Origin of the sequence: Ornithinimicrobium panacihumi (assembly GCF_052073805.1) — a bacterium.
Taxonomy (GTDB): Bacteria; Actinomycetota; Actinomycetes; order Actinomycetales; family Dermatophilaceae; genus Ornithinicoccus; species Ornithinicoccus panacihumi.
In genome coordinates, this window is record NZ_JBQGWG010000001.1 from 113,125 (window position 1) to 336,526 (window position 223,402).

Consider the following 223,402-nt stretch of genomic DNA (forward strand, 5'->3'; position numbering starts at 1 on the left):
CCCGGGAATCGCCGCACAACCCGGGGTTCCCCGCACAACCCGGGCCCGGGCATCGCCGCAACCCGTGCTTGCCGTATGACCGGGCTCGGCCGCATGACGTGGACTCGGCCGCACGGCTCGCAGATTCTGCCCCCGGCGACCTTGTGATAACTTTCACTAGCGCCCAGCCCTCCCTGTCCCAGGAGTCCTTCATGACCGCCACCGATGCGACGCGCCCTTCGCGCGTCCCGATGCGGGCCATGCTGCTGGGCGGGATCATCCCCTCCCTGCCGCTCCTGGTCGTCGTCCCGTTGCTTGCGTGGGCCGCGGCGGGGGAGTGGGCAGGGGTCTCGGCCGCCCTCGGGGCCGTGATATCTATCACTGTTTTCGCCCTCGGGATCTTCGGGATCCGGGGCGTCCTGGCCGGTCCGACGGCCACCACGATGGCCGGCGCCTTCCTGGTCTTCCTGCTCCAGATGGCCGTGCTCGGCGCCGTGATCTGGAGCCTGGGGCAGACCACCTGGCTGGAGATCACGCCGCTGGCGATCGGCTTCATCATCGTCGGCCTGGTCTTCCAGGTCGGGCTGGTCGTGGGCTATCTGCGCAGTCGTGCCGGGCTCGACGTGGTCGTCCCCACCCCGGACCGGGCGGACGTATGAGCTATCCGGAGCCCGAGGTCGAGGGGATGGCCAAGCAGACCGACATCGGTTACGCGGTGATCGGCTACCTGCTCGCCGGCCCCCTGGGCTTCGGACTCGTCGGCTGGCTGCTGGACTGGTTGCTGGACACCAGTTTCCTGCTGCCCGTGGGTGTCCTGTTCGGGATGGCCCTGTCCATGTACACCATCTGGCTCAGGTACGGTAGGTCATGACGTCGGTGTCCCTTCCTGCCCGCAGGCGGAGCGCCGCGGAGCCCGAGCCCGTCCCGACGTCCAACGACAACATTTCTTCAGACAGTCCTGTGGAGGAGAACGCGTGAGTGCGACCATGGCGGCCGTAGGGCTTGCCCTGCCGATGGCAGGGGACAACTCCCACTTCCCCCCCACGCCCGGCGACTTCTGGCAGCCGCTCTTCGCCATCCCGGGCACGCCCTACTTCTTCACCCGTCCGATGGCCCTCATGGCCATCGCGACCGTCATCCTCATGGTGTGGCTGTGGGTCACCGCCCGCCGGGCCGCGGTCGTGCCCGGCAAGGGCCAGTGGATGACCGAGCAGGTCTACAACTTCGCGCGCAACGGCATCGCCCGCGACATGATCGGCAGTCAGCACTTCAAGCCGTTCGTGCCCTTCCTGTTCGCGCTGTTCACCTTCATCCTGCTGAACAACCTCTTCGGCATCATCCCGCCGTTCCAGAACCCCACGATGGCCCGCATCGGCTTCCCGATCGCGCTGACCGCCATCGTCTACGTGGTCTACCACTGGGTCGGGCTGCGCAAGGCCGGTGGCGTCGGCAAGTACCTCGGCGGGATGCTCCCCAGCGGGCTGCCCGGCTGGATCAAGCCGTTCATCCTCTTCCTCGAGCTGATCACCTTCTTCATCACCCGCCCGCTGACCCTGGCGCTGCGACTCTTCGGCAACATGTTCGCCGGTCACATGCTCCTGGTCGTCTTCATCGTGGGTGGCTGGTACATGTTCAAGACCTTCGAGCCGGGCCTGATGGCCGTCGCCATCCCGGCCTGGATCATGGGTGTCGCACTGACCGTCTTCGAGGGGCTGATCCAGTTCCTCCAGGCCTACGTCTTCACCCTGCTGGCCGCCTCCTACATCGGTGGCGCGCTGGCCGACGAGCACTGAGCCGCAGGCCCAGGCTCCACCCGCACCACCTCTTGACCGACAACTGAATACGCAGCACAAGCCTCCGGCGGGCGCCACGCTCCGTCGGGACATCACACAGAAAGAGATTCGACGTGTCTGGTGACATCACTCTGCTCGGCTACGGCCTGTCCACCATCGGCCCGGCCATCGCCGTGGGTCTGATCTTCGCCGCCTACATCAACGGCGTCGCGCGCCAGCCCGAGGCCCAGAGCAAGCTGCAGCCGATCGCCATCCTCGGCTTCGCGCTGGCTGAGGCCCTGGCCATCTTCGGTCTGGTCCTCTTCTTCATCGCCTTCTTCGTCGGCTGACGCACCCCCCATCCAGACCCGTCCTCCGACCGCCCGCGACCTGTGGGTGAGTCCGGCGGACACCTACACGTGAGGAGCCGCTCGTGGAGCACACCACGATCGTGTCCGGCGTCCTGATGGCCGCGACCGAGGAAGCCGAGCCGATGGGCGCAGGGGAGAATGCCATCCCGATCCTGCCCTACCTGCCGGAGCTCATCTTCGGCCTGATCGTCTTCGGCATCTTCTACTGGTTCGTCGCCAAGTACATCGTCCCCAACCTCGAGAAGGCCTACGCCGAGCGTCGCGCCGCCATCGAGGGCGGGATGGAGGCGGCCGAGCAGGCCCGCGCCGAGGCGGACGCCGCGAAGAAGCAGTACGAGGACCAGCTGGGCGAGGCCCGCGCCGAGGCCGCTCGCATCCGCGAGCACGCCAAGGAGCAGGGCGCGCAGATCATCGCCGAGATGCGCCAGCAGGCCAGCACCGAGGCCAGCCGGATCACCGAGACCGCGCACAAGCAGATCGAGGCCGAGCGCCAGCAGGCCATGGTCCAGCTGCGTGGTGACGTGGGCAAGATCTCGACCGATCTGGCCAGCAAGATCGTCGGTGAGTCGCTGCACGACGAGTCCCGCCAGCGGGGCATCGTCGACCGCTTCCTGGCCGACCTGGACTCCGGCGCCATCCAGCCCGAGAAGCTGGGCGCCGCTCCGGCCGAGCAGGGGCACTGATGGACAGCTCGTTCCGACGTTCCTACCAGCCGGCCCGCCAGGCGCTGGACGAGGTGCTCGCCCACGAGGGCGGCTCCATCGATCCCTCGCGCGTGGCGGACGAGGCCTGGGCGGTCGCCAAGCTCGTCCAGGACAACGCCGTGCTGCGGCGCAGCCTGGGCGACTCGTCCCGGGAGGGTGGCGACAAGGCCGCCCTCGTGGAGCGGCTGCTCGGCGGCAAGGTCGGGGCCGGTGCGCTGCACCTGACCAAGGCCGTGGCCGCCCAGCGGTGGAGCGACCCCGGTGACGTGGTCACGGCGCTGGATCGCCTCGGTGTCGAGGCCGTCCTGGCCAACGCCGAGCGCCACGGCCGCCTCGGCCAGGTCGAGGACGAGCTGTTCCGCTTCACCCGGATCGTCGAGGCCAGCCCCGAGCTCCAGGCCGCGCTGACCGACCGCCGTGCGGATGCGGACGCCAAGCAGGCGCTCGTGGACCGGCTGCTGTCGATCAAGGCCGCCCCGGAGACCGTGCGCCTGGCCAAGGTCGCCGTGTCCGGCAGCCGCGACCGTCGCTTCGACCGCATCGTCGACGACTACCTGGAGCAGGCCGCCGAGCGGCAGGACCAGGTCACGGCGACGGTCACCAGCGCGGTCCCGCTCAGCCCCGAGCAGCACGACAAGCTCGTGGCGGCGCTCAGCCGCCAGTACGGCCGCCAGGTCCACACCAACGTGGTCATCGACGAGGACGTCGTCGGTGGCATCAAGGTGGAGATCGGCGACGAGGTCATCGACGGCACCGTGAGCCAGCGCCTGGCCGAGGCCCGCCGCCGGATGACCAGCTGACCCACCTACCCACCCACCCAGGCGACCCCGCACCCCATACAGCACCCGGCCCGCACGAACCCCGGGCCACCACGGAGGAGAAGACATGACGGAGCTGACGATCCGTCCGGAGGAGATCCGCGACGCACTGGACCAGTTTGTCCAGTCCTACGAGCCGAGCGCCGCCTCTCGCGAAGAGGTTGGCCGTGTGATCGACGCCGGTGACGGCATCGCCCACGTCGAGGGCCTGCCCTCGGTGATGACCAACGAGCTGCTGCAGTTCGAGGACGGCACGCTGGGCCTGGCCCTGAACCTGGACGCCCACGAGGTCGGTGTCATCGTCCTGGGTGACTTCTCGGGCCTCGAGTCCGGCCAGGCCGTCCGGCGCACCGGCGAGGTCCTATCCGTGCCGGTCGGCGACGGCTACCTCGGCCGCGTGGTGAACCCGCTCGGCGAGCCGATCGACGGCCTGGGCGAGATCGCCACCGACGGCCGTCGCGCCCTGGAGCTGCAGGCTCCCGGCGTGATGATGCGCAAGTCGGTCCACGAGCCGCTGCAGACCGGCATCAAGGCCATCGACGCGATGATCCCGATCGGCCGCGGCCAGCGCCAGCTGATCATCGGTGACCGCCAGACCGGCAAGACCACGGTCGCGATCGACACGATCCTGAACCAGAAGGCCAACTGGGAGTCCGGCGACCCGGAGAAGCAGGTCCGCTGTATCTACGTCGCCATCGGCCAGAAGGGCTCCACCATCGCCTCGGTGCGTGGCACCCTCGAGGAGAACGGCGCCCTGGACTACACCACGATCGTGGCGGCCCCCGCCTCGGACGCGGCCGGCTTCAAGTACCTCGCCCCCTACACCGGCTCGGCCATCGGCCAGCGCTGGATGTACCAGGGCAAGCACGTCCTCATCGTCTTCGACGACCTGTCCAAGCAGGCCGAGGCCTACCGCGCCGTGTCGCTGCTGCTGCGCCGTCCGCCGGGCCGTGAGGCCTACCCGGGCGACGTCTTCTACCTGCACAGCCGGCTGCTGGAGCGTTGCGCCAAGCTGTCCGACGACCTTGGCGCGGGCTCGATGACCGGTCTGCCGATCATCGAGACCAAGGCCGGTGACGTGTCGGCCTACATCCCGACCAACGTCATCTCCATCACCGACGGCCAGATCTACCTGCAGTCGGACCTGTTCAACTCCAACGTGCGTCCCGCGATCGACGTGGGTGTCTCCGTCTCCCGGGTCGGTGGCGCCGCGCAGATCAAGGCGATGAAGTCGGTCTCCGGCCGTCTGAAGGTCGACCTGGCACAGTTCCGTGAGATGGAGGCCTTCGCCATGTTCGCCTCCGACCTCGACGCTGCCTCCAAGGCCCAGCTCGAGCGCGGTGCCCGCATGGTCGAGATCCTGAAGCAGCCGCAGTCCTCCCCGGTCCCGGTCGAGGAGCAGGTCGGCATCATCTGGGCCGGCACCAACGGCCACATCGACGACGTGCCCGTCTCCGACGTGCGTCGCTTCGAGGCCGAGTGGGTCGACTACCTGCGCCGCGAGCAGGGCGACCTGCTGGCCGGCATCCGCGAGAGCGGCAAGCTGGGCGACAGCACCGAGCAGGTCCTGGGCGAGGCCATGGCGGCCTTCAAGCAGGAGTTCTCGCCGGACGACAGCCACGAGGTCCACGTCGGCTCCGCCGAGGACGACGAGAACATCGATGCGATGGAGGGCGACGACGTCCTGCAGGAGCAGATCACGGTCAACCGCAAGTGAGGTGAGGCGGGTATGCGGTGAGTCGCCGCATACCCGCCCCTCACCCGGGTGCGACCCGGGGCGACCGTCCAGACATCCACGAACCTAAAGTCACGAAAGAGGCGAGATATGGGAGCGCAGCAGCGGGAGTACCGCCAGCGCAGCCGGTCCGTCCAGTCGACGCAGAAGATCACGCGGGCGATGGAGCTCATCGCTGCCTCCCGCGTGGTCAAGGCCCGCCAGCGGGTTGCAGAGACGACCCCCTACGCGAACGCCATCACCCGAGCTGTGTCGGCCGTAGCCACCCACACCGACGTCGACCACCCGCTGACGACGGAGCGTGAGAACCCGAAGAACGCCGCGGTCCTGGTGATCACCTCCGACCGCGGTCTGGCCGGCGCCTACTCGGCGAGCGTGCTCAAGCGCAGCGAGCAGCTGCGTGAGCTGCTGCAGGAGCAGGGCATCGAGGTCGTGCCCTACCTGACGGGTCGCAAGGCGGAGAGCTACTACAAGTTCCGCGGTCGGGACTACGTCGACTCCTGGAGCGGCTTCTCCGACAGCCCGACCTTCGATGTGGCCAAGGAGATCGCCGAGCGCTGTGTCGCCGAGTTCATCAAGGGCTCGGAGAACGGCGGCGTCGACGAGCTGCACATCGTCTACACCAAGTTCGTCAACATGGTCACCCAGGAGGTGCAGGTCACGCGCCTGCTCCCGCTGGAGGTCGTGGAGGGCGAGGCTCCCCGTGACGACGAGATGTACCCCCTCTACGAGTTCGAGCCCACCGGGCCCGAGGTGCTGGACGCGCTGCTCCCGCGCTACATCACCTCCCGGATCTGGAACGCGCTGCTCCAGTCCGCGGCCTCCGAGCTGGCTGCCCGCCAGCGCGCGATGAAGTCGGCCACGGACAACGCGGAGGAGCTCATCAGGACCTACACCCGGTTGGCCAACCAGGCCCGCCAGGCCGAGATCACCCAAGAGATCAGCGAAATCGTGGGCGGCGCGAGCGCCCTCGCCGACGCCAAGAAGTGAGAAGGAAGCAACCATGACTGCTACCACTGACGCTCCCCAGCAGGAGCAGACCCAGGGCGCCGTGGGCCGCTTGGCCCGGATCATCGGCCCGGTCGTCGACGTCGAGTTCCCGCCCGGGCAGATGCCTGCCCTCTACAACCTGCTCAAGACCGAGGTCGAGCTCGACGGTGAGAAGAAGACCGTCAACCTCGAGGTCGCCCAGGACATCGGCGACAACATGGTCCGCGCGATCTCCCTGCAGCCCACCGACGGCCTGGTCCGTGGTGGCGCCGTGCAGGACACCGGCGGTCCCATCTCGGTGCCCGTCGGCGACGTGACCCTCGGTCACGTCTTCAACGCCACCGGTGACGTGCTCGACCTGCCCGAGGGCGAGACCCTCGAGGTCACCGAGCGTTGGGGCATCCACCGCGCCGCCCCGGCCTTCGACCAGCTGGAGTCCAAGACCCAGATGTTCGAGACCGGCATCAAGGTCATCGACCTGCTGACCCCCTACGTGCAGGGTGGCAAGATCGGCCTGTTCGGCGGCGCCGGCGTGGGCAAGACGGTGCTCATCCAGGAGATGATCGCCCGTGTGGCCCGCGACCACGGTGGTGTGTCGGTGTTCGCCGGTGTCGGTGAGCGCACCCGTGAGGGCAACGACCTGATCGTCGAGATGGAGGAGGCTGGCGTTCTCGGCCAGACCGCCCTCGTCTTCGGCCAGATGGACGAGCCGCCGGGCACCCGTCTTCGCGTGGCGCTGTCCGCGCTGACGATGGCGGAGTACTTCCGTGACGTGCAGAAGCAGGACGTGCTGCTCTTCATCGACAACATCTTCCGCTTCACCCAGGCCGGTTCCGAGGTCTCCACGCTGCTGGGTCGCATGCCCTCCGCCGTGGGTTACCAGCCGAACCTCGCCGACGAGATGGGCACCCTCCAGGAGCGCATCACCTCGACCCGTGGTCACTCGATCACCTCGATGCAGGCGATCTACGTCCCGGCCGACGACTACACCGACCCGGCCCCGGCGACCACCTTCGCCCACCTGGACGCGACGACCGAGCTCTCCCGCCCGATCGCCTCGATGGGTATCTACCCGGCCGTGGACCCGCTGGCCTCCACCAGCCGCATCCTGGACCCGCGTTACATCACCCAGGAGCACTACGACACCGCCGTCCGGATCAAGTCGATCCTCCAGCGCTACAAGGAGCTGCAGGACATCATCGCGATCCTCGGTATCGACGAGCTCTCCGAGGAGGACAAGATCCTCGTCGGCCGCGCCCGTCGTATCCAGCGCTTCCTGTCGCAGAACACCTACGTCGCCAAGCAGTTCACCGGCATCGAGGGTTCGACCGTCCCGCTGGCCGAGACCATCGAGGCCTTCACCAAGGTCGCCGACGGTGACTACGACCACGTCCCCGAGCAGGCCTTCTTCATGTGTGGTGGCCTCGAGGACGTCGAGCGCCAGGCCGCAGAGCTGGAGAAGAACAGCTGAGTGCCTGACGCCATAGTTCCGGCATGACGGAGGGCCGGTGAGGAGCAATCCTCACCGGCCCTTCCGCATCAGGGCCGGTGAGGAGCAATCCCCACCGGCCCTTCCGCATACCGGGCCGCGAGGTTGGTCGGGTCCGGGTCTGGGGATCTTGGTGTGGGGTGCGCGGCCTGGGGTGCGCGGCCTGGGGTGCCACGCCGCCTCACCCGAGGAACCCCGGGTTGTGCGGGTAAATCCCTGTCGACAAGGGCGGTCTCAGCGCACAACCCGGGGTTCGTCGTCCTCGTTCCGGGGCTAGCGCGACCGTGCGATGGCAGCGAGCACCCGTTCCCGGATGACGTGAGGACGTGCAAGGTCCGCCCACGTGATACGGACCACCTGGTAGCCCAGCTCTCGCAGGCGGTCCTCTCGCCACTTCTCGGCGAGAAGATCGTCCATCGCCTCATACTTCGCCCGGCCGTCGAACTCGATGAGGACCTTGTGGGCGTCCAGTTTGAGGTCGGCGACCCCAATCAGCGTGGGTCCGTCCCAGACGGCGAACTGCGGCGTCGTCGGCCCGAGACCCAGCCCATTGATGGTCCAGCGCGCGCGGCTCTCACCCGTGGACTCGCTCCGCCCGTCCGCGGCAGCCACGACGCTGCGGACCTTGGCCGTCGCCTTGCCGAAGCCCCTGTCGACCAGTTCTGCGAGCTGACGGTCGACCTCGGCGCGTGCAGGGCCAGGCCGGTCCTTGGGGTCCCTGCGGCGCCAGCCGAACGGGTCCGGCTCCCGACCCTCCTGGTATGCGGCCTGCGCGTCGGTGACCTCAGCCTGGTGGAGGACGCCGTCCACGGCGACGATGCCGGTCTCGATGCCGTAGGTGGCCGCGACCTGGAGCGCAGCGAGGGCCGGGACTACTGTCACGATCCCATCAATCGGCACCACCATGTGCGCAGGCACGGGTGCGTGGACCCACACGATGCCGTCACGGCGTCCCTTGCCCGAGCCGATGCGGCTCATGTGCACGAGGTCGTCGTCGCCGTAGCACCGGAGGTCGAGGAGCCGCAGCGCGCTCCCGTGGCTGACGGCCAGGCCTCCGTCCGTGGGTGCCAGGCCTCCGTCCGTGGGTGTCAGGCCTACGTCCGTGGGTGCCAGGCCTACGTCCGTGGGTGCCTGACCTCCGCCCGTGCGGGCCACGTCTTGTCCCCTATCCCTGGCGACGTCGGTAGTCCCAAGGTGGAGGTGTGCTGGTGCCAGGCTCAGACCCACGGCGCTGACGGTCAACCGTTTGCGTTCCCAGGGTGGTGCTTGCCTCAGAGCTGAGGTGAGGACCAATGCGTCCCGGCGGACCCGCGTGACGTCTTTGGCCCGGACCGCAGCGTCGATGACGTGGCGTGAGATCCCGGCCGCGCGCAGCTGGGCCACGCTGGCAGCACCGCCTTGGGCCTGCAACAACTTCACGACGTCCGTTCCCATGGGCCGATTCTGGCTACCGGGGTGCGGCTTCGTTTCGAGTTATCCACAGGGGAGGAGGTCTAGACGCGAAGCAACCCCGGGTTATGCGCTGAGATCGCCGTTGTCGGCATGGATCTCGCCGCACAACCCGGGCTTCCCTGGCTCGTCCTCCATGTCGTGCTGGTCCAGGGGTGTGTTACGGACGGGCTTGCTGGTCCAGGGGTGTTGTTGCGAAGGGCCTGCTGGTCCAGGGGTGTGTTGCGGACGGCCCTGCCGACCCTGAGCCTCGCCCCGCGGTCGCGCGTCAGGCCAGACCCAGGTGATAGGCCTCTTCCCGCAGCTCGTCCCGGACCCGCGGGTGGGCGGCGTTCTCGATGAGGTCGTGCGCCTGCTCCTTCTCCGAGCGCCCCCAGAGGAGCGCCGTGCCCTGCTCGGTGACGATCGCGGTCTGCTGGAAGCTGGTGACCGGCTCGTCGACCATCGGCACGATGGTCGACACGTCCGCCTTGGGGTGCCAGGAGCGCAGGGCGATGAAGGACTGCCCGCCCAGGGAGTGCAACGCGCCGACGATGAAGTCCGTCTGGCCGCCGAAGCCGCTGTGGATCCGGGCGTTGATGCGCGAGGCGTTGGCCTGGCCGAAGAGATCGACCTCGAGAGCAGTGTTGATCGAGGTCATCAGACGCTGGTGGGAGATGAGGCCGGGGTCGTTGATGTGCTCGGTGCGCCCCATCCGGACGCGCTGGTTGCCGTCGATCCAGTCGTAGAGCTCCTGGGTGCCGAAGATGAACGAGGTGCTCAGCGGGTGCGTCTCGTCCAGCGCGCCCGCGCGGTCCAGGGCCAGCACGCCGTCGGAGAACATCTCGGTCCAGAGCCGCAGACCCTTGCGCCTGGTGAGCGCAGCCAAGGCAGCGTCCGGCACCGCACCGATACCCATCTGCAGGGTCGCGCCGTCGCCGATCATCGAGGCGACCTTCTCGCCGATGGTGATGGCGTCCTCGCCCAGCGGCGTGGAGGCGGCTGGGGCGGCGACCAGCGGGCTGTCGACCTCGACCGCGAGGTCGACGTGCTCGACCGGCACCAGCGCGTCGCCATAGGTGTAGGGCATCCGCGGGTTGACCATCGCCACGACCAGCGCCCCGCGCCCCCGCGCGGCCTCGATGGCGGCCGGCAGGACGTTGACCTCGATGCCCAGCGAGATCATCCCGTTGCGCGGCGGCGCGCAGTGCACGATCACCGCGTCCGGCGGCAGTGCCCCGCGGAAGAGCACCGGCACCAGCGAGAGCCGCGAGGGCACATAACGCAATCCCGGGTGCCGCCGCTGACCGGGGCCGACGAAGCAGGTCTCGGCGGTGACGCACTCCCGCTCGGGCAGCCCGTGGCCGCCGTTGAGCGCGTGCAGGATGTAGCGTTCGACGCTCTCGTCCAGAACCTTCACCAGCTCCCAGGGGATGCTGTGGTTGCCGGAGACGACGACCCGCGGGTTGTCGGGAAGGAAGCGCAGGGCGTGGGACAGGACATCGACGTCGATGGTCTTCACGGCCACCATTGTGTACCCCCCCATCGGCGATAGGATCGCCCGGGCCGTCGTCGCGGCGGCCACCACGGACTATCTGGCAGAGGAGGCCCCGTGAGCCTGTGGACGACGCACGGAGACGGTTATCGGATCGAGCCCGGGCACGTGGTCGCGCCCCGGGAGCGGCTCGCGTGGGGTCCCACGATCGGGATCGGTATGCAGCACGTGGTCGCCATGTTCGGCGCCACCTTCCTGGTCCCCCTGATCACCGGCTTCCCGCCCAGCACGACCCTGCTGTTCAGCGGCATCGGCACCCTGCTCTTCCTGCTCATCACCGGCAACCGCGTGCCGTCCTACCTGGGCAGCTCCTTCGCCTTCCTCGCCCCGATCGCCGCCGCCCAGGGGATGCACGGCCCGGCCGGCGCCCTCGGCGGCGTGGTCATGGCGGGCATCGCGCTGGCCCTCGTCGGGCTGATCGTCCAGGCCGTCGGCCACGCCTGGGTCAGCCGTCTCATGCCCCCGATGGTCACCGGCGCCATCGTGGCGCTCATCGGGCTCAACCTGGCACCGGCGGCCTGGGGCAATGTCGAGCAGGCGCCGGTCACCGCGCTGGTCACGATGCTGGCGATCGTCCTGTGCACCGTGCTCTTCCGCGGGATCCTGGGGCGCCTGTCGATCCTGCTCGGCGTCGTGGTGGGGTATGCGGTAGCCGCTTTCCGTGGGGAGGTCGACTTCACCGCCATCGGTGAGGCCGGCTGGGTGGGGGCGCCCACCTTCATGCTGCCCGAGTTCCACTGGAACGTCATCGGCCTGTTCCTGCCCGTGGTGCTGGTCCTCGTCGCCGAGAACATCGGGCACGTGAAGTCGGTGGCCCAGATGACCGAGGAGACCGCGGACGACCTGGACCACATGATCGGGCGCACCCTGCTCTCCGACGGGCTGGCCACCACGCTCGCCGGCTCCGGCGGTGGGTCGGGGACGACGACCTACGCGGAGAACATCGGCGTCATGGCGGCGACCAAGGTCTACTCCACGGCCGCCTATTGGGTGGCCGGGATCACCGCGATCCTGCTGGCCTTCCTGCCCAAGTTCGGCGCCGCCATCCAGACCGTCCCCGTCGGGGTGCTCGGTGGGGCCGCGACCGTCCTCTACGGCATGATCGGCGTCCTCGGCTTCCGGATCTGGGTCGAGCACCGCGTGGACTTCAGCAACCCGATCAACCTGACGACCGGTGCCGTGGCGCTGATCGTCGGCATCGCCAATTACACGGCCGTCCTCGGCGACCTCGTCTTCGAGGGCATCGCGCTGGGCACCGCGGCCGCGCTGATCCTCTACCACGGCATGCACGCCATCAACCGCCTCACCGGGGCGGTCGCCAGCGAGGGTGGGCACTTCGAGATCGGTGGGTCCACCAACCGGGCCCCGGAGATCGCCGACCCGTCGTGGAGCGATCCGCAGGGCCGCTAGACTGATCTGAGTCGTCATCCACCCGAAGGGAACAACTCGTGAGTGCACTCCAGGTCGAGCTCGTCGCCGCGGACCGCAAGGTCTGGCAGGGTGAGGCTGCGATGGTCAGCGCCCGCAGCATCGACGGTGATCTGGGCATCATGCCCGGCCACACGCCCATCCTCGGCGTGCTGGTGACCGGCGAGGTCCGCATCAAGTCCACGGGTGGCTCCACCGAGACGGTCACCATCGACGGTGGCTTCCTGTCGGTCGACCACGACCGCGTCGTGATCGTGGCCGACCGGGTCGACGCCGGCAACCTCGCCTCCCAGGACCAGACCGCCTGACCCATGCCGGACAGCCTCATCCTGGTGACGCTCGCCGTTCTCGGCGCGCTGGTGATCCTTGGGGTGGGGCTGCTCGCGTTCCGGTTCTTCGGCGAGCAGGGCGCCGTGTGCCCGCCCATGCCCGCCGCCTACCGTGCCGCCGGGGACATCTGGCGTCGCGGCACCCTGCGCTTCGACGACGACCGCCTGGCCCTGAAGGGGTCGGGCGGTCTTTCTGCCGGTCCGTGGCTACGCGGCAACCTCGACCTGGGCATCGCCTCCCGCGCGGGGGAGGAGGACGCCCGTCAGATCCGTCGTGAGGGCCTGATCATGGTCCCAGTCACCTACGGCAGCTCGACCTTTGACCTCGCCCTGGACGAGGAGCACTACACAGCGCTCCGGGCCTGGGTCGAGGCCGTCCCGCCGGGCTGGAACGCCAGCGTCGCCTGAGCCGCGACAGCCTGAGCCGCGACAGCCTGAGCCGCGACAGCCTGAGCCGCAACAGCCTGAGCCGCAACAGCCTGAGCCGCAACAGCCCCAGCCCCGATAGGGAAGGCACGGTCGCCCGAGCCCCCAGGCCGAGGTCAGGCGTCGTCGTCGGTGGGGTCGTCGTCCTGGGCCACCCCAGCGCCCCGTCCGCGCCGCACCGGTGCCTCCTCCCGGCCACCGCCCGGCTGCCACAGCACGTCGCCGTCGCCGGAGAGGTTGGCCACCCGGGCCAGGATGAAGAGCAGGTCGGAGAGACGGTTGAGGTACTTGGCGGTCAGCGGGTTGACCCCGCCCTCGCCCTTGGCCGCGTCCTGCCCGGCCGGCTCGTCCCCGTATGCCTCCAGCGCCGCCCACGCCGCACGCTCGGCACGACGGGTCACGGTCCGCGCGACCTGCAGATGGGCCGACCCGGGCGTCCCGCCGGGCAGGATGAACGAGCGCAGCGGCTCCAGCCGCTCGTTGTAGTGGTCGCAGTCGGCCTCGAGCTCGTCGATCCACTCCGCCCGCACCCGCAGCGGCTCCCACTCATAGCTGGCCCGCAGCGGCATGCACAGGTCGGCGCCGACGTCGAAGAGGTCGTTCTGGATCCGCGTCAGGGTCTTCTCGACCTCGTGCGACAGCGCACCGCAGGCGATCGCGACACCGATCATCGAGTTCGCCTCGTCGGTGTCGGCGTAGGCGGTCAGACGAGGATCGGTCTTGGCGGTCCGCCCGTTGTCGCCCAGGGCGGTGGTGCCGTCGTCTCCGGTGCGCGTGTAGATCCGCGTGAGGTTGACCATGCCCAGATCGTCCCACGCACCTTCTGCGACGCTCCGCCTGGGTCGAGGAGGGTATGCAGCAGCTCGCCTCAGGTGACGAGCGTCGCCGAGGCGCGGCGCGGGTCGGCCCCGGCCTCGAGCCGCCCGTCGCTGTGCCGGGCCGCGGCGCCGACGCCGCCGAAGTACATCGCCAGCCGGTCGTGCTCGAAGCGGACCAGGCACGCCTCGTCCAGGCTGGCGGCGATCTCGGCGTCCTGCTCGTGGTCGATCCGGGTGGAGCCGTCGTCGAGCCGGCGCGGGTGCATGCGGGGCCGGTCGATGGCGGTCTGCAGGTCCTCGCCGTGCATGGCCAGGTGCGTCATCACCTGGGCCAGGGCCGTCGTGATCCGGTCGGCGCCGGGGGTGCCGATGGCCAGGACGGTGCCGTCCGCGCGACGGGCGGTGGTCGGGGCCATGTTGGAGGCGAGCCGGGTGCCCGGGGCCAGGGCGTGCACGCCGAGGCGGTTGAGCTCGAGCTCGCCGAGGGCGTTGTTGCCCATGAGGCCGGTGCCGCTGATCGTCATGCCGGAGCTGTAGCCGGCGGAGGCGGTGAAGGCGCACGCCAGGCCCGTCTCGTCGACCACGGACACGTGGGCGGTGCTGGGGGAGCGGGGCAGCCCGAGCGAGCCGATCTCGTGCAGCGTCTCCAGCAGCTCGGCGCCGGCGGCCGCCAGGTCCTCGGCGGTGTCGATCCGGTCGAGCCGGATGTCGAGCACGTCCTTGAGCACGGTCGCGGCCCGTGCCGGGGTGATCTCCTCCTCCACGGCCTGGAGCAGGCGCAGCATGGCGGTCAGGACCGGGCCGCCGATCGACGGCGGCGGGTTGCAGGCCAGGTGCCAGTCGCCCAGCGTGCTGCGCAGCGCCGGGCGCACGACCGGGCTGTAGGCGGCCAGGTCGGCGGCGCACAGCAGGCCTCCGCGCTCGCGCATGTCGGAGTCGATCGCGCGGGCGACGTCGCCGGTGTAGACGGTCTGCCAGCCCTGCTCGCCGATCTGCTCCAGGGTCTGCGCGAGGTGCTCGTCGGCGATGGGGTGGCCGACGGGGGGTGCCTCGCCACCGGCGGTGAACAGCTGGCGGGTGCGGGGGTCCCAGGCCAGGATCGAGTCGTAGATGAGCACGAGATAGGACTGGGCGGTCCGGCTCAGCGTGTAGCCGTGCCGGGAGACGTCGGCGGCCGGCTGCATCAGCTGGGCCCAGGGCGCCGCCCCGAAGCGTTCGTGCGCCCAGCCCATGCCGGCGAACATGCCCGGGGTCGCGACCGAGCCCGGCCCGACGAAAGTCGTCATGCCGCCGCCGTAGCTGTTCTCCACCTTGATCAGCCCGGCCCCGAAGCGCTCCTCCGGCTGGCCGCGACCGGGCATCTCGACGTTGGCGTCGATGACCACCGGGTCGCCCTCGGTGGGCCAGATGTTGATGAAGCCACCGGCCAGCGGGGAGACGATGCCCGGCTCGGTCACCGTGGCCACCATCATCGCGGCGATGGCCGCGTCGACCGCGGTGCCCCCGCAGTCGATGGCGTGCTGCGCCGCCTGGGTGGCGTGCGCGTTGGGGGCGGCGATCGCGGCCTGGTGCGTCATGCCCCGATTCTGCCGCACCTCCTCAGCAGACCCTGGACTCCGCGTCCTCAGAAGAGCCTGGACTCCGCGTCGTCGATCCCGCGCAGCGCCTCGTAGTCCAGCGTCACGCACCGGATCCCGCGGTCGGCCGCCAGCACCTTGGCCTGCGGCTTGATCACCTGGGCCGCGAAGATCCCGGTCACCGGCGCCAGGTGCGGGTCGCGGTTGAGCAGCTCCAGATAGCGCGTCAGTTGCTCGACACCGTCGATCTCGCCCCGGCGCTTGATCTCCACGGCCACGGTCGCCCCGTCAGCGTCCTTGCACAGGATGTCGACCGGGCCGATGGCGGTGGGATACTCCCGCCGCAGCAGGCTCCAGCCTTCGCCGAGGGTGTGGATGTGCTCGGCCAGCAGCGCCTGGAGCTGTGCCTCGACGCCGTCCTTGACCAGGCCCGGGTCGATGCCGAGCTCGTGGCTGGAGTCGGAGAGGACCTCGTGCAGCCGGATCCGGAGGGTGTCGTCCCGCTTGCCGTGGCTGACCAGCCAGACCGACTCCACGCCCTCCTCGCGCTCGAGCTCGTCGGGGTCGACCTCGGCCATCGAGCAGGGCGGGGCCATCCAGTTCAGCGGCTTGTAGGAGCCGCCGTCGGAGTGGATGAGGACCGAGCCGTCGGCCTTGACCATGAGCAGACGGGTCGCCAGCGGCAGGTGGGCCTGGAGGGCCCCCTGGTAGTCCACCGAGCACCGGGCGATCACGACACGCACGCGGGTCACCCTAACCCGCCGAGGGCGTCCGGTGAGGTGCCCACAGCACCCGGCCCCACCGCATACCCCGCCCCTCCTGGTCTGAGAAGATCGTCCCATGCGTGAGATCAGCACGGTCGCGGTCATCGGCCTGGGCACCATGGGTGCGGGCATCGTCGAGGTCTTCGCCCGGGGTGGCCTGCGGGTCATCGGGGTCGAGACCACCCAGGAGTTCGCCGACCGCGGTCGCGCGATCCTGCAGAAGTCCACCGACCGGGCGGTGGCCAAGGGCAAGCTCGACGAGGCGGGGCAGCAGGAGATCCTCGACCGGATCAGCATCACCACCGAGTTCGCCGACCTGGCCGGGGCCGACCTGGTCGTGGAGGCGGTGCCCGAGATCATGGCCCTCAAGCACGAGATCTTCGGCAAGCTCGACGAGGTCGTGGCCGACGACGCGATTCTTGCCTCCAACACCTCGAGCCTGTCGATCACCGAGATCGCGGCGCCGACCAAGCACCCCGAGCGGGTCGTGGGCATGCACTTCTTCAACCCCGCGCCGGTCCTGAAGCTGGTCGAGGTCATCACCACGCTGCGCACCGACGACGCCGTGCGCGACGCCGTGGTCGCCGTCTCCGAGAAGCTGGGCAAGAAGCCGGTGGTGGTCGGCGACCGCGCCGGCTTCGTGGCCAACTACCTGCTCTTCGGCTACTTCACCTCGGCGCTGAAGATGGTCGAGACCGGGCACGTCTCCCGCGAGGACCTCGACACCGCGATGCGCGTCGGTGCCGGCCTGCCGATGGGGCCGCTGACCCTGATCGACCTGGTCGGCCTGGACGTGTGCCACCACATCGGCGACGTCATCTACTCCCACACCCGCAGCCAGATGCACGCGCCGAGCCCGTTGCTGGGCCGCATGGTCACCTCCGGGCTGCTCGGCCGCAAGAGCGGGCGCGGCTTCTACACCTACGAGGGTGGCCGGATGGTCGAGGACGCGCAGACCCCGGCGCCGGTGGCCGACTCCGGCCTGTCGGTCGTCGGCGTGGTCGGCACCGGAGAGGTCGCCGACGAGCTCGTCTCGCGGCTCGAGGGGGCGGGGTATGAGGTTCGCCACGTCGCCGACGCCGAGGACTCCGGGGAGCTCGCCTCGCTCAAGGACGCCGGGCTGGTGGTCGAGGCGCAGGACCTCGACTTCGACCTCGAGGACCTGGAGAACCTGGAGGACGGCGAGGAGCTGCCGGGTCGCGACCTGGAGGACCTCTTCGCCGAGCTGGGCGAGGTCACCGGGCCCCAGACCGTGCTGGCGACCGTCAACAGCGCCGCCGCCATGGGCCTGGCCGCGCACTCCGGCCGTCCCGAGCGCAGCGTCGTGCTGCGCGTGCACGCCCCGACCGGAAACGGTCAGGTCATCGAGGTCGGTCGCACCTCGGTCACCGACGAGGGCGCGCTGGACCTGCTGCGCGGCGTGATCACCAAGATGGGTGCCGAGCCGGTCGTCTGCCGCGACCGGGTCGGTCTGGTCGTCGACGCGCTGCTGGTGCCGCACCTCAACGACGCGGTCCGGATGCTCGACGAGGGCTATGCCTCGGTGCAGGACATCGACACCGCGACCGTGTTCGGCCTGGGCTATCCCGTGGGCCCCTTCGCGATGATCGACCAGATCGGCGCCGACGAGGTGCTCTCGATCTGCGAGGAGCTGGGCGGGTCCGGCCTGCCGCGTGAGGCCGTCGAGCCGTCCCCGCTGCTCATCGAGCACGTCGTCCTGGACCGTCCCTTCACCAGCCGCTGAGGCTGCTTCTTCCGTCGTGGGCCGGTCGAACCGTCGCCGCAGGGGCGGCCGGCCCCTCCCTCGGGCCGGCGGCGGACTGCCGCCGAGCCTGCGCGAGCCGGCCGTGACCGAGGTCCGCTACGCCGGGCAGGTCTGGGGCGTGCGTCAGGTGCGCCCCAACGAGACAGGGAGGGTCTACGTCTGCCCCGGCTGCTCCGGCGAGGTCGGCGCCGACACCGCCCACACCGTCGTCTGGCCGCTGGCCTCGATGCAGACCGTCGAGAACCGCCGCCACTGGCACGGCGTCTGCTGGGCGGCCCGTGACCGCCGCCGCCCCCACGGCTCTTTCGCCTGAGGAGCTGTGCGCCCGAGCGGGTCTCAGAGATCGAGAGCGGCGGAGGCGACCACGGCGCAGGTCCAGGCCAGCGGCGCGACGGCCGCGGGTGAGCCATCCTTGAGGACCTTCTCGGGCAGGGCGCCGGCGGGGGTGCGGTGCCGAGCGAGCCAGTTCAGAATCCGCCCGGCCCGTTCGTGATCGCCGAGCGCGGCATGGGCCTGGGCGAACAGGGCCGTCTCGGGGGTCCAGCTGATGCCGTCCTGGCGCCAGCCCTCGCCGGGGGCGATCCCACCGGCTGGCCGGAGCATCGCCTGCCACGCTGTCCCGAGCAGTGGAGCCACCTCGCTGTCGAGTCCCCGGACGTAGGGCGGCAGCAGGAAGGTGATGGCGCTGTCCTGGCCACCGCCCCGCACGTAACGCTGGTAGCCGCGCGCGCCGAAGCGGGTGCGGATCGTGCCCGTCAGCCGCTCGGCCGCGCCGCCGGCCCGTGCCGCCTCGGGGCACAGCTCCCCGCCGAGACGCGCCGCCGCCTGGAGCCCGCTGAGGGTGACGGCCGCGATCCCCAGCGTCGTGCGGCGTTCGGGCACCTCCCAGTAGTCCGGCGTCGGGCTCGGCAGTCCGTCGCGCGACCGGTCGAGGTCGGCGAGGACCGCGCGCAGGCCCGCGCCCGCCGCATGCCCGGTCAGCTCCAGAATCTCGCTGCGACGGGAGGGCAGGAGGTCGCAGGCCTCGGCGACCGCCCAGAGGAACCAGCCGACCCCGTCCGCCTGGACCGGGCGGTCGTCGGGCACCCCGCCGAGCAGGGTCGAGCGTGCCTCGAACCGACCGTCCTCGCGCTGCACCTCGGTCAGGAAACGGAGCCAGGTCAGGACGTCCTCCGCCCTGCCGAGGCGGGCCCAGGTCCGGACGACGTGGGCGGCGTCCCGCGGCCAGACGTAGCGCCATGGATCGTTCCACGCCGCGACCGGTGCGGGGAGCCCGTGGCTGAGGACGTTGAGGTCGAGCACGCTGGAGGCCACCAGCTCCCGCCACTGCGGTGCCACCGACGCCTCGGCGGCGCTGAGCAGCTCCTGCTCCGTGAGAGCGACCTCGCTGGTGCCGTCCGCGTCGTCCAGCACCCGCGAGCGTTCTCGCGGGAAGACCTCGCCCTCCTTGAGGAGCACGCGCTGCCCGGTCATGGTGATGCCGACCCCGCCCGAGTAGAGCGAGACCCGCGAGCGGTCGGGCCGGAGGGCACGCTCGACCGGCACGCCCACCGCGACCCCGGCGGCCGCGATTCCCAGGCCCAGCACGGACCGGCGCCGCAGCTCCGTCATGCCCTCAGACTGTCACGCGGTCCGCGTGACAGGGGCAGGGTGTGTCCGCCGGTGGGGACCAGACCGTGTCGCCGGCGGGGAGCAGAGCGTGTCGTCGGTCGGAAGCAGAGCGTGTCGTCGGTGGGGAGCAGACCGTGCCGTCGGTCGCCATCACAGGGCGTTCTGGCGGGGGACGAGCACCTCGTGATAGATCAGCAGCAGTCCGGCGGCGACGGGGATGGCGATGAGCGCACCGAAGACGCCGAGAAGGGTGCCGCCGGCCAGGACGGCCACGACGGTCACGGCGCCGGGCACGGAGACGGTGCGGCGCATGATCGTCGGGACGATGACATAGTTCTCCACCTGCTGGTAGATCACGTAGTAGACGAGCACGATCAGGGCGGTCGTCGTGCTCACCGTCAGACCTGCGAGGGCCACGATGATGGCGCCCAGCGTGGCGCCCACCATCGGGATGAGCCCGAGCAGGCCGACCAGGACGGCGAGCATCGCCGAGTAAGGGATGCCCAGCAGCTGCATCGCGATCCACGAGCACAGCGCGTTGATGGAGGCCACCGCTCCCTGCCCGAGGGCGTAGCCGCCCACGCGGTGCATGATCTCCTCGGCCAACGTCACCACGCGCGGTCGGCGGCTCAACGGCACGAGGCGGTATGCGGCGTCCTTGGTCGTGGGGAGGGTGGCCAGCAGGTAGAGGGTCAGGATGAACGAGGTCAGGACCCCCACGAGGCTGCCGGCGACCCAGCCGGCCGCGCCGAGCACGCCGCCGAAGACCGTGGCGATGGTGTCCTTGTCGGTCGCGAGCCGGTCGGCCTCCTGGATGAGGCGCTCGGAGAGGCCGTACTGCGCGTCGAGCTCGTTGAACCAGGGCGCGTCGCCGAGATCCCGCAGATAACCCGGGGTCCGCTCGATCAGCGAGGTCGCCTGCGCGGCGATCGGCGGGACGATGAGCAGCAGCACCGCCGTGACGGTGCCGATCAGCCCCAGGAAGACGAGCCCGACCGCGGCCGGTCTGCCCATCCCGCGCCGGGTCAGCCACCGCACGATCGGCTCCAGGGCCAGCGTGACGAAGAGCGCCACGAGCATGAAGGTGAAGATCGAGGTCAGCCGGGTGAGGTTCTGCACCAGCAGCCAGGCCAGCAGCGCGCCCAGGGCGAAGGTGAACCCGATGTAGAAGGGGGAGACCAGGGCCATCGACCGCGGCTCGGGCTCGGGCCCGTCCGCTCGTCGCGGCTCGGCGGCGTCCTCGGCCCGCCGCTCCAGGCTCACCGTCTGGTCGGGCCCGACGCTCCCACCGACGCTCCCGCCAACGGTCCCGCCGTGCTCGGTCCGGGCGGGCTGCGCCGACGCCACGTGCACGTGCATCGGGTGGCTGGAGTCCAGCAGCTCGCGCTGCAGGCGGTTGCTCTCGGCCAGCAGGGTCAGCTGGCGCTCGCGGTAGTTCTGCCAGGACTGCACGGCCCGGCGGCCGGCGGTCGGGACGTTGCGCGGCCGCAGGCGCCGCAGCATCCGGGCAGTGCCCAGCCCGCGCGAGCCCTTGGCCTGGCGGCCCGAGCTGGCGCGGTCACGCCCGGTGCTGCGCTGGGTCACCCGGCCGGCTCCACCAGCTCCACGAGCACGCCGCCGGCGTCCTTGGGGTGGATGAAGTTGATGAGTGAGCCGGCGGTGCCCCGGCGCGGCTCGTCGTAGAGGAGCCGCAGCCCGCGCGAGCGCAGCAGGTCGCTCGCGGCACGCACGTCGCTGACCCGGTAGGCCAGCTGCTGCAGGCCGGGGCCGTTGCGGTCGATGAACTTGGCGATCGTCGACTCGGGACCGGTCGGTGCCAGCAGCTGGATCATGGCGGCACCGTCGCCGCCGTGCGGCTCGGCCTGCCCGACGGCGATCATCGCCTCGCGCACGCCCTGCTCGGCGTTCGTCTCCTCGTGGACCAGGCGGTTGCCCAGGACCTGCTCGTGGAAGGCGATCGCGGCGTCCAGGTCCGGGACGGCGATGCCGACGTGGTCGATGGTCAGCAGGAAGGGGCCGAGGTCGTCGCCGACGGCCTGGCCGTCGGGACCGTCGATGCTGCGGGGCGTCTCGCTCATGGCCCCAGCCTAGATCCGAGCGCCGACATCGGCGCCCGCACACATCGGTCCGGCCCCACCGGTCCCGCCACCACACGGGTCCGCCACCGGTCCGGCCTCACGGACCACCCCACCACCGTCGGGTTACCGTGCGCTCATGACAGACCTGCTCGTCCGCTCCGCGCGGATCGTGCCCCTCGACGCGGCCCCGGCGCCCGACGCGCGCCCGCTCGACCTGCTGATCGTCGACGGGACCCTCGAGGAGGTGGGGGAGCAGATCGAGGCGCGTGACGGCATACCGGAGCTGGACGCCGGTGGCCGCTGGGCCATGCCGGGGCTGTGGGACCACCACGTGCACATGACCCAGTGGGGACTGTCCACCTCGCGCCTCGACACCGCCCCCGCGGCGTCGGTCGCCGAGGTGCAGGACCTGGTGCGCGAGCGGCTGACCCGGCCCCTCCCGCCGACCGGGGTGATCACCGGTTGGGGCCACCGGTGCGCCACCTGGCCGCTGCAGCCCACGGTGGCCGCGCTCGACGACGTGACCACCCAGGTCCCCGTGGTCCTCATCAGCGGGGACGGCCACCACGGCTGGCTCAACACCCCCGCGCTCCAGCTCCTCGACGCCCCGCCGACGGAGGGGGTGATCGCCGAGGGGCCGTGGTTCGCGACCTACGACCGCCTCAGCCGCCTCCCCGGAGCCCAGGAGGAGGGCGAGGCGGGGGTCGCCGAGGCCATCCGCGCGGCGCACCGCCGAGGCATCGTGGGGATCACCGACCTGGAGTTCGGGCGGCCGTGGGCGCAGTGGCGCGAGCGCAAAGAGGAGGGGATGCCGCAGGTCCGGGCCCGGGTCGGCGTCTACCCCGAGGGTCTGGACGAGGTCCTCGCGGCCGGGGCCCGCAGCGGAGACGTCGTCTCCGGCACGCGCGGCCTGGTGACGCTCGGTCCGTTCAAGGTGATCTCCGACGGCTCGCTCAACACCAGGACGGCATGGTGCTGCCAGCCCTACGCCGACGCCCATCTCCTGGAACATCCGCACGGCGCCCCCAACCTGAGCGGGGAGGAGCTGCGCGAGGCGATGGCCACCGCGCACGGGGCCGGCCTCTACATGGCCATCCACGCCATCGGCGACGCCGCCACGAGGCAGGCGCTGGAGGCCTTCGAGGCGACCGGCGCCCACGGCGGCATCGAGCACGCCCAGCTGGTGGACACCGAGGACCTGCGACGCTGGGCGCGGCTGCCGGTCCGCGCCAGCGTCCAGCCCGCCCACCTGCTGGACGACCGGACGGTGACCGAGCGGTGCTGGCCGGACCGCACCGGGCGCACCTTCGCCCTGCGCAGCCTCCTCGACCACGGGATCGAGCTGGCGCTCGGGTCGGACGCCCCCGTCTCCCCGCTCGACCCGTGGCTGGCGATGGCCGCCGCGGTGCACCGGGGGCCGGTCGGCGAGGACAGCTGGCACCCCGAGCAGGAGCTGACCGTGCGCGAGGCGCTCGCCGCCTCCGTGGACGGCCAGCGGCTCGTCGCAGGGGGTCGGGGCGACCTCGTCCTGGTCGACGGCGAACCCTACTCACCTGCGGGGACGGGCTCGGCCGAACGGGCCGCGCACCTGCTCCGGACGCACGTCGCGGCCACCGTGATCGACGGTCGGGTCGTGCACTCCGACGGCCTCTGAGCGGGTCGGTGGCGGGGTCTAGAGTGGGATCAGATCGCTAGACCCACCATCGACGCTGGAGGCGCAGCACCCATGAGCACCGACCCCACCACTTCCGTCCTCGTCGCCGGGGCCCGCACCCCGATGGGCCGCCTGCTGGGCAGCCTGTCCGGCTTCACCGGCGCAGAGCTGGGCGGCTTCGCCATCAAGGGTGCCCTGGAGAAGGCCGGCATCACCGGCGACCAGGTCGACTACGTGATCATGGGTCAGGTCCTCACCGCCGGCGCCGGCCAGATCCCCGCCCGCCAGGCCGCGGTCGCCGGTGGCATCCCGATGGACGTCCCCGCCCTGACGATCAACAAGGTCTGCCTCTCCGGCGTCGACGCGATCGCCCTGGCCGACCAGCTCATCCGCGCCGGTGAGGTCGACGTCGTGGTGGCCGGCGGCCAGGAGTCCATGAGCCAGGCCCCCCACCTGCTCGAGAAGTCCCGCGGCGGCTTCAAGTACGGCGACGTCACCATGCGCGACCACATGGCCTTCGACGGTCTCTGGGACGCCTTCACCGACCAGGCCATGGGCAACCTGACCGAGTCGGCCAACACCGGTGATGCCGAGTTCACCCGCGAGGAGCAGGACGCCTTCGCCGCCCGCAGCCATCAGCTGGCCGCCGCCGCGTGGGAGAAGGGCCTCTTCGACGACGAGGTCGTCGCCGTCGACATCCCGCAGCGCAAGGGCGACCCGGTCTCCTTCAAGGCCGACGAGGGCATCCGCGCCGAGACCACCACCGAGTCGCTGGGCAAGCTACGTCCGGCCTTCTCCAAGGACGGCACCATCACCGCCGGCTCGGCCTCCCAGATCTCCGACGGCGCCTGCGCCGTGGTCGTGATGAGCAAGGCCAAGGCGGAGGAGCTGGGTCTGACCTGGCTCGCCGAGATCGGCGCCCACGGCATCGTCTCCGGCCCCGACTCCTCCCTCCAGAGCCAGCCGGCCAACGCGATCCGCAAGGCCTGCGCCAAGGAGGGCATCGAGCCCACCGACCTCGACCTCATCGAGATCAACGAGGCCTTCGCCGCGGTCGGCCTGGCCTCCACCAAGGAGCTCGGCGTCGACCCCGAGCGCGTCAACGTCAACGGCGGCGCGATCGCCATGGGCCACCCCATCGGCATGTCCGGCGCCCGCATCCTGCTGCACCTCGCCCTCGAGCTGCAGCGCCGCGGCGGCGGCGTGGGCGCGGCCGCCCTCTGCGGCGGCGGCGGTCAGGGTGACGCCCTGATCGTGCGCGTCCCGGCCCAGCAGGCCTGATCCTCGCCGGAGTTCCTCCGGTTCTCCACGGTATGGGGTGCACCCGCCCGGGTGCACCCCTCACCCTTTCCCGGTGCGGGTGGCCCACCCTGTCACCGATGCTCGCTACCGTGGGGCCATGCTCTTCGCCTTCTCCGTCGCACCGTCCTCCTCCGACGACTCCGGAGGCGTCAGCGAGGCCGTCGCCGACGCCCTCCGGGTCGTGCGGGACTCCGGCCTGCCCTACGAGCTGACCTCGATGTTCACCACGATCGAGGGGGAGTGGGACGAGGTGATGCCGGTCATCAAGGCAGCCTGCGACGCCGTGGCCGCCCACGGCCCGCGCGTCTCGCTGGTGCTCAAGGCCGACCTGCGCCCCGGGCACACCGGCCAGCTGACCGCCAAGGTCGACCGGGTCCGCGCCCACCTGGACGCCCGTCCGGACGTCGACCAGGAAGCCCACCCGAGCTTGGACGCCGCCGAGGTGCCCCGGTGAGCCCCGCCGCCGGTGAGGCGCAGGAGCGCCCGGGAGCTGCCGCATACCTGATCCGCCGTCCGACCCGCTCGGACACGGTGCCCTTCTCCACCCTCCACTGCGAGGTCTGGCGGGCCACCTACCGCGGGCTGATGGACGACGAGGTGGTGGACTCGCTGGAGCCGTCCAGCTTCGCGAGCACCTGGATGGCCGTGGGCAGCGGCTACGACGAGGGGACGATCCCCGACGACGGGCGCGGCTTCTGGGTCGCCACCCTCGGGGAGGAGCCGGTCGCGTTCATCTTCTTCGGGCCGGGGCGCGATGACGACCGACCGCGTGACCACCAGCTCTACGCCCTCAACGTGCACCCCGACCACCACGGGACCGGGATCGCCCAGCGCCTCATGGACGAGGGGCTCGGGCAGGGGGCGGCCTACCTGTGGGTCGCCAAGGGCAACGGGCGGGCGATCCGCTTCTACGAGCGCAACGGCTTCGCCCTCGACGGGACCGAGTCGAGCGACCAGCACGACGGGGTCGTCGAGGTCAGGATGGTGCGCGGCTAAGGTCTGGGCGTGAGCGAGCTGAGGACCTTCTACCCCGAGATCGAGCCCTACCGGACCGAGATGCTGCCCGTGGGCGACGGGCACGAGCTCTACGTCGAGCAGTCCGGCAACCCCGAGGGCAAGCCGGTCGTCTTCGTGCACGGCGGCCCCGGCAGCGGCACCTCGCCCAAGCAGCGTCGGGTCTTCGACCCCGAGCGCTACCGGATCGTCCTGTTCGACCAGCGGATGGCCGGCCGGTCCACCCCCCACGCCTCGACGACCGTCGATCCCGACGTGTGGGCCACCAACACCACCGCCCACCTCGTGACCGACATGGAGCTCATCCGCGAGCACCTCGGCATCGATCGCTGGCAGGTCTTCGGCGGCTCGTGGGGCTCGTGCCTCTCGCTCGCCTACGCCCAGGCGCACCCGGAGCGCGTCACCGAGCTGGTCCTGCGCGGGATCTTCACGCTGCGCAGGTTCGAGCTGGAGTGGATGTACGAGCGCGGCCACCTGGAGAACGTCTACCCCGACCTCTGGGAGCGGTATGTCGCTCCCGTCGCCCCCGAGCGACGCCACGAGATGCAGATCGCCTATCACGAGCTGCTCTTCGACGCCGACCCCGCGGTGCACCTGCCGGCGGGCAAGGCCTGGAGCGGCTGGGAGTCGCGGATCATCACGGTGCTGCCCGACGACGAGGGCTATGCCAAGGCCACCGAGGACGCCCAGGCCATGTCCTTCGCCCGCATCGAGAACCACTTCTTCGTCAACGGTGGCTTCATGCGGGAGGGGCAGCTGCTCGACGAGGTCGACCGGATCGCCCACATCCCGACCGTGATCGTGCAGGGGCGGCTCGACATGTGCACCCCGGCGCGCACCGCCTTCGACCTCGCGGCGCGGCTGCCTGAGGCCGAGTTCGTCGTCGTGCCCGACGCGGGGCACGCCTTCTCCGAGCCCGGCACCCTGGACGCTCTGGTGCGCGCGACCGACCGTTTCGCCGGGAGCCTGGGAGAACGCTGATTTGGCCTCCGCGCAGGTAATGTTTACCGTTTTGTTATGAAGTTTTCGCGCGCGACCCTGGCTGCCACCCTGTCGGCGGCGCTCGTCCTGTCCGCCTGCAGCGGCGGCGACGACCCCGACAGCGGTGCCTCGGGCACCTCGTCCACGACCCCGACGACCTCTTCCGACGCGGGGTCCGAGGCCTCCGGCGACGTCGTCGGCGCCACCGAGGACGGGGCTGCTTCGGACGACGCCGCCTCCACCGACGACGCGGCCTCCACGGGCGCGGCGGGCGACGAAGCCGGTGCGACCAGCGACGCCGGGGACGAGGCGTCCTCCACGGCAGGTGCGGGTGACGACGCGAGCTCGACCGAGGTGGCCGGGGGAGCCGGTCAGGCCGACTTCACGCTCGCCGAGGCCGAGGAGATCGCGGCCTCGACCCTGGAGACCCGCCTCAAGGCGCTGAAGGCCAAGAAGGGCGACTCCGCGCGCGAGTACTACAAGCGCTCCGCCGCCCGCACCAACCGGGTCGCCGGCGTCGCAGCGTTCAAGCTGGAGGAGGTCTTCGGCAAGTCCCCGGAGGCCAAGGCGAAGAAGGCCGCGGAGCCCAACGTGCTCGCCATCAGCCGCGCCGACGAGGACCCCACCACCTTGATGCTGGTGCAGACCGTGCCCGACAAGGACGGCGTCCCGGTGCTCCACCTTATGGAGAGCCTCTCGGGCAAGGCCAAGGACTTCCGGATCATCTGGGAGGCCCCGATGCTGCCGGGCACCGAGATCCCGAGCTTCGACCGGAGGTCTGTGGGCACGCCCGTCATCACCGGCACCCGCGAGGCCGGGGACTTGGCGCGCTCGGCCCGTGACAGCCTGCGCATGCTGCTGCCCCACATCAACTGGCCCCGGGGCGAGGGCAAGCTGAAGGTCGAGACGAACGGCTACGCCGAGGTGGTGCGCAAGGCCGCCAAGGAGCAGGCCGAGGCCGTCGCGGACCAGGCCTCGCTGCGTGAGAACAACTGGATGTTCACCGACGACACCCGCACGCTCGTGCTGGAGGACGGTTCGGCGCTGCTCTTCGCGACCCTCAAGCGGCACACCACCTTCGACGTGAAGCCGGGCAGCATCCTGACCCCGCCCGAGGCCTACCAGGTGCTCTCCGGCGACGACGAGATCACCGACCAGGCGGTGATGGAGACCTATGTCTTCACCGTCCTGCACGTGCCCTCCGCGGAGAAGGACTTCAAGCCGGAGATGCTGGCCGCCCGCGAGCAGCTCGTCTCCGCCAAGGGCAACTGACCCTCCGCCTCCCTCCGAAGACCCTGCTCTTCGCGCCCTACGGGTTTGCTCGCTGTCAGCGAGCAAACCCGTAGGGCCGTTCAGGCCCCACGATCAACGTGGCCTGCCTGTCCGCGCCGCCCGACCTCGGGTCTGTCCGGGCCGCCCCAACTCGGGCCGCCCGACCTCGGGTCTGCCCGGACCGCCTAGTCTGTTTCTGCGGCCCCTTCCGCCAGCCCCACCGACTCCTGAGGAGCCTCCATGTCCCAGCAGCCCTTCACCCCCGCCGCCCTCCGCGGCGCCGTCGACCTCTCCGGTCTGCGCGGTCGACCCGGCCAGCAGGGTATGCAGTCTCCCGCCTCAGCCTCCTCACCCACCTCGGGCGGTTCTGGGGCGACGCCTGGGACGCCGGGCGGCCCTGGCGCCTCGGGCCCTGCCCCGGGCGGTGAGGGCGGGGTCCCTGGCCAGTCCGGGGCCCTGGTGCACGCGGGCGATGCCACCTTCGAGAGCGTGGTCAACGCGAGCATGACCACCCCGATGGTCCTGGTGCTCTGGACGCCCCAGGCTCCCGAGTCGGTGCAGCACCTGCGGGAGCTCGCCCAGGCTGCGGTGGCCAAGGAGGGCCGTTTCCAGGTGGTGGGGGTCGACCTGGGCGCCAACCCCGGGATCATGCAGGCGCTCACCCCGATCCTGCAGCAGACCTTCGGCCAGGTCACCGCGCTCCCGGTGGTCATGGGCCTGATGGCGGGCCAGCCGATGCCCTTCTACCTGGGTGTGCAGGACATGACGCAGGTCGACGCGCTGCTGGAGAAGTTCCTCGAGGCTGCGGTCACGAACGCGATCACCGGGCGGGTGGACGTGAGCGGCGACGCGGCCGGCGGGGGCGCTGCCGGCGGCGACGGGTCCGGGGCGGGTGCGGCGGATGCCGAGCCGGAGCTCCCGCCGCTGCACCAGCAGGCCTACGAGGCCATCGAGGCCGGGGACTGGGCCGGGGCGATCTCCGCCTACGAGCAGGCGCTCGCCGCCGACCCGTCCGACGAGATGGCCCGCCTCGGCCTGGGCCAGGTCAGGCTGCTGGAGCGCACCAGCCAGCTCGACCTCGCGGCCGTGCGGCAGGCCGCAGCCTCGGACCCCTCCGACGTCCAGGCCCAGATCAAGGCCGCCGACGTCGACCTCGTGGGCGGCCACGTCGAGGACGGTCTCCTCCGCCTCATCGACACCGTCCGCCGCACCACCGGTGACGACAGGGACGCCGCCCGCACCCACCTGCTGGAGCTCTTCGAGGTCATCGGTGCCCACGACCCGCGGGTCCAGAAGGCCCGCTCGTCGCTGATGAGCGCCCTCTTCTGACCTGAGGGCGTCCTGGGCAGCGCGCCCCTCAGCCGGCCAGCGCGGCGTCGACGAGCTGCTGCGCCTCGGCCTGCACCTGCGCCAGGTGCTCCGGCCCCTGGAAGGACTCGGCGTAGATCTTGTAGACGTCCTCGGTCCCGGACGGACGAGCGGCGAACCACGCGCTGGCGGTCGTCACCTTCAGCCCACCGATGGCAGCCCCGTTGCCGGGTGCCTCGGTCAGGACCGCCGTGATCGGCTCTCCGGCGATCTCCTTCGCCGTGACGTCCGAGGCGGACAGCTTCTTCAGCTTGGCCTTCTGCTCCCGGTCGGCCGGGGCGTCGATCCGGGCGTAGGCCGGTTCCCCGTGCTCGGCGACGAGTTCCGCATACCGCTGGGAAGGCGTCTTGCCCGTCCGGGCGATGATCTCGCTGGCGAGCAGGCACAGGATGAGCCCGTCCTTGTCGGTGGACCAGACCGAGCCGTCCCGGCACAGGAAGGAGGCGCCGGCGGACTCCTCGCCGCCGAAGGCGATCGAGCCGTCCATCAGGCCGGGGACGAACCACTTGAAGCCCACGGGGACCTCGACCAGCTCGGCGTCCAGCGCGCCGGCGACCCGGTCGATCATCGACGAGGACACGAGCGTCTTGCCGATCGCGGTGCCGGCCGGCCATTCCGGGCGTGCCCCGCCATAGAGATAGTCGATCGCCACGGCCAGGTAGTGGTTGGGGTTCATCAGGCCGCCGTCCGGCGTGACGATCCCGTGCCGGTCGGCGTCCGCGTCGTTGCCCGTGGCCACGTCGTAGCCGGCGTCGCCCTCCATGGCGGCGATCAGCGAGGCCATCGCGTCGGCCGAGGAGCAGTCCATCCGGATCTTGCCGTCCCAGTCCAGCGTCATGAAGCGCCAGGTCGGGTCGACCTCGGGGTTGACGACGGTCAGGTCGAGCCCGTGCTCGTCGGCGATCGCCTGCCAGTAGTCGACCGCGGCCCCACCCAGCGGGTCGGCGCCGATCCGCACGCCGGCCTGCCGGATGGCGTCGAGGTCGATGACGCGGGGGAGCGCGCGGACGTACTCACCCATGAAGTCGTAGCGCGCCGCCTTCTGCAGCGCCTCCTCCACGGGCACCCGCTGCACCCCCTCCAGCCCGGCCCGCAGCAGCTCGTTGGCACGGTCGGCGATCCAGCCGGTCGCGTCAGTGTCGGCAGGGCCGCCGTGGGGCGGGTTGTACTTGAAGCCACCGTCGCGCGGCGGGTTGTGCGACGGCGTCACGACGATGCCGTCCGCCTCACCCACGGCGCCCTCGGTCTCCCGGTTGTGCTGCAGGATGGCTCGGGACACCGCCGGGGTCGGCGTGTAGCCGTCACCGCTGTCGATCCGCACGTCGACGCCGTTGGCGACCAACACCTCCAGGGCGCTGCGCCACGCGGGCTCGGACAGGGCGTGGGTGTCGCGGCCCAGGAAGAGCGGCCCGTCGGTGCCCTGCTCCCTCCGGTAGTCGCAGATGGCCTGGGTGGTCGCCAGGATGTGGTGCTCGTTGAACGCCCCGTCCAGCGCGCTGCCGCGGTGGCCGGAGGTGCCGAAGGCGACCTGCTGGTCCACGACCTGCGGGTCCGGGACGATCTCGGTGTAGGCGGCCAGCAGCGCCTCCACGTCGATCAGGTCCTCGGGTCGTGCCGGCTGTCCTGCGCGCGGGTGCGCCATCTGCGTCTCCTTGGTCTCGTCCTGGTTCCGGAGGGGGGGTATGGGGTGTCAGTCGCGTTCGGTGCGCGGCGGCACGTGATCGTCGTCGTCCTCGCGGTGGCCGTCGCGATCGCTGTCGTCCTCGCCGTCGCCGTCCCCGGGCACCTCGGGCCGGGCGTCGAGGTCGCCGTCTGCGGCCCCGACCTGGTCACGGTCGAGAGCCCCGGCGGTGTCGGTGTCCTCGAGTGTCGTCGGGGCGACCTCGGCCGTCAGGTCGGTGCCGTCGGCGACCGCCGCGAGGCTGGAGACCTCCGAGACCTGACCGGGGTCGGCGTCGTCCTCGAGCTCCTCGAACTCCTCGGCCTCGACCTCGGTGACGTCCTGCTCGGCCGTCTCCGACTCCGCCAGCGGCGGCAGGGCCGCGGGGTCGACGTCGGTGAGGGTCTCGGCCATCGCGTCCTCGGCGGGGACCTCGTCCGGTCCGACGGCACCCGCGGCCTCGTCCTCGACCGCAGCCTCGACCACCTCGGGGTCCGGCACCAGCCAGACGGCACCCAGCGGCGGCACGGTCACCAGTGCCGAGAAGGGCTGGTGGTGGTGCTCGTAGTCGTAGGCCGTGACGTGGCCCATGTTGCCCACGCCCGAGCCGCCGTACTGCTCGGCGTCGGTGTTGAGGACCTCGCGCCAGCGACCGCCGTAGGGCAGGCCGACGTGCACCTGGTCCTGGGTCTGGCCGCTGAAGTTGACGATGACGGCCACGACCGGGCGCAGCCCGTCCTCGCCCTCGTTGCCCCAGCGCAGGTAGGAGTAGGTGTTGCGGCCGGCGTCGTTGGCGTCCAGCCAGGTGAAGCCGTGCTCGTGGTGGTCGATCTCCCACAGCGAGGGGAGCTCGTGGTAGAGCCGGTTGAGGTCCTTGACCAGGCTCTGCACGCCGGCGTGGTGCGGCTGCTCCAGCAGCTCCCACTCCAGCGAGCCGCCGTCGGCCCACTCCCGCGCCTGCCCGAACTCCGAGCCCATGAACAGCAGCTGCTTGCCCGGGTGGCTCCACTGGTAGGCCAGGAAGGCCCGCGTCGTGGCGAACTTCTGCCAGGGGTTGCCGGCCATCTTGCGCACCAGCGAGCCCTTGCCGTGCACGACCTCGTCGTGGCTGATCGGCAGGATGTACTTCTCGCTGTAGGCGTAGACGATGGAGAAGGTCAGCGCGTGGTGGCTGCGCGCCCGGGCGTAGGGGTCCAGGGCGAGATAGCCGAGCGTGTCGTGCATCCAGCCCATGTTCCACTTGAAGCCGAAGCCCAGACCGCCCTCGTCGGTGCCCTTGGTGACGCCCGGCCAGGAGGTCGACTCCTCGGCGATCATCATCACGCCGGGGTTGCGGCGGTAGGCGGTGGCGTTGGTCTCCTGGAGCAGCGAGACGGCCTCGAGGTTCTCCCGACCGCCGTGCACGTTGGGGATCCACTGGCCCGGCTCGCGCGAGTAGTCCAGGTAGAGCATGGAGGCGACGCCGTCGACGCGCAGGCCGTCGGCGTGGAACTCCTCGAGCCAGTAGGTGGCGTTGGCCACCAGGAAGTTGCGCACCTGGGGGCTGCCGTAGTCGAAGATGTAGGAGCCCCACTCCGGGTGCCAGCCCTTGCGCGGGTCGGCGTGCTCGTAGACCGGCGTCCCGTCGAAGCGGGCCAGCGCCCACGGGTCGGTGGCGAAGTGGCCGGGGACCCAGTCGAGGATGACGCCGACGCCGGCGCCGTGCAGCCGGTCGATGAGATAGCGCAGGCCGTCCTCGTGCCCCATGCGCGCGTCCACGGCGTAGTAGCCGGTGACGTGATAGCCCCACGAGGGCCCGTAGGGGTGCTGCATGACCGGCATGAACTCCACGTGCGTGAAACCCATCGAGGAGACGTAGTCGACGAGCTCGTCGGCCAGCTGCTCGTACTTCAGGCCGGGCCGCCAGGAGGCCAGGTGGACCTCGTAGATGCTCATCGGGCCGTGGTGCGGGTCGGTCTCGCTGCGCCGGCGCATCCACTCCGCGTCGCCCTCGCTCCAGCGGTGGGAGGAGACGGTGACCACCGAGTTGTTGAACGGCGGGACCTCCGAGGCGCGAGCCATCGGGTCGGCCTTGGCGCGGCGGGTGCCGTCGGGGCCGGTGATGTCGTACTTGTAGTGCGCGCCCGCACCCACGCCGGGGACGAAGATCTCCCAGACTCCGACGTCCTCGTGGACCCGCAGCGCGTGGCTGGCGCCGTCCCAGTCGTTGAAGTCGCCGATCACGTGCACGGCCAGGGCGTTGGGCGCCCAGACCGCGAAGTGAGTGCCGGTGACCTCGCCCATCTCGTCCTGGACGGTGCGCACGTGCGAGCCGAGGACGCGCCACAGCTCCTCGTGCCGACCCTCGCCGAAGAGGTGCAGGTCGATGTCGCCCAGGGTCGGGCCGTGGCGGTAGGCCTCGTCGACGATGCGGCTGCCGCCGATCTCCTCGACCTGGAGGCGGTAGACGGGCACGTCCTCACGGGGCAGGACGGCGACCCAGATCCCGCCGGTCTCGTGCCTCATCGGCATCTCGCTGCCGTCGGCGAGCAGCACGGTGACGTTGGTGGCGTCGGGCTGGACGGTGCGGATGGTGACGTGACCCTGATGGGCGTGCGCACCCAGGATGTTGTGGGGGTTGCGGTGCAGCCCGTAGACCACGTCCGTCGCCTCGTCGAGGTCGAGGGGGCGGGCATGCGGTGCCGCCGGCTCCGATGGCGACTCCAGCTTGACGCGGCGCACCCGGGCGGTCGGCATGTCGTCGTCGCCGTCCTCGCTGGTGGGGGCCTCGTGGACGGCGCCGGTCACCACGGCCGGCGACCAGGAGGCCTCGTCCCAGGCGCGGTCGCGCTGCGCGCGGGCCTTCTCCGCGGTGGCGGCCGTCACCCAGGGGGCCACGCCGCTGGCGGAGCCCCGGCCGGGCTCGAGCTCGGCCAGGGCCGCGGCCTCGTCATCGGAGTCGGCGGGGGCGGGCACCAGGGGCTTGTCGCCCTCGGGGCCGGACCCGCCGCGCAGCCGGTCGAGAGCGACCAGCATCGCCCGCGGCGCAGGGATCGGCTCGTGAGGTGCGGTCCCGCTGGCGGGCGGGTAGGCGCGGACGGACCCGTCGGCAGCGTCGGGGGCCGCGTCTGCGGGGTCGCCCACCGGCGGGGTGGCGTGCACGGCGGAGGTGTCGTCCACCACGGCGTCGATGTCGCGGTCTGCATCATCGGGCACGGTCGGGCCGTCGGCCACGTCCGCGCCGTCGGCCACGTCCGCGCCGTCGGCCACGTCCGCGCCGTCAGCCATGCCCGCACCGTCAGCCGCGTCCACGCCGTCAGCCATGTCCGTGCCAGCGGTGGTGTCGTCGGCGGTGGAGCCGGCGGCCGCCCCCATCCCGGCGACGGCGGCCAGGCCGGCGGCACCCGCCGCACCCGCGGCGGCGCCGGAGCGCGAGCCTCGGCCGTTGCCCTCGGGGTCGTTGTGCGAGGGGCCGTGGACGGCCGGGTCGAGGTCCTTCAGGCGCGAGTCCTGGGCGGACGAGGAGGACCCGACCGCGGCGTCGTTGGGGGCACCGGTCCTCTGCCGGTCGGACGCGGCGCGTCCCCCGGTGAGCTCCTCGGCCGCCCGGTGGCGGCCGGTGGTCTCGTCAGGAGGGAAGGGGCCGGTGCCCACGCCGGCGGCGCCTCGCCGCGCGTCGACCAAGCGCTGGACAGCACCGACGGGGATGGGCAGCCAGTCGGGACGGTTGCGGGCCTCGTAGACGACCTCGTAGAGCGCCTTGTCCAGCTCGAGCGCATCGAGGACCCGGCGGCTGTCGGCGGCGTCCAGCTCCTCGCCGCTCTCGCTGGTGTAGCCCTCGAGGAAGGCGGCCCGGGCGGCCTGCGCCCAGGAGTCACGGTTGCCACCGCCCTCCTGGTCGATGGTGGCAGCGGCGTAGTCGAAGGACCGGAGCATGCCCGCGACGTCGCGCAGAGCCAGGTCCGGTGCGCTGCGCTCGGCGAGCGGCCGCAGCGGCTCACCCTCGAAGTCCAGCAGCACCCAGCCCCGTCCGGGGGCCTCGATGACCTGACCGAGGTGGTAGTCGCCGTGGATCCGCTGCAGCGGCGGCAGGTCGAGCTGCTCCAGCTCGTCGTAGACGGCGTCGATGTCGGCGCCGAAGGCCTCCAGCTCGGGCACCTCGGACAGCGCGGCCGCGGCGCGGGCGCGCATCTGGTCGAGGAGGGTCGTGCGCGAGGAGGCGTCGGCCGGGGTGATCTCGAAGCTCTCCCGCAGGGCCGCGTGGACCGAGGCGGTGGCGGCGCCCAGCGTGCGGGCGCGCTCGGCGAAGTCGTCCTCGGAGCGGGCGGCGTCCACCGCAGCCCGCCACGCGTCCTGCGTGTCGGGGAGGAACTCCTGGGCGAAGGCGAGGTGACCACGGAACTCGGCGCCGTCCGCGTCCTCCCAGCGACCTTCCACATACCCGATCGGACCGGGGATCGACCGGTTGCCGGTGGGGGCGATGGCCGAGGCGACCGAGACGTCGGGGTTGTCGCCGGCCTGGAGCACCCGGAAGACCTTGATGATCACCGGGCGGGTCTCCCCGTGGGCCTCGACGATGATCGAGGTGTTGGACTGCTCGCCGGAGAGGACCCGGGCCTCCCGCAGCGCCGGGGCCTGCCCACCGGCGATCACGCGCCGGGCGCGGGCCGAGGGCACGTCGTGCTCCTCGAACATGTGCTGCAGCAGGGTCTGGGCGAAGACCGGGTCGTGCGTCGCGTCGTAGATGTAGCGCGTGCCCAGCTCGCTGTGCTCGGCCGTGGCCACCAGGGCGTCGGCCATGAACTCCACCGGCTCGGCGCGGTAGGACAGCGGCACCTGGTAGATCACCGGCTCGGGCCCGCACTCGTCCACGAGGATGTGGTCGTCCAGGCCGACCTCACCGAGCGGATCCTCCCAGCGGATCGAGGCGATCCGGCGCAGCGTGGGGGCGCCGGTGCTCTTGCCGCGGTACCACCGCTGGCGGGCGACCCACTCGGGCAGGAAGTCGGCGAAGCCGGGGGAGAGGGTGGCCATCAGGAGTCCTCCTTGGGAGCCTCGGCGGGCTCGCTCGGCGTCAGGCCGAGCCAGTAGAACGAACGGGAGCCCAGCGTCAGGGTGATGGTCCCATCTTCTGCCACGCCGGGGAAACCGGTGCCGCCGAAGAGGTCGCGGACCGCGGCCCCGTGGAAGCGCTCCGGGAGCTGGATGCGGGCCGCCTGGGGGCGGGAGGAGAGGTTGTTGACGCAGAGGACGCCGTCGTGGCCGTTCGGCTCGCCCGAGGTCTCCTCGTCCTCCGGGCGGGCCCGGACGAAGGCGAGCACGGTGTCGTTGTCGGCCTCGCAGATCTGGAAGTCGCCGATGCCGAAGACCTCCTGGCCCGCACGCACCTGCAGCATCCCGCGGGTCCAGTGCAGCAGCGAGGAGCTGCTGGCCATCTGGGCCTCCACGTTGACGCTGTTGTAGTGGTAGACCAGCGAGGTCACCACGGGCAGGTAGAGCTTGCCGGGGTCGGCGGTGGAGAAGCCGGCGTTGCGGTCGGGGGTCCACTGCATCGGCGTGCGGACCGCGTCCCGGTCGTTGAGCCAGATGTTGTCGCCCATCCCGATCTCGTCGCCGTAGTAGAGGCAGGGCGAGCCGGGCAGGGAGAGCACCAGCGCGTTGATCAGCTCGATCTCGCTGCGGGAGTTGTCCAGCAGCGGGGCCAGCCGGCGCCGGATGCCGACGTTGGCGCGCATACGCGGGTCGGGGGCGTACCAGCCGTACATCGCCGAGCGCTCCTCCGGCGAGACCATCTCCAGGGTGAGCTCGTCGTGGTTGCGCAGGAAGGTGCCCCACTGGGTGCCCTTGGGGATCTGCGGGGTCTCGGCCATCACGCGGATGATCGGCTCGGCCTTCTCCTCGCGCAGCGAGTAGTAAAGGCGCGGCATCACCGGGAAGTGGAAGCACATGTGGCACTCCGGCGCCTCCTCGGTGCCGTAGTAGTCCACCACCTCGGCCGGCATCTGGTTGGCCTCGGCGAGCAGCACGCGGCCGGGGTACTCCTTGTCGACCATGGCGCGCAGGGCGGCCAGGAAGTCGTGGGTCGGCTGGAGGTTCTCGCAGTTGGTGCCCTCCTCCTCGAAGAGGTAGGGGACCGCGTCGAGCCGGAAGCCGTCGATGCCCATGTCCATCCAGAAGCGGACGACGTCGAACATCGCCTCCTGGACGGCGGGGTTCTCGAAGTTGAGGTCGGGCTGGTGGGAGAAGAAGCGGTGCCAGAAGAACTGGCGCCGGACGGCGTCGAAGGTCCAGTTGGAGGTCTCGGTGTCGACGAAGATGATGCGGGCGTCGGCATAGCGGTCGTCGGTGTCGGACCACACGTAGAAGTCGCCGTAGGGGCCCTCGGGGTCGGACCGGCTGGCCTGGAACCAGGGGTGCTGGTCGCTGGTGTGGTTCATCACCAGGTCGGTGATGATGCGGATCCCGCGCGCGTGCGCCTGGCTGATCAGCTCCTGGAAGTCCGGCAGGGTGCCGAACTCCGGCAGGACCGCGGTGTAGTCCGCCACGTCATAGCCGCCGTCACGCAGCGGGCTGGCGTAGAAGGGCGGGATCCACAGGCAGTCGACGCCGAGCCACTGCAGGTAGTCCAGCCGGTTGATCAGCCCGGTGAAGTCGCCCGAGCCCGAGCCCGTCGAGTCGTCGAAGGCCCGCACGAGGACCTCGTAGAAGACCGCCTTGCGGAACCAGTCGGGGTCGTTCTTCAGGCCGGGCTGGTGCAGGTTGAGTCCGCGCATGTGGTCAGTTCCTCGTGACGTGAATGATGTGGACGGGCTCCTGACCGTAGCCGGGGCCGAGACGGACGAAGGGCGCCGAGTCCCACGTCCAGCGGGCACCGGTGACGAGGTCGTGGGCCTGGAAGTGCTGCCCCCAGTCCAGGCCGAGCCCCAGGGCCGGCATCGTCAGGTGCAGGCGCGTGGAGCGGACCTGGTGCACGTCGAGGTTGGCCACGACCAGGATCGTGTCCCGGTCCGAGGCGTCCCGGCCGCCACCCCCGTGCTTGGAGAAGACGAGGAAGTTCTCGTCCTCGGCGGCGTGGAAGGTGATGTTGCGCAGCCAGTCGAGGCTGGCGTGCTCGCGGCGGATGCGGTTGAGCATCGTCAGCCAGTCGGTGAGGTCGTCCCGGCCGTCGACCAGCTCGCCCCAGCGGCGGTCCTTGAACTCGTACTTCTCGTTGTCGATGTGCTCCTCGGCGCCGGGCCGGTTGACCGACTCGACGTGCTCGAAGCCGGTGTAGATGCCGTAGGTCGGCACCAGCGTCGCGGCGAGGGCCGAGCGGACCAGGTGCGCGGCCACGCCGCCGGTCTGCATGTAGGGGGTGAGGATGTCGTGGGTGGTGGGCCAGAAGCTGGGCCGCATGTAGTGCGCGGTCTCGGTCGCCAGCTCGGTGACGTAGTCGCGCAGCTCGTCGGCGGTGTTGCGCCAGGCGTAGTAGGTGTAGGACTGCTGGAAGCCGACCTTGGCCAGGGTCCGCATCATCATCGGCTTGGTGAACGCCTCCGAGAGCCAGATGACCTCGGGGTGGTCCACGGCCACGTCGGCGATGAGCCACTGCCAGAACTCGACCGGCTTGGTATGCGGATTGTCGACGCGGAAGATCTTCACACCGTGGTCGATCCACACCTGGATCACCCGGCGCACCTCCGCGTAGACCGTCTCCGGGGCGTTGTCGAAGTTCAGCGGGTAGATGTCCTGGTACTTCTTGGGCGGGTTCTCCGCGTAGGCGATGGTGCCGTCCGCGCGGGTGGTGAAGAACTCGGGGTGGTCCTTGGCCCAGGGGTGGTCCGGGGAGGCCTGGAGCGCGATGTCGAGGGCCACCTCCAGCCCCTCGGCCTCGGCGCGCGCGACGAAGGCGTCGAAGTCGTCCCAGTCGCCCAGCTCGGGGTGCAGCGCGTCGTGCCCACCCTCGGCGGCGCCGATGGCGTAGGGCGAGCCGGGGTCGTGCTCCTCTGCGGTGAGCGTGTTGTTCTTGCCCTTGCGGTTGGTCGTGCCGATCGGGTGCACCGGCGTCAGGTAGACGACGTCGAAGCCCATCCCGGCGATCGCCGGCAGTCGCTCCTGGGCGGTGGTGAACGTGCCGGTGGTCCACAGCCCGGTCTCCGGGTCCATCCGGGCGCCCTCGGAGCGGGGGAAGATCTCGTACCACGCGCCGGTGAGCGCGCGCTTGCGCTCCACCCACCAGGGATAGGTCGGGCTGGCGCTGACGTGGTCGCGCAGCGGCGTGGTCGTCAGGATGCGCTCCACGTCCGGGCCCAGGCCGGCCTGCAGCCGCTCCTCGACGGGCAGGGCGCTGGCCCGCAGCCGGGTGATCGCCTCGTTGAGGATCTGCACGTCCTCATCCGGGCGCTCGACCTCGTCGATGGCGCGCTCCAGGACACGGGCGCCCTCCTCGAGCATCAGCTCGACGTCGACGCCGGCCCGGACCTTCACCGGCCCGTCGTGGTGCCAGGTGCCGTAAGGGTCCGACCACCCCTCGACACGGAAGCCCCATACCCCCTCGCGGTCGGCGAAGACCTCGGCCTCCCACAGGCCCAGCCCGGGGTTGACCTGGCGCAGCGGGACGTGGTGCTCCTGGTCGTCGGGGTCGACGAGGACGACGGTGGCGTTGACGGCGTCGTGCCCCTCGCGGAAGACGGTCGCGGTGACGGTGAAGAGCTCGCCGACCACGGACTTGGTCGGGCGCGCACCTCCGTCGACGATCGGGGTCACGTCCAGGACGGGGATGCGGCCGATCGGCTGCTGTCCGAAGAGCGAGAGCACCGATGGATCGGGCCGGGCGCTGGCGTTGTCGGGGGACGAGGGCGTGGACGAGTGCTCGGTCACGCGCTCAACGCTACCTGGGATCGGGCCCCGGCAGCATGTCACCCCAGATCGGCCACGAGCACCGTGAAGCTGGAGGCGCCGACGGTCATCGCCTGGCCGGGCTCGCAGACCTCCGGGGCGCCGTGGCGGTCCGCCTCGCTGCTCCAGCGCACCCGCCATCCCGCCACGCCGTCGATGCGCGGTGCGACGATCTCGAGCCGGTCGGGGCCGGCGTTGAGCACCAGGGCGACGGCCTGACGGCCCTCGCCGTGGTGCAGGGTGTCGTGGACCGCCACGACGTTGCGTCGCCACGGGTCCAGCCAGTCCTCCTCGCCCAGCACCCCGGCCCACTCGTCGAACCACCGCAGGCGGGTGCGCCCGGGCTGGGCGTCGAAGAGGGGGAACTGCCGTGGGCGCAGGGCGTGCAGCTCGCGGCGGAGCGCCACCAGCTCGCGGGTGTCGGCCAGGAGGTCCTCCTGCCAGGGCTTGAGGTCCCAGCGCAACCAGGTGATCTGGTTGTCCTGGCAGTAGGCGTTGTTGTTGCCGTCCTGCGTGCGGCCCATCTCGTCACCGGCCAGCACCATCGGCACGCCCGTCGACATCAAGAGGGTGGCCATGAGGTTGCGGATCGACCGGTTGCGGTTGGCCAGCACCGTCGGGTCGTCGGTCGGGCCCTCGACGCCGTGGTTCCACGACCTGTTGTCGCCGTGGCCGTCGCGGTTGTCCTCGCCGTTGGCGTAGTTGTCCTTCTGCTCGTAGGCCGTCAGGTCGGCCATCGTGAAGCCGTCGTGGGCGGTGACGAAGTTGACCGAGGCGATGGGGCCGCGGTTCTCCTCGGTGAACAGGTCGGCCGAGCCCGCCAGGCGGGTGGCCAGCTCGCGCACGCCGTGCCCGGGGCGGCCGGCCAGCTGGCGGCCCACGTCGGCCAGCCAGAAGGAGCGGGCCGAGTCGCGGTAGCGGTCGTTCCACTCGGCGAAGGGCGCCGGGAACTGTCCGGTGCGCCAGCCGTGCACCCCGACGTCCCACGGCTCGGCGATCAGCTTGACGCGGGAGAGGACGGGATCGGTCTGCAGCGCGACGTGGAAGGCGTGGTCGCGGTCGTAGGCGTCGTCCTTGCCCCGGGCCAGGGCCGGTGCGAGGTCGAAGCGGAAGCCGTCGACGTGGTACTCGTCCACCCAGTGGCGCAGGCTGTCCAGCACCATCCTGGCCACCATCGGCTGGCGCAGGTCGAGGGTGTTGCCGCAGCCCGTGACGTCGATGTCCCGTCCGCGCGCGTCGAGCCGGTAGTAGGTCCGGTTGTCGATGCCGCGCCAGGACAACGTCGGGCCCGACCAGGCGCTCTGCTCGGCCGTGTGGTTGTAGACGACGTCGAGGAGGACCTCCAGGCCGGCGGCGTGCAGGGCCTTGACCGCGCCCTTGACCTCGTCGACCACGCCCTGGGGGTCCTTCGCTGCTGCATACCCCGGGTGCGGGGCGAAGAAGCCGAGCGTGTTGTAGCCCCAGTAGTTGACCAGACCCTGGCGCACCAGCGCCGGCTCGGAGGCGTAGGCGTGGATCGGCAGCAGCTCCACGGAGGTGACGCCCAGGGAGAGGAGGTGGTCGATCACCGCGGGGTGACCGAGCGCCGCATACGTGCCCCGCAGTTCGGGAGGGACGTCCGGATGGCGCATCGTCAGCCCCTTGACGTGGGCCTCGTAGATGACCGTGTCGGTCCAGCGGGTCGTGGGCAGGCGGTCCTCGCCCCAGTCGAAGGAGTCGTGGTCGACGACGACGTTGCGGGGCAGGTATGCGGCGCTGTCGCGGGCGTCGCGCAGCTCCGGGTCGCCGTGGCCGTGCTTGTCGACGGTGTGGCCGTAGAGCTCGGGGGCCCACTCGACGGAGCCGTCCACGGACTGGCCGTAGGGGTCGAGCAGGAGCTTGTCGCGGTTGTGGCGGTGGCCCTCGTAGGGCTCCCACGGGCCGTCGACCCGCAGGCCGTAGCGGGTGCCGGGCGTGAGCTCCTCGACGGTGTCCCACCAGATGCCGTAGGCATTGCGGGTCAGCGGGATCCGGCGCTCGCCGTCGCCGTCGAAGATGCAGACCTCCACGCCGGTGGCATGGCGGGCCAGCACGGCGATCTCGGTGCCCGCGCCGTTGCGGGTGATGCCCAGGGGCGGGGGCGTGTCGGTGCTGCGGCGGGGGTGGAAGGGGGGAGACATGGCGGTCCAAGATTATGCCCAGCGCGCAGAGTGCGGACGGAGGCTCGGCGCGAACCGGTCAGGCAGGTAGTTTGGGGCTATGACTGATCCGACGTCGCTGCCCAACTTCCCGCCCCCGCCGGAGGACCGTCCGCTGACCGGCAGGGTCCTCGATGCGCTCGTGGACCTGCAGCTGCAGCCCAACCTCGACGGTGAGGGCGACGTCGCCTTCGTCGTCCGCGACCAGAAGCTCTTCGTCAAGGTCGTGCCGGGCGAGCAGTTCGACATCATGCGGGTCTTCGGCCAGTGGGTGATCGCCGACACGATCCCCGCCGACATGCTCACCCGCCTCAACGGCTGCAACGACATCACCCTGGGCGTCAACCTGGTCAAGTCCGGCATCGCCAACGGCCACCTCGTCCTGGCCGTGGAGCAGATCATCACCCGCCAGGAGAGCCCGAAGGCCAAGGTCCAGATCGCGACCGGCCTGATCCTGCAGGCCCTCGGCCTGTGGCACCGCAACGTCCAGGCCAAGGCCGCCGTCGAGGCCGGCGAGGACCCGCAGCTGCCCGAGGACGCCCCCGAGGGCACCGAGGTCGGCCCCTGGCTTTCGATCGGCAACGCCGGTCGCGCCGGTGGTGGTGCTGCAGCTGGCGATGCGGGCGCCCCGGACGCGTCTGGTGCCTCTGACCCTTCCACCGAGGGCGGACGTCCGGAGGGGACGGACCAGCCATGAGCCGCGTGGTCGAGACCGCCAGCGAGTTCGTCCGCATCGAGATCGACTCGAGCATCGCCACGATCCGCATCGACCGGCCCAAGATGAACCCGCTCTCGATCGAGGTGCAGGACGCCCTCGGCGAGGCCGCCCGCATCGTGGGGGCCGACCCCGAGGTCGCCGCCGTCGTCCTCTACGGCGGAGAGAAGGTCTTCGCGGCCGGGGCGGACATCAAGGAGATGCAGGCGATGAGCTACACCGACATGGTGGAGCGCGCGCCGCTGATCCAGGCCGCCTTCACCGAGGTCGCCCGCATCCCCAAGCCGGTGGTCGCGGCGATCGAGGGCTACGCGCTGGGTGCCGGCAACGAGCTGGCCATGTGCGCCGACTTCCGGGTCGCGGCGGTCGACGCCAAGCTCGGCCAGCCGGAGATCCTGCTCGGCGTCATCCCCGGTGCCGGCGGCAGCCAGCGCCTGGCCCGCCTCGTCGGTGTGTCCAAGGCCAAGGACCTCGTCTACACCGGCCGGATGATCGACGCCAACGAGGCCATGGCCATCGGCCTGGTCGACGACGTCTGCCCTCCTGGCAGCGCCCACGAGACCGCGGTGGCCATGGTCCAGCGCTACGTCCACGGCCCGGCGTTCGCGCTGCGCGCCGCCAAGGAGGCCATCGACCGCGGCCTGGACGGGGACCTCGAGACCGGTCTGGCGATCGAGGCCATGCAGTTCGCCGGCGTCTTCGCCACCAAGGACCGCGAGATCGGGATGACCTCCTTCGTCAAGGACGGCCCGGGGAAGGCGTCCTTCGAGGGGCGCTGACGCCTCAGGGAGTCGCCCGCGCGGGCCAGCGCCACCGCCGCGACCACCGACCATGAACCGTGCCGAAGGCCGGGTCCCGCACGGGGCCCGGCCTTCGGCCTGTCAGCAGAGCCACCGTCCGTCTCCACACGGCTCTGAGCGACGCCCTCTCACGGACCATCGGCCGGTGAGTGATCCGTCGTCCGGAAAGAACCGGACGACGGATCACTCACCGGCCGACAGATCGACGCGCGGCCCCGGTCCGCCCGGAACTAGAATTTCGGACTAGTTGACGTATCTGACTAGTCAGGGATACGATCTAGTCATGAATGCGGAACAGTGGCCGAGCGAGTGGCTGCGCGGAGTGCTCGGGGTGTGCGTGCTGCGCATCCTGCTCGACGGGCCCAGCTACGGCTACGCGATCACCCAGCGCCTCGACGAGGCCGGCCTGGGCACGGTCAAGGGAGGCACCCTCTACCCGCTGCTCGGTCGTCTCGAGGAGGCAGGACACGTCAAGGTCGAATGGCGGCCCGGCGACGGCGGCCCCGGCCGCAAGTACTTCGCCCTGACCGAGCAGGGGCGGCACGAGGCGCAGGGGCAGGCAGCTCGCTGGGCCGACTTCACCACCATCACGCGCGCGCTGACCGACGGCGCCACCACCGCAGGGAGGGCCTCATGAACGACATCCAGGACATCAAGGGCAAGGACATCAGGGGCAAGGGCACCAGGCGGGGTGGACTCATCCCCGACCCGGGACGCATCGCGCCGCACGTCGACAAGGACTGGCGCGACGACTTCATCCTCGAGCTGCGGCTGCGTGACGTGCCCGGCGACCGGATCGGGGATGCCCTGATGACCGTCGAGACGCACGTCGTGGACTCGGGGGAGAGCGCCCAGGAGGCTTTCGGTGATGCCAAGGGCTACGCCGCTCGCATCGCCGAGGTGGCGGGCCGGGTCCGCAGCTCCGGGGTCGTGACCCCCGCCATGGTCGTGGGCATGGTGCTCGGGCTGGTAGGGATGCTGCTGGCGGCCCGCACCTTCACCAGCTGGCTGGAGGGCGTGCCGGTGGCCTTCACCGTGGGGGACGTCATCGGTGGCGTGCTGCTCCTGGCGCTGCTCGCCGCGATCCTGTTCACCGGGGTGCTGCGTCAGCTCTTGGAGCGGCAGTGGCTCGCCCTCGTCGTGCCACCGGTGCTGATCGGCGTGCTCGTCGGCATCTTCCTCCTCTTCGCCAAGCCGCTGCTGGAGCTGCCCGTCGCGCCGGCCGCGATCGGGGCGCTCGTCCTCATCGTCCTGAGCACCGTCATCGCCTGGAACGACGGGGACGGCACAGATGAGATCACCGCTCCCGGCACCCAGCCGGGCAACGGTATTCGGGCCCGGGCCACCAGCGCCCTGGTGCTCCCGCTGATGACCCTGCTGCTCCTGGGCTTCACGTGGGTCCTCCACCAGGTGAGCGGCTGACGCGCCCTCCCCGGTTCCGGGCTCAACCGTGCACCCAGCCGTGCGCTCGGCCGCGCGGGAACCGCATACCCGCCGCAGGGTCCCCCGTTTAGGGATGACCCTGCGGCAGGTGCAAAGATGAGGTCAACAAGCCCCTACCACGAGGACGTGACACGTGAACATCGTCGTCTGTGTGAAGTATGTGCCGGACGCCCAGGGCGACCGCACCTTCGAGGCCGACAACACCACCGACCGCGAGGCCGTCGACGGCCTGCTCTCCGAGCTGGACGAGTATGCGGTGGAGGAGGCCCTCAAGATCGTCGAGGCCGGCGAGGGTGAGGTGACCGTCCTGACCATGGGCCCGGACGACGCCGCCACCGCGCTGAAGAAGGGCCTCCAGATGGGCGCCGACAAGGGTGTCCTGATCACCGACGAGGCGATCGCCGGCTCCGACGCCGTCGCGACCTCGCTCGTCCTGGCGAAGGCCATCGAGAAGCTGGGGCCGGTCGACCTGGTCCTGACCGGTCTGGCGTCCACCGACGGCACGATGAGCGTGGTCCCGGCGATGCTCGCCGAGCGCCTCGGCCTGCCGCAGGTCACCTTCGCCTCCGAGCTGACCGTCGAGGGCGGCAACGTCTCGATCCGTCGCGACAACGCCGACGCCTCCGAGACCGTGCAGGCCTCGCTGCCGGCGGTCGTCTCGGTCACCGACCAGATCAACGAGCCGCGCTACCCGTCCTTCAAGGGGATCATGGCGGCCAAGAAGAAGCCGATCGAGACCTGGTCGCTGGCCGACCTGGGTGTCGACGCCGGCCAGGTCGGCCTGGACGCCGCCTGGTCCAAGGTCGAGTCCGTCGAGGCCCGCCCGCCGCGCAGCAAGGGTGAGGTCGTCACCGACGAGGGCGAGGGCGGCAAGGCCCTGGCCGAGTTCCTGGCCTCCCGCAAGTTCGTCTGAGTCGCCCAGAGCCGATAGGAGTCAATGACAATGGCTGAAGTTCTCGTCCTGGTCGACCACGTCGACGGAGACGTCCGCAAGTCCACCGCCGAGGCCCTGACCGCGGCCGCCCGCCTGGGCGAGCCCTCCGCGGTGTTCGTGGGCTCCGGCCTCGACGCCGCCCGTGACTTCCTGGCACGCTTCGGTGCGGCCAAGGTCTACCACCTCGACGGCGCCGACTACACCGACCACCTGGTGGTCCCGGTCGCCGAGGCGCTGGCCCAGCTGGTCGAGAAGACCGGTGCCGCCGCGGTCCTGCTGCCGGCCTCCAACGACGGCAAGGAGATCGCCGGTCGTCTGGCGATCAAGACCTCCTCGGGTCTGATCACCGACGCGGTCGACGTCCAGCCGGGCGACGGCGGTGGCGTCAAGACCGTCCAGTCGGTCTTCGCCGGGTCCTACACGGTCACCTCCACGGTGACCCAGGGCAGCCCGATCGTCACCCTGAAGCCCAACTCGATCGAGCCGGCCGAGGCGCAGGGCGCAGCTGCCGACGAGGCGGTCGAGGTCCAGCTCTCCGAGCTGGCCACCTCCGCCAGGATCACCGAGCGCAAGGAGAAGGCCTCCTCGGGTCGCCCGCAGCTGACCGAGGCCGCGATCGTGGTCTCCGGTGGCCGTGGCACCGGTGGTGACTTCGGCCCGGTCGAGCAGTTCGCCGACTCTCTCGGTGCCGCCGTCGGTGCCTCGCGCGCCGCGGTCGACGCGGGCTGGTATCCCCACGCCTCCCAGGTCGGCCAGACCGGTGTGCAGGTGTCCCCGCAGCTCTACGTCGCGGCCGGCATCTCCGGTGCGATCCAGCACCGCGCGGGCATGCAGACCTCCAAGACGATCGTCGCGGTCAACAAGGACCCCGAGGCCCCGATCTTCGAGCTGGTCGACTACGGCGTCGTCGGTGACCTCTTCTCGGTGCTGCCCCAGGCCACCACCGAGGTGCAGAACCGCAAGGGCTGACCTCTCGCTCACCGTCAGGACGGTCGTTCGTGCCAGGCACGGGCGGCCGTCCTCACGTCTGCGGGCCGGCGGGGCCTACCGAGACTGTGGCCAACCGGCCAGGTGTCACCCAGACCGGGGCCGGCCGGCCAGGTGTCGCCCAGACCGGGGCCAACCGTCAGCAACCGGCCAGATACCGGCCCGACCGGCCAGATGCCCGCCCGACCGGCCAGATACCGGCCCGACCGGCCAGATACCGGCCCGACCGGCCAGTTATAACCGGCCGGTTGGGCCGGTATCTGGCGGGTCAACCAGATCGGGGTGGCCCGCCGCGGACTGGGTCGGGCGGCAGCTCGCGATCTAGACTCAGGTGATGCCTACCCAGCCCTCCACCTACCTCGACCATGCCGCGACCACGCCGGTGCTGGCCGAGGTCGTCGAGGTCGTCGCGGGGACGATGCGTGACCACGCACTGGGCAACGCCTCCTCGACCCACGCCCCGGGCCGGGCCGCCCGCCGCGTCGTCGAGGAGTCGCGCGAGGACATCGCCGACGCGCTGGGGTTGCACCCCTCCGAGGTCGTCCTGACCTCCGGGGGCACCGAGGGCGACAACCTCGCCCTGAAGGGGACGTATGCGGCGCGCGTCGCCGCCGACCCGCGCCGGGACCGGATCGTCGTCAGCGGCCTTGAGCACCACGCCGTCCTCGACCCGGTGGAGCACCTCGTGAAGACGGCCGGCGCGCGCGTGACCTTCCTCGAGCCCGACGGCGACGGTGTCATCACGCCGGAGGAGCTCGATGCCGCGCTGGCGGCCGACGGCGGCCCGGGCACCGTCGCCCTCGTCAGCCTCATGTGGGCCAACAACGAGATCGGCACCGTGCAGCGCGTCCCCGAGCTCGCCGCCCGGGCTCACGAGCACAGCATCCCCGTCCACTCCGACGCCGTCCAGGCGCTCGGCCAGCTGCCCCTCGACCTTTCCGCGGTCGACCTGGGCGTCGTCACCGGCCACAAGATCGGCGGTCCGGTCGGGGTGGGGGTGCTGACGGTGGGCCGCGACCAGGCACCGGTCCCGCTCGTGCACGGCGGCGGCCAGGAGCGCTCGCTGCGCTCCGGGACGGTCCCGACCCCCGCCGTCGCCGGCCTCGCCACGGCCATCAGGTATGCCGTCACGCACCAGGGCGAGCACGCCACCCGCCTCGCGCAGCTGCGCGACCGCCTCATCCGGGGGGCGCTCGAGATCGACCCCACGATCCGGGTCAGCGGCCCGTGGGCCGAGGGTGACACGACCCGGAGGCTCCCGGGCAACGCCCATCTCCAGATCCCCGGCGCCGACAGCGACTCCCTGCTCTACCTGCTCGACGCAGCCGGCATCGCGGCCTCTGCGGGCTCTGCCTGCACCGCCGGGGTCACCCGCCCCAGCCACGTCCTGCTCGCCTGCGGCGTGCCCGAGGACCTGGCACGAGGGGCGCTGCGCCTCACCCTGGGCCGCACGTCCTCCGAGGCCGATGTCGACGCCTTCCTCGCCGCGCTCCCACAGGTCCTGGAGCGCGCCCGCCTCGCGAGGGCCGCGTCGTGACGCGGACCACCGTGGTCAGCGGCGCCATCGCCGGGGTGAAGGGGGTCTGCTGATGCGCGTCGTCGCCGCCATGAGCGGGGGAGTGGACTCCGCCGTCGCCGCCGCCCGGATGCTCGACGCCGGGCACGAGGTCGTCGGCGTGCACCTGGCCCTCGCCCAGTCCGCGGCCACCCTGCGCGAGAGCGCCCGCGGCTGCTGCACCATCGAGGACGCCGGGGACGCCCGTCGGGTGGCCGACCGGCTCGGCATCCCGTTCTACGTCTGGGACATGGCCGAGCGGTTCAAGCAGGACGTCGTCGACGACTTCTTCAGCGAGTACGCCGCCGGCCGCACCCCCAACCCGTGCCTGCGTTGCAACGAGAAGATCAAGTTCTCCGCGCTGCTGGACAAGGCTCTGGCGCTCGGCTTCGACGCCGTCGCGACCGGTCACTACGCCCAGGTCGTCGAGGTCGCCGATCCTGCTGCACCGCAAGGCATCCGGCGCGAGCTGCACCGGGCCGTCGACATGGCCAAGGACCAGTCCTACGTCCTCGGCGTCCTGGACGCGGACCAGCTCGCGCGGGCCTTCTTCCCACTGGGTGACACCACCAAGCCGCAGATCCGCGAGGAGGCGCGCCAGCGCGGTTTCTCGATCGCCAGGAAGCCCGACAGCCACGACATCTGCTTCATCGCCGACGGCGACACCAGGGGCTTCCTGTCCCGCCGGCTCGGCGCCGAGCCCGGCCCGATCGTCGACGAGCACGGCGAGGTCCTGGGGCAGCACGGTGGTGCGCACGGCTACACGGTGGGCCAGCGCCGCGGGCTGGGCCTCAAGGTCCCGCCCGCCGACGGGAGCAAGCGCTATGTCCTCTCCACCGACACCCGCACCAACACCGTGGTCGTCGGCCCGGAGGAACTCCTCGGGGTGGACGTCATCCACGCCGACCACGTCCGCTGGTGCGGGCCACCGGCCACGGGCGAGCTGAGCCTGGGCGCCCAGATCCGGGCGCACGGCCAGGAGCACCCGGCGACGGTCCGGATCGAGGCGGGAGACCGCATACCCGAGGGGCCGGAGGCGACCGCGCACCCGGGTGACGGGGCGCCGACGGCCGGAACGGGCGGGGGCTCCCTCACGGTGCACCTGGCCGAGCGGGTGCGCGGGGTGGCGCCGGGGCAGTCGGTCGTGCTCTACGACGGCACCCGGGTGGTCGGCTCCGGCACGATCTCCAAGACCGGGAGGAGGCCGCGGTGACCCGGCCCCTCCGAGCCCTGCGCAGGCCGCGCTCGTCTCCAGCGTGGTCCTCGGTGACGTCGCGGGCATGCTGGTCAACCGGTGAGGGTCGATGGTGACGACATGGTGATGGCGAGATGGTGAGCGGCACGTGGTGACGGCGACGGGTGTCGGGTCGTGGCCCGGCGAGGACGTGCGGGAGGCGCTGCGGGTCGTCCGCGGTGAGCTCGCGGGCGCGCTGCCCGAGGGGGTCGTGGGGTTGCCCTACCTGCCCGAGCTGCCCGCGCGGGGGCCGGGTGCGGACATGGTCGGGCGGGCCGCGCACCTGCTGGTGGACCTTCCTGTCGACCTGCAGCCGCAGGGCTGGCGCCTGGTGGACCGGCCCGGCCGGGACCACGAGCTGACGGCCTCGCTGTGGCGGCAGGACCTGGACGAGCTGGCCGAGGCCTTCGACGGTTATGCGGGCCCGCTGAAGGTGCAGGTCACCGGGCCGTGGACGCTGGCCGCGTCGGTGTGGCTGCCGCTGGGCGACCGGGTGCTCTCCGACCCCGGCGCCACCCGGGATCTCGTGGGCTCGCTGGCGGAGGGCGTGGCGCAGCACGTGGCCGCGGTGCGTCGGTTGGTCCCGGGAGCAGAGGTGGTGCTCCAGCTCGACGAGCCGATGATCTCCCTGGTGGCGCTGGGACGGGTCCGCTCCGAGAGCGGCTACCGGGTGCTGCGGACGCCGGAGGGTGGGGAGATCGTGGCGGCGCTCCGGGAGGTGCTCGGCGGGGCGGGGGCGGACCGGACTGCGGTCCACACCTGCGCGTCGACGCCCCCTGCGGCGATGCTCGCCCAGGCCGGGGCAGGCGCGCTGAGCCTGGACCTGGCCCAGCTCGACGGCGCCACCTGGGAGGAGGTGGCGGCCGCGTTCGAGGCGGGGACCGACCTGTGGGCGGGGATCCTGCCGACCGGAGCCGGGGCCGGGAGCGCAACTCGCGGTGCCGCATACCCGCAGGTCGTCGATCCGTTGGTGACCAGGTGGCACGAGCTGGGCCTCGAGCCGGCCACGCTGGAGCGCGTTACGGTGACGCCGGCGTGCGGGCTGGCGGGGAGCACGCCTACGGGCGCGCGGGAGACGACGGCGGCGACGGTGGTCGCGGCGGCCCGGCTGCTGGAGGTGGCGCGGGCCTGAGCGGTGGCCGGTCGTGCCGTCGCCGACCTGCCACGTCATGTCGCAGGGCTGCGACAGGATCGCGATGATGGGGCGACATCTGCTCCGTAGCGTCGTCAGGGAGGGAGCGGCGAAGGGTCGCACCCACCCAGATCCAGGAGGAACGAACCATGAGCAGGACCACCCTGAGGCTCGCCGTGGCCGGAGCCATGTCCGCCGTCGTGCTGGCCGGATGTCAGGCCGGCATCGTGGACGAGCCCTCGACGACGCCGGTGGCCGAGCCGGTCGAGCAGACGCAGGAGCCGGCGCAGACGCAGGACGCGGGGGAGGAGGTCACGGAGGACGACGAGTCTGCGGACGGGCCGACCGAGGAGTCGACCGGGGACGACGCTGCCGACGACCCCGCTGACGACCCCGCTGACGACACCGCGGTGGAGCCGACCGACGCTTCGAGCGGCGACGATGGGGGCGACGGAGGCCCTGGCGGTGGCACGGCCTCCGGCGAGGTCCCGGAGCCGGGCACCGAGGTCGAGCTCGGCGACACCGTCACCACCCATGTCCAGACCCCCGGGGAGGAGGGCGACGAGTACTTCGGCTACGCGACCCTGGCCACCACGGTGACCTCGGCCGAGCCCGGCGACCCGGACCTGTTCGCCGACGCCGAGAACGCCGCGGACTTCGCCGGCTACACGCCGTGGTTCGTCCAGGTCGAGCACGAGTGGCTCACCTACGAGGGCGAGCCGAACGCCAACATGATCCCGCGCCTGGGTGCGCTCAACGAGGCCGGCGGGGAGCTCAGCCCGGTCATCAACTCCACGTGGTCCGCCGGCGTGCCGGGCTGCCAGATCGACATGCCCGAGGAGAAGGGCGTGGGTCAGACGGCCACCAACTGCCACGCCTTCGCCGTGCCGGACGGGGAGAAGATCGGCGCCGTGGTGTGGAACGGCGACGACTACGCCGACGGGGGCGGCAGCGCCACCGACAACCCCTACTGGGACGACCCGGTGCTCTGGATCGTGCGCTGAGCCGCACGCGTCCTCCGGCGCCCCTTCCCTGAAGACCCCTTCACAACACATCAACCCGATCGACGAAAGGTCATCTCGTCATGCCCAGAAACAGCATCATCACCCGTTCCATCGTCACGGCGGCACTGACCGCCACCATCGGCCTCGGCGGCCTCGGGGCGTCCGCCTCGGCGACCCCGGCAGGTGGTGTCCACCAGGCCCAGATCCAGCTCAGCACGGGCTCGTTGCCGAGCTGCGTGAAGTACAGCGCCAGGGAGTACCGCGCCTGGTGGGACTTCTTCCGCAAGCGGGTCGAGGCCACCGTCACCAACAACTGCCGGGTCCCGCAGGTCTTCCGGATCCATGAGGTCAACAGCCCGTGGACCTGCAAGGTGGTCGACGTGGGCAAGACCCGCACCGAGTGGGTCCACAAGTCCGACTACCGCGGCTACGTGGGCAACTGCAACGACTGACCTCCCAGGTCGGTCACAGACAGGCGGGCGGGGCGTCGAAGCTGGAGGGGGGCGCCCCGCCCGTCGCCCGCGTGCCCAACGTCAGCCGGTCGCAGGCGGACCGGCCAGGGGGAGGCGGAGGGTCACGGTGGAGCCCTCCCCGTGCCAGGACTCGAGGGTCGCGCGGCCGCCGTGGCGACGGGCGATGGCCCGCACCAGCGGCAGGCCAAGTCCTGAGCCCTCGACCGAGGTCGACAGCGCCTCGCGCCCGCGGCCCAGCTCCTCCCAGACGGTGTCGAGCTCGTCGGCGGGGATGCCGGCGCCGGTGTCGGCGATCTCCAGGACCAGCCAGCCCTCCTCCGCTCGGCCGCGGACCTCGACGGTGTCGCCGGGGGAGGAGTACTTGACCGCGTTGGCCAGCAGGTTGGAGACGGCCAGGAAGAGGAGGTCGTCGTCGCCGGTCACCGTCGGGAGGGGGCGGGGGGCCCGGGGGAGGGACAGCACGATCTGACGGTCCGCCGAGCCGGGCAGCTCGCGCAGCGCGTCGACGGCCTCCTCGACCAGGGCGGTCGGATCGACCTGGCCCAGCTCCAGCGGGGTGTGCTCGACCTCGCCGACCTTGCGCAGGTCGCTCAGCAACCGGGTCAGCCGCCGCGACTGGACGTCGATGCTGGTCAGCTGCTGCTCGGACGGCTCGTCGGCCAGCGCCGCGCGGATGCCCTGGATCGGGTTCTTCAGCTCGTGGTCCAGGCGGGACAGGAGCCGCCGCTGGTGGGCGGCCCGGTCGGCCAGGGCGTTCGCCAGGTCGTCCCGGCCCTGGCGACGGGCCCGCAGCGTCGCGGCCGACCAGAGGAGCAGCGCCCCGCTGAGGAGAGCTCCGAGGATCAGGGGGAGCCACTGCATACCCCCGGTGAGGTAGTAGCGGCGCGACTCCCCGGCGAGCTGCCAGAGCAGCGCGGCCACGAGGCCCACGAGCAGCGGGAGCAGCGCCAGCAGCAGGGGACGGGCGAGAAGGACGCGTGGAGCGGGGTCCGCGTCCGGACCCGAGGCCCGACGTGGCGCGGGTCCGGCGTTCATCCGCGCACCACCGGGTGCACGAAGCGGTAGCCCAGGCCCTGGACCGTCTCCAGGTAGGTGGGGTCGTCGGCCGCGTCAGCGAGGACCTTGCGCAGCTCGGCGACCCGGTGGTCGACCGCGCGACTGGTCACGATGGCGTCGAAGCCCCACACCGACTGCAGCAGCCGGTCGCGGCTGACCACCTCGTCGGGGCGGGACATGAGGAACTCCAGCAGCGCGAACGCCCGGGGGGTGACCGACTGCTCGACGCCGCCCAGCCAGATCCGGCGGGCCGGCCGGTCGATCCGCAGCTCGCCGGCGCGCAGGCTCTCCGAGGCCGACAGGGGCGCGCGACCGGAGGTGGAGCGGCGCAGCACGGCCCGGATGCGGGCCATCAGCTCCTGCGGGTCGAAGGGCTTGTTGAGATAGTCGTCGGCGCCCTCGTCCAGGGCGGCGGCCCGCTCGAAGGACTCCCCGACCTGGGTGAGGAGGATGACCGGCAACCAGTCGTGCTCGGCCCGGATCCGCCGCAGGGTCTCGCGGCCGTCCAGGACGGGCATCATCACGTCCAGGACGACCAGGTCGGGGCGCTGCCGGCCGATCTCCTGCAGCGCCTCGGCCCCGTCGGAGGCGCAGCGCACCTGCAGGCCGCTGCGGCGCAGCACCGGGGGGAGGTGCTCCCGGATCGTCTCGTCGTCGTCCACGAGGAGGACGTCGTGCTGGCCGCTCATGGGACCCACCGTATGAGATGGGACGGCCGGACGTGGAGCGGCCGCGGCCGGCTGGACGCCGACCACGGCCGCTCCGGACCCGTGCTCCCGGGCGGGCCGCAGTCCTGCGGCTACCCGTCGCTCTCGGTGGCCACGAACGTCACGGTGTGCGCCCGCACCATGTCCGCCATCGCGTCCCCCGAACCCTGGCCGGTGACCAGCGCGACATAGCCGCCCGGCATCCCGAACCGGACCTCCGGCTCGCTGAAGACGATGCCTCTCTGGTCCACGGACTCCTCCAGGTCCCGGATCTCGGCGTGGCCGTTCACCCGGAAGGTCACGTTCTGCGGGGCCCCGGACCCGTTGCTGACGCGGAAGGACAGCGGGCCGTCCTCGTCGATGGTGCCGTCCATCGTGGGGTTGAGGAAGAGCACCCAGGGAGCGCCGGTGCCGGTGTCGAGCCGGTCCTGGTCGATGACCCACTGCCCGTCGACCTCGCGGGCGCCGAAGGCGTAGTAGAAGGGTGAGCTGTCGGACCGCACTCCGCGCACGGTCACCACGCGCGTGCTCTCGTCGGCGCCCTCCCAGGCGGGATAGGAGGACCAGCGCGGCCCCTCCCCGGTGTCCCCCCTCGTGGTCACGTCCTGCACCAGCTGCGGCAACCAGGGCTCCTCGGGCAGATACTCGCCCACCAGCCCGTAGGACTCCTCGCTGAGCAGCTCCGCCGCGGCCTCGTGGTCGCCATCGACGAGACGCGAGACGTAGGACTTGGCGGTGTCGAGCGCAGGCCCGACCTCGGTGCCGCCACGCCCTGACCTGCCAGGTGGTGCTCGCATCTCGGTCCTGCCTCTCGTTCGCCCCGGTCGGGGCAGGTGCACGGGGATAAGGACGCTCTCGACTCCCCTCTACGTTGCACGAGAACCGCATACCCGTCGAGCGGGGTTGTCATCACCCCAGGTCAGGAGGGGTATGCGGAGTGGCGGCCGGGTGCTGTCGGTGCCCCCTGAGAGGATGTGCGGGTGAGCGAGCCGACCATCCCGGAGACCACCGCAGACCTGCCCGAGGAGGCCCGTCACCGGTGGGACGAGCTGGCCGAGGAGATCCGCGGGCACCAGTTCGCCTACTACGTCAAGGACGCGCCGACGATCAGCGACGGCGAGTTCGACGCACTGCTGCGCGAGCTGGAGGAGCTGGAGGAGAGCTATCCGGCGCTGCGGGTGCCGGACAGCCCCACGCAGCTGGTGGGTGGGGCGTTCTCGACCGAGTTCACCGCGGTCGACCACCTGGAGCGGATGCTCAGCCTGGACAACGCCTTCGCCGAGGACGAGCTGACCGCCTGGGCGGACCGGGTGGAGCGGGAGGCCGGCGGGGTCGAGGTCACCTACCTGTGCGAGCTCAAGATCGACGGCCTGGCGGTCAACCTGCTGTATGAGGAGGGTCGCCTGGTCCGCGCCCTCACCCGGGGCGACGGGCGGACGGGGGAGGACGTGACGCTCAACGTGCGCACCATCGAGGGGGTGCCGCACCAGCTCACCGGGGCGGGGGACGGGGTGCCGGTCCCGCGTCTGGTCGAGGTGCGGGGCGAGGTCTTCCTGCCGCCGGAGAAGTTCGAGGTGCTCAACGCCGCGCTGGTGGAGGCGGGCAAGGCGCCCTATGCCAACCCGCGCAACACCGCGGCGGGGTCGCTGCGGCAGAAGGACCCCCGGATCACCGCGCAGCGGGGGCTGCAGATGCTGGTGCACGGGATCGGGGCGCGGGAGGGTTTTGAGATCACCCGTCAGTCGCAGGCCTACGAGCTGCTGGCCGGCTGGGGGCTGCCGGTGTCGCAGCGGGCCAAGGTCGTGCCGACGCTGGAGGAGGTGCGCGAGTTCGTCGCCTACTACGGCGAGCACCGGCACGACGTGGAGCACGAGCTGGACGGGGTCGTGGTCAAGGTCGACGAGGTGGAGGTGCAGCGGCGCCTGGGGTCGACCTCGCGTGCGCCACGGTGGGCGATCGCCTACAAGTATCCTCCCGAGGAGGTCACCACCAAGCTCCTCGACATCCGCGTCGACGTGGGGCGCACCGGGCGGGTGACGCCGTGGGGGCTGATGGAGCCGGTGCAGGTGGCGGGGTCGACGGTGGAGCGGGCCACGCTGCACAACCAGTACGAGGTCGAGCGCAAGGGCGTGCTCATCGGGGACACGATCGTGCTGCGCAAGGCCGGGGACGTCATCCCCGAGATCCTGGGCCCGGTGGTGGACCTGCGCGACGGGTCGGAGAAGGCGTTCGTCTTCCCCACGCACTGCCCCGCCTGCGGGACCGAGCTGGCCCAGCAGAAGGAGGGGGACAAGGATTGGCGCTGCCCCAACGCCAAGGAGTGCCCGGCCCAGCTGCGCGAGCGGCTCTACTCCCTGGCCAGCCGGGGTGCTTTCGACATCGAGGCACTGGGTGGGGAGGGTGTCAACGCCCTGCTCGACGCCGGCGTGCTGACCAACGAGGCCACCGTCTTCTCCCTGACCGCTGACGAGATCAGGCAGGTGCCGCTCTACACGAGGGCGGCGAAGAAGACCGACCCGCAGGAGGCCGTGACCGACGGTCGGGTGCTCTCGGCCAACGGGCAGAAGCTCGTCGACAACCTCCAGCAGGCCAAGGCCCAGCCGTTGTGGCGGGTCCTGGTGGCGCTGTCCATCCGGCACGTGGGGCCGACCGCGGCGCGGGCGCTGGCCACCGAGTTCGGCTCGATGGAGGCGATCCGGGAGGCCGACGTGGAGCGGCTGGCCGCCACCGAGGGCGTGGGGGCGATCATCGCCGAGTCGGTGGTGGAGTGGTTCGGCGTCGACTGGCACCGCGAGATCGTCGACCGGTGGGCGGCCGACGGGGTCCGGATGGCCGACGAGCGGGACGAGTCGGTGGAGCGGACGCTGGAGGGCAGGACGGTCGTGGTGACCGGCTCGCTGGAGGGCTTCTCCCGCGACTCCTCCAAGGAGGCGATCATCGCCCGGGGCGGCAAGGCGGCCGGGTCGGTGAGCAAGAAGACCGACTTCGTCGTCGTCGGCGCCAACGCCGGGTCCAAGGCCGACAAGGCCGAGGAGCTCGGGGTCCCGACCCTGGACGAGGCCCAGTTCGTCAGGCTGCTGGAGACCGGCTCGCCGGACTGAGCCCCCGCCTGCGGCGGGCCGCGCCGGTGCGGCAGGGTGGAGTCATGAGATCGCGGTGGCTGTGGCTGCTCTTCCTGGCCGTGCTCGCCTACGTCGTCTGGGACTTCCTCTCCGACGGGCGCCCCTGGCTGGCGCTCGGTTACGGTGTGCTCGCGACCGGCATCGCCTGGTGGACCTCACCGTGGCGCGGGCGCAGCACCACCACCCACCAGGAGGTCCAGGCCATGGCAGACACCGATCCCCGTAAGGACGTCGTCATCTACTGGCGCCCCGGCTGCGGTTACTGCGCCCGCCTCAAGTCGACGCTCGGCGACGCCGGCAAGGACGCGACCTGGATCAACATCTGGCAGGACGAGGAGGCGGCCGCCTTCGTGCGCAGCGTCAACGAGGGCAACGAGGTCGTGCCCACCGTGGTGATGGACGGGATCCCGGTCACCAACCCGCGTCCGACGATCGTGCTCGAGAGGCTGCAGCGGGACTGAGCGCGGCGGGCCGTCCGGTCGGTACGCGGGGACCCGTCCGGTCGGCCAGGGGTCCGGTGGTCAGGGAGCCGGTGGGTTGAGGGGCTCGTCGACGGCGTGGATCTCGTTGACGAAGCTGCTGCCGTCCTCGCCGTCCAGCGGTGTCACGTCGACGACGATGCCGGTCTGCACGTCGAGGCTGACCAGGTATGCGGTGGGGAGCTGCGCGCGCGGGCTCGCCAGGGTGGGGTCCTCGGGGCCGTACTCGGCCAGGCGGCTGGCGACGCTGTCCAGGAGGGGCAGCACCCGCAGCGCGGGTCGTAGCGGTGCGGCAGCGGCGAACAGGTCGCCCGCCACGTCCGGCGGCCGCGGTGCTCCACCTCCTGGACGTCGGTGATCTCCACGCCCGGTGGCACCGGCCGGTCCGGGTCCTGGGCCACCCCGGCCTCGTGCTCAGCGTCGGTCCAGGCGCCGTCGGCCAGCTCGAGCGGGTCGAGCATGGCCGTCCACTGGTAGTCGCGCCACATCGGGTCGCCGTGGTCGTAGTGCCATCCCTCCAGCCGGGCCGCCACCAGCCCGTCGGGGCGGAGGACCACTCCGGCGTCCTGGACGCCCGAGCTCTCCCCGGCGCCGTACGGCACGCCCTCGGCGGTCTCGGGCCGGTGCCCGCTCCGCACGACCGTGACCCGGGAGGCGTCCCGGTCCAGCCAGGCCTCCACGCTGCCGGGCCGGTGGGTGGCCGCATACCCGGTCTGCCGGTGGGTGAGGTGCAGGGTGCGGAAGCGCCGGGGCGTGCTGGGGCCCAGGATCCACGACCTAGACTGTCCCGCATGTCCGCACTCTCCCGCGACGATGTCGCGCATGTCGCCATGCTGGCGCGGATCCAGCTCTCCGAGGACGAGCTGGACCGCCTCGCCGGGCAGCTGGACCAGATCGTCGGCTGGGTCGGCCAGGTCAACGAGGTCGCTGCCGCCGACGTGCCGCCGATGTCGCACCCGCTGCCCCTGGTCAACGTCACCCGCCCCGACGAGGTGCGCCCGAGCCTGAGCCAGGAGGACGCGCTCGCCAACGCGCCCGAGGCCGAGGACTCGCGCTTCGCCGTGCCGAGGATCCTGGACGAGGACTGAGGGGAGAGACGATGAGCAAGCCCACCGACCTGACGGGTCTGACCGCCGTCGAGATGGCAGACAAGCTCGCCGCAGGGGAGATCACCTCCGTCGAGCTGACCCAGGCCCACCTGGACCGCATCGAGCGGATCAACCCGGCCCTCAACGCCTACCTGGCGGTCGACGCCGAGGGCGCCCTGGCCACCGCGCGCGAGATCGACCGGCGCCGTGCCGCGGGGGAGACCCTGCACCGCCTCGCCGGCGTCCCCGTCGCCGTCAAGGACATCGCCTGCACCAAGGGCCTGACCACCACGGCCGGGTCGAAGATGCTCGAGGACTTCGTGCCGCCCTACGACGCCACGATCGTCACCCGCCTGCGCGAGGCCGGGATGCCGATCCTGGGCAAGACCAACATGGACGAGTTCGCGATGGGCTCCTCCACGGAGCACTCCGCCTTCGGCCCCACCCGCAACCCGTGGGACCTGGACCGGATCCCCGGCGGCTCCGGCGGCGGCTCCTCGGCGGTCGTGGCCGCATACCTCGCCCCGCTGGCGATCGGCTCCGACACCGGCGGCTCGATCCGCCAGCCCGCGGCCGTGACCGGCACGGTCGGCGCCAAGCCCACCTACGGCGGGGTCAGCCGCTACGGCATCATCGCCCTGGCCTCCTCCCTGGACCAGATCGGCCCCTGCGCCCGCACCGTGGCCGACGCCGCGCTCCTGCACGAGGTCCTCGGCGGCCACGACCCGATGGATTCCACCAGCATCGACGCCCCGGTGCCGCCGGTCGTCGCGGCGGCCACCGGCACCCGCGACCTCACCGGCCTGCGCGTCGGGGTCGTCAAGGAGATCGGCGGCGAGGGCTTCCAGCCCGGCGTGCTGGCCCGTTTCGAGGAGGCGCTGGAGCAGCTGCGCGAGCTGGGCGCCGAGATCGTCGAGGTCTCCTGCCCGCACTTCAGCTACGCGATGGCGGCCTACTACCTCATCCTCCCCTCGGAGGCGAGCTCCAACCTGGCCCGCTACGACGCCATGCGCTACGGCCGGCGGGTCGTCCCGGAGGGCAGCCCGAGCGCCGAGCAGGTCATGGCCGCCAGCCGCGACGCCGGCTTCGGCGACGAGGTCAAGCGCCGCATCATCCTGGGCACCTACGCGCTGTCCAGCGGCTACTACGACGCCTACTACGGGCAGGCGCAGAAGGTCCGCACGCTCATCGCGCGCGACTTCGCCGCCGCCTTCGAGCAGGCCGACGTGCTCGTCAGCCCGACCGCGCCGACCACGGCCTTCAAGATCGGCGACAAGCTCGACGACCCGATGGCGATGTACCTCAACGACATCGCCACCATCCCGGCCAACCTCGCCGGCGTGCCCGGCATGTCGATCCCGGCGGGCGTCGCCGAGGAGGACGGCCTGCCGGTCGGCTTCCAGATCCTGGCCCCGGCCATGGAGGACCAGCGCATGTATGCCGTAGGCGCGGCCCTCGAGGCCCGCATCGCCGAGGCCCAGGGCGGCCTGGTGCTGGACAACGCCTCCGAGATCCCCGGAACCCACGATGAGGTGACCGCATGAGCGCCGCGACCGTCCCCTACGCGGAGGCGATGGACCGCTACGAGCCGGTCATCGGCCTCGAGGTCCACGTCGAGCTCAACACGCTGACCAAGATGTTCTGCGGCTGCGCCACCGACTTCGGCGCCGAGCCCAACACCCAGACCTGTCCGGTCTGCCTGGGCCTGCCCGGGGCGCTCCCGGTCGTCAACGGCAAGGCCGTCGAGTCGGCGATCCGGATCGGCCTGGCGCTCAACTGCCGGATCGCGGACTGGTGCCGCTTCGCGCGGAAGAACTACTTCTACCCGGACATGCCGAAGAACTTCCAGACCAGCCAGTACGACGAGCCGATCGCCTTCGACGGCTGGCTCGAGGTCGAGGTCCCGGCCAGCGACGCGGGCGAGGCGTTCACCTACCGCGTCGAGATCGAGCGCGCGCACATGGAGGAGGACACCGGCAAGTCCACCCACGTCGGTGGCGCCACCGGTCGCATTCATGGCGCGGACTACTCGATCGTCGACTACAACCGCGCCGGCATCCCGCTGATCGAGATCGTCACCAAGCCGCTGACCGGCGCCGGTGACCGCGCCCCCGAGGTCGCCCGCGCCTATGTCTCGGCGCTGCGCGACCTGCTCAAGGCGCTCGACGTCTCCCACGTGCGGATGGAGCAGGGCAACGTGCGCTGCGACGCCAACGTCTCGCTCATGCCGAAGGGCGCAGAGAGGTTCGGGACGCGCACCGAGACCAAGAACGTCAACAGCCTGCGCTCGATCGAGCGGGCCGTCCGCTACGAGATCACCCGGCAGGCCGCGGTGCTCGATGCGGGGGAGTCGATCCTGCAGGAGACCCGCCACTGGCACGAGGACACCGGCATCACCACCGCCGGCCGGCCCAAGTCTGATGCCGACGACTACCGCTACTTCCCCGAGCCCGACCTGGTGCCCGTCGCCCCGACGGCCGAGCTGGTCGAGCAGCTGCGCGGCACCATGCCGGAGAACCCCGCCGAGCGCCGCCGCCGGCTGCAGTCCGAGTGGGGCTACTCCGACCTGGAGATGCGCGATGTCGTCAACGCCGGTGCCGTCGAGGTCATCGAGGAGACCGTCGCGGCCGGTGCGACCTCCGCCGCCGCCCGCAAGTGGTGGACCGGCGACCTGGCCCGCCGCGCCAACGCCGAGGGCGTGGCCGTGACCGACCTGGGCGTCACCCCGGCGCACATCGCCGAGCTGGACGCGCTCGTCCGAGACGGCCGCCTCAACGACTCGATGGCCCGCCAGGTCATGGAGGGCGTCGTGGCCGGCGAGGGCAGCCCGACCCAGGTCGCGGACGCCAAGGGCCTGGAGCTGGTCCAGGACGACGGTGCGCTGCAGGCCGCGGTCGACAAGGTCATCGCCGCCAACGCCGACGTCGCCGAGAAGATCCGCGGCGGCAAGGTGCAGGCGGCCGGTGCGCTCATCGGCCAGGTCATGAAGGAGATGCGCGGCCAGGCGGACGCGGCCAAGGCCCGCGAGCTGATCCTGTCCGCCCTGGGAGTCGAGGGCTGATCCCGATGTCGGGTATGCCGCTCGCCGCCGTCCCCGAGCTCGTCGCCGAGGTCCTCGGCGAGGTGGAGGAGATGAAGGTCGTGACCTACGACCCCCTGGACCTCGAGACGGTGCCCGGCGGTGGCCGCGAGGTCGACGTGCTCGCCACCTCCTTCAACGCCGGCCGCTGGCTGCGCCAGCTCGACCGGGTGCCCGGCCTGAAGGCTGTCGTGCTGGCGTCGGCGGGCTACGAGCACGCCCTGCCGCACCTGCCGGCCGGCGTCCAGCTGGCCAACGCGGTGGGCGTCCACGACACGGCCACGGCCGAGCTGGCCCTGACGCTCATGCTGGCGGCCCAGCGCTCGCTGCCGACCTGGGTGCGCACCCAAGAGCGTCAGGTCTGGGGCGAGGAGGGCTGGACCCAGCGGTCGCTGGCCGACTCGACCGTGCTGGTGCTCGGCTACGGCGGCATCGGCCGGGCCCTGACCCGCCGGCTGCTGGCTGCCGAGTGCGGGGTGATCGCCGTGGCCAGCACCGACAAGCCCGGAGATGAGCTCGTCGAGCAGGTGCACGGTATAGACCGGCTGCCCGAGCTGCTCCCGCACGCCGACGTCCTCGCCGTGTGCGTGCCCATGTCGGAGCAGAACCGTCACCTCGTCGACGCGGAGGTCCTCACGGCCCTGCCCGACGACGCCCTCGTGGTCAACATCGCCCGCGGAGGGGTCGTCGACCAGGAGGCCCTGCTCGCCGAGTGCGCCTCCGGACGCCTGCGCGCCGCCCTGGACGTCACCGACCCCGAGCCGCTCCCGGCCGACCACCCCCTGTGGTCCACCCCGGGGGTGCTCATCACCCCGCACGTGGGCGGCGCCTCCCCGGCCTCGTTCCCGCGGTGGGGACGCTACCTGCGCAGCCAGCTGACCGCATATCGCGACACCGGGGCGCTGGAGCACCGGGTCGACCCGGGCGCCTGAGCGGAGCGGCCCTCACCGCTGGCTAGGGTGGGTGCCATGAACCGCCGCCTCGTCCTGATCCGCCACGCCAAGACCGAGGGATCCAACCCCGGCGGGGACCACGAGCGCGAGCTGGTGCAGCGCGGCCGCGACGACGCCGGCGCGCTCGGCGAATGGCTGCGCGAGGAGGGGCTGGACCCCGGGCTGGTGCTCGTCTCGACCGCGGTCCGCGCCCGCCAGACGCTCGAGGGCCTGCTCGCCGGCGACGACGTGGAGACCTGGACCAGCCGGAGCATCTACGACGGGGGTGTGGACGGGCTGCTGGAGGCGGTGAGCGAGGCCGACGACGCGGTCATGACCGTGTGGCTGGTGGGGCACGAGCCGACGATCTCGACCGCGGCATGGGAGCTGCTCGACAAGGACAACAACTCGGTCCGCGCGGCCGACGACATCGGCAATCGGCTCTCCCACGGCATCCCGACGGCCACCGCGATCGTGCTCGAGGTCGACGAGCCCTGGTCGGACCTGGAGGCCCGCAGCGCGCGGTTCGTGGCCATCCACAGCGGCCGCGCCTGAGCCGCGGCGAGGTCGGCCCCAGCCCGCCGGCGAAACCTGATTGGGGATTGTCAGAGGCACCGTCTAGAGTCCCTCGACGTGAGCGATGCGGTGATCTGGGCCAAGGGCCTGCGCAAGACCTACGGCGACTTCACCGCGGTGGACGGGATCGACTTCGAGGTCCAGCCGGGGGAGTCCTTCGGTCTGCTCGGCCCCAACGGCGCCGGCAAGTCCACCACGATGCGGATGATTGGGGGCACCCTCGACCGCACCGACGGAGAGCTCACCGTGCTCGGCATGGACCCCGTCACCAGCGGTCCCGAGGTCCGCGCGCACCTCGGCGTCATCCCGCAGCAGGACAACCTCGACGAGGAGCTGCGCGTCCGGGAGAACATCGTCATGTACGGCCGCTACTTCGGCCTTCCGCACTCCTACCTGGCGCCCAAGGCCGACGAGCTGCTCGCCTTCGCCCAGCTCGAGGCCAAGGCCAGGGAGAAGGTCGGCAACCTCTCCGGCGGTATGAAGCGTCGCCTCACCATCGCGCGTGGTCTGGTCAACGAGCCCAGGATCCTGCTCCTGGACGAGCCGACGACCGGGCTGGACCCGCAGGCGCGCCACATCCTGTGGGACCGCCTCTTCCGCCTCAAGGAAGCCGGCACCACGCTGGTGGTCACCACCCACTTCATGGACGAGGCCGAGCAGCTGTGCGACCGGCTCATCGTCATCGACCACGGCCAGATCATGGCGCAGGGGTCGCCGCGGGAGCTGATCCGTGACTACTCCACCCGCGAGGTCGTCGAGCTGCGCTTCGGCTCCGAGCGCAACGCCCAGGTCGTGGCCCAGCTCGAGGGCGTCGGGGAGCGCAACGAGGTGCTGCCGGACCGCATCCTGGTCTACGCCCACGACGGCGAGGCCGCGCTGGAGGAGGTCTCCCGTCGGGGGCTGCACCCGATCACCTCCCTGGTGCGCCGCTCCTCCCTCGAGGACGTCTTCCTGCGCCTGACGGGCAGGTCCCTCATTGACTGACAACCCTGGGGGTGGGGGGCGCGCGGGTGGCGCGCGCACCGCATACCCCGAGATCGACAGCAACAAGCTGGCCTATTCGGGCCGCGCACCCAGCCACCGGGAGATGGCGCGGCAGGCCGCGCGCTTCGGCGTCTGGTACTACGCGGAGACCGTGCTGCGCGGCATGCGGGCCTACTTCTTCCCGATCCTCTTCTACGCCGTGGGGCAGCCGCTGCTCTACATGATCGCGATGGGGATCGGGCTCGGTGCGCTCGTCGACTCCGGCGTCGGGGCCGTGGAGGGCGTGGACTACCTGACCTTCGTGGCGCCCGCGCTGCTCGTCTCGACCGTGGTGATGTCGGTCTCGGGCGAGATGACCTACCCGATCATGGCCGGTTTCAAGTGGCAGCGGCTCTACTACGCGCCGCTGGCCAGCGCCATCAGCCCCGGTCAGGTGGCCATGGGGCACCTGCTGGCCGTGGTGATCCGCTTCGTGGTCCAGTCCATCATCTTCTGGCTGATCATGGTCCTCTTCGGGGCGGCGCCGAGCGGCTGGTCCTTCCTCGTGGTGCCGATCGGGGTGCTGACCGCGACCGCTTTCGGCGCCCCGCTGCAGGCCTATGCCGCCACGATCCGTGACGAGGGCTTCCAGTTCACCTTCATCCAGCGCTTCGTGGTCATGCCGATGTTCCTCTTCGCCGGGACCTTCTTCCCGCTGACCGCGATGCCGGGCTATCTGCAGTGGATCGGCTGGATCTCCCCGGTCTGGCACGGCACCGAGCTGGCACGCCTGGCGACCTACGGCGCGCCGATGTCGCCGCTGATGTTCGTGGTGCACCTGGCCTTCCTGATCGTCTGCACGGTCGTGGGGATGGCGCTGGCGGTGCGGGTCTACACCAGGAGGTTGCGCTCGTGAGCACACAGGACATCGCCCAGGGTGGCGTCGGTGGCCCGGGAGGCGTCGGTGGCCAGGGTGGCGTCGGTGGCTCGCGCGGGGTCGGCGGCAAGGGTCCGCTGGCCGGCCTGTGGTCGGGCAACGTCCGCGCCGTCCTCGAGCGTGGCTTCAAGGTCATCCGCACCCAGAACTGGATGATCCTCGTCTCCGGCTTCTTCGAGCCGGTCTTCTACCTGCTGGCGATGGGCATCGGGATGGGTGCGCTCGTGGGCGAGGTCGAGGGGCCAGGAGGGCAGCCGATCCCTTACGCCGCCTACATCGCGCCGGCGCTGCTGGCCACCTCGGCGATGAACGGCGCGATCTACGACTCGACCTGGAACGTCTTCTTCAAGCTGCGCTTCGCCAAGCTCTACCAGGCCATGCTGCAGACCTCGTTGGGTCCGTTGGACGTGGCGCTGGGCGAGATCCTGATGGCGCTCTTCCGCGGCTTTATCTATGCGCTGGGCTTCCTGGGGGTGCTGGCCGTGATGGGGCTGGTGACCTCGTGGTGGGCGCTGGCGATGGTGCCGGTGGCGGTGCTCATCGCCTTCGGCTTCGCTGCGCTGGGCATGGGCGTGACCAGCTTCATGACGACCTTCCAGCAGATGGACGTCATCAACTTCGTGATGCTGCCGATGTTCCTCTTCTCGGCCACGCTCTACCCGATCACGGTCTACCCCGAGCCGATCCAGTGGTTCGTCATGGCCACCCCGCTGTGGCACGGCGTCGAGCTGATGCGGCAGTTGTCGGTGGGTCACTTCACCGGCATGACCGGAGTGCACGTCCTCTACTTCGTGGGGATGACCGCCCTCGGGCTGTGGCTGACCACGGTCCGGCTGCGGGCGCTCTTCCTGCGCTGACGTGGTCGTGGTGAGACGCGGCGGGACGGCGTGGTCGGACGCGGTGCCCGAGAGGGGATGACCCGTGTTCATTAGGCTGGGACCGTGAGCACAGTCCTGGACCCCAACTCTGCCGACCTGACCCTGCTCCAGGACCGTCAGGTGGCCGTGCTGGGGTTCGATGCGCTCGCGGCCGCGCACGCGCTGAACCTGCGCGACAGCGGGGTGGACGTGTGGGTGGGGGTCGCGCCGGACAGCCGGCTGGCGGCGCGGGCCGAGATCGAGGGGCTGGCCGTGGCCGAGCCGGCCCAGGCCGTCGAGCGCTGCGACATCGTGCTCGTGCCGGGGGGAGAGGGGCCCGGGCAGGGGCATGGCGAGCACGAGGTGGCCGACTACCAGCGCCTCATCGACGCGCACACCGAGCCCGGCGACCTGGTGATCGTCACCTCCGGCGCGATCGTGCGACGCGGTGGCCTGACCGTCCCCGAGGGGGTCGACCTGGCCATGCTGCGCGCGATCGGCGACGGTGACCGCGTGCGGGAGGAGTACCTGGACGGCCGGGGCTGCCCCGCCCTGGTCGCCGTGGCCACCGACGGGAGCGGAGCGGCCCAGGCCACCTTGACCGCCTACGCCGCCGCCATGGGGGCGCTGCGCTCGGGGGCCATCGTCACCACGATCGAGCACGACGCCCTGGCCGCCGAGCACGCCGAGAAGCACGTCCACGCGCCCTTGCAGGCCATGGTGGAGACCGCCTTCGACGACCTGGTGGACCGCGGCGTGGAGGAGGAGGTCGCCTACCTGGCGGTCGTCCACGACCTCAAGACCAGGATCGACCAGATCGCCGAGGCCGGCTTCGCGACGCAGTACGGCCCCACCGGGCTGCCCGAGGAGCACGCCGGCGAGCGGGCCACGAGCCGCCGCTCGGCCGCCCGCTCCGCCCACCCGCTGGAGCAGGTCGGCCGCCGGGTGCGGGCGATGATGAGCTGGATCCGCTGAGGCGCAGCCGCCTCGACGCAGCCTGACCCGGCGTCACCCTCGACCGCTTTCCCTGCCCCGCCCGGGGGCGGCTATCGTCGGTGCCATGACCCCGACGACGACGTCAGCCCAAGAGTTCTTCGCCCGCACCGAGGCCGCCGAGCGCCGGTCGGCCGACGAGATCGGCCAGATCCTGGAGAACCCCGGCTTCGGCTCGAAGTTCACCGAGCACATGGTGCTCATCGACTGGGACAAGGACCAGGGCTGGCACGACGCCCGCGTCGTCCCCTACGGCCCGATCCCGCTCGAGCCCTCGGCCGCCGTCTTCCACTACGCCCAGGAGATCTTCGAGGGCATGAAGGCCTACCGCCACGACGACGGCAGCGTCTGGGCCTTCCGCCCCGAGCGCAACGCCGAGCGCTTCAACGCCTCGGCCCGTCGTCTGGCGCTGCCCGAGCTGCCGCCCAGCGTCTTCATCGACGCCATCAAGGAGCTCGTCACCATCGACCAGGGCTGGGTCCCCCCGGCCGGCTCGGGCGAGATGTCGCTCTACCTGCGCCCGTTCATGATCGCGACCGAGGAGGCGCTCGGCGTCCGGCCGAGCAACAAGGCGCTCTTCTGCGTCATCGCCTCCCCGGCGGGCGCCTACTTCGCCGGCGGTCTCAAGCCGGTCAGCCTGTGGGTCAGCGAGCTCTACGTCCGGGCGGCCAAGGGCGGCACCGGCGCGGCCAAGTGCGGCGGCAACTACGCGGCCTCGCTCGCCTCCCAGGCCGAGGGCATCGAGCACGGCTGCGACCAGGTCGTCTTCCTCGACGCGCAGGAGCACACTTACGTCGAGGAGCTCGGCGGGATGAACCTCTTCTTCGTCTACGCCGACGGCCGGATCGTCACCCCCGAGCTGAGCGGCACCATCCTGCCCGGCATCACCCGCTCCTCCCTCGTCGAGCTGGCGCGCGAGCGTGGCCACGACGTCCAGGAGCGTCAGTTCTCCATCGACGAGTGGCGCGACGGCGTCGCCTCCGGCGAGATCACCGAGGTCTTCGCCTGCGGCACCGCGGCCGTCATCTCCCCGGTCGGTCGCCTGGCCTGGAACGGCGGCTCGCTCGAGATGCCCGACACCCACGAGGTGACGATGTCGCTGCGCCAGGAGCTGCTGGACATCCAGTACGGCCGCGGCGAGGACGGCCACGGCTGGCTCTACCAGCTGGTCTGATCCCGCACGGGATCCCGATCCCGCACCGGCTGCTACCGGACCCGGAGGTCCTCGCCGCGCTCAGCCCGCGGCGGGGGCTTCCTGCGGTATGCGGTCCAGCACCTCGAGCATGCGTCGGCGCAGCGCGTTGGACCTCAGGGTGAACTCCCGCTGCGCGGTGACATACTCCGCCTTGCCCTCGGCGGTCTCGATCCGCACCGGCTCATAACCCAGCTCGCGCAGGTCGTAGGGCGCGGCCCGCATGTCCAGCTCCCGGATGTCCCGGGCCAGGCGGAAGGCCTCCAGGGTCAGGTCGCTGGGCACCGCCGGAGCCAGCTTGTAGCACCACTTGTAGAGGTCCATGCCCGCGTGCAGGCACCCTGGTTGCTCCAGCTCCAGCTGGCCCTCCCGCGTCGGGCGCAGCTGGTTGCGCGGCGCGGCGTCCGGGGTGAAGAAGCGGTAGGCGTCGAAGTGGGAGCAGGCGACCTGGTGGCTCTCCACGACCTCGTCGGTCCCCTCCGCGCCCAGGCGCAACGGCCATCCGGTATGCCGCAGCTCGTCACCTCCTGCGCGGTAGACCATGGCCCACTCGTGCAGGCCGAAGCAGCCGAAGCGCCCCGGCCGGGACAAGGTGGCGGTCAGCAGGCCCCGGACGAAGTCGACGGCCCGGCCCCGACGCTGGAGGAAGTCCTCCACGGCGACGGTCGCCACGCCCGTCGTCCCGTCCCAGCGGTAGAAGGTCCAGCCGTCCCGTTCTTGCGCGCCCTCGAGCCCGACGACCACGCCGGCGTGCCAGCGGGCCAGCTGCGCAGGGCGCTGGCCGTAGTACTCCCAGAGGAAGTCGTCCACGGGGTGCTTGCGCCCCTCGAAGCGTCGGGCCAGGCGGTCGGCGGCGAGCTGGTCGACGGCCTCGGCGTGCGCCGTGGCGCGCGCACGCCATATCTCTTCCGCCAGGACCTCCACGGCAGCCGATCCTACGTCGCGGTCCCGTCCTGGCCGCGAGAGGATGAGGGCATGGGCGGGACCGGACGGCGCGGACGGACGCTGCGTCGTGGGCTCGTCGCGCTCGTGCTGGTGATCGGAGTGGTGGTGGGCCTGTTCTGGACCCTGCAGCGGCAGCTGATCTACGTCCCCGACACGGCCGACCCCGGCCCCGTCGCCCGTCTCGTCGCTGGTGGGCAGGACCTGACCCTGCGCACCTCGGACGGGCTAGAACTGTCGAGCTGGCTGGTGCCGGACGCCGAGGGGACGGACACCCGGTATGCGGTGCTGCTCGCCCCCGGGAACGGCGGGAACCCCGGCGTGGTCGCCGAGCTGGCGGAGAGGCACCGGCCGGCGGCCGTGGTGCTGCGCTCGCCCTACACGGTCTTCGCCGACGTCGCCTCTACCCACTACCCGTGGCTGCCGATCCGGATGCTGCTGCGGGACGACTTCGACGTCGTCGGCCCGCTGTCGCGCACCGACGTCCCGGTGACGGTGGTCTACGGGACGGCCGACACGATCGTGCCACCCCGGCTCAGCGAGCGCGTGTCCCGCGAGGTCGCTGTGCTGGCGGAGGAGGTCGTCCTGGAGGGAGTGGGGCACAACGACCCGGAGATGTTCGGCGCGCCGGTGGCCGATGCGGTGGCGCGTGCGGTGGGGCGGGCCGGCCACGGGGCCGGGTGAGGGAGACCGGGTGAGGGAGACCGGGTGAGGGAGGCCGGTGAGGGCGGTTCGGGTGAGGGACCGGACCAGGTGGGTGACCGCATACCCTAGAGACCATGCGCATCTGCCGTTTCACCACCGGTGACGACCCCCGCTTCGGCCTGGTCGACGGGGCCGGGGAGAAGATCGCCGAGATCTCCGGCGACCCCCTCTACACCCGGATCGAGCTGACCGGGGAGACCTTCGAGGTCGCCGACGTGCGGCTGCTGGCCCCCGTCATCCCGCGGAGCAAGGTCATCGCGGTGGGGCGCAACTACGCCGACCACGCCGCCGAGATGGGCACCGACGTGCCGGCCGAGCCGATGCTCTTCCTCATCCCCAACACCTCGGTCTGCGGGCCCGGCGATCCGGTCGTGATCCCGGCGGCGCTGACCCAGGAGGTGTCCTACGAGGCCGAGCTGGCGGTGGTCATCGGTCGGATGTGCAAGGACGTCGCGGCGGAGGACGCGCAGAGCGTGATCTTCGGCTACACCGTCGCCAATGACGTCACGGCGCGCGACCTGCAGCGGGGCGACGGGCAGTGGGCGCGCGCCAAGGGGATGGACACCTTCACCCCGCTGGGTCCGTGGATTGAGACCGACCTGGACGTCAGTGACCTCTCGGTCCGGAGCCGGATCGACGGCGAGGTGCGGCAGGACGGCACCACGGCCGACATGGTGCACGGCATCGGGGCGGTCATCGCGCACGCCTCGGCGGCCTTCACCCTGCTGCCCGGTGACGTCATCCTGACCGGCACCCCTGCCGGGGTCGGGCGGGTCGAGCCCGGTCAGCGGGTCGAGGCCGAGGTCGAGGGGATCGGCGTGCTCGAGAACATCTTCGTCAGCGACGCCGACGACGAGGGAACGGACTGAGGGATGGTCGACGCCCCGATCGGGGTCTTCGACTCAGGCTTCGGCGGCCTGACGGTCGCCCGCGAGATCCTGGACCAGCTGCCTCACGAGTCGGTGCTCTACCTGGGCGACACCGCCCGCACCCCCTACGGTCCGCGGCCGATCGCCGAGGTGCGCCAGTTCGCCCTCGAGTGCCTGGACCGGCTCGTCGACCACGGGGTCAAGGCCCTGGTCATCGCCTGCAACAGCGCCTCGGCGGCAGTGCTCGCGGACGCCCGGGAGCGCTATAGCGTGCCGGTCGTCGAGGTGATCCGGCCGGCCGTGCGCCGCGCGATGGCGGTGACCAGGTCGGGTCGCATCGGGGTGATCTCGACCGCCGCGACCCACCAGTCGCGGGCCTATCTGGACGCCTTCGTCGCCGCGCCCCCCGAGGTGACCGTGACCAGCGCTGCCTGCCCGCGCTTCGTCGAGCTGGTCGAGGCAGGTATCACCAGCGGCCCGGAGGTGGTGGAGGTCGCACGGGATTATCTCTTCCCGCTGCAGGACGCCGGGATCGACACCCTCATCCTGGGCTGCACGCACTATCCGCTGCTGACCTCGGCGCTGCAGTACGTCCTCGGCGAGGAGGTCAGCCTCGTGACCTCGTCCGCCGCGACCGCGGCCGAGCTCTTCCGGGTCCTGACCGACGGCGACCTGCTGGCGCCCCAGGACAGCGAGCCGGTCCACCAGTGGCTGACCACCGGGGATCCGCACGGTTTCACCTTCCTGGCCCGCCGCTTCCTGGGGCCCGAGGTCGAGCAGGTCCACCAGGCGTTCGTGGGAAGAGACGAGGAGAAGGTGGCCGGCGCGCTCTGAGGAGCAGTGCCGTCAGGGTCCCGGTCATCCGCCGTCCCACACCACCTCGCCGTCTTCACGCAGGCGCGCACCCTCGCTGACGGGGTGCTCGGTGAGCCGGCCGTCGTGCATGAGATGGCGGACGGGCACCGCATACCTGACCACTGCCACGTCGGCCACGATCCTGCGGTGGCAGCGCCACCAGACCGCCTCGCTGCACATGATCGCGGTCCGTCGATCGCGGGCCTCGGCCAGGACGTCCTCGAGTGCAGCCCGCCACTCCTCGGACCGGGTGCCCGCGGCGTAGGCCCGGAACTGGTCCACCCGCCACCACGGGTCCGGGCTGGCCGCGTCCTCCTCGGCGGTGAGTCGGCGCCGACCGCCCAGCCGCTCCTCCCACCGGTAGCCGATGCCCCGCCGCGGAAGCCACTCCGCCAGCGCCTCGCGCCGTGAGTCGGGGTTGGTGCGGCTGCCGGGGAAACGTCGCACGTCGACGACCAGATCCACGCCGGCCCCTGCCAGCACGTCGCCCAGCCCGCCGCGGTCGAGCCGACCGTGGCCGACGGTGAGCAGCGGCGCGGAGGTCATTCCGGCAGGCTATCCACGCCCGCCGCCGTCGGCACCCGGGACGGGGGCGGCACCGTCGGATGCCTGTCCCGGGCCGGTCGGGCAGCATGGGCGCATGGACCTGACGATCGTCGGCTGCACCGGCTCGCTGCCCGGCCCGGACTCGCCCGCCAGCTGCTATCTCGTGACGGCGGAGGGGGACGGCCGCACCTGGCGGATCCTGCTCGACCTGGGCTCCGGGGCGTTCGGTGCGCTGCAGCGGCACGCCGCGCCGGCGCAGATCGACGCCGTGATCCTGTCCCACCTGCACCCCGACCACTGCCTGGACCTGACCGCGATGCGGGTCTGGCGCGGACACGGGCCGGACGCCCCCGAGGGCGACCTGCCGGTCTGGGCGCCGCCCGGCGGGGGCGAGCGGATGGCGCGCGCCTACGGGGTCCGGGGGCCGGAGGAGCTCAAGGGTATGGAGTTCCGCGAGCTGGTCGACGCCGTCCCCTTCTCGTTCGGCCCCTTCCGCATCACGGCGTATGCGGTGCGCCACCCGGTCCCGGCGTTCGGCCTGCGGGTGGAGTCGGGTGGGCGGGTGCTGGCCTACACCGGCGACACGGACAGCTGCCCCGGGCTCGGCCCGCTGATGGCAGGGGCGGACCTGGTGCTGAGCGAGGCGTCCTTCCTGGAGCGGGAGGGTGTGGAACGCGGGGTCCACCTCACGGCCCGCCGCGCGGCCGAGGCAGCGGCGGAGGCGTCGGCGGGCAGGCTGATGCTCACCCATATCCCGCCGTGGCACGATCCGCAGGAGAGCCGTGCCGAGGCCGCTCAGGTGTGGCCTCGCGAGGTGGAGCTGGCCGTCCCCGGGCTCGTCACCGCGGTCTAGAGGTCCCGGGTCGAGCGTGCCGGACGGGAGTTTTCCACAGGCACCCGGGTCGGTCCCAGCGACGAAGGGTCGGTCTGTCGCAGTCTGGACCCATGCGGCGACGACTCTCCGACGTGGTGCCCTGGACGACCGTGCCCTACTCACGATCGCGCCGTGCGCTGGTGACGGTGGGGAAGATCGTCAGCTTCCCGATGGCGCCGTTCATGCTGCTGGAACCGGGAGGTGCTCCGGCACCCGACGACCCTGACGTGCGCTACCACCCGGAGCGGGAGATGGGGATGCTGATCATCACCGAGGACGCAGGGCGGGAGATGTGTGGCTATGCGGTAGGCATCGATCACGAACTGGTCGTGCGCGGTGACAGCGCCGGGGTCCGCTGGCGCGACCCGGACGCCCGATGGATGGATCTGTCGAAGACCACGCAGGAGGAGCCGTTCGACCCGAGCGAGGCGGCACTCCTGGGGGCCTCACCCTCCGGACGCTGGCGGTTCCGTGAGCGCAAGGCCGTCCACCAGGAGTGGTCGGTGACGTTCTCGTGGCGCAGTCGTGAGTTCCGGACGACGGGGCCGTGGATCCTGATCGCCCACCTGGGGTGCCTCGCCGGGTGGCCCGAACCTGTCTGACGAGTCGCCTTCAGCCAGCGGGAACGGTCGTGGGGCCTGAATCCTCCACCGCGACACGGGCCTGCGCCCGAGCCATGGCTGACCGCAACGTGCGGGCACCGGCCAGGGCCAGCAGGAACGCCAGGACCGTCGCGCCGACCGAGACGGCGAATGCAGGCTGGTGCCCTGCTAGGTCGGCCAGACGACCCGCCAGCGCGGCGCCGATGGCGTAGCCACCGCCGGTGGTCGCGGCCAGCAGGGTCATCGCAGCGCCGAGGCGACGCACCGGGGTGGTCCGCTCGGCGAGGGTGAAGGTGGTGATCATCGACGGGGCGATCGCGAAGCCGAAGGCGAGCAGCGCCAGCGACAGGGTGCCGATGGAGCTGACGAACAACAGCGGCACCGCGAGCACGACCAGAGCGGCGGTGAACAGGCGCAGGCGACGCTCGTAGGCATAGGCCTCGGGGATGGCCACGACAGCCAGCCCGGCGATGACGCTGCCGGCACCCAGCAGGCCGTGCAGCAGGCCGGTGAGGCCGGGCTCCCCGGCCTGGTTGGCCAGCACCGAGGTGCCGGTCTGGACCGATCCGAAGACCATGCCGACCGAGAGCTGGCAGGCTGCCAGCAGGGCGAGCGCCGGGGTGAGGACGCGGCCGATCGCCTCGGTCGAGGCCGGGGCACGCCCGACGAGGCGGACCGTCTCGTGGACGGCGAACCAGGTGCCGAAGGCGCCCAGCAGACCGGCGGCGATCCACAGTGCCGCGACCGGGTTGAGGACGGCGGCGATCACACCCACGGAGGCCGGGCCCAGGACGAAGGATGCCTCGTCGGCGGCGCCCTCGTAGGAGAAGGCGGCGTCGATGACCTTCGGGTCCTCGGAGTTGCGGTCCTTGCTGATCGGGCGCCAGCGGACGCGGGCCATCGTGCCCACCTGCGGGGTGAAGACGCCGGCCACCGCGGCCACCACGGGCAGGTGCCACCAGGCGGCGCCGGTCTCCTGGACGGCCGTCAGCCAGGCGAGGGCGGCCAGCCCCAACGTGCCCATGATGCTCTGGACGAGCAGCACGGGGCGCTGGCCGATGCGGTCGGTCAGGGCTCCGGCCACGGGTGCGCCGACCGCGTTGGAGACCGCGAGGGCGCCCGCGGTCACGCCGCCGGCGGTGTAGCTGCCGGTCGCACCCTGGACCGCGAGCAGCGCCGCGATCTGGGACATGGCCAGCGGGAGACGGCCGATGAAGGCGACGATGATGTAGAGGGGCCCGGTGAGGGCGAAGAGGCGCTGGTAGGACTGCACGGGCGACAAGTGACGATCACGACTTTCGAAAGAACCGGTCCGTGAACGGACGTGCGCGTCGTCCCAGCCACCCGGCGCGCGAAACCCTGTGCGACCTCTCCAGTGTACCCGGGGCAGGATGGGCGCCATGAATCGTGAACTGACCCCGATGGGACCCCTCGCGCAGCTGCGCGCCGGGCGCCTCGGGCGGCGGATCCCCCAGCTGGTCCTCGGCCTGGTGCTCTACGGGGTCTCGATGGTGCTGCTCATCCGGGCCACCCTCGGGGTGATGCCCTGGGACGTGCTGCACCAGGGCGTCAGCGAGCACGTCCCCTGGTCCTTCGGCACCGTCGTCATCGTGACCTCGGTGGTGGTCCTGCTCCTGTGGATCCCCATCCGGCAGGCCCCCGGTCTGGGCACGGTGCTCAACGCCGTCCTCATCGGGATCGTGGTCGACCTGCTGCTGCCCTGGGTCGGGGAGCCGGAGGGCTGGGTCGGGCGCGGCACGCTCATGGTCGCCGGCCTCCTGCTCAACGCCGTCGCCACCGCCATGTACATCGGTGCCCAGCTCGGCCCCGGCGCCCGCGACGGACTGATGACCGGCTTCGCCCGGACCACCGGGTTGTCGCTGCGGCTCGTGCGCACGGTGATCGAAGTCGTCGTGGTGGTCGTCGGGTGGCTGCTCGGCGGCGTCTTCGGGATCGGGACGGTGCTCTACGCCCTGCTCATCGGGCCGTTGACCCAGCCCCTCCTGCCGTGGTTCATCGTCGAGGTGAAGAGGGGGGACAACCCCCGGCCAGAGCCGGGAGTCTCCTCCGCAGACCTGACGGGACGGCGTCCATAGCGTCATGACCCATGAGTCGCTTCCTTCCTCAGCCCTGGCGCAAGGCCGCCCTGGGCCTGTCCACCGTCGTCGCCCTGGTGCTCGTCGCCCTGTCGCTCCCCGCTGCGCAGCAGGCCCGGGGTGCCACGGCCGAGAGCACGGCGGAGAGCCTGACCGCGCAGCACCTCCGAGCCTTCCCGGCTTCGGCGATGGCTGTGGCGGTGCTCGACGAAGACCAGCTGGCGTTCCACGGGCACGGGGTGGACGGGACCGGCCGCCCGGTGGATGAGCGGACGCCTTTCCGGATCGCCTCGATGTCGAAGTCGTTCACCGCGGCACTGGTGATGGTGCTCGCCGAGCGCGGTGAGCTCGACCTCGACGCACCGCTGAGCACCGTCATCCCGGAGTTCGCGATGGCCGAGGCACGGGCGGACCGGATCACCCTGCGGATGCTGCTCTCCCACACCAGCGGGATCGGCGGCGGCAGCACCGCCGACCTGGCGAGGCCGGCATCCTCCGACCCGCAGGTGCTCCTCGACGATCTGCGTGACGAGACCCTCGGCGCCGACCCGGGGTCGGAGCACGTCTACGTCAATACCGGCTATGCGCTCGCCGCCGTCGCGATCGAGCGAGTCACCGGGCAGAGCTTCGAGGACGTCCTGCGCGCCGAGCTCCTGGACCCGCTGGGGATGGACAACACCTCGGCCGTCATCGACTGCGCGGCCCAGGTGGAGGGCGTGGGCAGCGGGCACACCGTGGTCTTCGGCCAGGTGCTGCGCTACCCGGAGCCGACGGACAACTGTCTCGGATCGGGAGGGATGGTCAGCACCGCCGAAGACCTCGTGACCTGGCTCCGGTTCCAGTCGGGCGACGGTCGGACCGCGGACGGCGTGCGCCTCCTGAGCCCCGACGGGCTGCGCGACCTGCACGCGTCCCAGCCAGGGACGGAGAACGTGGACGGCTACGGCCTGGGCTGGTCCTTCGGGGAGGCCGGTGGGCGCGACCTCATCGAGCACGGCGGGGCACTGGCCACCTGGACCTCCCACATGGCTCTGGTCCGGGATCCCGAAGGCCGGCCCACCGGCAGCGGTGCGCTCGTGCTCAGCGACACGATCGGTCCCCCCGGGCGGCTGGCCAGGGTCCTCGCCGCCGACGCGGCCGGCTCCCACGTGGACCTTCCGCAGCGGTCGGTGATCCGTCCGGCGACCGTCTTCGGCGGGCTCACGGCCCTTGTCGCCGGGCTCGGGGCCATCGGCCTCGTGCGCGCCTCGAGCTGGCCCGACCGCCGTCGGCGGCCGGCCGCGCGAGCCCTGGGTCTGGGGTGGCCGGGCGCAATGGTCGTGCTGTGTCTGTCCTCGCCCGCCCTGCTCGCCACGCTCGTCTACGGGAGCTCCATGGGCCCCCTCACCGCCTGGCACTGGGGTGGCGCCATGCTGCCCGAGGCGATGGTGCTCATCGCGGTGACCGCACTGACCTGCGCCGCGGTCCTGGTGACCAGGGTCGCCTCGCTGCGCCGGGCCTCTACCGAGGGTGAGAGGCACCGCATACCCTGAAGGCATGACCTCAGGCGACCGGCACGACGGCCGAACCCCAGACCAGCTCCGCGACATCCGGATCACCCGCAACTGGCTCGACCACGCCGCAGGGAGCGTGCTCGTCGAGTTCGGGCGCACGAGGGTGCTGGTGGCCGCGTCGTTCAGCGAGGGCGTGCCGCGGTGGCGCAAGGGCAGCGGCAAGGGGTGGACGACGGCGGAGTACGCCATGCTCCCCGCAGCCACCCACACGCGGTCGGACAGGGAGTCGGTCAAGGGGCGCATCGGCGGGCGGACCCACGAGATCAGCCGGCTCATCGGCCGCTCGCTGCGGGCCGTGGTGGACCTCGACGCGCTGGGGGAGAACACCATCCAGATCGACTGCGACGTGCTCCAGGCCGACGGTGGGACACGGACCGCGGCCATCACCGGGGCCTACGTCGCCCTGGTCGACGCGGTCGAGCACGCCCGCGCCAAGGGGCTGATCCGCAAGGACGTCGAGCCGATCACCGGCTCGGTCGCGGCCGTCAGCGTGGGCGTGGTGAACGGTGAGCCGGTGCTCGACCTCGACTACGAGGAGGACGTGGCCGCCGACACGGACATGAATGTCGTGATGACCGGCGACGGCCGCTTCGTCGAGGTGCAGGGGACGGCCGAGGGCGAGCCCTTCGACCGCGAGCTGCTCGACGCGATGCTCGACCTCGCCTCCGAGGGTTGCGCCGAGCTCACCGCCCGGCAGGCCGCGGCGTTCGGGGCCGACGACATGGGTGGCGCCGACAGCCACGAGGTCGGTGCCGACATCGACCAGGGGCCGCCCACCTGGTGAGGCCGGGCCTACCCACCTCATCATAATTTAAGTCTTGACTTAAATGATGATGCGTGCCACGGTGGAGCGGTGCACGCGTTCGACGTCCTCGGAGACCCCGTCCGCCGCGCCCTGCTCGAGGAGCTGAGGGCCCGGGGCGGGGGGTCGGCCGACGCGCCCGTGGCCGCGGGCGAGCTGGCCGCCGTGGCGGGGGAGGCCTTCGGCATCAGCCAGGCCGCCGTCTCCCAGCACCTGGGCGTCCTGCGCGAGCACGGCTTCGTGACGGTGGTCCCCGACGGTCGTCGGCGTCTCTACTCGATCGGCGGCCCCGGCTGGGCCGAGGTGACCGACTGGGTCGACGCCTACCGCGACTTCTGGGAGCAGCGCCTCGACGCACTCGACACCGAGCTGCGGCGCGGGAGGCGTGCCGCGGAGGACAGGAGAGGCAGATGAGCACCACCTTGATCGAGCAGATCGCCGCGGCCCACACCCGCGCGGCGCAGCGCACCCAGGACGGGCCGACGGGCGACGACGAGCGCTGGACGATCGTCCTGGAGCGTGACTACGACGCCACGCCTGAGGAGGTCTGGGCATGCTGGACCGAGCCAGACCGGCTGGGTCGCTGGCTGGGCCGCATCGACCGGCAGCCCGAGGTCGGGGGCACCGTCCGGATGGAGATGGCGCCCGACGGCGAGGCGGCCCACGACGTGACCCTCCTGGACTGCGAGCCACCCACGTCGCTGACGGTGCGCTGGGGAGGATTCGGCGAGGGGGAGAGCGAGGTGCGCCTGGGCCTGACCGAGGTCGAGGACGGCACCCGTCTCCGGCTGGAGCACTCCGGGCTGCGGGCGCGGGGGGCCTGGTCTTACGGCGCCGGCTGGGGCGAGGTCCTGCACCTGGCCGACCGCGCACTGCACGATCCCGGCTTCGACGTCGCCGTGGTCGAGGACGAGACCCGGGGCTCGCTGGAGGAGGGCCTGCAGCACTACTGGGACGAGCTGGTCCCTACCGGTCGCGGAGGCTGACCTGGGCTCGGGCGCCCCAGGGGAGGGGGCGTCAGAGCGAGGGAGCGCCCGCCGGCTCGGGTCCGCGGTGCGTCGGCGCCTTCTGCCACGGCCACCGGCCGGTGATCTCCAGCTCCAGCGAGAAGCTCAGGAAGGTCCTGATCAGGCCGGCCGGTCGCAGCCGTAGGCTGACCGCCATGCCGACCCCCGACCGTCGCCTCGTCCTAGCCACCCGCAACGCCCACAAGGTGCTCGAGCTGCGCCAGATCCTGGCCGAGGTGCTGGAGCGGACCGGACTCGAGCTGGTGGGTCTGGACGACTTCGAGGGGCTGGAGGACGTGGTGGAGTCCGGCGTCACCTTCGCCGACAACGCCCTGCTCAAGGCCCGGTATGCGGCTTCCGCCACCGGCCTCCCGGCGCTCGCCGACGACTCCGGCCTCGCGGTGGACGTGCTGGGGGGAGCGCCGGGTGTGTTCTCCGCACGGTGGGCCGGGCCGCTGGCGCAGGCTGCCGGGCTGGGCAAGGACGAGGCCAACAACGCGCTGCTGCTGGCCCAGCTCGCCGACGTGCCCGACGAGCACCGGGGCGCCGGGTTCGTCTGTGCTGCGGCGCTGGTGCTGCCGGGGGAGCAGCCTGGGTCCACCGGCGAGGAGGTCGTCCGGGAGGGTCACTGCCGCGGTGTGCTGGCCCGGGAGCCGCGCGGGACCAACGGCTTCGGCTACGACCCGCTGCTCGTCCGACCCGACGGCCGCACCACCGCCGAGCACAGCCCTGAGGAGAAGAACGCGATCTCCCACCGGGGTGAGGCCTTCCGTGCACTGGCCGAGGACATCGGGCGACTGCTCTGCTAGCAGACCGTGTCGCCGGCGGGCAGCGCACCGTGTCCCCGGTGCGGAGTGGGGTGAGAGACGCCATACCCTTGTCCCAGACCCACCCGCCCCCGTGAGAAGAGACACCATGGCGCACCAGTGGCGCGGCGTGATCGCCGAGTATGCCGACCGCCTGCCCGCGACCCTGTCGGAGCAGATCGTCACCCTCCGCGAGGGCGGCACGCCGCTCATCCCCGCCGAGCACCTCTCGGAGCTGACCGGCGCGCAGGTGCACGTGAAGTACGAGGGGCTCAACCCCACCGGGTCCTTCAAGGACCGCGGCATGACGACCGCGATGAGCGACGCCGCGCGCAAGGGCGCCAAGGCCGTCATCTGCGCCTCGACCGGCAACACCTCCGCCAGCGCCGCGGCCTACGCGACCAAGGCCGGTATGACCTGCGGCGTGCTGGTGCCCGCCGGCAAGATCGCCATGGGCAAGTTGAGCCAGGCCATCGCGCACGGCGCCACGCTGATCCAGGTCGACGGCAACTTCGACGACTGCCTCACGCTGGCCCGCAAGCTCGCCGAGTCCTACCCGGTCGAGCTGGTCAACTCGGTCAATCCCGCACGCATCGAGGGGCAGAAGACCGCCGCCTTCGAGATCGTCGACGCGCTCGGCGACGCCCCCGACATCCACTGCCTGCCGGTCGGCAACGCCGGCAACATCACGGCCTACTGGAAGGGCTACTCCGAGTACGCCTCCGCCGACGCGCCCGGTGCCGGCGGCCTCGCCGTCGCGACGAAGCGTCCGAAGATGTACGGCTTCCAGGCCGCGGGCTCCGCTCCGCTCGTCCTCGGGCACCCCTTGACCGAGCCCGACACCATCGCCACCGCGATCCGCATCGGCAACCCCGCCTCGTGGGACCAGGCGGTCGCGGCACGCGACGAGTCCGGCGGGCTGATCGACGCCGTCACCGACGAGGAGATCCTGGCGGCGCACCGGCTGCTGTCCTCCCGGGAGGGCATCTTCGTCGAGCCCGCGTCGGCCGCCTCGGTCGCCGGGCTGCTCAAGGCGCACACGGCGGGCCTCGTGCCGGCCGACGCGACCGTCGTCTGCACGGTCACCGGCCACGGCCTGAAGGACCCGCAGTGGGCGCTCAAGAACGCCGACGGCTCCGAGGTCGAGCCGGTCCAGATCACCGTCGACGTCGTGAGCGCCGCCGACGCCCTCGGGCTGGAGTGATGGAGCGCCTGCCCGTCGGCCGGTCCGTCACGGTCGCGGTCCCGGCCAGCACCGCCAACCTCGGGCCCGGCTTCGACGCGGTCGGTCTGGCCCTGGAGATCGAGGACCGGTATGCGGCAGAGGTCCTTGCCGAGTCCGGTCGCCTCGAGGTCGTGCTCCAGGGGGAGGGGGCCACGACGCTGCCTGCCGACGAGACCCACCTGGTCGTGCACCACCAGCGCGAGGCGCTGGAGGCCGCCGGTGTCGGCTGGCTGGACGGCTATGGGCTGCGGGTGACCTGCGCCAACACCATCCCGATGTCGGCCGGCCTGGGGTCCTCGGCGGCGGCGATCGTAGGTGGTCTGGGGCTGGGCTTCGCGCTCGCGCGCGGGGGAGACCTGACGGAGGCCGACCTCCGCCTGGTCAACACCCACGCCGGGATCGCCGAGGGACACCCGGACAACTCCTCGGCCTCGGTCTTCGGCGGGCTGACCGTCTCGTGGATGCCGAGCCCCCAGGTGGTGCGCACGGCACGACCCGCGCTGCACCCCGAGATCGAGCCGGTGGTGCTCGTCCCCCAGGGGGTGCGGCTGGACACCGCGATCGCCCGCGCCCTCCTCGGCCCCCAGATCCCGCGACCCGACGCGGTGCGCCAGGCCGGCCGTGCGGCGCTGCTCGTGCACGCGCTCACCGAGGACCCGACGATGCTGCTCGACGCCACCGAGGACTGGCTGCACCAGGAGCAGCGCCGTGAGGCCTATCCCGTGACGATGGGCGCCGTCGACCGTCTCCGGGCCCTGGGGCATGCCGCCGTGGTCTCCGGGGCCGGCCCCACCGTGCTCTGCCTGACGACCACCGACCTGCTCGACGTCGTCGTGGCCGAGGCCCGGACCTGGGGCAAGGAGTGGAAGGTCCTCACCCCGGGCGTCCCCGCCGTCGGCCTCCGCGTTCTCCCCTGACCGGCGACACGCTCCGCCCCTGACCGGCCACACGCTCTGCCTCGACGGGCACACCCTCTGCTTTGATCACCCCATGGCAACGCTGCGCTTCAGCCAGGTCGACGTCTTCTCCTCCCACGGCCTGCTCGGCAACCCCCTGGCGGTGGTCCACGACGCGGACGACCTGACCGACGACGACCTCGCTGCCTTCGCCCGCTGGACGAACCTGTCGGAGACCACCTTCCTGCTCCGCCCGACCGACCCTGCCGCGGACTACCGGGTGCGCATCTTCACCACCGGCGGCGAGCTGCCGTTCGCCGGTCATCCGACCCTCGGCAGCGCCCACGCGTGGCTGGATGCGGGAGGTGAGCCACTGCATACCGACAAGATCGTGCAGGAGTGCGGCGTCGGCCTGGTGACGGTCCGACGCGGGGAGCGGCTCTCGTTCGCCGCACCGCCGCTGCTGCGCTCAGGTCCGGTCGAGCCTGGCTACGCGGCGCAGATCCTCGAGGCGCTGGGGCTGGAGGACGACCAGGTGCTGGGGATGGCGTGGGTCGACAACGGCCCGGGCTGGGTCGGGATCGAGCTCGCCACCGCCCAGGAGGTCCTCGCGGTCGAACCCCGCCTTCACCTCAGCGCCCACCTCAAGGTCGGCCTCGTCGGACGTTGGCTGCAGCCCGAGCAGACGGGCAAGGACGTGGAGGTCCGCGCGTTCTACGGCGACGGCACGGCGTTCGAGGAGGACCCCGTCACCGGCAGCCTCAACGCCGGGATCGCCCAGTGGTTGATCGGGGAGGGCAGGCTCCCGGCACGGTATGTGGCGGGCCAGGGCGCGCGACGCCATCGCGACGGCCGGGTGCACGTCGAGTCGCGCGACGCGCAGGTCTGGGTCGGCGGTGACGTGGTGACCACGGTGGCCGGGACGGTGCGGATCGGCTGACGCCGGGCCGGGTCTCGGCGGGGATTGACGCGGCGGGCCGTGGGCTTCAGGGGAAGAAGCCCGATTCTGCCGGGCAAGCGGCCGAGACTAGGCTGACCCGCACGCGCTCGTGGTGGAACTGGCAGACACGCAGGATTTAGGTTCCTGTGCCTTCGGGTGTGCGGGTTCGACTCCCGCCGAGCGCACCACGACGAATCCGGCTGACGAATCCGGCTCGGTGACCAGGTCCGGCTGGCCCAGGGGCCAAGACGACTTCATGCGGGTTCTGAACCTGTGTGCCGGTTATAACCGGCGTCAAGTGGCCTAGCCCGCATGAAGTCGCCGGGGTGGGGTGTCGCGGGGGCGTCCCCGGGGTGGGGCGTCTCGCGCGTGGGCGTCTCGCGCGTGGGGCGTCCCCGTGGGTGGGGTGGCGTCGAAGAGCCTTAGGTCAGAGCTCGATGCCGAGCTGCCTGGCCAGCATCGCGACGTGACCGGTGGCCTTCACGTTGTACTTCGCCAGCTCGATCGTGCCCTCCTCGTCGACGACGAAGGTGGAGCGGATGACGCCCACGACGGTCTTGCCGTAGTTCTTCTTCTCGCCGTAGGCGCCGTAGGCCTCCAGCATCTCCTTGCTCTCGTCCGACAGCAGCGGGAAGGTCAGCGACTCCTTCTCCACGAACTTCGCCAGCTTGGCCGGGGAGTCGGGGGAGACGCCGACGACCGCATACCCGTGCTTGGCGAAGACGGCCTCGTTGTCGCGGAAGTCGCAGGCCTGGGTCGTGCACCCGGGGGTCATCGCGGCCGGGTAGACGTAGATGACCAGCTTGCGGCCGGCGAAGTCCGAGAGGCTGACCTCGCGGCCCTCCGCGTCGGGCAGCGTCCAGGCGGGGGCGCTCTGACCAGGCTCGAGACGGGACATGAGGAGTACCTCCAGGAAGTCGGGAACGGGTCCGGTGCGTTATCGTCGCAGCAGCACCCCAATAATCCCGACAACCCTAGGACGTCACCAGACATGGCAAGCAAGCAGCCCGCCCGCTCTCCCAAGGAGATCGAGGCCGACCTGGCCGCGACCCGCAGCCGGCTGGCGCGCTCCGTCGACGAGCTCGCCTACCGCGTCAGCCCCGACACCATCAAGGCCAACGCCGTCGCGACGCTCAAGGGCAAGGCCAACGACGCGGCCTTCACCCCCGAGGGCGACGTCCGTTTCGACCGCGTGGCCAAGGCGCTGGGCGGGGTGGCCGGGACCGCGCTGGTCCTGGGCCTGCTGCGCCGCACCTTCAACAAGGGCTGACCCGCCGAGGTGATCGTCGACCGGGCGGTCTACCGGGCCGGGGAACGCCACGAGTGCGGCGACCTCAGCGACGAGCTGGCCGCCCTGCGCACCGACGGCGCCCCGGACACCGACTTCCTCTGGGTCGGCCTGAAGGATCCCACGGCCGAGGAGTTCGAGCTGGTCCGCGCCGAGCTCGACCTGCACCCGCTCGCGGTGGAGGACGTCCTGCACGGAGACCAGCAGGCCAAGGTCGAGACCTACGGCCACACGATCTTCGCCGTCGTCAAGACGCTGCGCTACGTCGAGGCGACCTCGGACATCGAGACCGGTGAGGTGATGGCCGTCATCGGCCCGCACTTCGTGGTGACGATCCGGCACGGCGACGCCGCCCCGCTCGACGAGGTGCGCCAGCGGCTGGAGCGCCACGAGCAGGGTCTGCTCGACGAGGGGCCCCTGTCGGTCCTGCACGGGCTGCTCGACAAGGTCGTGGACACCTACACCCAGATCGACGCCGAGGTGGACGAGGACCTGCGCCGCATCGAGCGGGACGTCTTCGGCGGCGGCAATCGCACCCACTCCACGACGATCTACCGCCTCAAGCGCGAGGTCCTCGAGTTCCGCCGTGCGGCCATGCCGCTGCGCCAGCCCCTGACGGCGCTGACGGCCAAGGACGGCCCCGTCCCCTCCCGCGAGCTCCGCCTGCACTTCCGCGACGTCGCCGACCACCTTGGTCAGGTGCTGCAGAACATCGAGTCCTACGACGCTCTCCTCACCGACGTGCTGTCGGCCCACGTGTCGCAGATCGGGGTCCAGCAGAACGCCGACATGCGCCAGATCTCGGCCTGGGCCGCGATGATCGCCGTGCCCACCCTCATCGCCGGCGTCTACGGCATGAACTTCGACCACATGCCCGAGCTCCACTGGCTCCTGGGCTATCCCCTGGCGCTGGCCCTGATGGTCGTGACGGTCTTCATCCTCTACCGCGCGTTCAAGCGCTCGGGCTGGCTCTGAGACGATCGGGGGCGTGAGCACCGCACCCCTGACCTCGACCGGCCTGGCCTATCGCGTGCAGGGCGACCCGGACGGTTTCCCCGTCATCGCCCTGCACGGCACCCCCGGCTCCCGCTTCAGCGGCACCCCCTCCCGCGACGCCCTGCACGCGCTGGGTCTGCGCGTGGTCACCTACGACAGGCCGGGGTATGGGGACACGCCCCCGGTCGAGGACCGTTCCGTCCGCGCTCTGGCGGCCGATCTCGAGCAGGTCCTGGACGCCGCCGGGATCGAGGGGCCCGTGGGTGTGCTGGCCGGCTCGAGCGGGACGGCGTCGGCGCTGGCCTTCGCCCTGGCCCATCCCGGGCGGGTGGGGGCGATCGCCCTGGTGTGGCCGATCGCGCCGCGGGCCGACGAGCCGGGCAGCCCCGGCATGGGGGAGCGCGAGTGGGTCGTGGGGATGGAGGAGCAACAGCGGGCCATCCACGCCCTGGCGCTGCAAAACCCGGTGTTCATGCGTGAGCAGCTGGAGGTCCACCTCGGGCCTGAGGGCGGCGCGGCCGGGATCGTGACCGACATGGTGCAGGTGCAGGAGCCCTGGGACCTCGACCTCGCCGCCGTCGCCGGGCCCGTGGACATCTGGTGGGGGACCGACTCCGCGGTGAGCCCGGCCGGTCACGCCGTCTGGCTCTCGGACCACCTCACCGGTGCGCAGGTGACCGAGCACCGGCAGGAGGAGCACAACTGGCACGTCCGCCGGCTGGTCGACGTCTTCGCGCTGCTCGGGGAGCGGCTCGGCGCCACGCCGCGCAGTGCCGAGGAACTGGCAGCGGTCGCCGCGATGGACGTCGGCGGCGGTGGCTGCGGCGGCCCCGGTGCGGGCGGCTGCGCCTGCGGCTCGGGCGGCTGCGGCGCTTGACCCGGTCGCTTCGGCGCCCTGACCGGACGCCCCGCGAGGGGGCGGCCGGCCGGGCCTGACTAGACGCGCTCGGCCGGCCCGGCCGACGCGTGCACCGACGACCCGAGCGGGCCGCCGACGGCGCGCACCAGCACGAGGGGCTGCCCCTCCTTCACCGAGGGCCCGACCCACAGCGCATCGCCCTCGTTGATCGACCAGCCGCTGTGGACCGGGACCACGACGGTGTGGCGTCGGCCGCGGACCGTGACGTCCCGGCCGACCCGGGAGACGACGGTGGCCTTCTCCATGCTCTTCCAGTCCGCGGCGCCCTCCGGCATCCGACGGGCACGGCGCCACTCGAGGACGAGCTGGAGCACGAACATGACCAGGCCGAACGCGGCGCCGTAGAACAGGGCCTCCCCCCACGGGTCGTCGAAGACCAGGGCACGCAAGGGCACCATGGCGCCGCCGACCAGCAGGCAGGTCAGCAGCGACGAGAGCCACCGGACGCCGACGTTCTGCCGCAGCAGGGCCAGGGCCTGCGGCTCGGTCATCCCGGAGGGCTCGCGCGCCGTGCGAGGGTTGCGCGGCTGGGTCACCCGACCTCGTCCCGGGCCGCCACGAACGCGTCCACGCAGGCCCGCACGTCGTCCTCGGAGTGCGCGGCCGAGAGCTGGACCCGGATCCGGGCCTTGCCCTTGGGCACGACGGGGTAGGAGAAGGCGATGACGTAGACGCCCTTGCCGAGCATCGCGTCGGCGATCTGGCTGGCCTTGCGGGCACCGTCCTCGCCGGGGAACATCACCGGGACGATCGGGTGCTCTCCGGGGAGCAGCTCGAAGCCGGCCTCGGTCATGAGCTCACGGAAGAGTTCGGCGTTGCGGCGCAGCACCCGGCGCGGCTCGTCGGAGTCGCGGGCGATCTCCAGGGCCTTCATCGACCCGGCCACCACCGACGGGGCCACGGCGTTGGAGAAGAGATAGGGCCGGGCGCGCTGCTTGAGGAGGTCGACGACCTCCTGGTGAGCTGCCACATACCCTCCGGATCCGCCGCCGAGCGCCTTGCCGAGCGTGCCGGTCATCACGTCGACCCGGTCCATCACCCCGCAGGCCTCGTGGGAGCCGCGGCCGCCCTGCCCGATGAAGCCGGTGGCGTGGGAGTCGTCGACCATGACCATCGCGCCGAACTCCTCGGCCAGGTCGCAGATCTCCTCCAGGGGCGCGAGATAGCCGTCCATCGAGAAAGCGCCGTCGGTGACGATCAGGACGCGGCGGGCGCCGGCCTCCTTGGTCGCCTCGAGCTGGGCGCGCAGGTCGGCCAGGTCGCGGTTCTTGTAGCGGAAGCGCTGGGCCTTGGACAGCCGCACGCCGTCGATGATCGAGGCGTGGTTGAGCTCGTCGGAGATGACGGCGTCCTCGGCGGTCAGCAGCACCTCGAAGATCGCGCCGTTGGCGTCGAAGCAGGACGGGAAGAGGATCGAGTCCTCCGTCCCGACGAAGTCGGCGATGGCCTTCTCCAGGTCGCGGTGCTGGGTCTGGGTGCCGCAGATGAAGCGCACCGAGGCCATCCCGAAGCCCCACTCGTCCAGCGCCTCGCGGGCGGCGACGACGACGTCTGGGTGGTTGGCCAGGCCCAGGTAGTTGTTGGCGCAGAAGTTGAGCGCCTCCCCGGCCGTGGTGGCGATGTGCGAGCTCTGCGGCGTGGTGATCAGCCGCTCGTGCTTGGTGAGGCCGTCGGCCTCGATCTGGTCGAGCTCCGCGCGGAGCTGCTCCTTCACTCCATACATCTGAATCTCCTCAGCTCCAGTCCATGATGACCTTGCCGACCTCGCCGGAGCGGGCGGCGTCGAAGGCGTCCTGCCACTGCTCGGCAGGGAAGCGGTGGGTGATGACCGAACGGATGCGGTCGCGCAGGACCTCGGAGGTCTGCAGCATCGCGGTCATCTTGTACCAGGTCTCGTACATCTCCCGGCCGTAGATGCCCTTGAGCGTGATCATGTGCGTGATGACCTTGCCCCAGTCGATGTCGAAGGGCGCCGAGGGCAGGCCGAGCATCGCGACGCGGCCGCCGTGGGTCATGTTCTCGATCAGCTCACGCACCGCGTGCGGGTTGCCGGACATCTCCAGGGCGATGTCGAAGCCCTCGGTCATGCCGAGCTGCTCCTGGGCGTCGATGATCCGGTCGCGGGAGACGTCGACCACCAGGTCGGCGCCGGCGGCCCGGGCCAGCTCGAGTCGGGGCGCGGAGACGTCGGTCACCACGACGTAGCGGGCCCCGGCGTGCCGCACGACCGCGGCGGCCATGATCCCGATCGGGCCCGCGCCGGTGATGAGCACGTCCTCGCCCTCGAGCGGGAAGGACAGCGCCGTGTGGACGGCATTGCCCAGCGGGTCGAAGACGGCACCGAGGTCGGGATCGATGAGGTCGGGCTGGGCCCAGACGTTGGAGGCCGGGACGACCACGTAGTCGGCGAAGCAGCCGTCGCGGTTGACGCCGAGGTTGGAGGTGTTGACGCACATGTGGCGACGGCCGGCGCGGCAGTTGCGGCAGTGCCCGCACACGACGTGACCCTCCACCGAGACCCGCTGCCCGACCTCGAGGCCGTAGCGCCCGCCGGTCGGTACCCCCTCGCCCAGCTCGACGACCTCGCCGTAGAACTCGTGACCGACCACCAGCGGCGGCTTGAGCATCGAGGCGGCCCAGTCGTCCCAGCCCTCGATGTGCAGGTCGGTGCCGCACAGCCCGGCGCGCAGGACCCTGATCTTGACCTCTCCGCGCCCGGGATCGGGCTCGGGGACGTCCATGAGCTCGAGGCCGGGCCCGGCCTTCGGTTTCACCAGTGCACGCATGAGGTCCAGTCTTGCTCATCGGCGGGTATGGGGCATGGCCGGCTCGGGTGCTGCGCCGGATTTGGGTCGCGCCTCGCGCCGGTGTTAGAGTTGTCCGCTGTCGCGCCTATAGCTCAATTGGCAGAGCAGCTGGCTCTTAACCAGCGGGTTCGGGGTTCGAGTCCCTGTGGGCGCACCACCTGAAGAGAGCAGGTCCGCACATCGCGGACCTGCTCTCTTCGTCTGTGCCGACGGTGCGGCCAGGGGGTGGCGACGGCCGTCCCGGAGGGCGTCCGGGGTCAAAGGATGTTTGACTGTAGGGCGTGACTGAGCAGCATCGACAGGCCCGCAAGACCGCCGAGCGTGCCGAGAGCACCCCGGAGTTCCGCGAGGCCGAGACCCAGGCCCCCGACAGCCCGACCGACCTGACCAAGGTGGACTGGAAGGCGGTGGCCAAGCGGACCATCGCCGAGTTCACCGACGACGGCGGGCCGGACCTCGCGGCGGCGCTGACCTACTTCGCGATCATGTCGCTGGCGCCGATGCTGCTGGCGCTGTCCACCTCGCTGAGCTTCTTCGGCCAGGGCGGGGCCACCCGTGAGGTCGTCAGCGACCTCGGCTCCGACCTGGGACTGGAGCAGGACACGATCGAGACCGTCAACGGCTACATCGAGAGCATGGGGGAGTCCGGCGGCGCCGGCATCCTGCTCGTCGTCGGTCTGCTCGGTGCCCTCTGGTCGGCGTCCAACTACGTCAACGCCTTCAGCCGGATGATGAACAGCGTCTATGAGGTCGAGGAGGGCCGCCCGGTCTGGAAGCTGAGGCCCTGGCTGCTCGGGCTGACCGTCGTCATGCTCGTGCTGCTGATCACCATCGTGCTCTCGGTGGCGCTCTCCGGCACCCTGTCCGAGGCCATCTTCGGCATCGTCGGCCTGGACCAAACCGCCAACCAGATCTGGAACATCGCCAAGTGGCCGGTCATCGTCCTCATCCTCATCGTGATCGTGGCCCTGCTCTACTGGGGCACCCCCAACGTCAAGCAGCCCTCCTTCCGCTGGCTCAGCCCCGGCGCGGCGCTCGCCGTCATCGTCTCGATCCTGGCGGTGGGCGGCTTCGCCCTCTACCTGACCGGCTTCGGCGGCGAGGACAGCTACAACGCCACCTACGGCGCCATCGGTGGTGTGATCATCCTGCTGTTGATGATCTTCATCATCAACAACGTCCTGGTCCTGGGCGCCGAGCTGGACGCCGAGTTGGAGCGGGCCCGCGAGCTGGCCGCCGGGCTGCCGGCCGAGGAGTCGATCCAGCTGCCCCCGCGGGACGCCTCCGGCACCGAGAAGAAGGCGGAGAAGAGCGCGGCTCGCGTGCGCGAGGCGCGCAAGTTGCGGATGACCGCCCGCCGGCGGATGCGCGAGTCCGGCGACGGGTGAGCCCTGCCGCTGATGTCCTGAGCACTCCCGACCACGCTGTATGATGGTCGCTGTTGTCTCGGACGGCCGCGCGTCGTCCCGGGCAGTCATGGTGGGTGTAGCTCAGCAGGTAGAGCACCTGGTTGTGGTCCAGGTGGTCGCGGGTTCAAGTCCCGTCACTCACCCCACACCGACCTCGGTCTTTGACCGGGGTCGGCTCTCATGTGCACGCCGTGTGCACATCGAGGCCACAGAAGAAGCCGCCCCGCCCTCCATGTCGGAGAGCGGGGCGGTGGGCGTCCGAGAATGTAGATTCTCGGTCACGTGCAGGCCGGTCATCAGGCGGCGGGGCAGGGGTCGAGATCGTGGCGGGTCAGATCCTCCTGGCAGGTGGAGCGCCAGGAGCGCAGGGCGCCGCAGACGAGACACTGCCGGCCGCTGGTGGACTCGTGGTCGGCACAGTCGTGCCAGCGGCTCCTCATGGCGCCTTGCCCGCGAGCAGCCGCGGGAAGGGCCCTCAGCCGTCTCGGCGTCGCCTGGCGGCGAGCGCGATCCCCGTCACCGCAGCAGCCCCCGCCAGCGCGCCGGCGACCGTCGTGGCGTGCTTGGGGTCGTTCGGCAGGCCAGCCATCGCCCTGCGGACGGCGACGCGGTATGGCGTGCGCCCACCCACGGGGGCACCCACCAGCTCGTCAAGGTCGTCCTCCTTGCAGACCACCTCGTGGATCAACGAGCCCACCAGCGGCCGGGCCACACCCGCGTCGACCGGCGTGACGAGGCCGACCCACCCGCTGGCCAGCTCGGGCGTGAGCACCGGCAGCAGCGCGATGAGGCGCCGGCGCTGCCCGGTCTCGGCGGCGAACTGCTGCATCATCTCGGCGTAGGTCAGCACGTCCGGGCCGCCGACGTCGAAGGTACGGCTGACCTCGGGCGGTAGGTCGGCCGCCCGCACGAGGTAGTGCAGCACGTCGTCGATGGCGATCGGCTGGATCCGGTTGGCGAGCCAGCGCGGAGCCACCATCACGGGCAGCCGCGTCGTCAGGTAGCGCAGCATCTCGAAGCTCGCCGACCCGTGCCCGATCACGGTCGCGGCCTGCAGGACGGCGGTGGGGACGCCTGAGGCGAGGAGGATGTCACCGACCTCCACGCGAGAGGCGAGGTGGGTGGAGAGCTCCTCGCCGTCGGGGTGCAGCCCGGACAGGTAGACGATCCGCCCCACCCCCGCCGCCTGGCACGCCGCGGTGAGGTCCTGCGCCAGGCGGCGGTCCCGCTCCTCGAAGTCGCCCTCGCCGTCCATGGAGTGGATGAGCCAGTAGGTCACGTCCACGTCGGCCAGGGCCCTGTCCAGGTCGTCCCGCTCCGCGGCGTCCCCCTCGACGACCTCGACGCGCTCGGCCCAGTCCTCGTCCGCGAGACGGTCGGCCGAGCGCGTGAGCACGCGCACGGCATACCCCTCGGCCAGCAGGCGCGGCACGAGCAGCCCGCCGATATAGCCGGAGGCGCCGGTCACCAGCGCCCGGCGGGTCTCGCCGCCCTCGGGGTATGCAGTGTCTCGGGTCATCGGGTCACCTCAGCAGGTCCAGGATCGGGGGGAGCAGGAGGAGCATGCCGCTCGACCAGGTGATGTGCGTGATAGCCGGGCCGAGGACGCCGCCGGTGATGCGGCGCTGGAGGCCGGTCACGACGCCGAGGACGACCGCGGCGAAGACGAGCAGGGGCACGCCGGACCCCACGGTTGTCAGCGCGTAGGCCGCGGTGACGAACGGGACGTTCCAGCGGCGGGGGGTGGCGGCATACAGGGCGCCGCGGAAGAACAGCTCCTCGGCGATCCCGTTGATCATCGTGATGGACAGGACGACCGGCAGGGAGCCGACGCGGGCGTGGTCGAGCAGACCGTCCACCGGTCCGGCCAGTGCGGGCACCTGGCTGACGGCCACCGCCCCGGCCAGGAAGATGACGAGCAGGAGCAGGCCGAGGGCGAGCGACTGCACCACCGGAAGGGTGTAGCCCTCCTCCGGCCGGTCCAACGGCACCAGCCCGCGGACCGACCGCCGGGTGTGGCCCTGCCCCAGGTAGATCCGGCCGGAGAGCAGCGCGCCGACGGTCCAGGTGGCGGCCAGCGCCAGCGTCCCGACGTAGAACAGGTCGTCGCCCGGGCGGAGGTGCAGCGACCACCACAGCAGGATGGAGCCGACGACCAGCGTGACGGCGGAGACGACGCGGCGCCGACGCAGCTGCGCCGGCGACTCCCGGTGGTCGCGCTCGACGGGGGTCAGGAGCGAGGCGCGCAGGAAGTCGCGCAACTCCGACACGGGGTTGATCACGCTCAGCCGCGGCCGGAGTGGCGTGCCGCGATCTCCTTGAGGGCCGTCGAATCCAGGCCCGGCGGGGGCGTGAACACGGCCTCGCGGTAGTAGCGCAGCTCGGCGATGCTGTCGCGGATGTCGCCGAGGGCGCGGTGGTTGCCGGTCTTGGGCGGGGCGTTGAAGTAGGCCCGGGGATACCAGCGCCGGGCCAGCTCCTTGATCGAGGAGACGTCCACCATGCGGTAGTGCAGGTGCGCCTCCAGCTCCGGCATGTCCCGGGCCAGGAAGGCGCGGTCGGTGGCGATGGTGTTGCCGCCCAGCGGCGCCTTCCTGGGCTCGGGCACGTGCTCCCGGACGTAGGCCAGCACCTGGGCCTGCGCCTCCTCCATGGTGATGCCCTTCTCCAGCTCGGGCAGCAGACCGGAGGCGGTGTGCATCTGACGCACGAAGTCGCCCATCTGCTCCAGCGCCTCCTGGGGAGGTCGGATCACCACGTCGACGCCGTCGCCGAGCACGTTCAGCTCCGCGTCGGTCACCAGGGCGGCCACCTCCACGAGCGCGTCCGCGCCCAGGTCGAGGCCGGTCATCTCGCAGTCGATCCACACGATCCGGTCGTTGCTCACAGGTCGAGACTAGCCAGAGGTGGGAACAGGTAACCTCGGCGGCATGCACCCGCCCTCCTCACCGCATACCCCTGCGCCTGGTGGCGGCTGGCAGCAGATGATGACCTTCCAGCCCACGGCTCCGGTCCCCGACAACGTCACGCGCCGGCCGCTGCTGCGTCAGATCGTGCTCTGGGGCGCGATCGTGGCCCTCTTCGGGTTGACCGCGCTGAGCCTGGGCACGATGGTCATCGACTCGATCGGCCTGGCGACCGCCGGGCTCGCCCTGGTCACCGCCGCGCTGGCCCTGGGCATCGTCGTCCCCACCTTCCTGTGGGTCGACCGGCTCGAGGCCGAGCCGCCCCGGATCCTGTGGTTCGCCTTCCTCTGGGGCGCGCTGGTGGCCACCTTCGGGGCGATCATCCTCAACCAGCTGGGCGTGGAGATCATCGACGCCGCAGGCGCGGACGCGATGCGCCTGGCGCCGGTGTTCGTCGCACCCGTCACCGAGGAGCTGCTCAAGGGGCTGGGCGTGGCGATCCTCTTCTTCCGGGTGCGCCGGGAGTTCAACGGCATCACCGACGGCATCGTCTACGCCGGCATCATCGCGGCCGGCTTCGCCTTCGTGGAGAACATCCTCTACCTGGGCCGCGCCTACGTGGAGATCGGCACCCCCGGCCTGGTGGCGCTCTTCATCATGCGCTGCCTGGTCAGCCCGTTCGCCCACCCGATGTTCACCATCTGCATCGGGCTGGCCTTCGGCGCGATCGCCCACCGCCGCCGTCTGTCCTCGGTGTGGCTGGTCCTCCTCGGCTTCGCCGGCGCGATCTTCCTGCACTTCCTGTGGAACTACTCCGCCGTGGTCGCGGCCGAGGCCTACCTGCTGGTCTTCGCCGTCGTCCAGATCCCGCTGTTCATCGGCTTCATCCTGCTCCTGCGCTGGTCGCGGCGGCGCGAGTCCCGGCTGATGCGCGACGTGCTGACCGGCTACGGGATGAACGGCTGGTTCACCCCCGCCGAGGTCGCCATGCTCACCGACGCCGGCGAGCGGCGTCGCGCGCGGCGCTGGGCCTCCGGCGTGGGTGGTCGTCGGGCGGCCCGGGCCATGACCGCCTTCCAGGACGAGAGCGGCGACCTGGCGATGGTCCGCAAGCACCTCAACTCCGAGGGCCCGGACGCCGAGTGGCTGCGCCGCGAGGAGGCGCTGCTGCGCACCATCACCGCGCACCGTCAGGTCTTCGTGCCGGGCGCCTCGGCGCCGGGCACGGCGGCGCCGACCGCCTGAGCCGCCGACCGCCTGAGCCGCCGACCGCATGGGGTGAGCGGCGCAGCCGGCCGTGCTGCCGCATACCCCGCGCTGTTGTTGTGCCCCCGGCGCGACTCGAACGCGCAACCATCGGATTAGAAGGCCGGTGCTCTATCCATTGAGCTACGGGGGCGGACCTGCAGAAGTGTAGGTGGCCCCGACTACGATCGCCCCATGACGGAGCGAACGGCGGGGGACCCGAGCGGCATCGACGCGCCGCTGGCCGACCTGCGCGCCCGGATCGACGCGGTGGACGGAGAGTTGATCGAGCTGCTCCAGCGTCGGTTGGCGCTGGTCAGCGAGGTGGGGGAGATCAAGGGGCGCCACGGGGTGCCGATCTACGCACCCGAGCGCGAGAAGGCGATGATCGCCGCCAAGCGCGTGATGGCGCAGGAGCGGGGTCTCTCGCCCGACTTCATCGAGGACATCCTGCGGCGGTGCATGCGCGAGGCCTACACGCACGAGAAGAACATGGGCTTCACCCGGCAGGCGCCCGACCTGGGTCCGGTGGTCGTGGTCGGTGGGCGCGGACGGATGGGCGCGCTCTTCGCGCGCATGCTCACGCTCTCGGGGTATGAGGTGCACGTCCTCGAGCGCGAGGACTCACCGGCGGACGCGGCCCGGATGCTGGCCGGCGCCGGGCTCGTCGTGGTGTCGGTCCCGATCAAGGACACCGTCAGGGTGGTCTCCGAGCTGCCCACCCTGCCTGCGGACGCGCTGCTGGTCGACCTGACCTCGACCAAGCGCGAGGTGATGGCGGCGATGCTGGCGGCACACCCGGGGCCGGTCCTGGGGCTGCACCCGATGTTCGGGCCGGACGTGGACAGCCTGGCCAAGCAGGTCGTGGCCGCGGTGCCCGGGCGTGACCCCGAGGCCTCGCGCTGGCTGGTCGAGCAGATCCGGCTGTGGGGCGCGCGGGTCCACGAGGTCAGCGCGGAGGACCACGACGCGGCGATGGGGCTGATCCAGGCGCTGCGGCACTTCTCGACCTTCGCCTACGGCTGGCACCTGTCCCAGGAGGACCACGACCTGGGCGAGCTGCTGACGCTGTCCTCGCCGATCTATCGCCTGGAGCTGGTGATGGTCGGGCGGCTGTTCGCCCAGAATCCCGAGCTCTACTACGACATCATCACCGCCTCGCCCGACGCGCTGGCGCTGATCGAGCGCTATCACGGGCGCTACGGCGAGGCGATCGAGCTGCTCCGGCAGGGGGACCGCGAAGGTTTCGTGGCGCGCTTCGGGCAGATCGGCGAGTGGTTCGGCGAGCACGCCGGGGCCTTCCTGGCCGAGTCGCGGACCCTGCTGGCGCACGCGGACGCCAACCGCTAGGTCGCGGGACTGCCTGGGAGAGGGCCGCCGGACGCCACCGTGCAGGCCGTGCACGGCGCGGTGACGGCGGTTCGTCTTGGTCCCTGGGGCTTCCCGGGGGAAACTGGGCTGGTGACCAAGGATCCCGCAGCACTTCTGGCTGCCGTCGAGCGGATGCGCGCCGCCGCAGCCGATGTGCGCCTGCCCCTCGACCTCGAGGGCGCCGCGTCCGAGCAGACCGCCCAGCGCGAGCTGGTGCACCAGCTCGGCGACTACGTGCTGCCCCGGCTGCGCTCCCTGGACGCACCGCTGCTGGCGGTCGTCGGCGGCTCCACCGGAGCAGGCAAGTCGACCCTGGTCAACTCCGTCCTGGGGGAGCAGGTCAGCCGCACCGGCGTGATCCGCCCCACCACGATGGCCTCGGTCCTGGTCCACCACGAGCAGGACACCCGCTGGTTCACCGACAAGCGGATCCTGCCCGAGCTGGCCCGCGTCGTGGGCGACGAGCTCGACAACGACCCCGGCTCGGTCCGCCTGGCCACCTCCGACCAGCTGCCGCCGGGGCTGGCGCTGCTGGACGCCCCCGACATCGACTCGGTGGTCCAGGCCAACCGCGCCCTGTCCAAGCAGCTGCTCTCCGCGGCCGACCTGTGGATCTTCGTGACCACGGCCGCCCGCTATGCCGACGCCGTGCCGTGGGACCTCCTGCGTGAGGCCTCCGAGCGCGGCACCTCCGTGGCCGTGGTCCTCAACCGCGTCCCTCCGGAGGCGCTTGGCCAGGTCCGGCTCCACCTCGCCTCGATGCTGCGGGACCAGGGTCTGGGCCAGGCGCCGATCTTCACCGTCGCCGAGACCGACCTGGAGGACGGCCGGATCCCCGACGCCCAGGTGGAGCGGCTCAAGGGCTGGCTGCACTCGCTGGCCAGCGACGCCCGCGCCCGCTCGGTGGTCATCCGCCGCACCCTGACCGGCACCCTCGGCTCGCTCGGCCAGCGCGCCGACCGGCTCGTCTCCGCCGGCCGGGGCCAGGTCGCGGCGCGGGAGGCCCTCGCCGAGGCGCCGCAAGCCGCATACCGGGACGCGCTCGCGGGCGTCGACGCGGGGGTCCAGGACGGCTCGCTGCTGCGGGGCGAGGTGCTCGCCCGCTGGCAGGAGCTCGTGGGGACCGGGGAGTTCCTGCGCTCGGTCGAGGCCGGGGTGGGCCGTCTGCGCGACAAGATCGGAGCCTTCTTCACCGGCAAGCAGGTCACCTCCGAGCCGCTGGGTGACGCGCTCCAGACCGGTGCCGCCGCCCTGATCACCTCCCACGGGCAGGTGGCCGCGAGCACCGCGGCCCGCGCGTGGAAGAACAGCCCCGGCGGTGCGCAGCTGATCGAGGCGCACCCCGAGCTGTCCAAGGCCTCGCCGGACTTCGCCGGCCAGGTCGACCGGCTGATCCGTGACTGGCAGCGCGACATCTTCGAGATGGTGCGCGAGGAGGCCGGCTCGCGCCGCTCGACCGCGCGCTATCTCGCCTTCGGCGTCAACGGGCTCGGCGTCCTGCTGATGATCCTCGTCTTCAGCTCGACCATGTTCATCCCCACCGGGGCCGAGGTGGCCGTCGGTGCCGGCTCGGCCGTGCTCGCCCAGCGCCTGCTCGAGGCGGTCTTCGGCGACCAGGCCGTGCGCGCCATGGCGGTCAAGGCCCGTGAATCGCTGCTGAGCCAGGTGGAGGATCTCTACGCCCGGGAGCGGGCGCGCTACGACCGAGCGCTGGACGAGGTCGCGGTCGCCGAGGGCGCCATCGAGGAGCTGGCCCGGGCGGCCAAGGACGTGGAGGGAGCCCGATGATCGGTCGTCGTCGCAAGGACCAGGACGCCAGCCTGCCCCTCACCGAGCGGTCGGAGGCGCTGCGCTCCGCGCTCGACATCGGTGGCGACGAGCTGGACCCCGCGGCGGCCGGGTCGGCCCGCTCGGTGGTCGACAAGGTCCAGGAGCGGTGGGCGCTCAAGGGTGGTCGCACCGTCGTCGCGCTCGCGGGAGCCACCGGCTCGGGCAAGTCGAGCCTGTTCAACGCGATCGTGGGCGAGGACGTCTCCGTCATCAGCCCGCGCCGCCCCACCACGGCCGAGGCCGGTGCCGCGATCTGGGGCGAGGAGGATGCGGCGCCGCTGCTGGACTGGCTGGGCATCCACAACCGTCACATGGTCACCCCGACCGGCGACAATGTCGGTCTGGACGGGCTGGTCCTGGTCGACCTGCCCGACTTCGACTCGCGCGAGACGCGCCACCGGGTCGAGGCCGACCGCATCCTGGAGCGCGCCGACGTCTTCGTCTGGGTCGCCGACCCGCAGAAGTATGCCGACGCTCGGCTCCACGACGAGTATCTCCACCCCCTGCGGCACCACGACACCGTGATGCTGGTCGTCCTCAACCAGGTCGACCGGATCAAGGGGGAGGGGGACGTCGACCGCGTCCGGGAGGACCTGCGCCGGTTGGTCAAGGCCGACGGCGCCGGCGACCACGAGGTCATCGGGACCTCGGCCCGCACCGGCGAGGGAGTCGCGGAGCTGCGCACCCGCATCGGTGAGGTCGTCGCGGCGCGCAACGCCGCCGAGGCCAGGTTGGTTGCCGACGTGCGCTCCTCGGCCGAGCAGGTGGGGCGTGGGGTCGCCGAGGCCACGCCGCCCTTCACCGACGAGGCCGATCAGCGGCTGACCCACGCCCTCAAGGTCGCCTCGGGCGTGCCCGTGGTGCTCGACGCGGTCGAGCGCGACTACCTGCGCCAGGCCAACACCAGGGCGGGCTGGCCGTTCACCAGGTGGCTCTCGGCGCTGCGCCCCGATCCGCTCAAGCGCCTGCGCCTCGGGGACGACAGCCCCGGACCGGCCGGGATCGCGCCCTCCGACGTGCGGTCGGTGCTGGGCCGTTCCTCGCTGCCGGCCGCGACACCCGCCGCCCGCGCCAACGTGCAGCTCGCGACGCGTCAGCTCGCCGAGGAGGCGGGGGCCACCCTGCCGCCCCGCTGGGCCGACGCGGTCATCGAGGCCGCCAGCCCCAGCGAGGACAACCTCTCCGACGCGCTCGACCAGGCCGTGGTCGGCACGCCGTTGCGGACCGGCACCCCGTGGTGGTGGCCCGTCGTCGGTGCGCTGCAGCTGATCCTGGCGGTCGTCGCGCTCATCGGTCTGGCCTGGCTGGCCGTGATCGGTGTCTTCGGCTTCCTGGCCATGCCCATCGACCCGCTCATGCTGTCCCTGGACGGCTTCGCCGTCCCGGTGCCCGCGCTGCTGCTCATCGGTGGGGTGGTGCTGGGGCTTCTGCTCACGCTGCTGGCCAAGGTCTTCGCCCGCGTGGGGGCCCGCCGACGCCGCGCGGTGGTGGAGGAGCGCCTGGACGAGGCGATCGAGGAGGTCTCCTACCAGCACGTGCGCCGTCCCCTCATCGCCGTGCTCGACCGGCACGAGAAGACGCGCCAGCAGCTGGAGCGTGCCGCCTCCTGAGCCAGGCCCGCCAGGAGCGGGTTTCCACATCCCTGGCCGACGACCCGCCGTCATCCACACCGGAGACGGCGGGTCTTCCCGTCCCTGGCGCCGGCGCAGCAGCATGGCCAGCACCGAAGGCCCGTCACCGACGGGCACGACAAGGAGGGGAACGATGCTCAACGAATGCAAGGTCACGGTGTCCGGCAACGTCACGCGGGATCCGGAGATGCGGATCAGCAAGCAGTCCGGCCGTCCGTTCACGGTGGTGCCCGTCGCCGTCAACACCCGGAAGTTCGACAAGGACAGCAACACCTGGGTGACGACCGACACCGTCTTCTTCGACCTGGCCTGCTACGGCCAGCAGGGGGCCAACGTGCTCGAGACGATCGCCAAGGGCCACCCGGTCGTGGCGCACGGACGCATGCGCCTCTACGAGTGGACCAGCGAGACGGCCTCGGGACAGCGCCTGACGCTCGACGTCGACACCATCGGGCTGGACCTGTCCTTCGGGACGGCGGCCTACGCCAAGGGGAAGGCCAAGTACCCCCTGGACCGGGTGCAGCAGGACCTGACCGGCACCGTCCCGCCGCCGGAGGAGGGCGGGCCGGCGGTCGACCCGGCCACCGGCCTGACTCACGAGGACGGCATGGCCTACGACGAGCACGGGGAGGTGTACGAGGCTCCCGGGGACGTCGACCTGGGAGACGGGGAGAGGGTCGAGCTGGAGGCCAGCGCGGCCTAGGAGAGGGCCGGTCCGGGGCGCCCTGCCGATTCGGGCGGGGCGCCCCGGACGGATACCCTGGAAGGCATGGCCGAATTCATCTACACCATGACGCGTGCCCGCAAGGCGCACGGCGACAAGGTGATCCTCGACGACGTCACGATGTCCTTCTACCCCGGCGCCAAGATCGGCGTCGTGGGCCCCAACGGCGCCGGCAAGTCGACGATCCTGAAGATCATGGCTGGCCTGGACCAGCCCTCCAACGGCGAGGCCCGGCTGAGCCCTGGCTACAGCGTCGGCATCCTGCTGCAGGAGCCCCCGCTCAACGAGGACAAGACCGTCCTGGGCAACGTGGAGGAGGGCGTCGGCCCGATCAAGGCCAAGCTGGACCGCTACAACGAGATCTCCGAGCTGATGGCCGACCCGGACGCCGACTTCGACGCGCTGATGGCCGAGATGGGCCAGCTCCAGGAAGAGATCGACCACGCCGACGCCTGGGACCTCGACGCCCAGCTCGAGCAGGCGATGGACGCCCTGCGCTGCCCGCCGCCGGACGCCGACGTCACCGTGCTCTCCGGTGGTGAGCGCCGCCGTGTCGCGCTGTGCAAGCTGCTGCTGTCCAAGCCCGACCTGCTGCTGCTCGATGAGCCCACCAACCACCTGGACGCCGAGTCGGTCCAGTGGCTGGAGCAGCACCTCAAGGAGTACGCCGGCGCCGTCCTGGCGATCACCCACGACCGGTACTTCCTCGACAACGTCGCGCAGTGGATCGCCGAGGTCGACCGCGGCCGGCTCTATCCCTACGAGGGCAACTACTCGACCTACCTGGAGAAGAAGCGCGAGCGGCTGGCGATCCAGGGCAAGAAGGACGCCAAGCTGGCCAAGCGCCTGGAGTCCGAGCTGGAGTGGGTCCGGTCCAACCCCAAGGCCAAGCAGACCAAGAACAAGGCCCGCCTGGCCCGCTACGAGGAGATGGCCGCCGAGGCCGAGAAGACCCGCAAGCTGGACTTCGAGGAGATCCAGATCCCGCCGGGTCCGCGCCTGGGCAACCAGGTCATCGAGGTCACCGACCTGAAGAAGGGCTTCGGGGACCGGGTCCTCATCGACGGACTGTCCTTCACCCTGCCCCGCAACGGCATCGTCGGCGTCATCGGTCCCAACGGCGTCGGCAAGACCACGCTGTTCAAGACCATCGTCGGTCTGGAGGAGCCGGACGCCGGCACCGTCAAGGTCGGCGAGACGGTGAAGATCTCCTACGTCGACCAGTCCCGCGGCGGCATCGACCCGGAGAAGTCGCTGTGGGAGGTCGTCTCCGACGGCAACGACTTCATCCAGGTCGGGCACGTCGAGATCCCCTCGCGCGCCTACGTCTCCCAGTTCGGCTTCAAGGGCCCCGACCAGCAGAAGAAGGCCGGCGTCCTCTCCGGTGGAGAGCGCAACCGGCTCAACCTCGCGCTGACCCTCAAGGAGGGCGGCAACCTGCTGCTCCTGGACGAGCCGACCAACGACCTGGACGTCGAGACCCTCGGCTCGCTGGAGAACGCCCTGCTCAAGTTCCCCGGCTGCGCCGTGGTCATCTCCCACGACCGGTGGTTCCTGGACCGCGTGGCCACCCACATCCTGGCCTACGAGGGCGATGAGAAGGACCCGGCGAAGTGGTACTGGTTCGAGGGCAACTTCGGCGCCTACGAGGAGAACAAGATCGAGCGGCTCGGCCCTGAGGCCGCACGTCCGCACCGCGTGACCTACCGCAAGCTCACGCGCGACTGAGACCGCCCCCGCGAGCACCGCGGGCATCGGAAGGGCCGGGCGCCAGGTGCGCCCGGCCCTTCTTGGTTCTCGTCCTGTCACAGTTGGATCACGAAATTGGCGTCGATCCTCGACGATCCGGCCGCGCACGGTTATGGTTCGACCATTGCCCATGTGCATCCGCGGATGTGCATAACTATGCGTCCCTTGGAGAGGAAGATCGTGTCGCCGCTGCAGCGCCGTGTGCCCAGATGGGCCGAGCTGCGCCCCCTGCTGCAGGTCGAGGCCCCGTCGCTGCGACGCACCGAGAGCGCCCTGCGCCGCGCCGCGACCATCGAGGATCTCCGCCAGATCGCCCGGCGGCGCACCCCGCGCGCGGTGTTCGACTACGTCGATGGCGCGGCCGAGGGCGAGGTCTCGCTCGCCCGGTCCCGCCAGGCCTTCGCCGAGGTCGAGTTCCGCCCGCGCGTGCTGCGCGACGTGAGCCAGGTCGACGCGAGCGTCGACGTCCTGGGGGTGAGCAGCCCCATACCCCTCATCCTGGCGCCGACCGGCTTCACCCGGATGATGCACACGCAGGGGGAGTGGGCCGTGGCCACCGCGGCCGCCCGCGCCGGCATCCCCTACACGCTCTCCACGATGGGCACCGTCTCGGTGGAGGACCTCGCCACCGACGTGCCCGACGTGCAGCGCTGGTTCCAGCTCTACCTCTGGCAGGACCGGGAGGCCTCGCTGGCCCTCATCCGGCGCGCGGCCGCCGCCGGCTTCTCCACCCTGGTGCTGACCGTCGACACCCAGGTGGCCGGGCAGCGGCTGCGCGACGTGCGCAACGGCCTGACCGTGCCGCCACGGCTGACGGCCAAGACGCTGGGCGGCATGGCGCTCCACCCGCGGTGGTGGATGGACATGCTGACCAGCGAGCCGATCGAGTTCGCCTCGCTGCGCTCCTCCGGCGGCACCGTCGCCGACCTGGTGGACCGGATGTTCGACCCCGGCGTCACCATGCAGGACCTGGCGTGGCTTCGCTCGGAGTGGCCAGGCCGGATCGTGGTCAAGGGCATCCAGCACGCCGACGACGCCCGTGACCTGGTCGCGCTGGGCATCGACGGCCTGGTGATCTCCAACCACGGCGGACGACAGCTGGACCGCGCCGTCGCGCCGCTGGAGCTGCTGCCGGAGATCCGCGCCGCGGTCGGCCCGGACGTCCCCGTCCTGCTGGACGGCGGCGTGCTCAACGGCGCCGACGTCGTGGCCTCGGTCGCCCAGGGTGCCGATGCCGTCCTGGTGGGGCGCGCCTACCTCTACGGGCTCATGGCAGGGGGCCAGGAAGGCGTGGCCCGCGCGCTGGAGATCCTCACCACCCAGGTGCACCGCACCCTCAAGCTGCTCGGCGTGACCAGCGTGGCCGACCTCGGCCCCGACCACGCCCGGCTGCGAACCACCCCCTCCCACCACCCTTCTCGTCCCAGTGACACCCACCTGTAAGGAGCATCCATGAAGAGCACCATCAAGACCCTCGCCGCGACCAGCGCGCTGGCCCTCGTCCTCACCGCCTGCGGCGACGACGGCGGCTCCGGCGGCTCGGGCTCGACCGGGGACGGCGGCGAGGGCGGCCTGGTCGGCAGCGGCACGGGCGCCGAGTGCACCATCGAGCAGGCCGTCCCGGTCGGCGCGGCCCTGTCCCTGACCGGAGCGGCCGGCTCCTACGGCGCCTCCCAGAAGAACGGTCTGGAGCTTGCCGTCGAGAAGCTCGGCGAGACCGATGGCGTGAAGTACGACCTGAAGATCGAGGACGACCAGACCGACCCGCGCCAGGGCATCACCGTCTTCGAGGGCTTCACCGAGGACCGCAGCATCATCATCGGCCCCACCCTGTCCAACGGCGCCTTCCAGGCCCAGCCGATCGCCCAGGAGGCCAGCGTCCCCGTCCTGGCCATCTCCAACACGGCCGCCGGCATCACCGAGCAGGGCGACTACATCTTCCGCGACTCTCTCACCGAGGCCCAGGTCATCCCGCAGACCGTGGCCAAGTCCGTCGAGGTCTACGGCCTGGAGAAGGTCGTCGTCATGTACTCCAACGACGACGCCTTCACCGAGTCCGGCTACAAGGTCTTCGACGAGGCGCTCAAGGCCGAGGGCGTCGAGATCGCCGAGACGCTCACCTTCTCCAAGGCCGACACCGACTTCCGCGCCCTGCTCACCGAGGCCAAGGCGGCCGAGCCGGACGCCATCGTCGTCTCCGGCCTGATCGAGGCCGCGATCCCGCTGGTCACCCAGGCCCGCGAGCTGGGCATCGAGGTGCCGATCATCGGCGGCAACGGCTTCAACAACCCCAAGATGATGGCCGACGGCGGCGAGGCCGCCGAGGGCGTCGTCGTGGGTGCCGCCTGGAACTCCGCCTCCGAGGGCGAGCTCAACACCGCCTTCCTGGCCGACTACGAGGAGAAGTTCGGTGCCGCGCCCGACCAGTTCGCGGCCCAGGCCTACGCCGCCATGTTCATCATCGACGCGGCGGTCCGCTCCGGCTGCTCGGGCGAGCGCGACGCGATCAAGGAGGGCCTGGGCGGCATCAAGGACCTCGACACCGTCCTGGGCTCGGTCTCGATCAACGAGAACCGCGACGCCGAGCACCCGGCGGTGGTCCAGGTCATCGAGGGCGGCGCCTTCACCGTCCTGGACTGACGGCGGCCTGAACTGACCTGACGACATGCAGCAGCTGCTCAACGGCGTCTTCCTGGGCGCCATCTACGCCCTCTTCGCCATCGGCTTCACGCTGGTCTTCGGCATCCTGGACCGGCTAAACCTGGCCCACCCCGCCGTCTTCGCGGCTGCCGCGTTCATCGGCATCGAGTTGGTCACCGGGGGAGGGCTGTCCATCTGGATCGCCCTCCCCCTGGTGGCGCTCATCGGTGCCGTGCTCGGGTTGATCATCGAGCGGGTGGCCTTCCGCCCGCTCCGAGGACGACCTGACGCCCACTTCGGTGGCCTGATCTCCTCGATCGCGCTCGCCGGCATGTTCGGCGCACTCCTGCTCTGGCGCTACGGACCCGACACCCGACGCTTCCCTGCCGACACCTTCCCGGCGACGGCCTTGGAGGTGATGGGCGCCCGGGTGACGCTGCTCCAGGTCCTCATCCTGGCGATCTCCCTGCTGCTCATGGTCGGTCTGACCTGGCTCGTGGCCAGGACCCGGCTCGGCCGGGGCATGCGGGCGGTCGCCGAGAACCCGGAGGCGGCCACCGTCCTGGGCATCAACGTCAACCGGGTGACGGCCACCACCTTCGCGCTGTCCTCGGCCCTCGGTGCCGTCGCCGGTGCGCTGTTCGCGATGAACGTCAACTCCGCCCAGCTGGGGATGGGGACGGCGATCGAGCTCAAGGGCCTGGCGATCATCATCGTCGGCGGTATGGGGTCGCTGCCCGGAGCCCTGGTCGGTGGCCTGATCCTCGGGCTGGCCGAGGTCTTCGCGGTCCAGTACATCGGGTCCAGCTGGCGTGACCTGGTCGCCTTCGGTCTGCTCTTCCTGCTGCTGGTGCTGCGCCCGCAGGGGATCTTCGGCAGCAAGCGTGTGAGGGAGGTCTGATGAGCGAGTCCGTGCTGGTCTTCATCGCGCTCAACGCGATCCTGGCCTACTCCTTCTACGCCGTCCTCGTCGCCGGTCAGCTCAGCCTGGGCCAGGCCGGCTTCGCGGCCCTGGGAGGCTTCACGGCGGCGGCGATCACGCCCTCGCCCAACGACATCGGCGAGCTCCCGGCCCTGCTCCTGGCGATCGTCATCGGGATGGTGGTCGGCTCTCTGGCCGCGGTGGTCCTGGGGCTGCCCACGATGCACCTGCGCGGGGTCTTCCTGGCCATCGCCACCCTCGGTTTCGCCGAGGCCGTGCGGATCCTGCTCATCAACGCCGAGTGGACGGGTGGGGCCAACGGCATGTCGGTGCCCAAGGTGGTCACCGCCCCGATCGCCTGGATCGCGCTGGCGCTGGTCGCCTACTGGTTCTGGCGGCAGGGCCCCAGCCGCTTCGGCCGGGCCCTGACCGCGATCCGGGAGGACGAGCTGGCAGCCCGGGCGATGGGGATCGACGTCGGCAGGCACCGCCTCATGGCCTTCATCACCGCCGGTGCCGTGGCCGGGCTCTACGGCGTGCTGTGGGCCTACTTCATGCGACTCCTGGCGCCGGAGGACTTCGACTTCTCGCGGGCCATCGACGGCCTCGTGACCGCCGTGGTCGGTGGCTCGACCATGTGGCTGGGCCCGATCTTCGGCAGCGGCTTCCTGACGATGGTGCCCGAGATCCAGCGGGCGGTCGGCGTCGAGGCCGGCTGGGTGCGGCCCTTCCTGGCCAGCCTGCTCATGCTGCTCGTCATCCTCTTCCTGCCGGGCGGTATCGCCTCGCTCCTGCCGCGTCTGCGGCTGCGTCCCGCGACGGTCAGGGCGGCGACCGAGGGCGGACCTGCCGCGGACCGCGTGGGCCGCTCCCACCCCGAGGCGGGCACCCCGGTGGTCAAGGTGTCCGGCGGCAACAAGGACTACGGCGGCGTCCACGCGGTGCGGGATGTCGACCTGAGCATCGCCTCCGGCGAGGTCGTGGGACTCATCGGGCCCAACGGCGCGGGCAAGACGACCCTCGTCAACATGATCAGCGGCCTCGTCGCACCTTCCAGCGGCACCTTCGAGGTGCTCGGGACCACGCCGGGCCGGACCCCCGTCCACACCATCGCCAAGGCGGGCGTGAGCCGCACCTTCCAGCACTCCAAGCTCTTCCCGCGCCTGTCGGCGCTGGAGAACGTGCTCGTGGGGGCTCACGTGGTGAGCAGGCCGACCTTCCTGCGCCGACTCATCTGGCTGCCCAGCGCCCGCCGGGACGAGCAGGAGGCGCTGGCCCACGCCGCCATCTGCCTGGAGCGGGTCGGTCTGGCCGACAAGTCCGGGGTCGACGCCTCCGCGCTGTCCTACGGCGACCAGCGTCGTCTGGAGATCGGCCGGGCGCTGGCGTCCGATCCCTCCCTGCTGATCCTGGACGAGCCGGCCGCGGGCATGAATCATGTCGAGGCCCAGGCGCTGTCCGAGCTGATCGGCTCCCTGGCCCAGGAGGGTCTCACCATCCTGCTGATCGAGCACAACGTCGGCATGGTCATGCGCACCTGCGACCGCATCGTGGTGCTCAACTTCGGCGAGGTCATCGCGACCGGGACCCCGGAGCAGATCATGGACGACCCGGCCGTCGTCGAGGCCTACCTCGGCGGTGACGATTCTGGGGCAGGCGCCACGGCACCGGGTCCGACCGGCACGAGCGAGGAGAACCGATGAGCGACGACATCCTCGTGGTCGAGGACCTGACGGTCAGCTACGGACGCGTCCAGGCGGTCCGTGGGGTCAGCTTCACCGTCCCGCGCGGCGGCCTGGTGACCCTCGTCGGCGCCAACGGCGCCGGCAAGTCCTCCATCATCAACGCCGTCAGCGGCGTCGTGCGGCCTGCTGCCGGACGCATCACCTTCGACGGCACCGACGTGACCCGCACCCCGGCGCACGCCCTGGTGAAGGGCGGGCTCGTCCAGGTGCCGGAGGGCCGCCAGATCCTGTCCACGATGACCATCGAGGAGAACCTCCAGCTCGGCGCCTGGCACACCACGGGGGACCGGAAGGGCGAGGTCTACGAACGCTTCCCGGTCCTTCACGAGCGGCGGAACCTGCCCGCGGGCAGTCTCTCAGGCGGTGAGCAGCAGATGCTCGCCATCGGCCGTGCCCTCGTCGCCGAGCCGTCCCTGATGCTGCTCGACGAGCCGTCGATGGGTCTGGCGCCGAAGGTGGTGGACGAGGTCTTCCGGGTGATCGAGGAGATCCGGGCCAGCGGCACCAGTGTCCTGCTGGTCGAGCAGAACGCCCGCCGGGCGCTGCGGGCCGCCGACCACGGCTACGTCCTCTCCAGCGGGGAGATCGTGCAGTCGGGTCCGGCCGGCGAGCTGCTGCAGGACGAGGGGATCGTCGCCGCATACCTCGGCCTCGAGACGCACTGACACCTCCGGCCTACTCCTTCGAGCCTGACCGGCTGCTGAACATCCCCAGGAGGGGGGAGCCGGCGCCGACCAGGAAGCCGAAGTCGTACCAGTTCCCGGTGCGGGCCACGTCATACACGGGGAATCGTTCCCAGGCTCCGAAGACGTGAGCGATGAAGACCACCCAGGCGGTGATCCCGTTCCAGACGCCCCACAGCAGGTCTTGCCACCACATCGTCCGCTCCCTCCTCGGCCGAACCTCGGCTGCGCCCATCCTCCCACGGTGTCCGGCGGAGCAGCCGAGGGCCGGCGGCAGCTCGTGTCGCCGGTCCGCAGCAGAGCATGTCGCCGGTCGAACTGATGGGTGAGGTGCCCCTCGGCCCCAGATCGTCAGCCCACTGCTCTACCGTGGGCTGGTGCCTCGCCGTCGACGACGTCTCTCCGGCCCGCTGCCCGCGCGGGACGGTGTCGACGCCGCCCGGGTCCGGTTGCCTCGAAACCCTGTCCCACCTGCAACAACAGTGGTTGAACACCTCATCCGTCTCACCGGTGACGAGGAGGGGGTATGGGGCCGCGTCCGGGCGGGGGAGGTGCTCCTCTCCGCGGGTGGTCGGGTGAGCACGGTGCACGGTGGGACGCCCTACGCCCCGGGCGCGACCGCATACCTGTATCGGGACCTGCCGCACGAGGTGAGGGTGCCGGGGGAGGTGCGCATCCTCCTGCGCGACGACCAGACCGGGCTCCTGGCCGTCGACAAGCCGCCCTTCCTGGCGACGATGCCGCGGGGCGCCCACGTGGTGCAGACGGTGGTGGTGCGGCTGCGTCGGGAGCTGGACCTGCCTGAGCTGGCACCGGTCCACCGGTTGGACCGGCTCACCAGCGGGGTGCTGCTGCTGTCGATGCGTGCGGAGGTGCGGTCAACCTACCAGCGGATGGTCCAGGCGGGCGGGCTGGGCAAGACCTACGAGGCGCTGGCGCCGGTGCGGGACGACCTCGAGCTCCCGTGCACCGTGGCCGACCGGCTGGTCAAGCGCCGGGGCTCGCTGCAGACGGTGGTCGAGGACGGTCCGGTCAACGCGGTGACGCGGGTGGAGCTGGTCGGTCGGACCCAGCTGGGCGGTGGGCCGGGTGGCAGCGAGCTGGGCCGGGTCGGGCTGGGGCGCTACCGGCTGACCCCGACCACGGGCCAGACCCACCAGCTCCGGGTGCACCTGGCCGGGCTCGGCGTCCCGATCCACGGCGACCCGCTCTATCCCCGCGTGCGCGAGGTGGCGCCCGACGACTTCTCGACGCCGCTGCAGCTGCTCGCGCAGGAGGTGTCCTTCACCGATCCGGTCAGCGGTGCCCCGCGGCGGATCCGGTCCGCCCGGCGCCTGCCGGTCGAGGGTGCGGGGGAGAAGCTCAGCCGTTGAGGACGTTGGTGACGCCCGGCTCGGGCTCGCCGAGGATGGGGTCGCGCCCGCTGATCACGTCCCACGCCGCCTTGACCGCCGCCGCGCGCTCCCGCCACACGCCCCGGTCCCACTCGGCCCGGGAGAGGTCGCGGGCCGTCTCGTCGCCGACACCGATGACGTCGAGCCCGGTCGCGCGGCAGATCGCGACGGCCCGCGGCAGGTGGTAGGTCTGGGAGACGATCAGGGCCTGCTGCTCGCCGACCCCGAAGACCCGCCGGGCGCGCACGCACGTGTCGTAGGTGTCGCGCCCCGCGAAGTCCGGCACGACGTGCTCCTCCGGGATGCCGGCCGCCACGAGATAGGCACGCATCGCCGTCGGCTCGTCGTAGCTCGCCTCGGGGTTGGCGCCCGAAACCAGCACGACCTGCACCTTGCCCTCGTCGTAGAGCTCCCTGGCCACGTCGAGGCGGGCAGCGAGGTAGGGCGAGGGCGTCCCCGAGGCGTTGAGCCCGGCGCCCAGGACGATGGCGACGTCCCGCTGGGGCGCTTCGGCGGCGCCGACGACCCGGCCGGAGGAGGCGACCGCGACCCAGAGGTTGGGCACGACGGGGACGGCTAGCGCTGTCAGCAGCCCCGCTGCGAGGGCGACGCGGCGGAGGGTGCGCCCGCGCGAGCGACGGGTTGCCGTCCGAGAGGCGGGCCGGGGTGTGGCGCCAGGGCCGGGACGGTCGACGGACGACGGGCCGGGAGAGGTCACGCGAACGACGGCGGCGTCTTTGGGCGCGGCTCCTTGATGCGGACCATGCCCTCCTGGCCGACGGTCGCGAGCAAGGTGCCGTCAGCCGCATACATGTGCCCCAGACCCAGGCCACGACCGGACTGGGCGGAGGGGGAGGACTGGGTGTAGAGCACCCAGTCGTCGAAGCGGCCGGGCCGGTGGAACCACATCGAGTGGTCCAGGCTCGCCGGACGCAGGCGCGGGTCGCCCCAGCCGATGCCGTGCTTGCGCAGGATCGGCTCGAGCAGGGTGTAGTCCGAGGCGTAGGCCATGATCGCCGCGTGCAGCAGCGGGTCGTCCGGCAGCTCGCGGGGGATGCGCATCCAGACCGACTGCTCGCTGGGCCCGGGCTCGCCTGAGCTGAGCAGAAGCGGCTCGACGTGGCGGATCTCGACCGGCCGGGTGCGTGCCGTCAGCCGAGCGACCGGGTGCTCGATGCGCTCCAGGATCTCCTTGTCCGAGCGCAGGGAGTCGGGGGCGGGCACGTCCGGCATCGGGAGGTGGTGCTCCAGGCCGCCGGCGTCCTCCTGGAAGGACATGATGATCGACATCAGGATCCGGCCGTCCTGGATGGCGTGCACCCGCCGCGCGCTGAAGCTGCGGCCGTCACGCATCCGCTCGACGAGGAAGCGCAGCGGCCGGTTGGCGTCGCCGGGGCGCAGGAAGTAGCCGTGCATCGAGTGGATGTGCCGCTCCTGCGGCTCGGTGTCGGAGCCGTCCTCGACCGGGGTCACGGTGCGCCCCGCGGCGACGACGCACTGGGCCAGGACCTGGCCGCCGAAGACCCGGCCGTGCGGCATCGGTTGGCTCTTGCCGACGAACACGTCACCAGCGGAGTCGGACAGGTCCTCGCCGATGCCCTCCGGGGAGGCGACGTGGATCGTGGTCTCACCCTCCCGCTTCAGGTCGAGCACGTCCAGGAGGTCGTCGATCGGGTCGAGCTGAGGTGCGTCGGTCACCTGCCAGAGCCTAGTGGAGGTCCTGGGTATGCGGTGCACGCCCGGCTCGGTCTTCGCCGCCACCGATGAGTCCGCGCGGTGGGGAGCGTCTCTACCATCGTGACGACCGACGAGCGTGGGAGACCGATCATGCCGACCGCACGACGCAGCACCGAGCTGTGGGAGTTGGTGCGCAGGGAGCGGGCCGCGCTCCTGGCGGACCTGGAGGAGCTCGACCCTGCGGGCTGGGCGGCCCCGACGCTGTGCCCGAGTTGGACGGTCGAGGACGTCGTGGCCCACCTCACCGCGGCCGCGAGCACCGGCCGGGTCGCGTGGCTGCGCAGCATGCTCGCCGCCCGGTTCGACCCCGCCGTCCACAACGCGCGCCGGCTGGCCGAGCAGAAGGGCCCGTCCCCGGACGAGACGCTGGCGCGCTTCCGGGCGGCCATGGACAGCCGCACCGCAGCCTCGGGGCACGTGCCGGCCTGGCTGGGCGAGGTCGTCGTGCACGCCCAGGACATCCGCCGGCCCCTCGGGCTGGGCACGACGCCGTCGCCCGAGGCGACGTTGGAGGTGGCCCGCTTCTTCGCCCGGCAGGACTTCGCGGTCAACAGCGCGTCCGCGGTGAAAGGCCTGAGGATGGAGGCCACCGACGGCGACTTCTCCTCCGGCGACGGGCCGCTGGTGCAGGGGCCGATCCTGGCCCTGGTCATGGGGATGGCGGGGCGCGCCGCATACCTGGAAGAGCTGCGCGGCCCTGGCGTGGAGGTGCTCCGGGGCCGTCTGGGCTGAGCGGGGTCCCGCCACCGGGGCCGGGCCTCAGCGCGCAGGAGACGCTGTCAGCCCGGGCTGCTGACGGTGATCCCCACTCTGAGGGCAGCATCGGCCAGCTCTTGGTCGTAAGTGACGATCTCGTCGGCCTCGATGCGCAGGGCGGTGGACAGGTGCAGGGCATCTGCCGACCTGAGCCCCCACCGTGAGGTGGCCGCGCGGACAAGGTCGTCGCGAGTCAGGTCGACCAACGCGATGCTGTCGAGCACGAGGTTGACCGAAACGGGGTGCAGGAAACCACGACGGTCAGCCGCGCAGTGCAGCTCGGTGAAGAGCAGCATGGACGACACCAACACACTTCCTGGGGCCATCAGATCGCGCGCGAGACCGTCCGACTCCGCCTCCTGCACGAGCAGCTTGAGCGCGGCAGAGGTGTCCAGGTAGCGGAGCGTCTCAGTAGGCGCCACGGATGTCTGCCAGGATCTCCCCAACCGAGTCCGCGCTCTCGACCCGCGTCAGGGCGGTGAGGTCTGCCCTCGTCCCCGCCGGCTTTCCCCCACCTGCGGCCAGGATCTGATCGAGCACCCGCGCGGGAGTGGGCGGGGAGATGATCGCGGCGGGAACGCCGTGGTTGGTCACCTCGAAACTCTCCCCGGCCGCCACCCGCGCCAGGATCCTGCTGCTGTTGTTGCGCAGCTCGCGGTGGGGGATGGACTCCATGCCGCTCGAGTGTAGCAACCGTCGCAATTCGCGTGTGCGGGTCGACAGGTCTGTCTCGCGCATCAAGCCGTGGCCTCCTCGGGCCCGCCGCCATCGACCAGGTAGTAGAACTCGTTCAGGCGCCTGCGGACCACGGTGCCCGCGGGAATCTCGCGAGCCACGCCTCGCATGTAGGCGAGCAACTGCTCCAGAAGAGGATCTGTCGAGCCCGGTGGATGAGTGGCCGCGTCCAACCATCCGCCGACGACGAGGCTGGAGCGCAGCGCCTCCCGCACCTCATCCTCGGTGAGCGGTGACTCGATCGAGACCGCAGTGGTCGTCCCTCGGTGCGAACTCATGCCGGCGAATCCCCGGCCGCAACCGCAGCCCCCGTCCGGGTCCCGCCGGTCGCGCCCGCAGGGCTCCTGCATGTAGACGAGCTCGCCCTCAATGCAGAAGTCGTAGTCCCCCTCCACCTGCCCGTTGGTCTCGCTCGTGGCAACCAAGATGCGCATGTCCCCTCCAGTCCTCGGACCCCTTGTCCGATGTGTGCACGACACTAGGAGGGACCACTGACAAGCCGCCCTGTTTCGTCCCTCGCTCGTGTCCTCGACGCCCTGTCAGCCGACGATGATCACATCGAGGGTGCGCGGACCGTGCACACCCTCCACCCGGTTGAGCTCGATGTCGCTGGTGGCGCTGGGGCCGCTGATCCAGGTCAGGGCGCGCTGCGGGTCGAGCAGGGCGACGGCGTGGGGGACGTCGTGGACGACCTGGTCGGCCCGGACGACGCAGACGTGCTGGTCCGGGACGAGCGTGAGCAGCCGGCGGCCCTGGTCGGGGGTGTGGTCCAGCACGATCGTGCCCGTGGTGGCGATGCCGACGCTGGCCGCGGTGACCACGGCGTCCACCTCGTCCAGCTGCGCCGCGGTGAGGGCCTCGTCGGAGACGATCCGCACGCCGCTGTCCTGCAGGGGGGCGATCCACGCGGCCTCGAGCCCGTCGGGGACGACGACCGAGTGGGCGTGCGCCCGCGCCAGGGCCGCCGCGACCTCGCCGGCCACCCCCGCCTCGTCGCAGCGCACGACCGTGGCGCGGTAGTCGGCCACGTTCTCGGCGAACAGCTCCAGCGTCGCCTCCACGCCGGGGGACTCGACCGCGATGAAGGGCACCTCCCCGCGGTCGCCGACGGGCGAGGTCACGTCGGCGGTGGCCTTGCGCAGCCGTCCCAGGATCTCGTCGCGCGCGCTCACCGGCCCTGCTCCTCTCCATACCCGTCCTTCGTGGTGGGCGAAGGCGACGGCGAGTCGCCGCGCGTCCGCCTCCACCACTGGCGGAAGGTCTCCTTCGGGGGCGAGGGCGCGTCCCGGGCCTGGGTCCAGGCGCCCAGGCCGGGCACGCTGCGGATCGTCCGCCCACCCAGAGCCTTCCCGCCGAGCGTCGCAGCCCGCTGGGCCGCCTCCAGCCGCCGGTGGTCGGCGAAGGTCCAGGCGGCGGCCTTCATCGCCAGCGCCTCCGGCGTCCGCCGCGAGCCCTCGTCGACGACCTTGGTGCGCAGGTCGACCAGCAGCGAGGGGATGTCGATCCGCACCGGGCAGGCCTCGAAACAGGCCCCGCACAGCGAGCTGGCGTAGGGCAAGGACTTGTCGATCGCCGAGCCCGTCCCGCGCAGCTGCGGGTTAAGGACCGCCCCGATCGGGCCGGGGTAGACCGAGCCGTAGGCGTGCCCGCCGGCCCGCTCGTAGACCGGGCAGACGTTCAGACACGCGGAGCAGCGGATGCAGCGCAGCGCCTGCCGACCGAGCTCGTCCTCCAGCACCCGGCTGCGGCCGTTGTCCAGGAGCACCACGTGGACCTCCTGCGGGCCGTCGCCGGGGGTGACACCGGTCCACATCGAGGTGTAGGGATTCATCCGCTCGCCCGTGCTCGAGCGCGGCAGCAGCTGCAGCATCGTCCCCAGGTCGGCGAAGGTCGGCAGCACCTTCTCCACGCCGACCACCGAGATCAACGTCTCCGGCAGCGTCAGGCACATCCGTCCGTTGCCCTCGGACTCGACCACCACCAGCGTGCCGGTGTCCGCGATCGCGAAGTTGGCCCCCGAGATCGCGACCTTGGCGCGCAGGAACTTCTCGCGCAGGTGCAGCCGCGCGGCCTCGGCCAGGCGCGGCGGGTCGTCGGTGAGGTCCTCCGGGGCCGCCCGCCCCACGTCCCCCATCTCGCGCAGGAAGATCTCGCGGATCTCGGCGCGGTTGCGGTGGATGGCCGGCACCAGGATATGGCTGGGCCGGTCGTGCCCGAGCTGGACGATCAGCTCGGCCAGGTCGGTCTCCCAGGCGCTGATCCCGGCCTCCTCGAGCGCCTCGTTGAGCTCGATCTCCTGGGTCGCCATCGACTTGACCTTGACGACCTCGTCGGTCTCCTTGGCCCGGACCAGGTCCACGACGATCCGGTTGGCCTCCTCGGCGTCGCGCGCCCAGTGCACGGTCGCGCCCCGGGCGGTGAGATTGGCCTCCAGCTGCTCCAGGTAGTGGGGCAGGTGGTGCAGCGCCTCGTCCTTGGCGGCGGCGCCCGCCACGCGCAGGTCCTCCCACGCATCGACCTCGCCGACGACCAGCGCCCGCTTGCCGCGGATCGTCGCGGTCGCGTGCGCGAGGTTGCGGCGCTGCTGGGTATTGGCCAGGGCCTCGCGCGCCGCGCTCGGGAAGGAGGGCATCCCGACGAAGGTGGCGCTGGTCCGCTGCGCGGGGCTCGCGTCACTCGTCCGGGTCCCGTCGGGGTATGCGGTGGGGCCGGTTCCGACGTCTCCCGTCGGCAGGTCCGGGCTCGCCTGGGTCTCGGTCATGCCGGGTCCTCCTCGGTCGAGGCCAGGATCTGGGCCAGGTGCAGGGTGCGCACGCCCGAACGCTGGCGGCCGAGCACGCCACCGATGTGCGCCAGGCAGGAGTTGTCGCCGGCCACCAGCACCTCGGCGCCCGTCTCGCGCACGTGCCGGGCCTTGTCGGCGCCCATCGCGATCGAGGTGTCGGCGTTCTTGACCGCGAAGGTGCCGCCGAAGCCGCAGCACTCCGTGGCGTTGGGCAGGTCGACCAGGTCGATGCCCCGCACCTCACGAAGCAGCCGGAGCGGGCGGTCGCCCACGTGCAGCATCCGCAGCGAGTGGCAGGTCGGGTGGTAGGTCACCCGGTGCGGGAAGTAGGCGCCGACGTCGGTCACCCCGAGCACGTCCACGATGAACTCGGACAGCTCGTAGACCTTCTTCGCTGTGGTCTCGACCTCTGCCTCCAGCCCGCGGTCGCCCGCCCGGCGGGCGAGCATCGGGTGCTGTTCCCGGATCGAGCCGACGCAGGAGCCCGAGGGCGCGACCACATACTCGTAGGAACTGAAGACGTCGACGAAGGAACGGACGAGAGGAGCCGCCTCCTCCGCATACCCCGTGTTCGTGAACATCTGCCCGCAACAAGTCTGGGCGCGCGGGAACTCGACCGTGCACCCGAGGCGTTCGAGGAGGGCCACCGTGGCCCGAGGTGCTTCGGGCCACATCGTGTCGTTGAAGCAGGTGGCGAAGAGCGCCACCCGAGGCGCGGTCGTCATCGAGCTCCCTTCGGGCAGTGGGCGGATCGAATGGTCCGACCATTGGCTGCGGCTCACTGTAAGGCTACACTCGCACGGACGTCAAGAGCAGGAGGGTGCATGGGCGACGCGGCCGCGCCGAAGGCCTACGAGGTGGTCGTCGGCTGGATCGAGGAGCGCATCCTCGCAGGCACGCTGGCGGTGGGCGACAGCCTGCCGGCCGAGCGCGACCTGGCGACCCAGCTCGGGGTGAGCCGGTCCGCCGTGCGCGAGGCAGTCCGCACTCTCCAGGCGCAAGGGGTCCTGCAGTCCAGCGTGGGCGCCGGGGCGGCCGGGGGCACCCGCGTCACGGCGATGTCCTCCGGTGCGCTCACCCGCCTGCTGCGGGTGCACGTCGCGCTGGCGCACTTCCCGCTCGAGGACGTCCTCGAGGTGCGCGTGGCGCTGGAGCGGCTGAGCGTGCGGCTGGCGGCGGAGGGGGCAAGCGCCGAGCAGCTGGAGGGGCTGCGCGGGCGTCTCGCGGACCTGCGGTCGGCCCGGACCCGCACCGAGTTCAACGACGCCGACACCGCCTTCCACGTCGCGGTCGCCGAGGCCGCCGGCAACCGGCTGGCCGCCGAGACCACGATCGCGATCCGCGAGTCGGTGCGGGGGCCGCTGATGGACCGCTTCGCCTCCCTCGACGAGGCCGCGTGGGCGAAGCTGAGCCAGGAGCTGAACGCCGAGCACCAGGCCATCCTCGACGCGATCGAGGCGGGTGACGCGGCGGCGGGGGAGGTCGTCATGGAGGAGCACGTGCGCACCGCCTGGTCGCGTTTGGAGGTGGCCGAGCAGTGAGCGCTGCGTTGTCGGGGGTCCCCGAGGTCGCCAGGATCTACCCGATCACGGTGCGGTGGTCGGACATGGACGCCTACGCCCATGTCAACAACGTGCAGTACCTCCGCTTCTTCGAGGAGGCGCGGGTCTACGCCTTCAAGGACTGGTTCGGGGCCGACCGGGACCTCATCAACGAGGGCATGCTCGTGGTCTCCCAGGCGATCGACTACCTCCTGCCGATGGGCTTCGCCTACGCGCCCGCGCGCGTGGCCGTGTGGTGCAGCGACGTGGGCGCAGCCAGCTTCGAGCTGGGGTATGCGGTTGCCGGGCCTGAGGGGGACGACACCGTCTATGCGCGTGGTCGGGTCACGCTGGTGGCCTACGACCTGGAGGGAGCGCGGCCGCGCCGGCTCGGCGCGCCCGAGCGCGAGGCGCTCGCCGCGGTCCGGGCCGAGGCGCCGGTGCTGCGCGGCGACAAGAAGGCGCGTTGAGCAGGGATGACCTCTCCCCAGAGCGCTGTCCTCACCTTTCCCGACGTCGAGTCGTTGGCCGACCTGGGCACCTATGTCGCCCGGGCCAAGGGCCTGGACCCCGACGGTGCGATGCGCCTGCAGGCGGTGGGCGAGGTGCTGGCGGCCTGGACCTGCGCGGTGCCCGGGCAGGGGCTGATGCGCAGCGGGCTGGTGCTGGCGCTGCGGACGATGCCGTTGGCCGGGGCGCACGAGCTGGACGTCACGGTGCCGCTCGGGGGGCTCAGCGACCGGTTCGCGCGGCGGTCGGCGACGGGGGAGACGGGCACGTCCCTGCCGGTGCCGCCCACCACGGTCTCGCCGCAGTGGGCAGGGGTGACGCCGCCCCGTGGCGGGTGGGAGCCGGTGGGTGAGGTCTCGACGGAGGCCCTCCACGCCGCCGCCGAGCAAGGCATCGCCGAGATCGCCCAGGGTGCCCCGGAAGGGGCCGGCTCTGCCGCGGTGGCGATGCTGCGGGCACGCGTCTGGGCGCGGGAGATCGAGGGTGGCGCCGCGGCCGGTGCCGGGCTCGCCGTCAAGGTGCTGGGCTTCGCCCGCGCTGGTGATGGGCAGGTCGCCCGGGTCTTCCGCAGCGGCGCCTGGACCCGGGTCAGCCTCCCGGCCGGCCACGTCCTGACCCGGTAGCGAACTCCGCCCCGACGCGCCGGGTCGCGACGGGGGCGGGCGCGCGGCACAGTGGGGGCATGCCCAAGACGGACAAGAACGACGAGCCGATCAAGGAAGAGCTGCCCTCGACGCTGGAGCGCTCGGACAAGAAGGCTCAGGAGACCTTCGCCAAGACCTACGACTCGGCGATGGAGCAGTACGACGACGAGGGCCGCGCCCACGCCACCGCGTGGAGCGCGGTGAAGCACACCCATGAGAAGGTCGGCGACCACTGGGAGCCCAAGGACGAGCCGGGCCCCTCGGACGCGCGCGCAGAGAAGGGCGGGCTCAACGACGAGGAGTCGGCCGAGGGGGTGGATGCCAATGCGACGAAGGAGCACCTCCTGGAGGTCGCGCGGCGCCTGCACGTCGAGGGGCGGTCCACGATGACCAAGGACGAGCTGGTCGAGGCGATCCAGAAGGCCAATGACGCCGCCACCGCCCGGGCCCGGGGCGACTGAAACCGGGGAGCTGGGTCAGGGAGGCCGGCGCTGGCTGGTGTCGGGGTGCAGGGCGACGAAGAGTGACCAGGGCTCGGCCTCGGGGTCGCGGGGACGGTCGTGGAACTCCCGCAGCAGCTCGAAGAGGCGGGTGCGGAACTCCGTCATCTCCTCCTCGGGCAGCCGCAGCGCCATACGAGTCATCGCTTTGTGCTCCTCCGGGACCCGCTCCACCTCGGCCAGGAAGGCCTCGAGCATCGAGCTGGTGCCGATCGGGGTGCGGGTGTACCAAGACTTCCCCGTCGCCCGGTAGGGGATCTCCCGGGCCCCTCGGCGTCCACGACGCGGCTCCAGCGCCTCGAGGTATCCCGTGTCCACCAGGGTCCGGACGTGGTGCAGGACCGTCGCCGGGTTCTTCTCCAGCGCCTCGGCGATCTCCCTGTTGCTCAGCGGCTCGTCCAGGCACAGCCGCAGGATGCGCAGGCGCAGTCCGGAGGCGAGCGCGCGGGCCTCTGCGTCGGTGGCCTCACGCTCGACGTGGTCCCGGACGTGGGAGGGGAGGTCCCCGGAGGCGAGCGGGTGCTGCATACCCAGAGAGTCTGTCACGAAAGTGATTGAGGACTCTCAATCACTTGTGTCATCATGCACCCATGACCCGCCCCACCGCCCCGCAGACCCGTGCCGGGCTGTGGGGGCACCACGACTTCCGGCAGCTGTGGATGGGCGACACCGTCTCCGTCTTCGGGGCGCAGTTCGTCGGCTTCGCGCTGCCACTGGTCGCGGTGCAGCTGCTCGGCGCGGACGCCTTCCAGATGGGGCTGCTGGCGACCCTGGAGTCCCTCGCCTTCCTCCTCATCAGCCTGCCCGCCGGCGCGTGGGTGGACCGCTGGCGCAAGAAGGTCGTCATCGTCGCCGGCGACCTGCTGCGTGCGGGTTTGCTGCTCACCCTGCCGCTGGCGTGGCTGATGGACACGCTGACGCTCGTGCAGCTGTATGTCGTGGCGACCCTGGTCGGGGTGATCACGGTCTTCTTCGACGTCGCCAACCAGTCCTACCTGCCGGAGATCGTCGACGGCGACCAGATCGCGGACGGCAACGGCAAGTTGCAGGCCAGTCAGCAGGTCGCAGGGGTCGTGGGGCCGGCCGCCGCGGCCGCGCTGGTGCGGTGGATCGGCTCGCCGCTGACGATCCTGGTGACCTCCGTGTGCATGGCGCTGTCGTCGCTGTTCATCAGCCGGATCCGGCACCGGGAGTCCGACCCCGACCCGGAGCAGCGTCGCCCGTTGCTGGCCGAGATCCGCGAAGGCCTGGGCTTCGTGCTCTCCCAGCCTCTGCTGCGGCGGATCGTGGCGTGCACCGGGCTGACCAACCTGGCGACCTCGGCGATCTTCGCGCTGTTCGTGCTCTACGCGCTCACGAGCCTCGGGCTGCGGGAGACCACGCTGGGTCTGATCATGTCCTCCGGCGCCGTCGGCGGCATCGTCGGCGCGGTCAGCTCGACGCGCTTCGCACGGATCGTGGGGGAGGGGACGGCGATCCCGCTCGCGGCGCTGGTGGGTGGCATCGCGATCTTCGCCGTGCCCCTGGCGACGGTGCTGCCGGCGGTGCCGACCCTCCTGGTCGGGATGTTCCTGATGTCCTGGAGCATGGTCGTCTACAACGTCGCCCAGGTCAGCTTTCGTCAGCGGCTGTGCCCCAAGCCGCTGCTGGGTCGGATGAACGCCTCGATCCGGTTCCTGGTCTGGGGGCCGATGCCGATCGGGGCCTTCGTGGGTGGGCTGCTCGGCCGGCAGCTGGGGATCGTGCCGACGCTGTGGATCTTCTGCGTGGTGTGCCTGGCGGCCGTGCTGCCGGTGCTGCTCTCCCCGCTCCTGGGGATGCGCCAGCTGCCGAGGGAGCTCGACGCGCTGTCGCCCTAACGCGTTCGCGCCTCACGGCGTGAGGGGTATGCGGCGTCAGTCCCGGATCCTGAACTCCTGGTCAGAACCGCCCGCGACCTCGTAGGACCACAGTTCGGCCGAGGTGCCGACCGGGCCACGCCCGCTCTCCTGCGCCTCCCCGTGCCCCTCCTCGGGTCGCGATGCCATGCCGGTCCCGGGGTCCGCCGGACGTCCGCCGTGGCCCTGGGCGAAGCTGCGCGAGGTGGTCCAGGCCTGGAAAGACTCCTCGTCGGCCCAGCGGGTGAGGACGAGCCAGACCTGGCGATCGTCGGTGGGGCGAAGGAGCTCGAAACCCTCGAAACCCGGCTGCCCGTCGACCGCGCCGGCCCTGGCCGCGAAGCGTCGGGCGAGCTCGTCGCCGCTGTCGGCGGGGACGGTGATGGCGTTGATCTTGACGATGCTCATGTCCCCATCCTCACCCAATACCCTCGATCCATGGACGCCGCCCTCCTGACGAATATCGCCCTGGTCCTGCTGTTCGTGCTGATCGGCGGCGTCTTCGCGGCCACCGAGATGGCGATCGTGTCGCTGCGGCCCTCCCAGGTCGACGACATCGAGCGCACCAGCAGCAACGGTCCGAGGATCGCCCGGCTCGTGCGCGACCCCAACACCTTCCTGTCGGCGGTCCAGGTCGGGGTCACCGTCGCGGGCTTCTTCTCCTCGGCGTTCGGCGGCGCCACGATCGCGCCCTACGTGGCGACCTGGCTCGAGGGGCTGGGGGTGGGTGACGGGCTGGCCGACACCCTCGCCCTGGTGCTGATGACGCTGCTGATCGCCTACGCCTCGCTGGTGCTGGGCGAGCTGGTGCCCAAGCGGCTGGCGATGCAGCGCTCGGCGGGGTTCACCAAGGTCCTCGCGCCGCCGCTGGGGATCTTCGCGACCATCCTCACCCCGGTCATCTGGCTGTTGTCCGCCTCCACCAACCTGGTCGTGCGGCTGCTCGGCGGCGACCCGAGCGCCACCAACGAGGAGATGTCCATCGAGGAGCTGCGCCGCGTCGTCGAGGACAACCGCGACCTGCGGCCCTACAGCCGCGAGATCCTCGCCGACGTCTTCCGGGCCAGCGAGCGCAACCTCGGTGACGTGCTGCGGCCCCGCCCCGACGTCGACTTCCTGCACGCCGAGCAGTCGGTCGAGGAGGTCGAGGAGTTCATCCGCACCTCCGGGCGCAGCCGCTACCCGGTGACCGGCGAGAGCGTCGACGACATCCTCGGCTTCGTCCACATCCGCGACATGCTCACCATCGACGACGACAAGAGGGCGGGCGTGCGGGTCGGGGACCTCGTCCGCGACATCATCGCCCTGCCGATCACCAAGAACGTCCTGCCCACGCTGCGCCTGCTGCGCGACAGCCAGCAGCACCTGGCCCTGGTCGTCGACGAGCACGGCGGGACCGAGGGGATCGTGACGATCGAGGACCTGATCGAGGAGCTGGTCGGGGAGATCTACGACGAGTACGACACCGACCCCGACCCCGAGGACTCCCTCGTCCGCCAGGGCGGCAGCGCCCAGGTCTCCGGCGCGCTGATCATCGAGGAGCTCGAGGACGCGCTCGGGCTGGAGCTGCCCAGGGGAGGCTACGAGACGGTCGCCGGGCTGGTCCTGGCGCGGCTGGGCCGGATGGCCGAGGTCGGTGACGAGGTGGTCGTCGACGGCGTCCGCCTGGAGGTCGTCGCGCTCGAGGGCGTCCGGATCACGCAGGTGCTGGTCACCCGCGAGGCTCCGGGCGCCGAGGCGGCCGACGACGCCTGACGCCGACGCCGACCCGGCAGCGCGACCGCCGGCCGACGACGCCTGACGCTCAGGCCAGCCAGACCGTGGTGTCCTGCCCGACCCGGCCCCGGTCCAGCCGGCCCGAGCAGAGCAGCACCTCGGCCCCCTCGGGCAGCTCGACCGGCTCCTCGCCCAGGTTGGCGATGACGGTCACCGGCGTGCCGTCCTCCCGCGCGTTGACGAAGGCGACCACGTCTGCCGCATACCCCTCGAGCCAGGTGAGCCCGCCGACGCCGAGGTCGTGCTCGCGCCGCAGCCGCAGCATCTCCCGGTAGGTCTCCAGGGTCGAGCCGGGCACGCCCTCCTGCCGGTCGACCGCCAGCGGCCCGTAGGTCAGCGGCTGGGGCAGCCACGGGCTCCCGTCCGGCTCGGGGCCGAAGCCGTAGGACGGCTCGCCCGCGACCCAGGGGAGGGGTATGCGGCATCCGTCACGTCCCAGCTCCTCACCCTGCGTGCGGTGGAAGGCCGGGTCCTGGCGGACGTGGTCGGGCAGCGCGGTGTGGTCGGGCAGCCCGAGCTCCTCGCCGTTGTAGATGTAGGCCGACCCGGGCAGCGCGAGCATGAGGGCGGTGGCGGCGCGGGCGCGGCGCAGGCCGAGCGTGGCGTTGGGCTGGACGCTCCCGGCCCCGATGCCGTTGGGGCGCACGGTGCCGACCGGCAGGCCGAGGCGGGTCGCGTGACGCACGACGTCGTGGTTGGACAGCACCCAGGTCGTCGGCGCACCGACCGCGTCGGCGGCCTCGACGGAGTCGTCGATCACCTCGCGCAGATCCGCTGCGCGCCAGGCGACCTCGAGGAAGTGGAAGTTGAAGGCCTGGTGCATCTCGTCGGGGCGCACGAAGCGCATCGTGCGCTCCAGGGACGGCAGCCAGGCCTCGGCGCACAGGATCCGGTCCTGGCCCGGGTCGCCGGTGGTGTTGTACTCCTCCACGATGCGGCGCCAGCGGCGGTAGACCTCGTGCACGCCCTCCTGGTCGAACATCGGGCCGCGCTTGGCGTGCGTCGGGTCCTCGGGGTCGCCGGTGCCGGCCATCACCGGCTTGCCGTGCCAGTCGGGCAGCCCGGCCTCCTTGACCAGCGAGTGGGCCACGTCCACCCGGAAGCCGTCGACGCCCCGGTCCAGCCAGAAGCGCAGGATCGAGTCGAACTCCTCGATCACCTCCGCGTTGTCCCAGTTGAGGTCGGGCTGGCTGGAGTCGAAGAGGTGGAGATACCACTCGCCGGGCGTCCCGTCCGGGTCGTCCACGCGCGTCCAGGCCCGACCGCCGAAGATCGAGACCCAGTTGTTCGGCGGCTCGTCGCCCTCAGGGCCCTTGCCGGGGCGGAACATGTAGCGCTCGCGCTCAGGCGAGCCCGGCCCGGCGGCCAGCGCGGCCTGGAACCACGCGTGCTGGTCGCTGGTGTGGTTGGGGACCAGGTCGATGAGGATCTTGATGCCCACCGCGTGCGCCCGGGCGATCAGCTCGTCGGCGTCGGCGAGGGTCCCGAAGAGCGGGTCGATGTCGCGATAGTCGGTGACGTCATAGCCCGCGTCCTTCATCGGGGAGACGTAGAACGGGCTGATCCAGATCGCGTCGACGCCGAGCCCGGCCAGGTAGTCCAGGCGCGAGGTGATCCCCGGCAGGTCGCCGACCCCGTTGCCGTCGCCGTCGGCGAAGCTGCGCGGATAGACCTGGTAGATGACGGCGTGCCGCCACCAGGGTGCATCGTGGGACTGCGGGGCGTGCGGGCTCGAGGGGGTCACGACCGTCGAGGGTATGCGGTGTGGCCGGGGTGGGTGCAAACCGTCACCTCCCGCGCAGACCGTGTCGCCGGTCAGGGGCAGAGTGTGTCGCCGGTCAGGCCTCGGGGTCGTCCAGGGTGTTGACCATCGCCTGGGCGGCGTGGGCCATGTAGGCGCGCATCTGGTGCTCGTCCATGACGTCGAGGCGGTCGGTGATGGAGTCGATGGCGGCGTTCATGTGGTGCAGCCAGCGGTCGCGCTGGGTGGGGGTCACGGCATAGGGCACGTGACGCATCCGCAGGCGCGGGTGGCCACGGTTCTCCGAGTAGGTGGTCGGACCGCCCCAGTACTGCTCCAGGAACAGGCGCAGGCGCTCCTCGGCCGGGCCGAGGTCCTCCTCCGGGTAGAGAGCCTTCAGCGGCGGATCCTGCGCGACGCCGCGGTAGAACTCGCGCACCAGCCGCTCGAAGGTCTCGTGGCCGCCGATCCGCTCGAAGAAGGTCTGCTGGGGCACGCGGCCGCCCTCCCCGGGCTGCTCGGGACGGCCGGTGGGCGGGGTGGCGGGCTGGTCTGTCACGTCTGCCATTGTCCTCGATCCCGGCCGCGCCAGCCCACCCAGGTCAGTCGCCGGCGACCCTGAGCAGCTCGATGCGCAGGCTGCCGGGCGCATAGCCCTCGACGGTGAACTCCAGCTCGTCGCCGGGCCGCAGCGCGTGATCCAGCGAGCCCAGCATCGGCTGGGAGACGGCCTGGTCGGTCCAGCTGGACCACCACCCGTCGGCCGGGATGCCCACGCTGCGCAGCCCGGGGGGGTCCGTCGATGCGGACCCGTCCCACGCCCTCGCTGCTGATCCGCATCGCCACGGTCCGGTCGGTCGTGGTCAGCGTGGCCCGACCGTCGACGAAGTCCTCCAGGTCCACCGACGCCTCGACCTCGGTCCCCTCGGGGAAGGTCCAGGTCAGGGGGTCCTCGTCCTGCGGCAGCGGGGTCGCCGCGGCGAAGTCGAAGTCCTCGTAGGGCACCGGCACGTAGGCGCTGAGCACCCCGGTCACTTCGGTCCCTTCGGTCCCCTCGACGCTGGCCATCACCGGCCCCGAGGTGGTCGGCATCCCGCCGTCCAGGGTCCGGGTCAGTGTCAGGTTGAGCAGGGCGAGGTCGACGTCCCCGCAGCTGAGCCCGTGCTGGACCGGGTCGCCACCGACGCTCACCGAGGCCAGGGGGATGGAGCCGAGCGCACCGGGACAGGCCACGGCCCAGGCCGCCTCGGTCCCGGTAAGCTCGTCCGGGACCTGCAGGTCGTGGAAGGCCCCGTCCGTCGGGACGTTCCAGGTCGCCGCGCGGCGGAACCCGCCGAACCACTCCGGCATGCCGGCGGCGTCGGTGGAGGGCGCGATGGCCTCGGGGGCCGGGCCGGTGCCGGTCACGGCGACCTGCCACTCCTGAGTGCCCATGACCGGCTGCACGGCGATCTGGACCGTCCGCTCCTGCCTGGCGGCCGGGAGCAGCTCGTCCGGCAGCTCCAGCGTCCGCCGCTGGCCCGGGGTGAACACCTGCCACCCGAGGTCCCGCAGCTCCGGGTCCTGGCGGCGCCAGTCGGCCTCGGCGTCCAGGTCACCGTCGTCGGTCACCCAGACACCGTCCACCTGCACGCGCAGCACGCCCGGGCCCGCGGCCCACAGGTCGAGCTGTGAGTCCGGCCCGAGCCTCACGGTGCGGACGTGCATCTGTCGCACGGTCGTCCCCTGCGGGTCCTGGACCTCGGCCTGGGGTGCGACGGGTCCGACCACGACCGCGTCCGCAGGCAGGGATGGGGGCTCGGGGGGAGCGTCCGGCCGGGGCGGGAAGGGATAGGTGCTGCGCGCCGCCTCCTCGTAGACCGCCACCACGGCCCCGCCGTCCCGGGGCACGTCACCCTGCCAGGTGGCGGCCAGCTCACCGGCATCTCCTGCCGGAGGAAGGGGCAACGGTATGCCGCTCCCGTCACCTCCCGCGCGCGGGAGGCAGGGGACCGCGACGCCGCTGTCCTCGAGCACCAGGCTCGGCGGCCGGACCGCAGGGTCGTCCGCGGCAGGCCCCTCGTCGCACCACATGACGATGTAGCGCTGTCGCTGGTTGAACGGCTCGGGGTCGGGGACCTGCACGGTGCCGCCAGCCGAGACCTCTGCCGAGTCGAGCAGGGCCAGCCCGGCCGCGGCCGGAGGAGGCGCGCCGTCGGTGAGCAGCCACTCGCCGGAGGCCGGCCGGTCCTGCTCGCCGGCCGGTGCGCGGTCGAGGGCACCCGGGTCGGGCAGCCCCTGGACCGCGACAACGCCGACGACGGCCGCGGCGGCGACGGCAGCCGCATAACCCCAGCGTCGTCGGGTGCGTCGCGCCCGCCGGTCCTCGGTGAGCTCCGCGAGCAGGTCGGCCGGAGCCGGTGCGGGGTGCTCGTCGGCCATCTCCTGCAGGGTGGTGCGGAGGTCCTCGATCGTGGGTGCCATGTCACTTCCCCCTGTCGTCGGCGGGGACGGCGTCGTCCGCCAGGTCTGAGCTGATGCGCAGGGCCTCCAGGGCCCGCGCGTGGTGGGACTTGACCGTCCCGACCGCGATCCCGAGGGTGCGGGCGGTGTCGGCCTCGGTCAGGTCGTGGAAGTAGAGCAGGACGACCACCGCCCGCTGCTGCGGCGGCAGGGCCCGCACCGCGGCGGCCAGCGCGAGCCTGGTCTCCGGATCGGTGCCCCCGGTCGACGGGCCCACGGGGCCGACGCTGCCGGTGGTCCCGTGCTGCTCGGGCAGGTGCTCCGTGGGGTGCTCGCCGTGCCAGCGCCGGCGCCTGGAGGAGATGAACTCCCGCACCAGGATGGTCCGCACGTAGGCCACGGGCTGCTCGGTGACCCGGTCCCACGCGCCCCACGCCTTGAGCAGGGCCTCCTGGAGCAGGTCGTGCGCAATGTGCGGATCGCCCGTCAGCAGGAGCGCGGTCCGGTGGAGAGCACCGCTGCTGCCCACGACGAATTCGGTGAACGTCGCTCGTCCGTCGTCGGTCATCGTCACCCCTTCCCTTCACCCTGGTCGACGCGACGGGGCGAGGGGATGGTTGTCACGACCGACGAGATCCTCAGATCTGCGGACCGCCGAAGGGGGTGATGGCCGGGCCGCGCACCCCTGCCGCGTCGAAGGCGCGCTTGGCGCGCTCGCGGATCTCTCGGGGTATGCCGTACTGCTCACCCGGGCGGCACTTGGCGAAGATGCGCATCGTCATGGTCCCGCCCGAGACCGACTCGACGCCGGCGACCGAGGGGGTGTCGATGAGCTTGTCGGCCCAGGCCTCGTCCCGGGCGACCTCCTCGACCACCTGGCCCAGCAGAGCGGCCACCCGCTGCGGGTCCTCGTCGTAGGCCACGGGAATGTCGATCGTGGCCAGCGCCCAGCCCTGGCTCTTGTTGCCGATCCGCACGATCTCACCGTTGCGGATGAACCAGACCACCCCGTTGGCGTCGCGCAGCCTCGTCACGCGCAGGGTCACCTCCTCGACGGTGCCCGTCGCCTCGCCGGTGTCGATGACGTCGCCGACGCCGTACTGGTCCTCGATGATCATGAAGACCCCGGACAGGAAGTCCTTGACCAGGGCCTGGGCGCCGAAGCCCAGGGCGATGCCGCCGATGCCGGCCGAGGTCAGCAGGGGCGCCAGCGGCAGCCCCAGCTCGGCCATGACCGTCAGCAGCGCGATCGCGGCGATCGAGAAGGTCGCCAGGCTGCGCAGGATCGATCCCAGGGTCAGGGCGCGCTGGCGGCGGCGCTCCTGGTTGGAGCCTGTGGCGGCGTGCAGGACGCGCTCGATGCTCGAGCGCTCGTGCTTGTCGGCCCGCTCCACCGCGTTGTCCACCACGGTGCGGATGGCGCGGTGCACGATCCACCGGAGCACGACGGCACCGAGGAGGATGAGGACGATCCGCAGGGGCGGTCCCATCAACCACTCGACCGTGGAGTCCCAGGAGGAGAAGGGGGAGGCGAGCTGCTGCATACCCGCCATTGAACCCGCTCGCCGCGCCACGATGGTGGAGGTGGGCCCGAAGCCTGCCAAACTAGGACGAGTTGCACCCGAACCCGACCGTGCTTCCCGCGACCACCTGTGAACGCCGTCCGAAAGGCCGTTGCCCCGTGACCGAACTGACCACCCGACTGTCCGAGCTGGCCGCCGCCCACGGCGTGGCCACCGAGTTCTGGGACTGGCAGGGCCGGCACACGCAGGTGCCTGCCGAGACGGTGCTGTCCGTGCTGGCCGCGCTGGGTGTCGCCGCCGGCAGCGAGGAGGAGATCGAGGCCTCGCTCGCGGCGGCGGAGAAGGCGCCCTGGACGCGCGTCCTGCCGCCGGTCGTCGTCGCCGTCGAGGGCACCGCCCCCGAGGTGCCGGTGCACCTGGCCAAGGGCACCGCCTTCGACGCGCGCCTGGTCCTGGAGGACGGCGGCGTGCAGGAGCTCGACGCGCTCCCGGGGCGGGAGACCCGCGAGGTCGGCGGCGTCGAGGCGGTCCGCATCCAGCTCGACCTGCCCGAGGACCTGCCGCTGGGCTGGCACTCGGTGCAGGTCCGCGTCGGTGACGCCCGCCGGACCATGCCGCTGGTGGTCACCCCGGCCGCCATCGCGCTGCCCGAGGCGCTCGCGGGGGAGGGCGCCCAGAGCTGGGGGCTGATGACGCAGCTCTACGCCATGCGCTCCACCGAGTCGTGGGGGATGGGTGACCTGGCCGACCTCGGCGACGCCGGGGCGTGGGCCGCCGGGTTGGGCGCCGACTTCGTCCTGGTCAACCCGCTGCACGCGGCCGAGCCGGTGCCGCCGATCGAGCCCTCGCCCTACCTGCCGACCAGCCGCCGCTTCGTCTCCCCGCTCTACATCCGGGTCGAGGACGTGCCGGAGGTGGCCTACCTGTCGGCCGCCGAGCGTCAGCTGGTGGAGTGGCACGCCGACGACGCCCGCCGCTACCTGGACCTGGAGTTCCTCGAGCGTGACGCGGTGTGGCTGGCCAAGGAGGCCGCGCTGCGGATGATCTTCAAGCAGCGTCGATCGCTGCGCCGCCAGCGGTCCTTCAACGCCTACGTCGAGCGGGAGGGCCAGGGCCTGGTCGACTACGCGACGTGGTGCGCCCTCTGCCAGGTCCACGGCACCTGGTGGCGGCAGTGGCCGGAGGAGCTGCAGGACCCGCGCAGCCGCGAGGTCGAGGCCTTCCGCGAGAAGATGTCCGAGGAGGTCGAGTTCCACTGCTGGCTGCAGTGGATCCTGGACGACCAGCTCGGCCGCGTGCAGCGTGACCTGCTCGACACCGGGATGGCGCTGGGCGTCATCTCCGACCTGGCCGTGGGTGTGCACCCCGACGGCGCCGACGCCTGGGGGCTGGGCGACGCGCTGGCGCGCGGTGTGACCGTGGGTGCGCCGGCGGACCAGTACAACCAGCTCGGCCAGGACTGGAGCCAGCCGCCGTGGCGTCCCGACAAGCTCGCCGAGCTGGGCTATGCCCCCTACCGCGACATGGTGCGCGCGGCGCTGCGCGACAGCGGAGGCCTGCGCGTCGACCACGTCATCGGTCTGTTCCGGCTGTGGTGGATCCCGCAGGGCGCCAAGCCCTTCCAGGGGACCTACGTGCGCTACGACCACGACGCGATGATCGGCATCCTGCTGCTGGAGGCCCACCGCGCCGGCGCCGTCGTCGTCGGTGAGGACCTGGGCACCGTCGAGCCGTGGGTCCGTGACTACCTCGCCTCGCGCGGGGTGATGGGCACCTCGATCATGTGGTTCGAGCGCAACTGGGACACCGACGGCAGCCTCGTCGACCCCGAGGAGTATCGCGAGCTCTGCCTGGCCACCGTCACCACGCACGACCTGCCGCCGACCGCGGGCTATCTCGAGGGCGTGCACGTCGAGCTGCGTCACCGGCTCGGGCTGCTCGAGCGGTCGCTCGAGGAGGAGCAGGCCACCGACGAGAAGTCCCGCCAGGAGGTGCTGGACGACCTCGTCCGGCGCGGGCTCCTGCGCGAGGGTGCCTCGGTGCCCGAGCAGGTCGAATCCCTGCACGTCTTCCTGACGCGCACCCCGGCCAAGCTGCTCGGCGTGAGCGTGAGCGACCTCGCCGGCGACAAGCGCGTCATCAACCAGCCCGGCACGGACGAGGAGTACCCGAACTGGCGGGTCCCCCTCGCCGGCCCCGACGGCTCGCCCGTGATGCTGGAGGAGCTCTTCACCTGGCGCTCGGCCCGCCGCCTCGCCCGCGCCGTCAACCAGTCCGACTGACCCTCTCGGGCGTGTTCCCCGCTCCGCGGGGAGGATGAGGTATGACGTGGACGCGCGGCGTGGTGGGAGTGCTCGAGCTCCCCGACGGGAGACTCGTCCGGGGCCGAGAACGCCGTGACGGTACGGGAGGCGAGTTGGCCGAGTGGACACTCACGCTCGCCGGTCGTCCGGTCGACCCCTCCTTCCCCGGTCGCGAGCTGCGCTGGCGTGACTTCGGTGTCCCCAGCGATACCGAAGACGCGGTCCAGGCTCTGACTGAGGCCTGGGAGAGAGCGGCGACCCAGAGGGTCGAGGTGGTATGCGCAGGGGGGAACGGCAGGACAGGCACCGCGCTCGCGGCTCTCACGATCCTGGCGGCCTCGAGCTCAGGGCGACCGCTGTCCGGTGACGACGCGATCAGGTGGGTGCGTGCCGCATACCGTCGGCGTGCGGTCGAGACCCCAGGTCAGCGGCGCTGGCTCCGAGAACTGGCCGGAGAAGGACTGCGCTGAGCTGCGGGTGTCGGGCCGCGGCAACCACTGGACGCGCTCGGTCGCCCGCAAAACAACCACAAGGCGCGCCCGGTGGCTGTCAGAACAACCAAAGGACGCGCCTGGTGGTAGGGGGGAGCGCGCGGTGCGTCGTCAGTGGGTGGCGTCGACCGCCTGAGCCTTGAGGGCGCGGGCGACGGCGTCGCGGTTCTCCGAGACCGTGCGGCGCAGCGAGTGCGACACGTCGGGGTGGGAGTCGAGCCAGGACTGCGAGGCGTCGAGCAGACGCTGGGAGGCGGCGGGCAGGGGGTAGAAGCCCACGGCCAGCGACTCGGCGATGTGGTGGGTCCGCTGCGACCAGACCTTCTCGATCACCTCGTGGTAGCGGTCCACGTAGGGCTCGAGCAGCGCGGTGTCGTGCACCCAGCCGAAGCCGAGCCCCATCGCGGCCAGCACCGAGTTGGACAGCCCGTCCTGCTCGACGGCGGCCACCCAGGCAGCCTCCTTGGCCTCCGGGGTCGGCACCGAGGCGCGGGCGCGGGCGGCCTTCTCGCGGCCGGTCGCCGTGTTGTCCCGCGCCTGCTCGTCGGCGATCTCCGCCTCGCCCGCGGCACCGGCGGTGACCTGCGAGGTCAGCAGCGTCCAGCGCATGTCCTGGTCGAGCTCGAGACCATCCAGGACCTCCGAGCCCGACAGCAGCGCCCCGACCCGGGCCACGTCGGCCTCGGAGCGGGCCAGCGCGGCCCACGCGGTGACGAGCTGCAGCTGGGCGTCCGACCCGGGCTCGGCCGACTCGGCGGCCGAGCGCAGCCCGGCGGCCAGCTCGGCCACGACCCCGGCCCGGTGGGCCGGCGCGGTGTAGGTCAGCGCGGCCGTGGTGACCTGCTGGATGAGCACCCGCAGCAGGGTCGAGTCCGTCTCGCCCGGCAGCGCCTTGAGCACCAGCCGCACGTAGTCGGTCGCGGCCATCTCACCGTCGCGCGTCATGTCCCACGCCGCGCCGAGGCACAGCGACCGCGGCAGCGAGTCCTCGAAGGCACGGATGTGCTCCAGCGCGGTCGCCAGGGACTTCTCGTCCAGGCGGATCTTGGCGTAGGCCAGGTCGTCGTCGTTGACCAGCAGCAGGTCGGGCATGGCCTCGCCGACCAGCTCCTCGACCGCGGTCCGCTCGCCGTCGACGTCCAGCTCGACCCGCCTCACGCGCCGCAGCACCCCGCCGTCGAGGGCGTAGGCGCCCACGGCCAGCCGGTGCGGACGCAGGGTCGGGTGCGACTCGGGCGCCGTCTGCACGATCTCCAGCGACTCGATCCGCCCGTCGGCCCCGACCGAGACCTGCGGCGCGAGGGTGTTGACCCCGGCCGTCTCTAGCCAGACCTTCGACCACTGCGACAGGTCGCGGCCCGAGGTGGCCTCGAGCTCCACGAGCAGGTCGGCCAGCGTGGTGTTGCCCCACGCGTGCTTGGCGAAGTAGGCCCGCAGCCCGTCACGGAAGGGCTCGCGCCCGACATAGGCCACCAGCTGCTTGAGCACCGAGGCGCCCTTGGCGTAGGTGATCCCATCGAAGTTCACCTCGACGGCGGCCAGGTCGACCATGTCGGCGGCGACCGGGTGGGTGGAGGAGAGCTGATCCTGGCGGTAGGCCCACGCCTTCTCGGCCGTCCCGAAGGTCGTCCAGGCGTCGGTCCAGCGGGTCGCCTCGGCCTGGCAGGCCGTCGAGCTCCACTCGGCGAACGACTCGTTGAGCCACAGGTCGTCCCACCACTTCATGGTCACCAGGTTGCCGAACCACATGTGCGCCAGCTCGTGCAGGATCGTCAGCGCGCGCCGCTCCACGATCGCCTCGGTGACCTTGGACCGGAAGACATAGGCCTCGACGATGGTCACGCACCCGGCGTTCTCCATCGCGCCCATGTTGTACTCCGGCGTGAAGATCTGGTCGTACTTCGTGAACGGGTAGGGCTGGTCGAACTCCTCCTCGAAGAAGGCGAAGCCCTGCTTGGTCACCTCGAGGATGTTGTCCGCGTCCAGGTGCGGGCGCATCGAGCGGCGGCAGAAGACGCCCAGCGGCACCTCGCCCTTGCGGGTCGTGACCGAGTCGCGCACCACGTCGTAGGGGCCGGCCACCAGCGCGGTGATGTAGGAGGAGATGCGCGGCGTCGCGGCGAACTCCCACAGCGCCACCTCGCCGCCGTCGACGTTGCCCGCCTCCGGCGCCGGCTGCGGCTCGGGGGTCGGCTCGTTGGAGATGACCTGCCAGTGCGCCGGCGCGGTGACCCGGAAGGTGAAGGTGGCCTTGAGGTCGGGCTGCTCGAACACCGCATACATCCGGCGGCTGTCGGGCACCTCGAACTGGCTGTAGAGGTAGACCTCGCCGTCCGCGGGGTCCACGAACCGGTGCAGGCCCTCGCCGGTGTTCATGTAGGTGCCGGTCGCGGCCACGGTCAGCTCGTTGTCGGCCGCCAGGTCGCCCAGCGCGATCCGGCCGTCAGCCCACACCTTCGCCGGGTCCAGCTCGCGCCCGTTGAGCACGACCGACTCGACCGAGCTGCCGACGAAGTCGATCCACGTCTCCGCCCCGGGCTGCGCGCAGCCGAAGCGCACGGTGCTCGTCGTCGCGAAGGTCTCCGCGCCGGTCGTCAGGTCCAGCGAGACCTCGTAGGACTCGGTGGAGATGAGGGAAGAACGCTGAGTCGCCTCGTCGCGCGTCAGGTTCGTGCCGGGCATGCGGTGCCTCCTGGTCGGGGTTCGTTCGGCCGGGTGTTCTGGTCCGCGGCCCGGTCCAGGGTATGCGGTTCGGCCGCGGTGCGCGCATTCCTCACCCGGGTGCGACGATGGGGCCTATGACCGCACACACCTCTGGAAGCGGCGCGGGCACCCGCGCCGAGCTGTTCTTCGACCCCGCCTGCCCGTGGGCGTGGATGACCTCCCGCTGGATGATGGAGGCCGCGCAGGTCCGCGACCTCGACGTGACCTGGTCGGTGATGAGCCTGTCCGTCCTCAACGAGGGCCGTGACCTCGACGCCGACTACCGCGCCTTCAACGACGGCGCCTGGGTCGGTCCCCGCTCGATCATCGCCGCGACCAAGGACCTGCCCGAGGACGAGGCCAACGAGCTGCGCAAGAAGATGTACGACGCCTACGGCCAGCGCATCCACCTCGACGGCCGGGGCACCTCCGACTACGTCGCGCTGGCGACCGAGGTCGTCGAGGAGCTGGGCCTGGACCCGGCCATCGTCGAGATCGCCCAGGGCGAGTCGGTCGACGCCGAGCTGCGGGCCAGCCACCAGCGCGCGATGGACCTGGTCGGCGACGACGTCGGCACCCCGGTGATCTCCGTCGACGGGGTCGCCTTCTTCGGGCCCGTCGTCACCCCGGCCCCCAAGGGCGAGGAGGCCGGCCGCCTCTGGGACGGCTGCGTCCTGGTCGCCGGCACCCCCGGCTTCTTCGAGCTGAAGCGCACCCGCACGCAGGGGCCCGACTTCAGCTGAGCGCCGCACAGCAGCAGCACCTAGCCGCAGCACCGCATACCCCAGGAGATCCGGGCCGACGGCCCGGGACGCACGACCCACAGGAGCAGATGACATGCGTGTCCACATCGGCGGCGACCACGCGGCCTTCGAGATGCAGCGCGACCTCGTCGCCTGGCTGGCGCAGGAGGGGCACGAGGTCGTCGACCACGGCCCGACCGAGTACGACGCCCTCGACGACTATCCCGTCTTCGTGCTGCGGGCCGCCCAGGCCGTGGCCCAGGACGAGTCCAGCCTCGGCATCGTGCTCGGCGGCTCGGGCAACGGCGAGCAGATCGCGGCCAACAAGGTCGCCGGCGTGCGCGCCGCGCTGGCCTACAACCCCGAGCTGGCCCGGCTGGCGCGGGAGCACAACGACGCCCGGGTCGTGTCGATCGGCGCCCGGATGCACACCCTCGAGGAGGGGCGGGAGATCGTCCGGATCTTCCTCGGGACGCCCTTCTCGGGCGAGGGTCGCCACCAGCGCCGCATCGACATGATGACCGCCTACGAGGAGGACGGCACGCTCCCGCCGCTGCCGTGACGTCGGCGCGCCGGGCAGCAGCGGCGCGACGGACAGCGCGAGACCCGGGCACCCACGTGGGTGCCCGGGTCTTCGTGCGCCTGGGTGAGCCGGGCTCAGGCCTCCGGGCGCGGGTCGGCCGGCGTGGTCGGGTCGACGGGCTCGGCCGGGTCCGCGGGCGCGACGGGGTCGGTCGCGAAGTCGTCCTGCTTGCCGTCCAGGGCGTCGAGGCGCTCGCGCAGCTGGTCGCCGCCGGCGTCGATCTGCTCACCGAAGCGGCCGCCGGTGCGGTCGTCGATGAAGGTGCCCGCCTGGTCGATGCCCTGATCGATGCGGTCGGCGTGCTGGTCGATCGCGCCCTCGACCTTGTCGCCGTGCTGGGCGTAGGTGTCCTGCGCCTTCTCGTCCAGCGTCGTGTTGTCCATGACCTCGTCGAGCTTCGCCTTGGCCTTGTCGAGGAAACCGCTCATGGATCTGTCGTCCCTTCGTCGTGGATCTGGTGATCGTCGATCGTTGCTGGCCCGGTGCCGGGCCCTGCATGAAAAAGCCCACCACAGGTGCCCGTGCCTGTCGACCGATAGGCCGTTGACCTGCGGCGATGTGGCTCGGGCGGTGCGTCGTCGGTCAGTCGACCAGGTCCCAGGTCACCTCGACGGAGACGACGACCTGATGGTCGGCCGCCTCGACGGTGGGGGAGGAGAAGGCCGCCACCCGCGCGTCGGCGGTCGCCATCGGCCGAGGACTGCCGGCGTCGCCTTCCCGCACCTGCCGCACGGCACCCAGGCGCCTGCCCGCGAGCCGTGCGTGCTGCTCGGCCCGGGCCTGAGCGTCGGCGAACGCGCGGTCGCGGGCCTGCGCCGTCAGCTCCACGGTGTCGGCCAGCTCGGGCCGCAGCCCGTTGACGCCCAGCGCGTTGCCGACGACCTCCGACAGGCGCCGCACGACCTCGCCCGCGTCGTTCGGTCCGGGGGAGCGCACCTGGAGCTGCTGGTATGCGGTGTGGCCCACCTGACGCCCGTGGTTGTCGTGCCTGGGGTGCAGGCCCAGGCCGTGGGTGCGCACCGACATCTCCGGCAGCGCCTGGTGGGCGGCGCCGGAGGCGGACGTCAGCGCGTCGAGGGCCTCGGCCACGGTCGCTCCGTGGCCCTCGAGCTGCAGGTCCAGGACCAGGGTGTCGGGGGCGGCGGCCGCGGTGCCCCTGCCCAGGACGACGACGGTGTCGGTGGAGTTCATGGTGCCGATCGTAGGCCGGTGTGCTGGACTACAGAGGTCCCCATCGCCGGGCCGCCCCAGGGGGGTAGGTCCGGCTTTCCCTGTCACGAGGAGCTCCTCATATGAAGATCGGCATCATCATCGCTTCGGTCCGCGAGGGTCGTAAGGGCGCCAAGGTCGCGGAGTGGGTCCACTCCTCGGCCCAGGAGCGCGACGTCGACTACACCCTCATCGACCTGGCCGAGTTCGACCTGCCCGTCCTGGACTGGGCCAAGGTCCCCGGCGGGGCCAAGAAGCAGTACGACGACGAGAAAGTGAAGGCCTGGAGCGCGGCCGTCGACGAGTGCGACGGCTACGTCATCGTCACGCCGGAGTACAACCACTCCGTCCCCGGCGGCATGAAGAACGCCGTCGACTGGCTCGGCCCGGAGTGGACCGGCAAGGCGGTCGGGCTCGTCTCCTACGGCGCCGAGTCCGGCGTCCGCGCCGTTGAGCACTGGCGCCAGATCATGGCCAACTTCCAGATGGTCGTGGTCCGAGCCCAGGTCTCGATGTCCACCTTCCTGGAGTGGGACGGCGACACCTTCGCCCCCAACGAGCGCCGCCCCGAGGAGCTCACGACGCTGTTCACGCAGCTCGAGAAGGCCGTGGAGCGCCAGCAGTCCTGAACGCGCCCACGCACGAGGTGACGGCACGCCGTATACCTCTCGACGAAGAACGGCCCTCCCGGGTGACCGGGAGGGCCGTTCTCGTGCGCCTGCTGCGCACCGGAGAGCGGGTGACGGGAATCGAACCCGCGTAGCCAGTTTGGAAGACTGGGGCTCTACCATTGAGCTACACCCGCGAGCCTGCTGCGCCCCGCTCGGGCGGGAGTCGCGTGCATGCTTTTTCGGACCGAGCGGTCCGAGGAAGTAGTCTAACCCTCTGGTTGTGGTGCTCCGTGCACGCGATCCACGGGGTATGGCGCAGCTTGGTAGCGCGTCCGCTTTGGGAGCGGAAGGCCGCCGGTTCGAATCCGGCTACCCCGACCACCTAGCATGAAGGTGACTTTCCGCGTCCCCGCGCGGAACCGCATACCCGATCCATCACCCACAACCCTCTGGAGCACCAGCAGTGAAGAGCGCTGTCGAGAACCTGACCCCCACCCGGGTCAAGCTGACCGTCGAGGTCCCCGCCGCGGACCTCAAGCCCCGCCTCGATGCGGCCTACCGGACCATCGGCGCTCAGGTGCAGATCCCCGGCTTCCGCAAGGGCAAGGTCCCCAACCGGATCATCGACCAGCGCTTCGGCCGTGGCGCCGTCGTGCAGGAGGCCGTCAACGAGGCCCTGCCGGAGTACTACACGCAGGCCATCTCCGAGCACGAGATCCGCCCGCTGGGCCAGCCGGAGATCAACCTGACCCAGCTGCCGATGGCCGACGGCGAGGACTTCGCCTTCGAGGCCGAGGTCGACGTCGTGCCCACCTTCGAGGTGCCCGACTTCTCCGGCATCGAGGTCGAGGTCGACCCAGTCACCGTCTCCGACGAGGACCTCGAGACCCGCATGGAGGCCCTGCGCGGCCGCTTCGCCGAGCTCAAGCCGATCAAGCGCAAGGCCAAGACCGGCGACCACGCCACCATCGACCTGTCCGCCAAGATCGGTGACGACGAGATCGACTCCGTCACCGGCGTCTCCTACGAGATCGGTGCGGGCAACATGCTCGAGGGCCTGGACAAGGCGCTGCGTGGCACCAAGGCCGGCGACACCGTCGAGTTCAAGGCTCCGCTGGCCGGTGGCGACCGCGCCGGCGAGGAGGCCGACGTCACCGTGACCGTCCAGGCCATGAAGGAGCGTCAGCTGCCCGAGCTGGACGACGAGTTCGCCCAGCTGGCCAGCCCGCACGACACCCTGGCCGAGCTGCAGGAGGACCTGCGCAAGCAGGCCGAGCAGGGCGCCAAGTTCGAGCAGGGCATCAAGGCCCGCGACCTCGTCCTGGACAAGATGCTCGAGATGGTCGACATCGAGGTCCCGGCCAACCTGGTCGAGGAGGAGGTGCACCGTCACCTGGAGGGCGAGAACCGCCTGGAGGACGACGAGCACCGCGCCGAGGTCACCGAGTCGACCACCAAGGCCATGAAGACCCAGTTCCTGCTCGACGCCCTCGTCGAGCGCGACTCGGTCGAGGTCGACCAGGGCGAGCTCATCGAGTACATCATGATGATGGCCCAGCAGTACGGCATGAACCCGCAGCAGTTCGCCCAGACCATCGACCAGCAGGGCCAGGTCCCCGCGATGGTCGCCGAGGTCGGCCGCCGCAAGGCGCTGGCCTCCGTCCTGGAGCAGGCCAAGGTCACCGACACCGACGGCAACGTCGTCGACCTGGACGAGATCGACCCTGACGGTGACGAGGACGAGCTCGAGGGCGAGAGCGCCGAGTCTGCGGACAGTGCCGACTCCGCCGACAGTGCCGACTCCGCCGACAGTGCCGACTCCGCCGACAGCGCTGACTCGGCCGACTCCGCCCCGTCCGCGGACTCCGCCGACGAGGCCGAGGCTGACGAGGCCAACGAGACCCAGGCGGACGACGTCACCGAGACCGAGGACGACGCGAAGGCCTGATCACCCGCACCGTCGACGAGGGCCCCTGACCGCACCGGTCGGGGCCCTCGCCGTGTCGCGACGGCGCACCACCTTTCCCCGCACCGCGCCTGGGCCATCTCGCACCGCGGCCGGGCCATCTCGCACCGCGGCCGGGCCAACCCCCTCGGCCGGAAACTGAACCGTCAGCCGGAAAGTGAACCGTCGTCCGGTTCTTCCCGGACGACGGTTCACTTTCCGGACGACGGTTCTCTCGAAGCCGGGTGACTCGCTTCTCCTGTGGGCGGGTGACTCCATGGAGGCGTCCCTCGCTGCGCTCAGGGCGAACACGGCCCACCCGCGGGAGTGTGCGGCGGCCCTGGGGCGTTAGGGTCGTTGACAGTTGCCGAAAGACACCGTGATCCGTGGTGGGACGTCGAGTCCGCCGCGGCACAACCCGCAAGAAGCGAGGGATCGACGCATGACGCACGAGCTCACCCCGACCATGGCCGAGCGCCCGCTCGCCGGCCTGGACGACCAGATCTACAACCGCCTCCTCAAGGAGCGGATCATCTTCCTCGGCTCCGACGTGCGCGACGACAACGCCAACGCGATCTGCGCCCAGCTGCTGCTGCTGTCCGCGGAGGACCCCGAGTCCGACATCTGGCTCTACATCAACAGCCCCGGCGGCTCGGTCACCGCGGGCATGGCGATCTTCGACACCATGAAGTGGATCCCCAACGACGTCGCGACCGTCGCGATGGGCCTGGCCGCCTCGATGGGCCAGTTCCTCCTCTCCGCCGGCACCCAGGGCAAGCGCTACGCCACCCCGCACGCCCGCGTGATGATGCACCAGCCCTCCGGCGGCATCGGCGGCACCGCCTCCGACATCAAGATCCAGGCCGAGCAGATGCTGCACATCAAGAGGCAGATGGCCGAGCTGATCGCCGAGCACACCGGCCAGAGCGTCGAGCAGATCGAGAAGGACTCCGACCGCGACCGCTGGTTCACCGCGCAGGAGGCCAAGGAGTACGGCTTCGTCGACCACGTCTACGAGAGCGCGGGCGACGCGCCCAAGCCGGCCGACGCCTGAGCGAAGAAGAGAGAGAAGCTGACATGACCCAGCCCATGAACCCCTACGCCGGTGGCGCCTGGATGAGCGCCGGCCAGCACGGCCGCCTCGCCGTCCCGTCCCCGAGCAGCCGCTACATCCTGCCGCAGTTCGAGGAGCGCACCGCCTACGGCACCAAGCGCCAGGACCCCTACACCAAGCTCTTCGAGGACCGCATCATCTTCCTCGGCGTGCAGGTGGACGACGCCTCGGCCGACGACATCATCGCCCAGCTGATCGTGCTCGAGTCCCAGGACCCCGACCGCGACATCCTGATGTACATCAACAGCCCCGGCGGCTCCTTCACCGCGCTGACGGCGATCTACGACACGATGCAGTACATCAAGCCCGACGTGCAGACCTTCGTCATCGGCCAGGCCGCCTCGGCCGCCGCGGTGATCCTCGCCGCCGGCGCCCCCGGCAAGCGCTTCGCCCTGCCCAACGCGCGCGTGCTCATCCACCAGCCCGCGCTCATGGGCGGCGACTACGGCCAGGCCTCCGACATCGAGATCCAGGCCAACGAGGTGCTCCGCATGCGCACCTGGCTCGAGGAGACCTGGGCCAAGCACTCCGGCCGCACCGCCGAGCAGGTCCAGAAGGACATCGAGCGCGACAAGATCCTCACCGCGGCCGAGGCCAAGGACTACGGCCTGGTCGACGAGGTGCTCGTCTCCCGCAAGGCGTCGCTGGACGACTGAGGCTCAACTGCTGCCTCCGGTATGCGGTGCAGCATCTGACCGAGGCCCGTCACCTCTCGGAGTGGCGGGCCTCGGTCGTTCCCGGTCCCGCCCGGGGTTCCGCTGAGAGCGGACAGGGGGCAACACGCCTCTGCCCTCAGCGCAAAAGGCTGCCGTCGGGACGCCGCGCAAGGTAGCGTCGGGGTCATGGCGCGAATGGGTGAGAGCAGCGAGCTGCTGAAGTGTTCTTTCTGCGGAAAGAGCCAGAAGCAGGTCAAGAAGCTGATCGCGGGCCCGGGCGTGTACATCTGTGACGAGTGCATCGACCTGTGCAACGAGATCATCGAGGAGGAGCTGGCGGAGTCCAGCGACCTCGGTCTCGGCCAGCTGCCCAAGCCGCGCGAGATCTTCGACTTCCTCGAGCAGTACGTCGTGGGCCAGGACCCCGCCAAGCGTTCGCTCGCCGTCGCGGTCTACAACCACTACAAGCGCATCCAGGCGGGGGAGAGCCGCGGGGGCGAGGACGCGGTCGACATCGCCAAGTCCAACATCCTGCTCATCGGCCCGACCGGCTGCGGCAAGACCTACCTGGCCCAGACGCTGGCCCGGATGCTCAACGTCCCCTTCGCGATCGCCGACGCCACGGCGCTGACCGAGGCCGGCTACGTCGGCGAGGACGTGGAGAACATCCTCCTCAAGCTCATCCAGGCCGCCGACTTCGACGTGAAGAAGGCCGAGACCGGCATCATCTACATCGACGAGATCGACAAGATCGCCCGCAAGAGCGAGAACCCGTCGATCACCCGCGACGTCTCCGGCGAGGGCGTGCAACAGGCGTTGCTGAAGATCCTCGAGGGCACGGTGGCCTCCGTCCCGCCGCAGGGCGGCCGCAAGCACCCGCACCAGGAGTTCATCCAGATCGACACCGGCAACGTGCTCTTCATCGTCGGCGGTGCTTTCGCCGGCATGGAGAAGATCATCGAGGCGCGCACCGGCAAGCAGGGGTTGGGCTTCGGCGCCGAGCTGAAGTCGGCCAAGGACGCCAACGAGCAGTTCGCCGAGGTCCTGCCGGAGGACCTGATGAAGTTCGGCCTGATCCCCGAGTTCATCGGCCGCCTGCCGGTCATCACGACCGTGACCCCGCTGGACCGCGACGCCCTGGTCAACATCCTCACCGAGCCGCGCAACGCCCTGGTCAAGCAGTACCAGCGGATGTTCGAGATCGACGGCGTGGAGCTGGAGTTCGAGGACGACGCGCTCAGCGCGATCGCCGACCAGGCCTTGCTGCGCGGCACCGGTGCCCGTGGCCTGCGCGCCATCCTCGAGGAGGTGCTGCTGCCGGTGATGTTCGACGTCCCCTCGGACGAGGAGATCGCCAAGGTCGTCATCACCCGCGAGGTCGTCCTGGAGAACGTCAACCCCACCATCGTGCGCCGTGACGTGCAGCGCAAGCGTCAGCAGCGCAAGGAGAGCGCCTGACCGCTGGCGCCTGACCCTTGGGGCGCCACGGACTGTCGGCCACGGCCGCTAGCCTCAAATGCATGACATACGCCAACGTGGGCACCCTCGGTGCCGCCCCCGGCCGCCGCGACGAGCTCGTCGCCATCCTGACCCGACCCAGCGCGGACCTCGAGGGCGCCGGCTGCATCCTCTACGAGGTGGGCGTCAACGACGAGCACCCCGACACGGTCTTCGTCGCCGAGCTCTGGACCTCCGCCGAGGCGCACCAGGCCTCCCTCCAGCTGCCCAGCGTGCGCGCAGCGATCAGCGAGGCGATGCCGCTGCTCTCCGGCGAGATGGGCGGCCACGGCTTCGAGGTGGTCGGCTCGCCGCTGCGCGGCTGAACGCGCCGGCAACCTGCCCGACCCGTCGACCTGCCCGTCCCGTCGACCTGCCCGTCCCGTCCACCTGTCCGACCCACCGACCCACCGACCTGTCGACCTGCCCGTCCCGTCGACCTGCCCGTCCCGTCCACCTGTCCGACCCACCGACCCACCGACCTGTCGACCTGCCCGACACGCCGAGCTGCCCCGCCCTCGGCAGAGGAACCCCGGGTTGCGCTGCGAGATCGCCTTGGTCGACGTGGATTTCCCCGCACAACCCGGGGTTGGGTCAGCACAACCCCGGGGTCGGGTCAGCACAACCCGGGGTTGGGTCAGCGGACGGACTGCTCGCCGCGCCCCCGCCAGAGCAGATAGCCCACCAGCCCCAGCACGACCACGAAGAGCCCCACGAGACCGGGGAGGGCGCCGAGCGCGGTCGAGGTGCGGAGCAGGAGGAGGCCGGCGAGGCCCCATACCCCGAGGGTGATGGCGGACACCACGCCGACCCGGGCGGCCCACGTGCGAAGGACCTCGGGCGGGATGATCGCCTGGGGCGGGGTCGAGGCGCACAGGGACGCGGCGGTGTGCGTCAGCAGGAGACCGAGGGCGGCCGGCAGCAGCCCCCAGTGCCAGGTCTGCTCGACCGAGGCCCACCAGATGCCGACCGCGACGGTCAGGCAGAGGCTGGGCGCGATCGCGTGGGGCTGGACGACGGCGAAGACGGCCGTGGTCGTGAAGAGGATCCCGCTGGCCCACCCGCCACCACCTGCGGCGAGCAGCCCGACGAGATAGAGCACCGCGCCCACGAGGATGAGCGCGCGCACGCGCAGGTGGGACCGGCTGGCGGTGCGCAGGTCCACGACGAGGTCGGCGATCTCCCTCACGTCACGATCTCCCTCACGTCACGATCTCCCTCACGTCAACCGCCCCTTCCGGCCGCGACGTCCCAGCTCGCGCAGGACGACGTCGAGGCTGCCGGGGCCGAGCCAGGGCACCACGGCGACGCCCTGGGCGCGGATGGCGCGGATCTCGCGGTCGCGCTCGAGCATCCGGATCCGCCAGGCGGTGCGGGCCAGCGGGTCCTTGTCGGTGCTGTCCACGACGTCACCGGCCTCGGGGTCCACGAGGGCGTCGATGACCACCACCGACAGTCCCCGGCTGGCCAGCGTGGCGGCCTGGGTGAGCGCGTCGGGGGAGACCAGGGCCGAGATCATCACCACCAGGGTGCCCTCGGAGACGCCGAGGTGGATCCGCTGGGCATCGGTCTTGTCGTCCACCGAGGGCACGATCCGGCTGAGCGTGTCCAGGATGCGCACGCCGTGGCGCTTGCCGGTGCCGGTGGGCACGGTCAGCGGCGTCCTGGCCGAGAGCACCCGCAGGCTGACCCGGTCGCCCTGCTGCAGGAAGTGCTCGGCCACCGCAGCCCCGGCCCGGACCGAACGGTCCAGCGAGCTCGGCCGCCCGTCGACCCCGTCGGAGACGCCGAGGTCGTAGTGGGCGTCGACCAGCACCGCGACGTGCGTGTCCTCGTCGGCGTAGCTGGAGGTGACGTAGAGCTGACCGTCGCCCCGCGTCGACCTGGGCCAGTGGATCCGCCGCAAGCGGTCACCGACCTGGAAGGGCCGCAGCGTCGCGAACTCGCTGCCCTCCCCGGGACGCGCCGAGCGGTGCATGCCGACCAGGCCGCGCGGGTGCGGGGCACCGGCGGAGGAGTCGAAGGCGATCGGCGCGGGCAGCGTCCGCAGGCCGAGGGGCTCCAGGGCTACCGGGCCCCAGCGGAAGGACCCCCACGGGCTGACGGCCGCCACCTGGACCGGCCCGACCCGGCGCACCCCCCACCGGGTGAGCCGCACGCCGATCACCAGCCGGCGCCGGCCTCCCTCGAGCGGCCCGGCCGCCGGGACGACCGTGCTGGCCCGGTGGAGGACGACACCGTCCTCGTCCTCGACCTTGCGTCGCGACTCCAGCGGGACGGCCTCGACATAGGGCGCGGGTGAGATCGCCGCGGCCATCAGGTCGGCGTGCTCGACCGGCTCGACGTCGGCGACGGCCAGGGCCTGGTCACCCTCGCGGACCTGGCTGTGCGAGAGCACGAAACGGCGGGACGGGAGCTGGGATGGACGGGTCACCACGCTCCAGGCCAGGACCACCGCCAGCGGGCTGATCAGCACCAGCAGGTCCGGCCGGCGGGTCAGCACGGCGATGGGGGCGACGAGCAGCACCGCCCCGACCACGCGGACCATCGCCGGGGTCGGCGCCCACCGGTCGCCGAGCTGGACGCTCACGACGAGCGCGGCGTGGGGTCAGAGCCGTCGGACGTCGAGGTGACCGGCGTCGAGGCGCCGGTCCGCGAGCCCGGGACCGGCACCTGCCCCAGGACCGCGTCGACCACGGCCGCGCCACCGGTGTCGGACATCCACAGCTCGGGCTTGATCGAGATCCGGTGGTCCAGCACCGCGTGCGCGACCGCCTTGACGTCCTCGGGGGTGACGTAGTCGCGGCCCTTCACCACCGCATACGCCCTGCTGGTGAGCATGAGCGCGAGCGAGCCGCGCGGCGACGCCCCGACGAGGACCGCCCGGTGGCGCCTCGTCGCGGCCGCCAGCTCGACGCAGTAGCGGGAGATGTCGTCCTCGACCGGGATGGTCTCGACCGCGTCCTGCATCGCCTCCAGCCCCGCGGCGTCGGTGACGGCCTCCAGGTGCTGGTCCTCGGTCTGCCGGGCGACGCGTCGGCGCAGCACGTCCCACTCCTCCTCGGGGCTGGGATAGCCGAAGGACACGCGCATGAGGAAGCGGTCGAGCTGGGCCTCGGGGAGGGGATAGGTGCCTTCGTACTCGACCGGGTTGGCCGTCGCCAGCACGTGGAAGGGCTGCGGCAGGGCGAAGGTCTGCCCCTCGACGGTGACCTGGTGCTCCTGCATCGCCTCCAGCAGCGCCGACTGCGTCTTGGGGGGCGTGCGGTTGATCTCGTCGGCCAGCAGCAGCCCGGTGAACAGCGGCCCCTGGCGGAAGGCGAACTCGCCGGCCTTCTGGTCGAAGACGAAGCTGCCGGTCAGGTCCGAGGGCAGCAGGTCGGGGGTGAACTGCGCCCGGGTGAAGTCGAGGCCGAGGGTCTGCGCGAACGACCTGGCGGCCAGGGTCTTGCCGAGCCCGGGGAAGTCCTCCAGCAGCACGTGCCCGCGGGACAGGATCGCGGTCAGGACCAGCGTGAGGGCCTCGCGCTTGCCCACGACGGCCTGCTCGACGCGGTCGAGGACCTGGGCGGCGCGCTCCGCGACGCCGGCGACGTCGAGGGTGGTCCCGGGCTGGGTCTGGGGGTCCTGCTCGGTCATAGCTTCTCGATTCCTTCGATGGCGGTATGCAGCATGGCTCGGTTGCGTCGTCGGGTGCCGCTGGGGGCGGTGGTCAGGTAGCGCCACAGGTTGGGGTCGACCGCGGCCTGCGCGCGCTCGGGCTCGGCGTCCAGGTCGATGTCGTGGATCGAGCGGAGCCGCTCGGCCGTGATCTCCCGCAGCAACGGTTGGATCGCGTCGGTGCGGTCGTCCCGCTCGATGGCGTCGCGCAGGTCGCGCCGCAGCCGGATCAGGCGGTAGTCCATCGCCGACGGTGGGGTCGACTCCTGGCGCGGGGTGGAGGCCCAGTAGGCCCGTTCGGCGACAGCGCCGGTCCGGGTGAGGGCCCAGGGCACGAGCGCCAGCACCACGGCCGCGAGCAGGACGAGCAGCACGGCCTCGAGCACGGAGTGGCGCAGCGAGCCCAGGTAGTAGAGGCCGGCGCCGATGGCCACGCCCACCCCGAGGAGGGGCAGGACGGTGCTGCGCTGGTCGCGGGGGATGAGGGGGGCCCGGCTCACCGCTCGGCCCCCTCGCGACCGGCCTCTTCCCGCCCGGCCCCTTCCCGCTCGGCCGCCTCGCGCTCAGCCTGTTCGCGCTCGGCCTTCTCGCGGGCCTCCTGCTCGGCCTGGACGCGACGTCGCAGGTCGGCGTGGATGCGCTCGAGGGCGTTCACGGCCATCAGCCGCTGCTCCTCGCTGACCGCGTGCCGGGAGAAGCGCGCCTCGCGGTAGGCCTCGGACAGGGCGGTGATGGAGGCCGGGTCCACCTGCCAGCGGTTGAGCACCCGGGCGGTGAGCTCGGCGGCGGTCTCGCTGCGGTCCCGCTCCAGGCCGGAGCGCTGGACGGCCTCCTCCAGGGCGACCCAGCAGGCGACCACGCCGTTGCGGGGGTCACCCTCGGACAGCGCCCGGTAGCGGACGTCGTCGCTGGTGGCCTCCAGCAGCGCGACGAGCTCGTCCTCCTCGGCGAGGGCGCGCCGCTCCTTCTCCTCCAGACGCTGCCGGGATAGCCACCGCAGCAGGAGCAGCAGCGTGGTGAGCACGCCCGCGAGGAAGACCCCGAGGATCAGCCGGAGGAACCAGTCGGCAGGGTCGGCGAGCTCGTCGTTCTCGGGCAGCTCCTCGGACTCCGTGACCTGGGGGGTCTCCTCGGGCAGCTGCGGGAGCCAGCCCTCGGTCGCCCTGGGCGGGCCCCAGGTGCCCTGCGGCTCGCTGACCAGAGGGGCACACTGGCTCGAGCTCCACACCAGGACGCCGAGGCCGAGGACGGCAGCGACCAGCGCGATGACGATGGTCGTGCTGCCCCGGTGCATGGGCCTCACCCTATGCGGCGGGGGAGTGCCTCACGAGGCGGACGGGTCTTCCGTGACCAGCTGGACGTCGCTGACGGCGAACTCGGGGGCCTCCACGAAGGCCAGCTCTCCGGTGACCTTGCCCGCGGCGGACAGGTCGCCCAGGGCCGCGCGGACCCGGTCCAGCTCGGCGGCCGGGCCGGCGACGGTGCCTCCGGAGATCTCCGTGCGCATCTTGACCTTGGCCTCGGACTTGGCCTTGCGCAGCCCGGTCAGCGCCGCACCGACGGTGCCCCGCAGCGCCGGGTCGGCGCCCGCCGTCGCACCGGCCAGCTCGGCCGCGACCGGCCAGGGCTGGACGTGGACCGAGGAGCCCTCCTCGTGCCACCAGCTCCAGACCTCCTCTGTGGCGAAGGACAGGACCGGGGCGAGCAGCCGCAGCTGGACCGACAGGGCCAGGCGCAGCGCCGCGCGGGCGGACAACGTCTCGGGCGAGGGATCGGTCGTCGGGCCGGCGTCGGAGAAGGCCCCGCCGTAGGCACGCTCCTTGACCAGCTCGAGGTAGTCGTCGCAGAAGGCCCAGAAGAAGGACTCGGTCACGTCGAGCGCGGTCGAGTAGTCCCACGCCTCGTAGGACGCGGTCGCCCGCTCGACGACCTGCGCCAGCCCGGCCAGCATGGAGCGGTCGATCGGCTCGGTCACCAGCGAGGCGGCGTCGGCCGTCGCCCCGTCGGGCCCGGCGGGCAGCTCGCCGAAGGACAGGGCGAACTTGCTCGCGTTGAGCAGCTTGATCGCCAGGCGACGCCCGACCTTGATCTGGCCGGGGTCGTCGATGGTGTCGACGCCGGGGCGGGCGGCGGCGGCCCAGTAGCGGACCGCGTCGGTGCCGTGCTCCTCGAGCATCCCCATCGGGGTGGTCGCGTTGCCCTTGGACTTGGACATCTTCTTGCGGTCGGGGTCCAGGATCCAGCCGTTGACGTAGGCATCGGTCCACGGCAGCGAGCCGTGCTCGTGGTGGGCCCGGACCATCGTCGCGAACAGCCAGGTCCGGATGATGTCGTGGCCCTGCGGTCGCATGTCGAAGGGGAAGATCTTGTCGAACAGCTCGGCGTCGGAGCCCTCACCGTCCCCACCGCGGGTCGGCCAGCCGGCCGCGATCTGCGGGGACAGCGAGCTGGTGGCCCAGGTGTCCATGACGTCGGTGTCGGCGGTGAAGCCACCGGGCTGGTCGCGCTGCTCCTCGGTGTAGCCCGCCGGGACGTCGCTGACCGGGTCGACCGGCAGGCTCGCCTCGTCGGCGGCCAGCACGGTGTCGTAGTCGGTCTCGCCGTGCTCGTCGACGGCGTACCAGACCGGGAAGGGCACCCCGAAGAAGCGCTGGCGGCTGATCAGCCAGTCGCCGTTGAGGCCGCCAACCCAGTTGCGGTAGCGGCTGCGCATGAAGTCGGGGTGGAAGGCCAGCTCGTCGCCGCGGGCGATGAGCTCCTCACGGAGCGCGTCGTCCTTGCCGCCGTTGCGGATGAACCACTGGCGGCTGGTGACGATCTCCAGCGGCTTGTCGCCCTTCTCGAAGAAGTTGGCCTTGCGCTGGGTCTTGGTGGGCTCGCCGTCGAGATCGCCCGACTCGCGCAGCGCGGCGACGACGGCCTCGCGCGCCTGGTGCGTCGTGCGGCCGGCGAGCTGATCCGCATACAGAGCCTCCCCGGGGCCTCCCGCGATCCACTCCGGGGTCTCGTGCTGGAGGCGCCCGGCGCGCGTGATGACCGAGCGGGTGGGCAGGGACAGCTCGCGCCACCACATCACGTCGGTCATGTCGCCGAAGGTGCAGCACATCGCGATGCCGGCGCCCTTGTCCATCTCGGCCGCCTCGTGCGCCACGACCGGCACCTCGACCCCGAAGAGCGGGGAGGTCACGGTGGTCCCGAAGAGCTGCTGGTAGCGCTCGTCGTCGGGGTGGGCGATGAGGGCCACGACCGCCGGGATCAGCTCGGGCCGGGTGGTCTCGATGTATGTGGCTTCCCCTCCGCTCGGGGGGTGGAAGGCCACCCGGTGGTAGGCGCCCGGGTAGTCACGGGCCTCAAGCTCGGCCTGGGCGACCGCGGTCTGGAAGGTGATGTCCCACAGGCCGGGGGCCTCGGCGGAGTAGGCCTCGCCGCGCTGCAGGTTGCGCAGGAAGGCCTGCTGGGCGACGGCGCGGGAGCGGTCGTCGATGGTGCGGTACTGGACGTTCCAGTCGATCGAGAGCGCCAGGCGACGGAAGGTGTCCTCGAAGGCCTGCTCGTCGATGACGGTGAGCTCCTCGCAGAGCTCGATGAAGTTCTGCCGGCCGATCGGGACCTGGTCGGCGGCGCGGGTGCTCCTGCCGTCGCCGCCCTGCTGCGGCGGGGTGAAGCCCGGGTCGTAGGGCAGGGTCGCGTCGCCGCGCACGCCGTAGTAGTTCTGGACGCGGCGCTCGGTGGGCAGGCCGTTGTCGTCCCAGCCGATCGGGTAGAAGACGTGCTTGCCAGTCATCCGGTGGTAGCGCGCCAGGCAGTCGGCCTGGGTGTAGCCGAAGACATGGCCGAGGTGCAGGCTGCCCGAGGCGGTGGGCGGGGGCGTGTCGATCGCGAAGATCTGGCTCCGGTCGGCGGCCAGCGCGGCGTCCCGGTCGAAGGCGTTGGCACCGGCGTCCTTCCAGACCGCTACCCACTTCTCCTCCAGGCCGTCGACGGACGGGCGCTCGGGCAGCTCGGCCGGGCGCTGAGGGTCAAGGGGGCGTGCCATCTCGGTCATGTCGGGCATTCTCCCAGAACGCCGAGAGGTCTCCGAACCGGTACGTCCCGCGCCAGAAAATGTTCCCGCCGAGAGGTCACGGTTTGGTCAAGATCGACGGATATCTTTGACCTTGATGCGCTGGCGCCAAGACAGTGGGGACCATGCTCGGAACCAATCTGTGGCCAATGGCGGCCGAACAAGACCCGACGAAGCGTCAGGATCCGGAATGGATCACCAACCTCGAGAAGGTGGTGGACGAGAACTTCAAGACCATCACCGAGTGGTCCGAGAAGATCATCTTCTTCGAGATCCCGGGCATCCCGATGCCCTTCGTGGTGCTGTGGCTGATCATCGCCGCGATCTTCATCACCCTCTACCTCGGCTTCATCCAGGTCCGGGGGATCCCGACGGCCTTCGAGGTCATCCGGGGCAAGTTCTCCTCCAAGGACGACCCGGGCGAGATCCCGCACTACCAAGCTCTCACCTCCGCGCTGTCCGGCACCGTCGGCCTGGGCAACATCGCCGGTGTCGGCGCGGCCGTGACGATGGGTGGCCCCGGGGCGACCTTCTGGATGATCATGCTCGGCCTCTTCGGGATGGCCACCAAGTTCGCGGAGTGCACGCTGGGCGTGAAGTACCGCGAGCTGCGCGAGGACGGGACCGTCGCCGGTGGCCCGTTCACCTACCTGCCGGTGGCCTTCGCCAAGTTCCCCAAGTTCCTCTCCGTCGGCCTGACCGGGCTGTTCGCCATCGCGATCCTCTTCTTCGGCGTCGGCGGCGGCAACATGTTCCAGTCCAACCAGACCTACTCCCAGGTCGTCACGGTGCTCGACCCCGACGGCACCGGCTTCATCTCCTCGACCAGCGGCAGCCTCGTGGTCGGTCTGATCATCGCCGCCCTCGTCGGCCTGGTGATCATCGGCGGCATGAAGTCGATCGGCCGGGTCACTTCCACCCTGGTCCCGCTCATGGGTGGCATCTACGTGCTGGCCTGCCTGTTCGTGATCTTCTTCAACATGTCGGAGGTGCCCGGCGCGATCGCGAGCATCTTCTCCGGCGCGTTCACCGGCGAGGGCGTCCTCGGCGGCATCGTCGGCGTGATCATCGTCGGCATGACGCGGGCCGCCTTCTCCAACGAGGCCGGCCTGGGCTCCGCCCCCATCGCGCACTCGACCGTGAAGACCCGTCGCCCGGTCTCGGAGGGCTTCGTGGCCCTCTTCGAGCCCTTCATCGACACGGTCGTCATCTGCACCATGACGGCGCTGACCATCACCATCGCCAACACCGACTACTTCCAGGGCGAGCGGGAGGCCTACATCGCGGCCGACGGCGACTACAGCCCCGGCGGCGTCGACATCACCTCCGACGCCTTCGGCGAGCACATCTCCTGGTTCCCGGCCGTGCTGGCCCTGGCCGTGGCGCTGTTCGCCATCTCCACCCTGATCACCTGGTCCTACTACGGCCAGCGCGCCTGGAACTACCTCTTCGGCGACTCGCGGGTCTCCACCCTGATCTACCGGGTGGTCTTCCTGCTGTTCACCGTGCTCGGCGCGATCCTGTCCTTCGGCCAGGTGCTCACCTTCGCCGACAACTTCCTCTTCGTCTGCGCCTTCGTCAACCTGCTCGGTGTCTACCTGCTGCTGCCGGTCATCAAGCGCGAGATGAAGGAGTACCTCGAGGACCGCAAGTCCGGGCGTCTGCTCCAGCTGGGCCTGGAGGACGCCGACAAGGAGATCCCGGTCGAGGAGCTCGCCGGTGAGAACCAACTCGTCGACGAGACCGGCCGCAACCGCGTCGCTGCCGGCGTGGGTGCCGAGGAGCTCCGCGCCGGGGAGGGTGCCATGGTGCGGCGCGAGGGCGTCGCGGCCGACTGGGACGACCAGGACGACGACGGCTTCGGCGTCGGCGCACCGACGACCCCCTACCCGCCGCCGCAGCGCCGCCGCGCCGCCCACCGCGAGGGCCTCGACACCGACGACGACGGCTTCGGTCGTGGTGGGGCCACCACCCCCTACGAGCCGCCCCGTCGCGGTGAGGAGCCCGGACGCCACGCCGACGGCCGGACCCCGGGCGTCGACGAGGACGGTGACGGCGATCCCCGTCGCTGACGGAGAGTGATCCGGTGAGGGCCGGGCAGGTGCGATCCGCACCCGCCCGGCCCTTCCGCATACCCTCCGGATCTGGTCGCGTGGGCGCCGGAGGATGGCGTCAGGCCGGCGGGTGCAGCGCCCCCCGGACGATGGTGGCGAGCACGGGCCTGGGGTCGGAGCTGTCGTGACGGGCGACCCGGTGCAGGATGAGGCCCTCTAGGCAGGCCGCGACCGCCTCCGCGGCGGTCGTCGGATCAGGGGCGCCGAGCCGCTCCAGCTGCGGGGCGGTCAGGGCGATCAGCTGGGCCCGGCCCGCCGAGAGCGCCGGGCGCAACGTGTCGTCGTGGCTGCCTTCCATGAAGAGCCACAAGCGGGCCGTCGAGGCGGTGCGCCCCGGTCCCGTGACCAGGTCCAGCAGCCCCGCCAGCGCCTCGACCAGCTCCTCCTCGTCGTCCGGCGCGAAGCCGCTGCCGACGGCCGGCACCTCCCCGCCCAGGATGGCCTCCGCGCACCCGGACAGGAGCGCGGCGCGGGTCCGGAAGACGTTGGACGTGGAGCCCTTGGGCAGCCCGGCGGCCTCGTCGATGCGCAGGTGGGTCAGGGCGCGCAGGCCCTGGGTGCCGAGGAGCTCGATCGCGGCGGCCAGGACCCGGTCACGGTTGCTGGGGGAGGACGTCACCCCGTGACTATAGGCATAGTTGACGGCGACAACGAGGACTGGCTCAGGCGTAGACGCGGCCGGGGTTCATGATCCCGAGCGGGTCGAAGAAGGCCTTGAGCCCGCGCTGCCGAGCCAGCTCGGCCTCGCCGAGCTCTTCCGCGAGCCACGGGGCCTTCTGCTGGCCCACGCCGTGCTCACCGGTGACCGTCCCACCCAGCGCCCACGCGGCCCGGACCAGCTCGTCGAAGGCCCGCTGCGCCGCGGCCAGGCTCTCCGGGTCGGTGTCGTCGTAGAAGAAGCATGGGTGCAGGTTGCCGTCCCCGGCGTGCCCGCCGCAGGTCGCCTCGAGACCGTGCCGGTCCGCGATGACGTGCACCTGCCGGACGAGGTCGCCCAGCCGAGCGACCGGCACGCAGATGTCCTCGATGAAGCGGGGCCCGCGGGCCTTGAGCGCGGGGTTGAGCACGCGGCGCCCCTCCATGAGCAGGTCCGCCTCGGCGCGGTCGTCCGCGACGGCCACCTCGCTGGCCCCGGCGGCGGTGAGCAGCTCCGCATACTCCTGCACGTCCTCCTGCGCGTGCCCGGGCCGGTCGGACTGCACGAGGAGCACCCCGCCGGACCCCAGGGGGAAGCCGTAGTCGCCGTAGCCTGCACCGCGTCGATGCTGGGCCCGTCGAGCATCTCGACCAGGCTGGGCGTGTGGCGGGTGCCGCGCAGGGCGGCGATGCCCTCGATCGTCGCGTCCAGGGTGGGGAAGACCGCCAGCACGGTCAGGGCCGGGTCGCCGAGGGGGACCAGGCGCAGCACCGCCTCGGTGACGACGCCCAGCGTGCCCTCCGAGCCGACGAAGAGCCCGGTGAGGTCGTAGCCCGCGACCCCCTTGGCCGTCTTCCGTCCGGTCCGCATCACCTCGCCGCCGGGCAGCACGACCTCCAGGCCGCGGACGTAGTCGGCGGTGACGCCGTACTTCACGCAGCACAGGCCGCCGGCGTTGGTCGCGATGTTGCCGCCGATCGAGCACATGTGGCTGCTCGCCGGGTCGGGCGGGTAGGCCAGCCCGTGCTCGGCCGCGGCTGCCTTGAGGTCGGTGTTGATCACGCCCGGGCCGACGACGGCGATCCGCTCGACCGGGTCGATCTCGATCGAGGTCATCGCCTCGGTCGAGAGCACGATCGCGCCCGGGAGCGCGCAGGCCGACCCGGTGGTCGAGGTGCGTGCTCCCTGCGGGACGACGGGTATGCGGTGCGCTGCCGCATACCGGAGCGTCGCCTCGACGTCCGCGCGGCTGCGCGCACGGACCACGGTGAACTCGTCCCCGGTGAAGGCCTGCGCCTGCGGGTAGGCGTCGGCCGCGTAGCCGGCCGCGATCGCGGGGTCGGTGACGACGCGGTCGCCGAGCAGTTCGAGCAGGGGTGCGGTGTGGGCTGCCGACATGGGCGACTGGGAGGGGGACATGACCCGAGCCTACGAGCCTGTGGACAGGCCCCACGGCTTCCCTCGGTTCCTGGGCACGATGGGTGGATGGGGGATCTCTGGAGCGAGGTGGTGGCGCCGCTGCTGGCCGCGCAGGACGGGGTGCTGACCGGGTCGCAGCTGCAGGAGCGCGCCGTGCCGGTCAAGGTGGTGCGTCGCTGGGTGTCGTCCGGTCGGCTGCTGCGGCTGCGCCGCAACGTCCTGGTCGACGGTGAGCTGTGGCGTGCTGCGGCGTCCTGGGAGAAGCACGCCATCCGTGCTCGTGCGGTGATGCGGGGGAGGGGTGTCGGGCCGGACCTGGCGGGCGCCAGCGCGACAGCCGGCGACGCGTCCCCGAGCGCGGCCCTCAGCCACCACAGCGCGCTGGCCCTCATGGGGCTGTCGCTCCACGGGGTGGACGACCTGGTCCATCTCGTCGTCCCGGGCTCGGCGGAGAGCCGGCGGCGAGGCGGCCTGGTGCAGCACGCCTGCGTCGGGCGCGACCGGATCGTGGACTCCTTCGGCCTGCCCACCGTGACGCCTGCCGTGGCCTGCGTGCAGGTGGCGGCGGACTTCGGGGTGGAGGCCGGCCTGGTCGCAGCGGACTCTGCCTTGCGGCTCGGGCTGTGCACGCGGGTCGACCTCGAGGAGCTCGGCGGCTGGAGCTGGCTGCGGCATCGACGCCCTGCGGCGGAGACCGTGATCGCGCGCGCCGACGGCAGGCACGAGAGCGCGGGCGAGTCGCGGAGCGCCTGGGTGATGCACCTCCTCGGCTATCGCGTCCGGCCTCAGGTCAAGATGGTGGACGCCGACGGCACCTTCATCGCCCGCGTCGACTTCCTGCTGGAGGGCGAGGGCGTCATCGTCGAGTTCGACGGGATGCTCAAGTACGCGTCCCAGGCGGACCTCGCAGCCGAGAAGCTGCGCGAGGACCGGCTGCGGGCGATGGGCTACGAGGTGGTGCGGCTGACCTGGGCCGACCTGGACCGACCCGAGGCAGTGCGGGGCAAGATCGAAGCGGCCCTCCGGCGAGCTCGATCGCGGCGAGCCGGTTGACGCAGACGTCAATCGGCCACATCCTGGCCCGACCGGCCAGTTATAACCGGCCGGTCGGGCCGACATCTGGCCGGTTGACGTGGAGGGAAAGCGGCGGGGGAGGAGCGGCCGGCCGCAACGGGGCAGATCCGGCCTCCGCGAAGGGCTACCATGGTCGGCAGCAGCGTCCGAGCCGTCATCAGCGGCGAGCTTGCGGAAGAACAGGTCCCGCGCACCGGCGGCGGCCCCACTAGACCCGCACGGGGCAGGCCCGTCACAGCCGCAGCAGTGAGTGGTGCGCGACCGCGCCGAGCTGCAGCCCAAGAGCCGCGGCGGGGCAAGGTCGCGCGCAAGCGAGGTGGTACCGCGGTGCGCACCGGCCCAGCCCGGCGTGCGTCGTCCTCGGAACGCCAGAAGACCGCACCACTCACGCACAACGCACGAGGAGCCGCCCCACCATGGCCTATCCGCTCACCAGCACCTCCGGCAACGCGCTCACCTCCAGCCCGCGCTTTCCGGAGATCGAGGAGGCCGTGCTCGCCTACTGGAAGGAGCACGACACCTTCGTCAAGAGCGTCGAGGCGCGCGAGGCGGGCGAGGACGGCGCCAACGAGTACGTCTTCTACGACGGCCCGCCCTTCGCCAACGGCCTGCCGCACTACGGCCACCTGCTGACCGGCTACGTCAAGGACGTCGTGCCCCGCTACCAGACGATGCGCGGCAGGCGGGTCGAGCGGCGCTTCGGCTGGGACACCCACGGGCTGCCCGCCGAGCTCGAGGCGATGGACCAGCTCGGCATCAAGACCAAGGACGAGATCCTCGGGCTCGGGGTGGAGGCCTTCAACGCCAAGTGCCGCGAGTCGGTGCTGAAGTACACCCAGGAGTGGGAGAACTACGTCACCCGGCAGGCGCGCTGGGTCGACTTCGGCAACGACTACAAGACGCTCAACGTCGAGTTCATGGAGTCGGTGCTGTGGGCGTTCAAGAGCCTCTACGACAAGGGGCTGGTCTACGAGGGCTTCCGCGTGCTGCCCTACTGCTGGAACGACCAGACGCCGCTGTCCAACCACGAGCTGCGGATGGACGACGAGGTCTACCAGGTGCGCCGTGACCCGGCCGTCACAGTCGGTCTGCGCATCCTTGGCGACGACGAGCTCGCCGGCGCGCTGGCGCTCGTCTGGACGACCACGCCGTGGACCCTGCCGTCCAACCTGGCGATCATGGTCGGCGAGGACATCGAGTATGTCGTGGTCGAGTCGGACTTCACCGGCACCACCGAGCGCTACGTGCTCGCGGAGGCCCGCGTGGGGGCCTACCGGAACGAGCTCGGCGAGGACCCGAAGGTCGTCGCGCGCCTGACCGGCGCCGAGCTGGCCGGCCGGTCCTATGTGCCGCCGTTCTCCTACTACGTCGGCTGGGAGCGGGCGCACCGCATCGTCACGGCCGAGTTCGTCACCACGACCGACGGTTCCGGCCTGGTGCACACCGCCGGCGCCTTCGGTGAGGACGACAAGGTGGTCACCGACCGCGAGGGCATCGAGGCCGTCATGCCGGTCGGCCCCGACGGCGCCTTCACCGCCCCGGTGGAGGAGTACAAGGGGATGCTCGTCTTCGACGCCAACGTGCCGATCATGGACCACCTCAAGGCGGCCACCAAGAACCAGGCGCCCGGCGCCGAGCATCAAGGCCAGGGCTCGGTCACCGAGGGCACCGTCCTGCTGCGTCGCGAGGCCTACGACCACTCCTACCCCCACTGCTGGCGCTGCCGGCAGCCGCTGATCTACAAGGGGGTGTCGTCCTGGTTCGTCGAGGTGACGAAGTTCAAGGACGACATGCTGCGCACCAACGAGCAGATCACCTGGGTGCCCGACCACGTCAAGCACGGCCAGTTCGGCAAGTGGCTGGCGAACGCCCGCGACTGGTCCATCTCCCGCAACCGCTTCTGGGGCAGCCCGATCCCGGTGTGGCGCTCGGACAACCCGGAGTATCCCCGCATCGACGTCTACGGCAGCCTCGCCGAGCTCGAGGCCGACTTCGGCGAGCTGCCGCGCGACCGGGAGGGCAACGTCGACCTGCACCGGCCGTTCGTCGACGAGCTGACCCGGCCCAACCCGGACGACCCGACCGGGCAGAGCACGATGCGGCGCGTCGAGGACGTGCTGGACGTCTGGTTCGACTCCGGTTCGATGAGCTATGCCCAGGTGCACTACCCCTTCGAGAACGCCGACTGGTTCGAGCACCACTTCCCGGCCGACTTCATCGTCGAGTACATCGGGCAGACCCGCGGCTGGTTCTACACCCTGCACATCCTGGCGACCGCGCTCTTCGACCGCCCCGCCTTCAGCACCTGCATCAGCCACGGCATCGTGCTGGGCAACGACGGGCAGAAGATGTCAAAGTCGCTGAAGAACTACCCGGACGTGCGCGAGGTCTTCAACCGCGACGGCGCCGACGCGATGCGCTGGTTCCTCATGTCCTCACCCATCCTGCGCGGCGGCAACCTCATTGTCACCGAGCAGGGCATCCGCGACGGCGTGCGCCAGACCATGATCCCGCTGTGGAACGCGTGGTACTTCTTCGGCCTCTACGCCAACGCCGCCGGCTATGAGGCGACGTGGTCGACCGCGTCCACGCACGAGCTGGACCGCTACATCCTGGCCAAGGCGGGCGAGTTCGTCGGCGCGGCGCAGCAGGCCTTCGACCGCAACGAGATCGCCGTGGCGGCCGACACGATCCGCGACTTCGTGGATGTGCTGACCAACTGGTACATCCGCCGCTCCCGCGACCGCTTCTGGGCCGAGGACCACGCGGCTTTCGACACGCTCTACACGGTGCTCGAGGTGACCTTCCGGGTCGCCGCCCCCTTGCTCCCGTTGCTGACGGAGGAGGTATGGAGAGGGCTCACCGGGGGTGAGTCGGTGCACCTGACCGACTGGCCGGCTGCCGGGGACCTGCCCGCCGACGACGAGCTGGTCGAGGCGATGGACACCGTGCGCGAGGTCTGCTCGGCCACGCTGGGTCTGCGCAAGGCCGAGCAGCTGCGGGTGCGCCTGCCGCTGTCGACGCTGACGATCGCCACCGCGCAGGCCGAGGTGCTGGGCCGTCACCCCGGCCTGGCCGACATCGTGCGGGACGAGGTGAACGTGCGCGAGGTGCGCGTCATCGACGTCGCCGACGCGGCGGCGGCAGACTTTGGCGTGCAGCAGAAGCTCACGGTCAACGCCCGCGCCGCCGGTCCCCGCCTGGGCAAGGACGTGCAGACCGCGATCAAGGGCTCCAAGAGCGGCGACTGGTCGGTGGCCGAGGACGGCACGGTGACCTCCGGCGGGCTCGAGCTGGTCGAGGGGGAGTACACCCTCGAGACCATCGTCTCCGACGCCGGTGGCGCCTCGCAGGCGACCGCGATGCTCCGCGGGCAGGGCGGCGGCTTCGTCGTGCTCGACACCGAGGTGACCCCGGAGCTGGCCCGTGAGGGTCTGGCCCGTGACCTGGTCCGTGGGGTCCAGGGCGCCCGCAAGGACGCCGGCCTGGAGATCACCGACCGGATCAGCCTGACCGTCGTCGGTGACGACGAGGTGTGGGAGGCCGCGACCGAGCACCAGAAACTGGTCATGGACGAGACCCTCGCCGTGCAGTTCGGCGCGGCCGGTGCCGGCACCCCCCTGCCCAAGCCCAAGAAGCACGGCCTGGGTGGCGGGAGCGACCCTGACGGCGGGACGCAGCCCCGGCCCACCGCATACACCGCCTCCGTCGACCTCGGTGGTGGCCACACGGTCGAGGTCCTGATCAGCAAGGTGGAGGGACGATGAGCGACCAGTTCTTCGACGGCAACGAGCTCCCCCTCGACGACGCGGCGGAGCTGCCGGTCGACGCCGGGGCGGCCGTCCCCGACGTCCGGTCGGTCCGGCGCCGGGCCGAGGGCGTCGAGGAGGTCTCGCCGGAGCTGCGGGCGCGCTACGAGGGTGTGGTCGAGGAGATCCTGGCCCGCACCCCCGAGCACATGCCCGAGCCGACCCTGCACCGCGTCCAGCGGGTGATGGAGCTCATGGGCGACCCGCAGCGGGCCTTCCCGATGATCCATCTGACCGGCACGAACGGGAAGACCTCGACCACGCGGATGATCGAGCGGATCCTGCGCGAGATGGGGCTGCGGACCGGGCGCTTCACCAGCCCGCACCTGCACGACATGCGTGAGCGGATCGCCCTGGACGGTGAGCCGATCTCGATCGAGGCCTTCCTGGCGGCCTATGACGACGTCATGCCGTTCGTGCAGATGGTCGACCTGGAGTCGATGGCCGACGAGGACCCGCAGCGGCGCGTGCTCATGACCTATTTCGAGGTCGTCGTGTGCCTGGGCTTCGCGGCCTTCGCCGACGCGCCGGTCGACGTCGCGGTCGTGGAGGTCGGGCTCGGCGGTGTCTGGGACGCGACCTCGGTCGCCGACGGGGTCGTCTCCGTCGTCACCCCGGTCTCGATCGACCACACCCGCCTGCTCGGTGACAGTATCGAGGAGATCGCCACCGAGAAGGCCGGCATCATCAAGCCCGGTGCGATCACCGTCGTCGGCGTCCAGGAGGACGAGGCGATGTCGATCCTGGTCGAGCGGGCCGAGGAGGTCGGGGCCGACCTCAAGGCCGAGGGCCTCTCCTTCGGCGTCCTGTCCCGCGAGGTGGCGGTCGGTGGCCAGCAGGTCTCGATCCGGGGCCTGGCCGCGGATTATCACGACCTCTTCCTGCCGCTCTTCGGCGCGCACCAGGTGCACAACGCGGCCATGGCCGTGGCGGCGGTCGAGGCCTTCGTGGGCGGGGGCGAGCAGCACCTGACCGACGAGGTCCTGCGTGGCGGGCTGGCGGGGGTCACCTCGCCCGGCCGTCTCGAGATCGTGCGGCGCTCGCCCACGGTCGTGGTCGACGCGGCGCACAACCCCGCCGGGGTGGAGGCGCTGGTGGAGGCGGTCCGGGAGTCGTTCACCTTCACCCGGCTCGTCGGCCTGCTGGCCGTGCTCCAGGACAAGGACGTCGAGCCGATGATCCGCGCGCTCGAGCCGATCCTGGACCACGTCGTGGTCAGCCGCACCACCTCACCGAGGGCCATCCGCCCAGCCCGGTTGGGTGAGATGGTGGCCGAGTACTTCAGCGAGGACCGCGTCACGGTCGTCGACGACCTGCCCGACGCCCTCGACGTCGCGGCCGGGCTGGCCGACGACGCGGGAGCCGGCGGAGGCGTCGCCGGCGCCGTCCTGGCCACCGGCTCGGTCACCACGGCCGCCGAGGTCCGTCAGCTGCTCGGCGTCACCACCACCTGACCCGCCCCCGAGCCGACCGGCGACACGCTCGGTCGTGGGTGGGCGGAGGGGGCGCGACCTCACCAGCTGTCGAAGGAGACGATGCTCTCCACCGGCGGCCGGGCGGCCGGCCGGAAGTCGGTGCCGACCGTCCACGCCACGGGCAGCAGGGCCACCTGGGTGTAGTCCTCCGGGATCCCCAGGATCTCCGCGGCCCGCTCGGCCTGCCGCAGGTGCAGGGTGGTCAGCACCGACCCGAGCCCGCGGGAGCGCAGCGCGAGCTGGAAGCTCCAGACGGCCGGCAGGATCGAGCCGAACCAGGACGCCTGGCCGGCCAGCGGGAGCCCGGTCGGGTCACCCTTGGCGCAGGGGATGACGTGCACCGGCACGCGGTGCAGCACCGACGGCGACTACCAGGGTTGGAAGCCGGGGGCCTCCGGATAGCGGCCGTCCAGCAGGCTCAGGATCTCGTCGGCGAGCTCCTGGCTGTCCTCGTCCGTCGCGTGCACCAGGAGTCGTGGCCCGATGGCCTCCGCCGGGATGCCGAACGCCGTGAGCGCCTGGAGGCCGAGGGCGGCCTTCTGCTCGCCGGAGACATAGCGGGCGAAGGGCTGATGGAAGCTCCTGACCCAGTCCTGGGAGGGCGCGGGCTCGCCGCCCACGTCCGCGAAGGCGTCCGGGCGGTCCACCATCAGCCGCTTCAGGGCAGCGGTGAGGGTCTCGGTGACCTGCAGCTCCGCATACCGAGCAGAGGCGTGGTCGTCGATCTCGTCCCAGCGCTCGGCGTGCTCAGGACCCTCCAGGCCGGAGTCGTCGAGCGCCTCGTAGGCCCGTGCGGTCTCGTCGATCAGCGCGACCACGTCGGCCAGCCCGAACCATGCGAAGCCGGCGCGGCCCTCGCCGGACCACCCCTCGCCGATCTCCATCTCGATCCCCGAGACGACGCTGCCGGCGGCGGCGTAGCCGTCGAAGCGCAGCGCCCGGGCCAGGGCGAGGTCACCCTCGCGGTCGCTGGCGGCCACGCCGGCGGTCGCGCGGTTCCAGACCTGGACCGCGCGGTCGGCCAGGCCCTCCCCGGCCGCCTGCTCCCCGTCAGTGGTCATGGCCACCGCCACCCTCGGTGGTGTCCGCGTCGTCCTCGGGCTGGTCGGTCTGCTCGGCATCACCGGTCGAGGTCGTCGCGTCGTGGCCGTTCCGCAGCCAGGCGGAGACGTCCTCGCGAGGCTCGGACCCCCGGTCGCGCAACCACCGGTCCATGAGCTCGATCTCGCCGGTCTGGGCGTCGGCCATCCGCTGGGCGACCGCGAGCACGTCGGGGTCCTTGGCGCCGTGGATCGCCGCCTCGGCCATCTGCACCCCGGCGATGTGGTGCGTGGTCATCAGCTGCAGGAAGAGCACCTCGGCCTCTTCGCCGCTGGCGTCGGTCAGCTCCTGGATCTCCACCGGGGTGGCCATGCCGGGCATGGTGACGCCGGGCGGGAGCTCCATCGAGGAGTGGTCGTGCTCGGAGTGGCCCTCCATCCACAGCATCCGCTCGCCCTCGCGGGCCCGCGGCAGGTCCCACTCGCCCAGCCAGGTCGCCATGACGCCGCGCTCGAACTCCTGGTTGTTGATGATGTCCGTCGCCAGCCTGCGGATCGACTCGTCGTCGGTGCGCTGCATCACCAGCACCGACATCTGCGTCGCCTGCGCGTGGTGCTCGCTCATGTCGCGGGCGAAACCGGCCTCGACGCTGTCGTCGGCCGGGTGGTGCGGGGAGAAGGTCAGCCACCCCAGCAGCACCCCCAGGCACAACGAGGCGATGCTCACCAGCGCGAGGGCGGGCGCGCCGAAGGTCCGCCACCGCTCGCGCGACATCGTGGGCCGACGGACGACGGTCTCGTCCCCGGTCTCCGGGGCGGTCACGAGCGGGGGACCAGGTCGGTGGACGTCCCGCTGCTGCAGGCGGCGCCGAACTCCGGGGTGGTCTCCGGGTTCTGCTTGAACTCCCGCACGTAGGCGGTCAGCACCTTCTCGTCAGCCGAGTCCAGCTTGAGCTGGTTGCCCCAGCTGCTGGCGGCGACCGGGGTGTCCTGGTCGGCCTTGGGCGAGACGAGCATGTAGTCCTGCTCACCCAGCTTCTTCAGCACCTCGATCTGCTCGGCAGGCAGGTCCGGCTGGTAGGTCAGCCAGACCGCACCGTGCTCCAAGGAGTGCACGGCGTGCTCGTCGGGGATCTCCTCGTCGTAGACGCCGCAGTTCCACCACGCGTCGTGGTGCGGGCCCCCGACGGGCGGGTTCTCGGTGTACTCGATCGGCTCCGCGCGGTGCGCGGCAGCCTCATACTCATAGCTCTTGACGCCCGACAGGTCGGCCAGGGCGGGGCTGTCCTTGATGATCGCCCAGGTGATGCCGCCCACGATGAGGGCGACGACGAGCGCGGCGGACCCCCAGATCATCAACCCGCGGCGACGCTCCGCGGAGGCGTTCGCCTTCTGGATCTGGGCGACTTTGCTGGCGCGGTCGCCAGGTGTGTTTCGGTCGGGACGCGGCACGGTCGGGGCTCCTGTGGGGACGGGCAGGACGGACAGAGGCACAAGGGTATGTGGTTTTTCTCGGGAGTTCCTGAGAACTCACCCAGGTGCGGTCTGGGATGATCTGCCGCGTGGCAGAACATCCAGCATCCTCCAGACCTGGCCCGATGACCCGACGGCTCGGCAGCGCGACCCTCCTGGCGCAGGCGATCTCGGTCTTCTTCGGAGGGCTGGTGGCCTGGCAGCTGGACGAGGCCTTCGGCGGGGACCGCGGCATCACCCTGCTCTGGGTGATCGGGGCCATCTCCGTCCTGTGCCTGGTGGCCGCCGGCGCGCTGCGCACCCGGGCCGGTGTGGTGCTGGGGTGGGTGGCCCAGGTGCTGACCCTGACCAGCGGGCTCATCCTCCCGGCGATGGTGGTCGTCGGACTTCTCTTCGCGCTCCTGTGGTGGCTCTGCCTGCACCACGGCGGGCGCATCGACCGTGACCGCGCGGCGTGGGCCGCGGAGCAGGGGGCCTGACCGATGGACTTTCTCACCGCAGCGATCCTCGGTCTGGTGCAGGGCCTGACCGAGTTCCTCCCCATCTCCTCCAGCGCCCACATCTCGATCGTCGGCCGGGTCATCGGCCAGGACGACCCGGGCGCGGCCTTCACCGCCATCAGCCAGCTGGGCACCGAGGCGGCCGTCCTCATCTACTTCTGGCGCGACATCGTCCGGATCATCAAGGCCTGGTTCGCCTCCCTGGCCGGCCGGATCCCGCGCAACGACCCCGACGCGGTCCTGGGCTGGTGGGTGATCCTGGGCACCTTCCCGATCGCGATCCTGGGCCTGGCCCTGCAGGACTGGATCGAGACCGACCTGCGCAGCCTGTGGATCACCGCCACGATGCTGCTCGTCTTCGCCTTCGTCATCCTGGCCGCCGAGCGCGTGGCCACGCAGCGCAAGGAGCTGCGCGACCTGACCTGGAAGGACGGCCTGGCCTTCGGCTTCTGGCAGGCGCTCGCGCTCATCCCTGGCGTCTCCCGCAGCGGCGGCACGATCGCCGGTGGTCTGTTCATGGGCTACACCCGCGAGGCTGCGGCGCGCTACTCGTTCCTGCTGGCCATCCCGGCCGTCCTGGCCTCCGGCGGGCTCCAGCTCGTCAAGGTCTTCACCGGCGACGCCCTCGGCTCCGGCACCGCGTGGGGACCGATCTGGGTCGCCACCGCGATCGCCTTCGTCGTCGGCTATGCCGTGATCGCGTGGTTCATGCGCTACATCACCACCCACACCTTCACGCCGTTCATGATCTACCGGATCGTGCTGGCCCTCGTGCTCTTCGCCCTGCTGGGCATGGACGTGATCCAGCCCTGAGCCTTTGAGCTCCGGCACCTCTGCGGCGGGCTTCACGACGCGCCTCAGTACCCTGGAGCCGTGACTGAGACTCCCCAGACCGAACGTTCCCTCGTCCTCGTCAAGCCCGACGGCTACCGTCGCGGCCTGACCGGCGAGGTGCTGCGCCGCATCGAGGCCAAGGGTTACACCCTCGCGGCGCTGGCCGTCGTGACCCCGACCCAGGAGCAGTTGGCCGCCCACTACGCCGAGCACGAGGGCAAGCCCTTCTACGAGCCGCTCGTGGAGTTCATGTCCTCCGGGCCCGTCACCGCCGTCGTCATCGAGGGCAACGGCTGCATCCCCGGCTTCCGCTCGCTCGCCGGCGCGACCGACCCGACCGCCGCTGCGCCGGGCACCATCCGTGGTGACCTCGGCCGGGACTGGGGCGTGAAGGTCCAGCAGAACATCGTCCACGGCTCCGACTCCCCGGAGTCCGCCGCGCGCGAGATCGCGATCTGGTTCCCCGAGCTGGGCTGACACCGGGCACGACCCTCGGCCGGCCGCAGAAGCAGGTCCCGCCCACCCGGGCGGGACCTGCTTCTTCGTTTGCGGGTCGGCTTCCGGTTGCGCCCCTTCGACGTCGTCAGCAGAGTGTGGCCACGGGCCATCGTCGGGTGGCCACCGACCAGGAGGTTGCAGATGGGCACGCACGAGAACGAGAACGGCCGAAGCAACGAGAACGGCGGCGGCGGCGACGGCGTCGCGGCCGACGAGAGCTTCCAGGACACCAACCTCGACCAGGACGGGCTGCACGATGCCTTCGAGTCGCTCGACCCTGACACGGCAGGTGGCGCACCACTGAGCAGCGCCAGCGCGGATGGCGGTGCCGACGGTGGCGCGGATGGCGGCGCTGACGGTGGCGCGGATGGTGGTGCTGACGGTGGCGCGGATGGTGGTGCTGACGGTGGCGCGGATGGCGGTGCTGATGGTGGTGCCGACGTGGCCTCCGGCGGTGGCGAGGGTGCCAGCGAGGACCTCACGGGCTCGGTCGGCCGTGACGGCGGTGCCGGTGGCGGTGCCGATGGCGGTGCCGATGGTGGTGCCGACGGCCAGGCCGGATGACCACGACGCACGCCGACGGGCAGGGGGCCGCGCGGGATCGCGCGGCCCTCGCCCGTCTCCTCGGCCACACGTCCGTCGACGATTTCGCCGCGCAGCACTGGGGGCGCAAGCTCCACCTGGCCACCGTGGAGGAGCGTGGCGGGGACGACTTCGCCGACCTCTTCAGCCTGGCCGCCGTCGACGAGCTGATCAGCCAGCGCGGCCTGCGCACGCCCTTCCTGCGGGTGGCCAAGGACGGCACGACCCTGCCCGACCGGGCCTTCACCTCCGGCGGCGGCATCGGGGCCGGCATCGCCGACCAGGTCAACGACGACAAGCTCCTCCAGCTCTTCGCCAACGGGGCCACGATCGTCCTCCAGGGACTGCACCGCACCTGGGCCCCGATCCGCGAGCTCAGCGCCGACCTCGCCGCCGACCTCGGTCACCCGGTGCAGGTCAACGCCTACATCACCCCGCCGCAGAACCAGGGTTTCGCCGACCACTACGACATCCACGACGTCTTCGTCCTGCAGATCCACGGCGAGAAGCGCTGGGCGCTCCGTGAGCCCGTCCTCGACGCCCCCCTGCGTGATCAGCCCTGGACCGATCGCCGGGGCGAGGTGGAAGAGGCGGCCGCGCGGGCCCCATACCTGGACACCACCCTGCGCCCGGGTGACTGCCTCTACCTGCCGCGCGGTTGGATCCACAGCGCCCGCGCCCTCGGCGGCGTCACCGCGCACCTGACCATCGGCGTGCACCAGTGGACCCGCCACCACCTGGCCGAGGCGATGCTGGACCGGGCCCGCGCCGGGCTCGCGGACGCCGGGCAGGTGCGCGCCAGCCTGCCGCTCGGCGTCGACCTCACCGCCGCGGACCGGCTGACGGACGAGGTCGAGACCGCCCGCGAGGCGCTGCTGGATGCCGTGCGTGCGCTCCCCGCGGACGAGATCGTGCGGGTCCTGCGCGGCAAGGAGCGTGCGGCCCAGCGCCCCGCCCCGGTCGCGCCCCTGGCCCAGCTCGCGGCCGCCGACGCGCTCACCGGCGACGACCTCCTCCGCCTGCGCCCGCACCTCCTGGTCGACGTCCTCCCGGAGCGGGACGGCACCGTCGTGGTGTCCTCACGAGCAGGACGATTCGGTATGCGGCGCGCTCACCTTCCCGCCCTCCGTCGCCTCCTCGACGACGGGCTCGTGCGGGTGAGTGAGCTGGCGGCCGACCCGGACGAGGCGCTCGAGTTGGGCCGCCTCCTGCTGCGGCGAGGGGTGGTCCTGGTGGAGGGCGGCGGGTCAGCCCGGACGACGTGAGGTCGTCATGTCCTGGAGCAGGGCGGCGTGCGCCTCGTCCCAGGTCTGCCGGGGGTGGCGGGGCATGTCCGGCTCCAGGACCGAGTGCCATCCATCCAGCAGCGTGCCTCGGTGGTCCAGGAGGGCCGGCACGGCGAGCGGCACCGGGAAGCCGTTGCGCCACATCGGCTTGTAGCTCGCGACATTGCCCACGTTGGCCTGCCACACCAGCAGCTCCCAGCCGAGGGAGCCGAAGGCGTGGTCGATGACGAGGGCGACCGCTTCGGTCATGACGCCGCGGCCGCGGGCCTGCGGGTGGGTGACGAAGCCGACGTCGCCGCAGCGGCGTTCGCCCTCGCCCGCCACGGGGCGCAGATCGATCGAGCCGACGTAGTCCTGGTCCTGCTCGATCGCCCACGAGATCTGGTCCGGGGAGGGCTGGCTGATGCGGGCGAGATAGTCCCTGGCCATGTCCTCGGTGTAGGGCGACGGCACCGTGGTCCACCGCACCGACTCGGGGTCGAGGCAGCGCTCCAGGACGGGCCCGAGGTCGTCCAGGGTGTGCGGACGGAGGGTCACGCGGGGTCCGGTGAGGACGGGGATCTCCAACGCGGTCGCCATGCGGGAACGCTACCTGCCGTGCGCCTGAGACACTGGAGGGCATGTCCCCTTCCGAGCTGCCCGAGGTCAGCTGCAGCGTCGCCGCCCGTGAGCGGCAGGACCCGATGCTGGGCACGGCGCCGCCGCAGCGTCGCTACCTGCTCGTGGAGCAGGAGGGCGGCTGGGGCCGCACGGGCTTCCCCGAGCTGGCCCTCCAGGGGGACATCCGCGACGAGGTCCAGCGGCGGGCCGAGGCTGCCGGGGCGCGGGTCATGCTGATCCGCCGACCCGGGCGGCACGCCTCCTCGGTGTGTCTCATGCGGGCCTGGTGCGTGGTCGACACCCAGGCCCCGGCGGGCCACAAGGTGACCTGGGGGACGTGGGCCTATCCCGCCGAGCTGCTGTCGGCGGTGGAGCGGGTCGAGGAGCTGGCCGCTGCCGCGGATCTGCCCGCTGCCGACGAGCCGGTCGAGAAGCAGGGCGACGTAGACCCCATACCCTCCTCGTCCGTCGACGAGCCCCTCATCCTCGTCTGCACGCACGGCAAGAAGGACCCCTGCTGCGCGGTCCGGGGACGCCCCGTGGCCGCCGCCCTGGCCGCCCGGCACCCGGAGGCGACGTGGGAGTGCAGCCACACCGGGGGTGACCGGTTCGCGGCCAACGTGCTCCTGCTGCCGGACGGCGCGATCTACGGAGGGCTGGACGTCGACTCGGCGCTCGCTGCGGTGGATGCGCACAGGGACGGCCGGCCGGACACGGCCCACCTGCGCGGCATCAGCGGCTGGCCCCGCCCGGTGCAGGCCGCCGTCGTCGCCGTCCACGAGAAGGCCGGGCCCCTCCCGTGGGGCTCGGTCCGCCCGGTGGGCACGCGGCCGCTCGCCCCTGCGGCCGGTCAGGTCGAGGCGTCGACGGTGCTGCTGCGGCTCGCCGACGGACGTCGCGCGCAGGTCGACGTCCAGGAGCACGTGCGCCCCGCGGCCCAGCTGACCTGCCGCACCGACGCCACGAAGGTCTCGCAGGTGCCGGTGGCCACGGCGGTCCGGTTCGACCCCGCCAGCTGACCTGCCACCCGCCGCGCAGCCGACCCCGCCAGCTGACCCCGCGCCGCGGTCACCCGATGGGGGTCCGGTTGTCTACGATCACCAGGTGACCTCCGCCGCCCGCCCCGCGCCCCGTCGGGGCGGATGGTCCCCGCTCGGGCGCGACGTCGCCGTCGACCTGGGCACGGCGACCACGCAGGTCCACGTCCGAGGCCGGGGGGTCGTGCTCGACGAGCCCAGCCTCGTGGCGGTCGACACCACGACCGGCCGCCTCGTCGCCGCCGGGACCGCCGCCCACGAGATGCTGGGCCGCACGCCCGAGAAGGTCCTCACCCTGCGGCCCCTGACCGACGGCGTCATCACCGACTCCGAGGTCACCGAGCAGATGCTGCGGCACTTCATCGGCACGGTCCGGCCCTCCCGCCTGCTGCGCCCGCGCACCGTCGTCTGCGTCCCCAGCGGCGTCACCGCCGTCGAGCGCCGGGCGCTGGAGGACGCCGCGATCCGGTGCGGGGCGCGCGGGGTCTACGTGCTCGAGGAGGCGATGGCGGCCGCGATCGGCGCCGACCTGCCCGTCGACGCCGCGACCGCCTCGATGGTCGTCGACATGGGTGGCGGCACGACCGATGTCGCGGTCATCTCCCTGGGCGGCATAGTCAACGCCCGCAGCGTCCGCACCGGCGGCGAGGAGGTCGACGAGGCCATCGTCCAGGGCGTCAAGGACGGCCACGACCTGCTGCTGGGGGAGCGCTCCGCGGAGGACATCAAGCTCAAGGTCGGCGCCGTATGGCCCCTCGCGCAGGAGCTGACCACCCGGGTCCGTGGCCGCGACCTGACCACCGGCCTGCCCCGCACGATCGACCTCGGCAGCGAGGAGGTCCGCCGGATGATCGAGCCGGTCACCGCCCAGGTCGTCGAGGCCGTGCGCCAGGTCCTGGACATCTGCCCGCCGGAGCTGTCCGGCGACCTGCTCGACTCCGGCGTGGTCCTCACCGGCGGCGCCTCCCTGCTGCGCGGCTGGGCCGAGCGGCTGCGCCACGAGCTCGGGATCCCGGTCCGCGTGGCCGACGACCCGCAGCACGCCGTGATCCGCGGCGCGGGTGCCTGCGTCGACAACTTCTCCTCGCTGCGACGGGTGCTCGTCAGCACCCCGCACCGCTAGCGCGAGGAGCAGGTATGCGGTCACGCACCTCCTCACGCACCCTCACCGCGGTCGCAGCGAGCCTCACGCTCCTCACCGCGGGCGTGGTCGTCGTCGACCTGGCCCGCCCCGGGTTGACCGCCCCGGTGAGGAAGGCCGTGGCGGACGTCGCGGCCCCCGCGCAGGAGCTGCTCTCCGGCTGGGACGACGGGCGGCTCACCCAGCTGACGGCCGAGCGCAACGAGCTGGCCGCAGAGGTGACCCGGCTGGAGGAAGAGGTCCGGCGCCACGGACAGCTGGAGGCGCTGCAACGCTCGTCGACGTGGGGCGACCACACGCTGGTGCCGGCCCGGGTGGTCGCCTTCTCCCCGTCGACCTCGCCGGTGGGCGGCCGGTCGGTGACGATCGACGTCGGCTCCGCCGACGGGATCTCGGCCGACCAGACGGTGGTCAGCGTCGACGGGCTCGTGGGCAGGGTGCTGCGGGTCGGTGCGTCCAGCAGCGACGTCCTGCTCCTGGGCGACCCGGGGGTGGTGGTCGGGGTGCGCTTCGGGGCCAGCGGCGCGCTCGGCACCGTCCAGGGGACGCCCGCGCCCGGCCTGCCCGCCCGCGGGCACGGGGAGCTGACCCTCACCGCCCTGGGCGACACCGCGATCGAGGTCGGGGACGAGGTCACCACCCTGGGCAGCCCGGACGACCGCCCCTACGCGGCGCAGATCCCGCTCGGGACGGTCACCTCGGTGGACCCCGACCGGGGGCAGCTGGGCGCGACCGCCATCGTGCGCCCGCACGTCGACACCGACCTGCTCGACCTGGTCGCGGTGGTCCTCGTGGACCGCGGCGGGCCAGAGAGTCGGGAGCAAGGGGCGCGAGGGACGTCGGGGGAGCAGGGGGACGAGAGGTGAACCGCATACCCGGGGTGCTGGTGCGCGCGATCCTCCTCGTGCTGGCCGTCCTGCTGCCGAGCGCGTGGCCGGCCGGCGTGGCCCGACCCGACCTGGTGATCCTCGTCGTCGCGGCGGCGGCCCTGATGGGTGGCCCGCGGACCGGGCTGCTCGTCGGCCTCGTCGGCGGGTGGCTGGTCGACCTCGTGCCGCCCGGCGCCGAGCCGCTGGGGGCGAGCGCCCTGACCTACGCCGCGGCCGGGACCGTGCTGGGGCTGGCCCGGCGTTACGCGACCGCCTCGCCCCTGCTGCCCTGGGTCGCCACCTCACTCGCCGCGGCGCTGGTCCTGGGGGTGCGGGCCGTCACGGCCGCCGCCGGCGTCGGGCGGGTCGTCGCCGGTGAGCTCCTCTGGGCCTGGGTCATCACCCTGGTCGTGGCCGTCCTGCTGCTGCCCGGCCTCATCGCCCTCGAGCGATGGCTGCGCGAGAGGCGCTGGGCGTGACGGGTCCCCAGCCACGCCGCGTCGCCCCGTCGCGACGACGTCCACGGGTGGCCGTGGTGCGACCGCAGGTCACCCCACCACGGGTCCGACGCAGCCTCGGGACCAGGCCGGTGCTGGCGGTGCTGCTCACGGTCGTGCTCCTGGGGCTGGTCCTGCTCGGGCGGCTGTCCTACCTGCAGCTCGTGCGGCACGAGGAGCTGGCCGTCGCGGCCGCCGAGGTCAGCACGCGCGAGATCGTCACCCCCGCCCTGCGCGGGCGGATCCTGGCCGCGGACGGTGAGCCGCTGGCGGCCAACGCGCCCTCCAGCGTCCTGACCCTGGACCCCCGGGTCGTGATGGAGTCCGACGACGAGGGCCGGGCGCTGGTGGAGTCCGTCGCCGACGCCCTCGAGCTGCCGGTGGACCAGCTCTGGGGCCGGACGCGGCTGTGCGGCACCCCGGACGCGCCGCCCGTGCCCGCCTGCTTCTCGGGGTCGCCCTACGAGCCGATCCCGATCGCGTACGACGTCGACCCCGTCGCCGCCCTGGCCGTGCTGGAGCGCCCCGAGGCCTTCCCCGGCGTGGCCGTCCAGACCCTGCCGGTGCGTGCCTACCCGGCCCCAGGGCAGGTCAACGCCGCCCACCTGCTGGGCTACCTCGGCCGCCCCACGCAGGAGGAGGTGGACGCCTCCGGGGGCGCGCTCGACCCGCAGGAACGGCTCGGGCGGGCCGGCCTGGAGCAGGTCTACGACCAGGCCCTGCGCGGGACCGCCGGGCGCACCACGGTCACCGTCGACCCGCGTGGGGTCGTGACCGGCCAGGTGGGGCGCACCGACCCGCGGCCCGGGCCCGACCTGGTCACGCACATCGACGTCGACCTCCAGCGCGCGACCGAGGAGGCGCTGCGCACGGCCGTCATCGAGGCGCGGCGCGAGGACTACCCGGCCACGACCGCGGCGGCGATCGTCCTGGACCCCACCACCGGCGCGGTCCAGGCGGCCGCGAGCTGGCCCACCTACGACCCCGGCATCTGGACCCGGGGCGTGACCCAGGGGGAGTACGACCGCCTCCGCGACCCCCGCCGCGGCGAGCCGCTGGTCAACCACCTGGTGGCCGACACCTACCCGCCGGCCTCGACCTTCAAGGTCGTCTCCCTGCCGGCGGCCATCCAGACCGGCGTCGACCCCGAGGACGACTACGCCTGCCCCGGAGCCGTCACGATCGCCGGTCAGCGCTTCACCAACCACGAGTCCGCCGCCCACGGCGAGATCGACATGGACCGCATCATGGAGGTCTCCTGCGACACCACCTTCTACCGCTGGGCGCACGAACATTGGGCCGACCTCGGCGGGGTGGGCCAGGAGTCGGACGCGGGCGACCGCTTCATCGCCGTCGCCCGCGGCTTCGGGCTGGGCCGGCCGACGGGCATCGACCTGACCGCGGAGGCCGCCGGGCTGGTGCCCTCGCGGGAGTGGAAGCGCGACTACTGGGAGGCGACCAAGGACGAGTCCTGCCGCCGGGCCGAGGAGGGCTACCCGGACGTCGAGGACGAGGAGCGGCGCCGGTTCCTGGAGCAGCTGGCCGAGGAGAACTGCGTCGACGGGTGGCAGTGGCGTCCCGGCGACGCGGTCAACTTCGCCATCGGCCAGGGCGACGTCCAGGCGACCCCCGTCCAGGTCGCGGTGACCTTCGCGGCCATCGCCAACGGCGGCCAGCTGTGGCAGCCGACGATCGCCGCGGCCCTGCGTGCTCAGGACGGCACGGTCGTCGAAGAGTTCGCGCCGCAGTCGCAGGGGCGCGTCGCGCTGACCGACGAGGCGCTGGAGGCGGTCCGCAGCGGGCTGGAGGGGGTCAACCTGCGCGGCACGGGAGCCGCCGCGTTCGCAGGGTGGCCGCACGCCGCATACCCCCTGGCAGGGAAGACCGGCTCGGCCGAGGCGTTCGGCAAGCTCGCGACCTCCTGGTACGCCTCCTACGGGCCGACCACCGAGCCCGAGCACGTCGTCGTGGTCGTCGTCGAGGAGGGCGGGCTCGGCTCGGAGACCGCCGCACCCGCCGCCCGCGCCATCTGGGACGCGATCCTTGCCGTAGGGTCAGGCTCGTGAGCGAGACAAGCACCGCGAACGACCCCATCAGCCCCGAGCTGCGCGCCGACGTGCGCCGCCTCTCCACCCTCCTGGGCCAGACCCTGGTCCGTCACCACGGGCAGGAGCTCCTCGACGCCGTCGAGCAGGTCCGGCTCACCACCAAGGCCAGCAAGGAGGGGGACGAGGGTGCGGCCGAGCAGGTGCGGCAGGTCCTCGCCGACCTGCCGCTGACCCGCGCGACCGAGCTGGTGCGGGCGTTCTCGGCCTACTTCCACCTGGCCAACGCCGCCGAGCAGGTGCACCGCGTCCGCAACCTGGCCACCCGTGACGAGGCCGAAGGCTGGCTGGCCAGCGCCGTGCGCGACATCGTGGAGGCGGGCGGGCCCGAGCTGCTGGCCGACACCGTCGAGGAGCTCGACGTGCGGCCGATCTTCACCGCCCACCCCACCGAGGCCTCCCGTCGCAGCGTCCTGACCAAGCTGCGCCGCCTCTCCGACGTGCTGGCCACCTCCACCGAGCCGGACACCCTCGCCCGCCGCCGCCAGGACCGCGACCTCGCCGAGCTGATCGACCTGGTCTGGCAGACCGACGAGCTGCGCCAGACCCGGCCGACGCCGATGGACGAGGCGCGCAACGCCATGTACTACCTCAACGAGGTCCTCTCCACCACGATGCCCGAGCTGCTCGGCGACCTCGCCGACCTGCTGGCCGAGCACGGCGTCCAGACCGACGTCACCCGTCCGCCGGTGCGCTTCGGCAGCTGGATCGGCGGCGACCGCGACGGCAACCCCTTCGTCACCCCCGAGGTCACCCGGGACATCTTGCAGCTGCACGCGCGCACCGCGGTCCGGGTGGCGCTCTCCCTGCTCGACGTCCTGGTCTCCCAGGTCTCCTCCTCCACCGCGATGGTGGAGGTCTCCCCGGAGCTGGAGGAGTCGCTGCGTCAGGACCTGGAGACGCTGCCGCACGTCGACCCGCGCGTCCTCGCCCTCAACGCCCAGGAGCCCTACCGGCTCAAGCTCACCTGCGTGAAGGCCAAGCTGCTCAACGCGCTGGAGCGGATCGAGGCCGGCAACGACCACGAGCCCGGCGTCGACTACGCCGACGTGGGGGAGATCCTCGCCGACCTGCAGCTGGTCTCGGAGTCGCTGCGCCAGCACGGCGGTGAGCTGATCGCCGACGGCCGGATGGCCCGGGCCACCCAGACGATCGCCGGGACCGGCCTGCACCTGGCCACGCTCGACGTGCGCGAGCACGCCGAGAAGCACCACGAGGTGCTGGCACCCCTCTTCGACGCGCTCGGGTCGCCCGCGGCCGTCACCTCCGTCGGTGCTCCGGAGGACGGCGGAGGGTATGCGGCACTCGACCGCCCCTCCCGCGTCACCCTGCTCGGGGAGGAGCTGGGCTCGCGCCGGCCGCTGCTGACCCGGGCCGCCCGGCGCGAGCAGACCCTCGCCGTCTTCGACGAGATCCGCCACGCGATCAAGGACTTCGGCGAGGAGGTCGTGGAGACCTACATCGTCTCGATGACCCAGGGCGCTGACGACGTCCTGGCCGCGGCCGTCCTCGCCCGCGAGGCGGGCCTGATCGACCTGCACGGCGACGCGACCGGAGAGGGTGCCTTCGCCCGCATCGGCTTCGCGCCGCTGCTGGAGACGATCGAGGAGCTGCGCGGTGCGGCCGACCTCGTCGACGCCCTGCTGTCGGTGCCCTCCTACCGCGAGGTGGTGCGGCTGCGCGGGGACGTGCAGGAGGTCATGCTCGGCTACTCCGACTCCAACAAGCAGGCCGGCGTGCTGACCAGCCAGTGGGGGATCCACCAGGCCCAGCGCGCGCTGCGGGACGTGGCGGCGAGGCACGGCGTCCGGCTGCGGCTCTTCCACGGCCGGGGCGGCTCCGTGGGGCGGGGCGGCGGGCCGACCTACGACTCGATCCTGGCCCAGCCCAGCGGGGTGCTCGAGGGCGAGATCAAGTTCACCGAGCAGGGTGAGGTCATCTCCGACAAGTACTCCCTGCCCGCGCTGGCCCGCGAGAACGTCGAGCTGGCCGTGGCCGCCGTCATGCGGGCCACCGCGCTGCACCGCGACCCGCGGACCACCGCCGACGAGCGCGAGCGCTTCGGGCAGGTGATGGACCTCGCCTCGGACGCGGCCTTCGCCGCCTACCGGCGCCTCATCGACGACCCCGACCTGCCGGCCTACTTCGTGGCCTGCAGCCCGGTGGACCAGCTGGGTGAGCTCAACATCGGGTCGCGCCCGAGCAAGCGCCCCGACACCGGCAAGGGCCTGGACGGGCTGCGCGCGATCCCCTGGGTCTTCGGATGGACGCAGACGCGGCAGATCATCCCGGGCTGGTACGGCGTCGGCTCCGGCCTGCGGGCCGCCCGCGAGGCCGGCCACACCGACACGCTCAAGGAGATGCTCGAGCGCTGGAACTTCTTCGGCGCCGTGATCTCCAACGTGGAGATGACCGTGGCCAAGACGGACCTGGACATCGCGGCGCACTACGTGGGGACGCTCGTGCCCGAGGGGCTGCGGCACGTCCTCGACGACATCCGCGCCGAGCTGGACCTGACCGTCACCGAGCTCAAGGCGCTCACCGGTGAGGACGACCTGCTCGACGACCAGCCGACCCTGAAGCGCACCCTCGCCGTCCGCGACAACTACCTGGACCCCATCTCCTACCTCCAGGTCGAGCTGCTCCGCCGGCTGCGCGAGGAGGACGGCGCCGACGAGACGACCAAGGGCCAGCTCCAGCGCGCGCTCCTGGCCACCGTCAACGGGGTGGCCGCGGGCCTGCGCAACACGGGCTAGGGGCGGGAGAGGTCTCTTCATGAGAGCGCCTCTCACCCGGCGGTGCGAGGGTGGAGGACATGAAGCAGACCATCAGCCGCTCGACCGCCCTCTCCGCAGCGCTCGCCCTGACCCTCAGCCTGGGTCTGGCGGCGTGCTCCGACGACGCGGCGGACGACGCCCCCGGCGTCACCGCGGAGCAGCCGGCCGGCACCCCCACCGGTGACGCGACCGACGACGCCACCGATGACGACGCCACCGATGACGCGACCGATGGCGACGCCACCGACGACGACGCCACCGACGATGACGACGACATGACGGGGGCCGCCACCGGGGCGGCCGGTGCCTCGGAGGGCCTGACCGCGCTCGCGCTCTCGGCCATCGCGACCGCCGAGGACGAGGTGGGCGGCACCGCCTACGCCATCGACGACCAGGACGACGACGGCACCTGGGAGATCGACCTGCGCGTCGGGGACCGCTCCCACGAGGTGACCGTCGCGCAGGACGGTGCGTCGGGTGTCGAGAAGAACGAGGAGGAGGACCTCGACGACGACGACCGCGCCGGTCTGGACGCTGCCACCATCACCATCGCCGAGGCCATCGAGATCGCGATCGCCGAGGTCGGCGGGGTGCTCGACGACGCGGAGCTGGGCGAGGACGACGGGCGCCACTCCTTCGAGGTGACCCTGGACGGCACCGACCGTGGCGACGACGTCGACGTGAAGATCGACGTCGCCACTGGCGAGGTCATCGAGATCGACGGCTGACCAGGGCCGTCCCGGGTCGGTGCGGGGCGCCAGGACCTGAGACGATCTGAGGATGCCCGAGGGACACACGCTTCACCGGCTCGCCGGCTCGATCGACGACGCGTTCGGCTCCACCGTGCCGCACGTCAGCAGCCCGCAGGGCCGGTTCGCCGAGGGTGCGGCGCTGCTGGACGGCACGGTGCTGGAGCGCTCGTGGGCGCACGGCAAGCTGCTCTTCGTCGACTTCGCCGACGAGCGCACGCTCTACGTCCACCTAGGGCTGATCGGCAAGTGGTTCGTCCTGCCGGTGGCCCCGGAACACGCCGAGACCGGCCCACCGGTCACCGGCGAGGTGCGGCTGCGGATCGAGGACGGTCGTCATGTCGCCGACCTGCGCGGTCCGATGGCCTGCACCGTCGTCGACCAGGGAGAGGTCGCACGGTTGGTCGCCCGGCAGGGACCCGACCCGCTGCAGGAGGTGAGCGACCTCAACGACCCGGATGCCGCATACCGCAAGATCTCCCGTTCGGGGAAGACGGTCGCCGAACTGCTCATGGACCAGGGCGTGGTGGCCGGCGTCGGCAACATCTACCGCTGCGAGGTGCTGTGGCGCCACCGCCTCCACCCGCTCAAGCCGGGGAGGTCGCTCAAGCGGGCCTCCTGGCAGCTGATCTGGGACGACCTGGTCCACCTCATGCCCTATGGCGTGCGGACGGGGTCGATCATCACCCTCGACGACGTGCTCGAGGACACGGCCGCGGCGCTGGCGCGGGGCGAGACGCCGGTCGTGCCGCGTGAGTTCGCGGTCTACCAGCGCACCGGCCAGCCCTGCCTGCGCTGCGGGTCGACCGTGCGCACCAAGGTCGTCGCGGGCCGCAACCTGTTCTGGTGCGGGGGATGCCAGCGCCGCACCTGACCGGGCGCGCCCACTGCCTCAGCGCTCGTGCACGCGCGCGGTCCAGCGGTAGCGGCCGGCCTGCTCGGGGTCGCCGAGGATGCCGGTGAGCAGGTCGCGCGGGGCGGGATAGTCCTCGCCGAGGGCGGAAAGATATTCATGGTGCGCCTCCAGCGAGGCGACGGCGCGGTCGAAGTGCCCGGTCACGTCCTCCTCGTGCGTGGGGTCGCCCACCCCGGACACGGCGACCCAGCGCACGCCCTCCCACGGCTCGAGGCCCTCGTCCACCAGCTCGGGGAAGATCCACCGGTTGCCGGCGGCGGCGACCGCGTCGATGACCGCGAGCCCGACGTTGCGGTGGTCGGCCTGGTTGAGATGCCCTCCGGGGAAGGTCAGGTCGTGGTTGATGGTGGTGACCAGCTGGGGCCGACGCCGTCGGATGTGCCGGGCCAGCTCCCGTCGCAGCGCCAGGTTGGCCTCGACGATCCCGTCGTGGAAGCCGTCGAGGAAGTCGACGACCTCGACGCCGACCTCGCGCGCTCCGTCGCGCTCCTCCTGCTCCCGCACCGGTCCGGCCCGCTGGGGCGCCATCGTCGCGATGCCGGCCTCGCCGCGCGTGACCAGCAGATAGGTGACCTCGGCGCCCTCGTCGGTCCAGCGGGCGACGGCGGCCGAGGTGCCGTACTCGAGGTCGTCGGGGTGGGCGACGATGCACAGCACCCGGTCGATCTCGGCGGGGAAGGGCTCCAGAACGCTCATGCCACCCACCCTCCCACCGCGGGCGGAGCCCCGCATCGTGGCAGGCTGGCAGCCATGGGCACCGAGCACTTCGACACGCACGCAGCCACCTGGGACGACAACCCCGACACCGCCCGCCGCGCCGCGGAGGTGGCCGCCGCGATCGCGCAGGCCGTGCCGCTGGCGGGCACGGACCGGGTGCTGGAGTACGGCGCCGGCACCGGACTGGTCACCCAGGCGCTCGCCGACCGCGTCGGCGCGGTCACCCTCGCGGACAACTCCTCCGGTATGCGGAAGGTCCTGGGCGACAAGATCGCCGCCGGCGTCCTGCCCCAGGGTGCGAGGGTCTGGTCCCTCGACCTGGAGTCCGACCCCGTGCCGGAGGGGGAGGCCTTCGAGGTGGTCATCTCCTCGATGGTCCTGCACCACGTCACGGACCTGGCGACCGTGCTGGAGGCATTCGCGCGGCTCCTCGTGCCCGGCGGGCACCTGGCCGTCGCCGATCTGGACCGGGAGGACGGCAGCTTCCACGCCCACCACGACAGCTTCGAGGGGCACCACGGGTTCGACCGCGGCGAACTGACGTGGGAGCTGGAGACGGCGGGGTTCGCCGAGGTGAGCGTCACCGACTGCGCGACGATCGAGAAGGAGGGAACCACATACCCGGTCTTCCTGGCCGTCGCGCGGAGGTGAGGGCGACGATTAGGGCCGCCCGGCACCCCGCTGATATCGTTGGTCCTTGCCGTCTGAACGGCCGCGGATCCAGAGTGCCCTGGTGGACATGCCCAGGATGCGCCGCGCAACGAGAGAAATGGAGTCGCCCATGGGGCTGGACACGTCTGTCAAGGCAGAGATCATCAAGGAGTACGGCACGACCGAGGGCGACACCGGCTCCCCCGAGGTTCAGGTCGCGCTGCTGACCCAGCGCATCAAGGACCTCACCGAGCACGCCCGTGAGCACAAGCACGACCACCACAGCCGTCGTGGCCTGCTGCTGCTCGTCGGCAAGCGCAAGCGCCTCCTCCGCTACCTCGAGGAGACCGACATCGAGCGCTACCGGTCGCTGATCAAGCGCCTGGGCCTGCGCCGCTGAGCTTCGCAGGGGAGCGGTTCCCGACCGATCGGGGGCCGCTCCTTTGCGTATGACGTGACCGGGGTGCGACCTCGGCGCGTCGGGGGACTGCCGTGACGGCATACTCCACCCAAGAAGGACCCAGCCGGGCACAACGACGATGCCCCGAGCTGAGCAGAGAGAGAAAAGGAGGACCCATGGAGGGTCCAGAGATCACTTTCGCCGAAGCCACCATCGACAACGGCTCCTTCGGCACCCGCACCGTCCGGTTCGAGACCGGGCGCCTGGCCAAGCAGGCCGGCGGTTCCGTCACCGCCTACCTCGACGACGACACCATGCTCCTGTCGACCACGACCGCGAGCAAGCACCCCAAGGACCACTTCGACTTCTTCCCGCTGACGGTGGACGTCGAGGAGCGCATGTACGCCGCGGGCAAGATCCCGGGCAGCTTCTTCCGCCGTGAGGGTCGCCCCTCGACCGAGGCCATCCTCACCTGCCGCCTCATCGACCGTCCGCTGCGCCCGACCTTCGCCAAGGGCCTGCGCAACGAGGTCCAGGTCGTCATCACCGTCCTGTCCCTCAACCCCGACCACCAGTACGACGTGCTGGCGATCAACGCCGCGTCCGCGTCCACCCAGATCTCCGGCCTGCCCTTCAGCGGCCCGATCGGCGCGACCCGCGTCTCGCTGATCGACGGCCAGTGGGTGGCTTTCCCCAACTTCTCCGACATCGAGCGCTCGACCTTCGACATGGTCGTCGCGGGCCGGGTCGTGGGCGATGACGTCGCGATCATGATGGTCGAGGCCGAGTCCACCGAGTCCACCTGGAATCTCGTGAAGAACGAGGGCAAGCAGGCTCCCACCGAGGAGATCGTCGCCCAGGGTCTGGAGGAGTCCAAGAAGTTCATCAAGGCCCTCTGCGAGGCCCAGGCCGAGCTCGCTGCCAACTCCGCCAAGGAGGTGCAGGAGTTCCCGCGCTTCCTGGACTACCAGGACGACGCCTACGCCGCCGTCGAGGAGGCCACCTCCGCCGACCTGGAGCAGGCGCTGCAGATCGCCGGCAAGCAGGAGCGCGAGGGCCGGATCGACGAGATCAAGGTCGCGATGAAGGGCACGCTGCTCGGCCTGCACTGGGACGAGGCCGGCGACTCCGACGTGACCGAGGACGCCCCGTTCGCCGGTCGGGACAAGGAGCTCGACGCCGCCTTCCGCGCTGTCCAGAAGAAGCTGATCCGCGAGCGCATCCTGCGCGACCAGGTCCGCATCGACGGCCGTGGCCCCAAGGACATCCGTGCACTGTCCGCCGAGGTCGAGGTCATCCCGCGGGCCCACGGCTCGGCCATCTTCGAGCGTGGCGAGACCCAGATCATGGGTGTGACCACCCTCAACATGCTGCGCATGGAGCAGCAGCTGGACACCCTCTCCCCGGTGACCCGCAAGCGCTACATGCACAACTACAACTTCCCGCCCTACAGCACCGGTGAGACCGGCCGCGTGGGCTCCCCGAAGCGTCGCGAGATCGGGCACGGTGCGCTCGCCGAGCGTGCGCTCATGCCGGTCCTGCCGACCCGCGAGGAGTTCCCCTACGCGATCCGTCAGGTCTCCGAGGCGCTGGGCTCCAACGGCTCAACCTCGATGGGCTCGGTCTGCGCGTCCACGATGTCGCTGCTCAACGCCGGCGTGCCGCTGCGCGCCATGGTCGGTGGCATCGCGATGGGTCTGGTCTCGGCCGAGGTCGACGGCAAGATGCAGTACGCCGCGCTGACCGACATCCTCGGTGCCGAGGACGCCTTCGGCGACATGGACTTCAAGGTCGCCGGCACCAAGGAGTTCGTCACCGCGATCCAGCTGGACACCAAGCTCGACGGCATCCCCGCCGACGTGCTGGCCGGCGCGCTGACCCAGGCCCGCGAGGCCCGTCTGCACATCCTGGACGTCATGGCCGAGGCCATCGACACCCCGGACGAGATGAGCCCGTTCGCGCCGCGCGTCATCGCGGTCAAGGTCCCCGTGGACAAGATCGGTGAGGTCATCGGCCCCAAGGGCAAGATGATCAACCAGATCCAGGAGGACACCGGCGCCGACATCTCGATCGAGGACGACGGCACCGTCTACATCGGCGCCACCGACGGCCCCTCGGCCGAGGCCGCCCGGGCCGCGATCAACGCGATCGCCAACCCGCAGATGCCGGAGGTCGGCGAGCGCTTCCTGGGCACCGTGGTCAAGACCACGACCTTCGGCGCGTTCATCTCGCTGCTGCCCGGCAAGGACGGACTGCTGCACATCTCCGAGATCCGCAAGCTCGTGGGTGGCAAGCGCATCGACGCGGTCGAGGACGTGCTGTCGGTGGGCCAGAAGGTCCAGGTCGAGCTCAAGGAGATCGACCCGCGCGGCAAGCTCTCCCTGGCTGCCGTCGTCGAGGGTGAGGGTGGCGACTCCGCCGCTGCCGGTGAGGGTGCCGAGGCGCCCGCCGCCGACGGTGCCGGTGTGCCGGCGGCCGCCGCGGCCGCCGAGGCCCCCGAGCTGCCCGGTGTCGACGCGTCCACCCCGGTCGCGGACGCTGAGGGCGCCGGTGCCGACACCTCGGACGACGCTGGTGAGGACGCGCGTGGCGAGGGCGGCGAGCGCCCCCGCCGCCAGCGCCGTCGTCGCGGCGGTCGTGGCCGTGGCAACGGTGGCGACAACGGGTCGGACAACGGCGGCGACGGCGGCTCCGACGAGTGAGCTGATCGCGTGAGTTGATCGCGTGAGCTGATCGCGCGTTCGGGCCGGCCGTGGGAATGGCTGAGCCCGGACGAGAAGAGGGCGGCCCCGGAGAGATCTCCGGGGCCGCCCTTCGTGTCACGGAGTGCTGCCCTGGTCGCTCAACCCGTGAGGCGCCTCGTCAGGCAGCGCTGCGGCGGCGCGGGGCGGCCTTCGTGGGGCCGACCTGCCAGCGCATCTCCATCCGGGTGCGGCCGTCTGGGCCGGTGACCGGGATCCAGGTCAGGACGCCCTGCTGCTTGCGTGCGCTCAGATGACGGAGCCGGGGCATGAGAACCTCCTTGTCGTCCCTGCCGGTGGTGGACACCCCTCTGTGTTCACCTGTTGTTCACCTAATGTAGCCACGACGATCCGTTGCTGTCGAGCATCTGCCGCCGCTGCGGCGTGGCGCTCACGCGAGCTTCGCCACCTCTTGCGCGCTTGACCGGGGCACAGTGAGAAGGCTCCAGACTCCGCTGGAGACATGCCGGGGCCCCGGCAGAGCTCGTGTCCGCCGGGGCCTGGCTGGCCGTGTCGTGGCTGGTCCGAGCCGGAGTGGGTCGGATGCGGCCCTCGGAGTCAGTCCTCCGTGATGACGGGAGCGCAGTCCTCCACGGTCCAGCGCATCTCCATGATGGGGCGACCCCAGACATCGGTGCCGGGGACCCAGGTCACCTCGACGTTGCGGCGACGGTGCTTCATGTGGATCCACCTCCTCGGGTAGTCGTTCACCTTCTGTTCATCATCCTAGCCCGGAATGGGTGAAAAGTGAACAAAAGATGAACTCGCACGTCGCGGGTGCTCTAGGGTCTGGGGGCTCTCGGAGCAGACCGTGTCGCGGTGGGTGGCAGACAGTGTCGCCGGTCGTGGATGAGGAGGTGGGATGTCTGGGAGGCCAGGTTCGCGGCCGCTCAGGCGCGCGGGGGCCCGGCGGGGCCGATCGTGCGGGTCGCGGCCGTGACGAGCTGCTCGAGCGGACCGCGGACCTTCGAGGCGGCGAAGAGGGCGCCCAGGGCTATCGAGACGGCGGAGTGCACCGAGAGGGCGAGCGGGCCCTTGTGGTCCAGGGGGGAGGCGAGCACGGCCACGTGCGTGGAGTAGAGCGTCAAGGTCATAGCCCCGGCCCCGCCGACGACGTGCCACGGCACCGAAGTGAGGGCGTGCACCAGCCACAGGCACAGCCCGGTCACCAGCAGCGCGCTGCCGATGGTGTGGGCCAGGTCGATGATGCTGCCGCTGTGCGGCGACCAGACGCCCAGCCACCAGGGCGTCCCGGTGGGGTGCGTGCCGTAGAACCCGGTCCGCAGCTGGGTGTCCAGCTCATCCCACCCGGCGACGGGGCGACGGGGGTCGGCGACCAGGGCCGCGCGCACCTCGGGCCGTGAGGTCAGCGCCACCGAGACCGCCACGGTCGCCGACGCCAGGAGGGCGCCGCCCACCGCGAGCCGCCCGGCCACCCAGCCGGAGTGCAGGTCCAGCCTGCCCACGGCCATCCCGGCGAACAGATAGGCCGCCCAGGTCAGCACCGGGTAGTAACCCGTCAGCAGCAGCTCGGACCCCAAGGTCAGCGGGTCGGCCAGGCTCTGGATCGAGGGCACCAGCTTGGCCGGGGCCTCGACCTGCCGCCTCAGCAGCAGGCTCACCACGGGCGCCACCAGGACCCAGGCCGCCGCGAGCCACGCGAGCCGTCCCGCGCTCCATGTCAGCACCGGGATGGCGCACAGGAAGAGCAGGCCGTAGAAGGTCAGGATGACGGCCAGGCCCGAGTCGAGCTGACCCAGGACCAGCCCGATCACGGCCACCGCCAGCGCCCGCACCGCCAGCCGCCCCCGGGCCAGCCCCACCTCGCCACGCCCGATCGCCGACCGGCTCGCCAGCACGATGCCGACCCCGGCCAGGACGGCGAACAGCGCCGACGACCGCCCCGCCACCACCTGGAAGAGCGGGTCGACGCCGCCGGGCGCGTCGGGCTGGCGGGATGTGGTGAGGTGCGCCGCATACATCCCCAGGAGCGCGAGCATCCGGGCCAGGTCGATGCCGACGACCCGTCGGCCGCCGGCGGAGCCGGAGGGCAAGGTCACGTCCATGCCCGCACCAGGGCTGCGACGACCGCCGCCGCGGCCACGACCACGATGAAGGGGGCGCGCAGCAGCAGCAGGACGAGCGCGGCGCCGATGCCGGCCGCCCGCGCATCGACGGTCGGTATGCCGTGCCCGTCCAGGAATCCTTGGGTCACGATCAGGGACGAGAGCAGCGCCACGGTCAGGAGCGGGACGACCCGCTCGATCCACGGCACCTCCAGGATGCGCTCGGGGACCAGATAGCCGGCGAACTTGGTCAGGAAGGCCAGCAGGCACGCGGCCACGACGGCCAGCCACAGGCTCATCGGGGCTCACCGTCCTCGAGGTGGCGCAGCGCCTCGGCGTCGCGGGTGACGGGCTCGAGCCTGCTCGGGTCGGCCTGCTCGGCCCCGCCCCGGCCCCGATCCCGCAGGCCGATCACCAGGGCGGCGCAGGCACCGATGAGGACCTCGACGCCGGTCGGGGTGAAGGGGGCGGCGACGAGGGTCAGGATCATCGCCAGCGCGGCCGTGGCGATCGGCCCGGTCCGCCCGTCCTCGCCGCGACCGAACAGGCGCGGCCAGACCAGGGCTACGAAGGCGGCCGCCGCGGCGGCGTCGAGGCCGTAGGTCTTGGGGTCGCCCATGGCGCTGCCGGCGAGGGCGCCGAGCAGGGTCGTGGTGTTCCAGACGATGAAGAGCACCACGCCGGTGACGTAGAACCCGATGCGTGACTCCCGCTGGCCGTCCTGGGCCAGGGCGACGGCGGTCGACTCGTCGATGGTCAGCTGGGCGGTGAGCGGACGGAGCAGGGGGCCGGGGGCCAGCACGCGGGACAGCTCCAGGCCGTAGAAGCCGTTGCGCAGTCCCAGCAGGGTGGCGGTGGCCGCGGCGGCCAGGCCGCTGCCGCCGGTGCCGATCACCCCGTAGAAGGCGAACTGCGAGCCGCCGCTGAAGAGCAGCAGCGAGGTGAGCATCGTCTGGGCGACCGAGAGTCCGGCGGCCACGCCGAGCGCGCCGGCGCTGACACCGTAGAGGCCCACCATCCCGACGGCCAGGCCCTGACGGGCTCCGGGGCCACGCCACCAGGGTGTGGTGGGCGACAGGTTCACAGCGAGGTCACCAGGCGCACCTCGCGCGTCGTCCGGCCCTCCTCCACCTCGCGCTCGCGCCAGGCGCCGTCCGGCTCGAAGCCCGCCCCGCGCAGGAAGGCCTGCGTCGCGTCGGCGTCGGCCAGCACCCACACCGCGACCGTCGCGACCTCGTCCGACCCGGCGCGGAGGGTGTCGACCGCGGCGTTCAGGAGACGCGAGCCGTGGCCCTGGCGTCGGGCCTCGGGGTGCACCCCGCCGTCGTAGAGCATGCCGGTCGTCTCCACCTCGAGGCCGGGCTCCTCCGGTGCCGGGCCCAGGGACAGGTAGCCCACCACCTGCGCCCCGGCCGTGGCCACCATGAGCCGGTGGCGCGGCGAGGGCGGCGACTCCAGCGAGCGGCGCCAGACGTTGCCGAAGGCCGGACCGGTGAGCTGGTCCAGCTGCTCGCGGGGGAGGAGGTCGACCAGCTCGTGCTGCCACACGTAGGCCTGGACCAGCCCGACCGCCGGCGCGTCCGTGGGGCGACCGGTGCGCACCGCGGCGTCGGCCAGGGGGCCCGGGGCACCGTGCGATTCGTCGTGGGAGTGGCTCATCGCCCCAGTCTCCCACCTGGATGTTTGTGACAAGTTCACCGTCGATCGACGTCGGCACTGTCACAAAGGGGGTGATGTCTGGCAGACTGGGACCATGTATGGCAACGACTTCGGGCCGAGCGACGACGCCGCCCCTCTGAATGCCGCGGAGACCGAGGACTACACCACCGCTCTCCAGGAGTACTTCGACGGCCTCATCGCCGACGACCAGCGGATCGAGCCCCGGGACGCGATGCCCGAGGGCTACCGTTCCACCCTGATCCGCCAGATCGCCCAGCACGCCCACTCCGAGATCATCGGGATGCAGCCGGAGGGCAACTGGATCACCCGGGCCCCCAGCCTGCGCCGCAAGGCCATCCTCATGGCCAAGGTCCAGGACGAGGCGGGGCACGGGCTCTACCTCTACTCCGCCGCGGAGACCCTCGGCGTCGACCGCGCCGAGCTGCTCGACAAGCTGCACTCCGGCAAGCAGAAGTACTCCTCGATCTTCAACTACCCCACGCTGACCTGGGCCGACATCGGCACCATCGGCTGGCTGGTCGACGGCGCCGCGATCATGAACCAGGTGCCCCTGTGCCGCTGCTCCTACGGGCCCTACGCCCGCGCGATGATCCGCGTCTGCAAGGAGGAGTCCTTCCACCAGCGCCAGGGCTTCGAGGCGCTGTGGACCCTGTCCAAGGGCACCGAGGAGCAGAAGGCGATGCTGCAGGACGCCGTCAACCGCTGGTGGTGGCCCGCGCTGATGATGTTCGGCCCGGAGGACTCGGGGGAGAAGGCCAAGGACGGCCACACTGCCCAGAACATGGCCTGGGGCATCAAGCGCTTCAGCAACGACGACCTGCGTCAGAAGTTCGTCGACATGACCGTGCCGCAGGCGATCAAGCTCGGCATCACCCTGCCCGACCCGGACCTGCGCTGGAACGAGGAGCGCGGCCACTGGGACTTCGGCCAGATCGACTGGGAGGAGTTCTGGCGCGTCCTCAAGGGCGACGGCCCGTGCAACACCCAGCGGATGGCCACCCGGGTCGGCGCCCACGAAGAGGGCGCCTGGGTCCGCGAGGCCGCGGTCGCCTACGCCGAGAAGCAGGCGCGCCGCAGCGCCGAGGAAGGAGCAGTCGCGTGAGCAGCAACTGGCCGCTGTGGGAGGTCTTCGTCCGCGCCAAGAGGGGTCTGGCCCACGTGCACGCCGGGTCGCTGCACGCGCCCGACGCCCAGATGGCGCTGCGCAACGCCCGCGACCTCTACACCCGACGCCAGGAGGGCGTGTCCCTGTGGGTCGTGGCCTCCGAGGACATCACCGCCTCCAGCCCCGGTGAGCGGGACAGCTTCTTCGACCCGGCCGCCGACAAGGTCTACCGTCACCCCACCTTCTACGAGGTGCCCGAGGACGTGGAGTACCTGTGACGGGGAGCCAGTTCGCCGACGCCCAGATCGCCGGCTCCCGCACGCGACCCGAGCTCTCGGAGACCGAGCAGCACACCGCATACCTGCTCAGCCTCGGTGACGACGCGCTCGTCTACGCGCAGCGGCTCGGCTCCTGGATCGCCCACGCCCCCCAGATCGAGGAGGACATGGCCCTGGGCAACGTGGGTCTGGACCTGCTCGGTCAGGCGCGCTCGCTGCTGACGCGCGCCGGTGAGGTCGAGGGCGAGGGTCGGGACGAGGACGCGCTGGCGATGCTGCGCGACGAGCGCGAGTTCCGCAACGTCCACCTCGTGGAGCAGCCCCGTGGCGACTTCGGCCAGGAGATGGCCCGGATGCTGTGGTTCTCGGCCTACCAGCACGAGCTGTGGTCGCGGCTGACCGACTCGGCCGACGAGACCCTCGCAGGGATCGCGCAGAAGGCCATCAAGGAGGTCGACTACCACCGCGACCACGCCACCCAGTGGGTGCTGCGGCTCGGTGACGGCACCGAGGAGAGCCACGCCCGGATGCAGGCCGGCCTGGTCGCGGTCCACCCCTACGTCGCCGAGCTCGGCGAGGACTACCCGGCCGCACGGTGGGCCGCGGACGCCGGCATCGGGGTGCTGCCCTCGACGCTCGCCGATGCCGTCAACGCCTACGTCGGCGAGGTGCTGGAGCGAGCCACCCTGAGCATGCCCGACGAGCCCCGCTGGCACGCCCGCGGCGGACGCGACGGCATCCACTCCGAGTCGATGGGCTACCTGCTGGCGGAGATGCAGCACATCGCGCGCAGCCACCCCGGCGCCACCTGGTGAGGGGAGGAGGAGCAGGTATGGAGTCGCGCACCCCGGGCGGTCCCGTCACCGACGAGCTCCTCGAGGGTCTCCTGCAGCAGGCCGAGGCTGCGGTCAAGGAGGTCCCGGACCCCGAGATCCCGGTCATCACGATCTATCAGCTCGGTGTCATCCGTGACATCCAGCGGGCCACCTTCGAGACGGGCGGGGGCCTGCGCGTGACGATCACGCCGACCTACTCCGGCTGTCCGGCCATGAAGGTGATGGCCGACGACGTCCGTGCCGTCGGCGTCCGGCTGGGCGTGCCCGTCGAGGTCGTGACCCAGCTGTCGCCGGCGTGGACGACCGACTGGATGCACGAGGAGGGCAGGGAGAACCTGCGCCGCTTCGGCATCGCCCCGCCGACCGGCGAGCGGGCGCACGGCGACGGGAAGGGACCCGCCGGTGGTGGCCCGGTCGCCCTCACCCTCCAGAAGCGCCAGGTGACCTGTCCGCTGTGCGGCGCGGAGGACACCGAGGAGGTGGCCCGGTTCGGGTCGACCCCCTGCAAGGCCCTACGGCGCTGCCTGACCTGCCGCGAGCCCTTCGACGAGTTCAAGACCCTGTAGGAGACACCTTCGTGAGCCTGATCACCACCCAGCCGACGCGCCGCCGCGCGACCTTCCACGACCTGACCGTGAGCCGTGTTGATCGGCTCACCGATGACGCGGTGGCGATCAGCCTCGCGGTGCCGGAGGAGCTGCGCGAGGAGTTCGCCTTCGAGCCTGGCCAGCACCTCACCGTCAAGGCCACGCTGGGCGGCGAGGAGGTGCGCCGGTCCTACTCCTGCTGCATCTCGCGCGCCGACTCCGCCAGCCGCGGCGAGGTCCGGGTGGCGACGGCGCGGGTCCCCGAGGGTGTCATGTCCTCCTGGCTGAACTCCGAGGTCAAGCCCGGTGACGTGCTCCAGGTGATGAGCCCGCTCGGCTCGTTCGTCTGCCCGACCGACCCGACCGCCCGCAAGCACCACGTCGGGATCGCGGCCGGCTCTGGCATCACCCCGGTGCTGTCGCTGCTGACCACGGTGCTGGAGGAGGAGCCGCAGTCGCGGGTCACACTCATCTTCGGCAACCGCCGCACCGACTCCATCATGTTCCTCGAGGAGCTGATGGACCTCAAGAACCGCTACCCGGGCCGCTTCACCCTGATCAACGTGCTCTCGCGCGAGGTGCAGGACGTCGAGCTGTTCACGGGGCGGATCGACCGGGCCAAGTTCGAGGAGTTCCTGGCCACCTTCATCCCCGAGGACGAGGTGGACGAGTGGTACCTGTGCGGTCCGTTCGAGATGGTCGAGACGGTGCGGACGGTCCTGGCCGAGCGTGACGTCGACGCGGCCCACGTCCACCACGAGATCTTCCACGTCGACGATGCCGGCACCCCGGTCCTGACCGAGGCCGTCGAGGTCGCTCCGGACGCGCCGCCGGTCGCGGTCGCCACCGTGACGCTGGACGGGCGCACCACGACCGTGCCGATGAGGTCCAAGGACCAGACCATCCTGGCCGCGACCCTGATCGAGCGGCCGGACGCACCCTTCTCGTGCACCGGTGGTGTCTGCGGGACGTGCCGGGCCAAGGTCGTCGACGGCGAGATCCGGATGGACCGCAACTATGCGCTGGAGCCGGACGAGGTCGAGCGCGGCTACGCCCTCATGTGCCAGTCGCACCCGGTCACCGACACTGTCACCATCGACTACGACGCCTGAGCCCACATCGTCGCCGACCGGGCCGACCCGGGCTAGCGCTTGTTGGCGTGTGCCTCAGGCTCGGGCAGCGGCGGCAGCCCCTTGGCCTCGCGGGCGGCCCGCACCTTGGCCCACCGCTGCGACCGCATCTGGAAGCGCGGGTCACGCATCCCGTGCTGGTCGGCGGGGCCCATGAAGGTGAGCAGGATGTACTTCGTCCGCCACAGCACCCGGTAGGGCAGGGAGAGTCCGGTGTTGTCCTTGGGGATGGTCAGCGCCACACGACCTACTCTAGAACAGGGCTCGGGTCGGCACCCGCACCCGTCCCGCAGCGCCAGGCCACCCCGTCCCGCAGCGCACGCCCACCCGTCCCGCGGTGCACGCCACACCCCGTCCCGCGGCACCCGCACCCGTCCCGCGGTGCACGGACCTCCGAGGGGCGAGGAAGCCTCATACCCCTCGGAGGATCTGCGCGGAGGTGCGTGGCCGGCGGTCGGGAGCTCAGGCGGAGGCGGCTGACGCCCGACGGATCCGGCTCGGTGCCCAGCTGAGCTTGCGGCGCGGGTCGAACGGCGTGAGCGCCGCCGGGACCTCCCCGGTGACCATCTGCTCGGCGAGCAGCTGACCGGTGATCGGCCCCAGCGTGATGCCCCACATGCCGTGGCCCCCTGCGACGAAGACGCGCTCGGAGTCGGTGCGACCGATGAGCGGCAGGCCGTCGGCGGTGCACGGACGGGAGCCGACCCACTCGTCCAGGCGGCGGTCCAGGTCGGCGCCGCGGAGCAGCTCGCGGGTGGACTCGACGATCGCGGTGATGCGGCGCGGGTCCAGCGGCTCGTCGGGGCGGCGGAACTCCATCATCCCGGCGACGCGCAGCCGCTCGCCCAGGGGCGTGATCGCCACCCGCTGCTCGGGGAAGTAGAGGGGCCCGGCGGGCATGTTGTCGGTCTCGACGCTGAAGGAGTAGCCGCGGCCGGCCTGGACCACCTGGGTGACGCCGTAGTGGTGGACGAGGTCGCCCAGCCAGGCGCCGGTGGCCACCACCACGGAGTCGTAGACGCCCGCGCCACCTGCGGTGGCGTCCAGCTTGACGGTGCTGCCCCGGTCCTCGATCTCGGTGACCTGGCTGCCGACGATGATCTCCCCGCCGCGCTCGCGGACCGAGTCGGCCAGGGCGTCGACGAACAGGGTCGGGTCCAGGTAGCGCTGCCCCCGGATCAGGACGGCGGCCTCGACGCTGTCGGCCACGGCCGGCTCGCGGCGGCGGGCCTCGTCGCCGGAGATGAGCTCATGGTCGACATGTCCTCCGGCAGAGGCGATCTGCTTGAACTCGTCGAGCAGCGTCTTGACCGCGGACACGTCGGTGTAGCCGGCGATGAACTGCTCGGCCTCGTGGGTGGGCGCCGCGACGCCGTTCGAGGTCAGGGTGTCGAAGGCCTCCAGCGACTGGGCGTTGACCGGGATGAGGGCCTGCATGGCCTTGTTCCAGCGGTTGGCCGTGCTGTGGCGCATGAACCCGGCGACGAACCTGGCGAGGCGCGGGTCTGCCTTGGGCGGCACGTAGACCGGGGAGGTCGAGCTCAGGACGGCGCTGATGCCGTACCGCAGCACCGCCGGCTCGGGGAGCGGGGTTGCGATCGCCGGGGTCAGCCACCCGGCGTTGCCCCACGAGGACCCGGCCGAGACGCCCTCCCGGTCGATGACCGTGACCTCGACCCCCTTCTCCTGCAGGAACCATGCGGTTGACAGCCCCACCATCCCCGCTCCGACCACCGCGACCCTGCGCGCACCGACGGACACACCGACCTCCTCGTCATGACAATGCCAACTTCCATCTTGACAGGCGGGGAGGCATTCCGACGAACCGGTGGGCCGGGAGGCTGTCCGGGGCACCCGTGCCGGCGGTGGGATCCTCAGCGGCGCAGGCCGAAACGGTCCATCATCCCAGGCTGGGGGAGAGGGTCAGCCTGGCACCCACCTGGGGCCACGAACTTCCGGTGAAGGCCCGTCGGGTCTCCACCTGGTGGGGTGGGTCAACTAGTGACGCAGGTCGTGCCAGGCGATGCCCAGCTCCAGGAGGAGCTCCCGCAGCAGGGGCAGGCTCACGCCCACGACTGCGTGGTAGTCGCCCTCGATGCTCGTGACATAGGGCCCGCCCAGGCCGTCGACGGTGAAGGCTCCGGCCACCTGAAGAGGCTCGCCGGTGGCGACGTAGGCCTCGATCTCGTCGTCGGACAGGTCGGCGAAGTGGACGAGGGTCGAGGCTGTGGCGCCCAGGGTGCCGCCCGTCCCCTCCTCGCGGTCGTCCACGACCCAGTGCCCGGTATGCAGCGTCCCGCTCCGTCCGCGCATCGCTCGCCAACGCTCGATGGCGATCTCCGCCGATCCGGGCTTGCCGTAGATCTCGCCCTCCAGCTCCAGGACCGAGTCGCAGCCGAGCACGATCGCCTCGGTCTCGTGCTCGGCGGCGACGGTCTCGCACTTGGCCCGGGCCAGGGTCAGGGCGACGTCGGCCGGCTCGAGCTCCCCGTGCCGGGCCCGTGCCTCGGCCAGGGCGGCGTCCTCGTCGACGCCGGAGACGATGACGTCCGGCCGGACTCCGGCGCTGCGTAGGGTGGCGAGACGGGCGGGGGAGGCGGAGGCCAGGATCAGGCGGATCACGCGGTCAGAGTAGTCGGAGCCCGTCCAGGACGACGAGGACGCCTCCTCCGCGGTCGGGCCGGTCGGTCCGGGGTGGTGGCGACTCTAGAACGGGGGTGGCTCGTCGCACTCTCGCTGGTCCCACGGTGTGTTCTTCGGCGGGGGCGACGAATGCTCCTGTGACTGCTTCTGTGACTGCTCCTGTTCCTGCTCGTGCTCCGGAGCCGGCCCCTCGCGGACCAGCCCCAGGACATCCTCCGGCGTCGGCGCGTCAGCGGGGGCGCCCGCTCGACGACGGCCGGTCTTGCGGCTGGTGTGGGTGATCCACATCCAGCCGGCCAGGGGCCCGCCGTGCTCGCCCGTGCCGGGGTGGTCGTCCTCATCGAGGAGGAAGGCGCCCGCGCCCCGGTGAGCGAGTGCTGCATACAAGGCCTGGTTGATCAGGTGCAGCCGATCCTCGAGGTCGACCCGCTCCGCGGGGTGGCCCTGCGACAGGGCAGGGTCCACCGGTGCGGCGTCGTCCAGGGCTTGTCGCCAGGGGCGGCCGAGGGCGGGGCCGGAGAAGTACTGCCGGTAGTCGTGCGGGCGCGTGGCGTAGCTCTGACCGAGGAGAGTCGACCAGGTCAGGTCGCGCCGATCGTTGATGATGCAGTCCCACCAACCTTTGGTCTTGAAGTCGTGCGGGCGCTTGGACAGCCCGGCCAGGTTGCGCACGGCCGTCGGTCCCTCATGGACAGGTCCCCATGGCACCACGTGGTCGAGCTCGCAGTTGACCATCGGTTGTCGTGGGCCAGGCGCTCGGGAGTAGACGTCCGCCGCGGCGATGTGTCTTCGCATTTCCGCGTTGGGCCGATAGCTGGTGATCGGCTCCAGGACGAGTCTTCCGTCGACCGGGTCGGTCAGGAGCCGGGAGAGGATGGTGCCGGGCTGGATCGCCAGCTCACGAGCGTGGCCGGGTGAGATGAAGGCGGGATGGCGGCCGATGATCTCACCGACTGCGCCGCTGGATGGCACCGTCGCGCCGCTGGACGGCACCGTCGCGCTGCTGTCGGCGGGCGGTACGTCCTTGCCTGGCTGTCCCTGATCAGGCTGCCCCTGATCGGGCTGTCCCCGATCGGGCTGTCCCTGGTCAGCCTGTCCCTGCTCAGACTGAGCCACGCTGTCCGCGCCCGGTAGCTCGAGCGGCTCCTGGCAGTGGGCGCAGGCGGCCTGCCCGCTGAGCACGTCCCACGGGACGATCACCTTCACGTGCACGGCCGGCTGAGCGTTGACGATCATGCTGATCCGCTCCAGGTCGGCGGGGGACAGGTCCTCCTCGTGCCCCTCGGGGAAGTCGAGAGTGCCGTGCAGCAGGAGGGCCGCGGCCACGTCGCATCGGAGCTGGTCGAGCGTCCGCGGGTCGCCAGCCTTGCGGAGCAGACGCGCGATCCGGTCGATGCGGGTGTGGACGCCGCACATGGTGACCAGGGGGCCGGTGAGGGTCAGCGTCGCCGTCCCGTCGTCATGGACGGTCATGCCTGCGCGACGGGCAGCATAGGCCGCCCTCCGGCGCGCACGCTCCGCCTGGACGTCGGCACCCTCCACCGCAAGGGCCTGGCGCTCCAGGGCGGCGCGGTACTGGTCGTGCTGCCAGGGGGAATCCCTGAGGTCGCCGTCCGGATCGAGCCTGGCCCGGTCCGCGGTCGCCGCCTCCGCCCCGAACATGGCTTCGGCGACCAGCGCGCCCTGCTCGTGGGGGAGTGAGCCGCACCGCTCCCAGAAGGCCTTGGCCTGGGTCCACGTGGCCCATCCCCGGTCGAGGGCCGTGACCACCTGGTCGCGGGTGGGTGCCGGGGCGCAGGCGAGCCCGACGAGGACACGTGCCTCGTGGACCCCTAGTCCGAGCTTGACCTCGAGCTCGGCGCAGGTGAGGCGTTTGGCCTCCGCGCGCCACTTCTTCCGCTGGGCCGGCGTGAGCTCCTCGACGGAGGTGAAGCCCTTGTGCGCGAGCAATGCGTGACCTGTGCTGGCCACGGTGAGCGCCGCGCCCTCGATGAGCCTGGCGTCCAGACCCGACCTTGAGGCGGCGAGGATGGCCAGGACCCCGAGGCTTGGATCTTCGGGAGCAGGGACGTCAGGCTCCGTCGTCGTCGCCATGGGGTCCCCCTCCCGGACTCGTCACCCGCCTGCTGATCGAACAGATGTTCTACATCAAAAGTACCCGATGCAGGCCTGGGATCAAGCACCTCGCCCGGCGTGTGGACAACCCGCCACGTGCCGTGGGGGATGTGGACAGGGCGTGCCCGAGACGACTCCCTCAGAGCTCGCCGAGCACCGCCGCACGCAGCGTGTCGAGACCGACGCCACCGATATCGAGCGCCCGACGGTGGAAGGCCTTGAGGTCGAAGTCCTCGCCCTCCTGCTCACGCACCGTGTCGCGCAGCTCGAGCCAGAGACGCTCGCCGATCTTGTAGGACGGTGCCTGGCCCGGCCAGCCCAGATAGCGGTCCAGCTCGAAGCGGACGAAGCCCTCTTCCATGTTGACGTGGTTGTTGAGGAACTCCCACGCCTTGTCATAGGTCCACTCGCCGCCGCCGACCTCCTGCGGGGCCTCGAAACCGCAGTGGACACCGATGTCGATGACCACCCGGGCCGCGCGGAGAGACTGGGCGTCGAGGAGCCCCATACGGTCCCCGGGGTCGTCCATGTAGCCCAGGTCCGCCATCAGCCACTCGCTGTAGAGCGCCCAGCCCTCCCCGTGCCCGGAGGTCCAGGAGTCGAGGCGGCGCCAGCGGTTGAGCAGCTCGGAACGGTAGACCGTCTGCCCGATCTGCAGGTGGTGCCCCGGCACGCCCTCGTGGTAGACGGTCGTGAGCTCGCGCCAGGTCGAGAACGTGGTCACGCCCTTGGGCACCGACCACCACATCCGTCCCGGCCGCGTGAAGTCCTCGGAGGGGCCGGTGTAGTAGATCCCGCCCGTCTGGCTCGGCGCGATCATGCACTCGATCCGCCGGACCGGCTCGGGGATGTCGAAGTGGCTGTCGGCGAGGTTGGCCACGGCCTCGTCCGCCTTGACCTGCATCCACTCTCGAAGCGCGTCGGTGCCCTCGAGCTGGTAGCGCGGGTCCTCGTCGAGGATCGCGACGGCCTCCTTGACGGTGGCGCCGGGACGGATCTGCTCGGCGGTCTCCTCCATCATCGCGGTGATCCGGGCCAGCTCCTCCTGCCCCCACCGGTAGGTCTCCTCCACGTCGATCGTGGCACCGAGGAACGAGCGCGACCGCAGGGCGTAGAGCTCCCGGCCGCAGGCGTCCGACTCCGGCGCCTGCGGCGCCAATTCTTCTTCCAGGTATGTGGCGAGCGCGGCGTAGGCCTTCTTCGCACCGTCGATCGCGGTCGCCAGCCGGGCCAGGGTCTGCTCGTCCTGGGCCTCCGCCTCGCCGGGGAGCGCGTCGAAGCTGCTCGCCTCGGTGCCGGCCTGGTCGCGGCACTGCTCGGCGACTTTGGTGACCTGGCGCAGGGGAGCGACCTGGCCCTGCTCGGCGCACCAGCGCAGGGCGGAGATGTACTGCTCCATGGCGGCCGGCACGGCGTCGAGGCGGGAGATGATGTTGCCCCAGTGCTGGGGGGTCTCCTTGGGCATCAGGTCGAAGATGTCTCGCACGCCCTGCGGAGCGGAGGCGATGACATTGAGGTCGACCGGGGCACCGCCGTCGAGGACCAGGTCCAGCTCTTCCTTCTGCAGGCCCAGCCGCTCGCGCATCGCAGCCGCGGTGACCTTGTCGACGTCGTCCTCCGGCGCCAGCCGGTCCAGCTCCTCCAGGGTCAGCGCACAACGGTCACGGAGCGCCCGCAGGCCCTCGATCGACAGGTCGTCGAGGCGGTCGTCCTGCCCCGGGACGCCCAGATAGGTCGAGTGCATCGGGCTCATCGCCACGATGGCGTCCAGGTAGGCCTCGGCGAGGCGATCGATCTCGGTCTGCGGGCGGGCCCCGCCGGTCTGGGTCGTGGTGTCGGTCACGTCAAGCAACCTACCTGCCCGCACCGACACCCGCGACGGCATGTCGGGCCTTCGGCCTACCCTGAAGGACGTGACGACGGATACCTGGGACCCTGGCCACTACTCGAGCTTCGCCGCGGAGCGGGACCGGCCGTTCACCGAGCTCCTGGCCCGGGTGCCGGCCGACGTGCAGGCCAGCAGGGTCGTGGACCTCGGGTGCGGTCCCGGCCGCGGGCTGCTCCAGCTGGGGCAGCGCTGGCCCGAGGCCGAGGTGGTGGGGCTGGACACGAGCGAGGCCATGGTGGCAGCGGCCCGTGAGGCGGGGGCGGACGCGCAGGTGGCGGACCTGCGGGAGTGGGCGACGGGGGACGACGTGGTCGACGTGCTGGTGTCCACGGCGACGCTGCAGTGGGTGCCCGGGCACCTCGAGCTGCTGCCCGACCTGGTGCGGCGCGTGCGCCCGGGCGGGTGGTTCGCGATGACGGTGCCGGGCAACTTCGGGGAGCTCAGCCACATCCTGCGGCGGCGCCTCAAGGCGAAGGATCCGTATGCCGAGCACGTCGCCGGGGTCGAGGAGCCGGCCAGCCACGACCCGGAGGCCTACCTGAAGGTGCTGGGGGAGCTCGGGGAGGTGGACTCCTGGGAGACCACCTATCTGCACGTCCTCGACCCGGAGGGCAACGACCCGGACCCCGTCTTCAGCTGGATCTCCGCGACCGGCGCGCGGCCGACGCTGGACGCGCTGCCGCCCGACCTGCGGGAGGACTTCGAGGACGAGCTCAAGGCCGGGCTGCGCCGGGCCTACCCCCGGTCCAAGGTCGGCGTCGTCCTGCGCTTCCGCCGGGTGTTCGCGGTCTGCCACGTGCGGGGCTGACCCCATGCTCACAGTCCCAGTCGTCCGCTCCACCAACGTGGCCGTCCCCAAGCCGGCCGGCGGTCGGGCACGGCGAAGGACCGGGATCGACAAGCACCCGACCCCGCAGATCGAGGTCTTCACGCCTGGGCCGAGCTATGGCGACGGTGGTGGGGTCGTCGGCGACCTGGTGGGGGACGAGAAGCACCACGGAGGGGCCCACAAGGCGGTCTACGCGTTCAGCAGGTCCGAGCTGGACCGCTGGGAAGCTGAACTGGGTCGGCCGCTGCGGGACGGCTGGTTCGGCGAGAATCTCACCGTAGACCACGTGGACCTCGAGGGGCTGCGGATCAACCAGCGGCTCAGGATCGTCCCGGCGTCGCGTGACCGGCAGGCTCCGGAGGACGAGGTGGTCCTCGAGGTGTCGGTGCCGCGCACGCCGTGCTCGACCTTCGCGATCCACATGGCCGAGCCGGGATGGACGAAGGCCTTCGCGCAGCGGGGCAGGTGCGGGGTCTACCTGCGGGTGATCAGGCCCGGCATCATCCGGCCGGGCGACCGGATCGAGGTGCTGCCGCCGCCCGACCACGACGTGACCATGAGGATCGCCTTCGCGGCCGCCATGGGAGATGACGATGCTGCGGCCGAGGTGGTCTCGGCAGGGTGCTACCCGGCGATGTACCACGACCGGCTGGTCCGTCGACTGGCCGATGCCAGGGGCTGACTGGCGGAGCAGCCGGGTCAGGCTCTGACCACGTGACGGGTCAGCGCGGGAGCCAGGGGGTCAGCGCGGGAGCCAGGGGGTCAGCGCGGGAGCCAGGGGATCAGCGTGGGAGGGCTGAGATCAGCGCGGGAGCGAGGAGGCGCGCCAGCCGCCGGGGCCCACCGCCGGACGCGGGCGGGCGAAGCGGGACCGGGCCGTCCACAGCGTCCGCTGCCGGCTCTGCCCCTCGACCTCCCCGCCACCGGCGGCCGAGAGCACGACGGTGAGGGCCGCCAGCTGCTCGGGGGTGGGATTGCCGCGCTCCACCCGGATGACCGGGGTCTCGCCGGAGGGCGCCGGGGTGGTCGTCGGCTCCCCCGTCGCCGCGGGCTCGCCCGTCACGCCCGGGGCCTCGATGGCGATGTCGGCGCTCACAGCGGGATGTTCCCGTGCTTGCGGGGCGCGCGGTTGGACCGCTTCGACCGCAGGTGGCGCAGCGCGCGAGCGACCTCGACCCGGGTGCGGGAGGGCTCGATCACCGCGTCGATGTAGCCACGCTCGGCCGCGATGTAGGGATTGGCGAGGGTGTCCTCATACTCCTGGATCCGGCGTGCGCGCTCGGCCTCGACGTCGCCACCGGCGTCGGCGACCTCCTGCAGCTGCCTGCGGTAGAGGATGTTGGCCGCGCCCTGGGCACCCATGACCGCGATCTGGGCAGTCGGCCAGGCCAGGTTGATGTCGGCCCCCAGGTGTTTGGAGCCCATGACGTCGTAGGCGCCGCCGTAGGCCTTGCGGGTGATGACCGTCACCAGCGGCACGGTGGCCTCGGCGTAGGCGTAGAGCAGCTTGGCGCCACGCCGGATGATGCCGCCGAACTCCTGGTCGGTGCCGGGCAGGAAGCCCGGGACGTCGACGAAGGTCAGGATCGGGATGTTGAAGGCGTCGCAGGTGCGCACGAAGCGGGCTGCCTTCTCGGAGGCGTCGATGTCGAGGGTGCCGGCCAGCTGCATCGGCTGGTTGGCCACGATGCCGACCGAGCGTCCCTCGACCCGGCCGAAGCCGACGACGATGTTGGGCGCGAAGAGCGGCTGGACCTCCAGGAAGTCCCCGTCGTCCAGCACCGTCTCGATCGCGGTCTTGATGTCGTAGGGCATCGTCGGGCTGTCCGGGATGAGCGTGTCGAGCGCCAGGTCGTCGTCGCCGACCTCCTCGTCCTCGCCGACGTCATAGGCGGGCGCGTCCTCGAGGTTGTTCTGCGGCAGGTAGCCCAGCAGCTCCTTGACGTAGTCGATGGCGTCGTCCTCGTCGCTGCCCATGTAGTGCGCCACGCCGGAGGTGGTGTTGTGCGTGCGCGCACCGCCCAGCTCCTCGAAGGTGACGTCCTCACCGGTGACGGTCTTGATCACGTCGGGCCCCGTGATGAACATGTGCGAGGTCTGGTCGACCATGACCACGAAGTCGGTGATCGCCGGGGAGTAGACGGCGCCACCGGCGCACGGGCCCACGACCAGCGAGATCTGCGGGATCACGCCGCTGGCGTGCACGTTGCGCTTGAAGATCTCGGCGTAGAGGCCGAGCGCCACGACACCCTCCTGGATGCGGGCGCCGCCGGAGTCGTTGATGCCGATCACGGGGCAGCCGATCTTCATCGCCAGATCCATGACCTTGACGATCTTCTCGCCGAAGACCTCGCCCAGCGAGCCGCCGAAGACCGTGAAGTCCTGGGCGAAGACCGCGACCGTGCGGCCGTCGATGGTGCCGTAGCCGGTCACCACGCCGTCGCCGTAGGGCCGGTTCTTCTCCTGGCCGAAGGCCGTGGAGCGGTGGCGGGCGAGGGCGTCCAGCTCGGTGAAGGAGTCCTCGTCGAGGAGGGCCTCGATCCGCTCACGTGCGGTCTTCTTGCCCTTGGCGTGCTGCTTCTCGACAGCTTTGGCGGAGCCGGCGTTGACTGCCTCGTCCACGCGGTGCCGATAGTCGTCCAGGCGGCCGCTCGTGGTGCGCAGGTCCGGGCCGGTGCTGCCGGTGCTGACGGTGTCGGTCATGGTTCACAACTTAGCCTTGCCGCCATGGAGATGTTGCGGTGGGCAGCGCAGGAGCACCACGAGACGATCGGCTCGACCAACGTGGAAGCGCTGCGCGATCCCCGGATCGGCCGTGTCGTGGTCGCCGACCACCAGAGCGGGGGTCTGGGACGCCTGGGCCGGAGCTGGCAGTCGCCGCCCGGCACCGGCCTGGCGATCAGCGTCGTCGTGCCTCCCGTGCAGGCTGACCTGATGGGCTGGCTGCCTCTCGTCGCGGGTCTGGCGGTCGCCCGGGCGCTGGAGGAGAGCCGGTGGCCGGTCACGGCCGGGCTCAAGTGGCCCAATGACGTCCTCGTGCCCCTGCGCGACGGCGCGTCGGGTGTGGCCCCCTCCCACGAGGCGATCGCGCAGGGGACCGACGAGGTGACCACGAGGCAGCAGGAGCCGGTCCTGGAGGCGGAGGGTATGCGGTGGGGCAAGATCGCCGGCACCCTCGCCCAGGTCGCGGGGTCGGGGGCCGTCGTCATCGGGACCGGCCTGAACGTCGACCACACGGTCGGGCAGCTGCCGGTGCCGACGGCCACGTCCTGGCGGCTGGCCCGCGGAGGGGCCCCGCTGCCGGAGGGCGCGCGGGAGGACTTCCTGACCGCCTACCTGGAGCACCTGGCGCGGGCCCACGACGAGCTCGCGGGTGCGGGCGACACGCAGGGCAGGAGGTCCGGTGACGACCAGGACGGCGAGGACAGGGTGGGGCGAGTGAGCGCCGCATACCTGAAGAAGAGTCTGACGATCGGGGCGCGCGTGGCAGTGCTTCGGCCGGACGGGAGCCGGGTCGAAGGAACCGCGACGGGCCTCGACCGTTCGGGTGCGTTGGTGCTCGAGGGGCCGTCCGGTCGCAGCGCCCACCACGCCGGTGACGTGCAGCACGCGCGCGCCCCGGACCGGCCCGGCACCGATAACCTGGCCTGATGCACGCACCCACGATGCTCACCCTGAACCGGCACGCCGACGGCCACGTCGTCGAGCTGGTGCTGGACCGACCCTCGGCGATGAACGCCATCAACACCGAGCTCGCCGAGGAGATCACCGCGGTGACCGCCGACCTGGCGGCCGACCCCACCGTGCGGGCGGTCGTGGTCGCCAGCAGCCACGAGAAGGCGTTCTGCGTCGGGGCCGACCTCAAGGAGCGCAACGGCTTCACCGACGCCCAGATGATGGACCACCGGCTGGTGAGCAAGCAGGCCTACCGTGGCGTGCTGGACCTGCCGATGCCGGCCATTGCGGCCGTCGACGGCTTCGCGCTGGGCGGCGGGATGGAGATCGCGCTGTCGTGCGACATCATCGTCGCCGGCGAGGGCGCGACGGTCGGGCTGCCCGAGGTGAGCGTCGGCGTCATCCCCGGCGGGGGTGGCACGCAGTTGGTCACCCGGCGGGTCGGCTGGTCCAGGGCGGCGTCGATGATCTTCACCGCCCGCAAGATGACCGCGGCCGAGGGCCACGAGCTGGGCGTCGTCGACGAGGTGGTGCCCCCGGGCACCGCCCGCGACCGCGCCCTGGCGCTGGCGACCCTCATCGCCGGGCACTCTCCCGTCGGCGTCCGCAACGCCAAGAAGGCCATGCGGCTGGGCATGGGCACCGACCTGGCCTCCGGCCTGGAGATCGAGGACGGCTGCTGGCGCGCCACGGCCTTCAGCGGGGACCGCAAGGAGGGTGTGGCAGCCTTTGCCGAGAAGAGGCGCCCGGAGTGGCCCGGCCGGTGAGGGGTGGGCAGGGGAAGGTGACGGACATGACGGCAGGAGCTGTCGAGGGAGCGAGGGACCGGTGAGCAACGTGGAGACGACGACCAACGGCGAGGCCATCCCGGCGGCGGTCGACACGACCCGTGTCCTGCTGGCCGAGGACGACGAGACGATCGCCGAGCCCCTGGCCCGGGCGCTGCGGCGCGAGGGCTACGGCGTGGAGGTGGCGGTCGACGGGCGGGCGGCGCTCGCCGGCGCGGTCCGCGAGCCCCACCCCGACATCGTCATCCTCGACCTGGGCCTGCCTCTCCTGGACGGCGTCGACGTGTGCCGCTCGATCCGGGACGCCGGGGTGTTCATCCCCGTCCTCATGCTCACCGCCCGCACGGAGGAGATCGACACGGTCGTCGGTCTGGACGCCGGCGCCGACGACTACGTGCCCAAGCCCTTCCGGCTGGGGGAGCTGCTGGCGCGCGTGCGGGCGCTGCTGCGACGCGGACCGGAGACCCCCGTGCGGCCGTCCGGTGCGCTGCGGATCGACGTCCAGGCCCGCCGGGTGTTCCTCCACGACAAGGAGGTGCGCCTGACGACCAAGGAGTTCGACCTGCTGCGCGTGCTCATGCGTGAGGAGGGCCGGGTGGTGCCGCGCGAGGTGCTCATGCGTGAGGTGTGGGACAGCTGGTTCGGCTCGACCAAGACCCTGGACATGCACATCTCGGTGCTGCGTCGCAAGATCGGCGACGACGCCCAGGACCCCAGCTACATCGTCACGGTGCGCGGCGTGGGCTTCCGGTTCCAGAATGACGACGGGACCGCGACAGGTCCGGCCACCGGTCCTGGGGCAGCTGCGGCCGCCGGTCCTGGGGCCGGTGCCGCCACCGGTCCTGGGGCCGGTGCCGCCACCGGCCCGGCGACCGGTCCCGCCTCCCAGGACTGACCCGAGGTGCGTGGGCTCTTCCGCGACCTCGCGGTGCGGGTCGCGCTGTGGACCCTGGCGCTGGTGATCCTCGGTGCCGCCTGCGCACTGTGGCTGCTCACGCAGGTCGGGGCAGCGACGCGCGCCCGGGAGAACGGCATCCCGGTCTGGCTGGTGGTGGTCGCGGCCCTGGTCACGGGCCTGATCATCGCGACGGCGGGCCTGGCCAGGGCTCGGACCCTGGCAGACCGGGCCGCCGAGGCCGTGGCCGACCCCCTGCGCAGGCTGGCCCAGCGCACCGACGAGATGACCACGGGCGGCTTCGCCCTCGACCCCGACGCGCGTCCCGGCCGGCTGGTGCAGCTGGACCCCTGGCAGGGCGGCATCGCCGAGGTGGACGCGGTGGCCCGCGAGATAGACCGGCACCACCACACGCTGGCCCGCACCCTGGTCTCGGAGCGCTCCTTCGCCGCCGACGCCTCCCACCAGCTGCGGACCCCGCTGGCCGCCCTGCTGCTGCGGCTCGAGGAGATCTCTGAGCTGGCCGCCGACGACGCCGAGGTGCGGGCCGAGGCCGAGGTGGCCATCGCCCAGGTCGAGCGCCTCACGGGGGTCGTCGACGAGCTGCTGCGCCGCACCCGGGTCGGGCACGCCAGCGGGGGCGCGCTGAGCTCGGTCGAGGCGGTCGTGGCCGGCCTGGACGAGGAGTGGAGCCCGGCCTACGAGGAGCGCGGACGCGAGTTCACCGTCTCCTGCGAGCGCGGCATCATCGTGGAGGCCAGCAGCTCGGCCCTCTCGCAGATCCTCAACTCGCTCGTCGAGAACGCCCTCAGCCACGGGGCCGGCACGGTCCGGCTCGAGGTCGCCCGCTCCGGACCCTCCGCGGTCTTCACCGTCTCGGACGAGGGTCGCGGGGTGCCAGACCACCTGGCGCAGTCGATCTTCGACCGGGCCGTCACCACCGGGGGCGGCACCGGGCTGGGGCTGTCCGTCGCCCGGGAGACGGCCGAAGGCGTCGGTGGCCGGATCGAGCTGACCCAGCTGCGGCCGCCGGTCTTCGCCCTCTACCTGCCCCTGGCGCGCACGCCCTGAGCAGGGGAGGCTGCGTCGGGGGCGGCAGGGGTCTCCCCGGACATGTCCTGCGGAGCGGCAGGGGGAGCCTGGTCGAGGGCAGCCTCCAGGTCCTCCTCGGCGTCCAGCTCCTTGCGGAACACGAAGGTGCGGTAGGCCCAGAAGCGGAAGAGCGTCCCGAGCACCAGGCCGATCCCGTTGCCGGAGATGTTGTCGGCCAGCTGGCTGTCCAGCCCCAGCACGTAGCGGGAGAAGCCCAGGCAGGCCAGCGCGATCCCCAGGCCCACGGCGTTGAAGAAGACGAAGAGGGCGAACTCCCCGGCCATCGGCTGGCTGATCCGGTGCCGGAAGGTCCACAGCCGATTGCCCAGCCAGGAGAAGACGGTCGCCACGCTGGTCGCGATCACCTTGGCGGTCAGCGGGTTGCCCGGCAGAACGCCCTCGACCAGGCCAGGCACGCCGAAGACCAGCACGTTGTAGAGCAGGGTGTCCAGCACGAACGCCATCGCGCCGATGGTCCCGAACTTGGCCATCTCGCGCACCAGCGCCTGATAGCTCGCGCGCAGGCGGGCCACCAGGCCGGGACGTTCGGGGGTCACCCCGGGAGTGTACGTCCCGGCGCTGGGTAGGGTCTGATCCGTGACCGACGCCCCGAAGACCCACGAGGACGCACCCGCGGACCCCGCCCCATCCGTCCCCAGCCCATTGCAGCCCGAGGGCGGCTTCCCCGTCGTGGGGATCATCGGCGGGGGCCAGCTGGCTCGGATGTGCCAGCCTCCCGCCGTCGCCCTCTCCCTGACCCTGTCGGTGCTGGCCGAGGGCGAGACCGCCAGCGCGGCCCTCGTCGTGCCGCACAGCCCGGTCGGGCAGCACACCGACCTGGAGGCCGTGCGCGAGTGGGCGCGGCACTGCGACGTCGTGACCTTCGACCACGAGTTCGTCCCCCAGGAGATCCTCACCGCCCTCGAGGCCGAGGGTGTCCCGCTGCACCCGTCGGCCGGCGCCCTCGTCTTCGCCCAGGACAAACTGCGGATGCGCGAGCAACTCACCGCGATGGGCATCCCCTGCCCGCGGTGGGCGCGGGCCCGCACCGCAGAGGAGGTCGACGCCTTCGCCGCGCAGGTGGGGTGGCCGGTGGTGGCCAAGACGCCTCGCGGTGGCTACGACGGCAAGGGGGTCCGGGTATGCGGTTCTGCGGCCGATCTGGACGACTGGCTCTCCGAGGTCGGCCGGCCGGGCGCCCTCGAGAACGGGCTCCTGCTGGAGGAGGCCGTCTCCTTCACCCGTGAGCTGGCGGCCCTGGTCGCCCGCAGCCCCTCGGGGCAGGCGGTGGCCTGGCCCGTCGTCGAGACCGTCCAGACCGACAGCATCTGCACCGAGGTGCTCGCCCCCGCCCCCGACCTCGACGACGACCTCGCCGCCGAGATGTCCCTGGGCGCGCTGCGGATCGCCGGGGAGCTGGGGGTGACCGGCGTGATGGCCGTGGAGATGTTTGAGCTGAGGGATCCGCGGACGGGAGAGACCTCATACCTCGTCAACGAGCTGGCGATGCGCCCGCACAACAGCGGGCACTGGACGATCGACGGCTCGGTGACCAGCCAGTTCGAGCAGCACCTCCGTGCCGTGCTCGACCTGCCGCTCGGCGACCCGACCGCCCGCGACCCGTGGACCGTGATGGGCAACGTGCTCGGCGGTGACTATCCCGAGCTCTACCCGACCTACCGGCACCTGATGGCGCGCGACCCCGGCCTGAAGATCCACCTCTACGGCAAGGGGGTGCGGCCCGGCCGCAAGATCGGGCACGTCACCGTCGGTGGCGAGGACCTGGAGGACCTGCGTGGCCGGGCCCGGCACGCGGCGGACTACCTGCGAGGAGTGGTGACCGAATGAGCGTGGACACGACCGCGACGCAGCCCCTGGTCGGGCTCGTCATGGGCAGCGACAGCGACTGGCCGGTCATGGAGGCCGCGGCCCAGGCGCTGGAGGAGTTCGGCGTGCCCTACGAGGCCGACGTCGTCTCGGCGCACCGGATGCCCGAGGAGATGATCGCCTACGGGCAGCAGGCGGCCGGACGCGGGCTGCGCGTGATCATCGCCGGCGCCGGGGGAGCGGCGCACCTGCCGGGCATGCTCGCCTCCGTCACCGTGCTGCCCGTCATCGGCGTGCCAGTGCCGCTCAAGCACCTCGACGGCATGGACTCGCTGCTGTCGATCGTGCAGATGCCCGCCGGGATCCCCGTCGCGACCGTCTCGGTCGCTGGCGCGCGCAACGCCGGCCTGCTGGCCGTGCGGATGCTCGCCTCGGGGGAGGGTGAGCGGGCCGCCGCGTGGCGCGAGCAGCTGGCTACCTTCGCCGCCGACCTGCGCGACCAGGCCCACGCCAAGGGTCAGAAGCTGCGGGAGCGGCGCCAGGGCTGAGCCCCCGGGCGCCCGACCGACGCCCGACCGGCGCCCGACCGGCGCACAGTCCGCGCCGGGCGTAGGTTGGTGCCATGCGCTTCGGGATGTTCGTGCCACAGGGATGGCGGATGGACCTCGTCGGGATCGAGCCCCAGCACCAGTGGGGCCGGATGCTCGACCTCGCCCAGCGGCTGGACGCCGACGAGGCGTGGGAGTCGGTCTGGGTCTACGACCACTTCCACACCGTGCCCGAGCCCAGCCAGGAGGCCTGCCACGAGGCGTGGTCCCTGATGTCCGCGCTCGCCGCGGTCACTGGCCGGGTCCGGCTGGGGCAGATGTGCACGTGCATGAGCTACCGCGAGCCGACCTACCTGGCCAAGGTGGCCGCCACGGTCGACACGATCTCGGGCGGGCGCGTCGAGATGGGGATCGGCGCCGGGTGGTACGAGCACGAGTGGCGCGCCTATGGCTATGGCTTCCCCCGCGCGGGTGAGCGGCTCGCCCGCCTCCGCGAAGGTGTGGAGATCTTCCGTCAGATGTGGACGACCGGGTCGGCCACCCTCGACGGCGAGCACTACCAGGTCGACGGCGCGATGTGCTGGCCCCGCCCGCTCCAGGGCAGCGTGGAGGGCTTCGGCGGGTCGGCGAGCAACGGCATACCGATGTGGATCGCTGGCGGCGGCGAGCGCAAGACGCTGCGGATCGCGGCGGAGTATGCCGACTGCACCAACTTCGACGGCACCGCTGAGGGCTTCGCACACAAGTCGCAGATCCTGCGCCAGCACTGCGCCGACGTGGGAAGCGACTTCGACGCGATCGTGCGCAGCGCCAACTACAACGTGATCATCGGGCGCGACGAGGCAGAGGTCGAGGACCGCCTGGCGGCGATCAAGGACCGCTTCCTCCAGGCGGGCGTCGCGCCGCAGAAGGCCGAGGAGCAGGTGGTCAACCTGCGCACCCAGCCGGCCGTCGGCACGCCCGAGCAGATCGTGGAGATGCTCTCCGGTCTGCAGCAGCTCGGCATGACCTACGCGATCACCTACTTCGCGGAGGCGGCCTACGACACCTCCGGGATCGAGCTCTTCGAGGACGAGGTGATCCCCGCGCTCGCCCGCTGAGGGGTCCGGGTGGAGGCGTCGCTCATGGGGCTGTGGTCCTGGGGCTCGCCCTGACGGGCTCGGCCCTCCTGCCCACCGGGGAGCACCCCCATCCCTTGACCCTGGGGTTCTTCGCGCTGGGCTACGGCGGTCTCGTGATCGGCGTCGTCCCCCTGGTCCGAGCCGCGAACCGGGCGGCTCGTTCAGCCGGTGAGGACTCCCCGCCCCTCCGGTGAGGACTCCTGGCCTCCCGCAGGTGAGAACTCCCCGCGCCCCGCAGGTGAGGACAGCTCGCTCCGCCGGTCGGGTCAGCGGATCAACTCGGCCGGGACGATCCGCACCGGGACGGGCTCGGCCACGGACGCCTCCGTGGCCCCCTCGACGTGGGTCACCTCCCGGTAGCCGCCGTCGGGGCCGAGCCGGTAGACGGTCAACGACGGCAGGGTGGGCGAGACGACCCAGTAGTGCTCGACCCCGGCCGCCGCGTAGGCATCCCTCTTGACGCCCAGGTCTCGCCGCCAGGTGCTGGGCGAGAGGACCTCGACCACGAGCAGCGCGGGGCCGAGCTCGGCGCGGGAGATCTCGCCCGTCCAGGGGGCGACCAGGAGATCCGGCTGCACCACGGTCTCACCCTCCCGCGTTGTCAGCACGAGATCGACGGGGGCGGGGAGCATCGCCAGCGCGGCGGGCAGTGCTGGTTCGAGCAGGTGCATGAGCCGGCGGATCACGTGTTGGTGCAGCGGCCCGGGCGACGGGGTCACCAGGACCTCACCCTCGAGCAGCTCGTAGCGGGCGCCGTCGTGCGACCGGGAGTCCCGGAAGGCCTCGAACTCCTCCCGGCTCACCCGGTGCGACCAGGCGCGATCCGTGAGCAGCGTCATACCCGTCATGCTTCCCCCTCCCGTGCATGGGGTCAAGCATTCCAGCGTCGATGCCTGCGGGTCCTTCCCTGTCCACAGGTGTTCGAACCCGCCGGTAGGCTTCGGGTATGAGCGACTTCGACCTGTTCCGTGTCAACGAGGATCACGAGGCGCTGCGGGAGGCGATCCGGGAGATCGCCGAGGAGCAGATCGCTCCGCACGCGGCCGCCGTGGACGAGGAGTCCCGCTTCCCGCACGAGGCGCTCAAGGCCCTGCAGGCCACCGACATGCACGCCCCGCACATCGGCGAGGAGTACGACGGCGTCGGCGCCGACGCGCTGGCCACCTGCATCGTCATCGAGGAGGTCGCCCGCGTCTGCGCGAGCAGCTCCCTCATCCCGGCGGTCAACAAGCTCGGCACGATGCCGGTCATCCTCGCCGCCTCCGACGAGGTCAAGCAGAAGTACCTGCCGCCCGTGGCCCGCGGGGAGGCGATGTTCTCCTACGGCCTGTCCGAGGCCGGCGCCGGCTCCGACACCGCCGGCATGAAGTGCCGCGCCGAAGAGCAGCCCGACGGGTCGTTCGTCCTCAACGGGCAGAAGTCCTGGATCACCAACGCGGGCGTCTCCGACTACTACACCGTGATGGCGGTCACCGACCCCGACGGGCCGCGGGGCCGCAACGTCACCGCCTTCGTCGTCGAGAAGGAGGACGAGGGTTTCACCTTCGGTGAGCCGGAGAAGAAGCTCGGCATCAAGGGCTCGCCCACCCGCGAGTTGCTCTTCGACAACTGTCGCATCCCCGGCGACCGGATGGTCGGCGAGCGCGGCGAGGGTCTGAAGATCGCGCTGCGCACCCTCGACCACACCCGCGTCACGATCGGCGCGCAGGCCGTCGGCATCGCTCAGGGCGCTCTCGACTTCGCCCTGGGCTACGTCAAGGAGCGGCAGCAGTTCGGCAAGGCGATCGCCGAGTTCCAGGGCGTGCAGTTCATGCTCGCCGACATGGGGATGAAGGTCGAGGCGGCCCGGCAGATGGTCTACGTCGCGGCGGCCAAGTCCGAGCGGGGCGACGCCGACCTATCCTTCTTCGGGGCCGCGGCCAAGTGCTTCGCGTCCGACGTGGCCATGGAGGTCACCACCGACGCGGTCCAGCTGCTCGGCGGCTACGGCTACACCAAGGACTTCCCGGTGGAGCGGATGATGCGCGACGCCAAGATCACCCAGATCTACGAGGGCACCAACCAGATCCAGCGCGTCGTCATGGCGCGCCAGCTGCTCAAGGGCTGACGCACCACGGTTGGGGTCTACCGGCCGCCGTCGGTCTGGTCGGCGTCGTCGCCCTGGCTGTCGGAGCCGTTCTCCCCGGAGTCCCCGCCGCCAGAGCCGTCCTCGCCGGAGTCGTCGTCGGCGTCGTCGCCCTGCTGCTCGTCGGGCCGGGTGATCGTCGGCTCGGTGGTCGAACGCTCGACGATGATCGGGGCCGCGCCGGGCTGCTGGCGCTCCAGCTGCAGGGTCTCGTGCTGCTCGTAGACCGTGTCGCCGTAGGTGTAGGTCACGTCGGTGTCCAGTGTCGCCGTGGCACCGCGGCCCGGTTCGACGGTCACGTTGGCCCACTCGACGTAGGTCAGGTCGTCACCGATGTCCGAGGCCAGCTCGGCGTCCGGGCCCAGCATCGGGGCTACCGCGGACGGGCCGCCCCGCACGATCCCCAGGTAGAAGTCGCTGGCCAGCTGCTTGCCCTCGGCCTCGGTGATCGGGGTCAGGGCGACGTCGCTGCTGGCGCTGTCGTCAGAGCCGGGCCCGCCGTCGAGCAGCCCCTGCTGGCCGATGATGGCCCAGACCAGCCACCCCAGCAGCGCGATGAGCGGCAGGGCGATCAGCCACGGCAGCACCGAGCCACGACGGGGAGCGGAGGGGTATGCGGCAGCGGGCTCACGGCGGTACGGCGCCGCCTGCTGGCCTCGCCGAGGGCCTGCAGGAGCGGGACCGGCGACCGGCACCCGCCGGGTGTCGTCCACCGGGCGGTGGGCGCGGGTGACCGGGGCTCCGGTGGACGCGCCGACACCGCCCGCCGCTGCGGCAGCAGCCGCTCCCGCACCAGCTCCGGCCGCAGCGCCGGCTCCTGGAGCCGTCCTGGGACGCACGTCGGCACCCTTGCCCTCGGCCACGTCGGCGAGGGCCTGGGCCGCGCGGGCGGCGCTCCAGCGGCGCTCGGGGTCACCGTGCAGCATCCCGGCCAGGACCGGCGTCAACGGACCGGCCCGGCGGGGCTCCTGGGGCTCCTCGCGGACGATGGTGTGCAGCTGGGCCACGGCGTTGGCCGCGTCGGGGAACGGGCGTCGACCCTCGACCGCGGCATAGAGCGTCGCGCCCAGCGCCCACACGTCCGAGGCCTGGGTCGGGTCCTGGCCCTGGGCCAGCTCGGGGGAGAAGAAGGCCGCCGTGCCCGACACCATCCCAGTGCGGGTCAGCTGGTGGTCCTCCTCGCCGCGCGCGATGCCGAAGTCGGTGAGCTTGGCGTGGGTGCCCGCCTCGTCGAGGAGGACGTTGGCCGGCTTGACGTCCCGGTGCAGGATCCCGATGCCGTGGGCCGCGGCCAGCGCGCCAGCCATCTGGGCACCGATCGTCGCGACCTGCTGGACGGGCAGGGAACGGCCTCCCTCCAGGATCTGCGCGAGCGAACGTCCTGCCACATACTCCATGACGATCCACGGGGAGCCTTCGTGCTCGAAGGCGTCGAAGACCCGGACGACGTGGTCGTGAGCGAGGGCCGCGCTGGTGCGCGCCTCGCGCAGGCCTCGCGCGACCAGCACCTCGTTGTCCGCCTCGCCGGCGACCCTCTTCAGGGCCACGTCGCGGCCGAGGTGCTCGTCGCGGGCCAGCCACACCGTGCCGCCGCCGCCCCGTCCCAGGACGGACAGGACGCGATAGCGCCCCGCCACCAGGCTCGGGTCGTCGCTCAGCGGGGTCGCGCGGGTCGTCTCCAGGCCGGGTCCCTGGTCCTCGGGCAGGCCCGGCGCGTCGTGCTCGTGGTCGTTCGTCATCGGTTGATCACCGCCCCCATGATGTCAGGGTGCGACCGTGATGGCCCTGCCCTCGCGCAGAGCGCCGAAGAGCTCGGCCGCGCCGGCCTCGTCCCAGAGCACGGTGCTGCCGACGTTGGTGGGGTAGTTGGTGTTGGCGACCGGCACCGTCACCGAGTGGCCCTGCCCGTTGGCCACGGAACGCATGGCCAGGGCCATCCTGGCGCCCTCGACCATGGACGTGTCCTCACCCATGGCCAGCGCCTTGCCGGTGCCGGTGCCCACCTTGTGGAGGGTGAAAGGGTTGAGGATGGTGGCGGGGGAGGACATCTTGGACACCAGGGCGGAGAGGAACTCCCGCTGGCGCTCGACCCGGCCGATGTCGCCGCGCGGGTCGCTGTAGCGCATCCGCACGTAGCCCAGCGCCTCCGGGCCGGTCAGGTCCTGGCAGCCGGCGGGCAGGTCGATGTGGGCCTTGTCGTCCTGGATCGCCTGGTCCAGGCACATGCGGACCCCGCCGACGGTGTTGACCACCCCGACGAAGCCGCCGAAGCCGATCTCCAGGTAGCCGTCGATCCGCAGGTCGGTGTTCTGCTCCACGGTGTCCACGAGCAGCTCGGCGCCGCCGATCGAGTGCGCGGCGTTGAGCTTGTTCCAGCCGTTGTCGCGGATCTCGACGTAGGAGTCCCGCGGCAGGCTGACCAGCGTCGGCTCCCCGCCGGAAGGCACGTGCAGCAGCATCACGGTGTCGGCCCGGGTGCCCTCGACAGCACCGGTGCCGAACTCGCTGCGCTCCGCGTCGCTGAGCTCCTCGCGGCTGTCGGTGCCGACCAGCAGGTAGTTGGCGCCAGAGCCGCCGGAGGGGCGGTCGGCCACGTCAGGGGTGGAGTCGATCTTGGTGATGCTGCCCCAGACCAGGCTGGCCACCACGAGCATCGCGACGACATAGCCGACGACGAGCAGGAGCAGGAAGGCCATGAGGCGGCGCATCCCGTAGCGCTTGCGTCGACGCGGCGGACGCGGGGGCGGGCCGCCGCGTCCCGGTCCGTCGGGGCGGCGTGGGGGTGGGGGCGTCCCGCGACCGGCGTACCGCTCTCGGTCGCGGGAATAGTCAACCTCCCGCGAGTATGCGGTGTAGCGGTCGTCCGCGTACGTCCCGTCGTCCTCGTAGCCCCGGTCCTCGTAGCCCCGGTCGTCGTAGCCCCGGTCGTAGCCACGGTCGTCGTAGGTCCGGCCGTCATGACCCCGGTCGTAGCCACGGCCGCCCCTGCCGTCCCGGTAGCGATCGCGATCCGCGGCGTGGCGGTCCTGGCGGGGGATCAGCTCGGTGTCCTCGTGCCGCCAGTCGTCCCGTCGCCCGCCGTCGGCGCGCCAGTCCTGGCCCTCGTCGCGCCAGTCGTCCCGATTCTGGCGGCCCCTGGGGTCACGACGATCTCCCCGTCCGTCGCGCGGCGTACGCGGCATGGGGCGGGTCCAGTCGTCTTCAGGGTGGTGCGGCACGTCAGCCCACACTAGAGCAGCGACCTGTCCGGTGGCTGGGAGCAGCCTCCGACGCGCCGACGGGTACCCTCGCGGTGTGACTTCCCCCGAGCCCCGGCAAGTCCCCATCTCGGTCATCATGCCGATCCTCAACGAGGAGCACCACCTCGCGGCGGCCGTGAGGTCCGTGCTGGCCCAGGACCACCCGGGACCCATCGAGGTCGTGGTCGCGGTGGGGCCGAGCACCGACCGCACGCGCGAGGTGGCCGAGGAGCTCGCTCTGGCCGATCCACGGGTCGTGGTCGTCGACAACCCCAGCGGCCGCACCCCGGACGGGCTCAACGCCGCCATCGCCGCCTCCGCGCACGAGGTGATCGTCCGGATGGACGGTCACGGCGTCCTGTCCGACGGTTACATCCGGCGCGCCGTCCAGGTCCTCGAGGAGACCGGTGCGGCCAACGTCGGGGGGCTCATGATGGCCGAGGGCCTGGACGACCTGCAGCAGGCGGTCGCCGTGGCGATGACCTCACCCCTGGGGATCGGGGCGGCCAAGTTCCACGTCGGGGGCGAGGCGGGGCCGGCGGAGACCGTCTACCTGGGGGTCTTCCGGCGGGAGTGGCTCGAGCGCGTCGGCGGCTACGACCCGCACTTCACCCGGGCCCAGGACTGGGAGCTCAACTACCGCATCCGGGAGGCCGGGGGCACGGTCTGGTTCGACCCCGCGCTCACCGTGACCTACCGGCCGCGCGCCACCTGGGGCGACCTCGCCCGGCAGTTCTACACGACGGGACAGTGGCGGCGGCAGGTGGTGCGTCAGCACCCGGAGTCGGTCAACGCGCGCTACCTGGCGCCCCCGCTGGCCGTCCTCGGCATCGCGGCCGGCCTCGTCGGCGGCCTCGCCTGGCGCCCGGCCTGGTTGATCCCGGCCGGGTATGCAGCACTCGTCACCGCCGGCGGCGCCTGGATCGCGCGCGACGAGACACCCGGCGTCCGGGCCCGCATGCCCGGCGTCCTGGCCACCATGCACCTGACCTGGGGCGCCGGGTTCCTGCGCGGGACACGAGACTGACCGGCCTCGGGACGCCAGAGGCGCCGAGACCGGTCAGTCCTCCGGGCTGATCAGCCCTCGGTCGGGGGCGTGGCCTCCGGGGTCGGCTCGTCGACCGCGATGGTCAGCGGCGCGCCGGTCTTCTCGACGACCTCCTCGACGCTGACGCCGGGAGCGACCTCGCGCAGCACGAGACCCTGGGGGGTGACGTCGATGACGGCCAGGTCGGTGATGATCCGCTGCACGACCTTGAGCCCGGTGATGGGCAGGTCGCACTGCTCGACGATCTTGCAGCTGCCGTCCTTGGCGACGTGGTCCATCAGGACGACGACCTTCTTGGCGCCCATGACGAGGTCCATCGCCCCGCCCATGCCCTTGACCATCTTGCCCGGGATCATCCAGTTGGCGATGTCACCCTCGGCCGAGACCTGCATCGCGCCGAGGATGGCCGCGTCGATCTTGCCGCCCCGGATCATGCCGAAGCTGACCGAGGAGTCGAAGAAGCTGGCGCCCTTGCGGGTCGTCACCGTCTCCTTGCCGGCGTTGATCAGGTCGGGGTCCTCCTCGCCCTCGAAGGGATAGGCACCCACGCCCAGGATCCCGTTCTCGGACTGGAGCACCAGCTCCACGTCGTCGGGGACGTAGTTGGGGACCAGCGTCGGCATGCCGATGCCGAGGTTGACGTAGTCGCCGTCCTTGAGCTCGGCCGCGGCGCGCGCGGCCATCTCCTCACGGGTCAGGGCCATGGCTCAGGCCTCCTTGCTCTCGGTCGGGCTCTCAGACGAGCTCTCGGTGCGGGGGCGGGTGGTGCGCTTCTCGATGTCCTTGGCGGCGGCCTGCTCGGGGGTCAGCGCCAGCACGCGCTGCACGTAGATGCCGGGCAGGTGGATCTCGTCGGGGTCCAGCTCACCGGGCTCGACCAGCTCCTCGACCTCGGCCACGGCGATGTTGGCCGCCATCGCGCACAGCGGGTTGAAGTTGCGGGCCGACTTGTTGAAGACGAGGTTGCCGTGCCGGTCGCCCTTGGCGGCCCGGACCAGACCGAAGTCGGCGAAGATCGACTCCTCCAGGACGTAGTCGCGGGTCTGGCCACGCACGGTGTACTCGCGCTTCTCCTTGGCGGGCGACTCCTTGACCACCGTGCCCTCGGAGTCGTAGAGCCACGGCATACCGCCCTCGGAGACCTGGGAACCGACCCCGGTGGGGGTGTAGAAGGCCGGGATGCCGGCGCCGGCGGCGCGCATCTTCTCGGCCAGGGTGCCCTGAGGGGTCAGCTCGACCTCGAGCTCGCCGGAGAGGTACTGGCGGGCGAACTCCTTGTTCTCGCCCACGTAGGAGGCGATCACCCGGCTGATCCGACGCTCGGCCAGGAGGAGCCCCAGCCCGGCGCCGTCGACGCCGCAGTTGTTGGAGACGACCTGCAGGTCGGTGGTGCCGCGTGCCAGCAGGGCCTCGATCAGCACGGTCGGGATGCCGGAGAGGCCGAAGCCCCCCACGGTCACGGTCATGCCGTCAACGATGCCCTCGACGGCTTCGGCGGCGGAAGCGACAACTTTGTCCATGCGGTCGAGACTACCGCCCCGGGTGCGGCCCTCCGGCCGGTGGTTGGGCGCAGGCTCAGTCCGTCGCCACGGACGCTCAGTCCGTCGCCGACGGACGCTCGGGCACGTCGGTGGGCGCCGTGAAGGTCACGCCCTCGGCCGCCATCCTCGGGTCGTCGGCCGTGGCAGCACCGCCGCGGGCGAGCACCGCGGACCCGTCCGCCGCCAGGAGCTGCAGGACCTGACGGACCAGCAGCCCGGGATCGGTCGTGGTCAGGAGCGCCCTGGCGCCGGCAGGCATCTCCTCGAGCCCGTCGAGCAGCTCGGCATAGGTGAGGCGCTCGGCCCCGTGGACCAGCGCCGTGTCGTCCTCGGCCGCCTCGTCCCAGGCGGTGAAGTGGTCGCCATAGCTGGCCAGCTCCGCCGCCTCGTCCATCACGCCGGACCGCAGCTCCTGGCCGAACTCGCGGGCCAGGCCGGGCAGGGCCACGGCGACGACCTCGTCGCAGTCCTCGGCCAGCTCGGAGTCGGGCTCGGTGGTGATGAGCACGTCGGCGCCCTCGTGGGTGTCGACGGTCAGCGTGGCGCCGACCGACCAGACGGCCAGCGCCCAGTAGGCCAGCCGCCAGTGCGGGCTGGGCAGGTCCACCAGGACCACGGTCCCGGGCTGGACGTCCAGGCCCTCCTGCAGCGCGTTGGCAGCCTTGGCCACCCAGGTCTGGAGGACGCGGCGGGAGATCTCGATGCGTTCGCCGCCACCGGCGGCGGAGTCGTCGTAACAGGTAAGGGCTGGCCGTGTCGCATCGGCGGCGACGGCGTCGGCGAGCACCTCGGCGGGGGAGTGCACGGCCCCAAACTAACCCGAGTCGACGCCGGAGTCCCCTTCCGGTCCGTGCAGGTCTTGCGCCGGAGCCCGAGGAGAGGCACAGTGACCTGCGTGACAGCCGATGTGCGCGGGCTCCCTGCCGCCCACCACCGTCGGATCTGGCGCACGGACCTGCCCGTCGATATCTCCTCGGTCTGGGGCGTCCTGCGCCGGGGTGCCGGCGACCCCTCGTGGAGGGTGGCCGGTGGCGCCCTCTGGCGTGCCCTGCGGACCCCCGACGGCCCTGCGACCCTGCGCACCCAGGCCCGTCCGGCGGACGGTCTGGTGCTGGCCGAGGCGTGGGGCGAGGGCGGTCCGTGGGTGCTGGAGCACCTGCCCCGCATGCTGGGCGCCGAGGACGCGGGAGCCGCGACCTTCGAGCCACGGCATCCCCTCGTCGAGGACGCGCGGCGCAGGCATCCGGGCTGGCGCGTGCCCCGCACGGGCCTGGTCATGGAGTCGCTGGTGCCGGCCGTGATCGAGCAGAAGGTGACCGGCCAGGAGGCCTTCTCCGGCTGGCGACGGATCGTCCGACGCTTCGGCGAGCCGGCGCCCGGACCGGGCGCCGCGCTGGGGCTCACGGCCCATCCCTCACCCCAGGTGCTGCGCCAGATCCCGTCCTGGGAGTGGTTGGCGGCCGGGGTGTCGCCGCAGCGCTCGGACACCGTCCAGCGGGTGGCCCGGCTCGCGCACCGCCTGGAAGAGCTCGCGGAGGCCGACCCCACCGTGGCGCGCCGGCGTCTGCTGAGCATCCCGGGGGTCGGCGTCTGGACCGCGGCGGAGACCGCGCACCGGGCGCTGGGGGACGCGGACGCGGTCAGCTTCGGCGACTACCACGTGGCGGCCAACATCGGATGGGCGCTGACCGGCCACCCGGTGGGTGACGAGGCCCTGGTCGAGCTGCTGCGTCCGTGGGAGGGGCACCGCTACCGCGTGCAGCGCTATCTCGAGCTCGCGGGCGCCCTGCGCCCGCGCAGGGGGCCGCGGATGGCCCCGCGCCGGCACCTGCCCGTGCGCCGCTGAGCAGCGTCCACCCCCGGCTCGCTCGGGGTCGACCCGGCTCTCACCCGCCTCGGGCGACTCGGCCGAGGTCGACCCGCACCGGCACCTCGCCCAGGTCCTCCCCGTGGAGCGCCACCTCGAGGCGAGCCGCGACCCGACCGGCGGTGACGGGATCGGGGGAGGAGACCGCATACCCGCGAGAAGGGTCTCCCGAGACGGAGACCGACGCGGATCCCGGGACCGACGCGGAGGACTGTCCCAGGAGCGCGAGCCGGACGGCCCGATCCCCACGGGTGACCGGGTCCTCGGGCGCGACGGACGCGATGCCGACGGCAGCAGCCGCAGGGCTGGCCGGGGGAGCGCCGAGGGAGGTGCGGACGGCCTCGCGGTGGCCGAGCGCGAACCAGTCGCCCGGGCCGGTCCTGACCAACGACTGTGCGCCGCGGTGGGGTTCCGCGCCGGCCCCTCCGTCGTCGACCAGGTGGTCCAGCCCGCGGACGACGGCGGCCGCGATGCTGCCCGTCTTGCCCTTGACCAGGTCGGCCGCGGCGGCGATCTCGTCGGCCACCGCCCGGGCGGTGACCGCCAGCCCGCGCCCGTCGGCGTCGGTCGCCCCGCGCAGGTCGTCGAGGACCCGGAGGCCGTGCGAGCCGAGGGCGAAGTCGGTCTGCCCGGATCTCCAGGGGCGGCCGGCCGTGTCCGACAGCACGACGGCGAAGCGCCTGCCGGCGCCCGCCCTCTTGAGCCCGGTATGCAGCGTCCGCGCGGCTGCGTCCGGGTCGGGGGGCAGGACCAGCACGCCGCCGTCGGGGCCGGTGTTGGAGGCGTCCAGCCCGGCCCCGGCCATCACCGGCCCGGCCACCGCCTCGACGATCCGGGTGACCCGGTCGCCGACGACGCGTTCGGCCACGACGCGCCGGGCGTGCTCCAGGACGAGGGCGTCCCGGTCCGCGGTGCCGGGCACCCTCAGCCCGAGCGCCTTGGACACGACCTTGCTGGAGACGACGAGGATGTCGCCGTCGGTCAGCCCGCCGAGGCCCTCCAGGGCGGTGGCGAGGTGGCGGGCCAGGTCGTCCTCGCCCCGAATCTCCGGCACGCCGTGGACGGGCAGGACGGTGACGGTGCCGACGGGAGGGGCGGTGTCGTCCTGCCAGCTCATCGGAGCCGCAGGCCCAGGTCCAGCGCGGCCCGGGCCACGCGGCCCGCGCCGACCCGGTCACGCATGAGGATGTCCTGACGCTCGACCGTGACGCCACGGGGGAAGGAGCCGTCGCGGTCGGCCTCGTCGACGAGCCAGCCGGAGAGGAAGTCGGCGTAGAGGCCCGCCACGCCTGCCGCGGACAGCTCAACCCCCAGCGGCGCCAGGCAGGCGTCGGCGTGACCGCGCACCGGCCGTCCACCGATGAGGGGGCTGACCCCGACGACCGGTGCCCGGGTGCCGCGCAGCGCGTCCCGCACGCCGGGCACGCCCAGGATGATCCCGATCGAGACGACCGGGTTGCTCGGCGGCAGGATGACGACGTCGGCCTCCCTGATCGCCTCGAGCACCCCCGGAGCCGGTCGGGCCTGCCCCAGCCCGGCCACGGTGAACCGCCGCGCCGGCAGGGCGGCCCGGTGCCGCACCCACCACTCCTGGAAGTGGATGGCGCGCTCGGGACCGTCGGGGCCCTCCGGCCCGTCGACGACGACGTGCGTCTCGATCGGTTGGTCCGACGCCGGCAGGAGCTGCACGCCCAGGGCGGGCAGGCCCCAGCGTTCGGCCAGACGGCCGGTCACCTCGCTGAGCGACAGCCCCTGGCCGAGCCACTGGCTGCGCGCGACGTGGGTGCCCAGGTCCAGGTCGCCCAGGCCGAACCACTGCGGCTGGACACCGAGCGCGGCGAGCTCTTCCATCACCTGCCGCCCGTCCCCGGCGCGGCCCCAGCCCTGCGCCTCGTCGACGCCCCCGCCGAGGGTGTAGAGGAGCGTGTCGAGGTCCGGGCAGACCCGCAGGCCGAAGAGGGTGATGTCGTCGCCGGTGTTGCCGATGACCGTGACCCGGGTCGGGTCGGGTGCACCCTGCCGGCCCTGGTCCTGGAGCGTCTCCTCGTGACCTTGGTGCTGGAGAGCATCCACGAGGCCGCGGACGAATCTGGCGCCGCCGACGCCGCCGGAGAGAACGGTGATCTGCATCCCCCCATTGTGGGAGGTCAGAGCTCTTTAGCAGATCTGGGGTTGACGTTTGCGGATGACACGCGTGTAATTCTCTCAACGTGATCTGCTCCCGGCACCCTCCGGAAGAGGTCTCGGACAGCCGCAGGGACGTGTAGGCCTAGGTCGAGGAGGAGCCGTGCACGAGATGGACATGCTGGCGTTGCTCAGCAGCGCAGACGAGGTCGAGGAAGCATCGTGGCAGGAGCGTGCCCTGTGCGCGCAGACCGACCCCGAGGCCTTCTTCCCCGAGAAGGGTGGCTCCACCCGCGAGGCCAAGAAGGTCTGCGTCGGGTGCGAGGTCCGGGCCGAGTGCCTGGAGTACGCCTTGGCCAACGACGAGCGCTTCGGCATCTGGGGCGGTCTGTCCGAGCGCGAGCGTCGCAAGCTGAAGAAGCGCGCTGTCTGAGCCGGCGGCGCGGGCCTCGGGCCCGCCCCGCGCGGGCGGGCTGCCAGCACGCACCGCCCACGGCGACGCACGCACCACCGGCACCGACATGACGCCGACGAAGACCCGCCAGGACGGCCGCCGGAGCGGCCGGGCGCGGGTCACCGACGTGAGCGTCCTGGTCCTGGCGCACCCGGAGGGCCGCACCCTCGACACGCTCCTCGCGGCCCTGGCGGCCCAGGCCCTCCCTCCGCAACGCATCCTCATCTGCGGCCTCGACCCGCAGGGGCAGGAGGCCGCGGAGGCGCTCGAGCACCCCGACCTGCGCGAGCGCCGCATACCCGTCATCGTGCGCGGGACCCCGCCCGCGGGTGACGGGCGAGGGGAACGGTCGACCTCCGGACCCGAGCCGCAGGCGCCGCCGCAGTGGCGCGTGGTGGAGGACGCCCGCGCCGCGCTGCCCGTGCACGAGGACAACTGGCTGTGGATCCTGCACGACGACAGCCTGCCCGCACCGGGGGCGCTGGCCGCGCTCACCGCAGCCGTGCGTCGCAGCAGCCGCGTCGCCATGGTCGGGCCCAAGCTCGTGCGCGACGACGACCCGAGGCTGCTGGTGGGGGTGGGCCACCAGCTCACCGTGGCCGGCCGCCCGGGTGATCCCGCGCAGTCCGCGCTCGTCGACCAGGGGCAGCTCGACCTGAGACAGGACGTGCTCGCCGTGCCCCTCGCCGGAGCACTCGTGCGCAGCGACCTGTTCGACGCCGTGGGGGGCATCGACAAGGCCTTCGGTGCCGACGGCGTCGACGGTCTGGACCTGGGGTGGCGGCTGCAGCTGGCCGGCCACCGCGTCGTGGTCGCCCCCGACGCCGTCGTCCGGCAGGGCGAGGAGGGCCTGGGCGTCGTCGACCCGCGCCGCACCCGGGTGCGGACCCGCCAGGTGGCGCTCGCCCGAGGGTCCTTCCTGGCCGGCCTCCCGCGTGCGGCCGGGGTGGCGATCACCAGCGCCCTCGCCGCCTTGCTCCTCCTGCTCGTCAAGCGACCGACGGAGGCGGCCGACGAGTGGGCCGACGTCCGGGCGGCGGTGGCCCCCTGGCGGGGCTGGGGTGCGCGCTGGCGCTTCAGGGGCCGCCGCGCCGTGCGCCCCGGAGATCTGCGGGGGCTCTTCCTGCGGCCCGGCACCGGGCTGCGCAGCACGCTCGACACGGCGGGTGCCGCGCTGGACCCGCGGGCTCGGCGCGACAGCGCCGAGCGGGACAGGCGCGGGGGTGAAGGGGCGCCGGAGTCCGGTCCGGTCGCCGACGAGCTGGCGGGGCTGGGCCCGGGCAGGACTCGCTCGCGCCGCTGGAGCTGGCCGCTGGCGACCGCGCTCCTCCTCGCCCTGGCCCTCACCGGGTGGCAGTGGAGGGGGCTCCTCGGCGCGCTGCGCCCCGGCGGGACCGGCGTGTCCGGGGGAGAGCTCGGCCCGGCCGCCACGGACGCCGTCGGGCTGTGGCGCTCGGCGCTCGACCCGTGGCGGGGCGGCGGGCTGGGCCACGACGGTGCCGCCGAGCCCTGGCTCGTGCCCGCCTCGGTGCTGACCCGGCTCGTGGAGCTCCTGCCGGGTTCCGACGCGAGCCACTTCACCGCCGGCGTCGCGCTCGGCTGGCTGCTCCTCCTGGCGGTTCCCGCCAGCGTCCTGACCGCCTATCTGGCACTGCGCCGCGCGACCCGTCGCGGCTGGGTGCGGGCAGGTCTGGCGCTGGCCTACGCCGGCCTGCTTCCGCTCGGCGCGGCCGTCGGGCAGGGCCGCGTCGGGCCCGTCGTCGTCCACGTGCTCGCACCCCTCCTCGTCGCCGGGTATGCCGTCTCCTCCGCCCGCGCGGGTGGTCCCCGCCGCGCCGCGGCCGCCTTCGCCACCGTCCTCGGGCTGGTCCTCGCCGCCCAGTGGGTGCCCTCGATGCTCGTCCTGGCCACCGTCGGCGGGCTCGCTCTCCTGCTGGCCGGCCGTGGGCAGGCGCGGTGGCGCGGCATGGTGCTCGCCCTCCTGCCCTGGGCGCTCATGCTGCCGTGGCTGCCGAGCCTCTGGCACGACCCGTTGCGGATCCTGGGCGGAGCGGGCGCGACCTTCGCCGCCCCGTCGGACGCGGAGGGTCTCGTGGCACCCGCCTGGGCCGGCGCGCTGCTCCACCCCGCTGGTCCGCCCGACCTGGGGACGCCGGACTCGTGGGCGCTCTGGGCGATGGTGCCCTTCTGGCTGGCCGCGCTGGGAGCTGTCGCCCTGCCCGGACGACCCGGTCGTCGCGCCGCCGTCCTGCTGGGGGTGGCGCTCGCCACCCTGGCGGGCGCCGTGCTGCTCGGGCGGCTGCGGATCGGGGCGCTCCCCGAGGGGCACGCGCAGGCTGGTCAGGTCGTCTCCGCCTGGCCCGGGACGATGCTGTCCGTGGTCGGCGCGGCGCTCCTGCTGGCCTCCGCCCTGCTCCTGGAGCATCTGCTCTCCACCGTCGACCGTTACCGGACCACGACGTCGGCGGAGGCGCCCCGCGCTGCCGGCACCGTGATCGTCACCGCCACCGTGCTGGCCGTCGCGCTGCCCGTGACGGGGCTGGCGCTGGTGACCTGGCAGGCGGTCACCGACCGCCCCACCGGGCTGGCCGCGGTCCACGACCCGTTGCCCGCCGTCGCCGCCGAGCAGGCCCGGGGCCCCTCGGCCCTGCGCACGCTCGTGCTGCGGCCGGGCGTGGGGGAGGGCCTGGGAGGAGAGCCCTCGACGGTGCTCGCCGACCTGGTCGGCGCCGAGCCCGAGCCGGCCCGGATCCTGCGGGACCGGGTGGACGAGCTCGACGTGATGCGTGCCGCCGACGCCGGTGCGTCCGAGGTGGCCGATCTCGCGGTAGCCATCACCGGAGGACAGAGCGGCGACGAGGTCCGCGCCCTCCTGCAACGGCTCGGGGTCGGCTTCGTCCACGTGCTGGCCCCGGAGGAGACCGCGCTGGTCGAGCAGATCGACCGGGTGCCCGACCTGACCCGGGTCAGCAGTCCCGACGACCAGGTCCTGTGGCGGCTGTCCGGCGAGCATCCGGCGCGCGTCCAGATCCTGGACGGCGACGGCACGGTCTTCGACCGGGTGGACGTGACCGGCCCCCACGCGGCGGCGTCGGGCACCGTGGACGACGCACCGCCCGGCGCGCGGCTGCACGTGGCCGAAGGCTCGGGCTGGGCCGACCAGGCTCGCGCGACCATCGACGGCGCCCCGGCCGAGGTGGCCGACGACGGCAGCATCGCGCTGCCCGGGGGCGACCGCACCGTGACCATCGCGCAACGGACGCCCAGCTTCCCCCTCCACCTGGTGGCCATGCTGCTCGCCCTGATCACGATCTTCCTCGCCCTGCCCTTCGGACGCGTCGAGACGGAGCCGGACCGGTGAGCGCGAAGAGACGGCACGACCCACACACGCCGCCGGAGGAGGACACCGACATGCTCCCCGAGAGTGCTGACGAGATCACGGAGCAGGGTGACGAGACCCCCGAGCAGGCTGACGAGACCCCTGCCGGACACGGGCGGTGGTGGCGGTTCGGGCTGATCTCCGTCCTGGCCGCCGGCGTGGTGCTGGCCGGCAGCCTCGTCGACGGCGAGCTCCGCCTGCCGGGCGCCGACCTGGGCGGGGGAGAGGACGGGGTGGCCGTCACCGGGGCTCCCGCCGGAGCACCGGTCACGTCGTCGGCCCTCGCCTGCGCGGGCGCGCTGGGTCCGGAGGACGAGACCGTGCGGCTGGCCTACGCCCAGGCGCCCGCCGAGCTGCTCGAACCGCTCCGTGAGGCGGGTGGCGGGCAGGCAGGTGGCTCAGGCAGCGCCGAGCTGCTGGTCACCGGCGGCGCGTCGGAGAGGTCCGCGACCGGGGCGAGCCCCGTGGCCACCGAGCCGGGGGAGGTGGTGCTGGCCCCGGACGAGGGCGCGCTCGTCCTCGGTGACGGTGGGACCGCCCCCGGGCTGGCCGCCGGTCAACGGAGCCTGTCGGATGCTCCGGGCGCGCGTTGGCTGGCCGTCGCCGGCTGCCCCCAGCCGGCCGAGGAGCAGTGGCTCGTCGGCGGTGACGGCGACCCCGGCCGGGCCGAGCAGATCGTCCTCAGTAATCCCGGGGAGGACGCCGTGAGCGTCGAGGTGGAGGTCTGGGGCGATGAAGGGCCGGTGCCGGTCACCGGAGCCTCCGGCCTGGTCGTCCCGGGCCACGTCCGCGTGACCCACCGCCTGGACGCCCTCGCACCCGGTGCCGGGTCTCCCGTCGTCCGCGTGACGGCCACCGGCGGGCCTCTCGTGGCCCACCTGGTGGACCGCTGGAGGGAGGGCACGATCGACCTGGGGGCCGAGACCGTGAGCTCCGCCACTCCAGGCACCGACCTGGTCGTCCCGGCCCTGCCGCGGGGGCCCGAGGACGACCATCCGGTCACCCTCCGCCTGCTCGCCCCGAGCGGCCAGCCCTCCGTGGTCGATCTCACGGCCCTCACGGCCGAGGGCGGGATCCCGCTCGCCTCGCACGTCACCCGTCTCGAGCCTGGTGAGGTGCAGGATGTGGCCCTGTCCGAGCTGCCCCACGGCACCACGGGCATCAGGGTGCGGGCGAGCACGCCCGTGGTCGCCGGAGCCGTCGTCGCCGTGGCCCCCACCAGCGACGAGCCGGTCACCGACCAGGGCGAGGCCTCCACCGCCCCCGGCGACGACGAGGCA

The 223,402-nt window shown here is 71.8% G+C and carries 214 protein-coding genes, 6 tRNA genes and 3 pseudogenes (1 of these 223 cut by a window edge); 136 read left to right on the forward strand and 87 right to left on the reverse strand.

Going from position 1 to position 223,402, the window contains the following annotated elements:
• Window positions 1-191 precede the first annotated feature (191 nt).
• From ACTMMA_RS00510 to atpD, 9 genes are all read left to right on the forward strand, one after another.
• Window positions 192-638: a hypothetical protein gene (locus ACTMMA_RS00510; RefSeq protein WP_441188139.1), complete on the forward strand. Its 447-nt coding sequence runs from the start codon at window positions 192-194 to the stop codon at window positions 636-638.
• The gene (locus ACTMMA_RS00515; protein WP_441188140.1) at window positions 635-850 is read left to right on the forward strand and encodes a hypothetical protein; all 216 of its coding nucleotides are present in this window, start codon (window positions 635-637) and stop codon (window positions 848-850) included. Before ACTMMA_RS00510 ends, ACTMMA_RS00515 begins: the two co-directional genes overlap by 4 nt.
• Before the next feature lie 115 nt (window positions 851-965).
• Window positions 966-1,772 carry a F0F1 ATP synthase subunit A gene (gene atpB, locus ACTMMA_RS00520; protein WP_441188432.1) on the forward strand — a complete coding sequence of 269 codons (807 nt, stop codon included), beginning with the start codon at window positions 966-968 and terminating at the stop codon, window positions 1,770-1,772.
• 113 nt (window positions 1,773-1,885) lie between these two features.
• The gene (locus ACTMMA_RS00525; protein ID WP_441188141.1) at window positions 1,886-2,101 is read left to right on the forward strand and encodes an ATP synthase subunit C-like protein; all 216 of its coding nucleotides are present in this window, start codon (window positions 1,886-1,888) and stop codon (window positions 2,099-2,101) included.
• A 116-nt stretch (window positions 2,102-2,217) separates the two neighbouring features.
• Window positions 2,218-2,805 carry a F0F1 ATP synthase subunit B gene (locus ACTMMA_RS00530; protein WP_441188433.1) on the forward strand — a complete coding sequence of 196 codons (588 nt, stop codon included), beginning with the start codon at window positions 2,218-2,220 and terminating at the stop codon, window positions 2,803-2,805.
• Window positions 2,805-3,626 (forward strand): F0F1 ATP synthase subunit delta, encoded by an 822-nt coding sequence (locus tag ACTMMA_RS00535; protein ID WP_441188142.1) that lies wholly within the window; start codon window positions 2,805-2,807, stop codon window positions 3,624-3,626. The genes ACTMMA_RS00530 and ACTMMA_RS00535 overlap by 1 nt, the downstream gene beginning before the upstream one ends.
• 85 nt (window positions 3,627-3,711) lie before the next feature.
• Complete coding sequence (gene atpA / locus ACTMMA_RS00540) at window positions 3,712-5,361, forward strand: F0F1 ATP synthase subunit alpha (RefSeq protein WP_441188143.1); 1,650 nt, start codon at window positions 3,712-3,714, stop codon at window positions 5,359-5,361.
• Window positions 5,362-5,469: 108 nt separating this feature from the next.
• On the forward strand, window positions 5,470-6,369 hold the full coding sequence (locus ACTMMA_RS00545; RefSeq protein WP_441188144.1) for a F0F1 ATP synthase subunit gamma: 900 nt from the start codon (window positions 5,470-5,472) through the stop codon (window positions 6,367-6,369).
• A 13-nt stretch (window positions 6,370-6,382) separates the two neighbouring features.
• Window positions 6,383-7,840 (forward strand): F0F1 ATP synthase subunit beta, encoded by a 1,458-nt coding sequence (gene atpD, locus ACTMMA_RS00550; RefSeq protein WP_441188145.1) that lies wholly within the window; start codon window positions 6,383-6,385, stop codon window positions 7,838-7,840.
• A gap of 291 nt (window positions 7,841-8,131) precedes the next feature.
• Here the strand turns inward: atpD and ACTMMA_RS00555 are convergent, their stop codons facing one another.
• Together ACTMMA_RS00555 and ACTMMA_RS00560 are read right to left on the reverse strand one after the other, a co-directional pair.
• Window positions 8,132-9,013 (reverse strand): putative endonuclease domain-containing protein, encoded by an 882-nt coding sequence (locus ACTMMA_RS00555; RefSeq protein WP_441188146.1) that lies wholly within the window; start codon window positions 9,011-9,013, stop codon window positions 8,132-8,134.
• A 562-nt stretch (window positions 9,014-9,575) separates the two neighbouring features.
• A complete protein-coding gene (locus ACTMMA_RS00560; RefSeq protein ID WP_441188147.1) occupies window positions 9,576-10,808 on the reverse strand; it encodes an acetyl-CoA hydrolase/transferase family protein in 1,233 nt (410 codons plus the stop codon).
• A 90-nt stretch (window positions 10,809-10,898) separates the two neighbouring features.
• Here ACTMMA_RS00560 and ACTMMA_RS00565 point away from each other — a divergent pair, with 90 nt between their 5' ends.
• The 3 genes from ACTMMA_RS00565 to ACTMMA_RS00575 are packed head-to-tail and all read left to right on the forward strand — an operon-like array spanning window position 10,899 to window position 13,006.
• Entirely contained in the window at window positions 10,899-12,251 is a 1,353-nt protein-coding gene (locus ACTMMA_RS00565) for a uracil-xanthine permease family protein (protein WP_441188148.1), read from the forward strand.
• A gap of 38 nt (window positions 12,252-12,289) precedes the next feature.
• Window positions 12,290-12,577 carry a F0F1 ATP synthase subunit epsilon gene (locus ACTMMA_RS00570; RefSeq protein ID WP_441188149.1) on the forward strand — a complete coding sequence of 96 codons (288 nt, stop codon included), beginning with the start codon at window positions 12,290-12,292 and terminating at the stop codon, window positions 12,575-12,577.
• A 24-nt stretch (window positions 12,578-12,601) separates the two neighbouring features.
• Complete coding sequence (locus ACTMMA_RS00575) at window positions 12,602-13,006, forward strand: DUF2550 family protein (protein ID WP_441188150.1); 405 nt, start codon at window positions 12,602-12,604, stop codon at window positions 13,004-13,006.
• 134 nt (window positions 13,007-13,140) lie between these two features.
• On the opposite strand, the gene ACTMMA_RS00580 is transcribed toward ACTMMA_RS00575, so the two are convergent.
• From ACTMMA_RS00580 to nucS, 3 genes are all read right to left on the reverse strand, one after another.
• Window positions 13,141-13,824 (reverse strand): cob(I)yrinic acid a,c-diamide adenosyltransferase, encoded by a 684-nt coding sequence (locus tag ACTMMA_RS00580; protein WP_441188151.1) that lies wholly within the window; start codon window positions 13,822-13,824, stop codon window positions 13,141-13,143.
• A gap of 68 nt (window positions 13,825-13,892) precedes the next feature.
• Window positions 13,893-15,419, reverse strand: a complete 1,527-nt coding sequence (locus ACTMMA_RS00585; RefSeq protein WP_441188152.1) for a gamma-glutamyltransferase — start codon at window positions 15,417-15,419, stop codon at window positions 13,893-13,895.
• Between the two features lie 47 nt (window positions 15,420-15,466).
• A complete protein-coding gene (gene nucS / locus ACTMMA_RS00590) occupies window positions 15,467-16,162 on the reverse strand; it encodes an endonuclease NucS (protein ID WP_441188153.1) in 696 nt (231 codons plus the stop codon).
• A gap of 97 nt (window positions 16,163-16,259) precedes the next feature.
• Between nucS and ACTMMA_RS00595 the strand changes: the two genes are divergently transcribed.
• Both ACTMMA_RS00595 and ACTMMA_RS00600 read left to right on the forward strand, forming a co-directional pair.
• Window positions 16,260-17,927: a 3-hydroxyacyl-CoA dehydrogenase family protein gene (locus ACTMMA_RS00595; RefSeq protein WP_441188154.1), complete on the forward strand. Its 1,668-nt coding sequence runs from the start codon at window positions 16,260-16,262 to the stop codon at window positions 17,925-17,927.
• Between the two features lie 16 nt (window positions 17,928-17,943).
• On the forward strand, window positions 17,944-18,261 hold the full coding sequence (locus tag ACTMMA_RS00600) for an Rv1322 family protein (RefSeq protein ID WP_441188155.1): 318 nt from the start codon (window positions 17,944-17,946) through the stop codon (window positions 18,259-18,261).
• Between the two features lie 23 nt (window positions 18,262-18,284).
• On the opposite strand, the gene ACTMMA_RS00605 is transcribed toward ACTMMA_RS00600, so the two are convergent.
• From ACTMMA_RS00605 to mce, 3 genes are all read right to left on the reverse strand, one after another.
• Window positions 18,285-19,559 carry a glycoside hydrolase family 15 protein gene (locus ACTMMA_RS00605; RefSeq protein ID WP_441188156.1) on the reverse strand — a complete coding sequence of 425 codons (1,275 nt, stop codon included), beginning with the start codon at window positions 19,557-19,559 and terminating at the stop codon, window positions 18,285-18,287.
• A 150-nt stretch (window positions 19,560-19,709) separates the two neighbouring features.
• Window positions 19,710-21,143 (reverse strand): AI-2E family transporter, encoded by a 1,434-nt coding sequence (locus tag ACTMMA_RS00610; RefSeq protein WP_441188157.1) that lies wholly within the window; start codon window positions 21,141-21,143, stop codon window positions 19,710-19,712.
• Entirely contained in the window at window positions 21,140-21,637 is a 498-nt protein-coding gene (mce, locus tag ACTMMA_RS00615; RefSeq protein WP_441188158.1) for a methylmalonyl-CoA epimerase, read from the reverse strand. The genes ACTMMA_RS00610 and mce overlap by 4 nt, the downstream gene beginning before the upstream one ends.
• 136 nt (window positions 21,638-21,773) lie before the next feature.
• On the opposite strand from mce, the gene ACTMMA_RS00620 reads away from it, so the two are divergent.
• From ACTMMA_RS00620 to ACTMMA_RS00650, 7 genes are all read left to right on the forward strand, one after another.
• Window positions 21,774-23,291, forward strand: a complete 1,518-nt coding sequence (locus ACTMMA_RS00620; protein ID WP_441188159.1) for an amidohydrolase — start codon at window positions 21,774-21,776, stop codon at window positions 23,289-23,291.
• A 72-nt stretch (window positions 23,292-23,363) separates the two neighbouring features.
• On the forward strand, window positions 23,364-24,572 hold the full coding sequence (locus ACTMMA_RS00625) for an acetyl-CoA C-acetyltransferase (protein ID WP_441188160.1): 1,209 nt from the start codon (window positions 23,364-23,366) through the stop codon (window positions 24,570-24,572).
• A 118-nt stretch (window positions 24,573-24,690) separates the two neighbouring features.
• The gene (locus ACTMMA_RS00630) at window positions 24,691-25,047 is read left to right on the forward strand and encodes a thiamine-binding protein (protein WP_441188161.1); all 357 of its coding nucleotides are present in this window, start codon (window positions 24,691-24,693) and stop codon (window positions 25,045-25,047) included.
• Window positions 25,044-25,589 (forward strand): GNAT family N-acetyltransferase, encoded by a 546-nt coding sequence (locus tag ACTMMA_RS00635; protein ID WP_441188162.1) that lies wholly within the window; start codon window positions 25,044-25,046, stop codon window positions 25,587-25,589. The genes ACTMMA_RS00630 and ACTMMA_RS00635 overlap by 4 nt, the downstream gene beginning before the upstream one ends.
• A 9-nt stretch (window positions 25,590-25,598) precedes the next feature.
• Window positions 25,599-26,588 (forward strand): prolyl aminopeptidase, encoded by a 990-nt coding sequence (gene pip, locus ACTMMA_RS00640; RefSeq protein ID WP_441188163.1) that lies wholly within the window; start codon window positions 25,599-25,601, stop codon window positions 26,586-26,588.
• Between the two features lie 36 nt (window positions 26,589-26,624).
• Window positions 26,625-27,860 (forward strand): hypothetical protein, encoded by a 1,236-nt coding sequence (locus ACTMMA_RS00645; protein ID WP_441188164.1) that lies wholly within the window; start codon window positions 26,625-26,627, stop codon window positions 27,858-27,860.
• A 240-nt stretch (window positions 27,861-28,100) separates the two neighbouring features.
• Complete coding sequence (locus ACTMMA_RS00650; protein WP_441188165.1) at window positions 28,101-29,189, forward strand: tetratricopeptide repeat protein; 1,089 nt, start codon at window positions 28,101-28,103, stop codon at window positions 29,187-29,189.
• A gap of 28 nt (window positions 29,190-29,217) precedes the next feature.
• Here the strand turns inward: ACTMMA_RS00650 and pgm are convergent, their stop codons facing one another.
• From pgm to glgX, 5 genes are read right to left on the reverse strand one after another with little or no spacing between them, the layout of a single operon-like run.
• Window positions 29,218-30,870, reverse strand: a complete 1,653-nt coding sequence (gene pgm / locus ACTMMA_RS00655; protein ID WP_441188166.1) for a phosphoglucomutase (alpha-D-glucose-1,6-bisphosphate-dependent) — start codon at window positions 30,868-30,870, stop codon at window positions 29,218-29,220.
• Between the two features lie 48 nt (window positions 30,871-30,918).
• Entirely contained in the window at window positions 30,919-35,901 is a 4,983-nt protein-coding gene (gene glgB / locus ACTMMA_RS00660) for a 1,4-alpha-glucan branching protein GlgB (protein ID WP_441188167.1), read from the reverse strand.
• Entirely contained in the window at window positions 35,901-37,640 is a 1,740-nt protein-coding gene (gene treS / locus ACTMMA_RS00665) for a maltose alpha-D-glucosyltransferase (protein WP_441188168.1), read from the reverse strand. Before treS ends, glgB begins: the two co-directional genes overlap by 1 nt.
• 4 nt (window positions 37,641-37,644) lie before the next feature.
• A complete protein-coding gene (locus tag ACTMMA_RS00670; protein ID WP_441188169.1) occupies window positions 37,645-39,726 on the reverse strand; it encodes an alpha-1,4-glucan--maltose-1-phosphate maltosyltransferase in 2,082 nt (693 codons plus the stop codon).
• Between the two features lie 38 nt (window positions 39,727-39,764).
• Window positions 39,765-41,903, reverse strand: a complete 2,139-nt coding sequence (glgX, locus tag ACTMMA_RS00675) for a glycogen debranching protein GlgX (protein WP_441188170.1) — start codon at window positions 41,901-41,903, stop codon at window positions 39,765-39,767.
• A gap of 79 nt (window positions 41,904-41,982) precedes the next feature.
• On the opposite strand from glgX, the gene ACTMMA_RS00680 reads away from it, so the two are divergent.
• The 11 genes from ACTMMA_RS00680 (at window position 41,983) to ACTMMA_RS00730 (ending at window position 52,177) form a co-directional block, all read left to right on the forward strand.
• Entirely contained in the window at window positions 41,983-42,618 is a 636-nt protein-coding gene (locus ACTMMA_RS00680; protein ID WP_441188171.1) for a hypothetical protein, read from the forward strand.
• On the forward strand, window positions 42,615-43,415 hold the full coding sequence (locus ACTMMA_RS00685; protein WP_441188172.1) for an enoyl-CoA hydratase/isomerase family protein: 801 nt from the start codon (window positions 42,615-42,617) through the stop codon (window positions 43,413-43,415). Before ACTMMA_RS00680 ends, ACTMMA_RS00685 begins: the two co-directional genes overlap by 4 nt.
• A 304-nt stretch (window positions 43,416-43,719) precedes the next feature.
• Window positions 43,720-44,073: a PadR family transcriptional regulator gene (locus ACTMMA_RS00690; protein WP_441188173.1), complete on the forward strand. Its 354-nt coding sequence runs from the start codon at window positions 43,720-43,722 to the stop codon at window positions 44,071-44,073.
• Window positions 44,070-44,858 (forward strand): hypothetical protein, encoded by a 789-nt coding sequence (locus ACTMMA_RS00695; protein WP_441188174.1) that lies wholly within the window; start codon window positions 44,070-44,072, stop codon window positions 44,856-44,858. The genes ACTMMA_RS00690 and ACTMMA_RS00695 overlap by 4 nt, the downstream gene beginning before the upstream one ends.
• Window positions 44,859-45,012: 154 nt before the next feature.
• Window positions 45,013-45,792 (forward strand): electron transfer flavoprotein subunit beta/FixA family protein, encoded by a 780-nt coding sequence (locus tag ACTMMA_RS00700; protein ID WP_441188175.1) that lies wholly within the window; start codon window positions 45,013-45,015, stop codon window positions 45,790-45,792.
• Between the two features lie 30 nt (window positions 45,793-45,822).
• On the forward strand, window positions 45,823-46,782 hold the full coding sequence (locus ACTMMA_RS00705; protein WP_441188176.1) for an electron transfer flavoprotein subunit alpha/FixB family protein: 960 nt from the start codon (window positions 45,823-45,825) through the stop codon (window positions 46,780-46,782).
• A gap of 352 nt (window positions 46,783-47,134) precedes the next feature.
• Window positions 47,135-48,337: a cysteine desulfurase family protein gene (locus ACTMMA_RS00710; protein WP_441188177.1), complete on the forward strand. Its 1,203-nt coding sequence runs from the start codon at window positions 47,135-47,137 to the stop codon at window positions 48,335-48,337.
• A 52-nt stretch (window positions 48,338-48,389) separates the two neighbouring features.
• Window positions 48,390-49,568, forward strand: coding sequence for a tRNA 2-thiouridine(34) synthase MnmA (gene mnmA / locus ACTMMA_RS00715; RefSeq protein ID WP_441188178.1), 1,179 nt, complete (start codon window positions 48,390-48,392; stop codon window positions 49,566-49,568).
• Between the two features lie 133 nt (window positions 49,569-49,701).
• Window positions 49,702-50,721 (forward strand): uroporphyrinogen decarboxylase/cobalamine-independent methonine synthase family protein, encoded by a 1,020-nt coding sequence (locus ACTMMA_RS00720; protein ID WP_441188179.1) that lies wholly within the window; start codon window positions 49,702-49,704, stop codon window positions 50,719-50,721.
• Between the two features lie 149 nt (window positions 50,722-50,870).
• The gene (locus ACTMMA_RS00725) at window positions 50,871-51,725 is read left to right on the forward strand and encodes a hypothetical protein (RefSeq protein ID WP_441188180.1); all 855 of its coding nucleotides are present in this window, start codon (window positions 50,871-50,873) and stop codon (window positions 51,723-51,725) included.
• Window positions 51,726-51,805: 80 nt separating this feature from the next.
• Window positions 51,806-52,177, forward strand: a complete 372-nt coding sequence (locus ACTMMA_RS00730) for a hypothetical protein (RefSeq protein ID WP_441188181.1) — start codon at window positions 51,806-51,808, stop codon at window positions 52,175-52,177.
• An 81-nt stretch (window positions 52,178-52,258) separates the two neighbouring features.
• Here ACTMMA_RS00730 and ACTMMA_RS00735 read toward each other — a convergent pair whose 3' ends face one another.
• From ACTMMA_RS00735 to ACTMMA_RS00745, 3 genes are all read right to left on the reverse strand, one after another.
• Window positions 52,259-53,233: a sensor histidine kinase gene (locus ACTMMA_RS00735; RefSeq protein WP_441188182.1), complete on the reverse strand. Its 975-nt coding sequence runs from the start codon at window positions 53,231-53,233 to the stop codon at window positions 52,259-52,261.
• Window positions 53,230-53,943, reverse strand: a complete 714-nt coding sequence (locus ACTMMA_RS00740; protein ID WP_441188183.1) for a response regulator transcription factor — start codon at window positions 53,941-53,943, stop codon at window positions 53,230-53,232. Before ACTMMA_RS00740 ends, ACTMMA_RS00735 begins: the two co-directional genes overlap by 4 nt.
• A gap of 110 nt (window positions 53,944-54,053) precedes the next feature.
• Window positions 54,054-54,758: a hypothetical protein gene (locus tag ACTMMA_RS00745; RefSeq protein ID WP_441188184.1), complete on the reverse strand. Its 705-nt coding sequence runs from the start codon at window positions 54,756-54,758 to the stop codon at window positions 54,054-54,056.
• A 183-nt stretch (window positions 54,759-54,941) separates the two neighbouring features.
• On the opposite strand from ACTMMA_RS00745, the gene ligA reads away from it, so the two are divergent.
• On the forward strand, window positions 54,942-57,062 hold the full coding sequence (gene ligA, locus ACTMMA_RS00750; protein WP_441188185.1) for an NAD-dependent DNA ligase LigA: 2,121 nt from the start codon (window positions 54,942-54,944) through the stop codon (window positions 57,060-57,062).
• Window positions 57,063-57,106: 44 nt separating this feature from the next.
• On the forward strand, window positions 57,107-57,544 hold the full coding sequence (locus ACTMMA_RS00755) for a glutaredoxin domain-containing protein (RefSeq protein WP_441188186.1): 438 nt from the start codon (window positions 57,107-57,109) through the stop codon (window positions 57,542-57,544).
• Between the two features lie 143 nt (window positions 57,545-57,687).
• On the opposite strand, the gene ACTMMA_RS00760 is transcribed toward ACTMMA_RS00755, so the two are convergent.
• Window positions 57,688-58,386 (reverse strand): hypothetical protein, encoded by a 699-nt coding sequence (locus ACTMMA_RS00760; RefSeq protein ID WP_441188187.1) that lies wholly within the window; start codon window positions 58,384-58,386, stop codon window positions 57,688-57,690.
• Here ACTMMA_RS00760 and gatC point away from each other — a divergent pair.
• The 10 genes from gatC to ACTMMA_RS00810 all read left to right on the forward strand — a co-directional run bounded on the left by gatC (window position 58,354) and on the right by ACTMMA_RS00810 (window position 68,161).
• Window positions 58,354-58,650, forward strand: coding sequence for an Asp-tRNA(Asn)/Glu-tRNA(Gln) amidotransferase subunit GatC (gene gatC / locus ACTMMA_RS00765; protein ID WP_441188188.1), 297 nt, complete (start codon window positions 58,354-58,356; stop codon window positions 58,648-58,650). The genes ACTMMA_RS00760 and gatC overlap by 33 nt on opposite strands.
• Before the next feature lie 11 nt (window positions 58,651-58,661).
• Window positions 58,662-60,194: an Asp-tRNA(Asn)/Glu-tRNA(Gln) amidotransferase subunit GatA gene (gene gatA, locus ACTMMA_RS00770; protein ID WP_441188189.1), complete on the forward strand. Its 1,533-nt coding sequence runs from the start codon at window positions 58,662-58,664 to the stop codon at window positions 60,192-60,194.
• Window positions 60,191-61,711: an Asp-tRNA(Asn)/Glu-tRNA(Gln) amidotransferase subunit GatB gene (gene gatB, locus ACTMMA_RS00775; protein WP_441188190.1), complete on the forward strand. Its 1,521-nt coding sequence runs from the start codon at window positions 60,191-60,193 to the stop codon at window positions 61,709-61,711. Before gatA ends, gatB begins: the two co-directional genes overlap by 4 nt.
• Before the next feature lie 5 nt (window positions 61,712-61,716).
• Entirely contained in the window at window positions 61,717-62,661 is a 945-nt protein-coding gene (locus ACTMMA_RS00780; protein ID WP_441188191.1) for an NAD(P)-dependent oxidoreductase, read from the forward strand.
• Between the two features lie 36 nt (window positions 62,662-62,697).
• Complete coding sequence (locus ACTMMA_RS00785; RefSeq protein WP_441188192.1) at window positions 62,698-63,216, forward strand: SixA phosphatase family protein; 519 nt, start codon at window positions 62,698-62,700, stop codon at window positions 63,214-63,216.
• Between the two features lie 78 nt (window positions 63,217-63,294).
• The gene (locus ACTMMA_RS00790) at window positions 63,295-64,221 is read left to right on the forward strand and encodes an ABC transporter ATP-binding protein (protein ID WP_441188193.1); all 927 of its coding nucleotides are present in this window, start codon (window positions 63,295-63,297) and stop codon (window positions 64,219-64,221) included.
• Window positions 64,214-65,116 (forward strand): ABC transporter permease, encoded by a 903-nt coding sequence (locus ACTMMA_RS00795; RefSeq protein WP_441188194.1) that lies wholly within the window; start codon window positions 64,214-64,216, stop codon window positions 65,114-65,116. Before ACTMMA_RS00790 ends, ACTMMA_RS00795 begins: the two co-directional genes overlap by 8 nt.
• Window positions 65,117-65,214: 98 nt before the next feature.
• Window positions 65,215-65,994, forward strand: coding sequence for an ABC transporter permease (locus ACTMMA_RS00800; RefSeq protein WP_441188434.1), 780 nt, complete (start codon window positions 65,215-65,217; stop codon window positions 65,992-65,994).
• A gap of 84 nt (window positions 65,995-66,078) precedes the next feature.
• A complete protein-coding gene (locus tag ACTMMA_RS00805) occupies window positions 66,079-66,969 on the forward strand; it encodes a ketol-acid reductoisomerase (RefSeq protein WP_441188195.1) in 891 nt (296 codons plus the stop codon).
• 85 nt (window positions 66,970-67,054) lie between these two features.
• Entirely contained in the window at window positions 67,055-68,161 is a 1,107-nt protein-coding gene (locus ACTMMA_RS00810) for a branched-chain amino acid aminotransferase (protein WP_441188196.1), read from the forward strand.
• A 60-nt stretch (window positions 68,162-68,221) separates the two neighbouring features.
• On the opposite strand, the gene ACTMMA_RS00815 is transcribed toward ACTMMA_RS00810, so the two are convergent.
• A complete protein-coding gene (locus ACTMMA_RS00815; protein ID WP_441188197.1) occupies window positions 68,222-69,103 on the reverse strand; it encodes a 3-methyladenine DNA glycosylase in 882 nt (293 codons plus the stop codon).
• A 51-nt stretch (window positions 69,104-69,154) separates the two neighbouring features.
• Here ACTMMA_RS00815 and ACTMMA_RS00820 point away from each other — a divergent pair, with 51 nt between their 5' ends.
• From ACTMMA_RS00820 to murI, 3 genes are all read left to right on the forward strand, one after another.
• Complete coding sequence (locus ACTMMA_RS00820) at window positions 69,155-69,805, forward strand: alpha/beta hydrolase family protein (protein WP_441188198.1); 651 nt, start codon at window positions 69,155-69,157, stop codon at window positions 69,803-69,805.
• A 95-nt stretch (window positions 69,806-69,900) separates the two neighbouring features.
• A complete protein-coding gene (locus tag ACTMMA_RS00825; RefSeq protein ID WP_441188199.1) occupies window positions 69,901-70,695 on the forward strand; it encodes a fumarylacetoacetate hydrolase family protein in 795 nt (264 codons plus the stop codon).
• 3 nt (window positions 70,696-70,698) lie between these two features.
• On the forward strand, window positions 70,699-71,529 hold the full coding sequence (murI, locus tag ACTMMA_RS00830; RefSeq protein ID WP_441188200.1) for a glutamate racemase: 831 nt from the start codon (window positions 70,699-70,701) through the stop codon (window positions 71,527-71,529).
• Between the two features lie 24 nt (window positions 71,530-71,553).
• Here murI and ACTMMA_RS00835 read toward each other — a convergent pair whose 3' ends face one another.
• The gene (locus ACTMMA_RS00835) at window positions 71,554-72,096 is read right to left on the reverse strand and encodes a DUF488 domain-containing protein (RefSeq protein ID WP_441188201.1); all 543 of its coding nucleotides are present in this window, start codon (window positions 72,094-72,096) and stop codon (window positions 71,554-71,556) included.
• Window positions 72,097-72,190: 94 nt separating this feature from the next.
• Here ACTMMA_RS00835 and ACTMMA_RS00840 point away from each other — a divergent pair, with 94 nt between their 5' ends.
• Entirely contained in the window at window positions 72,191-72,949 is a 759-nt protein-coding gene (locus ACTMMA_RS00840) for an MBL fold metallo-hydrolase (protein WP_441188202.1), read from the forward strand.
• Between the two features lie 92 nt (window positions 72,950-73,041).
• Window positions 73,042-73,572 (forward strand): hypothetical protein, encoded by a 531-nt coding sequence (locus ACTMMA_RS00845; RefSeq protein ID WP_441188203.1) that lies wholly within the window; start codon window positions 73,042-73,044, stop codon window positions 73,570-73,572.
• A gap of 10 nt (window positions 73,573-73,582) precedes the next feature.
• On the opposite strand, the gene ACTMMA_RS00850 is transcribed toward ACTMMA_RS00845, so the two are convergent.
• A complete protein-coding gene (locus ACTMMA_RS00850) occupies window positions 73,583-74,974 on the reverse strand; it encodes an MFS transporter (RefSeq protein WP_441188204.1) in 1,392 nt (463 codons plus the stop codon).
• Here ACTMMA_RS00850 and yczE point away from each other — a divergent pair.
• From yczE to ACTMMA_RS00875, 5 genes are all read left to right on the forward strand, one after another.
• Window positions 74,973-75,668 carry a membrane protein YczE gene (yczE, locus tag ACTMMA_RS00855; RefSeq protein WP_441188205.1) on the forward strand — a complete coding sequence of 232 codons (696 nt, stop codon included), beginning with the start codon at window positions 74,973-74,975 and terminating at the stop codon, window positions 75,666-75,668. The genes ACTMMA_RS00850 and yczE overlap by 2 nt on opposite strands.
• Before the next feature lie 11 nt (window positions 75,669-75,679).
• Window positions 75,680-77,200: a serine hydrolase domain-containing protein gene (locus ACTMMA_RS00860; protein WP_441188206.1), complete on the forward strand. Its 1,521-nt coding sequence runs from the start codon at window positions 75,680-75,682 to the stop codon at window positions 77,198-77,200.
• A 4-nt stretch (window positions 77,201-77,204) separates the two neighbouring features.
• The gene (rph, locus tag ACTMMA_RS00865) at window positions 77,205-78,005 is read left to right on the forward strand and encodes a ribonuclease PH (RefSeq protein WP_441188207.1); all 801 of its coding nucleotides are present in this window, start codon (window positions 77,205-77,207) and stop codon (window positions 78,003-78,005) included.
• A 69-nt stretch (window positions 78,006-78,074) separates the two neighbouring features.
• Window positions 78,075-78,437 (forward strand): ArsR/SmtB family transcription factor, encoded by a 363-nt coding sequence (locus ACTMMA_RS00870; RefSeq protein WP_441188208.1) that lies wholly within the window; start codon window positions 78,075-78,077, stop codon window positions 78,435-78,437.
• Window positions 78,434-79,009, forward strand: coding sequence for an SRPBCC domain-containing protein (locus ACTMMA_RS00875; protein ID WP_441188209.1), 576 nt, complete (start codon window positions 78,434-78,436; stop codon window positions 79,007-79,009). The genes ACTMMA_RS00870 and ACTMMA_RS00875 overlap by 4 nt, the downstream gene beginning before the upstream one ends.
• 31 nt (window positions 79,010-79,040) lie before the next feature.
• Here ACTMMA_RS00875 and ACTMMA_RS00880 read toward each other — a convergent pair.
• Window positions 79,041-79,154: pseudogene (locus ACTMMA_RS00880) on the reverse strand (DUF1622 domain-containing protein); the annotation flags it as partial.
• Window positions 79,155-79,185: 31 nt separating this feature from the next.
• Here ACTMMA_RS00880 and rdgB point away from each other — a divergent pair.
• The 5 genes from rdgB to ACTMMA_RS00905 all read left to right on the forward strand — a co-directional run bounded on the left by rdgB (window position 79,186) and on the right by ACTMMA_RS00905 (window position 83,085).
• A complete protein-coding gene (rdgB, locus tag ACTMMA_RS00885; RefSeq protein ID WP_441188210.1) occupies window positions 79,186-79,839 on the forward strand; it encodes an RdgB/HAM1 family non-canonical purine NTP pyrophosphatase in 654 nt (217 codons plus the stop codon).
• A 106-nt stretch (window positions 79,840-79,945) separates the two neighbouring features.
• Window positions 79,946-81,040: a threonine synthase gene (gene thrC / locus ACTMMA_RS00890; protein ID WP_441188211.1), complete on the forward strand. Its 1,095-nt coding sequence runs from the start codon at window positions 79,946-79,948 to the stop codon at window positions 81,038-81,040.
• Window positions 81,040-81,978, forward strand: a complete 939-nt coding sequence (locus ACTMMA_RS00895; RefSeq protein ID WP_441188212.1) for a homoserine kinase — start codon at window positions 81,040-81,042, stop codon at window positions 81,976-81,978. The genes thrC and ACTMMA_RS00895 overlap by 1 nt, the downstream gene beginning before the upstream one ends.
• Before the next feature lie 73 nt (window positions 81,979-82,051).
• Window positions 82,052-82,897, forward strand: a complete 846-nt coding sequence (locus ACTMMA_RS00900) for a PhzF family phenazine biosynthesis protein (protein ID WP_441188213.1) — start codon at window positions 82,052-82,054, stop codon at window positions 82,895-82,897.
• 103 nt (window positions 82,898-83,000) lie between these two features.
• Window positions 83,001-83,085 (forward strand) — tRNA-Leu (locus ACTMMA_RS00905).
• A 239-nt stretch (window positions 83,086-83,324) separates the two neighbouring features.
• Here the strand turns inward: ACTMMA_RS00905 and bcp are convergent.
• Entirely contained in the window at window positions 83,325-83,795 is a 471-nt protein-coding gene (gene bcp, locus ACTMMA_RS00910) for a thioredoxin-dependent thiol peroxidase (protein WP_441188214.1), read from the reverse strand.
• 93 nt (window positions 83,796-83,888) lie between these two features.
• Here bcp and ACTMMA_RS00915 point away from each other — a divergent pair, with 93 nt between their 5' ends.
• Genes ACTMMA_RS00915 through ACTMMA_RS00925 form a run of 3 tightly spaced genes read left to right on the forward strand, consistent with a single transcriptional unit; the run spans window position 83,889 to window position 86,058 of the window.
• On the forward strand, window positions 83,889-84,167 hold the full coding sequence (locus ACTMMA_RS00915; RefSeq protein WP_441188215.1) for a DUF3618 domain-containing protein: 279 nt from the start codon (window positions 83,889-83,891) through the stop codon (window positions 84,165-84,167).
• Window positions 84,168-84,176: 9 nt separating this feature from the next.
• Window positions 84,177-85,160 carry a magnesium/cobalt transporter CorA gene (corA, locus tag ACTMMA_RS00920; protein ID WP_441188216.1) on the forward strand — a complete coding sequence of 328 codons (984 nt, stop codon included), beginning with the start codon at window positions 84,177-84,179 and terminating at the stop codon, window positions 85,158-85,160.
• Between the two features lie 13 nt (window positions 85,161-85,173).
• Window positions 85,174-86,058 carry an alpha/beta fold hydrolase gene (locus tag ACTMMA_RS00925; RefSeq protein WP_441188217.1) on the forward strand — a complete coding sequence of 295 codons (885 nt, stop codon included), beginning with the start codon at window positions 85,174-85,176 and terminating at the stop codon, window positions 86,056-86,058.
• A 59-nt stretch (window positions 86,059-86,117) separates the two neighbouring features.
• Here the strand turns inward: ACTMMA_RS00925 and ACTMMA_RS00930 are convergent, their stop codons facing one another.
• The 3 genes from ACTMMA_RS00930 to tdh are packed head-to-tail and all read right to left on the reverse strand — an operon-like array spanning window position 86,118 to window position 88,886.
• The gene (locus tag ACTMMA_RS00930; protein WP_441188218.1) at window positions 86,118-86,636 is read right to left on the reverse strand and encodes a hypothetical protein; all 519 of its coding nucleotides are present in this window, start codon (window positions 86,634-86,636) and stop codon (window positions 86,118-86,120) included.
• Window positions 86,633-87,823 (reverse strand): glycine C-acetyltransferase, encoded by a 1,191-nt coding sequence (locus ACTMMA_RS00935; protein WP_441188219.1) that lies wholly within the window; start codon window positions 87,821-87,823, stop codon window positions 86,633-86,635. The genes ACTMMA_RS00930 and ACTMMA_RS00935 overlap by 4 nt, the downstream gene beginning before the upstream one ends.
• 10 nt (window positions 87,824-87,833) lie before the next feature.
• Window positions 87,834-88,886, reverse strand: coding sequence for an L-threonine 3-dehydrogenase (tdh, locus tag ACTMMA_RS00940; protein WP_441188220.1), 1,053 nt, complete (start codon window positions 88,884-88,886; stop codon window positions 87,834-87,836).
• Window positions 88,887-88,988: 102 nt separating this feature from the next.
• Here tdh and ACTMMA_RS00945 point away from each other — a divergent pair.
• The 3 genes from ACTMMA_RS00945 to ACTMMA_RS00955 all read left to right on the forward strand — a co-directional run bounded on the left by ACTMMA_RS00945 (window position 88,989) and on the right by ACTMMA_RS00955 (window position 90,462).
• Window positions 88,989-89,064, forward strand: a tRNA-Lys gene (locus ACTMMA_RS00945).
• 124 nt (window positions 89,065-89,188) lie between these two features.
• On the forward strand, window positions 89,189-90,295 hold the full coding sequence (locus ACTMMA_RS00950) for a YihY/virulence factor BrkB family protein (RefSeq protein WP_441188221.1): 1,107 nt from the start codon (window positions 89,189-89,191) through the stop codon (window positions 90,293-90,295).
• A 91-nt stretch (window positions 90,296-90,386) separates the two neighbouring features.
• Window positions 90,387-90,462, forward strand: a tRNA-His gene (locus ACTMMA_RS00955).
• Window positions 90,463-90,612: 150 nt separating this feature from the next.
• Here the strand turns inward: ACTMMA_RS00955 and ACTMMA_RS00960 are convergent.
• From ACTMMA_RS00960 to orn, 4 genes are read right to left on the reverse strand one after another with little or no spacing between them, the layout of a single operon-like run.
• Complete coding sequence (locus ACTMMA_RS00960; RefSeq protein ID WP_441188222.1) at window positions 90,613-90,756, reverse strand: hypothetical protein; 144 nt, start codon at window positions 90,754-90,756, stop codon at window positions 90,613-90,615.
• A 35-nt stretch (window positions 90,757-90,791) separates the two neighbouring features.
• Window positions 90,792-91,835, reverse strand: a complete 1,044-nt coding sequence (locus tag ACTMMA_RS00965; RefSeq protein ID WP_441188223.1) for an NAD(P)H-binding protein — start codon at window positions 91,833-91,835, stop codon at window positions 90,792-90,794.
• Between the two features lie 4 nt (window positions 91,836-91,839).
• A complete protein-coding gene (locus tag ACTMMA_RS00970) occupies window positions 91,840-92,598 on the reverse strand; it encodes a CPBP family intramembrane glutamic endopeptidase (protein ID WP_441188224.1) in 759 nt (252 codons plus the stop codon).
• 2 nt (window positions 92,599-92,600) lie between these two features.
• Entirely contained in the window at window positions 92,601-93,203 is a 603-nt protein-coding gene (orn, locus tag ACTMMA_RS00975) for an oligoribonuclease (protein WP_441188225.1), read from the reverse strand.
• 43 nt (window positions 93,204-93,246) lie between these two features.
• Between orn and ACTMMA_RS00980 the strand changes: the two genes are divergently transcribed.
• On the forward strand, window positions 93,247-94,467 hold the full coding sequence (locus ACTMMA_RS00980) for a PrsW family intramembrane metalloprotease (RefSeq protein WP_441188226.1): 1,221 nt from the start codon (window positions 93,247-93,249) through the stop codon (window positions 94,465-94,467).
• A gap of 81 nt (window positions 94,468-94,548) precedes the next feature.
• Here the strand turns inward: ACTMMA_RS00980 and ACTMMA_RS00985 are convergent.
• A tRNA-Arg gene (locus tag ACTMMA_RS00985) sits at window positions 94,549-94,621 on the reverse strand.
• 41 nt (window positions 94,622-94,662) lie between these two features.
• On the opposite strand from ACTMMA_RS00985, the gene tyrA reads away from it, so the two are divergent.
• The 10 genes from tyrA to ACTMMA_RS01035 all read left to right on the forward strand — a co-directional run bounded on the left by tyrA (window position 94,663) and on the right by ACTMMA_RS01035 (window position 107,744).
• Window positions 94,663-95,817, forward strand: coding sequence for a bifunctional chorismate mutase/prephenate dehydrogenase (gene tyrA / locus ACTMMA_RS00990; RefSeq protein ID WP_441188227.1), 1,155 nt, complete (start codon window positions 94,663-94,665; stop codon window positions 95,815-95,817).
• A gap of 111 nt (window positions 95,818-95,928) precedes the next feature.
• Window positions 95,929-97,626 carry a dynamin family protein gene (locus ACTMMA_RS00995; protein WP_441188228.1) on the forward strand — a complete coding sequence of 566 codons (1,698 nt, stop codon included), beginning with the start codon at window positions 95,929-95,931 and terminating at the stop codon, window positions 97,624-97,626.
• Window positions 97,623-99,278, forward strand: coding sequence for a YfjP family GTPase (locus tag ACTMMA_RS01000; protein WP_441188229.1), 1,656 nt, complete (start codon window positions 97,623-97,625; stop codon window positions 99,276-99,278). Before ACTMMA_RS00995 ends, ACTMMA_RS01000 begins: the two co-directional genes overlap by 4 nt.
• 154 nt (window positions 99,279-99,432) lie before the next feature.
• Complete coding sequence (locus ACTMMA_RS01005; protein ID WP_441188230.1) at window positions 99,433-100,002, forward strand: single-stranded DNA-binding protein; 570 nt, start codon at window positions 99,433-99,435, stop codon at window positions 100,000-100,002.
• Between the two features lie 66 nt (window positions 100,003-100,068).
• Window positions 100,069-101,751: an energy-dependent translational throttle protein EttA gene (gene ettA / locus ACTMMA_RS01010; RefSeq protein WP_441188231.1), complete on the forward strand. Its 1,683-nt coding sequence runs from the start codon at window positions 100,069-100,071 to the stop codon at window positions 101,749-101,751.
• Between the two features lie 201 nt (window positions 101,752-101,952).
• Window positions 101,953-103,215: an alpha-hydroxy acid oxidase gene (locus ACTMMA_RS01015; RefSeq protein ID WP_441188232.1), complete on the forward strand. Its 1,263-nt coding sequence runs from the start codon at window positions 101,953-101,955 to the stop codon at window positions 103,213-103,215.
• A gap of 9 nt (window positions 103,216-103,224) precedes the next feature.
• The gene (locus tag ACTMMA_RS01020; RefSeq protein WP_441188233.1) at window positions 103,225-104,412 is read left to right on the forward strand and encodes an ABC transporter substrate-binding protein; all 1,188 of its coding nucleotides are present in this window, start codon (window positions 103,225-103,227) and stop codon (window positions 104,410-104,412) included.
• A gap of 25 nt (window positions 104,413-104,437) precedes the next feature.
• Window positions 104,438-105,313 carry a branched-chain amino acid ABC transporter permease gene (locus ACTMMA_RS01025; RefSeq protein WP_441188234.1) on the forward strand — a complete coding sequence of 292 codons (876 nt, stop codon included), beginning with the start codon at window positions 104,438-104,440 and terminating at the stop codon, window positions 105,311-105,313.
• The gene (locus tag ACTMMA_RS01030; RefSeq protein WP_441188235.1) at window positions 105,313-107,037 is read left to right on the forward strand and encodes a branched-chain amino acid ABC transporter ATP-binding protein/permease; all 1,725 of its coding nucleotides are present in this window, start codon (window positions 105,313-105,315) and stop codon (window positions 107,035-107,037) included. Before ACTMMA_RS01025 ends, ACTMMA_RS01030 begins: the two co-directional genes overlap by 1 nt.
• The gene (locus ACTMMA_RS01035) at window positions 107,034-107,744 is read left to right on the forward strand and encodes an ABC transporter ATP-binding protein (RefSeq protein WP_441188236.1); all 711 of its coding nucleotides are present in this window, start codon (window positions 107,034-107,036) and stop codon (window positions 107,742-107,744) included. The genes ACTMMA_RS01030 and ACTMMA_RS01035 overlap by 4 nt, the downstream gene beginning before the upstream one ends.
• 10 nt (window positions 107,745-107,754) lie before the next feature.
• Here ACTMMA_RS01035 and ACTMMA_RS01040 read toward each other — a convergent pair whose 3' ends face one another.
• Window positions 107,755-107,958 (reverse strand): hypothetical protein, encoded by a 204-nt coding sequence (locus ACTMMA_RS01040; RefSeq protein ID WP_441188237.1) that lies wholly within the window; start codon window positions 107,956-107,958, stop codon window positions 107,755-107,757.
• 286 nt (window positions 107,959-108,244) lie between these two features.
• On the opposite strand from ACTMMA_RS01040, the gene ACTMMA_RS01045 reads away from it, so the two are divergent.
• Window positions 108,245-109,135 carry a pseudouridine synthase gene (locus tag ACTMMA_RS01045; RefSeq protein WP_441188238.1) on the forward strand — a complete coding sequence of 297 codons (891 nt, stop codon included), beginning with the start codon at window positions 108,245-108,247 and terminating at the stop codon, window positions 109,133-109,135.
• Here the strand turns inward: ACTMMA_RS01045 and ACTMMA_RS01050 are convergent.
• Both ACTMMA_RS01050 and ACTMMA_RS01055 read right to left on the reverse strand, forming a co-directional pair.
• Window positions 109,125-109,721, reverse strand: a complete 597-nt coding sequence (locus ACTMMA_RS01050; RefSeq protein ID WP_441188239.1) for a SanA/YdcF family protein — start codon at window positions 109,719-109,721, stop codon at window positions 109,125-109,127. The two genes, ACTMMA_RS01045 and ACTMMA_RS01050, sit on opposite strands and share 11 nt — an antisense overlap.
• 149 nt (window positions 109,722-109,870) lie before the next feature.
• Window positions 109,871-110,854 (reverse strand): acyl-CoA thioesterase, encoded by a 984-nt coding sequence (locus ACTMMA_RS01055; protein ID WP_441188240.1) that lies wholly within the window; start codon window positions 110,852-110,854, stop codon window positions 109,871-109,873.
• 129 nt (window positions 110,855-110,983) lie between these two features.
• Here ACTMMA_RS01055 and ACTMMA_RS01060 point away from each other — a divergent pair, with 129 nt between their 5' ends.
• Window positions 110,984-111,625, forward strand: coding sequence for a maleylpyruvate isomerase family mycothiol-dependent enzyme (locus ACTMMA_RS01060; RefSeq protein WP_441188241.1), 642 nt, complete (start codon window positions 110,984-110,986; stop codon window positions 111,623-111,625).
• 47 nt (window positions 111,626-111,672) lie between these two features.
• Here ACTMMA_RS01060 and ACTMMA_RS01065 read toward each other — a convergent pair whose 3' ends face one another.
• The 6 genes from ACTMMA_RS01065 to ACTMMA_RS01090 all read right to left on the reverse strand — a co-directional run bounded on the left by ACTMMA_RS01065 (window position 111,673) and on the right by ACTMMA_RS01090 (window position 115,894).
• Complete coding sequence (locus ACTMMA_RS01065; RefSeq protein ID WP_441188242.1) at window positions 111,673-112,071, reverse strand: type II toxin-antitoxin system VapC family toxin; 399 nt, start codon at window positions 112,069-112,071, stop codon at window positions 111,673-111,675.
• The gene (locus tag ACTMMA_RS01070; protein WP_441188243.1) at window positions 112,058-112,324 is read right to left on the reverse strand and encodes a type II toxin-antitoxin system Phd/YefM family antitoxin; all 267 of its coding nucleotides are present in this window, start codon (window positions 112,322-112,324) and stop codon (window positions 112,058-112,060) included. The genes ACTMMA_RS01065 and ACTMMA_RS01070 overlap by 14 nt, the downstream gene beginning before the upstream one ends.
• Window positions 112,325-112,386: 62 nt before the next feature.
• Window positions 112,387-112,818 (reverse strand): DUF7715 family protein, encoded by a 432-nt coding sequence (locus tag ACTMMA_RS01075; RefSeq protein ID WP_441188244.1) that lies wholly within the window; start codon window positions 112,816-112,818, stop codon window positions 112,387-112,389.
• Window positions 112,819-112,923: 105 nt separating this feature from the next.
• On the reverse strand, window positions 112,924-113,556 hold the full coding sequence (locus ACTMMA_RS01080; protein ID WP_441188245.1) for a LutC/YkgG family protein: 633 nt from the start codon (window positions 113,554-113,556) through the stop codon (window positions 112,924-112,926).
• Window positions 113,553-115,016, reverse strand: coding sequence for a LutB/LldF family L-lactate oxidation iron-sulfur protein (locus ACTMMA_RS01085; RefSeq protein WP_441188435.1), 1,464 nt, complete (start codon window positions 115,014-115,016; stop codon window positions 113,553-113,555). The genes ACTMMA_RS01080 and ACTMMA_RS01085 overlap by 4 nt, the downstream gene beginning before the upstream one ends.
• A 125-nt stretch (window positions 115,017-115,141) precedes the next feature.
• Window positions 115,142-115,894, reverse strand: coding sequence for a (Fe-S)-binding protein (locus tag ACTMMA_RS01090; RefSeq protein ID WP_441188246.1), 753 nt, complete (start codon window positions 115,892-115,894; stop codon window positions 115,142-115,144).
• A gap of 99 nt (window positions 115,895-115,993) precedes the next feature.
• Between ACTMMA_RS01090 and ACTMMA_RS01095 the strand changes: the two genes are divergently transcribed.
• Genes ACTMMA_RS01095 through ACTMMA_RS01110 form a run of 4 tightly spaced genes read left to right on the forward strand, consistent with a single transcriptional unit; the run spans window position 115,994 to window position 118,325 of the window.
• Complete coding sequence (locus ACTMMA_RS01095; protein WP_441188247.1) at window positions 115,994-116,710, forward strand: FadR/GntR family transcriptional regulator; 717 nt, start codon at window positions 115,994-115,996, stop codon at window positions 116,708-116,710.
• Window positions 116,707-117,180, forward strand: coding sequence for an acyl-CoA thioesterase (locus ACTMMA_RS01100; RefSeq protein ID WP_441188248.1), 474 nt, complete (start codon window positions 116,707-116,709; stop codon window positions 117,178-117,180). Before ACTMMA_RS01095 ends, ACTMMA_RS01100 begins: the two co-directional genes overlap by 4 nt.
• Window positions 117,181-117,186: 6 nt before the next feature.
• The gene (locus ACTMMA_RS01105; protein ID WP_441188249.1) at window positions 117,187-117,843 is read left to right on the forward strand and encodes a DUF8185 domain-containing protein; all 657 of its coding nucleotides are present in this window, start codon (window positions 117,187-117,189) and stop codon (window positions 117,841-117,843) included.
• A 59-nt stretch (window positions 117,844-117,902) separates the two neighbouring features.
• Window positions 117,903-118,325: a ChaB family protein gene (locus tag ACTMMA_RS01110; RefSeq protein WP_441188250.1), complete on the forward strand. Its 423-nt coding sequence runs from the start codon at window positions 117,903-117,905 to the stop codon at window positions 118,323-118,325.
• A 15-nt stretch (window positions 118,326-118,340) separates the two neighbouring features.
• Here ACTMMA_RS01110 and ACTMMA_RS01115 read toward each other — a convergent pair whose 3' ends face one another.
• Complete coding sequence (locus ACTMMA_RS01115; protein WP_441188251.1) at window positions 118,341-118,910, reverse strand: ArsR family transcriptional regulator; 570 nt, start codon at window positions 118,908-118,910, stop codon at window positions 118,341-118,343.
• 44 nt (window positions 118,911-118,954) lie between these two features.
• Here ACTMMA_RS01115 and ACTMMA_RS01120 point away from each other — a divergent pair, with 44 nt between their 5' ends.
• Entirely contained in the window at window positions 118,955-120,223 is a 1,269-nt protein-coding gene (locus ACTMMA_RS01120; RefSeq protein ID WP_441188252.1) for an MFS transporter, read from the forward strand.
• A 36-nt stretch (window positions 120,224-120,259) separates the two neighbouring features.
• On the opposite strand, the gene ACTMMA_RS01125 is transcribed toward ACTMMA_RS01120, so the two are convergent.
• On the reverse strand, window positions 120,260-120,649 hold the full coding sequence (locus ACTMMA_RS01125) for an antibiotic biosynthesis monooxygenase family protein (RefSeq protein ID WP_441188253.1): 390 nt from the start codon (window positions 120,647-120,649) through the stop codon (window positions 120,260-120,262).
• Between the two features lie 30 nt (window positions 120,650-120,679).
• Here ACTMMA_RS01125 and ACTMMA_RS01130 point away from each other — a divergent pair, with 30 nt between their 5' ends.
• Window positions 120,680-121,996 carry a hemolysin family protein gene (locus ACTMMA_RS01130; protein WP_441188254.1) on the forward strand — a complete coding sequence of 439 codons (1,317 nt, stop codon included), beginning with the start codon at window positions 120,680-120,682 and terminating at the stop codon, window positions 121,994-121,996.
• A gap of 49 nt (window positions 121,997-122,045) precedes the next feature.
• Here ACTMMA_RS01130 and ACTMMA_RS01135 read toward each other — a convergent pair whose 3' ends face one another.
• The 5 genes from ACTMMA_RS01135 to ACTMMA_RS01155 all read right to left on the reverse strand — a co-directional run bounded on the left by ACTMMA_RS01135 (window position 122,046) and on the right by ACTMMA_RS01155 (window position 127,744).
• Window positions 122,046-123,761, reverse strand: coding sequence for a glycoside hydrolase family 13 protein (locus tag ACTMMA_RS01135; protein ID WP_441188255.1), 1,716 nt, complete (start codon window positions 123,759-123,761; stop codon window positions 122,046-122,048).
• Between the two features lie 94 nt (window positions 123,762-123,855).
• Window positions 123,856-124,254, reverse strand: coding sequence for a globin (locus tag ACTMMA_RS01140; RefSeq protein ID WP_441188436.1), 399 nt, complete (start codon window positions 124,252-124,254; stop codon window positions 123,856-123,858).
• A gap of 59 nt (window positions 124,255-124,313) precedes the next feature.
• The gene (locus tag ACTMMA_RS01145; RefSeq protein ID WP_441188256.1) at window positions 124,314-126,221 is read right to left on the reverse strand and encodes a hypothetical protein; all 1,908 of its coding nucleotides are present in this window, start codon (window positions 126,219-126,221) and stop codon (window positions 124,314-124,316) included.
• 1 nt (window position 126,222) lies between these two features.
• A complete protein-coding gene (locus tag ACTMMA_RS01150) occupies window positions 126,223-126,768 on the reverse strand; it encodes a SigE family RNA polymerase sigma factor (RefSeq protein WP_441188257.1) in 546 nt (181 codons plus the stop codon).
• A gap of 70 nt (window positions 126,769-126,838) precedes the next feature.
• Window positions 126,839-127,744, reverse strand: a complete 906-nt coding sequence (locus ACTMMA_RS01155) for a mechanosensitive ion channel family protein (RefSeq protein WP_441188258.1) — start codon at window positions 127,742-127,744, stop codon at window positions 126,839-126,841.
• Window positions 127,745-127,881: 137 nt separating this feature from the next.
• On the opposite strand from ACTMMA_RS01155, the gene malQ reads away from it, so the two are divergent.
• Window positions 127,882-130,005 carry a 4-alpha-glucanotransferase gene (malQ, locus tag ACTMMA_RS01160; protein ID WP_441188259.1) on the forward strand — a complete coding sequence of 708 codons (2,124 nt, stop codon included), beginning with the start codon at window positions 127,882-127,884 and terminating at the stop codon, window positions 130,003-130,005.
• Between the two features lie 41 nt (window positions 130,006-130,046).
• Window positions 130,047-130,496 (forward strand): protein-tyrosine phosphatase family protein, encoded by a 450-nt coding sequence (locus ACTMMA_RS01165; RefSeq protein WP_441188260.1) that lies wholly within the window; start codon window positions 130,047-130,049, stop codon window positions 130,494-130,496.
• Between the two features lie 132 nt (window positions 130,497-130,628).
• Here ACTMMA_RS01165 and pepN read toward each other — a convergent pair whose 3' ends face one another.
• On the reverse strand, window positions 130,629-133,199 hold the full coding sequence (pepN, locus tag ACTMMA_RS01170) for an aminopeptidase N (protein ID WP_441188261.1): 2,571 nt from the start codon (window positions 133,197-133,199) through the stop codon (window positions 130,629-130,631).
• A gap of 116 nt (window positions 133,200-133,315) precedes the next feature.
• Between pepN and ACTMMA_RS01175 the strand changes: the two genes are divergently transcribed.
• Entirely contained in the window at window positions 133,316-133,963 is a 648-nt protein-coding gene (locus tag ACTMMA_RS01175) for a mycothiol-dependent nitroreductase Rv2466c family protein (RefSeq protein ID WP_441188262.1), read from the forward strand.
• Between the two features lie 94 nt (window positions 133,964-134,057).
• Window positions 134,058-134,525, forward strand: coding sequence for a ribose-5-phosphate isomerase (locus tag ACTMMA_RS01180; protein ID WP_441188263.1), 468 nt, complete (start codon window positions 134,058-134,060; stop codon window positions 134,523-134,525).
• Between the two features lie 95 nt (window positions 134,526-134,620).
• Here ACTMMA_RS01180 and ACTMMA_RS01185 read toward each other — a convergent pair whose 3' ends face one another.
• Together ACTMMA_RS01185 and ACTMMA_RS01190 are read right to left on the reverse strand one after the other, a co-directional pair.
• Window positions 134,621-134,974: an antitoxin gene (locus tag ACTMMA_RS01185; RefSeq protein ID WP_441188264.1), complete on the reverse strand. Its 354-nt coding sequence runs from the start codon at window positions 134,972-134,974 to the stop codon at window positions 134,621-134,623.
• 154 nt (window positions 134,975-135,128) lie between these two features.
• Window positions 135,129-135,737, reverse strand: a complete 609-nt coding sequence (locus ACTMMA_RS01190) for an SIMPL domain-containing protein (RefSeq protein ID WP_441188265.1) — start codon at window positions 135,735-135,737, stop codon at window positions 135,129-135,131.
• 101 nt (window positions 135,738-135,838) lie between these two features.
• Between ACTMMA_RS01190 and ACTMMA_RS01195 the strand changes: the two genes are divergently transcribed.
• Window positions 135,839-136,384: an NADPH-dependent FMN reductase gene (locus ACTMMA_RS01195; RefSeq protein ID WP_441188266.1), complete on the forward strand. Its 546-nt coding sequence runs from the start codon at window positions 135,839-135,841 to the stop codon at window positions 136,382-136,384.
• A gap of 105 nt (window positions 136,385-136,489) precedes the next feature.
• Here the strand turns inward: ACTMMA_RS01195 and ACTMMA_RS01200 are convergent.
• Window positions 136,490-136,560 (reverse strand) — tRNA-Gly (locus tag ACTMMA_RS01200).
• A gap of 110 nt (window positions 136,561-136,670) precedes the next feature.
• On the opposite strand from ACTMMA_RS01200, the gene ACTMMA_RS01205 reads away from it, so the two are divergent.
• From ACTMMA_RS01205 to ACTMMA_RS01230, 6 genes are all read left to right on the forward strand, one after another.
• Window positions 136,671-136,747 (forward strand) — tRNA-Pro (locus tag ACTMMA_RS01205).
• An 82-nt stretch (window positions 136,748-136,829) separates the two neighbouring features.
• The gene (gene tig, locus ACTMMA_RS01210) at window positions 136,830-138,314 is read left to right on the forward strand and encodes a trigger factor (RefSeq protein ID WP_441188267.1); all 1,485 of its coding nucleotides are present in this window, start codon (window positions 136,830-136,832) and stop codon (window positions 138,312-138,314) included.
• A gap of 439 nt (window positions 138,315-138,753) precedes the next feature.
• Entirely contained in the window at window positions 138,754-139,365 is a 612-nt protein-coding gene (locus ACTMMA_RS01215; protein WP_441188268.1) for an ATP-dependent Clp protease proteolytic subunit, read from the forward strand.
• A gap of 62 nt (window positions 139,366-139,427) precedes the next feature.
• Window positions 139,428-140,081 (forward strand): ATP-dependent Clp protease proteolytic subunit, encoded by a 654-nt coding sequence (locus ACTMMA_RS01220; protein WP_441188437.1) that lies wholly within the window; start codon window positions 139,428-139,430, stop codon window positions 140,079-140,081.
• A 186-nt stretch (window positions 140,082-140,267) separates the two neighbouring features.
• Window positions 140,268-141,539 (forward strand): ATP-dependent Clp protease ATP-binding subunit ClpX, encoded by a 1,272-nt coding sequence (gene clpX / locus ACTMMA_RS01225; RefSeq protein ID WP_441188269.1) that lies wholly within the window; start codon window positions 140,268-140,270, stop codon window positions 141,537-141,539.
• A 62-nt stretch (window positions 141,540-141,601) separates the two neighbouring features.
• Entirely contained in the window at window positions 141,602-141,904 is a 303-nt protein-coding gene (locus ACTMMA_RS01230; RefSeq protein WP_441188270.1) for a putative quinol monooxygenase, read from the forward strand.
• 311 nt (window positions 141,905-142,215) lie between these two features.
• Here the strand turns inward: ACTMMA_RS01230 and ACTMMA_RS01235 are convergent, their stop codons facing one another.
• Genes ACTMMA_RS01235 through valS form a run of 6 tightly spaced genes read right to left on the reverse strand, consistent with a single transcriptional unit; the run spans window position 142,216 to window position 149,283 of the window.
• On the reverse strand, window positions 142,216-142,767 hold the full coding sequence (locus tag ACTMMA_RS01235; RefSeq protein ID WP_441188271.1) for a hypothetical protein: 552 nt from the start codon (window positions 142,765-142,767) through the stop codon (window positions 142,216-142,218).
• Window positions 142,768-142,797: 30 nt separating this feature from the next.
• Window positions 142,798-144,168: a DUF58 domain-containing protein gene (locus ACTMMA_RS01240; protein WP_441188272.1), complete on the reverse strand. Its 1,371-nt coding sequence runs from the start codon at window positions 144,166-144,168 to the stop codon at window positions 142,798-142,800.
• On the reverse strand, window positions 144,165-145,217 hold the full coding sequence (locus ACTMMA_RS01245; protein ID WP_441188273.1) for an AAA family ATPase: 1,053 nt from the start codon (window positions 145,215-145,217) through the stop codon (window positions 144,165-144,167). The genes ACTMMA_RS01240 and ACTMMA_RS01245 overlap by 4 nt, the downstream gene beginning before the upstream one ends.
• A complete protein-coding gene (locus ACTMMA_RS01250) occupies window positions 145,214-145,738 on the reverse strand; it encodes a hypothetical protein (RefSeq protein WP_441188274.1) in 525 nt (174 codons plus the stop codon). Before ACTMMA_RS01250 ends, ACTMMA_RS01245 begins: the two co-directional genes overlap by 4 nt.
• Complete coding sequence (locus ACTMMA_RS01255; RefSeq protein ID WP_441188275.1) at window positions 145,735-146,532, reverse strand: DUF4129 domain-containing protein; 798 nt, start codon at window positions 146,530-146,532, stop codon at window positions 145,735-145,737. The genes ACTMMA_RS01250 and ACTMMA_RS01255 overlap by 4 nt, the downstream gene beginning before the upstream one ends.
• Window positions 146,533-146,562: 30 nt before the next feature.
• Window positions 146,563-149,283 (reverse strand): valine--tRNA ligase, encoded by a 2,721-nt coding sequence (valS, locus tag ACTMMA_RS01260; RefSeq protein WP_441188276.1) that lies wholly within the window; start codon window positions 149,281-149,283, stop codon window positions 146,563-146,565.
• 167 nt (window positions 149,284-149,450) lie between these two features.
• On the opposite strand from valS, the gene ACTMMA_RS01265 reads away from it, so the two are divergent.
• Complete coding sequence (locus tag ACTMMA_RS01265; RefSeq protein ID WP_441188277.1) at window positions 149,451-151,373, forward strand: alanine/glycine:cation symporter family protein; 1,923 nt, start codon at window positions 149,451-149,453, stop codon at window positions 151,371-151,373.
• Between the two features lie 100 nt (window positions 151,374-151,473).
• Here ACTMMA_RS01265 and ACTMMA_RS01270 read toward each other — a convergent pair whose 3' ends face one another.
• The 3 genes and pseudogenes from ACTMMA_RS01270 to ACTMMA_RS01280 form a co-directional block, all read right to left on the reverse strand.
• Window positions 151,474-152,034, reverse strand: coding sequence for a TetR/AcrR family transcriptional regulator (locus tag ACTMMA_RS01270; RefSeq protein WP_441188278.1), 561 nt, complete (start codon window positions 152,032-152,034; stop codon window positions 151,474-151,476).
• 43 nt (window positions 152,035-152,077) lie between these two features.
• A complete protein-coding gene (locus ACTMMA_RS01275) occupies window positions 152,078-152,626 on the reverse strand; it encodes an FAD-binding oxidoreductase (protein ID WP_441188279.1) in 549 nt (182 codons plus the stop codon).
• 344 nt (window positions 152,627-152,970) lie between these two features.
• Window positions 152,971-153,471 (reverse strand): annotated as a pseudogene (locus ACTMMA_RS01280) (FAD-binding oxidoreductase); the annotation flags it as partial.
• A 66-nt stretch (window positions 153,472-153,537) separates the two neighbouring features.
• On the opposite strand from ACTMMA_RS01280, the gene ACTMMA_RS01285 reads away from it, so the two are divergent.
• The 3 genes from ACTMMA_RS01285 (at window position 153,538) to ACTMMA_RS01295 (ending at window position 159,808) form a co-directional block, all read left to right on the forward strand.
• Entirely contained in the window at window positions 153,538-154,524 is a 987-nt protein-coding gene (locus ACTMMA_RS01285; protein ID WP_441188280.1) for a DUF559 domain-containing protein, read from the forward strand.
• Between the two features lie 437 nt (window positions 154,525-154,961).
• Entirely contained in the window at window positions 154,962-158,312 is a 3,351-nt protein-coding gene (gene ileS / locus ACTMMA_RS01290; protein ID WP_441188281.1) for an isoleucine--tRNA ligase, read from the forward strand.
• A complete protein-coding gene (locus tag ACTMMA_RS01295) occupies window positions 158,309-159,808 on the forward strand; it encodes a bifunctional folylpolyglutamate synthase/dihydrofolate synthase (protein ID WP_441188282.1) in 1,500 nt (499 codons plus the stop codon). The genes ileS and ACTMMA_RS01295 overlap by 4 nt, the downstream gene beginning before the upstream one ends.
• Window positions 159,809-159,867: 59 nt before the next feature.
• Here the strand turns inward: ACTMMA_RS01295 and ACTMMA_RS01300 are convergent, their stop codons facing one another.
• Genes ACTMMA_RS01300 through ACTMMA_RS01315 form a run of 4 tightly spaced genes read right to left on the reverse strand, consistent with a single transcriptional unit; the run spans window position 159,868 to window position 162,321 of the window.
• Entirely contained in the window at window positions 159,868-160,188 is a 321-nt protein-coding gene (locus ACTMMA_RS01300) for a nitroreductase family protein (protein WP_441188283.1), read from the reverse strand.
• Between the two features lie 9 nt (window positions 160,189-160,197).
• Window positions 160,198-160,890 carry a hypothetical protein gene (locus ACTMMA_RS01305; protein ID WP_441188284.1) on the reverse strand — a complete coding sequence of 231 codons (693 nt, stop codon included), beginning with the start codon at window positions 160,888-160,890 and terminating at the stop codon, window positions 160,198-160,200.
• A complete protein-coding gene (locus ACTMMA_RS01310; RefSeq protein ID WP_441188285.1) occupies window positions 160,880-161,692 on the reverse strand; it encodes a DUF305 domain-containing protein in 813 nt (270 codons plus the stop codon). The genes ACTMMA_RS01305 and ACTMMA_RS01310 overlap by 11 nt, the downstream gene beginning before the upstream one ends.
• Entirely contained in the window at window positions 161,689-162,321 is a 633-nt protein-coding gene (locus ACTMMA_RS01315; RefSeq protein WP_441188286.1) for a thioredoxin-like domain-containing protein, read from the reverse strand. The genes ACTMMA_RS01310 and ACTMMA_RS01315 overlap by 4 nt, the downstream gene beginning before the upstream one ends.
• A gap of 146 nt (window positions 162,322-162,467) precedes the next feature.
• Here ACTMMA_RS01315 and ACTMMA_RS01320 point away from each other — a divergent pair, with 146 nt between their 5' ends.
• The 5 genes from ACTMMA_RS01320 to ACTMMA_RS01340 all read left to right on the forward strand — a co-directional run bounded on the left by ACTMMA_RS01320 (window position 162,468) and on the right by ACTMMA_RS01340 (window position 166,021).
• Window positions 162,468-162,821 carry a DUF4233 domain-containing protein gene (locus ACTMMA_RS01320; protein ID WP_441188287.1) on the forward strand — a complete coding sequence of 118 codons (354 nt, stop codon included), beginning with the start codon at window positions 162,468-162,470 and terminating at the stop codon, window positions 162,819-162,821.
• A 3-nt stretch (window positions 162,822-162,824) separates the two neighbouring features.
• Window positions 162,825-163,655, forward strand: coding sequence for an undecaprenyl-diphosphate phosphatase (locus ACTMMA_RS01325; RefSeq protein WP_441188288.1), 831 nt, complete (start codon window positions 162,825-162,827; stop codon window positions 163,653-163,655).
• 60 nt (window positions 163,656-163,715) lie between these two features.
• A complete protein-coding gene (gene ndk / locus ACTMMA_RS01330; protein ID WP_441188289.1) occupies window positions 163,716-164,153 on the forward strand; it encodes a nucleoside-diphosphate kinase in 438 nt (145 codons plus the stop codon).
• Window positions 164,154-164,315: 162 nt separating this feature from the next.
• Entirely contained in the window at window positions 164,316-164,738 is a 423-nt protein-coding gene (locus tag ACTMMA_RS01335; protein WP_441188290.1) for a BatC protein, read from the forward strand.
• The gene (locus ACTMMA_RS01340) at window positions 164,735-166,021 is read left to right on the forward strand and encodes a cupin domain-containing protein (protein ID WP_441188291.1); all 1,287 of its coding nucleotides are present in this window, start codon (window positions 164,735-164,737) and stop codon (window positions 166,019-166,021) included. The genes ACTMMA_RS01335 and ACTMMA_RS01340 overlap by 4 nt, the downstream gene beginning before the upstream one ends.
• On the opposite strand, the gene ACTMMA_RS01345 is transcribed toward ACTMMA_RS01340, so the two are convergent.
• Window positions 166,004-166,621, reverse strand: a complete 618-nt coding sequence (locus ACTMMA_RS01345; RefSeq protein WP_441188292.1) for a GNAT family N-acetyltransferase — start codon at window positions 166,619-166,621, stop codon at window positions 166,004-166,006. The two genes, ACTMMA_RS01340 and ACTMMA_RS01345, sit on opposite strands and share 18 nt — an antisense overlap.
• Window positions 166,622-166,662: 41 nt before the next feature.
• Here ACTMMA_RS01345 and ACTMMA_RS01350 point away from each other — a divergent pair, with 41 nt between their 5' ends.
• From ACTMMA_RS01350 to ACTMMA_RS01385, 8 genes are all read left to right on the forward strand, one after another.
• Entirely contained in the window at window positions 166,663-167,661 is a 999-nt protein-coding gene (locus tag ACTMMA_RS01350) for a ferredoxin family protein (protein WP_441188293.1), read from the forward strand.
• 85 nt (window positions 167,662-167,746) lie between these two features.
• Window positions 167,747-168,802: a rod shape-determining protein gene (locus tag ACTMMA_RS01355; protein WP_441188294.1), complete on the forward strand. Its 1,056-nt coding sequence runs from the start codon at window positions 167,747-167,749 to the stop codon at window positions 168,800-168,802.
• 14 nt (window positions 168,803-168,816) lie between these two features.
• Window positions 168,817-169,686 carry a rod shape-determining protein MreC gene (gene mreC / locus ACTMMA_RS01360; RefSeq protein WP_441188295.1) on the forward strand — a complete coding sequence of 290 codons (870 nt, stop codon included), beginning with the start codon at window positions 168,817-168,819 and terminating at the stop codon, window positions 169,684-169,686.
• Window positions 169,683-170,168 carry a rod shape-determining protein MreD gene (locus ACTMMA_RS01365; protein ID WP_441188296.1) on the forward strand — a complete coding sequence of 162 codons (486 nt, stop codon included), beginning with the start codon at window positions 169,683-169,685 and terminating at the stop codon, window positions 170,166-170,168. The genes mreC and ACTMMA_RS01365 overlap by 4 nt, the downstream gene beginning before the upstream one ends.
• Window positions 170,165-172,252, forward strand: coding sequence for a penicillin-binding protein 2 (gene mrdA / locus ACTMMA_RS01370; RefSeq protein WP_441188297.1), 2,088 nt, complete (start codon window positions 170,165-170,167; stop codon window positions 172,250-172,252). Before ACTMMA_RS01365 ends, mrdA begins: the two co-directional genes overlap by 4 nt.
• On the forward strand, window positions 172,249-175,047 hold the full coding sequence (gene ppc / locus ACTMMA_RS01375) for a phosphoenolpyruvate carboxylase (RefSeq protein ID WP_441188298.1): 2,799 nt from the start codon (window positions 172,249-172,251) through the stop codon (window positions 175,045-175,047). The genes mrdA and ppc overlap by 4 nt, the downstream gene beginning before the upstream one ends.
• Before the next feature lie 59 nt (window positions 175,048-175,106).
• Window positions 175,107-175,796 (forward strand): PepSY domain-containing protein, encoded by a 690-nt coding sequence (locus ACTMMA_RS01380; RefSeq protein ID WP_441188299.1) that lies wholly within the window; start codon window positions 175,107-175,109, stop codon window positions 175,794-175,796.
• A gap of 52 nt (window positions 175,797-175,848) precedes the next feature.
• Window positions 175,849-176,691, forward strand: coding sequence for an Fpg/Nei family DNA glycosylase (locus ACTMMA_RS01385; protein ID WP_441188300.1), 843 nt, complete (start codon window positions 175,849-175,851; stop codon window positions 176,689-176,691).
• Window positions 176,692-176,709: 18 nt separating this feature from the next.
• Here ACTMMA_RS01385 and ACTMMA_RS01390 read toward each other — a convergent pair whose 3' ends face one another.
• Window positions 176,710-177,429 (reverse strand): PIG-L deacetylase family protein, encoded by a 720-nt coding sequence (locus ACTMMA_RS01390; RefSeq protein ID WP_441188301.1) that lies wholly within the window; start codon window positions 177,427-177,429, stop codon window positions 176,710-176,712.
• Between the two features lie 54 nt (window positions 177,430-177,483).
• On the opposite strand from ACTMMA_RS01390, the gene ACTMMA_RS01395 reads away from it, so the two are divergent.
• The 3 genes from ACTMMA_RS01395 to ACTMMA_RS01405 all read left to right on the forward strand — a co-directional run bounded on the left by ACTMMA_RS01395 (window position 177,484) and on the right by ACTMMA_RS01405 (window position 181,203).
• A complete protein-coding gene (locus ACTMMA_RS01395) occupies window positions 177,484-178,101 on the forward strand; it encodes a class I SAM-dependent methyltransferase (RefSeq protein ID WP_441188302.1) in 618 nt (205 codons plus the stop codon).
• A gap of 130 nt (window positions 178,102-178,231) precedes the next feature.
• Window positions 178,232-178,501 carry a 30S ribosomal protein S15 gene (rpsO, locus tag ACTMMA_RS01400; RefSeq protein WP_441188303.1) on the forward strand — a complete coding sequence of 90 codons (270 nt, stop codon included), beginning with the start codon at window positions 178,232-178,234 and terminating at the stop codon, window positions 178,499-178,501.
• A gap of 176 nt (window positions 178,502-178,677) precedes the next feature.
• On the forward strand, window positions 178,678-181,203 hold the full coding sequence (locus tag ACTMMA_RS01405; RefSeq protein WP_441188304.1) for a polyribonucleotide nucleotidyltransferase: 2,526 nt from the start codon (window positions 178,678-178,680) through the stop codon (window positions 181,201-181,203).
• A gap of 160 nt (window positions 181,204-181,363) precedes the next feature.
• Here the strand turns inward: ACTMMA_RS01405 and ACTMMA_RS01410 are convergent, their stop codons facing one another.
• The 6 genes from ACTMMA_RS01410 to ACTMMA_RS01435 form a co-directional block, all read right to left on the reverse strand.
• Window positions 181,364-181,513 carry a hypothetical protein gene (locus ACTMMA_RS01410; protein ID WP_441188305.1) on the reverse strand — a complete coding sequence of 50 codons (150 nt, stop codon included), beginning with the start codon at window positions 181,511-181,513 and terminating at the stop codon, window positions 181,364-181,366.
• A 287-nt stretch (window positions 181,514-181,800) separates the two neighbouring features.
• The gene (locus tag ACTMMA_RS01415; RefSeq protein ID WP_441188306.1) at window positions 181,801-181,953 is read right to left on the reverse strand and encodes a hypothetical protein; all 153 of its coding nucleotides are present in this window, start codon (window positions 181,951-181,953) and stop codon (window positions 181,801-181,803) included.
• Window positions 181,954-182,132: 179 nt separating this feature from the next.
• Window positions 182,133-183,308: a heparan-alpha-glucosaminide N-acetyltransferase domain-containing protein gene (locus ACTMMA_RS01420; protein ID WP_441188307.1), complete on the reverse strand. Its 1,176-nt coding sequence runs from the start codon at window positions 183,306-183,308 to the stop codon at window positions 182,133-182,135.
• Complete coding sequence (locus ACTMMA_RS01425) at window positions 183,299-183,607, reverse strand: AzlD domain-containing protein (RefSeq protein ID WP_441188308.1); 309 nt, start codon at window positions 183,605-183,607, stop codon at window positions 183,299-183,301. The genes ACTMMA_RS01420 and ACTMMA_RS01425 overlap by 10 nt, the downstream gene beginning before the upstream one ends.
• Window positions 183,604-184,392, reverse strand: coding sequence for an AzlC family ABC transporter permease (locus ACTMMA_RS01430; RefSeq protein ID WP_441188309.1), 789 nt, complete (start codon window positions 184,390-184,392; stop codon window positions 183,604-183,606). The genes ACTMMA_RS01425 and ACTMMA_RS01430 overlap by 4 nt, the downstream gene beginning before the upstream one ends.
• Window positions 184,389-184,967 carry a GNAT family N-acetyltransferase gene (locus ACTMMA_RS01435; RefSeq protein ID WP_441188310.1) on the reverse strand — a complete coding sequence of 193 codons (579 nt, stop codon included), beginning with the start codon at window positions 184,965-184,967 and terminating at the stop codon, window positions 184,389-184,391. Before ACTMMA_RS01435 ends, ACTMMA_RS01430 begins: the two co-directional genes overlap by 4 nt.
• Window positions 184,968-185,061: 94 nt before the next feature.
• Here ACTMMA_RS01435 and paaA point away from each other — a divergent pair, with 94 nt between their 5' ends.
• Genes paaA through paaE form a run of 5 tightly spaced genes read left to right on the forward strand, consistent with a single transcriptional unit; the run spans window position 185,062 to window position 188,906 of the window.
• Window positions 185,062-186,090: a 1,2-phenylacetyl-CoA epoxidase subunit PaaA gene (paaA, locus tag ACTMMA_RS01440; protein WP_441188311.1), complete on the forward strand. Its 1,029-nt coding sequence runs from the start codon at window positions 185,062-185,064 to the stop codon at window positions 186,088-186,090.
• The gene (paaB, locus tag ACTMMA_RS01445; protein WP_441188312.1) at window positions 186,087-186,371 is read left to right on the forward strand and encodes a 1,2-phenylacetyl-CoA epoxidase subunit PaaB; all 285 of its coding nucleotides are present in this window, start codon (window positions 186,087-186,089) and stop codon (window positions 186,369-186,371) included. The genes paaA and paaB overlap by 4 nt, the downstream gene beginning before the upstream one ends.
• Window positions 186,368-187,186 (forward strand): 1,2-phenylacetyl-CoA epoxidase subunit PaaC, encoded by an 819-nt coding sequence (paaC, locus tag ACTMMA_RS01450; protein ID WP_441188313.1) that lies wholly within the window; start codon window positions 186,368-186,370, stop codon window positions 187,184-187,186. Before paaB ends, paaC begins: the two co-directional genes overlap by 4 nt.
• 17 nt (window positions 187,187-187,203) lie before the next feature.
• Window positions 187,204-187,773 (forward strand): 1,2-phenylacetyl-CoA epoxidase subunit PaaD, encoded by a 570-nt coding sequence (gene paaD, locus ACTMMA_RS01455; protein ID WP_441188314.1) that lies wholly within the window; start codon window positions 187,204-187,206, stop codon window positions 187,771-187,773.
• Between the two features lie 11 nt (window positions 187,774-187,784).
• A complete protein-coding gene (gene paaE, locus ACTMMA_RS01460; protein WP_441188315.1) occupies window positions 187,785-188,906 on the forward strand; it encodes a 1,2-phenylacetyl-CoA epoxidase subunit PaaE in 1,122 nt (373 codons plus the stop codon).
• Window positions 188,907-188,938: 32 nt separating this feature from the next.
• On the opposite strand, the gene ACTMMA_RS01465 is transcribed toward paaE, so the two are convergent.
• From ACTMMA_RS01465 to ACTMMA_RS01485, 5 genes are all read right to left on the reverse strand, one after another.
• The gene (locus ACTMMA_RS01465) at window positions 188,939-189,166 is read right to left on the reverse strand and encodes a hypothetical protein (protein WP_441188316.1); all 228 of its coding nucleotides are present in this window, start codon (window positions 189,164-189,166) and stop codon (window positions 188,939-188,941) included.
• 220 nt (window positions 189,167-189,386) lie between these two features.
• A complete protein-coding gene (locus ACTMMA_RS01470) occupies window positions 189,387-190,685 on the reverse strand; it encodes an NAD(P)/FAD-dependent oxidoreductase (RefSeq protein WP_441188317.1) in 1,299 nt (432 codons plus the stop codon).
• Between the two features lie 237 nt (window positions 190,686-190,922).
• A complete protein-coding gene (locus ACTMMA_RS01475) occupies window positions 190,923-191,546 on the reverse strand; it encodes a Maf family protein (RefSeq protein WP_441188318.1) in 624 nt (207 codons plus the stop codon).
• Between the two features lie 84 nt (window positions 191,547-191,630).
• Complete coding sequence (locus ACTMMA_RS01480) at window positions 191,631-193,661, reverse strand: hypothetical protein (RefSeq protein ID WP_441188319.1); 2,031 nt, start codon at window positions 193,659-193,661, stop codon at window positions 191,631-191,633.
• Between the two features lie 160 nt (window positions 193,662-193,821).
• A complete protein-coding gene (locus ACTMMA_RS01485; protein WP_441188320.1) occupies window positions 193,822-195,567 on the reverse strand; it encodes a DUF885 domain-containing protein in 1,746 nt (581 codons plus the stop codon).
• Window positions 195,568-195,595: 28 nt separating this feature from the next.
• Here ACTMMA_RS01485 and ACTMMA_RS01490 point away from each other — a divergent pair, with 28 nt between their 5' ends.
• Window positions 195,596-196,378, forward strand: a complete 783-nt coding sequence (locus ACTMMA_RS01490) for a methyltransferase domain-containing protein (RefSeq protein ID WP_441188321.1) — start codon at window positions 195,596-195,598, stop codon at window positions 196,376-196,378.
• Between the two features lie 4 nt (window positions 196,379-196,382).
• Complete coding sequence (locus ACTMMA_RS01495; RefSeq protein ID WP_441188322.1) at window positions 196,383-197,081, forward strand: MOSC domain-containing protein; 699 nt, start codon at window positions 196,383-196,385, stop codon at window positions 197,079-197,081.
• Between the two features lie 120 nt (window positions 197,082-197,201).
• Here the strand turns inward: ACTMMA_RS01495 and ACTMMA_RS01500 are convergent, their stop codons facing one another.
• Together ACTMMA_RS01500 and ACTMMA_RS01505 are read right to left on the reverse strand one after the other, a co-directional pair.
• Window positions 197,202-197,495: an acyl-CoA carboxylase subunit epsilon gene (locus ACTMMA_RS01500; protein ID WP_441188323.1), complete on the reverse strand. Its 294-nt coding sequence runs from the start codon at window positions 197,493-197,495 to the stop codon at window positions 197,202-197,204.
• Window positions 197,492-199,102: an acyl-CoA carboxylase subunit beta gene (locus ACTMMA_RS01505; protein ID WP_441188324.1), complete on the reverse strand. Its 1,611-nt coding sequence runs from the start codon at window positions 199,100-199,102 to the stop codon at window positions 197,492-197,494. The genes ACTMMA_RS01500 and ACTMMA_RS01505 overlap by 4 nt, the downstream gene beginning before the upstream one ends.
• 24 nt (window positions 199,103-199,126) lie before the next feature.
• Here ACTMMA_RS01505 and ACTMMA_RS01510 point away from each other — a divergent pair, with 24 nt between their 5' ends.
• The 4 genes and pseudogenes from ACTMMA_RS01510 (at window position 199,127) to ACTMMA_RS01525 (ending at window position 202,828) form a co-directional block, all read left to right on the forward strand.
• Entirely contained in the window at window positions 199,127-200,050 is a 924-nt protein-coding gene (locus ACTMMA_RS01510; RefSeq protein ID WP_441188325.1) for a biotin--[acetyl-CoA-carboxylase] ligase, read from the forward strand.
• Complete coding sequence (locus tag ACTMMA_RS01515; RefSeq protein WP_441188326.1) at window positions 200,050-200,841, forward strand: enoyl-CoA hydratase/isomerase family protein; 792 nt, start codon at window positions 200,050-200,052, stop codon at window positions 200,839-200,841. The genes ACTMMA_RS01510 and ACTMMA_RS01515 overlap by 1 nt, the downstream gene beginning before the upstream one ends.
• 97 nt (window positions 200,842-200,938) lie before the next feature.
• Window positions 200,939-201,625, forward strand: a pseudogene (locus tag ACTMMA_RS01520) (response regulator transcription factor); the annotation flags it as partial.
• A gap of 138 nt (window positions 201,626-201,763) precedes the next feature.
• On the forward strand, window positions 201,764-202,828 hold the full coding sequence (locus ACTMMA_RS01525) for a sensor histidine kinase (protein ID WP_441188327.1): 1,065 nt from the start codon (window positions 201,764-201,766) through the stop codon (window positions 202,826-202,828).
• Here ACTMMA_RS01525 and ACTMMA_RS01530 read toward each other — a convergent pair.
• A complete protein-coding gene (locus tag ACTMMA_RS01530) occupies window positions 202,801-203,406 on the reverse strand; it encodes a GtrA family protein (RefSeq protein ID WP_441188328.1) in 606 nt (201 codons plus the stop codon). The two genes, ACTMMA_RS01525 and ACTMMA_RS01530, sit on opposite strands and share 28 nt — an antisense overlap.
• 40 nt (window positions 203,407-203,446) lie before the next feature.
• Here ACTMMA_RS01530 and ACTMMA_RS01535 point away from each other — a divergent pair, with 40 nt between their 5' ends.
• The 4 genes from ACTMMA_RS01535 to ACTMMA_RS01550 all read left to right on the forward strand — a co-directional run bounded on the left by ACTMMA_RS01535 (window position 203,447) and on the right by ACTMMA_RS01550 (window position 206,539).
• Window positions 203,447-204,697, forward strand: a complete 1,251-nt coding sequence (locus ACTMMA_RS01535; RefSeq protein WP_441188329.1) for a 5-(carboxyamino)imidazole ribonucleotide synthase — start codon at window positions 203,447-203,449, stop codon at window positions 204,695-204,697.
• The gene (gene purE, locus ACTMMA_RS01540) at window positions 204,694-205,224 is read left to right on the forward strand and encodes a 5-(carboxyamino)imidazole ribonucleotide mutase (protein WP_441188330.1); all 531 of its coding nucleotides are present in this window, start codon (window positions 204,694-204,696) and stop codon (window positions 205,222-205,224) included. The genes ACTMMA_RS01535 and purE overlap by 4 nt, the downstream gene beginning before the upstream one ends.
• 74 nt (window positions 205,225-205,298) lie before the next feature.
• Window positions 205,299-206,324 (forward strand): LLM class F420-dependent oxidoreductase, encoded by a 1,026-nt coding sequence (locus ACTMMA_RS01545; RefSeq protein WP_441188331.1) that lies wholly within the window; start codon window positions 205,299-205,301, stop codon window positions 206,322-206,324.
• Window positions 206,325-206,356: 32 nt separating this feature from the next.
• Complete coding sequence (locus tag ACTMMA_RS01550; RefSeq protein WP_441188332.1) at window positions 206,357-206,539, forward strand: hypothetical protein; 183 nt, start codon at window positions 206,357-206,359, stop codon at window positions 206,537-206,539.
• Window positions 206,540-206,611: 72 nt separating this feature from the next.
• Here ACTMMA_RS01550 and ACTMMA_RS01555 read toward each other — a convergent pair whose 3' ends face one another.
• On the reverse strand, window positions 206,612-207,184 hold the full coding sequence (locus ACTMMA_RS01555; RefSeq protein WP_441188333.1) for a Uma2 family endonuclease: 573 nt from the start codon (window positions 207,182-207,184) through the stop codon (window positions 206,612-206,614).
• Window positions 207,185-207,291: 107 nt separating this feature from the next.
• On the opposite strand from ACTMMA_RS01555, the gene ACTMMA_RS01560 reads away from it, so the two are divergent.
• Window positions 207,292-208,452, forward strand: a complete 1,161-nt coding sequence (locus ACTMMA_RS01560) for an acyl-CoA dehydrogenase family protein (RefSeq protein ID WP_441188334.1) — start codon at window positions 207,292-207,294, stop codon at window positions 208,450-208,452.
• Between the two features lie 17 nt (window positions 208,453-208,469).
• On the opposite strand, the gene ACTMMA_RS01565 is transcribed toward ACTMMA_RS01560, so the two are convergent.
• Together ACTMMA_RS01565 and ACTMMA_RS01570 are read right to left on the reverse strand one after the other, a co-directional pair.
• Window positions 208,470-210,209, reverse strand: coding sequence for a serine/threonine-protein kinase (locus tag ACTMMA_RS01565; protein ID WP_441188335.1), 1,740 nt, complete (start codon window positions 210,207-210,209; stop codon window positions 208,470-208,472).
• 24 nt (window positions 210,210-210,233) lie between these two features.
• Window positions 210,234-211,652 (reverse strand): LCP family protein, encoded by a 1,419-nt coding sequence (locus tag ACTMMA_RS01570; RefSeq protein WP_441188336.1) that lies wholly within the window; start codon window positions 211,650-211,652, stop codon window positions 210,234-210,236.
• A 112-nt stretch (window positions 211,653-211,764) separates the two neighbouring features.
• Here ACTMMA_RS01570 and ACTMMA_RS01575 point away from each other — a divergent pair, with 112 nt between their 5' ends.
• Window positions 211,765-212,736 carry a glycosyltransferase family 2 protein gene (locus tag ACTMMA_RS01575; protein ID WP_502361874.1) on the forward strand — a complete coding sequence of 324 codons (972 nt, stop codon included), beginning with the start codon at window positions 211,765-211,767 and terminating at the stop codon, window positions 212,734-212,736.
• 50 nt (window positions 212,737-212,786) lie between these two features.
• Here the strand turns inward: ACTMMA_RS01575 and ACTMMA_RS01580 are convergent, their stop codons facing one another.
• The 3 genes from ACTMMA_RS01580 to ACTMMA_RS01590 all read right to left on the reverse strand — a co-directional run bounded on the left by ACTMMA_RS01580 (window position 212,787) and on the right by ACTMMA_RS01590 (window position 215,103).
• Window positions 212,787-213,461: a 3-oxoacid CoA-transferase subunit B gene (locus tag ACTMMA_RS01580; protein ID WP_441188337.1), complete on the reverse strand. Its 675-nt coding sequence runs from the start codon at window positions 213,459-213,461 to the stop codon at window positions 212,787-212,789.
• A 3-nt stretch (window positions 213,462-213,464) separates the two neighbouring features.
• On the reverse strand, window positions 213,465-214,277 hold the full coding sequence (locus ACTMMA_RS01585) for a CoA transferase subunit A (protein WP_441188338.1): 813 nt from the start codon (window positions 214,275-214,277) through the stop codon (window positions 213,465-213,467).
• Between the two features lie 76 nt (window positions 214,278-214,353).
• Entirely contained in the window at window positions 214,354-215,103 is a 750-nt protein-coding gene (locus ACTMMA_RS01590; protein ID WP_441188339.1) for a TIGR03089 family protein, read from the reverse strand.
• A gap of 90 nt (window positions 215,104-215,193) precedes the next feature.
• Between ACTMMA_RS01590 and ACTMMA_RS01595 the strand changes: the two genes are divergently transcribed.
• Entirely contained in the window at window positions 215,194-216,144 is a 951-nt protein-coding gene (locus ACTMMA_RS01595) for a DNA-3-methyladenine glycosylase family protein (RefSeq protein WP_441188340.1), read from the forward strand.
• Window positions 216,145-216,184: 40 nt separating this feature from the next.
• Here ACTMMA_RS01595 and ACTMMA_RS01600 read toward each other — a convergent pair whose 3' ends face one another.
• Entirely contained in the window at window positions 216,185-217,282 is a 1,098-nt protein-coding gene (locus tag ACTMMA_RS01600) for a coenzyme F420-0:L-glutamate ligase (RefSeq protein ID WP_441188341.1), read from the reverse strand.
• A complete protein-coding gene (gene cofD, locus ACTMMA_RS01605) occupies window positions 217,279-218,295 on the reverse strand; it encodes a 2-phospho-L-lactate transferase (RefSeq protein ID WP_441188342.1) in 1,017 nt (338 codons plus the stop codon). Before cofD ends, ACTMMA_RS01600 begins: the two co-directional genes overlap by 4 nt.
• 166 nt (window positions 218,296-218,461) lie before the next feature.
• On the opposite strand from cofD, the gene ACTMMA_RS01610 reads away from it, so the two are divergent.
• The 3 genes from ACTMMA_RS01610 to ACTMMA_RS01620 form a co-directional block, all read left to right on the forward strand.
• Window positions 218,462-218,722 (forward strand): WhiB family transcriptional regulator, encoded by a 261-nt coding sequence (locus tag ACTMMA_RS01610; protein WP_441188439.1) that lies wholly within the window; start codon window positions 218,462-218,464, stop codon window positions 218,720-218,722.
• A gap of 88 nt (window positions 218,723-218,810) precedes the next feature.
• Window positions 218,811-222,104, forward strand: coding sequence for a glycosyltransferase (locus ACTMMA_RS01615; RefSeq protein WP_441188343.1), 3,294 nt, complete (start codon window positions 218,811-218,813; stop codon window positions 222,102-222,104).
• Window positions 222,101-223,402: the 5' portion of a DUF5719 family protein gene (locus ACTMMA_RS01620; protein ID WP_441188344.1), read on the forward strand. The gene runs 594 nt beyond the window's last position; 1,302 of the gene's 1,896 nt are visible here — the first part of the coding sequence; its start codon is at window positions 222,101-222,103; its stop codon lies off the right edge, out of view. Before ACTMMA_RS01615 ends, ACTMMA_RS01620 begins: the two co-directional genes overlap by 4 nt.

Coding starts and splice junctions, on each gene's coding strand:
- ACTMMA_RS01070 (WP_441188243.1), bottom strand. CDS start 112,324: ATGGAGTCCATCCCCCACCGCGAGCTGCGCAACAACAGCAGCAGGATC.
- ACTMMA_RS01545 (WP_441188331.1), top strand. CDS start 205,299: ATGCGCTTCGGGATGTTCGTGCCACAGGGATGGCGGATGGACCTCGTC.
- ACTMMA_RS01195 (WP_441188266.1), top strand. CDS start 135,839: ATGAAGATCGGCATCATCATCGCTTCGGTCCGCGAGGGTCGTAAGGGC.
- ACTMMA_RS01565 (WP_441188335.1), bottom strand. CDS start 210,209: ATGACGAACGACCACGAGCACGACGCGCCGGGCCTGCCCGAGGACCAG.
- ACTMMA_RS00545 (WP_441188144.1), top strand. CDS start 5,470: ATGGGAGCGCAGCAGCGGGAGTACCGCCAGCGCAGCCGGTCCGTCCAG.
- ACTMMA_RS01095 (WP_441188247.1), top strand. CDS start 115,994: ATGGGCGACGCGGCCGCGCCGAAGGCCTACGAGGTGGTCGTCGGCTGG.
- ACTMMA_RS01555 (WP_441188333.1), bottom strand. CDS start 207,184: ATGACGCTGCTCACGGATCGCGCCTGGTCGCACCGGGTGAGCCGGGAG.
- ACTMMA_RS01155 (WP_441188258.1), bottom strand. CDS start 127,744: ATGCAGCAGCTCGCCTCCCCCTTCTCCTCCTGGGACTCCACGGTCGAG.
- ACTMMA_RS00595 (WP_441188154.1), top strand. CDS start 16,260: ATGCGTGAGATCAGCACGGTCGCGGTCATCGGCCTGGGCACCATGGGT.
- pgm (WP_441188166.1), bottom strand. CDS start 30,870: ATGGCGCACCCGCGCGCAGGACAGCCGGCACGACCCGAGGACCTGATC.
- yczE (WP_441188205.1), top strand. CDS start 74,973: ATGAATCGTGAACTGACCCCGATGGGACCCCTCGCGCAGCTGCGCGCC.
- ACTMMA_RS00535 (WP_441188142.1), top strand. CDS start 2,805: ATGGACAGCTCGTTCCGACGTTCCTACCAGCCGGCCCGCCAGGCGCTG.
- ACTMMA_RS01185 (WP_441188264.1), bottom strand. CDS start 134,974: ATGAGCGGTTTCCTCGACAAGGCCAAGGCGAAGCTCGACGAGGTCATG.
- ACTMMA_RS01255 (WP_441188275.1), bottom strand. CDS start 146,532: ATGCACCGGGGCAGCACGACCATCGTCATCGCGCTGGTCGCTGCCGTC.
- ACTMMA_RS00780 (WP_441188191.1), top strand. CDS start 61,717: ATGTCGGGTATGCCGCTCGCCGCCGTCCCCGAGCTCGTCGCCGAGGTC.
- ACTMMA_RS01295 (WP_441188282.1), top strand. CDS start 158,309: ATGAGCGACCAGTTCTTCGACGGCAACGAGCTCCCCCTCGACGACGCG.
- ACTMMA_RS01060 (WP_441188241.1), top strand. CDS start 110,984: ATGCCGACCGCACGACGCAGCACCGAGCTGTGGGAGTTGGTGCGCAGG.
- ACTMMA_RS01560 (WP_441188334.1), top strand. CDS start 207,292: ATGAGCGACTTCGACCTGTTCCGTGTCAACGAGGATCACGAGGCGCTG.
- ACTMMA_RS01025 (WP_441188234.1), top strand. CDS start 104,438: ATGCAGCAGCTGCTCAACGGCGTCTTCCTGGGCGCCATCTACGCCCTC.
- atpA (WP_441188143.1), top strand. CDS start 3,712: ATGACGGAGCTGACGATCCGTCCGGAGGAGATCCGCGACGCACTGGAC.
- valS (WP_441188276.1), bottom strand. CDS start 149,283: ATGACCGAGATGGCACGCCCCCTTGACCCTCAGCGCCCGGCCGAGCTG.
- ACTMMA_RS01580 (WP_441188337.1), bottom strand. CDS start 213,461: ATGGCCCTGACCCGTGAGGAGATGGCCGCGCGCGCCGCGGCCGAGCTC.
- ACTMMA_RS01435 (WP_441188310.1), bottom strand. CDS start 184,967: ATGAGCCACTCCCACGACGAATCGCACGGTGCCCCGGGCCCCCTGGCC.
- tdh (WP_441188220.1), bottom strand. CDS start 88,886: ATGCGTGCACTGGTGAAACCGAAGGCCGGGCCCGGCCTCGAGCTCATG.
- ACTMMA_RS01090 (WP_441188246.1), bottom strand. CDS start 115,894: ATGACGACCGCGCCTCGGGTGGCGCTCTTCGCCACCTGCTTCAACGAC.
- ACTMMA_RS00935 (WP_441188219.1), bottom strand. CDS start 87,823: ATGTATGGAGTGAAGGAGCAGCTCCGCGCGGAGCTCGACCAGATCGAG.
- ACTMMA_RS00650 (WP_441188165.1), top strand. CDS start 28,101: ATGTCCCAGCAGCCCTTCACCCCCGCCGCCCTCCGCGGCGCCGTCGAC.
- gatC (WP_441188188.1), top strand. CDS start 58,354: ATGTCCGCACTCTCCCGCGACGATGTCGCGCATGTCGCCATGCTGGCG.
- ACTMMA_RS00515 (WP_441188140.1), top strand. CDS start 635: ATGAGCTATCCGGAGCCCGAGGTCGAGGGGATGGCCAAGCAGACCGAC.
- ACTMMA_RS00745 (WP_441188184.1), bottom strand. CDS start 54,758: ATGCGAGCACCACCTGGCAGGTCAGGGCGTGGCGGCACCGAGGTCGGG.
- ACTMMA_RS00895 (WP_441188212.1), top strand. CDS start 81,040: ATGGAGCGCCTGCCCGTCGGCCGGTCCGTCACGGTCGCGGTCCCGGCC.
- purE (WP_441188330.1), top strand. CDS start 204,694: ATGAGCGTGGACACGACCGCGACGCAGCCCCTGGTCGGGCTCGTCATG.
- ACTMMA_RS01515 (WP_441188326.1), top strand. CDS start 200,050: ATGCACGCACCCACGATGCTCACCCTGAACCGGCACGCCGACGGCCAC.
- ACTMMA_RS01120 (WP_441188252.1), top strand. CDS start 118,955: ATGACCCGCCCCACCGCCCCGCAGACCCGTGCCGGGCTGTGGGGGCAC.
- ACTMMA_RS01005 (WP_441188230.1), top strand. CDS start 99,433: ATGCTCAACGAATGCAAGGTCACGGTGTCCGGCAACGTCACGCGGGAT.
- rdgB (WP_441188210.1), top strand. CDS start 79,186: ATGCCGACCCCCGACCGTCGCCTCGTCCTAGCCACCCGCAACGCCCAC.
- ACTMMA_RS00680 (WP_441188171.1), top strand. CDS start 41,983: ATGACTGATCCGACGTCGCTGCCCAACTTCCCGCCCCCGCCGGAGGAC.
- ACTMMA_RS00760 (WP_441188187.1), bottom strand. CDS start 58,386: ATGCGCGACATCGTCGCGGGAGAGTGCGGACATGCGGGACAGTCTAGG.
- ACTMMA_RS01395 (WP_441188302.1), top strand. CDS start 177,484: ATGGGCACCGAGCACTTCGACACGCACGCAGCCACCTGGGACGACAAC.
- ACTMMA_RS01105 (WP_441188249.1), top strand. CDS start 117,187: ATGACCTCTCCCCAGAGCGCTGTCCTCACCTTTCCCGACGTCGAGTCG.
- ACTMMA_RS01410 (WP_441188305.1), bottom strand. CDS start 181,513: ATGCCCCGGCTCCGTCATCTGAGCGCACGCAAGCAGCAGGGCGTCCTG.
- ACTMMA_RS00690 (WP_441188173.1), top strand. CDS start 43,720: ATGAATGCGGAACAGTGGCCGAGCGAGTGGCTGCGCGGAGTGCTCGGG.
- ACTMMA_RS01245 (WP_441188273.1), bottom strand. CDS start 145,217: ATGACCGAGCAGGACCCCCAGACCCAGCCCGGGACCACCCTCGACGTC.
- ACTMMA_RS00735 (WP_441188182.1), bottom strand. CDS start 53,233: ATGAACGCCGGACCCGCGCCACGTCGGGCCTCGGGTCCGGACGCGGAC.
- ACTMMA_RS00755 (WP_441188186.1), top strand. CDS start 57,107: ATGAGATCGCGGTGGCTGTGGCTGCTCTTCCTGGCCGTGCTCGCCTAC.
- ACTMMA_RS00835 (WP_441188201.1), bottom strand. CDS start 72,096: ATGACCTCCGCGCCGCTGCTCACCGTCGGCCACGGTCGGCTCGACCGC.
- glgB (WP_441188167.1), bottom strand. CDS start 35,901: ATGGCCACCCTCTCCCCCGGCTTCGCCGACTTCCTGCCCGAGTGGGTC.
- ACTMMA_RS01385 (WP_441188300.1), top strand. CDS start 175,849: ATGCCCGAGGGACACACGCTTCACCGGCTCGCCGGCTCGATCGACGAC.
- ACTMMA_RS01030 (WP_441188235.1), top strand. CDS start 105,313: ATGAGCGAGTCCGTGCTGGTCTTCATCGCGCTCAACGCGATCCTGGCC.
- tyrA (WP_441188227.1), top strand. CDS start 94,663: ATGACGGAGCGAACGGCGGGGGACCCGAGCGGCATCGACGCGCCGCTG.
- ACTMMA_RS00605 (WP_441188156.1), bottom strand. CDS start 19,559: ATGACGGAGCTGCGGCGCCGGTCCGTGCTGGGCCTGGGAATCGCGGCC.
- ACTMMA_RS00725 (WP_441188180.1), top strand. CDS start 50,871: ATGAGCAGGACCACCCTGAGGCTCGCCGTGGCCGGAGCCATGTCCGCC.
- ACTMMA_RS01380 (WP_441188299.1), top strand. CDS start 175,107: ATGAAGCAGACCATCAGCCGCTCGACCGCCCTCTCCGCAGCGCTCGCC.
- ACTMMA_RS01340 (WP_441188291.1), top strand. CDS start 164,735: ATGACCACGACGCACGCCGACGGGCAGGGGGCCGCGCGGGATCGCGCG.
- ACTMMA_RS00685 (WP_441188172.1), top strand. CDS start 42,615: ATGAGCCGCGTGGTCGAGACCGCCAGCGAGTTCGTCCGCATCGAGATC.
- rph (WP_441188207.1), top strand. CDS start 77,205: ATGACCTCAGGCGACCGGCACGACGGCCGAACCCCAGACCAGCTCCGC.
- ACTMMA_RS01125 (WP_441188253.1), bottom strand. CDS start 120,649: ATGAGCATCGTCAAGATCAACGCCATCACCGTCCCCGCCGACAGCGGC.
- ACTMMA_RS01150 (WP_441188257.1), bottom strand. CDS start 126,768: ATGACCGACGACGGACGAGCGACGTTCACCGAATTCGTCGTGGGCAGC.
- ACTMMA_RS01390 (WP_441188301.1), bottom strand. CDS start 177,429: ATGAGCGTTCTGGAGCCCTTCCCCGCCGAGATCGACCGGGTGCTGTGC.
- clpX (WP_441188269.1), top strand. CDS start 140,268: ATGGCGCGAATGGGTGAGAGCAGCGAGCTGCTGAAGTGTTCTTTCTGC.
- ACTMMA_RS00960 (WP_441188222.1), bottom strand. CDS start 90,756: ATGAGGAGCCGCTGGCACGACTGTGCCGACCACGAGTCCACCAGCGGC.
- ACTMMA_RS01425 (WP_441188308.1), bottom strand. CDS start 183,607: ATGAGCCTGTGGCTGGCCGTCGTGGCCGCGTGCCTGCTGGCCTTCCTG.
- ACTMMA_RS01350 (WP_441188293.1), top strand. CDS start 166,663: ATGTCCCCTTCCGAGCTGCCCGAGGTCAGCTGCAGCGTCGCCGCCCGT.
- ACTMMA_RS01615 (WP_441188343.1), top strand. CDS start 218,811: ATGACGCCGACGAAGACCCGCCAGGACGGCCGCCGGAGCGGCCGGGCG.
- ACTMMA_RS01335 (WP_441188290.1), top strand. CDS start 164,316: ATGGGCACGCACGAGAACGAGAACGGCCGAAGCAACGAGAACGGCGGC.
- ACTMMA_RS01420 (WP_441188307.1), bottom strand. CDS start 183,308: ATGGACGTGACCTTGCCCTCCGGCTCCGCCGGCGGCCGACGGGTCGTC.
- ACTMMA_RS00510 (WP_441188139.1), top strand. CDS start 192: ATGACCGCCACCGATGCGACGCGCCCTTCGCGCGTCCCGATGCGGGCC.
- ACTMMA_RS01320 (WP_441188287.1), top strand. CDS start 162,468: ATGACCCGACGGCTCGGCAGCGCGACCCTCCTGGCGCAGGCGATCTCG.
- ACTMMA_RS00580 (WP_441188151.1), bottom strand. CDS start 13,824: ATGGTCAACCTCACGCGGATCTACACGCGCACCGGAGACGACGGCACC.
- ACTMMA_RS01145 (WP_441188256.1), bottom strand. CDS start 126,221: ATGGCACCCACGATCGAGGACCTCCGCACCACCCTGCAGGAGATGGCC.
- ACTMMA_RS00860 (WP_441188206.1), top strand. CDS start 75,680: ATGAGTCGCTTCCTTCCTCAGCCCTGGCGCAAGGCCGCCCTGGGCCTG.
- ACTMMA_RS01265 (WP_441188277.1), top strand. CDS start 149,451: ATGGCGGCCGAACAAGACCCGACGAAGCGTCAGGATCCGGAATGGATC.
- ACTMMA_RS00820 (WP_441188198.1), top strand. CDS start 69,155: ATGGGCGGGACCGGACGGCGCGGACGGACGCTGCGTCGTGGGCTCGTC.
- ACTMMA_RS01110 (WP_441188250.1), top strand. CDS start 117,903: ATGCCCAAGACGGACAAGAACGACGAGCCGATCAAGGAAGAGCTGCCC.
- ACTMMA_RS00845 (WP_441188203.1), top strand. CDS start 73,042: ATGCGGCGACGACTCTCCGACGTGGTGCCCTGGACGACCGTGCCCTAC.
- paaA (WP_441188311.1), top strand. CDS start 185,062: ATGTATGGCAACGACTTCGGGCCGAGCGACGACGCCGCCCCTCTGAAT.
- ACTMMA_RS00710 (WP_441188177.1), top strand. CDS start 47,135: ATGCCTACCCAGCCCTCCACCTACCTCGACCATGCCGCGACCACGCCG.
- paaD (WP_441188314.1), top strand. CDS start 187,204: ATGGAGTCGCGCACCCCGGGCGGTCCCGTCACCGACGAGCTCCTCGAG.
- bcp (WP_441188214.1), bottom strand. CDS start 83,795: ATGTCCCGTCTCGAGCCTGGTCAGAGCGCCCCCGCCTGGACGCTGCCC.
- ACTMMA_RS00785 (WP_441188192.1), top strand. CDS start 62,698: ATGAACCGCCGCCTCGTCCTGATCCGCCACGCCAAGACCGAGGGATCC.
- ACTMMA_RS00585 (WP_441188152.1), bottom strand. CDS start 15,419: ATGACGCACCAGGCCGCGATCGCCGCCCCCAACGCGCACGCCACCCAG.
- ACTMMA_RS00875 (WP_441188209.1), top strand. CDS start 78,434: ATGAGCACCACCTTGATCGAGCAGATCGCCGCGGCCCACACCCGCGCG.
- gatA (WP_441188189.1), top strand. CDS start 58,662: ATGAGCAAGCCCACCGACCTGACGGGTCTGACCGCCGTCGAGATGGCA.
- pepN (WP_441188261.1), bottom strand. CDS start 133,199: ATGCCCGGCACGAACCTGACGCGCGACGAGGCGACTCAGCGTTCTTCC.
- treS (WP_441188168.1), bottom strand. CDS start 37,640: ATGCGCGGACTCAACCTGCACCAGCCCGGCCTGAAGAACGACCCCGAC.
- ACTMMA_RS01190 (WP_441188265.1), bottom strand. CDS start 135,737: ATGAACTCCACCGACACCGTCGTCGTCCTGGGCAGGGGCACCGCGGCC.
- ACTMMA_RS01405 (WP_441188304.1), top strand. CDS start 178,678: ATGGAGGGTCCAGAGATCACTTTCGCCGAAGCCACCATCGACAACGGC.
- ACTMMA_RS00630 (WP_441188161.1), top strand. CDS start 24,691: ATGCTCTTCGCCTTCTCCGTCGCACCGTCCTCCTCCGACGACTCCGGA.
- ACTMMA_RS01495 (WP_441188322.1), top strand. CDS start 196,383: ATGCTCACAGTCCCAGTCGTCCGCTCCACCAACGTGGCCGTCCCCAAG.
- ACTMMA_RS01180 (WP_441188263.1), top strand. CDS start 134,058: ATGCGTGTCCACATCGGCGGCGACCACGCGGCCTTCGAGATGCAGCGC.
- atpD (WP_441188145.1), top strand. CDS start 6,383: ATGACTGCTACCACTGACGCTCCCCAGCAGGAGCAGACCCAGGGCGCC.
- ACTMMA_RS01485 (WP_441188320.1), bottom strand. CDS start 195,567: ATGCCGTCGCGGGTGTCGGTGCGGGCAGGTAGGTTGCTTGACGTGACC.
- ACTMMA_RS01230 (WP_441188270.1), top strand. CDS start 141,602: ATGACATACGCCAACGTGGGCACCCTCGGTGCCGCCCCCGGCCGCCGC.
- ACTMMA_RS01570 (WP_441188336.1), bottom strand. CDS start 211,652: ATGCCGCGTACGCCGCGCGACGGACGGGGAGATCGTCGTGACCCCAGG.
- ACTMMA_RS00645 (WP_441188164.1), top strand. CDS start 26,625: ATGAAGTTTTCGCGCGCGACCCTGGCTGCCACCCTGTCGGCGGCGCTC.
- ACTMMA_RS01040 (WP_441188237.1), bottom strand. CDS start 107,958: ATGTGGTGGCAAGACCTGCTGTGGGGCGTCTGGAACGGGATCACCGCC.
- ACTMMA_RS01480 (WP_441188319.1), bottom strand. CDS start 193,661: ATGGCGACGACGACGGAGCCTGACGTCCCTGCTCCCGAAGATCCAAGC.
- mnmA (WP_441188178.1), top strand. CDS start 48,390: ATGCGCGTCGTCGCCGCCATGAGCGGGGGAGTGGACTCCGCCGTCGCC.
- ACTMMA_RS01585 (WP_441188338.1), bottom strand. CDS start 214,277: ATGGACAAAGTTGTCGCTTCCGCCGCCGAAGCCGTCGAGGGCATCGTT.
- ACTMMA_RS01075 (WP_441188244.1), bottom strand. CDS start 112,818: ATGCGCATCTTGGTTGCCACGAGCGAGACCAACGGGCAGGTGGAGGGG.
- ACTMMA_RS00705 (WP_441188176.1), top strand. CDS start 45,823: ATGGCTGAAGTTCTCGTCCTGGTCGACCACGTCGACGGAGACGTCCGC.
- ACTMMA_RS00730 (WP_441188181.1), top strand. CDS start 51,806: ATGCCCAGAAACAGCATCATCACCCGTTCCATCGTCACGGCGGCACTG.
- ACTMMA_RS01220 (WP_441188437.1), top strand. CDS start 139,428: ATGAGCGCCGGCCAGCACGGCCGCCTCGCCGTCCCGTCCCCGAGCAGC.
- ACTMMA_RS01165 (WP_441188260.1), top strand. CDS start 130,047: ATGACGTGGACGCGCGGCGTGGTGGGAGTGCTCGAGCTCCCCGACGGG.
- ACTMMA_RS01600 (WP_441188341.1), bottom strand. CDS start 217,282: ATGAGCTGGCAGGACGACACCGCCCCTCCCGTCGGCACCGTCACCGTC.
- ACTMMA_RS01000 (WP_441188229.1), top strand. CDS start 97,623: ATGATCGGTCGTCGTCGCAAGGACCAGGACGCCAGCCTGCCCCTCACC.
- ACTMMA_RS01035 (WP_441188236.1), top strand. CDS start 107,034: ATGAGCGACGACATCCTCGTGGTCGAGGACCTGACGGTCAGCTACGGA.
- ACTMMA_RS00850 (WP_441188204.1), bottom strand. CDS start 74,974: ATGGCGCCCATCCTGCCCCGGGTACACTGGAGAGGTCGCACAGGGTTT.
- ACTMMA_RS00915 (WP_441188215.1), top strand. CDS start 83,889: ATGGCAAGCAAGCAGCCCGCCCGCTCTCCCAAGGAGATCGAGGCCGAC.
- ettA (WP_441188231.1), top strand. CDS start 100,069: ATGGCCGAATTCATCTACACCATGACGCGTGCCCGCAAGGCGCACGGC.
- ACTMMA_RS00620 (WP_441188159.1), top strand. CDS start 21,774: ATGACAGACCTGCTCGTCCGCTCCGCGCGGATCGTGCCCCTCGACGCG.
- ACTMMA_RS01175 (WP_441188262.1), top strand. CDS start 133,316: ATGACCGCACACACCTCTGGAAGCGGCGCGGGCACCCGCGCCGAGCTG.
- ACTMMA_RS01610 (WP_441188439.1), top strand. CDS start 218,462: ATGGACATGCTGGCGTTGCTCAGCAGCGCAGACGAGGTCGAGGAAGCA.
- ACTMMA_RS00695 (WP_441188174.1), top strand. CDS start 44,070: ATGAACGACATCCAGGACATCAAGGGCAAGGACATCAGGGGCAAGGGC.
- cofD (WP_441188342.1), bottom strand. CDS start 218,295: ATGCAGATCACCGTTCTCTCCGGCGGCGTCGGCGGCGCCAGATTCGTC.
- ACTMMA_RS01505 (WP_441188324.1), bottom strand. CDS start 199,102: ATGACCGACACCGTCAGCACCGGCAGCACCGGCCCGGACCTGCGCACC.
- ACTMMA_RS00530 (WP_441188433.1), top strand. CDS start 2,218: ATGGCCGCGACCGAGGAAGCCGAGCCGATGGGCGCAGGGGAGAATGCC.
- ACTMMA_RS00825 (WP_441188199.1), top strand. CDS start 69,901: ATGCGCATCTGCCGTTTCACCACCGGTGACGACCCCCGCTTCGGCCTG.
- ACTMMA_RS01510 (WP_441188325.1), top strand. CDS start 199,127: ATGGAGATGTTGCGGTGGGCAGCGCAGGAGCACCACGAGACGATCGGC.
- ACTMMA_RS01345 (WP_441188292.1), bottom strand. CDS start 166,621: ATGGCGACCGCGTTGGAGATCCCCGTCCTCACCGGACCCCGCGTGACC.
- ACTMMA_RS01130 (WP_441188254.1), top strand. CDS start 120,680: ATGGACGCCGCCCTCCTGACGAATATCGCCCTGGTCCTGCTGTTCGTG.
- murI (WP_441188200.1), top strand. CDS start 70,699: ATGGTCGACGCCCCGATCGGGGTCTTCGACTCAGGCTTCGGCGGCCTG.
- gatB (WP_441188190.1), top strand. CDS start 60,191: ATGAGCGCCGCGACCGTCCCCTACGCGGAGGCGATGGACCGCTACGAG.
- ACTMMA_RS00900 (WP_441188213.1), top strand. CDS start 82,052: ATGGCAACGCTGCGCTTCAGCCAGGTCGACGTCTTCTCCTCCCACGGC.
- ACTMMA_RS01215 (WP_441188268.1), top strand. CDS start 138,754: ATGACGCACGAGCTCACCCCGACCATGGCCGAGCGCCCGCTCGCCGGC.
- thrC (WP_441188211.1), top strand. CDS start 79,946: ATGGCGCACCAGTGGCGCGGCGTGATCGCCGAGTATGCCGACCGCCTG.
- rpsO (WP_441188303.1), top strand. CDS start 178,232: ATGGGGCTGGACACGTCTGTCAAGGCAGAGATCATCAAGGAGTACGGC.
- ACTMMA_RS00840 (WP_441188202.1), top strand. CDS start 72,191: ATGGACCTGACGATCGTCGGCTGCACCGGCTCGCTGCCCGGCCCGGAC.
- ACTMMA_RS01085 (WP_441188435.1), bottom strand. CDS start 115,016: ATGCCCTCCTTCCCGAGCGCGGCGCGCGAGGCCCTGGCCAATACCCAG.
- glgX (WP_441188170.1), bottom strand. CDS start 41,903: ATGTCTCCCCCCTTCCACCCCCGCCGCAGCACCGACACGCCCCCGCCC.
- ACTMMA_RS00980 (WP_441188226.1), top strand. CDS start 93,247: ATGCACCCGCCCTCCTCACCGCATACCCCTGCGCCTGGTGGCGGCTGG.
- ACTMMA_RS01325 (WP_441188288.1), top strand. CDS start 162,825: ATGGACTTTCTCACCGCAGCGATCCTCGGTCTGGTGCAGGGCCTGACC.
- ACTMMA_RS01020 (WP_441188233.1), top strand. CDS start 103,225: ATGAAGAGCACCATCAAGACCCTCGCCGCGACCAGCGCGCTGGCCCTC.
- mce (WP_441188158.1), bottom strand. CDS start 21,637: ATGAGCGAGACGCCCCGCAGCATCGACGGTCCCGACGGCCAGGCCGTC.
- ACTMMA_RS00810 (WP_441188196.1), top strand. CDS start 67,055: ATGACCCCGACGACGACGTCAGCCCAAGAGTTCTTCGCCCGCACCGAG.
- ACTMMA_RS00965 (WP_441188223.1), bottom strand. CDS start 91,835: ATGACCCGAGACACTGCATACCCCGAGGGCGGCGAGACCCGCCGGGCG.
- ACTMMA_RS01305 (WP_441188284.1), bottom strand. CDS start 160,890: ATGACCACTGACGGGGAGCAGGCGGCCGGGGAGGGCCTGGCCGACCGC.
- ACTMMA_RS00740 (WP_441188183.1), bottom strand. CDS start 53,943: ATGAGCGGCCAGCACGACGTCCTCCTCGTGGACGACGACGAGACGATC.
- mreC (WP_441188295.1), top strand. CDS start 168,817: ATGCGGTCACGCACCTCCTCACGCACCCTCACCGCGGTCGCAGCGAGC.
- ileS (WP_441188281.1), top strand. CDS start 154,962: ATGGCCTATCCGCTCACCAGCACCTCCGGCAACGCGCTCACCTCCAGC.
- ACTMMA_RS01285 (WP_441188280.1), top strand. CDS start 153,538: ATGGGGGATCTCTGGAGCGAGGTGGTGGCGCCGCTGCTGGCCGCGCAG.
- ACTMMA_RS00625 (WP_441188160.1), top strand. CDS start 23,364: ATGAGCACCGACCCCACCACTTCCGTCCTCGTCGCCGGGGCCCGCACC.
- atpB (WP_441188432.1), top strand. CDS start 966: ATGGCGGCCGTAGGGCTTGCCCTGCCGATGGCAGGGGACAACTCCCAC.